The sequence below is a fragment of the Frigoribacterium sp. AC394 genome (genome assembly GCF_979258095.1).
Window position 1 is genome coordinate 1,092,494 of record NZ_OZ409834.1, and the last position, 224,318, is coordinate 1,316,811.

Sequence of the window (224,318 nt, forward strand, 5' to 3'; positions counted from 1 at the left end):
TCACCGAGGCGACGTGGACGACGAGGCCGAGGACCATCAGCGAGGTGGCGACGCGTTCGAAGCGAGACGGACGGCGACGACCCGACGCGTCGGTCGTGTCACCGCCGACGGTCGTGGCTGGGCGGTCGAGCACCACGGTCGATGAGCCGCGTGCGGTCGAGGCCGAGGCCACCGGCGCGCGGCCGCCGTCGAGACGCGACGCCTCTTTCGCCGCGAGCTGAGCGTCGCCGGAGCGCTTCGCCAGGTCGAGCGCGTAGGCCACGAACGAGATCGTGTAGATGGCCATCGCCGAGTAGACGGCGACGAGCGAGTAGTAGGCGAGGTCGGCGGTCACGAGGAGAGCTTACGTCCGTCGGGTGCGGGCGACGACTCGTCGTCTCTCGACGTCGAAGCGGTTGTCTCGCCCGAGGCCACCGCCTTCGCCGCCTCGGCGGGCACGCCCAGCCCGGTCAGATGCGTTCGGGTGATGTCGCCCACGGCCCTCTCGAGGGTCGGATCCTCGCCGCGGGCGAGACCGGCGTACTCGAGCACGAGACCGGACCCGGTGTCTCGGGCCTTGACCCAGACGCGGCGTCGGGGCACGAACAGCGCCGTGAGCAGACCCGCGAAGCTGAGGCCGGCGAAGAGCAGCACCCACAGCTGCGACGGGTCGTGATGCACGTCGAACGACGCGAAGCGCTTGACGCCGTCGAAGGTCACGGTGCCCAGCCCGTTCGGCAGATCGGCGGTCTCACCGGGGGTGACGCGGATGGCGCTCGTGTCGGCGTCGGCTCCCGCCACCTCGGTCAGCCCCACGGTGTCGAGCGCGTAGACCGATCGCGGCACGCCGTCGTCGAGTCCGAGGTCGCCCGTGTAGACGTTGAGGCTGAGCACCGGGTTGAGCGTGTCGGGGTAGTTCGAGGCCAGCATGCCCGACTCGGTGTCGACCGCCGACGGGTAGAAGAAGCCGATCATGCCGAGCTGCTCGGGTGACGAGTCGGGCACCTTGATGACGCCCTGCGACATGAGGTTCGTGTTCTGCGGCAGGAACGGGACGGTGTCGCGGAAGGCGACGTCGCCGTCGCCGTCGCGCACCGTCACGTCGACCGCGTAGCCGTTGCCGAGCAGGTACACGTTCGAGCCGCCGATGGCGAGCGGGCTGTTGACCTTGATCTGACGCTTCTCGTCGTCGTCACCGTCTTGCGTGCGGGTCGTGACGTCGGCCGTGTAGTCGAGGGCCTGCCCGAGGGCGTCGCGGTTCTGCTCTTCGTAGTCGGTCGTGAACCGGTCGAGGGTGATGCTGAACGGGTCGAGCTGCGAGTCGTCGAACCACCGACCCGGGTTGAACGAGTCGTACGACCCGAGCACGTTCGTGAAGGTCTGCCCCTCGACGACGACGCGCTGACCGGCGTAGCCGAATCCTCCCCCGACGCCCACGGTCAGCAGCACGCCGACCAGTGCGGCGTGGAAGACCAGGTTGCCGGTCTCGCGCAGATAGCCGCGCTCGGCGCTGACCGAGTCGGCGAAGACCTCGGTGCGGTAGCCGGCGCGCTTCAGCTGCGCACGGGCCGCCTCGACGGCGGCGGCGGGGGTGACGGCGGGTCGACCCGCGCCTCCTCCGCTCTGATCGATCGTGACCGTGCGGTAGCCGGCGAGACGCGACAGCCGGGCCGGGGTCTTGGGCGGACGGGCGCGGAGGGCTTCGAAGTGGTGCTTCGTCCGCGGGATGATGCAGCCGATCAGCGAGATGAACAGCAGCAGGTAGACCGCCGAGAACCACGGCGACGAGTAGGTGTCGAAGACGCCGAGCTTGTCGAGGATAGGGAACAGATCGGGGTTGTCTGTGCGGTACTGCACGACACCGTTCGGGTCGGAGGTGCGCTGGGGCACGAGCGAACCGGGGATCGCGGCGACCGCCAGCAGCATGAGGAGGAACAGCGCCGTCTTCATGCTGGTCAGCTGCCGCCAGAAGAAGCGGAGGTAGCCGATCGGGCCGAGCCGCGGCTGCGTCACACCGTCGCCGCCCCGGCCCTCGGACGGAGCCCGGACCGAATCGACGTGGTCGCTCGGCCGCAGCGGGTCGGCGGAGGCGTCGGTCTCGTCGGCCGGCGTCAGCGGCTCGCGGTCAGACGATCGTGCCATAGCTCGCGATCACCGACCCGAGACGGGACATCAGATCGGACCAGAGGCCCGACACCATGAGCAGGCCGATGACGATCAGGATGGAACCTCCGACGATGTTGACGGCACGCATGTGCCGCTTGACGAACGAGATCGACCGCGACGCCCAGCCGAAGCCGAGGGCGACGAGCAGGAACGGCACACCGAGGCCGATGCAGTAGAAGAGGCCGAGCAGCACGGACTGCCCGAGCGACGCGGAGTCGAGGGACATGGCCGTGATGGCGGCGAGGGTCGGGCCGATGCAGGGTGTCCAGCCGATGCCGAAGACGATGCCGAGAAGCGGGGCCCCGGCCAGACCCGTGGCGGGCGTGACCGGCAGCTTCAGCGTGCGCTGGAAGAAGCCGAACTGCCCGATGAAGACGAGACCCAGCACGATCACCACCAGACCCATCAGCCGGACGATGAGGTCGCGCCACTGGATCAGCCAGAAGCCGGCGGCCGCGAACGCCAGGTTGGCCCCGACGAAGACGACCGTGAAGCCGGCGACGAACAGGAGCACCCCGAGCACGACGCGACGGCGGTCGCGCCGGGCGGCGGCGGACACGGCGTCTGGCGTCGGCGCGGCGTCGCCACGGGCGGCGGGGACCGATCGACCCGTGAGCCCGCCCACGTAGCCGAGGTAGCCCGGCACGAGCGGCAGCACGCACGGCGACAGGAACGAGATGAGACCGGCCAGGAGGGCGACCGGGAGCGCGACGGCGAGCTGTCCGCTCACCACCGCCTCGAAGAAGGGATTGCCCTGGTACACCTAGGACTGCTCGGCGAGGGTGTCGGAGACCAGGGTGTCGAGGATGCTCGGACCGTCGAGACCCCCGAGGATGCGCGCGGCGATCCGGCCCTGCTGGTCGAGGACGATCGTGGTCGGCACGGAGTTCGGTGCGATCGTGCCGGCGAGGGCCAGCTGCACGGCCCCGTCGTTGGTGTCGACGACCGACGGGTAGCCGACGTCGAAGGTTCGGGCGAACGCCTGGGAGGTCGCCGCCTGGTCGCGGACGTTGACGCCGATGAACTGCACGCCCTGATCGGCGTAGTCTTCGTTGACCTGCTCGAGGTCGGGGGCCTCGGCGCGGCAGGGCGGGCAGCCCGCATACCAGAAGTTGAGGACGACGACGTCGCCGTCGTAGTCGGATCGGGACAGCGTCTCGCCCGTGTCGGTCTCGCTGGTGAACTCGACGGGGTCGCCGCGGTCTTCGGGGGCGATCTCGGTCACGGTGCCGCTGCCCGAGATGTAGTTCTCGGTGGTGCCGTCGCCGAAGTCGGCCGCGAGGTCGTCGTTCTGGGAGGTGCAGCCCGTCACCGCGAGAGCCACGACGGCGGCGCAGGCGAGCGCCCGCGAGATCGTGGTCGACCGACGGGTGAGGGAGGTCTTACGGGTGCTCACACTGCTCCAAGATCGACGGCGGAATCGAGCAAGTCTCGCGCGGGATCCTGATAGCCCACCTCGACGAAGGCGTCGCCGCGACGCTCGAGGGTCGTGACGCTCGACAACGAGCACCGGCGGCGCCGGGGGTCGTGGAACAGACGGGCGCCGGTGACGCTGCGGTGCACCATCCAGATCGGCAGCTGGTGGCTGACGAGCACGACGTCGCCGGTGTCGACCGAGGCCCAGGCGTCTTCGACGGCCGCGAGCATGCGGGACGCGATGCTGACGTAGGCCTCGCCCCAGCTCGGCTTCAGCGGGTTGACGATCCACGGCCATTCGGCGGGGACCGCGAGCTGCTTGCGGATCGTGAAGTCGGAACGACGACCCTCGTACTTGTTGGCCGGCTCGACGAGGCGATCGTCGACGGCGACCGTGAGACCGAAGCGCTCCGCCCAGGGCGCGGCCGACTCGCGGGTGCGCTGGAGGGGGCTCGCGGTGACGGCGACGACCGGCGCACCCTGCTGCTGCAGCATGTCGGCCGAGGAGGCGGCCATCCGGTGCCCGAGATCACTGAGGCCGAAGCCGTCGAGACGGCCGTAGAGCACGTGCTCGGGGTTGTGCACCTCACCGTGCCGGACGAGGTGGATGTGCTGGGCGGGCATGCCCTCCAGTCTAGGTCGAGGCCCCGCGCACACCTCCCTCACGGGAACCGCAAAGATCCGACCGCCCTGTAAAGTCGAGCCTCGTGATCGAACGCACCCTCATCAGCGACCTCTCGCCCCTCCCCGACGGCACCGTGACGGTGGCGGGCTGGGTCGATACCGTCCGCGACCAGAAGAAGGTGCAGTTCGTCGTGCTCCGCGACGAGTCGGGCGCCGTCCAGCTGGTCCGCCCGCGCACCGCCGCCGACGTGCTCGCCGCGAACGGCGAGGTCGACGAGATCGCCGACGCCATCTCGGGTCTGGCGCAGGGCAGCTTCGTCACGGTGACGGGTGAGCTCAAGCACGACGAGCGAGTCAAGCTCGGCGGCATCGAGGTCAAGATCGCCACCCTCGTCGTCGACAGCGCCGCCGACCCCGAGACGCCGATCGCCCCCGACAGCGGCATCGACAAGCGCATGGACTGGAGGTTCCTCGACCTCCGAGTGCCCCGCAACGCCCTCATCTTCCGAGTCCAGACGACATTCGAGCACGCCATGCGCACCTACTGGGTCGAGCGCGGCTACATCGAGATCCACACCCCCAAGATCATGGCCTCGGCGAGCGAGTCGAACGCCGAGCTGTTCAAGGTCGAGTACTTCGAGGGCAGCGCGTTCCTGGCGCAGAGCCCCCAGTTCTTCAAGCAGATGGCGCAGAGCGCCGGCTTCGGCAAGATCTTCGAGATCGCACCCGTCTTCCGTGCCGACCCGTCGTTCACCTCGCGTCACGCGACGGAGTACACGAGCGTCGACGCCGAGATCAGCTACGTCGACAGCCACGAGGACGTCATGACGATGCAGGAGGAGCTGCTCGTCGCCGCCTTCACCGCGGTCGTCGAGAAGCACGGCCCCGAGATCAAGGAGCTCTTCGACGTCGACCTGACCGTACCGACGACGCCGTTCCCGCGGATCCCCCTCGCCGAGGCGAAGCGCATCGTCGCCGACCGCGGCTACGTCGTGCCCCGTGCCGACGCCGACATGGACCCCGAGGGCGAGCGTCAGATCGCCGCCTACGTCAAGGAGACGTTCGACCACGACTTCGTGTTCCTCACCGACTACGACGCGTCGATCCGGCCGTTCTACCACATGCGTCACGACGACGACCCGCAGCTCACCAAGAGCTACGACCTCATCTACAACGGCACCGAGATCACGACCGGCGCCCAGCGCGAGCACCGTGTCGACGTGCTCGAGGCCCAGATCCGCGAGAAGGGCATGAAGCCGGAGGAGCTCGGCGGCTACCTGGACTTCTTCCGCTACGGCGCCCCGTCGCACGGCGGATTCGGCATGGGCCTGGCCCGCGTGCTGATGCTCATGCTGCACCAGCCGAACCTCCGCGAGGTCACCTACCTCTTCCGTGGCCCCAGCCGCCTGACCCCGTAGGCGCCGGCCCCGGGCACGACGCCCGAGAGCATCGAAGGGACGACCCTCCGCCACGTTCGGCGGAGGGTCGTCCTTTCTCGTCGGTGGACCGACTCAGCCGGCGGTGGACCGGCGCAGGGCGGCGCGGAGTCGCTCGGGCTCGATGCGCCAGATGGTGTGGACCCGCTCGTCGATCAGCACGACGGGGATCTCTTCCGCGTACTCGGCCTCGAGCGCGGCGTCGTCGAGGATGCTCTTCTCGTCGTAGCCGAAGCCCCCACCGGCGAATTCGGTCTCGGCGAGGACCCCGTCGAGCGCCGTGCGGGCCTCGTCGCAGAGGTGGCAGCCGGGCTTGGTCAGGAGGGTGATGGTCGGTGCGCTCACATCTGCCACGTTAGCAAGCGGGGAACCCGTCGACGATCCGCCGGCGGGCATGACGATGCCCCCGCCGGCACAGGGCCTGCGGGGGCATCGACGATGTTGCGACTACTTCTTGTTGCGTCGCTGGTGACGAGTCTTGCGAAGCAGCTTGCGGTGCTTCTTCTTCGCCATGCGCTTACGACGCTTCTTGATGACAGAACCCATAGAGACCTCACTGATTTCTGGATTGGACCGACCGGGTCCGAATCAGAACCGCGGAAAAATACCTCGGGGCAGTCTACTAGGGCGACTGCCGAAAGTCGAAGTCGAGTCAGCCGACGTCGGCGATGCCCGTGCGCAGCACGGCCGCGACCGCCGATTCGGGGACACGGAACGAGCGCCCGAACCGGATGGCCGGCAGCTCTCCCGAATGCACCATGCGATAGACGGTCATCCGCGACACGCGCATCATGTCCGCCACTTCGGCGACGGTGAGAAACCTCACGTCCGACAGGTCGTCCGCCATGTCTCCCCCTCGTGTCCGACCCGGACTCCCCGAGTGGGTGCAGGCGCACGCGTGTGACTCGTGTGCCTGATGGTCACTCTAGGGGCGCACGTGACCTCGTGCAACGCTCATGCGCCGCCGCGACCCAGTCGCTTGCGGACGGGCTCGATCACGCGCTCGTCGAGCGCGCTCGACGCGTCGTGCAGGGCCGAGGAGGCGCGGTGCTGCGCATCGGCGACCGCGCGACCCAGCGAGCTGCCCACGTCGCCCGCGTCGGGGATGCTCTCGGCCGCCCGACGGAACGGGGCCGGCACGCTGGCCCCCGCCCACGCCGCGAACGCCCCGCCCGCGGCCGTGTCGATCTCCACCTCGACGCCGAGGAACGGGATGAGCCAGTCTTCGACGGTCTCGAGCGGTGCGGTGTCGATGCCGTAGAAGCGGTGCTGTCCACCCTCGCGCACGTGCACGAGCCCGGCGTCGCGGAGCACCCGCAGATGCTTCGACACGGTCGGCTGGCTGATGCCGAGGCGCGAGACGAGCTCGCCGACCGACACGTCGCCGGTGGCCGGATCGCCCGAGACGCGGGCCTCGAGCAGCACGGCCAGCAGGTCTCGGCGGGTCCCGTCGGCGATCACGGCGAAGAGGTCAGGCATGCAGCCACAGTATCGACGACCGGCCCGGAGTACCATGCACGGGTGACGCGCCCCTCCCCCGCCTCCCGGCGCATCCCGCGCACCGTCAGACAGGGACCCCTCCGTGTCGCGTCCCGCGGGCCGGTCCGCCGCATCACCGACTACGTCGACGACATCGGTCGTCACTCGCCCGCGCGCTTCGCGATCATGATCTTCACGGGTCTGATCCTGCTGTTCACGGCGATCTTCTCGTTGCCCGTCGCGGCGGCCGACGGGCGATCCACGCCCCTCGTCGACTCCCTGTTCACGGCGGTCTCCGTCATCTGCGTCACCGGTCTCGCGACCGTCGACATGGCGACGCACTGGTCGGTCTTCGGCCATGTCGTGATCTTCGTCGGCGTGCAGATCGGCGCCATCGGCGTGCTGACGCTCGCCTCGATCATGGGCCTGGTGGTGTCTCGGAAGCTGGGGCTGCGCGCCCGGCTGATGGCCGCCTCCGACAGCAATCCGCTGCGCGTGCACGCCGGCCCGGTGCCCGAGGGGCAGGCCGTGCGCCTCGGCGAGGTCGGCGGGCTGCTCGCCACGGTCGCCCTGAGCTCGGCCGTCATCCAGGCCGTGATCGCGGTGCTGCTGCTGCCGCGTCTCGTGATCGACGGCATCCCGATCGGCGAGGCGGTGCTCGACAGCTTCTACTACTCGGCGATGGCCTTCACGAACACGGGGTTCTCGCCGAACGCCGAGGGGCTCGCGCCGTTCGCCCACGACTACTGGTTCCTGACCCTGATAATGATCGGCGTCTTCCTCGGCAGCATCGGGTTCCCCGTCATCTACGCCCTGGCCCGCAACCCCTGGCACCCCCGCCGCTGGTCGGTGCACGTGAAGCTGACGCTCGTCACGAGCTTCATCCTGCTGTTCGCCGGCGCCCTGCTGTTCATCGTGCTCGAGTTCGACAACCCCGACACGTTCGGCGGCATCGCGGCGTTCCCGACGATCTTCCAGTCGCTCTTCCTGAGTCAGATGACGAGATCGGGCGGCTTCTCGACCATCGACATCTCGGATCTGAACGGCTCGTCGCTGCTGGTGACCGACATGCTGATGTTCATCGGCGGCGGCTCCGCCTCGACGGCCGGTGGCATCAAGGTCACGACCCTCGCCGTGCTCTTCCTGGCGGCGTTCGCCGAGGCGCGGGGCAACCGCTCGATGGAGGCCTTCGGGCGGCGCATCCCGAGCGACGTGCTGCGGCTGTCGGTCAGCGTCGTGCTCTGGGGCGCCACGATCGTCGCGGTCGCGAGCATCCTGATCATGCACATCACGAAGGAGCCCCTCGAGCACGTGCTGTTCGAGGTGATCTCCGCCTTCGCGACGTCGGGCCTGTCGACCGGTCTGACCGCCGACCTGCCCGACTCGTGCAAGTACATCCTCGCGGTCACGATGTGGATGGGCCGCGTTGGTACAGTGACACTCTCCGTCGCCCTGGCCGCCAGCCAACGGCGCCAGCTGTTCACCCGACCCGAGGAGCGACCGATCGTTGGTTGACAAGATCAAGCACGACGCCCCCGTCCTCGTCATCGGCCTCGGCCGTTTCGGTGCGGCGACCGCGGGTCAGCTCGAGCGCCAGGACCGCGACGTGCTCGCCGTCGACACCAGCGCCGGTCTCGTGCAGAAGTGGGCCGATCGGGTGACGCACGCCGTCCAGGCCGACGCGCGGAGCATCGACGCGCTGAAGCAGATCGGCGCCCAGGACTTCAGCATCGCCGTCGTCGCCGTCGGCTCGTCGATCGAGGCGAGCGTGCTCATCACCGCGAACCTCGTCGACCTCAAGGTGCCGCAGATCTGGGCGAAGGCGATCAGCCAGTCGCACGGGAAGATCCTCGCCCGGATCGGCGCCAACCACGTGATCTACCCCGAGCGCGAGGCCGGCGAGCGCGTCGCGCACCTCGTCTCGGGTCGCATGCTCGACTACATCGAGTTCGACGACGCCTTCGCGATCGTCAAGATGTACCCGCCGAAGCCGGTGCGCGGCTCGACCCTCGCGGCCTCGAACATCCGCAAGAAGTACGGCGTCACGATCGTCGGCGTCAAGAGCCCCGGCGGCGCCTTCAGCGAGGCGACCCCCGAGACCGTCATCAGCAACCACGACCTGATCATCGTGTCGGGCGACAGCACCGCCATCGAGAGGTTCGCGGCGCTCGAGGGCTGACCCCGAGAGGGCCGGGGGGCCGCGGTCGCTGCGACCTCGCGGAGACCGCAGCCGAGGAGGCGCGGGTCGGCCGGGTCAGCGACCGGCCGCGATCTCGCGGTTGCGTTCGAGTGCCGCCGCCGTCGCCCGGTCGAACAGGTCGGCGAGCCCGCCCGCGTCGAGCACGGCCACGGCCCGCTCGGTCGTGCCGCCCGGGCTCGTCACCCGGCGGCGCAGCTCGGCCGGCGCGTCGGCGGCCGGCCGGACGTCGCTCGCGGCGAGCAGCTCGCTCGCCCCGCGGAACGTGCCCTGGACCATCGTCGCCGCCTGGGCCGGAGTGAAGCCGAGCCCGATCGCCGCCTGCTGGAGCTTCTCGATCAGGAGGAAGACGTAGGCCGGGCCCGACCCGGAGATCGTGCTGAGCGCGTCGATGCGGTCTTCGTCGACCACCACCACCTCGCCGACGACCTCGAAGAGCGTGCGGGCCAGCGCGAGGTCGTCGTCGGTGGACCGCGACCCGGCGCTCAGCCCCGTGACCCCGAGCCCGACGACGGAGGGGGTGTTCGGCATCGAGCGCAGCACCGAGACGGTCGGAGGCAGGGCCGCCTCCATCGTCTCGGTCGTGATGCCGGCCGCCAGGCTGACGACCACCGCCCCGGGGTCGAGCGCCGAGCCGATCTCGGAGAGGAGGTCGACCACCATGTGCGGCTTGACGCCGATGAGCACGAGCTTCGCCCCGACGACCGCCGACGCGTTCGCGCGCGGATCGCTCTCGGTGGCGAGCGAGGTGACGGCGCCGTGCCGCAGCGCGACCGCCTTGGCCTCCGACCGGTTGGTGACCCGGATGCCGCCGTCGACGACGACACCGGGTCGCAGCAGACCGGACAGGATCGCGCCTCCCATCGAGCCGGCGCCGAGAATAGCTGTGGTGGGGAGCGTGGTGACCATCAGGCCATCCTAAGATCGACCCTGGCGACTCGAGGGGATCACGACATGAGCACATCCGGCGGCAACAAGGCGATCATCGCGGCGCTCGGCGCCAACCTGGGCATCGCGGTCACGAAGTTCATCGCCTGGGCCTTCTCGGGCTCGTCGTCGATGCTCGCCGAGGGCGTGCACTCGCTCGCCGACTCGGGCAACCAGGTGCTCCTGCTGCTCGGCGGACGCAAGGCCAAGAAGGCCGCCGACGCCGAGCACCCCTTCGGCTACGGGCGGGAGCGCTACGTCTACGCCTTCGTCGTCTCCATCATCCTGTTCAGCGTCGGCGGCGTGTTCTCGCTCTACGAGGGCGTCGAGAAGCTGCGCGAACCGCACCCGCTCGAGGTGCCGTGGCTGCCCGTGCTCGTGCTCGCCGTCTCCTTGGCCCTCGAGGGCTTCTCGCTCCGCACCGCCGTCCGCGAGTCGCGCCCGAGCAAGGGCCAGCAGAGCTGGGTGTCGTTCGTCCGCCGCGCGAAGGCGCCCGAGCTGCCCGTCGTGCTGCTCGAGGACGCCGCGGCGCTGCTCGGTCTCTCGTTCGCCATGATCGGCGTCGTGCTCACCTGGATCACCGGCGACGGCGTCTACGACGCCCTCGGCACGCTCGCGATCGGCGTGCTGCTGGTCGCGGTCGCGGTCATCCTCGGCATCGAGACCAAGAGCCTGCTGGTCGGCGAGGGGGCTTCGGCCGACGACGTCGCGAAGATCCGCGCTGCGATCACCGACGGGTCCGACGTCGAGTCGATCATCCACATGAAGACGCTCTACCTCGGCCCCGACGAGCTGCTGGTCGGCGTCAAGGTGTCGATGCCCGGTCGCACCGTGCTCGCGGACGTCTCGAGCGCCATCAACGCCGTCGAGACCCGCATCCGCGCCGCGGTGCCGATCGCCCGGGTGATCTACATCGAGCCCGACGTGTGGGTGCGCCCCGGTCAGGTCGACCCGCCCACCGACGCGATCGTGATCCGCGCAGCCGACTGACACCGCGCCTCCTCGGCTCCCCCGGCGAGGCGGACTCAGCGGCGCGCGGCGAAGAAGTCGTCGAGGCGGGCCCGGCACTCGGGTTCGCGGACGCCCGCGACGACCTCCGAGCGGTGCGGCAGCCGACGATCGCGGGCGATGTCGTAGACGCTGCCGGTCGCGCCCGCCTTGTCGTCCCAGGCGCCGAAGACGACGCGCGGCACCCGCGCCGCGAGGATCGCCCCCGCGCACATCGGGCACGGCTCGAGCGTGACCACGAGGGTGACGCCGGTCAGCTGCCAGTCGCCGGTGGCGCGTGCGGCGTCGCGGAGGGCGAGCACCTCGGCGTGGGCCGTCGGGTCCTGGCGCAGTTCGCGCTCGTTGCGACCGGTGCCGATCACGGCCCCTGACGCGTCGACGACGACCGCACCGACGGGAACGTCGTCCGACACGCGGCACGCGTCGGCCTCGGCGAGCGCCAGGCCCATCCAGACGTCGAACTCGGGGGGATGCGCGATCACGCGGCGGCGACCTCTCGGCGGGCGGGTGCGGGCCGGTCGACTCCGCTACCGTTGAGCCTATGCGAGTGCACGTAGCGGACCATCCCCTGATCACCCACAAGCTGACCGTGCTCCGCGACAAGCGCACGCCGGCACCGACCTTCCGGGCCCTGACCGAAGAGCTCGTCACCCTGCTGGCGTACGAGGCCACGCGCGACGTGCGCACCTCGCCCGTCGACATCGTCACCCCCGTCGGCCCGACGACCGGTCTCGAGATCAGCCAGCCCCGGCCGCTCGTCGTGCCGATCCTCCGCGCCGGTCTCGGCATGCTCGAGGGCATGACCAAGCTCGTGCCGACCGCCGAGGTGGGGTTCCTCGGCATGGTGCGCGACGAAGAGACGCTCGAGCCGACCACGTACGCCGAGCGCCTGCCCGACGACCTCTCGAACCGCCAGTGCTTCGTGCTCGACCCGATGCTCGCCACGGGCGGCTCGCTGATCGCGGCGATCGACTACCTGCTCGACCGCGGCGCCGTCGACGTCACGGCCGTCTGCATCCTCGCCGCACCCGAGGGCCTCGCCGCCGTCGAGAAGGCCATGGCCGGCCGCGACGTCCACGTGGTGCTCGGCGCCGTCGACGAGCGGCTGAACGAGCAGGGCTACATCGTGCCCGGGCTGGGCGACGCGGGCGACCGCCTGTACGGCCTGGCCTGAACCGACCTCCCGACCCGCGCCTCCTGCGGGCTTCCGAACCGCGTCTCCGACCTCCGGAGGCGCGGTTCGTCGTCGTCGCGCCGGCTGCGGCCCCCGGGCCCGCCAGGCCGCCCGCCGCATGGTGCTTGACAGCGCGACGCACGCTGTAACACAATCAACCCATGACTGACAGCGTGTTCATCCCGACCTCCGTTGAGGCCCCCGGGAGCACCGGCATGATGATGCCTATGCACGCCGTCCTGTGTCGAATGTGTGCCTGATCCGGCCACACCTCGCCGAGTCGCCGTCGCTGCCTCCGCAGCACGCTGAGCTCGCAGCCCCACCCCGCTGCTGAGCCGTCGACTCCCGGATGCATCCGCGTCACCACTCCGACGCGCATCCCCCCGATGTCACGACATCGACCGTCCGCCGACCGCCTGACCGGCAGCGGACACCGACACGAACCGAGCGATACCCGCGACGAACGATGGCGTCACCGTCGCCGAGGTACCGCTCACCCGCACGCAAGGATCCGCGTACCCATGTCCCTCACCCTCGACCGTCCCGTCGCCGCCCCCTCCGCCCGCACCATCGCCCCCGCCCGGCACCTGAACGCCGTCCCGCCGGTGGACGACTCCGTCGAGGCGACGGCCCCGGCGGCCGTCGCACCTCCCGCTGCGCGGCGAGCACGGGCACTGCCCGAGGGCCAGGAGGCACGCGGCTTCGTGCTCTACGTCGGCATCGACGAGCTGAAGGCCGCCGCCGACGGCACCGACCTCGGCGACATCGTCTCGCAGCTCAAGGCGCTCGTGGCCTCGATCGCCCCCTCGGCCGAGACCCACGCCGCGGTCGCCCTGGCACCGACCGCGTCGGGCGGACGCGACGTCGACGTCGTGCGCCTGGCGCTGCACGACCCGTCGGCGCTCGCCGCACGTCGTCAGGAGGTCGAGGAGGACGACGAGCCCGGTGCTCGCGGCGGCGTGGTCGTCGACATCTCGCGCAAGCGCCTGCTGCTCGACGGCGACGTCGCACCGCTGACCTACAAGGAGTTCGAGCTGCTGCAGTACCTCGTGCTGCGCGAGGGCCGCACCATCGAGCGCGCCGAGCTGATCTCGAGCCTCTGGGCCGACGGCGACGACGAGGAGGTGCCGAACGAGCGCACCATCGACGTGCATGTCCGCCGCCTCCGCTCGAAGCTCGGCGCCTTCGAGGACATCGTCCGCACCGTCCGCGGGGCCGGGTACCGCTTCGACCGGCACGCCGACGTGTCGATCCGTCACGCGTCGACGCCGTCGCCCGACGTCTTCTGACCCGATCCGACCGCGCTTCGGGCTCCGCCGGCGGACGACGGGTCGTGTTCCCAGCTGATCCTTGGCTTCAGGGCTAGACCGCCGTTACCTATTCGTTATAGGTTGATCGGACCGAGGCCGTTTGCTGTGGCGGCCGAGGTGGAATGAGATCGCAGGACACTCTCGGTGCAAGGGATGAGGGCCGGTCGCCAATGGGCGACCGGCCCTCTGTCGTGCATCCCTCGGTGGCGGACGGACACCCCTGCGCTTTCGTAGACTCGACGGAAACGAACGCGAGGTAGAGATGAGCGAGACATCCGTGGCCGTCGGCGCCTGGGAGGCGCTCTTCCGGGCGCAGGTGAGCGTGATGCGCGAACTCACCGACTGCTTCCCGACGCAGGAGATCTCGTTCAACGAGTACGACGTGCTCTTCAACCTGTCGAGTCAGCCCGAACGGCGCGCCCGCATCCGCGATCTGACCCGGCACCTCCTGCTCACCCAGCCGAGCATCAGTCGACTGGTCGACCGGCTCACCGCCCGGGGCATCGTCGAGAAGCTCAGCGACCCGGGCGACGCCCGCGGCATCATCGTCGCCCTCACCGACTCCGGCTACGAGCTCTACCGGCGCACGGCGATCAGCCACGCCGCGACCATCCGGCGCCGCGTCGGGGGCAGCCTCGACCACGACGAGCTCGTCACCCTCACCGACCTGTGCACGAGGCTCCGGCTCGGCGACGGCTCGGCCACCCGCGCCGATCAGGAGCACACCGCATGAGCACCCCCTCCATCGTGTGGCTCCGCGACGACCTCCGCCTCGCCGACAACCCGGCGCTGAACGCCGCCGTCGACCGGGGCGAGCCCGTCGTGGTGCTCTACCTGCTCGACGACGACACCGAGGGCATCCGGCCCCTCGGCGGCGCCTCACGGTGGTGGCTGCACCACAGCCTCACCGCCCTCGACGCCGATCTGCGGGCCAAGGGCTCGAGCCTCACCCTGCGCCGGGGCGCCGCGGCGGTCGAGATCCCGCGCCTGGTGGACGACGTGTCGGCCGGGGCCGTCTACTGGAACCGCCGCTACGGCAAGGCGGCCCGCGACGCCGACGCCGGGCTGAAGACCTCGCTGCGCGGCCGCGGTCTCGTCGCCGACAGCTTCCAGGCCAACCTCCTGTTCGAGCCCTGGACGATCCAGACCGGCCAGGGGCAGCCCTTCAAGGTCTTCACGCCGTTCTACCGCGCCTGCCTCGAGCGACCCGAGCCGCGTCACCCCCTCGACGAGCCCGACGCCCTGACCCCGCCCGCCGACGTCGCGAGCGATCGACTCGACGACTGGGGCCTCCTCCCGACCCGACCCGACTGGGCCGCGGGTCTCCGTGAGACCTGGACGCCCGGCGAGGCCGCAGCCCACGACACGCTCGAGGCGTTCGCGACCGGCGCGCTGGCCGACTACGGAGACCGCGACTTCCCGGCGCAGGAGGCGACGAGTCGACTGTCGCCGCGCCTCCGGTTCGGCGAGATCAGCCCGTTCCAGATCTGGCACCGGATGCGCGGGGCACTGCCCGACGCATCGCGGGAACGCGCCCAGTCGTTCCTCCGCGAGGTCGTCTGGCGCGAGTTCAACCACACGATCCTGTTCACCTCGCCCGATCTCGCGACGGTCAGCTACCGACCCGAGTTCGACCGCTTCCCGTGGGCCGACGTGCCCGAGAGCGAGATCGACTCCTGGCGCCAGGGCCGCACGGGCATCCCCCTGGTCGACGCCGGCATGCGCCAGCTCTGGACGACCGGCTGGATGCACAACCGGGTGCGCATGGTCACCGCGAGCTTCCTGATCAAGAACATGCTCGTCGACTGGCGCGTCGGCGAGGCCTGGTTCTGGGACACCCTCGTCGACGCGGATGAGGCCAACAATCCCGCCAACTGGCAGTGGACCGCCGGTTCGGGCGCCGATGCGGCACCCTACTTCCGGGTGTTCAACCCCGAGCTGCAGGCGACCAAGTTCGACAAGCACCGCGACTACATCCGGCAGTGGGTGCCCGAGGTCGACGACGACGACTACCCCGAGCCGCTCGTCGATCTCAAGGCCTCGCGACGCGCCGCTCTGGACGCGTACGAGACGATGCGTCGCACGTCGTCCGAAGGCGGGGAGTCGTGACGGAGCCGACCCGCGCCTCCGGGATCGACGCGGTCTTCGCCGCCCGGCGGGCGGAGCGGAAGGCGCCGAGCGCGGTCTGGGCGACCTTCGACCGGCACGGGGTGACCCACCGGGGCACGTCCGGGACGATCGGCGGTGATGGCGCAGACGGTGCCGCGCCCGGGCCGGACACCGCGTACCGGATCGCCTCGTGCACGAAGAGCTTCACGGCGACGGTGCTGCTGGCGCTCCGCGACACCGGGGCCCTCGACCTCGACGCACCCGTGACCGACTGGGTTCCGGCCTTCGCCGACGTCGCCCTGCCGACCGCCGACTCGCCCGTGCCCACGCTGAGGATGCTCGCGACGATGTCGGCCGGGTTCCCGACCGACGACCCGTGGGGCGACCGGCAGGAGTCGCTGACCGATGAGGGCCTCGACGCGCTGCTGCGTCGCGGGCTGAGCTTCGACAGCATCCCCGGCACCGCGTTCGCCTACTCGAACCTCGGATACGCCCTGCTGGGCCGCGTCGTCGCCGAGGCCTCGGGTCGCCCGTACCGCGAGGTCGTCGAGCAGGACGTCCTGGCGCCGCTCGGTCTCGACTCCACCGGCTTCACGACCGACGTGCCCGCCGCCGGCGGTCTGGCGATCGGACACCGACGCGTCGGCGACGGCTGGGAGCCCCTGCCGTTCTCGGGCCCCGGCGCCTTCTCGCCGATCGGCGGTCTGTTCAGCACCACCGACGATCTCGCCCGTTGGGCCCGCTGGCTCGGCTCGGCGTTCGACCCCGACGGCGAGGGCGACCTCGACGGCATCCTGTCGCGCGCCTCCCGACGCGAGATGCAGCAGCTGCAGCGCTTCGTCCCGGGGCTGGGCGCGCATCCGGGCGGCTACGGCCTCGGCCTCTTCGTCGAGCAGCACCCCGATCACGGCACGATCGTCTCGCACTCCGGCGGCTACCCCGGCTTCTCGGCGCACATGCGCTGGCACCCCGCCACCGGCGTCGGCGCCGTCGGATTCGAGAACGCCACCTACGCCCAGGTGTCGGTGCCGATCACGCTCGCGCTCGACGGCCTGCTCGCCGAGACGGCCGCGCAGGGCACCGGGGTCGGCAGCCGCGTGCGGCCGTGGCCCGAGACCCTCGCCGCCCGCGACGCGGTCGAGGAGCTGGTGCTCGGCGGCGGCGAGCCCGGCGACTGGCTCGCCGAGAACATCGAGCTCGACATCCCCCTCGATCGACGCCGACGCACCTGGGGCGAGGCCGTCGAGTCGGTCGGCGGCCTCGCGCCGACCTCGGCGGAGCCCCTTCCCGACGACGAGTCGAAGGCGCCTTCGCACCTGGTCTGGCGACGAGCCGGCGCCCGGGGTCTGCTGCGCTTCGAGATCCGACTCACGCCCGAGGCCCCGCCCCGGGTGCAGACCCTCACCGTCCGGGCCGAGACGGCGCACTGAGGCCGGGCCGGGCCGGGCCGCGCACTGAGGCCGGTCCGGGCCGGGCCGCGCACGGACGCCGGGCGCGGCCGGGCCCCGACGCGGTCGGCGTCAGGCGGGCGGGCGGCCTCCGGCGACGGCGAAGGCCCGGGCCGCGGCGCGGGCGCCCCGACGGGCTGCGACGCCCGGCTTGCGAGTCGTCCGCCACGAGTCGATGAACCCGGCGGCGAACGCGTCGCCCACGCCCACGGGGTCGACCACGCGGGTCGTGACCGAGGGCACGTCGACGACCGAGCGTCCGTGTCGGGCCAGCACCGCGCCTCCGTCGTCCTGCACGAGGCAGACCACGCCGAAGCGCTCGGCGAGGGCCGTGGCGATCCCGTGCTCGTCGTCGAGACCGGTCAGCAGACGGCCCTCGTCCGGGCTCGCGAAGAGCAGATCGGCTCCGTCGATCGCGTCGAGGAACGCCGCGACGCCGAACCGGCCGATGAACCCGCTGCTGCCCGGGTCGACCGACACCGCCGCACCCGCCTCGCGCGCTCTGGTCATGAGGCGACGGAGCGGCACGGGAGTGCGCGAGTGCACCACCGAGTAGCCGGTGACGTGCAGCACGGCCGCGGACTCGAGCAGGCCGTCGGGCACGTCGTCGGGATCGAGTGCGGCGCTCGCTCCCCGGTCGGTGAACATCGACGACACCTCGCCCTCCACGGTGATGACGACCGTGCCCGTCGAGTCGTGGGCGTCGTAGCTCAGCCGGGGCAGCACCCCGGCGTCCGCCAGCAGCTGCGCGTGCCGGTGCCGGTCCGAGACCCCGACCCGCCCGACGAAATCGACCTCGCCGCCGAGCGAACCGAGCCACGCTGCCGTGTTCGCCGCGGCGCCACCCGCCCGGTGCCGGATCAGCGCCTCCGTGTCCGTGCCCTTCGCCGCCGGCGTCGCGGCGGTGACGATGACGTCGTCGAGCACGTCACCGAAGACGACCACCCGGGTCCGCGGCTCGCCCGCGGACCTCAGCAGATCGGCCGTGTCGAGGACATCGATCGGATCGGTCGGATCGAGCGGGGCCGCCGGGTCGGACGGGGCGAGGGGGTCGGAGTGGTCGGGGGACATGCGTCTTCCACGGGGCGCGAACGCGTTCGCGCCGGGGTCGGTCGGTCGGAGTCGGATCGGTCGGGTCGGTCGGGCCGGGTGGGTCGGGTCGGGTCCAGACGACGTACAAGACCATCACGCCCCGGGCCGGGATGTGAGGCCGAGGGGGGAGAATCACCCGTCTACCCCCGTCAGCTTCACCCGCTGGTGCCGTCAGCCGCCGGAGCGACGCACCCGCCCGGGGAATCGGGGTACGAGGCGGGGGTACAGAAGGCGCGTCACCGGGAGAGAGGACGTCGCGCTCCGGTGTCGGGGGCCGCCGATACCCTGATCCCGTGAACGTCACCCTCCACACCGCGCCCCTCGCCGACATGCCGCCCGTCACCCTCTACGAGCTGCTGAAGCTGCGCGTCGACGTCTTCGTCGTCGAACAGCGGTGCGCCTACCCCGAGCTCGACGGGCGCGACGTCGAGCCCGACACCACGATGGTCTGGGCCGAGGTCGACGGCCGGGTGGCGGCCACCCTCCGCCTGCTGCACGACGGCGACGACCGTCGCATCGGGCGGGTCGCCACGGCCGCGACGGCGCGAGGTCGCGGCCTGGCCGCCCAGCTGATGGGCCTGGCCCTCGACCGGTGCGCGGGGCGGCTCGTGCGGCTCGACGCCCAGGCGCACCTCGCCGACTGGTACGCGCGGTTCGGGTTCGTGCTCGACGGCGCCGAGTTCATCGAAGACGAGATCCCGCACGTGCCGATGGCACGCTCGGCCGACGCGACCGGCGGCGGCCGCTGACACCGCGCCTCCTCGGCCGCTCCGGGTCGTGCACAGGGCACCGCACGACGGCCATATGATCTGGGGATGCCCCGTCGCCCCACACCTCCGCGAGAGCGCCTGCTCGAGGCCGCACGCTCGGAGTTCGCCGCCCGAGGTCTCGCCGGGGCCCGCATCGACACCATCGCCCGCGAGGCCGAGGCGAGCAAAGAACGGCTCTACGCGCACTTCGCCACCAAGCGCGAGCTGTTCGACGCGACACTCGGCGAGAGCATCGATCGCTGGCTCGCCGCCATCCCCTTCGACGCCCACGATCTGCCCCGCTGGGCCTCCCGCCTCTACGACCACCTCGCCACCCACCCCGACGACGCCCGCCTGCTGCTCTGGGGGCAGATCGAGGGGGTGTCGCTGCCCAGCCCCGGCGTCGTCGACCACGATCAGCTCGAAGACCGTCGACGGGCGGTCCGTGAGGCTCAGCAGGCCGGCGCGATCCCCTCCGAGTGGGACGCCGACGAGCTGCTGACGATGGTCTTCGGCCTCGTGCTCGCCTGGTTCGTCACCCCCGACGCGTCGAATCTGCACACCGGGCCGCACGAACGCCGCTGCGAGGTCGTGCGGCAGGCGGTCACCCGGCTCGTCGGCTGACGCGACGTGGTTCAGCCGGCGGCGTGCCGAGGAGGCGCGGCGACGGTCGAGCGGGCCGGAGTACCGTGACGGCGTGACCGACAGCGAAGCACCCATGACCACCCTCTCCCCCGACCTCGAGCGTCTGCTGGCGACCGTGCCCGACCCGGGAGGCGTCGAATCGGGCGACGTCGTGTACCGGGACGGCGCGACCGATCTCGAAGGGTTCCTCGCCACGCCGCCCCGCGCCTCCTCGGAGTCGGAGCTGCGCCCCGCGGTGCTCGTGCTGCACGACTGGTTCGGTGTCGTCGACCACGTCAAGGTGCGCGCGCAGATGCTCGCCCGGCTCGGCTACGTCGCCCTCGCCGGAGACGTCTACGGCCAGGGCGTCCGCCCCGGGCCCGACGGCGCCGCCGCCGAAGCGGGCCGCTGGTACGGCGACGTGCCTGCCCTTCGCGCACGCCTCCTCGCCAGCCTCGAACGGCTGCGCGCAGAGCCCGGCGTGGACCCGGAGCGCATCGCCGTGATGGGCTACTGCTTCGGCGGATCGGCGGCGCTCGAACTCGCCCGGGCCGGCGCGCCCGTGGCCGGGGTCGCGGCGTTCCACGGCGGTCTGTCGACCGGTGCACCCGCGCTGCCCGGTGCGGTCAGCGCGCCGATCCTCGTGATGACGGGCTCGGCCGATCCGGTCGTCCCCGACGAGGCCGTCGTCGCGTTCGAGGACGAGCTGCGGAACGCGGGCGCGCCCGACTGGCAGATCGTGACCTACAGCGGCGCCATGCACGCGTTCGCCGTACCCGAGGTCGACTCGCCCGAGCACGGGGCGCAGTACCAGGCCGTGGCGGATCGACGCTCGTGGGCGCAGATGCGCACCTTCTTCGACGAGGTGCTCGCCTAGCCCTCAGGGGTCTGACCAGCGGGGGCCCGACCCTCGGGGGCCTGACCCCTCGGGGGGGGCCTGACCCTCGGGGGTCAGGGCCGGGGCGCGGCCAGGGCTCGCAGCTGCACGGCGGTGGCGATGGCGGCGTGGGCGGCCTCGGCGCCCTTGTCCTCCTTCGAGCCGGGCAGACCGGCGCGATCGAGCCCCTGCTGCTCGTCGTCGAGGGTGAGCACCCCGAAGCCGACGGGCTTGCCCGTGTCGAGGCTGACCCGCAGGAGCCCGGAGGTCGCGGCGTCCGACACGTACTCGAAGTGCGGCGTGCCCCCGCGGATGATCACGCCGAGCGCCACGACCGCGTCGGCCCCGGACTCGAGGGCCGCCTTCGCGACGACCGGCAGCTCGAAGCTGCCCGGCACGCGCAGCACGGTGGCCGTGGCGCCCAGCCGCTCGGCCGCGGCGAGCGCTCCGGCCAGCAAGCCGTCGCTGATCGTCTGGTGCCAGGTGCCGGCGACGATCGTGACGCGCACGCCCGTCCCGTCGACCTCGAGTTCGGTGGGTGAGCCTTCGCCGCTCATGCGCGGTCTCCTTCGGTGAGAGTGTCGGTCGTGTCGGTGATGTCGGTGGTGCCGGTGCTGCCGGTCGAGTCCGTGGTGTCCGTGGTGTCGGTCGAGTCCGGAGCCGAGAGGTCGCGGTCGCCGAGCCACAGGATCAGCGCGGCGATGGTGATGACGGGGACGCCCTCCCGGGTGCCGAGCTCGAGCAGGCCGGGGAGGCGCATCATCTCGCCGTCGTCGGCCACGATCTCGCTGATGGCGGCGACCGGACGCAGCCCCGCCGCCTTCATCAGGTCGACCGAGGCCTCGGTGTGGCCGTCTCGCTCGCGGACTCCCCCGTCGCGTGCCCGCAGCGGGATGACGTGACCGGGGCGGTGCAGGTCGTCGCGGACGCTCGACGCCGACGCGAGGACGCGCAGGGTCGTGGCCCGGTCGGAGGCGCTGATCCCGGTGGTCACGCCGGTCGCCGCGTCGACGCTGACCGTGTAGGCCGTGCCGCGGTCGTCCTCGTTGCGGGCGACCATCGGGGGCAGGTCGAGCCGGTCGGCCTCCGCGTTCGTCATCGGGGCGCAGACGAAGCCCGACGAGACGCGCACCGTCCAGGCCAGCCACTCCTGCGAGGCGAGCTCGGCCGAGAGGACGACGTCGCCCTCGTTCTCGCGCGACTCGTCGTCGACCACGATGACGGGTCGACCGCGCCGGAGGTGCTCGAGCGCGGTCTCGATCGACGCGAGGGGCGTGGTCGGGCCGACCCGCGCCTCCTCGGTCGACGCGGTCGGCAGCCCGGTCACGGTCGAGCCTCGCCGACGAACGGGTCGGCAGCGGTGAGGAGGCCGGGTGCGGCAGCAGCGGCGGGTGCGGCAGCAGCGGCGGGTGCGGCAGCAGCGGCGGGTGCGGCAGGAGCAGCAGCAGCGGGCGCGACCGGCGCTGCGATCGCGTCGAGCCGGAGCATGCGGCGGACGTGCCGGGCCAGCACGTCGGTCTCGACGTTGACGGCGTCGCCGACGGTCTTCGCGCCGAGCGTCGTCACGGCGAGCGTCTCGGGGATGAGGCTGACCTCGAACCACCCGCTCGGGGCCCCCGGCTCGCTGATGGCGCTGACCGTGAGGCTGACCCCGTCGAGCGTGACGGATCCCTTGTCGACCAGGAGCGGTGCGAGATCGTCGGCGAGGTCGAAGCGCACGCGACGCCAGGCCTCGCCGTCCTCGATCTCGACGACCCGCGCGGTGCCGTCGATGTGGCCCTGCACGATGTGCCCGCCGAGGCGGTCGCCGACCCGTGCCGCCCGCTCGAGGTTGACGGCGTCGCCCGGGCCGAACGACCCGATGGTGCTCATGGCGAGGGTCTGCCGCATGACGTCGGCGGTGAACGTCTCGTCGTCGTGCTCGACGACGGTGAGGCACACCCCGCTGACCGAGATGCTGTCGCCGTGGTCGGCGTCGGCGACCGCGAGAGGGCCGCGCACCGTCAACCGCACGCTGTCGCCCTGGTCGTCGATGCGGACGACGCTGCCGAGCTCTTCGACCAGACCCGTGAACACGTCAGCGCACCGCCCCGCGCACGATCGCGGCGGACCCGGTGAGGGGCTGAGCCCCGACGGGGCCGTCGAACGCCGTCGCGGCGCATCGCGCGGTGGTTGCGGTGGTGCGTGTCATGTCGTCCTCCGGTCGTGGTGAACTCCGGGGACGCGACGCAGGGTCGCAACGGCCCACCGCTCGCTGACGAGTGGTCGGGCCCGCGCTGCCTCTCATCCGGACTATGACCGTCGGTACCGGGATTCCACCGGTTCAACCTCGGCGCCTCGGTGACGAGGTGCCTCGGGTCGCGGACTATGACCGCCGGTTCAGATTTGCACTGACCCCGGAGCGCGTTGCTCTGCCTGCACGATAGCACCGGGCGCCCCGGCGATCCCGGCTGTTCGACGTGGGCGTAGCACCGCGCGACTGGCCGCCCTCGATCAGTCGACGACGAGCCCCAGATGCGCGGCGAGGACGGGGGCGAGCATCGACAGCTGATCGTCGTCGATCGTGGCACCGCTGAGACCGGCGAGACCGTCGATTCGCGAGAACGACGTCGTGCGCAGGTCGGTGTGAGCCAAGGAGGCGCGGGTGACGTCGAGCGTGCCGACCCGGCAGTCGACGAGCGCGACCCGCAGCGCCGTGACCCCGCCGAGGTCGAGCTCGCCGATGCTGCACCCCTCGATGACGACGTCGGTCAGGCGCGCGCCGCGCAGATTGAGGTAGTCGATCTTGCCGCCGACGATGCGGACCGACCGCAGATCGGCGTCGAACAGCTCGGCCGAGCCCCACCGCGGTCGCTCGACCCGCACGTCGTGCCAGGTGCTGCGCGACGCCGCGAGCTCGGGGGCGAAGGAGTCGCTGAGCACCGACTCGACGAAGCGCGCCCCGCGCAGCCGGGCCGCGCCGAGGCGGGGCGAATCGAAGACGCACTCGCTGAACGACGTGCCCTCGAGGTCGCGGTCGGTCAGGTCGGCGCCGATGTAGCGCTCGAGCTCGCGCGAGTCGTGCGGCCCGGGAAGGTCTGTGCCGGGGTGGAGGGTGCCGGGCTGGTCGATGCCGGGCTGGTCGATGCCGGTGCCGGTGCCGGTGCCGTCCGAGCCGACGTCGACGAGGCCCCGCGGGTCGACCGGGTCGAGGCGCGGGGCGTCGGTGCCGTGCTCGACCGACGCGACGGAACGGGCGGCGGAGCGGCGAGGCGGTGTCATGCGACGAGGCTAGCGGCGGCCGCCGACATCACCCGCGCCTCCTCGGCAGGACGGCCCGCGTGGGTCGACTCGGCCCGGCGACCGGTGACGAAGAACCGCGCTCGCGACGATGAACCGGGATATATCGCGGTTCATCTTCGCGAACGCGGTTCATGGGCGTGCGGGACGCGACTCAGCACGAACTCAGCACTCGATGACGTTGACCGCGAGACCCGCCCGGCTCGTCTCCTTGTAGCTGTCTTTCATGTCGCGACCGGTCTGGCGCATCGTCTCGATCACGGTGTCGAGGCTGACCACGTGACTGCCGTCGCCCAGCAGCGCCATGCGGGTCGCCGCGACGGCCGTGCCGGCGGCGATCGCGTTGCGCTCGATGCACGGCACCTGCACGAACCCGCCGACGGGGTCGCAGGTGAGGCCGAGGTGGTGCTCCATCGCGATCTCGGCGGCGTTCTCGACCTGGCGCGGGGTGCCGCCGAGCAGAGCCGTCAGCGCACCGGCCGCCATCGACGACGCCGACCCGACCTCGCCCTGGCAGCCGGCCTCTGCACCCGAGATCGAGGCGTTGCGCTTGTAGAGCGAGCCGATCGCGGCCGCAGTCAGGAGGTAGGTGCGCGCCAGCTCGTGATCGGTCGCCCCGTGGAACCGCATCGCGTAGTACGCGACCGCCGGGATGATGCCCGCCGCCCCGTTGGTCGGCGCCGTGACGACCCGCCCGCCGCCGGCGTTCTCCTCGTTGACGGCCATCGCGTAGGCCTGCAGCCACTGAGCGGGCAGATCGGAGGCCAGCAGCGAGGAGGCGCGGCCCTGGTCGATCGCGGAGCCGCCGAGGGCGTAGCTCGTCGCCCGTTCTTCGTGCTGACGCAGCATCGACGCGAACTGCCGGGCGCGCCGCGGCACCTTCATCCAGCCCGGGAGCACCCCCGTCGCCTCGAGACCGGCGTCGACGCAGGCCCGCATCGCGGCCCACCGCGCGTCGAGACCGGCCGAGGCCGCCTCGGCACCGTGCAGCGCGACCTCGTTGCGCCAGGCCAGCTCGGCGATCGACGCCCCCTCGGCGTCGCAGAGTCGGAGGAGGTCGTCGGCGTCGACGAAGGCGAAGGGCGCCTCGGCCGTCGGCACCGCGTGCTCGTCGTCGCCGTCGCGGACGACGAAACCGCCGCCGACCGAGAAGTAGACCTCGCGGGCGATGCTCGAGCCCTCGACGTCGAAGGCCTCGACGCTCAGGGCGTTGGGGTGACGGGGCATGCGCGTGAGCGGCGCCATGCGGAGGTCGTTAGGGGCGAACGCGATCTGGTGACGACCCAGCAGACGCAGACCGCCGCCGTGCTCGACCGAGGCCTGCATGCCGGTGACCACGTCGGGGTCGCACGACTCGGGGTCCATGCCCGCGAGACCGGCCAGCACCGCCGACGGGGTGCCGTGCCCGAGACCGGTCGCGGCGAGCGAGCCGTAGAGCACGGCCTCGACCCGTGCGACGTCGGCCAGACGCCCGTCGGCCTCGACGGCCAGCAGGAACTGCCGGGCGGCCCGCATGGGCCCCACGGTGTGCGAGCTCGACGGGCCGATGCCGATCGAGAAGAGGTCGAGCGCCGAGACGTGGTCGGTCACGTGCCACCTGCCTTCCGAGTTCCCGGACGACGTTACCCGCTGCCGGCGACACCAGCCGAGGAGGCGCGGGTCGGCTGCGCCCCGCCGCCCACCTCACGCGCACGCTCGGCCATCGCCCCCGACATCCCGTCGAGGAACCGGCGGACCGTCTCGAGCTTCCCCTCGTCGAACCCGGACATGACGCGGTCGCTCATGACGCCGAGCGGCCCGAAGAAGGCGCCCGCCACGGCACGCGCGCGGTCAGAGTAGCGGACGAGCACGCGGCGACGATCGGCGTCGTCGCGGCTGCGCTGCACATGACCGACGCGTTCGAGGCGGTCGATGACCCCGGTGGCGGCACCCGACGTGACGCCGAGCAGCTCGCCGAGCCGCCCCGCCGTGACGGGGTCGCCGCCGCGCTCGGCCTGCATGACGTGCAGCAGCGCCTCCAGGTCGATGTGCCCGAGACCGTGCTGGGTCGCGAAGGCCTGCGCCACCTTCTGCGACTCGGTCGTGAGGCGCTGCATGTGGGTGACGATGTCGTCGGCCAACGGCGAGCGGTCGGGCCGCACCTGCCGGTCGGCCGGGCGGGCCCCGTCGGGCGGCACGGGCCGCGCGGCGTCGGCGCTCGCGGGCCGCCCTGCGGGCACGGGGGACGTCGTGGGGTGGGTCGGGTCGGGCATCGGACCTCCTGCGTCTCGATTGTGGCGCACGCCCCTGTGATCTGCAATAGTCTTAGCCGCTAAGACATTCAGTAACCGAAGGATTCTCCGTGCGCACACTCGCCCGATTCGTCAGCGGCCGTCGGACCGCATGGGCCGTCCTGGTCGCCACCGCGGTGGCCGTGGCCCTCCTCTTCGCCTTCCTGCCGTCGAGCGAGGGCGACGCCGCGCCTCCTTCGGGCGTGCCCGCCTCGAGCCAGTCCGCCGAGGTGACCGCCCTGCTCGAGCGGTTCCCGAGCTCGGACACGACCGTCGGCATCCTCGTCTTCAGCGACGGGGGCGACACCCTCGACGACCGGGCGCTCGACGCGATCTCGGCCCGCGCCTCCGCCCTCGCCGAGCTGTCGACCACGCCGCAGGCCGTCCGGCCCCAGATCAGCGACGACGGGACGGCCGCGCTTATCGTCGTTCCGCTCGACGCCGACGCGGCCGACGCCGACGTCGCGGGCACGGCGACGGCGCTCCGCGACGCGGCCGGCGCCGATCTCCCCGCCGGCCTCGAGGCGTCGCTCACCGGCCCCGTCGGGTTCCAGGACGACATCGCGAACGCCTTCGCCGGCGCCGACTTCCGACTGCTGCTCGTCACCGTGATCGTGGTCGCCCTGCTGCTGATCGTCACGTACCGCAGCCCCGTGCTCTGGATCGTCCCCCTCGCCGTCGTCGGCGCCGCCGACGCGCTCGCCGGTCGTGTCGCCGCCGCCCTGGCCGAGCCCCTCGGCATCACCATCGACGCGTCGATCTCGGGGATCCTCTCGGTGCTCGTCTTCGGCGCCGGCACGAACTACGCCCTGCTGCTCGTCGCCCGCTACCGCGAGGAGCTGCTGCGCGAACCCGACCGGCACCGCGCCATGCGCACCGCCGTCACGAGCGCCGGGCCCGCGATCGCCGCGAGCGGCGGCACGGTCGCCCTGAGCCTCCTGACCCTGCTGCTCGCGTCGCTGTCGGGCAACCGCGCCCTCGGCTTCGCCTGCGCGGTCGGCGTCGTCATCGCCATCGTCTTCGCCCTCGTGGCGCTGCCGGCGGCACTGGTGGTCTGCGGTCGCGGGCTCTTCTGGCCCTTCGTGCCCCGCGCCTCCTCGGAGGCCGTCGACCACCCGCAGACATCAGCAGGAGGCGCGACCCACCACGCGGCCCCGCGCCGCGGCTTCTGGGATCGACTCGGTCGCGGCGTCTCGCGTCGTCCGGCCGTCGTGGCCGTGTCGGCCGTCGCGGGCATCGGCGTGCTCTGCCTCGGGCTCGGCGGCTACGCCGTCGGACTGTCGCAGACCGACCAGCTGCTCGGCGACCCCGAGTCCGTGTCGGCGCAGGTGATCGTCGACGAGTCGTTCTCGGCCGGGCTGACCAGCCAGACGGTCGTGCTCGTGCCGACGGACTCGGCCGACGCCGCCACGGCGTTGGCCGCCGACACCGCGGGCGTCGAGTCCGCGACCACCGGGGAGTCCTCGGACGGGCTGACCCGCATCGATCTGCAGCTGACGGCCGAGCCCGAGAGCGACGAGGCCTTCGCGACGATCGACCGGCTGCGGACGGCGTACGCCGATGCCGACGGCGCGGGCGCAGGAGATGGGGCCGCGTCGGAGGCGCTGGTCGGCGGCAGCGACGCGACCGCATTCGACACGAAGGTCGCCGCGCAGGCCGACATCGACCTGATCGCGCCGATCATCCTCGCGATCGTGTTCGTCATCCTCGCCCTGCTGCTGCGCTCGCTCGTCGCCCCCGTGCTGCTGATCGCGTCGGTGCTGGCGACGTTCTTCGCGAGCCTCGGGGCGTCGACCTGGCTGTTCCAGAACGTGCTGGGGTTCCCTGCTCTCGACACCGCCGTGACGTTGTACGCGTTCCTGTTCCTGGTGGCGCTCGGGGTCGACTACAACATCTTCCTGACGACCCGTGCCCGCGAGGAGGCGCTGGTGCACGGCACCCGCGAGGGCATGGTGCGCGCACTCGCCTCGACGGGGGCCGTGATCACCAGCGCGGGCATCCTGCTCGCGGCCGTCTTCGCCGTGCTCGGGGTGCTGCCCGTGGTGGCGCTGACGCAGGTGGGCGTGATCGTCTGCATCGGCGTGCTGCTCGACACGCTCGTGGTGCGGACCGTGCTCGTGCCGGCCCTGGTCTTCCTGCTGGGCGATCGGTTCTGGTGGCCCGGACTGCGGCGGGCCGGCGACCCGGGTATCGGCGGGTCGGTGTCATCGGGGGCGGGTCAGCGCTGACCCGCCGCGGATGACGGGAACCCGCCGAACCCGCTGACGCACACGCGTCAGCGGCAGGCGCCCCAGAGCCCGATGCGGTCGCGTTCGGCACGAGCCTCGGCCGCCACGAACCGGTCGCGGTAGCGGTACGGGTCGTCGTACGTGTCTTCGCGCCCGAAGCCGTCGGCGATGAGGTGCTCGTTGAGCATCGTGCCGTCCGGCGACCAGACGTAGCGCAGCAGCCGGTCGTACCGGTCGGCGTCGCCCTGCGAGGCGTCCGACTCGAGCCAGACCGTGGCCCCCTCGGGCAGCCGGTCGGTCGTCTCGGCGCTCGCCTCGGGCCCGAAGCAGTCGACGGGCGCGTCGGGCTTGACGGTCTCCGGGGTGTCGACGCCGATCAGCCGGATCCGCTCACGCTCGCCGCGCACCCGGACGACCACGGTGTCGCCGTCGACCACGCGCTCGACGACGGCCTCGGCCGCACCGGACGGGACGCTGGTCGGGACGGCCTCTCGACCCGCGCCTCCTGGACCACCGGCGGATCCGCCCGCCGGATCGACGCCCGCCCCATCGCCGAGGAGGCGCGGGAACGCCACGAGGACGACCCCGGCCAGCAGCACCACGAGGAGTCCGAGAGCCCTCCGCCGCGTCAGCGGACGGCGACGCCCGAGCATCCGCCGCGACCCGGCGGGCCGCCGCCGGACGCTCATCCGGCCAACCGGGTTCCGCGCAGCTCGGGCAGCTGCGTCGCCGCCAGGGCACCGACCACGAACACCGCGCCGAACAGCACGAAGAGCGTGGGCGGACCCCCGAGGGCGAGCACGGGCGGCACCGAGAGCGGCGCGACGATCGACGCGATGCGCCCCACGCCCGCGGCCCACCCGGCGCCGGTGCCGCGCAGAGCCGTCGGGTAGAGCTGGGGGTGACGGCGTAGAGCGCACCCCACGCGCCGAGATTGAAGAACGACAGGAGCATGCCCGAGATCAGGATCTGCGCGACGCTGCCGCTGACCGCTCCGAAGCCGAAGAACCCCGCGGCCACCGCCGACCCCAGCAGGAACGACGCGAGGGTGCCTCGGCGCCCCCACCTCTCGATCAGCCAGGCCGAGACCGCGTAGCCCGGCAGCTGCGCGAGCGTGATGATCAGCACGTACTCGAACGACCGCACGAGCGGGAACCCGGCCGCGACGAGCAGGGTCGGCAGCCAGACGAACGCGCCGTAGTACGAGAAGTTCGTCATGAACCAGACGACCCAGATCGCGATCGTGCGGCGCGCCATGCCCGCCCCGAAGAGCTGCGACCAGGAGGCGCGGGTCGGCGCGGCCGCGGCCGCGGACGGCTCGGTGGCCGGCTGGGCGGGCGCAGGCACCCCCGCGGCCTCCTCGAAGCCGCGGACGGTGCGCTCGGCCTCGTCGTGCCGGCCCTTCGACTCGAGGAATCGCACCGACTCGGGCATGCGGAGCCGCACGAAGACGGCGTAGAGGGCGGGCGCGGCCCCGATCAGCAGCGCCCAGCGCCAGCCGTCGTCGCTGGTCGGGATGACCAGGTACCCCACGAGGGCGGCGCCGATCGAGCCGACGGCCCAGAACGCCTCGAGCAGCACGACGACCCGGCCGCGGATGCGCCGCGGCGAGAACTCGCTGACGAGCGTCGAGGCGACGGGCAGCTCGGAGCCCAGACCGAGCCCCACGACGAAGCGCAGCACGAGCAGCACGCCGACCGACCACGACAGCGCCGACAGGCCGGTCGCCAGCCCGTAGAGCAGCAGGGTCAGGGCGAAGACCGTCTTGCGGCCGAGGCGGTCGGCGAGGGAACCGCCGACGGCCGCCCCGATCGCCATGCCGGCGAACCCGGCCGAGGCGACCCAGGCGAGCTGCCCGGCCTGGTCGCTCCACACCACGGCCAGCTGAGCGATGACGAACGAGAGCAGCCCGACGTCGAGCGCGTCGAGGGCCCAGCCGATGCCGGAGCCCGCCAGCAGGCGTCGGTGCTTCGAGGTGAAGGGGAGGTCGTCGAGACGCTCGCTGCGGGTGGGGGCCGCACCCGGCGGACGCGCGGTCGCGGGGGCGGTGAGGTCGTCGCTCATGTCGGTCTCTCGGGGATCGGGCGGGGTGCTCGGGCGGGGTGGTCGGGCGGGGACCACGGTAGCGGCAGCCGCCGACACGGCGAGGCCCCGAAGCTGCCAACCCGCCTGCCGGTGCGCCCCGCAGCCCCCCGCACGCCTAGGCTCCAGCGACCGGGCCATCGAGGTCCAGGTACGGAGGCGACACCATGGCAGAGAAATCAGCGAAGAAGGACAGCGCGAAGACGGCGGTCCGCTCCCTCAAGGAGAAGCGCGCCGACAAGAAGGGCAAGCGCGACGTCGCCAGCCACGCGGAGGACGCGGTCTCGAAGGTGAAGAAGCGCTCGTAGCGCTCCAGGATGACGCCTGACGACGAGCGGCACCGTGCGCCTCACCCTCGCGGGTGCGGTCGACGGTGCCGCGTCGCCGTCGTCGACCGCCCGGAGGCGCGCGCTCCGGCAGGAATTGAACTAACGTCGGTTTCGCGGCGCGTATCAGGACGCCTCGCAGACTGGGGCGGCCGGGGGTCGCTCCCGACGGGAGCAGCCTTGAGCCGCGAGAAGTCCGCACCAGCCGAACCGCGCCTCCTCGGCTCGAGATCACCCCGCCGCGGCACGGGACGCCGCATGGCCGCCGCAGGCGTCGCCGTCCTCGTCTCGGTCGCGACGGCGCTCGGCGGGGTGACCACCGCCTCCGCGGCGCAAGGCGGCGACTGGGGGGACTTCACGGTCGAGCGCCTGGCGTCCGGCACCGGCTCGGTCGGCACCATGACGCTCGACGGCGGGTTCCCGGCGACGTCCTTCACCACGAACGCCTCGTCGGCGACCGTCCCGAGCGGTGCGAGCGGCTGGCAGGGTCCGAACACCCCGCCCGGCCTCGAGTACGGCACCAGTCGCGGCACCACGTACCTGAACCTCCGGCCCATGCGCGACTCCCCCACCCCGCAGGCCGCCTCGGTCACCACGTACACCTTCGCCTCGGCCACCCCCACGGCCGGCTGGTCGTTCGTGCTGGGCGACGTCGACGCCGACCAGGCGACGATCACCGCGCTGGACGCCGAGGGAGCGCCCGTCGGTTCCGACGCCCTGGGGTTCCAGGGCGTCTACAACTCGTGCGGGCTGGCCGGCAGCCCCTCGTGCGCCGGCGGCGGCACCGGCGACGTGCCGAGCTGGGATCCGGCCACCGCGACCCTGACCGGCAACGCGGCGGCAGCGGACACCGAGGGCGCCACCGGCTGGTTCAGCCCGACCGTCGCACTGTCGAGTCTGACCATCACGTACCAGCAGCGCTCGGGGCGACCGATCTACCAGACCTGGTTCGCGACGAAGACGTTCGCCGCATCCGGTGTCGCGCAGAGCACCGTCGACGGCACGACGACGCCGTACGAAGGAGGCGCGGTGACGGTCGCGGACGCCACCGGACGCGTCGTCGCGACCACGACGACCGACGCCGACGGGCGCTACGCCTTCCCCGCCCTGACCGCGGCACCCGGCTACACCGTCACGATCACCCCGCCCGACGGCTCGTCGGGTGCGACGACGCAGGACTTCTCGCTGGTAGCGGGCGACCGGGCCGACCTCGACTTCGCCTTCTCGGCCACGACGGCACCCGTCGACCCCGAACCGGACACGGTCGACATCGTCGGCACCATCACCGACGACACCGGCGAACCCGTCACCGACACCCCGATCACCATCATCGACACCGACACCCAGGACGTCGCGATCGAGACCACCACCGACGACACCGGCTCCTTCGAAGCACCCGATCTCACCCCCGAGACCGACTACACGATCATCGTCGACGGCGACACCGACCGCCCCATCGAATTCACCACCCCCGCAGCCGGGGCCCCCAACCCGCCCCTCGAACTCGAACAGCCCGCCGCACCCGTCGACCCCGTACCGGACACGGTCGACATCGTCGGCACCATCACCGACGACACCGGCGACCCCGTCACCGACACCCCGATCACCATCATCGACACCGACACCCAGGACGTCGCGGTCCAGACCACCACCGACGACACCGGCACCTTCGAAGCACCCGACCTCACCCCCGAGACCGACTACACGATCATCGTCGACGGCGACACCGACCGACCCATCGAATTCACCACCCCCGCAGCCGGCGACCCCAACCCGCCCCTCGAACTCGAACAGCCCGCCGCACCCGTCGACCCGGAACCGGACTCCGTCGACATCGTCGGCACCATCACCGACGACACCGGCGAACCCGTCACCGACACCCCGATCACCATCATCGACACCGACACCCAGGACGTCGCGGTCCAGACCACCACCGACGACACCGGCGCCTTCGAAGCACCCGACCTCACCCCCGAGACCGACTACACGATCATCGTCGACGGCGACACCGACCGACCCATCGAGTTCACCACCCCCGCAGCCGGCGACCCCAACCCGCCCCTCGAACTCGAACAGCCCGCCGCACCCGTCGACCCCGAACCGAGCCCGGAACCCACGCCCGGCCCGACTCCGGAGCCGAGCCCCGAACCCACGCCCGGCCCGACCCCGGTCCCGAGCCCGGTCCCGAGCCCCGAACCGACCCCGGCACCCCTCCCCGAGGTCGTGTCGGTCAGCGGGACGGTGCTCGACGTCGAGGGCGCCCCGGTGTCCGACGCCCGGGTCGAGGTGCTGCCCGCCGACACCACCGACCCCGTCGACCCCGTCGCGACGGCCACCACCGACGACGCCGGCGCTTTCGTCCTGACCGGACTGACCCCCGACACCACCTACCGGCTGGTCGTCGACGGCACCCCGGTCGCCTCCTTCACGACCGGAACGGACGACATCTCGCTCGGCACGCTCGTCGTCGTGCCGGGCGTCGGCGCCGTGCCACTCGTGCCCGTCGCGGACGGCGGGCTCGCCTTCACCGGCTCCGATCCCGCTCTGCCGATCGGTCTCGCGAGCGGCCTGATCGCACTCGGTCTCGTGCTGGCCGCGGGGGCGGCCGTGCGCCGCCGCGCCGGAGCCGCGGAACGGGAGTGATCTCGGGAGGCGCGGTGCCGGGTCGACCGGCACCGCGCCTCCTCGGCTCAGGTCGTGGAGATGCCCGCCCGCAGCTCCTCGTCGGTGAGGGTCGGCCCGCCCCCGGCCGCAGCGGCCTCGTCCATCCACATGACGTCCCAGTGGTGGCCGTCGAGATCGTCGAACGACTTGCTGTACATGAAGCCGAAGTCCTGGCTGCCCGACGCGGTGCCGCCGGCGGCGAGCGCCTTGGCGAGCATCTCGTCGACCTCGTCCTTGCTCTCAGCGCTGACGGAGAGCTGCATCTCGTTGCCGACGGTCGCGTCGACGATCTGCTTGCTCGTGAACTGCTGGAAGAACGGCTTGACGAGGATCATGACGTAGATGGTGTCGCTGATGACGATGCAGGCCGCGTTCGCGTCGGTGAAGGCGGGGTTGATCGACCATCCGAGCGCCTCGTAGAAGGCCTTCGAGGCCTCGAGGTCGTCGACGGCGATGTTGACGAAGATCATCGTGGGCATCACGCACCTGGTTCCCATCGTGCCGGAGGCCCGGTGCCGCCGGTCGTGGGGTCAGCATGGCCCCGGTGCGGGCGGGGGTCAAGGCCTGCGGCGTGCGGTGCGCTCGCCGTCGGCGAGCCTGTGCGGCCGGTCGGTTCGGGGGTGCAGTCTCGACGTCATGAAGAACACGACACTCGGCCAGGTCGACGGCGGCCTCGACGTCGGACGCCTGGGCCTCGGCCTGATGGGCATGTCCGCTTTCTACACCGGCAACAGCACGGACGACGACGAGTCGGTCCGGGTCATCCACCGGGCGCTCGACGTCGGGGTGACCCTGCTCGACACGGCCGACATGTACGGTCCGCACACGAACGAGCAGCTGCTCGGGCGAGCCCTCAAGGGTCGGCGCGACCAGGCGGTCGTCGCCACGAAGTTCGGCAATGTGACGGACAAGGAGGCGCGGCTCGAGCGGACGGTCGACGGTCGCCCCGAGTACGTGCGCAGGTCGGTCGACGGATCGCTGAAGCGTCTCGGCATCGACCACATCGACCTCTACTACCAGCACCGCGTCGACCCGCAGGTGCCGATCGAGGAGACCGTCGGGGCCATGGGCGAGCTCGTCACCGCGGGCAAGGTGAGGTTCCTCGGGCTGTCCGAGGCGGCGCCCGAGACGATCCGCCGTGCCCACGCGACGCACCCGATCACCGCCCTGCAGACCGAGTGGTCGCTGTGGAGCCGTGAGCCCGAGGCCGAGATCATCCCCACCGTCCGTGAGCTCGGCATCGGCTTCGTGCCCTACTCGCCGCTCGGCCGCGGGTTCCTGACGGGCACGATCCGGTCGGTCGACGAGCTCGCGCCCGACGACTTCCGACGCTTCGCGCCCCGCTTCTCGGGCGACAACCTCGAGGCGAACGTGCGGATCGTGCAGCAGGTCGACGAGGTCGCCCGGGCCGTCGGCGCGAAGCCCGGACAGGTCGCGCTGGCCTGGCTGCTCGCGAAGGGCGAGGGGATCGTGCCGATCCCGGGCACGAAGCGCCGCGCGTACCTCGACGAGAACGTCGCCGCCGACGAGATCGTGCTCTCGGAGGAGCAGCTGCACCAGCTCGACGACGTCGCCGCGCCGAAGGGCGCCCGCTACGCCGACATGTCGACCGTCGACGAGTAGCGCGGGCGCCGACGCCGGCTCGGCCTTCGCTCCGTCGCCCCGCCACCCCGCCACCCCGCCACCCCGCCACCCCGCCACCCCGCCACGAAATGAATATCCCGCCATGTCTTCTCGTGGCGTGATGTTCACATCGTGGCGGGGTGAGACGTCCGGGCGAGTGACGAGGGCGAGGGCGAGGCCGAGGAGGCGCGGGTACGGTCGAGCGATGGACGACGTGATCAGACGCCGGGCACTCGTGCACGGCCTCGTGCAGGGTGTGGGGTTCCGTTTCTCGACCGAGGGCGAGGCCGATCGCCTCGACGTGGGCGGTTTCGTCCGCAACCTGCCCGACGGAGACGTCGAGGTGGAGATCGAGGGGCGACCCGACCGCGTCGCTTTGATGCTCGAATGGCTGGAGCAGGGCCCGCAGGGGGCGACGGTCGACTCCGTCGAGGTACGGGAGCTCGGTCCGATCGGCGAGACGGAGTTCACCACCCGGCGCTGACGTCGACGACTCGGCTCGCGCGACGCCTCGGCTCGCGCGTCGCCGGGGGTCGCCCTCGGACTGCAGCGCGGGTCGCGCACGGACCGCGGCGACGATCTCCGACCGGCACCTCACATACGGGGGTCGAGCACCGTCTACAGGGTGAGTAGCATCGCCGAGGGTGAGGAGCCGACCGTGACGACCGAGACAGACCTGCCGCCGACCGTCCATACGACCGTGCCGAGCCCGCTGGGCGATCTCACGCTCGTGGCCTCCGAAGACGGCCTCGCCGGGCTGTACTTCGCCGAGCACCGCAACCTCCCCGACCCGGCCGGTTTCGGGCGGGCGTCGCCGACGGGCGTCGGGGTCGTCGACTTCGACGAGGTCGAGCACCAGCTCGGCGAGTACTTCGCGGGCGAGCGTCGTCGATTCGACCTCCCGCTGGCGCCGCGCGGCAACGAGTTCCGCCGACGGGTCTGGGCCCTGCTGCGCGACATCCCCTACGGCGAGACGCGCAGCTACGGCCAGCTGGCGCGAGAGCTCGGCGACGTCGGCCTCGCCCGGGCCGTCGGGGCGGCCAACGGGCTGAACCCGCTCAGCATCGTCGTGCCGTGCCACCGGGTCGTCGGCGCCGCCGGTGCCCTCGTCGGCTACGCCGGGGGTCTCGACCGCAAGCGGCGGCTGCTCGATCTCGAAGAGCCCGAGAGCGCCTCCTCGGGCCGCCTGTTCTGACGTGCTGCCGTTCGCCCGCGTCGTCGAGATGCACGGGGCCACCGTGTGGCGCGTCTGCCGTGCGGTGCTCGACGAGCACGACACCGACGACGCCTGGTCCGAGACGTTCGTCGCAGCCCTCGTCGCCTACCCCTCGCTGCCCGAGACGGCCAACGTCGAGGCGTGGCTGGTGACCATCGCGCACCGCAAGGCGATCGACATCGCGCGGGCCACGACACGTCGTCCGCAGCCGGTCGAGGTCGTGCCCGAGCGGCGACCCGCGCCTCCGGCGGACGAGGCGCTGGCCCGGCGCGACGAGTTGATCCGCGCCCTCGACCGTCTGCCTCCCGGTCAACGCCGGGCCGTCGTCCACCACCACCTCGTCGGGCTCTCGCACGCCGAGGCGGCGGAGCTCACCGGCATCACCCCCGCCGCCGCCCGCCGCGCCTCGGCCGACGGCATCGCCCGGCTCCGACTCCTCCTCAGCCCACCCGACCCGCGAGCACCGTCAGGGGCCCCATGACCGACACACCAGACACCGCCGCGAGCATCCCCGAAGGCGAGGCCCCGCGGTCGGCCGCACCCGAGCTCGATGCCGTGCTGCGGCAGCGGCTCGGTGGCTTCGCTCCGAGCGACGACCGTCTCGCCGCCCTGCACGCCCGCTTCGTGCGCTCGGCGATGGACGCCGACGCCGTCGACGTGGCCTACCGCACGGTCGACTCCCCCGTCGGCCGGCTCATGGTCTGCACGACGACCGTCGGCATCGTGCGCATCGCCTTCGACGTCGAGGGGCTCGACACCGTGCTCGACCGGCTGGCCGCGGTCATCAGCCCGCGGATCATCGAGGCGCCCGACGCACTCGACACGGCGGCGGGTCAGCTCGACGAGTACTTCCGCGGCGAGCGCCGGTCGTTCGATCTGCCGCTCGACCGCCGGCTGTCGAGGGGGTTCCAGCGCACCGTGCTCGAGCATCTGCCCGAGATCGGCTACGGGGCGACCGAGTCGTACGCGTCGGTCGCGCGGGCCTCGGGCAGCCCCAAGGCCGTCCGCGCCGTGGGCACCGCCTGCGCGACGAACCCGCTGCCCGTCGTCGTCCCGTGCCATCGGGTCGTGCGGAGCGACGGCGCCCCCGGGAACTACCGTGGGGGGATGGCCGCCAAGCAGACCCTTCTCGCGCTCGAGGCCACGTCGTGAGCCCCGCCGACGATCCCTCGGTCGTGATCGGCGACGACGGGCTCGCACGACCCGTCTGGGCCTCGACCGACCCTCTGATGCGCGAGTACTACGACAACGAGTGGGGCATGCCCGTCCGCGACGAACGCGGGCTCTTCGAACGACTGAGTCTCGAGGCGTTCCAGTCGGGCCTCTCATGGGCGACCATCCTGCGCAAGCGCCCGGCGTTCCGCTCCGCGTTCGCCGACTTCGACCCCGACACGGTGGCGCACTTCGACGACGCCGATCGCGCTCGACTGATGGGCGACGCGGGGATCGTCCGCAACCGGCTGAAGATCGACGCGACCATCCAGAACGCGCGAGCCGTGGTCGGACTCCGCGCCGACGAGGGCCTGGTCGACTTCGTCTGGTCGTTCCGACCGGCCGAGACCCCGACTCCGCAGACCATGGCCGACGTGCCCACCACGTCGCCCGAGTCCGTGGCGTTGTCGAAGGCCCTCAAGAAGCGCGGGTTCACTTTCGTCGGGCCGACCACGATGCACGCGCTGATGGAGGCCGCGGGGCTCGTCGACACGCACCTCGTGGGCAGCCACCGACGCGGCACCTCAGGCGTCTGGGGCGACGCCCCGCGCCCGGGCGACCGACAGACCGCCTCGGCTCCGGGCCACGAGTCGTGACGCGTCTCGTCGTGCGGGCGGTCGGCGAGTACGACCACCGGCACGCCGTGGGTCTGCTCGCGGCCCACAGCATCCCCGGGGCCGAGGCCACCGACATCGGCGCGGCCTCGCATTCGCGGCTGGTCGAGGCGGGCGACGGGGCCTCGCGCGCCTCCTACCGGGTCGATCTGACCTTCACGGCCGACGGCGTCTCGGTCGACGTGCAGACCGACGACGAGAGGGTGCTCGCCGAGCTCGAGACGGTCGTCCGCCGATGGCTCGACCTCGACGCCGACATCGCCGCCGTGCACGACGGGTTCTCAGGCGACCCCGTGCTCGGCCCCCTGGTGACGGCACGACCCGGCATCCGCATCACCGGCAACCCCGACGGCTTCGAGACCGCCGTCGTCACGGTGCTGGGTCAGCAGGTGTCGTTGGCGGCCGCCCGCACGTTCAGCGGGAGACTCGTCGAGGCGTACGGAAGACCCGTCGAGGGCACCGGGCTGACGAGGTTCCCCCGGGCCGACGTCCTGGCCGCCGCCGACGTCGACGAGCTGCGATCCGCCGTCGGCATCACGAACAGTCGAGCGCGCACCGTGCAGGCCCTCGCCGCGGCCGTCGCCGACGGTCTCGTCATCGCACCGGGCGACGACACGACCGAGGTGCGGCGCCGGCTGCTGGCCGTCCCCGGCATCGGCCCGTGGACGGTCGACTACCTGGCCGTCCGCGCCCTCGGCGACCGCGACGCCTGGCCCGCCGGCGACCTCGTACTGCGGCGCGTGCTCGGCGGCCTGACCACGCGACAGGCCGAGACCGCCGGTGCCGCCTGGTCGCCGTGGCGGGCCTACGCGCTCTTCCACCTCTGGGCCGCCGTGCTGCCCACCGCACCCGCGGCGACGGCGCCGACGCCGGCGACGGCGACGTAGCCGCCCAGCGCACCGCGCGCGGAACCTGGGAGCCGGTCACCGCCGCGGCGCGTAGCGTCATACGGGTCGAAGGCGTTTCTTTCGTCTTCTCTGGCCGGTGTTGCTCGCATCCCTGCCCGTGAAGCTCAACTGCGACAACATCGGCACGAGGGGCACGGACGGCGGCATCGCCACGACCGTGCCCCTCATCTCTCTTCGTGAGACCGCGGACTCGCACTCCTCGGTCGGGAGAGGTGGACCGGGCGAGATGACAGCCGCAGGGATCTCGGACATCCTGGAGACCCGACAGGTGTCGACGTGTCGACCACCCCCGAGCCGACCGAGAGCACCGATGCGACTCCTCCTCATCCGCCACGGCGAGACCGCCGACAACGTCGCCCAGACGATCGGCTCGCGGCCGCCCGGCCCTCCCCTGTCGCCGGTCGGCGTCGATCAGGCTCGAGCCCTGGCGGGTCGACTGGCTGGCGAGCCGATCACGGCCGTGCACTCGTCACGGGCCCTCCGCGCCGCCGAGACCGCCGCCGTCGCCGCGGCAGGGCTGGGCGTGCCGCATCGCGAGCTCGACGGCCTGCTCGAGATCGACGCCGGCGACCTCGAGGGCCTCTCGTACGCCGACGCCCTGCCCGGCTACATGGGCACCATGCAGAAGTGGTGGACGGACCGCGATGCGCGCATCCCCGGCGGTGAGAGCGGCAGCGAGTTCGTGGCCCGCTACGACGCCGCCGTCGCCTCGGTGGTCTCGGCCACCGGCCCGGCGTCCACCGCGGTGATCGTCTCGCACGAGGCCGCCATCTGCGTCTGGGCGGCGAACACCGCCGACAATCTGGACGCCGAGTTCAGCCGCACCCACGGGCTCCGCAACACCGGCGTGGTCGCCCTCGAGGGGACGCCCGACCGGGGCTGGGTCGCCGTCTCGTGGGACGGCGACCCGCTCTCGCACTGAGCGTCGTCGGTCGAGTCGTACGAGCTCTCATCGAGCCAGGCCCGCGCCTCCTGTCGGGGTCCTCGTTTTTCGGCCATGGCGCCGAAGCGCACTCCGCTGAAACGGATCGCCGAAAGCGCCGGTCAGAGGACGTACCTAGAGGGACTAGGCAAAATCGACCACTGACCGGGGTTTTCTTGATTTGTCACCGGCCGTTCGGCGACGTATTTTCGAAGGGTGCCGACCATCTCGATGGCTCGGCGGGTCGCACCTCCGACCGAGCTTGCACGGGCAGGGAGCGGAGGCGCGACCCTCCCCGCCGGCCTCGCCTCAGGCGGCTCGCCTCGTTCACAGCTCGCCCCGCGCCTCCCGGACACAGATGCCAACGACTTCCCCCGCCCCTCTCTCGACCTTCTCTCGTCATGAGGAGTCCGGCACGGACCTGGCCGAGGCGGTGCGGGTGCGTTCGTCGCGCCACGGCGGCCGCGACTTCCGGGCGCGGCTGGCCGACGAGCCGTTCTCGTATCACTACGTCACCGTCGGCGATTCGCGGCTGGGGCTCCAGACGACGCGCTTCACCGCCTATCTGCAGGGCACCGTGCCGTATCCCGAGCAGTACGCGCTCATGTGGTTCCGTCGCGGCAGCGCGACCATCGACCATGGTGGGCGGACCTTCACGAGCCATGGCGCCGATCCCTTCCTGGTGCCCGCTGAAGACCCGTACTCGTTCTCGCTGACCCCCCGGCACAGTCAGCTCGTGCGCGTGGGCCGGGACTTCCTCGAGGAGACCGCCGCCGATCTGCACGACGGACCACCGCAGCGCATCGTCTTCGACCACACGACGGCCCCCTCCGCCGCCGCCCTCCGACGGTGGCGGTCGGTCACCGCCGCGGCCACCCCGAACATCGTCGACTCGGCCACCGAGCCGCTGCTGCGCCTCGAGTCGCAGCTGAGCATCGTGCGGGCCATGCTCGAGCTGTTCCCGTGGCGGCCGCTCGACCTGCCCGCGAGCGTCCGCACCGAGCGCGGCGTCAAGGTGCGCCTCGCCGCGGAGTACATCCACGCCCACGCCGGTCAGGCCATCACGCCGGCCGACATCGGGCGAGCGGCGGGGCTCAGCCCGCGGGCCCTGCAGCTGGCGATGAACGAGCACTTCGAATCGTCGCCGACGAACTACCTGCGGCAGGTGCGACTCGACCGCGCGCACGCCGAGCTGCTCACGTCGCCGCCGGGCACCGCCCGCGTGTCGGACGTCGCACGGCGCTGGGGGTTCGGCAACCTCGGCCGATTCGCGGCCGCGTACGCCGCTCGGTTCGGCGAGTACCCGCGCACCACGCTGCGCCGCTTCTGAGCGCCGCACCGCGCCTCCTCGGGGGCGGGGGGGGGACGCGGACGGCCCTGGTGGCGGCTGGCCCTGCTCGCTAGGGTGACAGGACCGATCGAGGGGACTGGTCACATGAACACCGCAATCGTCGTCATCGCCCTGGTGGTCGTCGGCATCGTCGCCGCCACCATCGCCATCGTCGTCCGCGAGCGCCGCGACCGCGCGGTCGCCGCCCGTCTCGACGAGGCGGACCCCGGGGCCGGCGTGCGTGCTCACGCCGACGCCGAGCGGCAGCAGGCCGGCCCTCGCGGCGAGGCCGGCGGCATGTCGTGGTCGGCCGGCGGCCAGAACTCGGCCTGAGCGCCCCGCAGCCGCGCGCATGCCCGCCTGCGCCTGCGCGCCGGTCTTGGGCCGCTAGCGGAGGGCGTCGCGGGCGGCTCGAGCCCGGGTCTTGATCGCGGCGATGACCTCGTCCTTCGCGTCGGCGTAGTCGTTCGAGTCGCTCCAGCCGCGAGTCATGAGGCCCTGCTTCACGGACTCGTAGAGAGCGCGGTCGGCGGCGTCGGAGCGGAGACGATCGCGCAGGAGGCGGTAGTCGTCGACCGCAGGATCCCCGCGTCGGTAGACGTGCACGTGCACGTCGCGAGCTGGCGTCCGCACGAGTCGGTGCCCCGGCTCGCGCACCCGCAGCTCGTACCCCGCGGCGAGCAGGGGCTCGAGGTAGTCCTCCTCCGCCGTGATGTCGGCCACGACCACCACGAGATCGATGATCGGCTTGGCAGCCAGGCCGGGCACCGAGGTCGATCCGATGTGGTCCACCTCGATCTCCTGCCCCGGCAGCGCCTCGAGGATCCGGTCGCGGTGCACGGCGAAGTCGGCGGCCCATCGAGGGTCGTACGGCTCGAGCGTCACGTGGAGCGGCTGCGGGCCGCCGACGAGCTCGAGCGTCGTGACATCCGGTCGGCGCGGGTTCCCGCTGTTCGTCGCCATGTGCATCCTCCGCTTCGGCCAGCCGGACAACGTAACCCAGTCGGCGGCGCGGTGCAACAGCGGGACGGAGCGGTCAGCCGGGTCGGTTCACCGACGAGTCGCGACCCGACGGTGCGCGGGGAGCCGTCGTCAGGCCTCGGCCGCGGCCCGGCCGCGTACTGCCGCGACATGCGCCCGCATGGCCGCCTCGGCCGCGTCGGCATCTCCCGAGTCGAGGGCCTCGAGCACGGCCCGGTGCTCGCGGATGGCGTGGTCGGCATCGCTGACGCCGAGCCCGCCGAACATGCGGAACCGTTGCGCCTGACCACCCAGCGAGTCGAACGCCCGGTGCAGGAACGGGTTGGCGGCCTGCTGCGCGATGAGTTCGTGGAAGGTCTCGTCTGCCTCCCAGTACGCGTGGTACTCCGCGAAGGTCGGGCCCTTCGGCGCCTCGGCGAGCCGGGTGAGGGTCTCGCCGAGCGCGTCGATGAAGGCGTCGGTGCGCCGAGGAGCCGCGAGCCGCGCGACCGCGGGCTCGATGACGCCCCGGGCGTGCATGAGGTCGTCGAGTTCGGCTCCCGTCAAAAGGGGCGCCGCGCGATAGCCGCGGAGTGCCGCCCGGGTGACGAGACCGGTCGACTCCAGGCGCGCCAGCGCCTCGCGGATCGGCGTCTGCGACACGTCGAGGTCGCGAGCCAGAGCGTCGATGTTCAGCGGCGTGCCCGGCGGCAGGGTGTCGTCGAACAGTCGGCGCAGCAGTTCGTCGTAGACGCCGTCCGACAACGAGACACGCTGGGGTCGGCGCGGGCCGTCACTGGGTGGCATCCGACCAGTGTTCCACACGTCGGGGCGTGTCGTCTTTCCTATAGGCGGTGTCATCGACCTCGTGCCGAGGAGGCGTCCGGAGCCCGGCAGGAGGCGCGGGCCGCCTCGTCGAGGACGCTCGCCACCGCGGCGACGTCGTGGGCTCGTCGCCCCAGGAACAGACCGTCCACCGCAGGTGCGGTCCGCGTCAGCAACCCCGGCCCCGCGCTGCCGCCGTAGACGAGGCGAGTGGTCGGAGGCAGACCGGCGCGCAGAGCGCGGGCCGCACCGACGATGTGCTCGACCGGAGCCGGCTCCGAGGCGCCGATCGCCCAGACGGGCTCATGGGCCACGACCAGCGGCTCGGCGGCGGCCGCACCGACCTGCGCCAGGCACGACGCCGCGGCCTCGGCGGGGCCGACCCGCGCCTCCTCCCCCACGCAGAGCCAGGGCACGAGGCCGGCCTCGCGGCACCGGTCGATCTTCTCCCGGACGACGGCGTCCGTCTCGCCGAGCAGACGGCGACGTTCCGCGTGGCCGACCTCGACGTAGGCGACGCCGACGTCTGCGAGGAGCGAGGCGACGTCCTCACCCGTCACCGCGCCTCCGGCGAATCGACTGACGTCCTGCGCCATGACCTGCACGCCGGTGCCCTCGAGCAGCCGCACGGCCGCCTCCAGCAGCGGCGTCGAGGGGGCCACGACGAGCTCGACCGCGCCGCTCCGCACGGCGGCCTGCCCCCGAGCGAGGTCCGCGACCGCCGCCAGCCAGTCGAGGGTGCGGGCACGAGACAGATAGGCCTTCGTGCTGATGCCGACGAGCACGGTCAGGACTGACGGAGGATCCGACGACCGGCCACCGCGATGGCCACGTCGAGGGCGCGCTGACTCGACGTGACGCTCGCGACGCCGGTCCCGGCGATGTCGAAGGCGGTGCCGTGCGCCGGGGTCGCGATGACCACGGGCAGGCCGCCCTGCACCGTCACCCCGCCGTCGAAGCCCAGCAGCTTGATGGCGATCTGACCCTGGTCGTGGTACATGGTCACGATGCCGTCGTAGCGCTCTCGCGCCCCGACGAAGATCGTGTCGGAGGGGAACGGACCGACGACGTCGATGCCGCCCGCCGCCGCCTCGGCGACGCCGGGGGCGATGACGTCGATCTCCTCGCGGCCGAAGATGCCGTTCTCGCCGTTGTGCGGGTTGAGACCGCAGACGCCCAGTCGGGGGCGTGCGACGCCGGAGTCGCGCAGCAGCTCGTCGAGCAGGCGGACGGCGTCGACCACGCCCTGCGTCGTGATGCGGTCCGCGACGTCGCGGATGCCGATGTGCGACGTCACCCTGGCGGTCCACAGACCCGGGATGATGTTGATCTCGCTCGTCACGCCGTCGCAGTGCAGCTCCTTCGCGAACCAGCGCAGTTCGTCCTCCTCGGACATGCCTCCGAGGTGCAGGCTCGTCTTGTTGAGGGGCGTGAACACGATCGCGCCGACCTCCCCGGCGTTGGCCAGGTCGATGGCGCGCCGCAGCTGATGCAGGGCGCGCTCGCCCGCCTCCTTGCTGACCTGACGCGGCGGGATGGGCTCGGCCGGCGCCGACCCGTCGTCGAGGAGGGTGGCGAAACCGGGGCGCGGCTCGTCGCTGAGCGGGATCGTGACGCCGACGACCGCCGCGGCGGCGTCGAGCTCGGCGCGGTCGGCGAGCACCACGATGTCGGCCGCCTCGAGGTTCGCGGGGTCGGCGAGCAGGCGGGCCGCGAGCTCGGGGCCGACGCCGGCGGGATCGCCCAGGGTCAGGGCGATGCGGGGGCGGCGGGCCGGCCCGCCTGCGGGGTCGGAGGTGGTGGAGGCGGGGGTGCTGACGGTCATGCTGCGGATCCTTCCGGGGATGCCTCGTAGGTGCTGATGACGTCGACCTTGGCGGCCGATGCGCTGGTGGGGTCGAAGCGGTGGTCGAGCCACTCCGAGGCGAGGCGCCGGGCGAGCTCGATGCCGACGACGCGCTGGCCGAAGCAGAGCACCTGCGCGTCGTTCGAGAGCACGGCCCGTTCGACCGAGAAGCCGTCGTGGGCGGTCACGGCACGGATGCCGGGCACCTTGTTCGCGGCGATGGCCACCCCGAGCCCGGTGCCGCAGACCAGCAGGGCCCGGTCGGCCCGGCCGTCGGCGACCATGCGGGCGGCCTCGATCGCGACATGCGGGTAGGCCGTGTGCCCGTCGGGCCCGACGCCGACGTCGACCACGCTCGCGACGCGGTCGTCGCCCTCGAGGTCGGCCCGCAGGCGCTCCTTGTACTCGTAGCCGGCGTCGTCGCAGCCGACGACGATCCTCAGCGGTTCGTTCACGGTTCAGGCCTCCTGGTGGATGGGGTTCGCGGTCGGGGTGGCTGTGCCGGCATCGGCTGAGGTCGCGCCGTCCTGCTCCGCGACCTCGCGGGCGACGACGCCGGCGATGCGCGCGAACGACACCGCGCCCGCGTCGGGGTGACCGAGGCTCTTCTCGGCGAGCGGTCGCGCACGGCCGAGTCGGGGCCGGAGGCGCGCGGTCGCGTCCGCGGCCTCGCTCGCCGCCGCTGCGGCGCGGACCCACGCCTCGGGCAGGTCGAGCCCCTCGTCGGCGGCGCGACGGAGCGCATCGACCAGGGGGACGAACGCGTCGACCAGGGTCTTGTCGCCCACCTCGGCTCCGCCGAGGCGCTGGATGGCCTCGAGCCCCGCTGCAGCGGCCCGGGCGGAGGCCTGCGGGTCTCGGAGGTCGGGTTCCGCGGCCAGGGCGGCGCCGGCGCTGGTCAGGCAGACGCCCCAGAGCGCACCGGAGGTGCCGCCCGCGTGCTCGGCCCAGCCCTCCCCTGCCTCGGCGAACACTGTCGAGACGCCGGCGCCGCGCTCGACGGCGGCGCGGGCCGACGCGAGTCCGGCGGTGATGCCGCGAGCCATGCCGATGCCGTGGTCGCCGTCGCCGGCCACCGCGTCGAGACGGCCGAACTCCGCCTCTGAGGCGACGACCATCTCGGCGACGTGCTCGAATCCCTCGAGCAGGGGCCGACCGGCGCCCACGTGACGATCGTCGTCGGCCGGGGCGACCGACGGGGGCGCCTCGAGACCGGCGCCGTCTCCTGTGTCGTCGACCCGCGCCTCCACGGCTCCCTTCCGGAAGGCGGGGCTCGAGGCCGGGCTCCCCCAGAGCTGCTCGAGTTCGTCGTCGACCCAGAAGAAGGTCGCCGAGACCCCCGACATGTCGAGGCTCGTGACGAGTTCGCCCACCTCGGGCTGCACGACGGTGACGCCGGCCTCGTCGAGCAGGCGCCGGACGTGGCCGTAGAGCACGAAGAGCTCCTCGTACTTGTAGGTGCCGAGTCCGTTGAGCAGGACGACGATCCGGTCTCCGGCGCCTTCCGGGGCCTCGGCGAGCAGCGATCCGACGAGCAGTTCGGCCAGTCCGCGGGCCGACGGCAGGTCGGCCTCGCCGATGCCCGGTTCGCCGTGGATGCCGAGGCCGATGGACATCCGACCCTCGGGCACCGTGAAGAGCGGCTCCGTCGCGCCGGGCAGGGTGCATCCGGAGAACGCGACGCCGAACGAGCGCGTGCGGTCGTTCGCCCGTCGCCCGAGCTCCTCGACGCGGTCGAGGTCGAGACCGGCCTCGGACGCGGCGCCGAGCACCTTGAAGACCGTGAGGTCGCCCGCGATGCCTCGACGCTTGGCGATCTCGTCGCGGCTGCCGCTGGCGATGTCGTCGGTGACCGCGACCACGCGGACGTCGACTCCCTCGGCCCGGAGGCGCTCGGCGGCCTGACCGAAGTTCAGGACGTCGCCGGCGTAGTTGCCGAACGACAGCACGACCCCGCCGCCGCGCTGAGCGGCCCGGGCCACACGGCACACCTGACCGGCGGACGGCGAGGCGAAGATGTTGCCGTAGGCGACACCGGCGGCGAGGCCCGGACCGACGAGGCCGGCGAAGGCCGGGTAGTGGCCGGAGCCGCCGCCCACCACGACGGCGACCTGGCCGTCCGCGAGGGGCGTGCGCCGCACGACGCCGCCCTCCACACGGCGCAGGGAGTCATGGGCCGCCGCGAAGCCGTCCAGGGCCTCGTCGGCGAAGGTGGTCGCGTCGTAGTCGAGGATGGTCACGACACCATCTCCTCTCTCGGGTCGGTGACGGCGGAGGCGACCAGCGCCTCCCGCCCGTCGAGGACGGCCATCCGCTCGGCGCTGGGCAGCACGCGGCGGAGGTAGTCCCTGTTCAGGGCGGCGACGGAGAGCCCGTCGCCGCCGTAGTGCTCGCAGACGAAGGTGCCGCGGAAGCCCGCCTCGACGGCGTCGCGCACGGCGTGCCGGTAGTTGATGAGGCCGAGCTCGAGCGGGGCGGGCAGGGCCGTGTAGGCGCCCGTCGCCGGGTCCTCGTCACGGTGGTAGTTCTTGACGTGCCAGTAGTTGGCGTGCGGCAGGGTGGCGGCCAGGGTCTCGCGCCAGTCGTCGATCGGCCGGTGCAGACGGACGAGGTTGCCCACGTCGGGATTGAGACCGACGTTGTCCAGACCGACCTCGGTGACGAGGCGCACCGAGCTGGCAGCGGTGCCGAGATAGGTGTCCTCGTACATCTCGAGCGTCAGGTCCAGGCCCAGCTGAGCGGCGTGCCGCCCGAGCTCCGTGATCCGCGCCACGGCGAGCTGCCAGTTCTCGGGGTCGTCCGGCGCGTCGATCTCGCCCTGCGCCGTCCAGAACCACAGCCGATCCCGCTGCTCGCTCGTGAGCGGCCGGTGGAAGCCGACGGAGACGATCCCCGCCCCCAGACGGGCCGCGGCCTCGAGGGTGCGATGGCTGTAGGCGAGGTTCTCGAGACCGACCTCGGGGTCGATGACGCTCGACCGCACCACGCAGACGCTCGTGAGGTCGACGCCGGCATCCCGGCCGGCAGCCGCCAGCTCGTCGAGACGCCGGCCGGGCAGATCGCCGACCCGCAGCCAGTTGTCGTTGATCTCGACGAGGTCGAAGCCCGTCTCGCGGATCTCCTCGAACGAGGCCCGCCAGGCCTCCGGCTCGGCGTCGAGGGTGCTCGTGCCGTCGCGGTCGACCGCCGGGAACTGCAGCATCGCGGCCGCGATGGGCCAGTCGTCGCGCGAGGGGCTCATCGTCCGGCCTCTTCCCGGGCGCGATCGCGCGTCTCGGCGTCGTCGGTCGCTGCGACACGGGGGCCGCGGCGGACCGCGAAGCGCCCGGCGATCTTCGGGCCGACCATCAGGGCGGCGGCGAAGAGGAGGATGCCGACGCTGATCGGGCTCTGGAGCAGGACGAGGAAGCTGCCCTGGCCGATGGCGGAGGTCTGCACGAGCGCCTTCTCGAACAGCGGGCCGAGCACGAGGCCCAGCACGAGCGGCGCCATGGGCAGGTCGAGCTCCTTCATGATCCAGCCGACCACCCCGAAGATCAGGACGAGCACGACGCTGAACATGTTGTTGCTGACCGAGTAGGCGCCGACGAAGCTGGTCAGCAGGATGATCGGATAGAGGTAGCCGTAGGGGATGCGCAGCATCTGGGCGAACACCGGCGCGAGCGGCAGGTTCAGCACCAGCAGCATCACGTTGCCGATGAAGAACGACACGAGAAGACCCCAGATCAGCGTGGGCTGCGTCTCGAACAGGCGGGGGCCGGGCTGGAGCCCGTAGACGGTGAAGGCGCCCAGCAGGACCGCCGTCGTGCCGCCTCCGGGGATGCCGAGGGCGAGGGTCGGCACGAAGTTCGCGTTGGCCGCGGCGTTGTTGGCGCTCTCGGGCGCCGCGACGCCCTCGATGGCGCCCTTGCCGAACATCGCCTTGCGGGGCGACACGCGCTTCTCGATGCCGTACGCCATGAACGAGGCGAGGGTCGAGCCGGCGCCGGGCAGGATGCCCAGCACGAAGCCGATGCCGCTGCCGCGGAGGATCGGACCGGCGCTGCGCTTCAGTTCGCCGCGGCTGATGACCATGTCGCGGAACCGGGTGCGGATGGGGGCGTCGGCCCCGCGTCGGATCTGGTGCAGCACCTCGCCGACGGCGAAGAGACCGATCATCACCTCGATGAAGGGGATGCCGCTCAGCAGGTTGATGCTGCCGAAGGTGAAGCGCGCGTCGCTGAAGCCGGTCGCGACCCCGACGGTGGAGATGAGCAGACCCGCCGCCGCCATCATGAGCCCGCGGGACAACGAGCCCCCGGCGAAGCTGACGACGATGACGAGACCGAGGATCATGATCGCGAGGTTCTGCACCGGTCCGAAGTTGAGGGCCAGGTCCGCGAGCGGAGGTGCGAGCCACATGAGCAGCGCGAGCGAGATGATCGCCGCGACGAACGAGCCGATGGCGCTGATCGCGAGGGCCGATCCGGCCTTGCCGTTCTTGGCCATCTGATAGCCGTCGAGCGTGGTGACCACGCTCGCGGCCTCGCCGGGCGTCGAGATCAGCACCGACGTGATCGTGCCGCCGTACTGGGCGCCGTAGTAGATGCCCGCCAGCATGATGAGCGCCGTGACGGGTTCGAGGGTGAGGGTCAGGGGGATGAGGATCGCGACGCCGGTGGTCGAGCCGAGACCGGGCATCAGCCCGATGATCGTTCCGAGCAGCACGCCGATGAAGCACCAGAGGAGGTTCTCGGGCGTGAAGGCCGTCGAGAAGCCGAGTGCGAGGTTGTCGAGCATGGTCGTCCTTCAGATCAGGCCGAGCAGACCCTGCGGCAGCGGCACGCGCAGCAGGGCGACGAAGATGGCGTAGGTCACGACGCCCGCGGCGACCGCCACGAGGGCGGACGGGAGGACTCGGCGGTGCTCCACGAAGACGGCGACCACGAAGAGCAGCAGCACGAAGGCGAGGAGGAAGCCGACCACCTGCACCATGGCGAGCGTGACGACGACGAGTCCGAGCACGACCGCCAACATGCGGTTGCGCTGACGCTGGGTGCGGCCGAGGATGTCGACTCCGTCGTCGTCCGTCGCGAGGGGCGAGTGGATCGACTGGGTGCTGGTCGTGGGGGCACCCGGGTCGAGCGGGTCGCCGAGGACGATGCCGTCGTCGGGCCGGGAGGGCGTGTCGAGGATGAGCTCGGCCTGGGAGGGCCGGTCGAGACGTCGACGGAGGCGCCCCACCAGATCGAGGACGGCGAACACGGCGACCAGGCCGCCGGCCATGGCGGGCAGGAAGCCCGGGCCGATCTCGCCTCCCTCGACCGTCACGCCGTACCCGAGACCCCCGACGAGGGCGGCGGAGCCGATCGCCGCGAGGACGGCGCTGGCGGCGAGTCCGCCGCGGTGGACGGCCGTCACTCGGCGAACACCTTCTCGAGGTCGGCCGTGTTCTCGCCGAGGTAGGTGCCGAACTCGTCGCCGTACTGGGCGTTCGGCTGCAGGTAGTTGCTCTCGACGTACTCGGTGTACGCGTCGCTGTCGGCGTACGCCTCGCCCGCATCGATCCAGAACTGCTCGGTCTCGGCGCTGATGCCACCGGGGGCGATGAAGCCGCGGAACTGCGCGAACGAGACGTCGATGCCCTGCTCGGCGGCCGTGGGGATGTCGGCGAGCGCCTCGTACTCGTAACGGTCCTCGGCGACGGCGCACAGCGCCTTGAGGTCGCCGGCCTCGAGCTGGGCGATGACCTCCGCCGGGTTGAGCGACGCGACGTCCACCTGACCGCCGAGCAGACCCGTCAGAACCTCGCTGCCGGACTCGAACGGCACGCGGTCAAACTCGACGTCCTCCTCCTGCTCGATGAGGGTGAAGACGATCTCGTCGAGCGACGTCGATCCCGACACCGCGGCGACGACGCGCTCGTCGGCGGCCGCATCCACGACGTCGGTGCAGGTGTCGTACTCGCTGTCGGCCGGGACGACGATCAGAGTGAAGTCGTCGCCGACCTTCATGATCGGCGTGAAGTCCTCGTAGGTGAACTGGACGTCCTGGGTGACGGGCAGCGCGAGCATCGCCGTCTCGGCCGCGAGCAGCAGATCGTTGCGGCCCTCCTGCCCGAGGAAGTACGAGTAACCGATGGCGCCCGAACCGCCTTCGCGGTTCTCGACGCTGACGTTCAGGCCGGTGCCGCCTTCGAGGCCCGAGGCGATCGCGCGACCCGAGAGGTCGCTGCCGCCACCGGCGCCCATCGGAACGAGCATCGTGACGTTGCCCGTGGGGGCGCCGTCGGCGGTGCTGCCTCCCGCAGCGGAACCGCAGGCGGTGAGGCAGAGCAGGGACGCCGCGGCAAGGCCGGCGACGAGGGGGGTACGTGACTTCATCGTCTTGATCTCCAGTGATCGGGTCCACCCGGGTGCGAACCACCCGCTTCAGGAACTATCGCATATCCTATCGGATTCGCGCCAGCCCTGTGTCGATGGTCTCGGGTCAGCTCCCCGGTCAGATCCCCGCGAGGCTCACCCGCGCCTCCTGAGCTTCCCGCGAGAGCAGCCAGACGAGGTAGCAGCCGCCCACGACGACGGTCACGACGCCGACCGGCACCGTGACGGGCAGCACGTGCTGCGCGATCAGGTCCGAGCCGAGCAGCACGACGGCACCGGTCAGCGCCGACGCGACCAGCGGCACGTGCGCCGTGCGCGTGAGACGCCTCGCGATCTGCGGGGCGGCCAGGGCGACGAACGCGACCGGACCGGAGACGGTCGTGGCCACGCAGACGAGCGCGACGCCGATCACCAGCGAGGAGGCGCGCAGCCGTTCGACCAGCACCCCCGTCACCGCGGCGAGGTCGTCGCCGATGCCCAGCTGGCGGAGCCCCGGTGACAGCACCGGCACCACGAGCAGGAGGAGCACCACGAGCACGCCCGCCGCCCCGACCCCCGTCGCGTCGACACCCGCCAGCGTGCCCGCGCCCCAGGCCGAGGCGAACAGCGCCGTGTCGAGCTCGACCTGCAGCAGCAGCCAGGTGCCGAGCGACGCGGCCATCGACGACACCGCGATGCCCACCACGATGAACCGGAACCCGCCCGCCGACGTCCCGCTCGAGAGCAGAGCGATCAGCAGAGCCGTCACGAGACCCCCGATCAGCGCTCCGATCGTGCGCGACTCCCACGACGGCCCGACGACGATCAGCGCGCCGAGCATCCCGACGAACGCGCCGTTCGACAGACCCATGATGTCGGGGCTCGCGAGGGGGTTCCGGGTCACCGTCTGGAACAGCCCGCCGGCGACCCCGAGCGCGACCCCCACCACCGCGGCGGCCGCGATGCGCGGCAGCCGCCACTCGAGCACGATCGTGCGAGGCAGACCCTCTGTCGACCCGGTGACGATGCCGAGCACGTCGGACAGCGAGACAGCGAAGTCGCCGGACATCGACCCGACGACGGCCAGGGCGAGCGCGGCGGCGATCAGCGAGGCCGAGACCGCAACGACACGATGCCGCCCGGGCCCGGGCCGCCCGCTGGCTGGACGGGCAGCGCCGGCCGCCTCCCCGCGCCGCGACGTCCCGCTCACAGCGCCGTGGCCCCGCGTCGGCGCCGCACCAGCACGACGAGCACGGGCGCTCCGACGAACGCGGTGACGATCCCGACCGGCATCTCGGACGGCGACACGAGCACCCGTCCGACGACGTCCGACACGAGCACGAGCACGGGCGCGACCAGCATCGAGCCGACGACGATGCGGCGGTGGTCGAGGCCGATCCCCCAGCGCACCACGTGCGGGATCATCAGGCCGACGAACGAGATCGGGCCGGCGAGCGCCGTGGCCGTGCCGGCGAGCAGGGTGATGGCGGCGAGCGAGAGGAGGCGCGTGCGCGCGAGGTGCACCCCCTGACTCACCGCGGTGTCGTCGCCGAGCGCGACCGCGTTCAGGGCGGGCGCGACGACGACGGCGAGCACCGCGCCGAGCACGGCGAGGGGCGCGACCGAGGCGAGCCCGTCGAGACCGCGACCGACGAGACTCCCGGCCGACCAGCCGAGGAGGCGCTCGAACGCATCCGGGTTCGTCAACGTCAGCCCCGTGGTGACGCCCGAGAGCACCGCACCGACCGCGAGACCGGCGAGCGTCAGCCTCACCGGGTCGGCGCGGACACGGCCCGCCGACCCGAGCACGGAGACCACGGCGGTCAGCACGAGCGCCCCGCCGAAGGCGAACCAGACGTACTGTCCGATCTCGACGACGCCGAGGAAGACGACGGCGACGGCCACCGCGGCCGCGGCGCCCGCGTTGACACCGAGGATGCCCGGGTCGGCCAGCGGGTTCCGGGTCAGCGCCTGCATCAGGGCCCCGGCTCCGCCCAGCCCGACGCCGACGACGGCACCGACCAGCGTGCGCGGCAGCCGCTGCTCGATCACGACGAAGCGGGACTCGTCGGTGCCGCCCCCGGTGAGGGTCTCGAGCACGAGCCGCGGGCTGAGGGCGTTGGCCCCGAGCGCGAGCGACAGCAAGGCGGCGATCAGCAGCGCGACGACGGCGACGGCGATCCCGACGCCGACCCTCATCCCCCTCGCCTGCGAGCGTTCCGCCAGGCGGCGCCCAGCCAGGCGGCGCCCAGCCGGGCGGCGCCCAGCCGGGCGGCGCCCAGCCGGGCGGCGATCGTCGGGGAGGCGCGTCACCGGGTGCGGCTCAGGACGCCCTCGATGTCGTCGAGCACGGCCAGACCGCCGAGCGGACCGACCCCGGTGATCCAGTACGACTGGTCGACGAGGTGCAGCTCGGGGAACGCCGAGGGGTTGTCGCTGATCGCCTCGGGCGTCGTCGACTCGTCGGAGACGTCGGTGGTCGTGACGAAGACCTGGTCGGCCGTCGCGTCGAGCACCTTCTCGGGTGAGAGGTCGACCGAGATCGAGTCCTCCCAGTCGCGCTCGGGAGTCTCGAAGCCCACGCACTCGAGGGTGCTGCCGGCGAACGACTCGGGGCCGTAGAGGGTCAGCAGGCCGTCGCGGGGCCTGATCAGCTGCGCCGTGCCCGAGACGTCGAACTCGGAGGCGATCTCGTCGCAGCGCGCCTGGTACTCGGCCAGCAGCGCCGTCGCCTCGTCGGCCCGGCCGAGCGCCTCGCCCACGAGATCCACGTTGTCCTTCCAGGGGTCGGCCTGCGAGGCCAGGAAGACCGTCGGCGCGACCGCGCTGAGCTGGTCGTAGAGCGCCGAGTGGCGCGACTCGGTGCCGATCACGAGATCGGGGGCGAGCGAGGCGATCTTCTCGACGTCGGGCTCGGTGACGGTGCCGACCGTCTCGATCGACGCCGCCTCGTCGCCCAGGTAGGCCGGCACACCGGCCGCTTCGTTGAGCACCGCGGCACCGACGGGCACGATGCCGAGCGCGATGGTGGTGTCGAGGGCGACGGGTTCGAGCACGACCACGCGCTGCGGCGCGGCCGGGACGGCCGTCTCGCCGCGGGCGTGCGCGACCGTCCGGGCGGACGACGACGAGGACGCGTCGGCCTCGGAGCCGTCGGCGGCGGAGCCGACACCGGTCGTGCAGGCGGACAACGCGACCGAGAGGGCGACGGCGACCGATGCGGACGCGAGGCGGATGAGCATCGGGGACCGCCCGGACGGGGAGATCGACGGGGAGGAGGGGCGAGGGAGAACCACGGGGAGAGCCTTCGATCGTCTGACGAGAGAGGGAGCCGGGTCGGGACCGGCTGGAACGGGGACGACCATAGTAGGTAAGCCTTACCTAACACAACTGGGCGTCGGGGCGCCGTCGGTGGCGAGCGCCTAGCGTCGACCGCACCCAGCACGAGAGGACCCCCATGAGCGAGAGCACAGACCGCACCGACGGCCCGAACGCCGCACGACCCGACGACGAGCGCGCCGCCGTGGATCAGGCGACCCTCGAGGCGGCCGCCGTCGAGACCTACCGCGCCAGCCAAGGCGACGGCAGCCCCGACGCGAGCGACGGCGACGGCACCGACGATGGCGACCGCGACGGCACCGCCGACACCGACACCGACACGCAGGGGGCGCCCGCGACCGGCGACGAGGCGACACCCGACGGCGACGTCGCCCAGCCCCTCGGCGGCACGCTCTCGGGCGAGGAGGACTACGTCGCGGCGAGCCCGGCCGGGCTCTCGGGCGAGCAGGACGCCGCCCTCGCGGCGGATGTCCGCTCCGACGACCCCGAGGCCGGCGCCCACCGCGGTGACATCGGCGCGAACCGCGGCGGCAGCGGCGGCCGCTGACCCCGCGGCGAGACCCCACGAAGTCACCGAGACCCCGGCGCGCGCACCGGGGTCTCAGCGACTTCCTGGGGTCTTGCGGGCGACCGCGTGGTGCATGCTGGGTTCGATGACTTCTTCACGCCCTCACCTCGACGACCTCGCCCGCTTCATCACCGCCTCCCCCTCGTCGTTCCACGCCGCGGCCGAGGCCGCCCGGCGTCTCGACGAGGCCGGCTTCACCCGACTCGTCGAGACCGACGCCTGGCCGACCGGCCCGGGTGCCCGCTACATCGTGCGCGACGGCGCCGTCGTCGCCTGGATCGAGCCGGCCGGAGCAGGGCCGACCACGCCGTTCCGCGTGGTGGGCGCGCACACCGACTCCCCCGGCTTCAAGCTCAAGCCGAAGCCGACGACCGGCACGCGCGGCTGGCTGCAGGCCGGCGTCGAGGTCTACGGCGGGCCGCTGTTCAACTCGTGGCTCGACCGCGACCTCGAGTTCGCGGGTCGACTCGTCTCCCGCACCGGCGAGACGAGCCTCGTGCGCACCGGCCCGCTGCTGAGGTTCCCGCAGCTCGCCGTGCACCTCGATCGCGGTGTCAACGCCGAGGGTCTGAAGCTCGACCCCCAGCGCCACCTGAACCCCGTCGTCGGAGCCGGCCCGCTCGACGAGGCGGACGTGCTCGGCCACCTGGCGGCGTTGGCGGGTCTGGCGCCCGCCGACGTGACCGGGTACGACGTGGTCGTGGCCGACACCGCGCCTCCTGCACGTCTGGGTCTCGACGGCGAGCTCTTCGCGGCCGGCCGCATGGACAACCTCACGTCGACCCACGCCGGGCTCGTCGCCCTGATCGAGACCGCGGCGAGCGCAGGAGGCGCGGGTGCTGAACTCGATCACGTCGCCGTGTTCGCCGCCTTCGACCACGAGGAGGTCGGTTCGGCGACGCCGTCGGGCGCCGCGGGTCCGATGCTCGAGGACGTGCTGGCCCGCGTCTCGGACGGCCTCGGGGCGACCGCGACCGATCACCGGCGCGCCCTCGCGGCGTCGTGGTGCCTCAGCGCCGACGCCGGTCACGCCGTGCACCCGAACTACCCCGAGCGCCACGACCCTGCCAACCAGCCGATCGTGAACGGCGGTCCGCTGCTGAAGATCAACGCCAACCAGCGATATGCGACCGACGGGCTCGGGGCCGCCGAGTGGTCGAGGGCGTGCAACCAGGCCGGGGTGCCGTTCCAGGAGTTCGTGTCGAGCAACGCCGTGCCCTGCGGCTCGACGATCGGTCCCATCACGGCGACGCGGCTGGGCATCCGCACCATCGACGTCGGGGTGCCGCTGCTCGGCATGCACTCGGCCCGCGAGCTGTGCGGCGCCGACGACCCCGGGTACCTGTCGCGCGCCGCCGCGGCGTTCCTCGCCCCCGTCGCCTAGACCTCCCGAGGGCGGTCGCGTCGGCGGACCCCCGACGGTCCCTTGTGTGACTGCATGGCTTTCAAGACAGCTGGTCCTTCTGCACGCATCGTCAGGTTGATTCGCAACCTACGCCTCAGCGGAGCTCGACAGATTATCGCATAACGTAGTCTATGCGTTATGGAGACTGCAACTCAGCTGCGGATGATCGATGTGGAAGTCCGGTACGGGCGACGAGTCGTGGTGGGTGCGCCCTCAGTGGAGGTCCTCCGCTCGACGACCACGGCCGTCGTCGGAGCATCCGGCAGCGGCAAGTCCTCGCTTCTGCGATGCATGACGGGACTCCAACGCCCCTCATCGGGCCGCGTGGTCGTCGATGACCTCGATCTCACCGCGCTGAAAGGCAACCGACTCGCCCGCTACCGGCGCGACGTCTTCGGCATCGTTCTGCAGGACGGAGGGCTCGTGCCGTCACTGTCAGCCCTCGACAACGTTCAGATCGCGCTCGACCTCCGCCGCATCCCACGATCCAGGCCCAGGGCTCGAGCGGCCCTCGACGATCTCGGCCTCTCCTTTCTGAGTGATCGTCTGCCGGGCCAGCTCTCCGGCGGCGAACGGCAACGCGTCGCCTTCGCTCGCGTGCTGGCCCAGCGAGCACCGTTCGCGACGCTCGATGAACCGACGTCGAGTCTCGATGCGGACAGTCGAGAAGACGTCGTACATGGCATCCTCACGCTCGCGGCTGCCGGGTGCGGCATCGTGGCCGTGACTCATGACCTCGAACTCGCCGCCCAGTGTGATGCAGTGGCGGTCATCAGCGACAAGGTGCTCAGCACCCCCGTCACCGTCGCATCGGTCGCCGAAATTCAACGACTCACCCGAGGCGAGAGATGATCGGGTTCCTGCGCCTACTCAGGGCCTCGCTGCTGGCGACGGTCTCTGATTGGCGCCAGTGGTCCGCCTACGGCGCCATCGTGTTCGCCTCCGCGGTCGTCGTGGGGGCGTGCCTCACAGGCGTCGAGTCCGCCGGGCGAGCACCCGCTCCGCTCGGCGGCATGGTGAGTTCGTGGACGACGCCCGCAGCGCTGATGGCACTTGCGGCAGGCACGACCTGCCTCTCCACCGTGTCGCGACTGACCCAGTCGCAATTCGATCGAACACGTCGGGCCTGGGTGTGTCTCGGTGTCATGCCGTGGCCGGGTCGTGCACTCATCATCGGTGAAGCCGCCACCGTCGCTCTCGCAGCTACCGGCGCGGGTCTCGGAATCGTGGTCGCCGCAGCTGCCCTGTGGACACCGCTTCCGCTGGCCTCAGGCTCGCTCACCTTGACGACCGGTCCTCTCGTCGTCATCGGCACTCCCTCCGCCGTCGCTGTGGCCACGGCTCCCGCCATCGTCAACGCAGCCAGGCGCTTTCCCCCGCGTTCCAGACGCCGCGGCACGGCTCGCATCGTTTCCACGATCCTTCTCACGTCGTCCTGCCTCCTGGCCGTTCGATCGATGCCTTCTGCTCCGGCCGGACGAGACGGAGCAGCTGGGATGGTGCCCTGGTCACTGCTCGTCGTCGCGTTGGGCGCTCTGACCGCGTCGAGAATCGCCCCAGGAGCTGCCGACATCGTTCTCTCGGGGCTCGAACGGCTCCTGTCCAGAGCCCCTTGGAACGTCACGCGCCTGGCCCTTCGGGCGTTCGCGGTCGCAGTCCGGCAGAACGGGGCCGGGGTGGCGATACCGATGATCGGTGTTGCCGTCCCAGGAGGTCTCGCGGCGGTGTTCCTCGCCGGTGACCAGGCGCTTCGAGACGCTGGTGCTGTCGCACCTACGGAAGCCACTCTGAATTGGCCAGCGGCGATCAGTCTCGCCGCGGCACCGGCGCTGCTCGCAGCCTTGACCGGTGCGCTCGTCTTCATATTGTCGGGCCCGACCCGTCGTGAAGCGGGACGAAACCTCGTGGCAGCCGGGGCGACACCCACCCTGCTGCGGGCGACGGCCGCAGCAGAGGCGTTCCTGATCTGGACCCTCGGAACCATCAGCGCGGTGTCGGTCATCGCGCTGGCGGCCTCACCCCTGCTGTCGGCTACACGGGCGTCCGCGGGTACGTGGATCGCAGTGGTCGTGAACCCCCTCACCTTGGGCTGCGCAGCGCTCTCACTGCTCGCACTGTGCCTGGGAAGCCTCGTCAGCCGACGAACATGAGACGGCACCGAGACGGACCCGCTGAGAAGAAGAAATAGAAGACGGTCGGCTCAGGCGAACGCGTCCGCGGCGGGGGTGCCGAGCGCCCAGGCGAGCATCTCGGGCCAGGGCCCGAACCCCGAGTCGGGGGTGAGGTGACCGCCTCGGGGCACGAGGTGGAGCGGGGCGTCGACCCGCGCCTCCCAGGTGTCCTGCAGACCGAGCGGCAGCCACTCGTCGTCGTCGCCCGCCACCACCACCGCTTCGGCGGCACCCGCGGGCAGGAGCCGCCCGTCGAAGGCCTCGCCGGCGACGAACGCGCGGATGCTCTGGCCCGCCACGAGCTCGGGCGACGGCGGCGACACCAGCGCGACGCGATCCACCCGAGGAGGCGCGTCGCCGGTCTGCAGACGCAGCCAGAGCACCGACGCGAGGCTGTGGCAGATCACGGTGACCGGGCCCTCGGGCAGGGCGGCGAGCTCGGCTCGCACGCTCTCCTCCCAGACTGCGAGGTCGGGATCGTCGGCGTCGGGCAGCTGCGGATAGCGGACCACGAGGCCGCGCGCGGTCAGCTCGTCGGCCAGCCGGTGCTGCCAGTGATCCGCCGGCCGGTGGTTCTGCCAGCCGTGCAGCACGAGATACGAGGAAGCGGTCACGCGTCGATCCTCCCCCGTCGACGCGACTCGTCGTGGCAGGCTCGACCCATGACGTCATACGCGGCCCGCGGATTCGGCGAGGCTCTGACCGTCGACGACCCGGTCGGCTTCGAGGCCCCGCCGCCTCACGGGTTCCGGGTCACGCGTCGATCGCGGGTGATCGGCCGCGGCGACGCCGTGTTCCGATCCGCCGGCGACGCCGTGCTGCGCTTCGAGGTGCACCGCGGCTCGGGCTTCGTGCCGCTCGACGTGCCCGCACGGGTCGCACCGGGGGTCTCGAGCATGTGGGCGGTGACCCTCGGCCCCCTCCGCCCCGCGGTGGCCTGCCGCGTGATCGACGTCGTCGACTCGCCCGCCGAGATCGGATTCGTCCACGCCGCGCTCGTCGGCCACCCGCAGCGCGGCTTCGAGAGCTACGTCGTGCGACGGCACCCCGACGGCACGGTCACCCTCGACATCCGCGTCGTCTGGCGCCCCGCCGCCTGGTGGATGCGCGCGGCCGGCCCGCTCGGAGCCCTGGCCCTGTCGCTCATCCTGCGCCGCAACCTGCGCGCCCTCGACCCGGTCGTCGCCCGCGCCTGAGCCGCCGGGCTCGTGCCACACTGTGTCGATGACCGCCCGACGCCGCCATGCCGGCTCCCCCAGGCGCGCCGCCGCACGCGACGCCGCCCGTGCGTCGGGGTTCGACACGACCGTCAGGGTCGAACGGATCCGCAGCGGCGACCTGTACGTGCGCGTCAACACCATCGGCCAGTCGGGCGAGCGGCCCTTCGTGCTGGTGCCCGGCATCGGGGTGTCGTCCGACTACTTCGAGCGTCTCGCGCCGAACCTGAACGAGTTCGGCCCCGTGCACGCGCTCGATCTGCCCGGCTTCGCCGGCGTGGCGCACCCGGGGCACGCCCTGACGATCCGCGAGTACGCCGACCTGGTCGGCGCCGCGATCGACGGCCTCGGGCTCGACGACCCCGTGCTGGTCGGCCACTCGATGGGCACCCAGATCGTCACCGACCTGGCCGCCCGACGCCCCGACCTCTCGACCCTCGTGCTGATCGGCCCGGTGATCAACCCCGCCGAACGCCGCGTCGTGACCCAGGCGCTGCGGTTCGCGCGGGCCGCCTGGCACGAACCGGGGCGCGTGAAGTTCCTGGCCGTCAGCGCCTACGTGCTCTGCGGGGTGCGGTGGTTCTCGCGGATCCTGCCGAAGATGATGACGTACCCGATCGAGGACCACCTGCCGGAGGTGCGGGCCGACACCCTCGTGATCCGTGGCGAGCACGACGCCGTGGCCCCCCGCGACTGGGTGCGACGGGTGGGCGAGCTGCTGCCGTCGTCTCGACTCTGGGAGATGCCCGGCGCGGCGCACTCGGTCATGCACGCCCATGCCGAGGAGGTCGCGAAGCTCTGCGTCGAGCACGCTCAGCAGCCCATCGACACCGACGAGGGCGAGCAGCTGCACCACTACGACGATGCGAGCGACGGCGACGAGAGCGACGACTTCAGCCCCAGCCCGAGCGACTTCGCCAAGGCCGTCGGGGCACGGCTGCGGGCGACCGTCGCGACGCTGAAGGGCGACGACGAGGCCCTGGCCGCGGCCAAGACCGACCACGCCGAGTCGATGCAGGCCGCCTTCGATCGGCGCCAGGCCGAGAAGGCTGCGGCCGGGGTCGCACCCGACGACGGCCCTCACATCGACCCCGCCTGAGCCTCCGCGGCCCGTTCGGTCGATGAGTCACGACACGCCGCGCCCCCGCGCGACGCGCGGCGTGTCTCGACTCCCCGACCCGCGAATCCTCGGCCCGCGGCGCCCGCGGCTCAGGCCCCGGTCACGGTCAGCCAGATCAGCGCGAGGTTGAGCGCCACGACCACGCCGACCGCGATCCACGCCGCGATGCGGATGCCCAGCACGTTGCGGCTCTCGCCCATCAGCGACACGTCGCTGGTCGCCCGGACGAGCGGCACCAGCGCGAACGCGATGCCGAAGCTCAGCACGACCTGACTCAGCACGAGCAGCCACGTCGGGCTGATCCCGGTCGCGAGCAGGACGAGCGCCGGCACCAGCGTGACGACCCGTCGCACGAACAGCGGGATGCGGACCTTCAGCAGACCGCGCATGATCTCGGCCCCCGCCATCGACCCGACCGACGTCGAGGCGAGCCCCGAGGCGAGCAGGCCGACTCCGAACAGCACCCCGACCAGCGGGCCGAGTGCCTCGGTGATCGCCGCGTGGGCTCCCGGGATGGTGTCGGTGCCGGTCCGCCCCTGCAACGTCGAGGCCGCGAGCACGAGCATCGAGATGTTGACCCCTCCGGCGACGAGGAGCGCGAGCACGACGTCCCACCGGGTGGCCTTCAGCACCCGCCGACGGTCGGCGCCCACGGCGACGTCGCCGTGGTGGTCGCGGACCAGCGCCGAGTGGAGGTACACGGCGTGGGGCATGACCGTCGCGCCGAGCATCGACGCCGCCAGCAGCACCGACTGCGCGTCGTCGAAGCGGGGCACGATGCCCGCGAGCATGCCGCCGGCCGACGGCGGCGCGAAGAGCAGACCCGCGCAGAAGCCGATCGTCAGCACGGCCAGCAGACCGATGATGATCGTTTGGAAGACGTGACCGCCGCGATAGCGCGTCAGCATCAGGATGCCCAGCGACACGACGCCGGTGATGACGCCCCCGAGCACCAGCGGCACCCCGAAGAGCAGCTGCAGCGCGAGGGCCCCGCCGATCACCTCGGCGACGTCGGTCGCCGCGGCCACCAGCTCGGCCTGGCCCCAGTAGGCCAGGCGGCGCTTGCGCGGCAGGCGCCGACCCATCACCTCGGGCAGCGACTGCCCGGTGACGATGCCGAGCTTCGCCGACAGGTACTGCACGAGCACGGCCATCGCGTTCGCCGCGACGAGCACCCAGAGCAGCAGGTAGCCGTACTGGGCACCCGCCGTCAGGTTGGCCGCGACGTTGCCGGGGTCGACGTACGCGATCGCGGCGATGAAGGCCGGGCCGAGCAGCACACCGCGGGGTCTCGGGTGGGCGGGGGCGCGGCGGTCGTCGACCCGCGCCTCCTCGGTGTCCGTCGGTCGTGCGTCATCTGTCGCCATACGACGACCCTACACAAAGTTCGGCGACCCGAACTTTCACTCTCGGCACAGAGAAATGCCCGGGCCGAGACCCGGGCATCACTCGTGCGGACGTGCGGTGCGGACCTACTGCGTGGCGACGGTGATCGTCGCGACGCCGACGAGCAGCTCGTCGGGCACCAGGTCCGTCTCGAACGTGGCGTTCAGCAGCGCCGCCGCCTCCGAGCTGACGTGGACCGTCGTACCCTCGAGGACGGCGTCGGTGCCCTCGGTGCGCAGCGGCTCGAGCGTGCCACCCCAGAGGTTGAAGAGGTAGGCGTGCCCGGCGGCCGGCTCGCCGTTGACCGACACGTCGCCGTAGAGCTTCGAGGCACCGGGGTCGATGTCGAAGTTCGTCAGCTCGACGACGGTGTCGCCCGAGCTGAGGCTGATGCCCGAGCCGTCGTGCTGGATGTCGCCCTGCACGTACGGCCGCACCTCGCCCTCGGGGTCGTAGTACGACACGTTGCCGCCCGTGATGGGGAACGAGAACGCGCCGCCGGCGAAGGTCGCGTCGCCGACGGGGGCCGGCGTGAGACCGAGCAGCGTGAGCGCGCTGGTGAAGCTCTCGTCGATGGCGACCTGCGTGTCGACACCGCTGCTGAGATCGGGCACGACGGCCAACGGGGTGGCCTCCGACTCGGGCAGCTCGGGGTTCTCGCGGTGGATCGGGGCGGTGTTGTTGCTCTCGGAGTCCGACGTCGAGTAGCACGCCGTCAGCGAGAGGGCGAGGCCGCCGGCGACGGCGACACCGAGGACGGTGCGGACGAGTGACGGGCGTGAGGTGAGGCGCATGGTGGTTCCTTCGTTCGGTCGGGTCGAGCTAATCACACCTGGTCGGACGGGATGAAACGGTCGACCTTGCGGTGCCAGCGCTGCCCGAGCAGGCCGCCGAGCACGGCGCCGACGAAGCTCAGCACGACGACGAGGCCGATGAACACGATCGACTCGATCGACATGTCCGAGGCGTCCGTCGCGCCGTCCGCGGCGGTCGAGCCGCCCATCGACGAGAAGTCCGCACCGAGCGAGACGTAGGCGACGACCGCGAGGATCAGCCCCACGACGACACCCCAGAGCCAGGTGGCCAGACCCTGCTTGAAGCCCGAGAAGCGGGCGACGCGCGAGGCGGTGAACCCGCCGATCAGGTAGCCGAAGAACACGACGGCGAGCACGACGACGGCGGTCACGATCGACAGCACGTCGCCGTTGTCGGTGGCGAACCGCTGCATGCCGGTGAAGGCGTTCGACGAGCCGTCGGCCGATGCGGCGACCCAGGCGCCGACGATGCCTCCGTAGATGGCCATGATCACGAAGCCGAAGCCCGTGGCGGCGAACCAGCCGAGCAGACCGGCGCCGAAGCGGATGCCGCTGAACTCCTCCTTCTGCTGCGTGAGCAGATCGCGACGGACGGCCACGTGGTTGATCCCGCCGTCGGCGACGAGCGGGTACGAGCCCGTGCCGGGCTGAGCCGGGTACGAGGCGGAACCCTGGGTCGGGCCGGCGACGGTGGGGGCGTCGTCACGCGAACGCGAGCCGTGCTCCGCAGCCGAGGAGGCGCGGGTCGGGTCGGACGCGATCGGCGCGACCACGGTGGGGGCGTCTCCGTCGCGGTCGGTGCGGTCGTCGCGGTCTGTGCGGTCGGCGCCCGCGGTGCGGTCGCGGTCGCTCGCGTCGCCGTGATCGCCGCGCGAGGCCTCGGCGGCACGGAGGGCCTCGTCGTCGTGCAGCGTGCGGCGCTGGTTGTCGTCACCGCTCGTGGCGGACCAGGCTCGTGCGGTCGGAGCCGTGGGGGCGACCATCGGCGGCACGGCCGCGGCCGGCGCGTCGTCGCGGGTGCCGCGGGTGCCGTCGTCGTCACGTGCGTCGGCGGGGACCGGATCGATGACCTCGGTCTCGCCGTCGCGGTCGCTGCCGTCACGGTCGCCGTCGCGGACATCACGGACATCACGGTCGCCGTCGCGGTCGGCGGCGTCGCGGTCGGCGGCCACCGGCGCGGCGAACGGGTCGTTCGAGGGCACGGGCGCGCCGGCCTCCGAGGCGTCGGCGGGGGCGGTCGCCGGGAACGCCGGGGCGCCGAAGTCGACGGCGGGCGCGCCGGCCGGGGCGGACGTCGAGCGGTCGTCGTCGTAGGCGCCGTCGGACTCGTCTCGGCGGTCCTCCGGGGCGACCGCGGGCTCGCGCGGGGTCGTCTCGTCGGCGTGTCGGTCGTGGTCGGGGCGGTCGCTCCCGGGAGTGCGTGCGTCCGTCATGTCAGGCTCCTCGTGCGTCGTAGCCCGTGGTCCGGGCCCTGTGATCCTCCTGAACGGTACGCCCCGCGGGCTCCCGAGGCCGGGAGGCCCGCCCGACGGCGGGAGGACTCCGCACCGGGGCGACCGGTAGCGTGGTGCCGACCGACGAGCGAACCGAAGACGAGGACGTCATGACCGACACCGCCGACAGCACTCCGACGGGGGCCACCCCCACGCAGACCCCCGGGTCGTCCGACCGTGCGGCGCGCCGCCGGCCGAACCCCGACATCGCCCGTTCCTGGCTGCTGGTGCCGGGCACGGCGCCCGACCGCTTCGACTCCGCGGCCGCCTCGCGCGCCGATCAGATCGTGCTCGACATCGAGGACGCCGTCGACCCGGCCCGCAAGCCCGCCGCCCGGGCCGACGTGGTGTCGTGGCTGCGCGACGGCGGCAGGGCGTGGGTGCGCATCAACGACCACTCCACCGAGTTCTGGTCGGACGACGTCGACGCGCTGCTCGGCCTCCCGGGCCTGCAGGGCGTGATGCTCGCGAAGACCGAGGCCCCGGAGGACGTCACCGAGACCTTCGACCGACTCGGCGGCTCGCTCCCCGTGCTGGCGCTCGTCGAGTCCGCCCTCGGCATCGAGGAGAGCCCCGCGATCGCGAAGGCCCGCGGCGCCTACCGCCTCGCGTTCGGCAGCGGCGACTACCGCCGCGACACCGGCACCAGCGCCGACGACCTGGCGATGGCCTACCCGCGATCGCGCCTCGTGGTCGCCAGCCGCATCGGCGGTCTGCCCGGCCCGATCGACGGTCCGACCGTCGGCAGCAGCCACCCGGTGCTGCGCGAGCAGTCGTCGGTCGCCGTCGCCCTCGGCATGACCGGCAAGCTCTGCCTCGACGTCGAGCAGCTGCCCGTCATCAACGAGGTCATCAGCCCCACGCCGTCGGACGTCGCCTGGGCGCAGGACTTCCTGGCCGACTTCGAGAGCCGCGGCCGCGTCATCCGCGATGGCAGCGACCTGCCTCGCCTGGGCCGCGCGCAGAAGATCGAGAAGCTGGCCTCGGCCTTCGGCGTGCTGCCCTCGAGCTGACCCGCCGATCCACAGACAGAAGGAGGCGCACCCACCCGGGTGCGCCTCCTTCTGTCTGTTCGGAGGGTTGACAGGCGATAGTCGGCGACATATCGTTGACGCATCGCGACACGTTGTCGCGAGCAGACCACATCCCCGAGAGGAGTACCCCATGGGTACCGACACCATCTTCGAGAACGACGGCGACCCTCGTCGCCGCCACCACCACGACTCCGACGAGCGCGGCGCGACGTCCGGCTCTGACCCGTTCGGGCACGGCTCCGGCGGCCGGGGTCGCTTCGGTCGGCCCTTCGGGCGCGGCTTCCGCCCCGGCCAGGGCTTCGGCGGCTTCGGCCCCGGCGGTCCCGGCTTCGGCGGACCCGGGTTCGGCGGCCCCGGCTTCGGCCCGGGTCGCGGCGGGCGAGGCCGCGCCCGCCGCGGCGACGTGCGCCTCGCCATCCTGTCGCTGCTCGCCGACGCCCCGTCGAACGGCTACGGCCTGATCAAGGCGATCGCCGAGCGCACCGACGGCGCCTGGAAGCCGAGCCCCGGGTCCGTCTACCCGACGCTGCAGCAGCTCGTCGACGAAGAGCTGATCGTCTCCGACGAGGCCGCCTCGAAGAGCGTCTTCAGCCTCACCGACGCCGGCCGCGCCCACGTCGCCGAGCACTCCGCCGAGATCGAGAAGGCGTGGGCCGCGACGGCCGACGACGCCAGCGACTCCGACCGCGAGTTCCAGACCAGCCTGATGAAGCTGATGGGCGTCGTGAAGCAGTTCCACCACGACGGCAGCGAGGCGCAGCGAGTCGCCGCCACCGCGAAGCTCGACGAGACCCGGCGCGCGCTCTACGCGATCCTGGCCGACTGACCCGCGCCGCGCCTCCTCGACGGCGGGCCCGAGCCCCCGCGGTGCGAGCCCCCGGGGCGCGGGCTCTCGGCGGGCGCGCAAGGTGCCGTGCCAGAATCTCGCGCCGTGACCGACTCGACCCCGCGCCCGCCCCTGCCCGACGACATGTCGCAGGCGGTCACCGTGCGGCGAGACGACGACGTCGCACCGAGTCTCGCCAGTCCGTGGCGTGAGGTCCGCATCGACTTCGTCGTCCCCGAATCGTCGGCGGCCGCGGCAGCCGACGTCCGGCGGCTGCTGCCCGAACCCGAGCTGCACTGGGCGCCGGGGCTGCGACGGGGCACCCTCGCCGTGCTGCCGCACCCCGCCGCACTGACCCGTGTGCTGCTGAGCTGGGAGTGGACCGTCGCCGCGGCGGACTTCTCGGTGCACTCGTTCGACGACTCGCCGTTCTCCGCCGACGAGAGGGCGGCGCTCGAGAGCTGGCTGCGCGGCGCGGCGGCGCGCCTGCAGCTGCTGGACGGCGCGCTCGAGGCGGCCGTGGAGCGGGCCGTGACCGACGTGGCGTCCGGCAGCGACCGGAGCGCGCCTCCTGCGGGGGTCCCTGACGGGCCGGTGGTCGGAGCCGTCCTCGGCACGCGGGTCGCCGTGCCCGACGCCCGCTCGGCGCACCCGCGGGTCGACGTCGCACTGCCCGACGGGGCCGACCCGGGGTGGGAGGTCTTCGTCGACGCCGTCGACGGCGAGCGACTCGGCTATCGCCGCACCCTCGACGACGACGGCGAACCCTACGCGTTCAGCTATCTCGTCGCCGACCATGTCGACGACGTCTCACCCGACGACCTGCGGCACTGGCACGATCAGCACATCCACCGGCAGCTGCTCGCCGACGACGTGCGGCAGGCCTACGTGCACCTGCTGGCGGGTCTCGACGCGCCCGCATCGGTGACGTACTCGGGCTGACGGCGGCCCGGCGGCCCGGCGGCCCGGCGGCGCACCGGACCCCATCGACCCCGTCGCTACGGGCGCTCGTCGACGATCGCGACGAACCGGCTGCCGACGCCGGCGACCTCGCGACGGGCGAGCCCGGGCTGAGGATCGGGGAGCTCGTCGACGCCGTGGTCGTCGCAGCTGAGCCAGGTGTAGTCGGGCCACCACTTCTTGGGCCGGGCGGCCTCGTGGAACCCGCAGACGACGCAGGCGAGGTCGACCCAGACGGGCTTGCCGGTGCGGTTGGCACGCGACTGCACGAGCCAGGCCGGCGGCGACTTCTCGAGCTCGACCAGCTCGTCGACGGTCAACCGGGCGGGGATGCCGTGCCGCTTGGCCATCTCGAGGGGGATGTCGAGTTGCAGGGCGGCGTCTCGTCGCGTGATCACGGCACCCACCTTAAGCGACCGACGACCGTGACGCCGCACCCGTGAGACGGTGGGCGCTCAGGCGAGCACCCGCTCGAAGCAGATCGACGTCGGGATGGTCGTGATGTAGGGCTCGTAGGTCGGGATCGGAGTCCAGCCGACCTTCTCGTAGAGCGCGACGGCGTCGGGCTGACGGTCGCCCGTCTGCAGGATGAGCCGTCGAGCCCCGGCGGCGCGGCCGATCGAGTCGAGCTCGGCCATGATGAGCCGACCGATGCCCCGGCCACGACGGGCGCCGTCGACGATGACCCTCTTGACCTCCCATTCGCCGTCGCGGTCGTAGAGCACGGCGTGCCCGACGGCCTCTCCGTCGTCGGCCACGACCAGCACGGTCGCTCGGACGTTCTCGGGATGGACCGTCAGTGCGGCGTCACGGGCGGCGGCCTTCTCGGCGGGCTCGTGGGGGTCGCGGCCGACCGAGTAGACGGCCGTCATCTCGGCGTCCATGCGGGCGCGGAGCTCGCGGGCGCGGGGGTCGTCGTAGTCGACGCGTTCGAGGTGGAGGGGAGGGAGCTCGGTGCGGGGTGCGTTCGTCACCCGACGATTCTCCTCCTTCTCGCGCCTCCTCCGTGCCGCCGAGGAGGCGCGGGTCGAGTCCGCGAGGACGCGCGGGTCGAGCCCGCGACCGGCGACTAGCGGAGGCTGACGCCGCGCGCCGACATGAACGGCACCGGGTCGGTCGAACCGCCGTTGATGCGCGTCTCGAAGTGCAGGTGGCAGCCGGTCGAGTTGCCCGTGGAGCCGACGAGGGCGATCAGCTGACCGGCGGCGACCGACTGGCCGTTCGCGACGCGGATGCCGCCGTTGACGATGTGGCCGTAGGCGGTGCTGACGCCGCCGCCGTGGCTGATGCGGACGTAGTTGCCGTAGCCACCGTAGTAGCCGGCGTAGCTCACGGTGCCGGACGACGCGGCGTAGATCGGGGTCGAGCAGCCCGGGGCCAGGTCGACGCCGTCGTGCAGCTTGTAGACGCCGGTGACCGGGTTGATGCGGTAGCCGTAGGGGCTCGACATGTAGCCGCCGCTGGGGCGGACCCAGCCGCCACCGCCACCACCGCCGCCGCCGCCGGTCGAGGGGGCCGGGGTCGAGGGTCGGCTCGGCGCCGGGGCCGACGGGGTCGGGGCGCTCGGGCGGGCGGCCGCTGCGGCCTGGGCGGCTCGAGCGGCCTCGGCCGCTGCGGCGGCAGCCTGCTGCTGCTGACGCTGCAGCTCGGCGGCGACGCGGGCGGCCTCCTCTTCGCGAGCCTTCTTCTCGGCGGCCAGACGCTGGCGCTCGGCCTCGACGCCGGCCTCGTAGTCCTGCTGGGTCTTGGCGGTGGTGTCTTGCAGCACGGCGAGCTGGGCCTGCAGGGTCGCCTCGTTCTCCTGCTGCGCGGTGACGGCGGCGAGGGCGGCGTCCGACGCGGCCTGCGCCTCCTGCATGGAGTTCTCGGCGTCGTTCCGCAGACCGACCAGCGCCTTCTCGGCGACGGCGGCCTGGTCGCTCAGCGACGCGGCCACGTTGCGGTCGGTGACCGCCTGCTCGCGGATGCCGTCGGCCTGCTCGGTGATCTTGCTCATCGCGCCGAGGCGGTAGAGCAGATCGTCGGCACCGGCGGAGTCGCCGACCAGCTGGGTCGAGACGTCGCCGCCGCCGGTGCGGGCGAGCTGCGCCGAGACCTGACCGGCCCGCTGCTCGCTCTCGTCGGCGACCTTGTTCTGCTCGTCGACCTGCTTCTCGAGCTCGGCCAGCTTCGACGCGGCCTCGTCGGCGTCGCTCTGGGCCGCTTCGAACTCGGCGCCCTTCGCCTCGGCCTCGGCCTGGGCGTTCGCGGCGTCGTTCTGCAGCTGGTCGAGCAGCGACTGGAGCTTCCTGGATCTGAGCGGCCTTGGTGTTCTCGTTCGCGACCGCGGCCCGGACGTCGTCCCAGCTCGGGTACGTCGCGGCCTTCGCCGGCGAGACGCCCATGACCGTCCCGCTGACCACGAACGCCACGGCGAGGAGCACCGTCAGGACGGCGGCGGGCAGGCTCCGGAGACGGGAGGCGGTCGCGGGGGAAGTCACGGAGGTGGAACCAATCTCGAGGTCGACACCGGGACGGGGAGGCAGGAAGCGACCGCACGAAGTCCGGGGAACCCGCTCAGCCTAAGCGCCGGACCACCGAAGGGTAAAGCCCGGGATGAATGTTGATGCAGGGCGGCCTGTCCCCAGTCGGGGTGTCTCAGGCGTTCACACGAGTCACACGAGTCACAGCCGTTCGCCGAGATGTACCCCGCGGCGTCCCCGCAGCGTCCCTGCAGCGTCCCTGCAGCGTCCCCCCGGACGGCAGGAGGCGCGGGCCGGATCAGACCGTCGGGCGGCCGCTCGGCTCGTCGTCGCGGTACGCCGAGTTGAGGCGTCCGAGCGACTCGGCGAGGGCTGCGACGTCCGCGGCCGCCCACCCCTCGAGGCGGGCGGCGAGGGCCTCGCGGTTGGCCTCGGTCGATCGGGCGAGGAGCGAGAGCCCGGCCCGCGTGACCGACAGCGCGCGCCCTCGTCGCGGCTCGCGGTCGTCGTCTCCCCGGATGAGCCCGAGCTCGGCGAGGTTCGCGAGCTGCCTCGACACCGTCGACCGGTTGAGCGAGAACTCGGCCGCGAGGTCGATGGCCCGTCGACCCGGCTCGGCCGCGATGACGTCGAGCAGCGAGTGCTCGACGAAGGTCAGCGGCGAGCTGCGGCGACGCGCCCGGGCCACGGCCCGGCGCGAGACCAGCTCGAGCTCGGTGTAGACGTCGTCGATGCCGGTCGGTGCGGGGTAGGTCACGGTCCGAGCCTAGGCTGCACGGGCGCGACTCGGATCGGGCGGGCAGACTGCGGCCATGGCGACGTCGCGGAACTGGTCAGGCACCCTCACGTACTCCGCCTCGCGCATCGTCAGGCCCGAGTCCGTCGCCGAGCTGCAGGAGGCGGTGGCCCGCTCGACGCGGATCCGCGCCCTCGGCACCCGCCACTCGTTCAGCGACGTCGCCGACGGCACCGGGGTGCTCGTGTCGACCACGGCCCTCCCCCTCGACCTCGTCGTGTCCGCGGACCGCCGGTCGGCGACCGTGGGCGCGGGCGCCACCTACGGCGCCGTGGCGCAGGCGCTCGAGGCCGAGGGTCTCGCCCTCGCGAACATGGGGTCGTTGCCGCACATCTCGGTCGGCGGCGCCGTGTCGACCGGCACGCACGGCTCGGGTCGTCGGCTGCAGAGCCTCGCGGGATCGGTCGCCGCCCTCGAGATCGTGGGCCCCGACGGTGCGATCCGAACGGTGCGACGCGGCGACGCGGAGTTCGCCGGCAGCGTCGTCGCCCTGGGGGTGCTGGGGGTCGTGGTGCGCATCACCCTCGATGTCGAGCCGTCGTACCGCATGCGGCAGGACACCTTCGTGGGGCTGCCCTGGTCGAGCGTCGACGACCACCTCGTGGAGGTCATGTCGGCCGGGGCCAGCGTCTCGTTCTTCCACGAGTTCGACGACCGCATCCGCGAGGTGCTCGTGAAGTCCCGGGTGCCGGCCGATGCACACGACGTGACGGTTCCCCGGCGGCTCTTCGGCGCCTCCCGGGCTCCGGTCGACGAGCACGCCGAGGTGACGGGCGGCTCGCAGACGCCGATGGACGGCAGCGTCGGCGCATGGCTCGACCGGCTGCCCCACTTCCGCCTCGATGCCACGCCGTCGAACGGGTCCGAGCTGCAGAGCGAGCACTTCGTCGCACTCGGCGACGGTGCGGCGGCGCTTCGGGCCGTCCAGCTGCTCGGAGACGACCTCCGCCCGCACCTGCACACCTGCGAGACCCGCACGGTCGCCGGCGACGACCTGTGGTTGAGCCCCACCCCGGTCGACAGCCTCGCCATCGCGTTCACCTGGCGGAAGCACCCCGTCGAGGTGGCGGCCCTCGTCGAGCGGGTCGAGGAGGCGCTGCGCCCCTTCGCCCCGCGCCCGCACTGGGGCAAGCTGACGTCTCTCCCGCCCGCGGCGATCGTGTCGCGCCATCCGCGGTTCGGCTCGTTCGTCGAGCTGATGCGCGACGTCGACCCCGATGGCACGTTCCGCAGCCCCTACATGGACCGGCTGCTCGCCTAGAAGCCCTCGCCGGTGGGGTCGGCGTCGGTGTCGTCGTCGAGCTCGGGGCCACCGACCGGGGCGCCCTGCCAGGCGACGAGACGCCAGCCCGACACCGGATCGCCCTCGAGCACGACGACACCGGTGTTCTCGAGCGGATGCTGCGCCACGAACTCGGCGGACCCGTGCGATCGGGAACCGCACCAGCCGCGGATCGCGGCACCATGGCTGACCACCGCGACCGTCTCGTGACCCGAGGCGACGGCGCCCGCCACGGCGGCGTCGAAGCGGGCGAAGAACTCGTGGCCGTCTTCGGAGCCGGGCATTCGACGGTCGAGATCGCCGGACACCCACGACACGACGGCGCCCAGGTAGGTCGACACGGCGTCGTGATCGCTGCGCGCCTCGAGCTCGCCGGCGATGACCTCACGGAAGCCGGCGACCTCGATCGACTCGAGGCCGAGCGCCGCGGCGAGGGGCGCCGCCGTCTCGTGCGTGCGTCGCAGCGTGCTCACGTAGAGGGCGCCGATGGACTCGTCTGCGAGCGCCGCGGGCACCGCTGCGGCCTGCCGTCGACCGAGGTCGGTGAGACCCGGGCCGGGTGCGGCGGTGCCGAGTCGGCCGACGACGTTGTCGGGGGTCTGACCGTGGCGGATGAGGAGGAGGCGCATGCCGACCACCCTAGAGGGGGCCTCCGACACTCCTCAGCGGCGGTCGGCGGAGGGGGCGCCGGCCGCCGCGTCGGCCGCGGCGCGCTCGCGGCGGGCCCGCAGCACGCTCCGCAGCCCGGCGATCAGGACGGGTGTCACCGAGAGCAGCACGAGCACGATGGCCCACACGTCGACGTGGTCGCGGATCAGCGGGATGCCGCCGAGCAGCGAGCCGAGCACCACCATGCCGACGGCCCACACGAAGGCGCCGACGACGTTGAAGAGGAGGAACTTCGGGTAGCGGTAGCCGGCCGTGCCCGCCGCGAGGGGCACGTAGGTGCGGACGATCGGGACGAACCGGCCGAGGATCAACGAGACGCCGCCGTACTTGGCGAAGAACGCCTCGGCCTTCTCGAGGTGCGCCGTCTTGAGGATCCGCGCGTCGGGAGTGAACCAGCGCCGGCCGAAGCGGTTGCCGAGGAGGTACCCCACCTGGTCGCCGAGGAACGCCGCGACGAAGGCGCAGAGCGCGATCGTCCAGACCTGCAGACCCAAGGCCTCGTGCAGCAGCCCGGCGGTGAACAGCAGCGAGTCGCCGGGCAGGAACGGGAACAGCACCCCCGACTCGATGAAGATCATGATCGAGATCCCGGCGAGGGCCCACGGCCCGAGTGCGGGCAGCAGCGCCTCCGGGTCGAAGAGCAGGAATCCTCCCGAGGCGGCGGGCAGGGCGGAGGCGAGGAGGGAGGCGGTGGTCACCGGAGGACTGTAGCGTCCGTCCCTTCGGACACCGCGCCTCCTCGTCCCTTCGGAGGACTCCCGCTCCGCCCGATCTCGTCCGCCCGAGGGATATCGCCCGTGAGGCCTAGCTCCTAGGCTGATGTCTGGACGAGGCCGCCGCTGGCGGCCCCACGACCTGCGACAGAGGAGACATCCCACCGATGATCGAAGCCCATGGCTTGACCAAGAGGTACGGCGCCAAGCTCGCCCTCGACGACGTGTCGTTCACCGTCAGGCCCGGTCTCGTGACCGGGTTCCTCGGACCGAACGGCGCCGGCAAATCGACCACGATGCGCATGATCGTCGGGCTCGACCGGCCGACGGCCGGCTCGGTGACGGTGAACGGCCGTCGCTACGCCGACCACACCGCACCCCTGCACGAGGTCGGCGTGCTGCTCGACGCCAAGGCCGTGCACAGCGGCCGCTCGGCGGCGGACCACCTGCTCGCCATGGCGGCGACCCACGGCATCGGCAGATCCCGCGTCAAGGAGGTCATCGCCCTGACCGGTCTCGAATCGGTCGCGAAGAAGCGCGTCGGCGGCTTCTCGCTCGGCATGGGGCAGCGCCTCGGCATCGCGGCGGCCCTGCTCGGCGACCCGGCCACGGTCATCCTCGACGAGCCCGTCAACGGTCTCGACCCCGAGGGCGTCGTCTGGGTGCGCACCCTGGCGCGGCACCTCGCGGGCGAGGGGCGCACCGTGTTCCTCTCGTCGCACCTGATGAGCGAGATGGCGCAGACCGCCGACCACCTCATCGTCCTCGGCCGTGGTCGCGTGCTCGCCGACTCCCCCGTCAGCGACGTCATCGCCCAGGCCTCGGGCGAAGCCGTGCGCGTCCGCAGCCCGCGGGCCGACGACCTCGTCCGACTCGCGCAGACGCACGACGTCGCCGTCACCCCCGTCGAGCCCGGCCTCGTCGAGCTCCGCGGCATCACCGCCGAGCGCGTCGGCGAACTCGCCGCCTCGTCCGGCATCGTCCTCCACGAGCTGACCCCGCTGGTCCGCTCGCTCGAAGACGCCTACATGACCCTGACGCAGGACTCCGTCGACTACCACGCCGGAGGCGCGCCCACCACGGCCGCGTCCCCCACCAACGAAGGGGCCCAGCGATGAGCACCAGCGCTCCCACCAGACAGTCCCGTCCGCGTTCCGCCGGGGGCGGGGTCACCTTCGGCGGCGTCCTGCGCTCCGAGTGGATCAAGCTCCGGAGCCTCCGCTCCACCGTGTGGTGCTTCGCCATCATCGCCGTGCTGATCATCGGCTTCGGTGCGCTGTTCAGCGCCGTCGCCTCCGGCTTCGAGGGCATGGAGTCCACGCCCGAGCAGCAGCAGTCGCTCGCGGCGTCGGTCACCACCATCGGCGTCGCCTTCGCGCAGCTGGTCGCCGCCGTGCTCGGCGCGCTGATCATCACGGGCGAGTTCGGCACCGGCATGATCCGCTCGACCTTCGCGGCCGTGCCCCGCCGCACGCCGGCGCTCATCGCGAAGCTCATCATCGTGGCCATCGGCACCTTCGTCGTCTCGGCGATCAGCCTCGCCATCACGTCGCTGCTCGCCGTGCCCCTGCTGCGCGGCGTCGACATCGACCTCGACCTCGCCGACGGGAAGTACTGGCTCTCGATGCTCGGCGCGGCCGCCTCGGTCGCGTTCATGGCCATGATCGCGTTCGGTCTCGGCATGATCATCCGCAACAGCACGGGTGCCATCGCGGCGGCCATCGGAGTCGTCTTCGTGGTGCCGATCCTGTTCTCGTTCGCCATGGGCCTCGTCTCGGGCACCTGGGTGTACTCGCTCAACGAGTTCATCCCGCCGACCGCCGCCTCGCGGATCTACGAGTACGTGGTCGACGGCAGCTCGATGCTGTCCGGTCCCGCCGTCGACGGAGCGATCCGTCTCGAGCCCTGGCAGGCGCTGCTCGTGCTCGTCGGCTGGGTCGTGGCGCTGTTCGCGGCCGGGCTCGCCCTCGTCAAGCGCCGCGACGTCTGACCCACCCGCACCGCGCCTCCTCGGCGCTGTGGACGGTCCGGTTCGACCCATCCTCACGGATCGGGAAGAACCGGACCGTCTCGTGCGTTCGGACGCACAGGCACACCCGCCGTCACCCTCGAGGAGCCCCATTTGACCAGCGCGACATCCCCGACGACGACCACCGAGCACCTCGACGACGACGGGACGGCGGCGCGCAACAAGCTCGTCATCGGCCTGCTGCTCGTGTCGGCGTTCGTCGTCATCCTGAACGAGACGATCATGGGCGTCGCCCTGCCGAGCCTCACCCGCGACCTCGACATCACGGTCACGGCCGGCCAGTGGCTGACCACCGGCTTCATGCTGACGATGGCCGTCGTCATCCCGATCACCGGGTTCCTCCTGCAGCGGTTCAACACCCGACCCGTGTTCATCACGGCCATGAGCCTGTTCAGCCTCGGCACCGCCATCTCGGCCGTCGCACCCGGCTTCGGCGTGCTGCTGCTGGGCCGCGTCGTCCAGGCCTCGGGCACGGCCATCATGATGCCGCTGCTCATGACGACGGTGCTCACCCTCGTGCCGCCGGCGACCCGCGGGCGCACGATGGGCAACATCTCGATCGTCATCTCGGTCGCTCCGGCGATCGGGCCGACCATCTCGGGCGTCATCCTCAGCGTGCTCGAATGGCGCTTCATGTTCATCCTCGTGCTGCCCATCGCGCTCGCCGCCCTGGCGCTCGGCGCGGCCCGCGTGAAGAACGTGACCACACCGAAGAAGGTGCCGCTCGACGTGCTGTCGGTGATCCTGTCGGCCTTCGCCTTCGGCGGCATCGTGTTCGGGCTGAGCTCGATCGGCGAGGGTGCTGAAGCCGCCGTGCCGGCGTGGGTGCCGCTCGCCGTGGGCGCCGTCGCGCTCGTCGTCTTCGTGCTGCGTCAGCGTTCGCTGCAGCGCCACGACCGAGCCCTGCTCGACCTGCGCACCTTCTCGTCGCGCACCTTCACCATCTCGGCGACCGTGCTCGGCATCGGCATGATCGCGCTGTTCGGCACGTTGATCGTGCTGCCGATCTACCTCCAGAACGTGCACGGCCTCGACCCGCTGTCGACCGGTCTGCTGCTGCTGCCCGGCGGGCTCGTGCAGGGGCTGCTGTCTCCGGTGGTCGGACGCCTGTTCGACAAGCACGGCCCCACCGTCCTGCTGGTGCCCGGCACCATCCTGGTCAGCGCCGTGCTGTGGTTCATGTCGACCGTCTCGGAGGCGACCCCGATCCCGATGATCCTCGGCGCGCACGTCGCCCTCAGCATCGGACTCGCGTTGATGTTCACCCCGCTCTTCACGTCGGGGCTCGGCTCGTTGCCGTCGAACCTGTACTCGCACGGCAGCGCCATCGTCGGCACGGTGCAGCAGCTGGCCGGCGCAGCCGGGACGGCGGTGTTCATCACGGTCATGACCCTCGCGACGACGGCCGCCGCGCGCGGTGGCGTGGTCGACGTCGCCGCGACCGGAGCGGGTGTCAGGGCGGCGTTCCTCGTCGGAGCGATCATCTCGGTGTTCGCCGTCGTCGGAGCGTTCTTCGTCCGCCGCCCCGCACAGGACGCCCCGCCCGTCGCGCACTAGCCCCGCACCCCCGGGCGCGCCCCGCGGCCCTGGGCGCGCCCCGGCCCCACGCACGGTGCGCCCGGGGCCACTGGCGTGGCGCCCCGGGACCCACGCACGGTGCGCCCGGGGCCCTGGAGCAGCGACCCGGGCCCCGGGCGTGGCACGCCCCGGCCCCCGGCGTGGTGCCCGCCCCGTCGGCGACGCCCAGCCTCCCCCGGCGCCGCTCACCCCGTCGTAGACTCCACCTCCCCCACGCCGCTCACCCCGTCGGCACCTCCGCCGGCGCCGCTCACCCCGTCGGAGGCTCCACCTCCCCCACGCCAGTCACCCCGTCGGCAACTCCTCCTCCCTGCGGCGCCGCGGAACGGCGAGCCGCCAGTGTCTGCGCCCGCGCGGCCCGAGGACTCGCGGCAGGCAGGAGTTGCCGACGCGTACGACGGGTCTCGGCCCTCCCGCGGTGAAGATCAGAGCATCGATCGCCGCTGCCGTCTCCTCCCACGTGTCGCGCACCATCAGCGTGCCTGCCCGGAACGGGATGCGGCCCTCGCGCGCGATCGCGGCGTCCTTGAGGCGGTCCTCGTGGAACCTCTTCTCGTGGTGCTGCCGCCCGTCCGTCTCGAACCCGATGATCCCGTCGACGACCATGTCGATGATCTTCCGCGAACGTCCGACGGGCACCTGGCGGCGCACGTGGTGCCCGGCCCACCTGAGGCGAGTGCCGGCGGCGCTCTCGAGAATGCTCTCCGCGCCTCCCTCGCTCCACGCGACGAGTCCCGCTGCGTCGGCGTGTTTCCGAGACAGGACCTCCGCGGCATCGTCGTCGTCGAGAACCACGCCGGCCTGCCGGGCCCAGTCCACGAGGATCACGGCGTCTTCGAGTGATCGCGCCTCGACGACGGCCCTGGCGAGAGCGTCACGGGGGTCGACCGACCAGGCGCTGCCCCTCTCGCTCAGATCGAGCGGGTCCCACACCACCCGGATGCCGCGACGCCGCCGGAGGCGCGAAGCCGTCTCGGGCACGGACACCGTGATCGGCGGACGCGTCCACGCCCAGGCACCCAGCGTGTGGAGAGCCGCGGCACCGGTCAGTCGCCCACCGATGCTGACGGCCACGTATCGCGGATCGGCTCGGTCCCAGGTGGAGTACCAGCCCCTTCGGGGCCGGGACACGCCCCGCGAGCGGACGGCGGCCGTGAGGTGCCGGTCGGTGGCCCCGTGAGCCACCAGGTCGCGCTTGTGCAGGAGGCCCCCGGCGGAGGTGACGAGTTCGGCGATCGTGGTCATGCCGACACAGCGTGCCCAAGACCCGCCCGGCTCCGTGCCGAAGAATTCGGAACTGTGGAGAGACGGGGAATTGGCCCGTCTGGGGACGAGGGATCGACCACGCACGGCCCCTCACGTTGGGATGACGAGACCCGGCGCTGGCAACTCCTGCCCCCTGCGCGCACGAGAGCAGCGGCCCGGCGAACGCACCGGTCACGACGACCGCAGCCAGGAGTTGCCGACCAGCCGCCGGAGAGGACTGCGAGTGCCGGACGCACCGTTCAGGTGCGCATAGGTACCGCCACCCGGGTCGAGACCCGGAGGCCGGCGTCGGAAACTCCTGCTCGCTGCCGCACGTCGCGGGGGCACCGCGCAACCCGGCCCGTGCAGGCGACGGGAGGCAGGAGTTGCCAGCGGGGGCGCGCGCGGGTGGGGACGGGCGCAGGGGGCGCGAGCGGAGCGGGTGGGGGGCGAGCGCGCGGGGGCGCGGGCAGGGGGGCGCGGGGGGCGCGGGGGGGCGAGCGCGCGGAGGCGCGGGCGGGGGGCGCGGGGGTGGGGCTAGGGGGTGGAGAGCTCGGGGGCGCCGAGGCGGAGACCGATGTCGATCAGGACGACGCGGCCCGCGAGCACTGGCCCGCTGCCGCGCAGGAGCCCCGCCTTGCGTCCGCCGAAGGTGACGGTCACGTCCGCCGGGAGCACCAGCTGGGCCGATCCGTCGTCAGGATGGAGGCCGCTGGGGAGGTCGACCGCGACCACCAGCGGACGCCCCGGCACCCCCACGGCGGGCCCCGGAGACCCCGCACCCCCGCCCAGCGCCGCCACCACGCGCCGTGCGTCCCCTCGCAACCCGCCGCTGGCGCCCGTGCCCACCATCCCGTCGAGCACCACGTCGTACCCGCGCAGCAGTCCGGGCGCCGCCGCGGGGTCCGTCCAGGGGCCCAGCGCGTCGACCGTCGCGCCGGCGCCCAGGGCGGCCGCGAGCCCCGCCTCGTGCAAACGCGACCCGGTGGGCACCACGGTCACCGCGCCCCGGGGCACGAACTCACGCGCCAGCGACTCGCCGGCGTAGAGGGCGTCCCCGCCGTTGTCGCCGCTGCCGACGAGCAGCAGGATCCGAGGGGCCGAGGAGGCGCGCAGCAGCCCGGACACGACCCCCGCGAGCCCGTCGGCGGCCCGTTGCATGAGCGGCTCCCCGGCCTCGAGCAGCGGCTTCTCGGCGGCACGGATCTGGGCGGCGGTCCAGGCATCAGTCATGCCTCCACTCTGCCCCTCTCCGCACGCGAGGCGCCGACTCGCCGCACGCGAGGCGCCGACGCCCGCCCTGCTGCCAGACTGGACGGATGCGTGCTCAGGCGAACAACCCCGTCGACGGAACCGAGATCGCCTACGAGGTGGACGGCGACGGCCCTCCCCTGGTGCTGGTGCACGGCTCCGGCCTCTCGCGCGGCACCTGGCGCGGGCTCGGCTACCTGCGCGATCTGCAGCGCGACTTCACGGTGGTCGCCCTCGACATGCGGGGTCACGGCAAGAGCGGCAAGCCGCACGATCCCGCGTCGTACGCGATGGACCTCCACCGCGGCGACGTCGAGGCGGTGCTCTCCGCGACCGGGCTCGAGCCGGCGCACTACGTCGGCTACTCGTTCGGCGCCCGCATCGGTCTCTCGATCGCGGCCCACACTCCGCGGCTGCTGCGCACGCTGACGACGATCGGCGGCAGCTGGGCCCCCATGAACGGCAACATCGGCGCCACCTTCGCTCCCGACTGGCACGAGGCGCTCACCACCGGCGGCATGGCCCGCTTCGTCGACCGGTGGGGCGAGACCATCGGCCGTCCGATCGACCCCGAGACCCGTCTCGCCTTCATGCAGGACGACCCCGAGGCGCTGGCCGCCTTCTTCACCGCGGCCGAGACCGGCGGCGGCCTGACCGTCGACCAGCTCGACTCGGTGACCGTGCCCACCCTCCTGCTCGCCGGCACCCGCGACGTCGACCGGCACCGCGAGTCGCAGGAGGCCGCACGGCGCATGCCGGCCGCCGCCTTCTACTCGCTCGTCGGTCAGGATCACGCGTCGTCGCTGCTCCCCGTCGATCAGGTCACCGACCTGCTCCGCACCTATCTCGAGGCCGTCGACGCCTGACCGGGCCGAGGAGGCGCGGCGAGAGCAGCCGAGGAGGCGCGGGGTGCGCGGACAGCGTGCCGGGCTGCCAGAATGACGGGACCATGGGCATCAGTCGTCGCGCGTTCCTGACGGGCTCGCTCTCGGGCGCCGCGGTGCTCGTGCTCGCCGCCTGCACCCCCGACGCGCCCTCCCCCGCGCCCACGAGCGGCGCTCCGACGCCGACCGTCGATCCGACGGTGCCCGCCGGTCTGGCCGCGGCCGGGTTCCTCCGGAGCTCGTGGGCCGACGACGCGCTGTCCGGCGGGTCGTCGAGCTACCTCGCCACCGGGTCGACGATCACCGACCGTCTGACGCTCGCCGGGTCGCTCGACGACCGCCTGTTCTTCGCCGGCGAGGCCGTCGCCTCCCGTCACGCCGGCACCGTCTACGGCGCGAGGGCCTCGGGCTTCGACGTCGCCGACGAGATCGCCGCGGTCGCCTCCGAGGGCGAGCGCGTCATCGTGATCGGCGCGGGCATCGCCGGGGCCACCGCCGCCCGCGCCCTGGCCGACCGGGGCTTCGACGTCGTGGTCGTCGAGGCCCGCGACCGGATCGGGGGCCGCATCCACACGGTCACCGACGACGACTGGCCCTTCGCCGTCGAGCTCGGCGTGTCGACCCTGTTCGGCGAGGCGGCTCCGGCGCTCGTCGGCGCGCTCGCCCTCGCGGGGGTCGACACCGTGCGCCTCCGCGAGACCAGCACCGGCACGAACCCAGACACAGGCACCAGCACCGGCACCGGCACCGCCCAGCTCGAGGCCCGCACCGCCGACGGAACGCCCACCGATCTGACGCAGGCCGTCGCGACCGCCCTGAGCACAGCCGTCTCCTGGGCCGAGAGCACCGACGGCTCCGACAGCGGTGCGACCGGCGGCGGAGCAGGCGGCAGCGGCGACAGCACGGGCGCAGGCCGCTCCGCCCGTCAGGTCTTCGCCGAGTCCGGCGCCGACCGGGTCTCGACCACGCCCGATGCGACCGGGGTCTCCGACGCCGATCGTGTCGCGTTCCTCCTCGACCGCGTCGTGCCGGCGCGGTACGGCGCCGAGGCCGGCGAGCTCGCGATGACGCAGGTCGGCGACGATCTGCTGCCTCTCGACGCGACCCTGGTCACCGGTGGCCTCGAGACGTTCGTGACGGGTCTGCTCGACGGCCTCGACGTGCTCCGCGGCAGCACCGTCGCCCGCATCCAGTACGGCGACCAGGGGGTGGGGCTCCGGCTCGCCACCGGAGAGTCGATGTCGGCCGACCGGGTCGTCTCGACCCTGCCGCTCGGTGTGCTCAAGCAGGGCGCGGTCGAGTTCGAGCCCGCCCTGCCCGCGGCCTACGCGTCGGCGATCGAGTCGCTCGGCATGGGCGACCAGGAGGTCCTCTGGCTGCGCTTCGACCGGGCCTTCTGGTCGACCGACGCGACCGTCTGGGCCGTGCTCGACGACACGGCGAGCGACCGCCTGTTCGTCAACCTGCTGCCGGCGACCGGCGAGCCCGTCCTCGTCTCGCTGACCGGCGGCGACGCCGGGCGCGCCACGGCCGCACTCGACGACGACGAGGCGGTCACCGCCGCCCTCGCATCGCTGGCACCCTACCTCGACCTCGTGTCGGCCTCCCCCGCACCCGGTGAGACCGGGGCACCCGGCGAGACCCCTGCACCCGGCGAGACCCCCGCATCCGGTGAGGCGACGCCCGGCAGCTGAGTCGCGACCGACCGGCGGCCCCCGACCGGCCTGCGCCGCGCCTCCGGCGAGAGACCGGCCCCGACCCTGATCGAGGGGATCCGAGGAGGCGCGCCCGGCACCGCGGGCCGGTTCCGCGGACGAAGACGGCTGAGTGCGACGAGCCCGACCGTCACACCGATGATGGTGCCGATCGCGATGCCGTTGTAGAGCACGAACTCGTCGGGCCAGCGCACCTGCGCCGGGTCGAGGAAGAAGTACGGGTACCAGCCGACCCGTGCACCGCGCCAGATCGTGAAGAGCCCCCAGACGATCGGGAACGGCAGCGCGGCGAGCACGAGCCGCCAGCGCACGCGCGTGCGCCCGGGGGCGAAGACCCAGTCGATCAGCACGAAGGTGGACAGGTAGAAGTGCAGCACCTGACTCGACCAGGGCACGCCGATCGTGTAGTTGTGACTGGCTGACTCGATGACGATCACGCCGTAGACCAGGCCCGACACGATCACGTACGTCGTCACGAGCGCGTGCAGCGAGGCGAACCACCGCGGCTCGGGCACCCCTCTGAGCATCAGCACGCCCGAGACGGTCAGCACCACGACGTTGGCGATGTTGCTCTGCTGCGTGAAGTAGCTGAAGTAGTTGATGGTGCTGAAGGTGCTGAACCCGAGCACGTAGACGAAGTACGAGACGAGGGCGGAGAGCCCCGCGGCGGCGGCGGCCAGCCGGAGCACGCCCACGAGTCGTCGCACGTCGTCACACACTCCCAGGCCGTCGTCTCGAAAGGACCGAGCGTACTAGCGCCCCATGACAGAGGCCGGGCCGCCGCGCGAGATGCGCGGCGGCCCGGCCGGGGTCCCAGCAGCGGCTGCTTACGGGATGTAGTTGAACTCGTCGGGGTTCGGGCCCGTGCGCTCGTCCTTGTTCAGGGCCGTGATGGCCGTGACGTCGGCGTCGGTCAGCTCGAAGTCGAACAGGTCGAAGTTCTCTTCGACGCGCGAGCGGGTGACCGACTTCGGGAACACGATGTCGCCGCGCTGGATGTGCCAGCGCAGCGTGACCTGAGCGGTGGACTTGCCGACGCGCTCGGCGATCTCGGTGATGGTCTCGTCTTTCAGGACGCCGCCCTGGGCGATGGGCGACCAGGCCTCGGTGTGGATGCCCTTCGACACGCCGAACTCGCGGAGCGCGTCCTGCGTGAGGTAGGGGTGCACCTCGATCTGGTTGACGACCGGCACGACCGAGCCCTCGGCGAGGACGCGCTCGAGGTGCGGCTGCTGGAAGTTCGAGACGCCGATCGACTTGGCGCGGCCGCTGGCGTAGATCTCCTCCATGGCCTTCCAGGTCTCGATGTAGTCGACGTCGATGCCGGGCAGGGGCCAGTGGATGAGGAACAGGTCGACGTAGTCCTGCTTGAGGGCGTCGAGCGTGCCGTCGAACGCCTTGAGCGCGTCGTCGCGCTTGTGGAAGCCGTTGTTGAGCTTCGAGGTGACGAAGATGTCGCTGCGGTCGAGACCGCTCTCGGCGATGGCCTCGCCGACGCCGGCCTCGTTGCCGTACATCTCGGCGGTGTCGATGTGGCGGTAGCCGACCTCGAAGGCGGCGAGCGTCGCGTCCTTCGTCTCGGCCGGGTCGACCTGGTAGACGCCGAACCCGAGCTGGGGGATCTGGATTCCGTTGTTCAGGGTGATGGTGGGGATCGTGGTCATGTCATAAGCCAACCACCGGGGCGGCTCGATGCTTCCAAGAAAGACCCTGGTGCTTGTACCCCGGGTGTGTTACTGTCATGAGTCGCTTGGAACAGATCCTCTCTGATCGTTCCCGGAACAGCTCTGGCCGAGTCCACACCGGCCTCCTGATCCGAACAGCCCGACGACACCATCGGAGCCACCCCTCACGGGTGCTCACTCCTCCGATCGTCGTGACACGGGCCCGACCGGACACCGTCCGCACCGCCGTCGCATCACGACGGCCCACGCAAGCCGAGACGCTGCGTGCCGTAGAGCACATCGAAAGAACCGAACATGAAGAGCACCATCACCACCATCACGGGCACGGTCACCACCGTCCCGACCCTGACCACCGCCCGCCTCGCCGAGTTCGTCGTCGTCGACGCCCGCGGCGCCGAGTTCGCCGTCCGCGCCTGGAGCGACGTCGTGACCGACGCCGTCCGCGTCGGCGCCACCGTCACGGTCTCCGGCACCGAGGGCTGGGTCATCCCCGGTCGCAGCTGGCGTCGCGAGCCGAGCCGCACCATCGTGCAGGCCTACTCGGTCGACACGGCGGCACTGCTGCTCGCCGCCTGATCCCGCAGCCGGCCACCCCGGCACCCGGCCCGCCCCGCGGCGGCCGACACGCACGCACCGCCCGACCGGCTCAGCCGATCGGGCGGTTCTGCGTCGTCCGCGATTCGGACGACCGCCCGCGACTCAGAAGGTCGCGAGGCCCTGCGCCCGCACGAGGATCGGCCGGTGGTCGGAGATGCCGGCCGGCAGCGTGACGATGTCGTCGATGGTGAGGCCGATGCTCGTCGCGAAGTCGAAGTGACCCTTGACGTACCGGTAGCCGAGGTAGGTCGGCGAGTCGCTGCGGGTCAGGATGAAGCCGTCGCGCTCGATCCGCTTGCGGAGCCCCTGGTGGAACCACGGGTAGTTGAAGTCGCCCACCATCAGCATGGGCGCGCGCGGCGCGAGCGCCCGCATGAGCTCGTGCGCCGACGAGACCTGCTTGCGGCGCAGCCCGTTCGTGGCGGTCAGCGGAGCGGCGTGGAACGAGCCGACCAGCACGTCGGTCTTCGACACGCGGTCGGCGAGGTGCATCGCCAGCAGCCGCTCGTGGGCGGGCGACATGACCCGGTCGTGCATCGACTTCTTCAGGGCGTACACCTGCGAGCCCAGCAGCTCGAAGCGGTCGGGGCGGTAGTACGCCGCGAGTCCGAGCCGGTTGTTGCGGGTCGACGCCGCCAGCACGAGGTCGCCCAGCCGCTCGGGGATGTCGTTCGTGTCGGCCTCCTGCAGGCAGAGCACGTCGGCTCGGTGGTCGCGCGCCAGGCCTTCGATCTCGCCCTTCGCCGTGTGCTCGCGGAGGTTGTAGCTGATCACGCGCATCGAGTTGCCGTCTTCTTCTTTCACGGGGACCGAACCTAGCCCACCGATGTTTCGACGACGTGCAGATTCGGCACGATATTCGCTCCGGGGACGGCAGGAGGCGGTCCGCACCTCCTCTCGGAAGGTGCGGACCGCCTCCTGGTCACCGTCCGCGACCGGTTCTCGGCGCGGGCGACCTCAGGCTCAGCGCCAGCGCGGCCACCAGTGGTGGATCAGATCGCCGATGGCGTTCCAGATCCAGCCGATGATCGCCCCGAGGTTCCATCCGCCGCCGGGCGTGCCGGGGTCGGTGGGCGGCTCCTCGGGCTCGGGCTCGGCGCCGGAGGCGACCGTCACGTAGGTGACGGTGCCCGTGTCGCCGTACGAGACCCGACCCAGGTAGCTGGCGTCGTAGTCGAGACCGGACCACGAGGTCGTGACCGTGGTGGTCTCGCCGAGCGCCGCCTCGATCGACGCGGGGTCGACCGAGAAGTCGCCGACGGCCTGGGCCGGATCGAGCAGATACGACGTCAGCGAGTAGCCGAGGTCGCCGGCCCCCGAGTAGAAGTCGATCATCAGCACGTAGGAGCCCGCCTCGGGCGCCTCGACGTCGAGCTGCTCGTCGGCCGATCCCGTGGCCGCGTAGTCGACCAGAGTGTCGGGCTCGCCCGCCGCGTCGGCCGAGTAGAGCAGCAGGTCGAGGTCGGCGGTGTCGTCGGCGGAGTCGAGCACGAACCGGCCGTGCGTCGTGCCCTCGGCGATCGTCAGCGGCACGAGGGCGGGGTCGCCGCCCGCGGTGCCCGAGCCTGTCACGACGGCGCCCTTCGCGAGCCCCTCCGCGGCCAGCGGCAGCGACAGCGCGTCGCCGGCCGTGACGTCGAGCGAGGCCTCGCCCGTCGCGCCCTCGCCGGCCAGCTCGGACGCGGCGTCGAGCTGCACGGGGCGGACGGCCAAGGGGCTCCGCACGTCGTGCGTGCCGTCGCTCCAGGTGAGGTAGCCCGTGGCGAACTCGTCGAGCGGCGCCGTCGTGCGGGTGAACTCGACCGTGTACTCCTTCTTCTCGCCGGCCGCGGCGAAGTCCAGCGTCGCGGGCGACACCTCGACCGAGACGCCGGGCATCTCGACCGGGGCGACGTTGTAGCTGCCCGCCTCGGTCGCCGTCACCGTGCGGGTCACCGTCGCGGTGCCGGCCAGCGAGCCGACGCTGATCGAGGGGAGGTTCATCGACGAGTCGGTGCCCTCGACCGTGTCGATCGAGTCGACGTAGGCCTGCCACTGCTCAGGGCCGTTCTCGTAGAGCAGCCCCGGCTCCAGGAACCTGGTCGGGTCGACGTGACCCGCACCCTGGGCGAAGACGTCGCGACTCGGCTGACCGTCCGGGCCGACGAGGTCGTACGCGGTGGTCATCATGGCCGACTTGACCTCGTCGGGCGACCAGTCGGGGTGCGCGGTCGCCGAGAGGTAGAGCGCGGCGAGACCGGCGATGTGCGGTGACGACATCGACGTGCCCGAGAGGAACTCGTACGAGCCCGCCTCGCCCGCGGCGTTCGCGCCGTCGGCGAGGATCGCGACGCCGGGTGCCGAGATGTCGGGCTTCAGGAGGTTGCCGCCGTCGGCCGTCACCGGACCACGCGACGAGAAGCCGGCGATCTGGGGTGTCGCGGGCTCGGGCAGACCCTCGGGGTTGCCGTCGAGCAGCGTCACCGTGGCGCCTTCGGTCGCCGCGTAGGCGTGCAGCGCGGTGTAGCCCTCGGCGTCGACGTGGACCGTCGGGATGACGTGCTCGTCGAGGTCGACGGAGCTCGGGGTCTTGTTGACCAGCAGCATTCCGATGCCGCCGACCCGGTCGACCTCTGCGCTCTTGTCGGTGCGTCCGACCACTCCGCGGTCGCAGAGCACCACGGCGTCGTCGGGGATGAGCGCGGCGTCGAGCGTGCCCGGCGTGCAGAGCAGGGCGTCGGCGGTCGACGCCGAGGCCAGCTTCACCGCCTGCGAGTCGACGAGCGTGCCGGTGAGGCCGTCGTCGCCGACGGGCACGGTGATCGAGCCGCCCAGGTACGAGGTGCCGTCGCCCGTGCGGGCGGTGGCGGAGTAGCTCGGGATGGTGCTCGCGGCCACCGTGGTGATCCACGGAGCGGCGTTGTCGGCCGTCGTCTCGGACGGGCCGTCGTTGCCGGCCGAGGCGGCGACGAAGACGCCCGCGGAGGCCGCGCCGAGGAACGCCTGATCGGTCGCCGAGTAGGTGCTGGTCGCACCGCCCCCGCCGATCGAGTAGTTGATGACGTCGACGCCGTCGGTGACCGCCGCCTCGATGGCGGCGATCAGGTCGAGGGTGGCGCAGCCGTCGTCGTCGGTCGAGACGCGGTCGGGGCCGTCCCAGCAGACCTTGTAGGCGGCGATCTTCGCGGCGGGGGCGACACCCGAGATGGTGCCGAAGTCGCGACCGGCGACCTGGGCCTCGACGTCGGCGTTGCCGGCCGCGGTGCTCGCCGTGTGCGAGCCGTGGCCGTTGCCGTCGCGGGGAGAGAGGTACTCGCCCTGCTCCTCGGTGCCGATGTTGCCGACGCCGAAGCCGTCGACGAAGTAGCGCGCGCCGATCAGCTTCGTGTTGCAGTCGGCCGCGGTGAACTGCACGCCGGTCTGGCAGACGCCCCGGAAGGTCCCGCCGTCGCCGCGCGGGAAGACCGTCGACGAGCCCTCGAGGTGAGGCTCGGTGGCGCTCGCCTCGCCGAGCGGATCGCCCGCGAACGAGGCGTTGCCCGCGGCGATGCCGGAGTCGATGATGCCGACGACGACCCCGTCGCCGGCGGCGTCACGGCCGCCGAGGGAGTCCCAGACGCCGCCCGCGCCCTGGGCGTCGCCGAGACCGAGGAACTCGGTCGAGGGCGTGGCCTGCAGCTTCAGCAGCTCGTTCTTCGAGACGGCGGCGACCGACGGGTCGCTCGCCAGCGACCGGGCCTGGTCGGCCGTGAGGTCGGCGGCGAACGCGTTCGTCGTGACCGAGTAGTGGGCGTCGACCGAGGCTCCGACCGCCGCGGCGACGTCCGCCTGGGTCTCCTCGAGGTGGTCGCTGTACTTCTGCACCGGAGCGGCGCGCGCGTCGAGCCGGGTGCCCTCGGGGGTGGCCGTCGCGGGGAGCCCCGCCGTGCCTCCCTCGTAGGTGGCCGCCGCGGGCTCGCGGAGGGTCACGATGTACTTGCCCGCCGAGAACGACGTGTCGCCGACGACGGCCGGACCCTCGGCGGCGAGGGCCGACGTCGCGGGGAGCGCGACGACTCCCCCGGCGACGAGAGCGGTCGCGAAGAGCCCGGAGGCGAGCAGCGCGGCGAGAGGGGCTTTCGGCCGACGAGGGCCGGATGGAGTGATCACGGGTGCCTTCCGACGCTGTCGCCCCCATGGCGAAGTCGTCGAGTAAGAGTTACCTGAGAATTCATCTGACCCTCAAGCGAGGGTGGTGGCCGAAAGCTGCCACTGGCCGTGCGATGCCGCATTGTTAACCTGCCGTGACCCGTTCGGGGGACACCGTGTCCGCCAGGTGGCCGACGTCAGAGCCAGCCGCGACGCGCGGCCTCGACCCCCGCATGGAACCTGTTCGTCACCCCGAGTTCGCCGAACAGGTCGTGCACACGGCGCCGCACGGTGCGCACCGAGAGACCGAGCCGCTGGGCGACCACCTCGTCGGTGGCGCCGGCGGCCATCAGGGTGATCAGGTCGCGCTCCTCGAGACTCGGCCCGCGGCGCGGCGACGCGGCGGCATCCGCCGGGCGGCTCTCGTCGGCGACCCGGGCGGCGATCAGCGACCAGTCGGGCGACCCCGAGCCCGCTCCCCCGGCGCCCGCGGTGGCGGACCGGTCGACGGGCACGGGCACCGCGGCACGCCAGCGCTGCTCGAACAGCTCGACGAGGGCCGCGACGAGAGCCGGCGACTCGGTGACCAGCGCCTCCGGGGCGGCGGGGTCGTGACCGAGCGAGACGAGGGCGATGCGCTCGTCGGCGACGGCGAGCTTGACGGGGAGGGAGTCGGTGAGCCGCGCCTCCTCGCCGTGACCGCCCAGGCGGTGGACGCCCTGCCAGCGTCCGTCGGCCGCGAAGCTGTCCATCGTGTAGACGGCCCGCCAGCGGACTCCCCGCGCGAGTGCGGTGCGCTCGGTGCCCTCGTTGCCGACCACGACGTAGGGCGGCCGGTCGAACGCGACGAACGACCGGGTCGCCGTCAGCTCGAGTCGCGTGTACCGGTCGCCGATTGCGGCGGCGCCGACCAGCGTGCGGGTGGCCGCCGACGGGTCGGCCCGGCGACGCGTCTCGTCGAACAGCTCGGCGAGGACCCCCGTGGAGGCGCGGGCCGAGGCGAGCGCATCGGCCCGCCTCGCGACGAGGGCCGGCACCGAGACCCGGGGGTCGACCGCCGCCCAGCGCGCCGGCGCGGTGACGCCCGGCGCGCTCTCGTGAACGAGCCCCAGCGCCCGGAGCCGCTGGAGACCGGCCTCGACCGCCGCCTGCTGGAGGTGCGGCAGCCCGGCGACGAGGGCGTCGACGCCGACGCCGTCGGACTCGGCGAGGACGACCTCGTACACCTCGGCGGCGACCGCGTCGACGCCGAGCGCCGAGAGCTCGGGCAGACTCATGCGCTCGACCCTAGCCGCGCCCTCGCCCGCCTCTGCACCCGCCGACGAAGGCCAGTGCAGCGCAGCAGGCGAGCGGCCTACGCGGCGGGGGTGAGCCGCATCGCGTCGGCGAGCAGCGCGACGGACCTGAGCCGCGCCTCCTTCGACGACCCGGCGTGGGCCACGATCAGCTCGTCGGCCTGCGCGGTGCGGGCGAACTGCTCCATGTACTCGCGCGCCTCGGAGGGGGTGCCGACCGCGGTGTAGGTCGTCATCGACAGCACGTGCTGCCCCACCGGGGTGCGCAGCAGGTGGTCGAGCTCGGCGTCGTCGAACTCGCGGGCGACGTCGATCTGACCGCTCTGACGCAGCAGCATCAGCAGGCGCTGACGCTTGACCACGGCGAACTGCGCGTCGGCGTCGTCGGAGTCGTCGGCGACCACGGCGTTCACGGCCGCGATCACGTAGGGCTCGGCCAGCTGCTCGGACGGCTGGAACTCGCGACGGTAGGCGGTCACGGCGTCGATCAGGTCGTTCGGCGCGAAGTGCGAGGCGAACGCGTAGGGCAGACCGAGGGCGGCCGCGAGCTTCGCCCCGAACAGCGACGAGCCGAGGATGTACAGCGGCACGTTGGTGCCGCCGCCGGGCACCGCCTGCACCCCGGCGATGCGCGACTCGCCGGCGAGGAACGCCTGGAGCTCGAGGACGTCTTGAGGGAACCGCTCGGACGACGCCGGGTCGCGGCGCAACGCCCGGAAGGTCGCCTGGTCGCTGCCCGGCGCCCGCCCGAGCCCGAGGTCGATGCGGCCCGGGTGCAGGGTCTCGAGCGTGCCGAACTGCTCGGCGATGGTCAGGGGCGAGTGGTTCGGCAGCATGACGCCGCCCGACCCGAGCCGGATGGTCTTCGTCTGGCTGGCGATGTGGGCGATCAGCACCGACGTGGCGCTCGACGCGATCGACGCCATGTTGTGGTGCTCGGCGTACCAGACCCTCCGGTAGCCGCTCGCCTCGGCCTGCTGTGCGAGCGCGACGGAGGCCGCGAAGCTGTCGCGCACCGTCTCTCCGGGGGCGACGGGGGCGAGGTCGAGGATCGAGAGGGGAATGCTCATGAGGGGGCCAACACCGAGGAGGCGCGGCGTATGCCCGAGGTCGGAGGCGCGGCCGTCGACCCCCGCACCACGAGCTCGGTCGGGAGGGACGCGACCGGGGTGGAGTCGCCGGCCAGCACCGCCTCGACCGTCGTCATGATGAGACGCCCGAGGGCCTCGAAGTCCTGCCGCACGGTCGTCAGCGACGGCAGGAAGTGCGCGGCCTCGGGGATGTCGTCGAAGCCGACGATGCTCACGTCGCCGGGCACCGAGACCCCGGCCTCGGCGAAGGCGTGCACGAGGCCGAGCGCCATCTGGTCGTTGCCGCAGAACACGGCCGTCACCTCGCCGGCGGCGACGCGGTCGACGAGCTCGCGGCCGACGCGGTGCCCCGAGCCGGGGGTCCAGTCGCCGCGCAGCAGCACCGACGGGTCGAGCCCGAGCCGGGTGCAGGCGCCTCGCCAGCCGCGTTCGCGGTCGCGGCCGTCCATCCAGCCCTCGGGGCCGGCCACGTGCGCGATGCGGGTGTGGCCGAGCGCGGCGAGGTGCTCGACCGCCGACTCCGCGCCCGACACCTGGTCGAGCGACACCGTGTGGTGCCCGGCCTCGGCCTCGCTGTCGGCGGTGACGAGCGGCACCGACACCTCGGCCCGGCGGAGCACCCGCAGCACCTCGGGGTCGGGGGCGATCAGCACGAGGGCGGCGACGTTCTGACCGAGCAGCGCGTCGAGGGCCTGCTGCATGCCCTTCCGGTCGGCGACGTCGAGGGTCGCCATCGACACCTGGTAGCCCGCGCGGCGTGCCGCGCCGTTGAAGCCGTGCATGGTGCTCGACGGGCCGTAGTACGGGAACCCGGTGCTGATCAGGCCGATCGAGGTCGTCTTGCGGCTGGCGAGGGCCCGCGCGGCCAGACTCGGCCGGTAGTTCAGCTCGTCGACCGCGGCGTCGACCTTCGCCTTCGTGGCCGGTCGCACCGACGGATCGCCGTTGACGACCCTCGAGACGGTCTGGTGCGAGACGCCGGCCGCTGCCGCGACGTCGAAGAGGGTTGCCACGTGATGATCCTAGGTCTGTTCGTTTCGCGGGTCGGACGGGCCCGGACGACGAGGAGGCGCGGCTCCCGTGATCGGGAACCGCGCCTCCTGAGGGGGTCGCTCTCGCTACTTGGTGGCCGAGGAGGCGCGACGCTTGTTGAAGACGTCGAACGCGACGGCGGCGAGCAGCACCAGGCCCTTGATGAGCGACTGGTACTCCGTACCGACACCGAGGATCGACATGCCGTTGTTCAGGATGCCGATGATCAGACCACCGACGATGGCGCCGGTGACGGTGCCGATGCCGCCGGTGACCGCCGCGCCGCCGATGAAGACGGCGGCGATCGCGTCGAGCTCGAAGCCGTTGCCGGCGTTGCCGCTGGCCAGGTTCAGCTGACCGGTGAAGACCAGGCCGGCCAGGGCCGAGATGACGCCCATGTTGACGAACAGCAGGAACGTGACGCGCTTGGTCTTGATGCCCGACAGCTCGGCCGCGTGCAGGTTGCCGCCGATGGCGTAGACGTGGCGGCCGAAGACCGAGTTCTTCATGACCGTCGAGTAGACGACGACGAGGACGGCGAGGACCACGAGGACGATCGGCGTGCCCGAGTAGCTGGCGAGCAGGAACCCGATGTACATGACGAGCGCGACCGTGAAGACGAGCTTCGTGACGAACCAGAGGAACGGCTCGTCCTCGAGCTGGTACTTGCGCCGCGTGGCACGACCGCGGAGGCCCGTGCCGATCAGCGCGACCGCCGCGATGGCGCCGAGCACCAGGGTGAGCGGCTCGTAGCCGGTCGTGCCGAACGTGGGCAGGAACCCGGAGCCGATGTCGCGGAACCCCTGGGGGAACGGCGAGATCTGCTGCGTCTGCAGGGCGATCTGGGCGGCACCGCGGAAGGCGAGCATGCCCGCCAGGGTGACGATGAACGCCGGTATGCCGAAGTAGGCGATCCAGAACCCCTGCCAGGCGCCGACCAGGCCGCCGAGCACGAGGCAGAGCACCACGGCGACGGGCCAGGGCAGACCCCACTGCGTGATCATGACGCCGGCCATGGCGCCGGTGAAGGCCACGATCGACCCCACCGAGAGGTCGATGTGACCGGCGATGATGACCATGACCATGCCGATCGCGAGGATCAGGATGTAGCTGTTCTGGACGATCAGGTTCGAGACGTTGATCGGCGCCAGGGTGATGCCGTTGGTCGTGATCTGGAAGAACAGCACGATGACGATCAGCGCGATGAAGAGGCCGATCTGGCGCAGCTGGCCGCCGAGGTACGAGAACGCACCGACGATCGGGTTGCCACCGGAGCCGGACTGCGGCTGACGGGACGAAGGCGACCCGCCGGTGGGCTTCGGGTCGGTGGCCTGGGTGGGGCTAGGCGCGCTCATTGACGGGGCTCTCTCGTTCGAGGGTCATGTATTTCAGGAGGAACTCGGGGGTCGCCTCGGCGATCGGCACGTCGGCCGTGATGCGCCCCTCCGAGAGGGTGTAGATGCGGTCGCAGATGCCGAGCAGCTCGGGCAGCTCGCTCGAGATGACGATCACTCCCTTGCCGGCGTCCGCGAGCTGGTTGATGATCGTGTAGATCTCGTACTTGGCGCCGACGTCGATGCCGCGCGTGGGCTCGTCGAGGATGAGCACGTCGGGGTCGGCGTACATCCACTTGGACAGCACGACCTTCTGCTGGTTGCCGCCCGAGAGCTTGCCCGTCACAGCCGCCACGTTGGGCGCCTTGATGTTCATGCTCTTTCGGTAGCGCTCGGCGACCGTGCTCTCTTCGGACCGGTTGACGAAACCCCAGTTCGCGAGTTTGCCGAGGGCCGAGCCGGAGACGTTGCGCGTGATGTCGTCGATCAGGTTGAGGCCGTACTTCTTGCGGTCTTCGGTGGCGTAGGCGATACCGGCCGCGATGGCCTTGCTCACCGTGTTGATCTTGATCGGCTCGCCGCGCTTGTAGACGGTGCCCGAGATGCCGGTGCCGTAGCTGTGGCCGAAGACGCTCATCGCGAGCTCGGTGCGACCCGCGCCCATCAGGCCCGCGATGCCGACGATCTCGCCGGCGCGCACGTTCAGATTGGCCTGGTGGATGATCTCGCGGTTCGAATCGAGCGGGTGGTGGACGGTCCAGTCCTCGATGCGCAGAAGCTCGTCGCCGATGGTCGACTCGTGCGACGGGTAGCGGCTCTCGAGGTCGCGGCCGACCATGCCCTTGATGATGCGGTCTTCGGAGACCTCGCCGGCGTGCATGTCGAGGGTCTCGATCGTCTTGCCGTCGCGGATGATCGTGACCTTGTCGGCGATCTCCTTGATCTCGTTCAGCTTGTGACTGATGATGATCGACGTGATGCCCTGGCCCTGCAGGCTCTTGATGAGGTCGAGCAGGTGGGCCGAGTCGTCGTCGTTCAGCGCCGCGGTCGGCTCGTCGAGGATGAGCAGCTTGACCTTCTTCGACAGCGCCTTGGCGATCTCGACCAGCTGCTGCTTGCCGACGCCGATGTCCGTCACCTTGGTGACCGGGTTGTCGCGGAGACCCACGCGGGCCAGCAGACCGGCCGCGTCGAGGTTGGTCTTGTTCCAGTCGATGAAGCCGCCCTTGGACTGCTCGTTGCCGAGGAAGATGTTCTCGGCGATCGACAGGAAGGGGCTGAGCGCCAGCTCCTGGTGGATGATGACGACGCCCGCGGCCTCGGAGTCGTTGATGTTCTTGAAGTCGACGGGCTGACCGTCGAGCATGATCTGACCGTCGAAGGACCCTGACGGGTAGACCCCCGACAGCACCTTCATCAGCGTCGACTTGCCGGCGCCGTTCTCGCCGCAGATCGCGTGGACCTGGCCGCGCTCGACCTCCAGCGTGACGTTCTGCAGTGCCTTGACGCCGGGGAACGTCTTCGTGATGTCGCGCATCTCGAGGATCGTGTTCGCCACGTGTTCCTTCTTTCGTGCCTGGGGTGAGGTGGAGCGATGGAGCGCAGGAGGCGCGGTGCGGGTGCGCCGCGCCTCCTGCGTTCTCGGGAGGGACCTACTTCAGGTCGGCCTCGGTGAAGTAGCCGCTGTCGACGAGGACCTCCTTGTAGTTGTCCTTCGTGACGATGGTCGGCTGGAAGAGGAACGTCGGGACGACCTTCTCGCCGTTGTCGTACGTCTTGTCGTCGTTCGTCTCGGGCGTCTTGCCGGTGAGGAGGTCGTCGGCCATGATCACGGACTGGTCGGCGAGCTGACGGGTGTCCTTGTAGATGGTCGAGTACTGCTGACCGGCGATGATCGACTTGACCGAGGCGGCCTCGGCGTCCTGACCGGTGACGACGGGGAGGTCGGCGTCGGAGTAGCCGGCACCCTGCAGCGCCGAGATGATGCCGATCGAGATGCCGTCGTAGGGCGACAGCACGCCGTCGAGCTTGGTTCCGCCCGAGTAGGTCGAGGCGATCAGGTTCTGCATGCGGGCCTTGGCGGTCGCGGGGTCCCACTGCTGCGTGGCGGCCTGCGTGAACTGGTCCTGGCCGGAGCCGATGGTCAGCGAGCCGTCTTCGATGTAGGGCTTCAGGGTGTCCATCGCGCCGTTGAAGAAGAAGGTCGCGTTGTTGTCGTCGGGGCTGCCGGCGAAGACCTCGATGGTCTTCTTGTCGGCGCCGTCGATCTTGGCGCCGTCGGCGTCGGCGAGGCCGAGACCGGTCAGCAGGCTGGTCGCCTGGTCGACGCCCACCTTGTAGTTGTCGAACGACACGTAGTAGTCGACGTTCTCGTTGCCCGTCAGGAGGCGGTCGTACGAGATGACCTTGATGCCGGCCTTGGCGGCCGAGTCGAGCTGGTCGCTCAGCGAGCCGCCGTCGATCGAGGCGACGATGAGCACCTTGGCGCCCTTGGTGATCATGTTGCTGACCTGCTGGACCTGCTGGGGGATCTTGTTGTCGGCGTACTCGAGGTCGACCTTGTAGCCCTTGTCCTCCAGGGCGCTCTTGACGGCGTCGCCGTCCTTGATCCAGCGCTCGGAGACCTTGGTGGGCATCGCGACGCCGACGAGGGCGCCCGAGTTGTCGCCGCCGCTGTCGCCGCTGCCGGCGTCGGCGCCGCGGCCGCCGCCCGAGCAGGCGGCCAGCGATGCGACGAGTCCGACGGCGACGATGCCGGAGAGGAGCTTCTTGTTCTTCACTGTGTGATTCCTTCGGTGTCCGTGTCATCTCGACGACGTCGTCGATGACGGTGGGAGGGGGTGGGTGACTCTGCGGACGGGTCTGAGTGACCGGTCACACGGGCAGGAGGGTGCGGGGTGGCGAGACGAGACGACGGGCGTCTCGGGTCGCTGCCGCCCCGGGATGCGGGGCGGGGAGGATGCGATGGCCGCGCGGGAGGCGGCCGACGTCAGCCGAGGAGGCGCGAGGACGTGCCGCGGGACGGGGGCGGGGATGAGACGGTCGCCGAAAGCGGTCGGCGACTCTCGTGTCGGGTGGTGATGCAGGTGTACACAGGTGACCTCTTCGTCAGGGACTGCTTCCAATGTGAGCGCTCACATCCGAGCGCTCGCCAATGATGCGCGCTGCGCAGGCGCGTGTCAAGTCGACTGTCCCCCGGCGCGGTTAACACGCTCGCCACATGCCGTTCACGTCGCTGAGCGGAAGGCACGGCACAGTGTGCGCATGATCACCGCGACGGTCACCGTCCACACCGCGCACGACCCCGCGGGCCTGTTCTGGCTCTCGCGGCGGCTGCTGTCCGAGCATGTGGCGGCCAGGGTCGGCGAGGGCCAGTACCTCGTGCAGCTCGCCGACGCGGGCACGGTGCTGCTCACCGAGTCGACCGAGATGCTGCGGTTCGACATGGTGGTGCGGGACGAGCTCTCGGCACGCCGCACGCGACGCGCGCTCGAGGGGGCGTTGGACCGGCTGTCGGCCGGCTCCGTCTCGGCGACGACGTGGCAGATCGACGCCGTCGCCCACGAGCAGATGCCCGCCTAGCCGCGGGGGCGGCCGTCGGGCCGGCGGCGGGGCCGGCTCCGACGCGTGGTTCGGCGCGACTCCGCCCGAGCGGCGCCCGTCGTCAGTTGATGCAGGCGCCGGCCGCGTAGCTCGTTCCCACCGGGGACGGGCTCGGGGCGGGCTCGGGTGCGGTGGTCTCGGGGGTCTCGGTCTCGGGGGCGTCGGGCGCCGCGGTCTCGGCGGGAGCGGGAGCGGGAGCCGCCGCGGGGGCCTGCACGGTGACGCCGTCGGTGCCCAGCACGACCGTGACGCTCGTCACCTGGCTCGAGGCCACGGCGACGGCACCCGGCAGGTACGCCGCGACGGCCTTCGCCTGGGCCTCCTGCCCGGCGGGGTAGTTGACGACCGTGGCCGCCGTCGACTCGGCCGAGGCAGGTGCCGCCGTGACGAAGCCCGCCGCGGCGAGCGCGTCGGTGGCCACGGTGGCCGCGCCGGTCACGCCGCTGGCGTTGGCCACGCTGACCGACACGTCGGCCGGAGCCGCCGCCGTCGCGTCGGTGTACGCCTGAGGCGGACCGACGAGACCCTGGATGAAGGCGGGCATGGCGCCCTCGTCGACCTCGACGACCGACAGCGCGCTGCCGCCGACGTAGACCGTGGGCGTGCCGAGGATCGGGATGGTGGCCGAGCGGACGTTCTCGGGTCGGAGGTCTCTGACCTGGTTGGCGAGCTGGAGGAAGTTGAGCCCCGCGTCGGTCTCCATCGACGAGCTGACGGCGTCGAGCACGGAGCCGAGCTTGGCGGGGTTCAGGAGGGTGCCGGCCGAGAGGATCTTGCGGGCCTCGACGCTGAGGAAGTACTGCTGGCGCACCTGCCGGTCGAGGTCGCCGCCGGGCAGCCCGTGCCGCTGCCGCACGAACGAGAGCGCCTGCTTGGCGTCGAGCGTCGAGACGCCGGCGGGCAGGTTCACCCCCGAGAAGCTGTCGACCGCCGCCTGGTTGAGGCACACGTCGACCGGCCCGAGGGCGTCGACCACGCGGTAGAAGCCGATCAGCGACACCCGCACGTAGTGGTCCATCGTGAGGCCGGTGAGGTTCTGCACCGTCTGGATGAGCAGCTGGGCGCCGGCCGCATCGCTGCCGCCGCTCTGCTTGCCGAAGGAGAACGCGGCGTTCAGCTTGTTCTTGCCGTAGCCGGGGATGTCGACGTACGAGTCGCGGGGCATCGAGATCATGGTGGCGCTCGCCCCGTCGGCCGGGATGTGCAGCACGATCATCGTGTCGGTGTTGGTCGCCCCGCCGTCGGATTCCGTGCTGAGCAGGGCGAGCTCTTCGGGGGTGGCGTTGTCGGGCCGGTGGTCGTCGCCGACCAGCAGGATGTTCTGGGCCACGCCGTCGACGTCGTCGCTGTCGTCGCCCCCGCCGCCCGCCGAGGGGATGGCGTCGACGGTCGTGACCCCGCCGACGAAGCGGTTGTAGCTGTAGGCCGCGTACCCGCCGGTGAGGAGCAGCAGCCCGGCCATCACACCCGCGACGGCGGGCAGCACCACCACTCGTCGGCGACGGCCCCTCGCGTGCCTCGGGGGCGTGCGCCCGTCCGTCGCGGCGGCGTCGCCGCCCTCGTGGGGCGTCGTCTCGTCGTATCGTCCGGGTCGTCTGCTCACACTCGATGGTAACCAGACGACCGGCGAGGGTTCCTGACGATCCCGTGCGGATGACCCGACGGGTCAGACGATGGCCGTGATGCGCCAGCCCGCCTCGTGCGACTCGCCCGGCCCCAGACGGACGAGATCGATGCCGCTCGTGAACGCGTCGGGCGGGCAGGTCATCGGCTCGACGGCGAGCCCGCGGCGGTGGTTCTCGGGCTCGGGCCGGTCGCCCGTGTGCACCTGCACCCACGGCAGCTCGGGGCCCCACGTCATGCGGACGCCGCGGCCGTCCGCGTCGGTGACCCGCGCCTCCTGCAGCCCGCCGGGCGCGGCCGCGACGTCGGTGAAGGCGTGATCGACGAAGAGGTCGCCGATCGGGCGCCCCTCTCGGAAGTCGAAGCCGTCGCGCTCGGAGACCCCGTGGACGCCGAGCGGCACCAGGCGGTCGTCGGTCACCTCGAGGTAGCTGTCGGCGGCGAGGGTGAGGGTCCAGTCGTCGACGCGCCCGTCGCCGGCCACGAGGTAGGGGTGCGGGGCGACGCCATAGGGGGCGCGACCCGTCCCGGCGTTGAGCGCGAGCACCGTGGTGCGCAGCCCGTCGTCGTCGAGCAGGTACTCGACCCGGAGGTCGAGGCGGTACGGGTAGCCGTCGCTCGGCGCGAGCTGCGTGGCCAGGACGACGCGGTCGGGGGTGTGGTGCTCGACCGCCCACTCGGCCCACTGGACCAGCCCGTGAAGGGCATGACCGCGCTCGGCCTCGGTGATCGGCAGCTGCCGCTCGACGCCCTCGTCGTCGTACGTGCCGTCGACCACGCGGTTCGGCCACGGTGCGAGCAGCGCGCCGCGGTAGAGCGGCCTGACCTCGTCGACGCCGAAGGGCACCACGAGGTCGCGCCCCTCGTGCGTCAGAGCGCGCAGCGTCGCCCCGACCCCGGCGATCTCCGCCCGGTAGGGCCCGTGCTCGATGGTGCTCGCCGAGCCGCTGACGGGCAGGGTCGAGGCCGACCCCGCGAGCGCGGCGGACGAGGAGGTGCGGGTCGCGTCAGACAAGGGAGGCCTCTTCGAAGACGGTGCGAGACAGGTGCTCGTTGCGGAACCGGCCGTCGGGGTCGACGGCACGGGCGTGCGCGGCGAAGTCGTCGAGTCGCGGGTAGCGCTCACGCAGCGTCGCGCGGTCGAGCGTAGCCACCTTGCCCCAGTGCGGGCGCGCGTCGAACGGAGCCAGCGCCTCCTCGACGGAGGGCAGCACCGCGAGGACCTCGTCGGCGAGTCGCCGCCAGGTGAAGTGGAACGCGACGCTGGCGCGACCGCCGCTCGGGCTCAGCCAGGCGTCGTCCGCCGCGATGGTGCGGATCTCGCTGACGAACAGGACGTCGGCGAAGCGGTGCCCGATGGCGCGCAGGGCCTCGATCGCGGCCACGGCGTGCTCGGCGCGCACGAGGTACTCGCTCTGGATCTCCTCCCCCGCGCTCGGGCTGAAGTCGGCACGGAAGTGCGGCAGGCGGTCGAGCCAGGGGCCGGGCACGCCGAGCTGGGGCGTGACGGCGTCGGCCGCGGTGTCGGGCAGCATGTGCACGGCGACCTCGGCGGGCACGGCACCGAGGTCGGCGAGGTCGAGGCCGACCGGGTCTCCGACGCGGGACTTCGACCACACCTGGTCGACGGAGTCGCCCGTGTAGCGCGTGAAGAGGCTGACGCTGTAGGCGTTGCCGACCACCTCGTCGAAGCGGTCGAGCGCCGTCCGCCAGGGCAGAGCGGAGTGGACCGTCTGCACGACGTCGAAGGTCGGCACCGTGTCGAGCACGAGGGCGGTGACGACCCCGAGAGCGCCCAGCCCGACGACGGAGGCCGCGAAGGCGTCGTCGCCGCGTCGGACGACCTCGAGCGAGCCGTCGGCCCGGACGATCTCGACGGCGGCGACGGAGGCGGACAGGGCCGGGTTGCCGACCCCCGAGCCGTGCGTGCCGGTCTGCACGGCACCCGCGACCGAGATGTGCGGCAGCGAGGCGAGGTTCGGCAGCGCGCGACCGTGCCGCTGCAGCTCGGCGGCCAGGACGGCGTGGGTCGTGCCCGCCCCGACGCGCACGGTGCCCGCCTCGGCGTCGAGCTCGATCGGCACGTCGAGCCGGTCGAGCGACACGAGAGTGCCGTCGGTGTCGGCGACCCGGTTGAACGAGTGCCGCGAGCCGAGGGCCTTCACCCTGCGGGAGGAGGTGACGACGGCGCTCACCTCGTCGACGGTGGTGGGATGGCGCAGGTCTGTCGTCGAGTACTCGACGTTGGCGGCCCAGTTGTGCATCGGGACTCCTTCGGCTCGGTTGCCCGTCAACTCTAGACCTCGACGCGTCTCGGAGTGAGCGCTCACATGCGCGCCCCACGCGCGACGCGACCCGGGGACGACACGCGGCGGACCCCCCGGACTGGGGAGGTGCGACCCCCCTCACTGGGGAGGGGGCGGGCATGGTCCGATCGACCGCGAGCGGGTTGTCTGGAACGGGACGCCACGCGAGGGAACGCCGGCGACCGAGACGACCAGGGGACGATCACGATGGACACCACCGCATCCGGCACGGATCAGCCGTCCGCCGTCGTCCACCGGGCCCCGCGGACCCTCGGGAGGATCCGTCCGGAACGCGCCCCGCGCCTCCGGAGGGCCCCCCGCTTCTACCTCACCTACCTCGACGAGCCGCAGGCCTCGGGCGACCGCTCGGTGCCCACCGGCAGCTGCCTCGTGCTGCGGTCCATCGGCGGCGACGACCCCCGGCTCGTGGAGGTCCGCCTGCCCGACGACTCGACCGTGGGCACCGCGCGCCTGCGCCGGGGATCGTCGGTGGGCGTCGCGTCGCCCGAGTCGCTCGCCGCCCTGGTCTCGCTCGGGACGGTCTTCGTCGACTGGACGTCGCCCGACGGCGTGCGCCGCGCCTCCTGGTTGCGCGTCCCGCCGATCCCCGCCCGGTACCGCGGCCTCGCCGGCTGATCGCCCGCTCCGTCGTTCGCCCCCGCTGTCCGCCCCCACTGTCCGCAGGGACCGCGGCACCCGCCTGATGCGCAGGTCGTACGGCCCACCTACCGTGCAAATCGCGACCGATGGCGTCTCCGAGACGCGATCAGCGTGGTTCTCGGGCCGGTTCTGGCCGAATCTGTCGGGTTCGGCACGCGCGCACCGCCCCAGGCGGTCGGCGGCCGCAGGCTACAGGGCGCCTCGCCCGAAGCGGCGCGCACCCGTCTCCATGGGTCGTCCATAGGAATGCCATCGGCTTGGCATAGGTGCCGTACCTACGGTCATCCCCATGACGAAGAACACGGACCCCACCGAGCGCCCGCGCCGCCGCCACAAGATCCTCCTGGGAACGAGCCTGTTCCTCGCAGGAGGCCTCCTCCTCAGCGGCTGCGCAGCCGCCACCACCTCCTCATCGACCGGAACCGGGACCGGCACCACGACCAGCAGCGCCACTGGGGACCTGACCGTCGCCGCGGCAGCCACCGAGGTGACCGAGTCCGACGCCGGCACCACCGCCGAGACCATCACGAACACCACCGCCGCGGTCGAGGCGTTCCTCGCCACCCTCTCCGACGAGCAGGTCGAGGCCGCGACGTACGACTACGACGACGAGACCAAGACGACGTCGTGGTCGAACTTCCCCGTGACCTTCGTCGAGCGGGCCGGCCTGAACGTCGCCGACCTCACCGAGGAGCAGCAGGTCGCCGCCCTGCAGGTCATGGAGGCACTCCTCAGCGACGACGCGTACGAGACCGTGTCGAGCATCATCGGCGGTGACCAGTACCTGCTGGAGAACAGCAGCAGCACCGAGGCGTCCCTGGGTCAGTACTACATCGCCGTCTTCGGCGAGGCCTCCGACACCTCCGCCTACGAGGTCCAGTTCGGCGGCCACCACCTCGGCATCAACGCCACCCTCGACGGCACCGCCGACGCCATCACCTTCGCACCCACCCACCTCGGGGTCCAGCCCGCGGACTACACCACGGCCGACGGCACCGACGTGCAGCCCTTCGACGGCATCTACACCGACGCGTTCGCGTTCTACGACTCCCTCACCGCCGAGCAGCAGACGACGCTCACCTCCGGCGAGGTCACCAGCTGCGCCCCTGGCAGCACCTGCGACTACCCCACCGGCACAGGCCTCACCGGCGCCGACCTCACCGACGAGCAGCGCGAGCTGCTGCTCGACCTGATCGCGAACTGGTCGGGCATGGCCGACGCCGAGAGCGCGGCCACCACCCGCGCCGAGATCGAGGCCACCCTCGACGACACCGTCATCGCCTGGTCCGGCGAGACCACCTACGACATGACCCAGGGCGACGGCATCAACTTCTCCATCTCGGGCCCGAACGTCTACGTCTCGTTCCAGGCCCAGCAGGGCTCCGCCGGCGCCGACGTCGAGGGCGTCACGACCTCCGGCTGGGGCCACGTGCACACCATCTACCGCGACCCGACCGACGACTACGCGAACAGCGTGGAGCAGCAGGAAGCGACCGGCGGCATGGGCGGCGGAGCCCCGGCCGGCGGCGGCCCGATGGACGGCGGAACCCCGCCGAGCAACTAGGCGGATCAGACCGACAAGGACACCACCGCTTCGGGCTACGAGGTCATCGCGGAACACGGCGTGCGAGGGTCCTCTCAGCGGGCAGCTCGGACGTAAGCGACGAGCGCGTTCGCATGTCCATGCCCCATCGAATGGGCGGACTTCAGCCACGCCACGACAGCCATGTGGGCCTCGGCGTCGAGCCGCTCATTCACCAGGTCGAGCCACTCCTGAACGGGCCGCCCGTACGTCTTCTCGATGCTCGGAAAGTACGAGGCGGGCCCCTTCGGCTTCGACCCGTCGGCGGGCGGGCCCGGATCGAGAACTCGCGTCGTCGGCATGCATCAGACACTAGGGCACACCACTCGATCGCCCGAGCTTCCAGGATCAGCCTCATGAGCGACTCTGGGTGTCGCCCTGGCGCATGGTGATCTGCAGCTGGTCCGCCTCGTCGTAGTCGAACCAGCCGGGCCGGACGATCGTGTACCGGTTGCCGCTGGCCCTGACGAGATGCTCGCCTCGGCGTTTCCACTCGGAGCCGGGGTGCCGGACGGTCGCCCCGACCGTCGTCATGAGAGCGATGCGAACTGGACGCCCGTCGAGCGCCTGCAGGATGTTCCGGACGGCGCCGTAGTTGACCGCTTCGCCGTTGCTGTCGTCGCCGTGGGTGAAGACGACGGCGTCGATGCCGTCGACAACCGCGGTGAGGGTGGAGGCGTCGGTGAGGTCGCCGTTGGCGCCCGAGCCCGCCCGCGGAGCCAGGCCGACGAGCCGATCCCGGGCGAAGAGCGGGGCTCAGTGCCCGAGCTCGATCAGGAAGACGCCCGCGATGATGCAGGCGATGCCGGCTCCCATGAGCCAGGTGAGGGGGTCCTTGAACAGGAGGCGCCCGATGATCGCCGTGAGGGCTACACCGGTGGCGGCCCAGACGCCGTAGGCGACTCCGATCGGCAGGCCCAGCGAGAGAGCTCCGGCCAGGAGCGAGAACGCGGTGACGTAGCCGATCCCGACGACGACGTACCAGCGCTTCCTACCGTCGGTGGCGAGCTTCAAGCTGACGGTGGCCACGACTTCGAACACGATCGCGATCGACAGCAGGACCCAGCCCATCAGATGCTCCCCTCGTGGCGCAGCGCTGCAGCTGCAGCGCGTGACGCATGTGCTCGTTGAGACCCGAGCTCGACGAGGAGCACACCTGCGACGATGAGCACGAGGCCCAGGATCATGACCCCGGTGAGTGCTTGTCCGAAGAGGATCGACGCCATCACGGCGGTCAACGCGACGCCTGCGGCACCCCAGATGCCGTAGGCGACGCCGATCGCCATGCCGCCCTTCAGGACGCGGGTCAGGCAGACGAATGCCGTGAGGTATCCGGCCACGACGAGGGCGTACCAGCCGGGAGCGTCGACGGCGGCTTGCAGGGCGAGAGAGGCGGTGACCTCGACGGCGATCGCACCGGCGAGCCACAGCCAGGTCACGACCCGCTCCCGTCGAGCAGGGACGCGACGGCCCGGGCAGCGAGGCCGACGGAGGCGCGGGCGGCCTCGTCGTCGCGGTCGGCGAGCCAGGCGGTGGCGACCCCGTCGGCGACCGCGATGAGCAGCGCCGCGACCTGGCTCGTCGGAGCCGACCACCGGAGCCCGTCGGAGGCGGTCCACCGGTCGACGTTGCGGGTCACCTCCCGGCGGTACTCCTCCTGCTCCCACCGGGCCAGGTGACGGAGCGCGGGGTCGCGGTGCGACAGGGCGGTGAGCTCGACGAGGGCGAGCGCGTGGTCTGGCCGGGCCGCCACGAGGTCGAGCCTCGCCTGCAGCCCCAGGGCGATGCGCTCCACGGGAGGCGTGGGCTCGGCCGGCGGGTCGAACGCGGCCACGAGGGAGGCGCGGAGCTCCTGGCCGAGGATCGCCGAGAAGAGGTCGGCCTTCGAGTCGAAGCAGTAGTGGAACGACCCGTGCGGCAGGCCGGCGCGGGTCGTGACGGCCCGGGTGGTGACCGCGGCGACCCCGTCGGCGGTCATGACGGCGACGGCCGCCTCGATCAGCTGGCGGCGGCGCTCGTCCTGCGGACGGTGCTCTCGGGGCGGGGTCATGACCGCGAGCCTACGCGCATTTGGCCACCTGGCCAACTGTGTGTCCACCGAAGGCTTCCACAAGATCAAGGCAGTGGCTGACCGATGATCCGCACCCCGAGCTGCTCGGCCTCGACCGTCACGTTGGGCTGCGAGATCTCGTCGAGAGGATGTCCCGATGAACGACCCCGTGTCAGGACGCCTCTGAACCTGCTTCGCCCGCCGACACCAGCTCGAGCGACGGGACGCGCCCCTTCTCGATGTGGGTGTAGGCGATGGACTCGGCGAGCCGTTCGTTCCCCGACCTGATGGCGTCGAACATCTCGTGGTGCTCGTCGGACTGCTGGCGCTGGTCGCGTGCCGACGTGAGATAGAACAGCCATGTCATGCGTCCGGTGACTGCTCTCATGAGCGAGGCGAGCAGCGAGCTCCCGCCGATGCGGACGATGGCCTCGTGGACGTCCGTCGACGTCTCCGCGACCTGGAGCCAGTCATGGCTGTCGAGTGCACGGCGCTCGTCGTCCATCGCCTGCAGCAGGGGGTCGAGTGAGGCACCGGCCGCCGCCGCCCGGGCCGCCAGTCGCGCGGCGAGGGTCTCGAGGCTGAGCCGAGCGTCGAACAGCTCGGTGATGTCCGCCTCCGTCCATTCGACGACACGAGACGACCGGCGGGGCAGGGTCGTCACGAATCCCTCGTTCTCCAGCTGAGGCAGTGCCTCGCGGATGGGAAGGCGTGACACCGCCAGGTCGGCGGCCAGAGACGCTTCGACCAGCCGGGCGCCCTGTGCGTACTCGCCGAGGATGATCCGACGGCGCAGCGTCCGGTACGTCTGATCGGCCAGGGAGGACTCGGAGGTGATCGCTGTCAAGGTGAGGTCCGTTCGTCCGGGGAGCACCTCATTCAACACGAACCGCGCCGCGCGGCTACGACGGCCAGGTCCGCGTCTTGACGAACGGAGTCGCGAAACTGCCGATCTTGCTCGTTGCGAGTCCCTGTCGGACGAGGCTCTCGACCAGGGTCGCTGCAGCGGCCACGCCGTCGACGACGGGCACCGGGAGCCGTTCACGGACGTGCTCCTCGAGCCCCGCCATCCCGGCGCATCCGAGGCAGACGACCTCGGCACCGCGTCCGACGGCCCGCAGCCCGGCCTCCACGAACGCGTCGGCGGTCGCGACGGGGTCCGCTTCGAGCTCGAGCACGCCGAGGCCGGTGTCCTCGATCGCCACGCAGTGCTCGGCCAGCCCTGCGGTCGTCAGACTGTCGGCTATCTGCCCGACGGCACGTCGCACGGTGGTGACGACGCCGAAGCGCCGGCCGATGAGCATGGCCGTGTGCGCCGCGGCCTCGGTGATGTCGACGACGGGGACGTCCAGCAGTTCGCGGGCACCCTCGCGTCCGTGTTCACCGAAACCGGCCAAGACGACCCCGTCGATGTCGGCGGGGAGGTCGGCGAGGGTGTCGAGCACGGCGGCCGCGCTGATGAAGCTGTCGTACCAGCCCTCTGCCGAGGCGACGCCCCACGTGGGGGTGATGCCCACGATGGTGGTTCCGGGTGAGACGGCCAGCCGAGCGCGAGCGGCGGCCGTCTCGGTCATCGTCTCGGTCGTGTTGCAGTTGACGACCGCGATGCGGATCATGCTCGGACCGCCACGGGTGCCAGACGGCGCTCGTCGGCGACCCCGCGGGCGATGGCCAGGTCGATGACGGCGGCGGCGACCGCGAGGTCCTGCGCGGCGATGCCCACGGAGTCGAAGACGGTGATCTCGTCGGGCGAGATCCGTGCCGGCGCGATCCCCGCGACGACCTCTCCGAGCTTCCCGGAGGCGCGGGTCGACACCCAGCGCACCCTCGCGGAGCGCCTGGATCAGGTCCCCGGATTTCGTGCGCGACGTCGCCGCGCTGTCGACGACGAGGGTCCCCCGCCCCATGGCCGCACCGTCGAGCTCCCGATGGGTGGGCCGGGGTCGGGCGCCGACGGCGTTGATGTGCTGGCCGGGTCGGAGCCACGATCCCTTCACGATCGGGTCGATCGAGGGCGTCACCGTGCAGACCACGTCCGAGGCCGTCACGACGCCGCGGGCATCGGCGGCCACATCGACCGTCAGGGCCGGCGCGAACTCCGCGACGGCGTCGACGAACCGTCCGACCGTCTCGGGCGACCGGGACCAGACGACGAGCCGGTCGAGCTCCATGACCGTGCGGAGCGCCATCACGTGCGCGACCGCCAGGTTGCCCGCCCCCACCAGCCCGAGGACGGCGGGGCCGCGCCGGGCGAGGTGACGCGTCGCGACTGCCGACGCGGCGGCCGTCCGCAGCCGGGTGATCATGGCCCCGTCGAGCACCGCGACGCTCTCACCGGTCTCGACGGAGCTCACGAGGATCGTCGAGCGCTGCGTCGGCAGCCCCCGGTCGATGTTCCGAGGGATGTCGGCCATCAGCTTCACCGCGGCGAGCCCGAGGCGGTCGGAGCGTGCCGCCATCGGCAGGAGGATCGAGTCGTCCCCGCCCGTGAGAGCGCTCGGCGACGGCTGGGTCATGGCCCCGGTGCCGAGGTCGACGTGGATCGCCTCGACCACTCCGATCACGTCGACGTCGGCGAGCAGGGCCTCGATCTCGGGTGCGGCGAGGATGAGCGTCACGAGGCGGCGCCGACGGCCTCGACGGCGTGCCCACCGGTGAGCTCGGTCAGCGTGGGTGCGTGGGTGACGAGTCCCGCGTCGAGGAGGATGCCCATCCATCGGTCGGACGCGTCGGGATCGATGACGGTGGTGTCCCAGACACCGCCGGTGGCCATCGCATCGACCGCGGCGCGGAGCAGGGCGGCATCCTTCGCGGGCCAGCGCGCGGCGAGCACGGCGGCGATCTCGTCGTCGGCATCGCCCGACGTGATCTTCGTCATCCCCAGCTCGACCGCTCCCACGAAGCGCTCGACCTTGTCGGCGAGCTCGTCGACCCGGTCGGTGCGGACGTAGTAGACGCTGTTGGGCATGACACCGCCTTCGTCGAGGTGGCTGAAGACGATGGTGCCGTGACCGGCGGCCACGAGCTCGGAGGCCGACAGCAGGTCGAGCACGATCGCGTCGCCGAGTCCACCCTGATAGAGCTCGATCATCATCGCCGTCGACAGGTCCCGGACCCATCGGGTGGCGGCGGGGTCGAGCCCCGCCTCGCGGATGAGACCCGCGGTGAACTCGTACGGCGCACTGCCACCGGCACCCGGTGCCAGGGCGATCTTGCCCGCGAGCCAGTCGAGCCCCACCGGGCCCACGGCGTCACGGGCGACGATCGTCATCGGGAATCGGTGGTTGAGCTGCCCGACGACGGTGACCTTCCGGTCCATCCCGGCGTACATGCCGGGCACCCACAGGCCGCCGAGGGCCACGTCGGCCGCACCGGATTCGAGGTCGTCGAGCACGCCCGTCCACGGGTCGCGGGCATGGGCCGTGACCTCCAGCCCGGCCTGGGCGAAGAGACCGCCGACGTCGGCGACGTACTCGGGCAGGTAGTTCAGACCGTTGGCGGTCGCGGTGACGATGAGCTTGTCCATGGGGACTCCTTCTGGTGGTTCTCGAGGTGGTTCCGGTGGTGTCGTCGGCCCGCGACACCGGCGGGTGTCACGCCGTCGGGGCCGGGGCCCTCTCGGTGAGCAGGGTCTTCTCGTTGACGTCCTCGAGGGAGCGCCCGCGGGTCTCGGGGGCGAAACGGGAGGCGACGACGAGGACGGCGTACATCACGGCGGCGAGGCCGAAGACCCCGGCGAAGGCGTACGACCCGTAGAGGGCGACGGCCAGGAACGGCATGACGGCTCCGGCGATGTTGCCGATTCCGTTCACGATCGAGGCTCCGGAGGCGCGGATCGCGGTGGGGAAGACCTCGGCCGTCCACGTCGCGAGGGTCGTGTTGGTCACCATCGTGAAGAACTGGAACAACGCGCCGAGAACCAGGATCGCGCCGGTCCCGCTCCCGAAGGCCGCGAAGGCCAGGGCCGTGACGCAGCCCAGCACACCGGCGGTCGTCACCGCCGTCCGTCGACCGACGCGACCGGCGATGAGGGCTGCCGTCGTCGCACCGAGCAGCGATCCGATGTTCATGATCATCGTGTAGAGCAGGCTCTGCGAGACGGTGTATCCCCGCTCGACGAGCAGCGTCGGCATGAGGAAGTTCAGGGTGACCTGCGAGCCGAACGCCATCCACGACGCGACGCCGAGCGAGACGGTGCGGCGCAGGACGAGTCGGTGGAAGACGGCTGCGGGGCTGGTATGGACGGGCATGGGAGGCAGATCCTCGGGAGAGAGCTGCACGGGCGGCTTGGCGTCCGACGGGCGGAGCGAGTTCGACGCGAGGATCGCCAGCGACCGGTTCGCCTCGTCCACGCGACCCTTCGAGAGGAGGAACCGCGGCGTCTCGGGCAGCCGCCGTCGATAGAGGACGACGAACAGGGCGGGGACGGCGAGGATCACGAACGTCCAGCGCCACACGTAGTCGGGACCGCCGAGCGAGATCTCGAGCGGGCCGAGCAGCAGCAGGAACAGTCCGTAGCTGATGAAGTTGCCGAGCCCCCCGGCGCCGACGTTGATCATGCCGATCGCCGTCCCGCGGAATCGCGTGGCGACCATCTCGGAGAGCATGACGATGCCGATCATGAACTCCCCGCCGATCCCGATGCCGACGATGAGCCTGCTGACCAGCAGCCACTCGTAGTTCATGGCGACCGCGCTCAGCAGTCCGCCCAGCGTGTAGATGAGCAGGTTCAGACTCAGTGAGAACCGGCGACCGTGCTTGTCGGCGAGATAGCCGGCCAGGAGGCGCCCGATCAGTCCGCCGATCACGGTCGCCGTGTTGATGCCGGTGAGCTGGATGTCGCCGATCTGCAGCGAGTCCTTCAGATGGCTGCCCATGGCGCCGACGGAGTTCTGCTCCAGGGTGTTGAAGAACTCCCCCGCGAGGATCAGCAGGAACACCCAGAACTGCGCGCCGGTGAATCCGATCGAGTCGAGGACGGAGGCGACGGATTGATGCGATGACGACGAGGGTGCGGTGGTACGGGATACAGCAGTCATGAGCGACTCCACAGCAGAAGGGGTTGGAGTGGACACCGGCATGATCGTCAGTTCCACTGGACCCCTACTTTGTATCCCAAACACCGTTTCCGACGGGTTACGAAGACAATACGCTATGTTTCGACCCCGGCTCTACGGCGAGAAGCGCAGACGCCTCCACGCCTGAATGACTTTTCGGTATCCCAAACGCTTGAGACCTCAGCGCCGGTAGGCGGCCGCCGGGTGCGTCTCGGGGAGGCGCGGGCCGCCTCCGGTGAGCCGCTCGCGCAGGGTCTCCCCCGGCACGTACGCCTCGCGGACGCGCCCACGGCGGCGGAGCTCGGGCACGATCAGCTCGACGAAGTCGCGCAGCGTGTCGAACGAGTGGTACTGACGGAGGTTGATGCCGTCGATGCCCTCCTCGTCGAGCCAGCGCTCGATCTCGTCGACCACGACGGTCGGCGTGCCGGCCACGAAGAAGGTGCCGCCCCAGGCCTCGTCGACGGAATCGACCAGCTGGCCGACCGTGATGTCGAGCGGCAGGGAGGCGGCGCCCGGGTGGTCGAGACGACCCTCGATCTCGAGGGCCTCGCGCACCGTGCGGTCGCTCGGGTGGGACAGCGCGTCGAACGGGACGCTGCGGTGCACGAGCCGCCCCTGCGCGCTGGCGGACGACCGGTAGAGAGCGAGCTTCTCGGCGACCTCGGCGTCGGTGCGCCCGGTGATGACACCCGCCTGCACGATGAACCGCACGTCGTCGGCCGCCCGACCCGCCTCGACGGCCGCCGCCCGCGTGGCCGCACCCACCGCCTTGACCGCGGGGCCGCCCGTGAAGACGACCTCGGCGTTGCGGGCCGCCTGCTCGACGCCCTTCGGCGACGCCGTCGCGAGGAACAGCACCGGGGTCCGCTGGGGCGACGGCTCGCTCAGATGCGGCCCGGCCACCCGGAAGTGGTCACCCCGGTGATCGATGGCATGCACCTTGGCGGGGTCGGTGTAGACGCCCGAACCGGGCTCGAGGCCGTCGGCTCCGGGGTCGGCGACCACCGCATCGTCCTCCCACGACCCCTCCCACAGCTTGTAGAGCACATCGAGGTACTCGGCCGCCCGGGCGTAGCGCTCGGCCTTCGGGATCTCGGCGTCGAGGCCGAAGTTGCGGGCGGCGTTCGGCAGATACGAGGTGACGACGTTCCAGCCCACGCGCCCCTTCGTCAGGTGGTCGAGCGTCGACATGCGCCGCGCGAACGCGAACGGCGGCTCGTAGCTGGTCGAGAACGTGATGCCGAAGCCGAGATGCTCGGTCACCGCCGCCATCGCCGGCACGACGAGCATCGGATCGTTGTTCGGAGCCTGGATGCCCTCGAGCAGGGCGGGCGCGGGGCTGTCGCCGTAGACGTCGTAGGCGCCCAGCACGTCGGCGATGAAGATCGCGTCGAAGCCCCCGCTCTCGGCCAGCCGCGCCAGCTCGAGCCAGTACGCCATGTCCTTGTACTCGCTGCGGTGGTTGTGCGGCAGACGCCAGAGACCGTGCGTGATGTGCCCGACGCAGTTCATCTCGAAGAGGTTGAGGATGAGCTGCTTCGGCGCGGAGGACTCGGTCATGCGTCGATCCTGCCCGATCGGACGGTGGCGGCGCTGCGCGATGACCTCGGGTGACGCGGGGGTGCCGGGCGGATGCCGCGCCGCGCCTCCTCGGGTGACGCGCGGCAGCCGGGTCGATGCCGCGCCGCGCCTCCTCGGCTCCCCCGGTGTGCAATTCGCGACCGACTTCGGGCGTGCGGGCGTACCGAACCCGACTCAATTCGCTGGAACGGGCCATGACGCCACGAAATGCACCCGCCGCGCGACCGTTCGGTCGCGATTTGCACCGGTGGCAGGGAGGGGCGGGTCAGGTGGCAGGGAGGCGCGGGTCAGGCGGCAGGGAGGGGCTGTCCAGGCGGCGGGGCGAGTCAGGCGGCGGGGCGAGCCAGGCGGCGGGGCGGTCCAGGCGGCGGCGCGGATCAGGCGTCGGGGCGGGAGTGGCCGCCGAGCGTCGGGACGGATCCGGTGGCCGAGGGGATGGTCCGCACCGAGCCCGTGACCACGGCGACCGACGACGTGATCGTGCGCAGGTTCGACGTCGACAGCGACACCTGCGAGTGCCCGATCGTCGGGAACCCGCGCCGGGCCAGCAGCACGACGACGAAGCTCCCGCCGACGATGACGGCCGCGGTGTAGGGCAGCGCCGCGAGCCCGGTCATCTCGAAGGCCCGGGCGCCGAGCGCCGCCCCGGCCGCGATGCCGACGTTCGACCCCGCATTGATCAGCGCACCCGCGATGTCGGGGCTCACCCCGCCGGTGCGGATGGCGGCGGCCATGAACAGGGTGCCCGTCGTGCCGTTCGCCGCCACCCAGACGCCCGCGACGACGAAGGTGCCGATCAGCGAGCCGTGCACGAAGGGCAACGCACCGAGGGCGAGCGTCATGACCCCGACCGCGACGAGCAGCGTCTGCCGCGGCGCCCGGTCGACGAACGCTCCGGCGACGAGCAGGCCGACGACGCCGGTCGCCCCGAGCACGAGCAGCGCCGTGCCCGTCGAGCCCGTGCCGAGCCCCGCGTCCACCAGGTACGGCCCGATGTAGGTGTAGACCACGTAGTGACCCGCGAAGAGCAGCAGGTCGGCGACGACCACGGCCAGCAGACCGCTGCGCGCCCACGATGCGACCGACCCGATGTGCGGGTACGACTCGCCGCGCACCGACGGCAGGAAGATCAGGGCGACGACGGCCAGCAGCGCCGAGGCCACCGCCACGCCGGTGACGGCGAGACGCCAGCCGACCTGGTCGCCGACGGTCGTCGCGACGGGCACGCCGATCACGAAGCCGAGCGAGCTGCCCGAGTAGACGAACGCGATCGTGCGGCCCGCCAGCCGAGGAGGCACGATGCGGGTCGCGTAGGCCGACGCGACCGAGAAGAAGAGTGCATGGGCGACGCCGCCGACGATGCGCCCGGCGCAGAGGAACTCGAAGCTCGGGGCGAAGGCCACCATCAGGTTCGACACCGTGTACCCGACGAGGGTCGCGACGAGCACGGCCTTGCGGGGCACCCGCGCCGTGGCCCACGTGAGCGGCAGCGCGAGCACGGCGACGGCGAGCGCGTACACCGTGACCACGACGCCCATACGCGACTCGGCCACGCCCAGATCAGCGCTCATGGTCGAGAGCAGCCCGACGGGCATCAGCTCGGTGGTGATCGCGAAGAAGGTCGACAGCCCCAGCACGGCGATCCCGACGACCGCCGAGGCGGTGAGGGTGTGCGGCTGCTCGGTCTGGCTCCGACCGGTCGATGGGCGGGCGAGTGTGTCGGTCACGGGCGTGCCTCCGTTCGGGCGGAGAGCGCGCACGACGAGAGGACTCGCCGGGAGGACGCCGCCACGAGGCGTGCTGAGGCACGGGTCGCGGGGGCGATGCGCACTCGCCGCGATCGTTGCTGACGGGTGGGGATGGGATGTTGCCACTCCACGACGAGGGCGCTCCTCTCCAGTGTGACATATCCCCCTCCCCCGGCCGCAAGGCCCGAGACCGCCTTTCTCAGGACGGGCCGGTCCGTCCTCTCTCCAGGAGGCACGGGCAGGGCGGCTGCCGGGGCGGGGGCGACTAGCGTCGGAGTCGTCGCGGCGGCCCTGACCCCCGTCGACAGAGAGGGACTCCATGTTCGAAGCCGAGAACCTGCGCGACTGGATCGGCATGCCCGTCGTCGACCCGAACGGTGACAAGGTCGGCACGCTCGAGAGCATCTACTTCGACACCTCGACCGAGCTGGCCACGTTCGCCACCGTGCAGGCCGGGATCGTCGGCAAGAAGCTGCTCTTCGTGCCGCTGCAGGGTGCGGTCGTCGCGCCGAAGCACCTCAAGGTGCAGTTCGACAAGAAGATCGTCAAGGATGCTCCCTCGATCGAGACCGACGGCGAGCTCGAGGCGTCGCGCGAACCCGCCGTGTTCGAGCACTACGGCCTGGCCTACTCGGTCGGCTCGACCGGCGAGCGCCGCCTCGGGCGCCGCTGACCGGCATCCGCCGCACGATCCGACGGGGTCGACGTCGCCAGGAGGCGGTGTCGACCCCGTCCGTCCGTTCAGCTGGTCTGCTGCACCCGCAGCTCGGCGAGTCCGACGTTCCGCGTGCTCGCGCTGACCGACGTGGTCGTGAAGGCGACCGACGTCGAGGCGCGCGAGGCGAATCGGACCGTGGTCGCGCCTCCTGCGGCATCGAGGGCCGGCACGGCGACCGTGCTGCCGTCCGAGAAGGTGAGTGTGCCGCCCGTCACGTCGTCGGCGAGGTTCGGGCGATCGTGCAGCACGATCGTGTCCATCGTCACCGGCGTCGACCAGCGGAGCGTCAACGTCACCCCGACGCGCCCCCAGGGCGCGACCCATTCGTTCTGCGGGGCACCGGGATAACCGTCCGCCACGCCGTCGATCGCCTTGTCGGCCGTCTGCCCGCTCGCCGCGTCGTCCCAGCTGGCGGTGGCGACGGCCCCGGCCGTCACGTCGGTGACCACGGGCGGGGTGACGACGGGCGCCGCCGTCGCCGAGCGCACCACGATCTCGGCCAGCCCGACGTTGCGGGTCGTGCTCGACACCGAGGTGACCGTCAGCATGACGGACGAGGAGGTGCGTGCCGGGAACGTCACCGTGCTCGCCGTCCCGTCGTCGGCGAGCGCCGGCACCGCCACCGTCGACCCGTCCGAGAACGAGAGGGTCGCCCCGGTGATGCGGTCGCTCGTGTTCGGCCGGTCGTGCAGCACGACCTGGTCGATGCTGCGAGCGGACGGCCAGGTCAGGGTCAGCCGACTGCCGTCGCGGCCGCCCGGGGTGGCCCATTCGGCCCGGTGGTCGCCCGGATACCCGTCGGCCACGCCGTCGACCGCTTTGACGGCGGTCTGGGAGTCGGCGGTGTTCTCGGAGCTCGCGGTGACCGTCGCGCCGGAGGTGACGTCGTACGCCGAGAGCGGCGCATGCGGGTCGACCGGCACGGTGACGACCGGCGTGGGCGGCGTGGTGGTCACGGTGGCGACCGCGTACTGGCGGCTGAACCACTCGCGCTCGGACCGGTTCCAGCAGGCGTCCCACCCGCCGCAGGTCGCCGGGTCGTGCTCGGCGTAGCGGAAGAAGACGTCGGCCTTGTCGAGCACCTGCGGCATGGTCAGGTTCGAGGGGCGATCGCGGATGCCGTAGCCCTGATACCCGGCGAACCCGTGCGGTGTCGCGTAGAGCCGCTGGGCGGCGTCGGTCAGATAGCCGACGACGTGGTGGTCGGGGTGATCGCCGTCGTGCATGGTGCCGAGGTGATCGAGCGTGTTCACGTTCGTCGGCTGGACCGCGGTCATCAGAGCCAGCAGCGTGGATCGCAGCGAGGCGAGGGTGTACGACGACGACCCGTCGACGGTCGTGAGGGAGTCGATCGCTCCCGTGTAGAGCGCGGTGAGGCTGGTGTCGCCCGTGCTCGGGAACCCGGCGCCGTCGGTGCCCCCGTCGGGCAGTCGCAGCGAGACGAGCTGCACGCGCGGGTCGGCGTCGAGGCGGGCGACGGCGACGGCGCGGCCGTCGACGTCGACGTTCGACGTCGTCCACGCGTCGTCGACGTGGAGGATCTCGGCGTAGGCGGCTCGCGGCCCGAGCTCGCGCTCGCGCCAGTACTGCTCGACGTGCCCGCCGTCGCCGGCCGTGACGAACACCGTCGTCACGCACCGCCCGGCCTGCAGATCGGCGACGAGCGTCGAGCTCTGGAACAGCAGGTCGTCGTCCTGGTGCGCGACGACGTTCAGCGTGGTGCCCGCGCCGCAGCCGGTCGGGGTGAGCGGATGCGGGGCGTGCCCGGTGTCGGCGGCGACGGCCGGTCCGGCGGCGAGGAGGGCGCCGGCCAGCGTCAGCGCGACGACGACCCCGGCGACGGCAGGCGACGACGGACGGCGCGCCGCACCGCGCCGACTAGCCACGGACGGCCTCGGGGTCGGCGAGGCGGTAGAGCACGGCGGTGGGGCTCGAGTAGACGACCTGCCAGCGGTCGTCGGCGGCGAAGGCCCGCCCGAGCTCCTGGTAGTCGGCGTACGTCTGGAACCCGTAGCGCTCGTCGTAGGCGCCCAGCACGTCCGACACCAGCACGTAGTACTCCGACGCCTGCCAGCCGAGGGCGAACTGGCTGGTGAGCTCGCGCTCGTCCGCGACGGCGTCGTAGTCGGGGCCCGTGTCGGCGTAGCCGCCCAGCGACTCGCGGGGCACGTACTGCACCTCGTCGTACTTGGCCGTCCGCGCGCCCGGGGTCGCGTTGCCGTTGCCCGGCACGAGCAGGGCGGCGCCGAACTCGGCTTCGTCCTCGAAGGCGAGGGTGGCGCGGGTGGTGTCGGCGCTGGCGACCCGGTTCCAGTCGAGGGCGGTGTTGCCGAACACGTTGACGGCGACGACGCCGACGAGCGCCACGGCGAGGGCGGTCGTGCCGAGACGGCGAGGGAGGCGGCTGGGCCAGGGCAGCATCACCGCGAGGATGCACAGCCAGGGGGCGGCGAAGAGGGTCACGCGGAAGATACCCTCGGCGCCGTAGTTGGTGGCGATGATCAGGCTCACCGGGCTGGCTGCGGCGAGCACGAGCGCCCACTGCTGGCGGCTCTTGCGATGCAGCAGGAACGACGCGAGGGCGGCGAGCCCGATGATCACGAGCACGACGGCCGGCAGACCGAACGCGAGCGTGTTGACCAGCGGCTTGTCGAGGGTGGCGCCGTCGTGCACCGGCGGTGCCGCGTTGTCGATCACGTTGCCGGCCGCGGCCGGCACCAGGAAGGTGCCGAGCACCGACCGGTTCGCCAGGGCCCAGATGACGGCGGGCGCCAGCACCAGGACAGGGGTCCACCACGGACGCACGAGTCGGAAGACCACGAAGACGCCGAGCGCCGCCGTGGTCAGGTACGGCGAGATCTGGTGCGTGACCGCGAGCGTCGAGCCGAGCACGAGGATGGCCGCGAGCGACCACCGGCCGAGGACTCCGGAGGCGCGGGGCCGGGCCGAGTGGGCCGGGTCGCCCTCGGCGACGAGCTCGCCGGGCGCGGCGGGTCGGCTCGTGACCGCGAACGACGTCTCGCGCGCGGGGCGCCCGGCGCCGAGCGCCAGGGCCGCGATGCACAGCGAGAGGACGATGCCGAGCGACTGCGGCGAGAAGTAGATGGTGTTGAGGGTCAGCGTGAGGGCGAAGAGACCGCCGGCGAGCCAGGCGCGGCCGTCGTCGGCGAGGAACCGACGAGCGAGCACGGTGGCCGCGAGGGCGATCATGGGGGTGATCATCACCGGCCACCAGGTCGCCACGACCATCACGTCGCGGATGCCGGCGACGTCGGCCACCCACGCGACACCCGAGAAGAGACCCGCCCACGACTGGAAGATGTCGCGTCCGAGGGTGACTCCGCCGTCGGCCCGGATCGACTCGATCACGCCGACGTGGCGGGCCGCGCTGACCATGGTCGGGGTGCCGTAGACGATGGCCTGCGACAGGACGACCACGCCGCTGAGCGCGAGCAGCGGCAGGGCGGGGCTCCGGTGCGTGACGAGCGCGAAGACGGTCGCCGCCACGAGCAGGCCCAGACCCGCGAACCAGCCGGGGCCCTCGAGCGAGAAGAGGCCGCCGGGGGTGGGGTCGCTCCGCACGAGCAGCGACGATCCGACGACGAGCACCAGGGCGACGGCCGTGGCGAGGGGCACCCAGGGCAGGCGGTCGGCGATGCCGGGCCGCGCCTCCTCGGCGTCGACGGAGTCGGTGACCGTCTCGAAGGGGCCGTCGAGTCTCGCCGCGCGGTCGAGGCCGATCGCCATGATCTCGCGGACGGTCGCCGTCGCGAGCAGCACGATCGTCGCCATGACGACCGTGGTCATCGTCTCGGCCGGCTGCCAGACGTGCGTCCGGGCCATGGCGGTGCCGATCAGCACCGTCGCCGACAGGCTCGTCACCACGGCGATCAGCGTGAACCGCGACAACCGCATCGGAGCGGCCAGCAGCACGGGGGCGATGCCGAGCTCGAGCAGCAGGAAGACCGGCACCGCCAGCTCGCGGAGCGCCGTCGCCTGCGTGGCGAAGCCGATCCCCATGACGATCAGGGTCAGCCAGACGAGTCCGGCCGCGGCGAGCCGCTGGCCTGGCGACATCACCGCGTAGGCGTCGCGGGTCGGGACGAGGGTCGGGTGACTGCGGCTCGCGAGGTCGGGATCGGCGCTGTCGGGGCGCGCACTCGCGGGGGCAGAGTCAGCTCGGGTCACGAGTGATCTCCAGTGGGTAGCCGCCGACCATCACGGGCGGCGCGCTCGACCGACGGAGCAGTCTGACCCTGGGTGGGGGTCGCCTCGTCGGCGGGGTGGAAGAGCGCCGGGTTCGGGTCGGCGTGATTCGGGTTGCCGCCTCGCCCTCGGGTGTCGGGCGTGGCGGGTCCGTTCAGAGTAACTTGCGCTCAGCTCCCCCGCGATACGCAGGGGCCGGACATCGACAGGGTGAACAGTGGACTACGCGTCGACCTCCCGGCGGGTGCCCCTCGATCGGGGGGTGCCCCGTTCGACGGGGGTCGCCTTGACCCGCGCGACGTCGCGGGCGATGATCGTTCGATCGTTCCGACGCGCCGGGTGCACCCGCGCCCGCTTCGGCGACGATCGCTACCCGAAGGAACCCACGACGTGCCGAACACCGAGAGAACCCGTGCGTCCTCTCGACGACGGCGGACGCGCGTCGCCGTCACCACGGTGGTCGTCCTCTCGGTCGTGGCGCTGGTCGGGCTGCCGATGATCGTCCTCGGCGAGGACTCCGGCGCCGTCCCCCCGTGGAGCACCGACGAGGCGTCCGGCCCGGTGGCCCCGGTGCCGAGCGACGCGCCGACGACGTACTCCCCCGCCGACCCGTCCGACACGGGCACCGCGCCTCCGGCGGGCGGGGTGCCATCCGCCCCGCACCTCGACATGTCGGCCGACGCCCCCGGCTCGGCGTCCGCCGCCGACACGGCGTCCCCGAGCGGCGAGGCCGCACCCGTCGGCGACCTGCCGGGGTGGAGGCAGATCTTCGTCGACGACTTCGACACCCCGGTCGCCCGCGGATCGTTCCCCGGGCCGTACGCGGACTCGTGGCTGCCGTACGACGGCTTCACCGACACCAACGACAACGGCACGTACCGGGCCGGCGCGATCTCCGTCGCCGACGGCATGCTGTCGCTCGGCGTCTCGGCCCTCGGTGACGAAGTGACGTCGTCGGCCGTCGTGCCGCTGGTCGACGGCGAGTGGGGCGGGCAGACCCACGGTCGCTACAGCGTGCGGCTGCGCGCCGACCCCGTCGAGGGCTACAGCGCGGCGTTCCTGCTCTGGAGCGACGAGAACGACTGGGACGACGGCGAGATCGACTTCCCCGAGGGCCACCTCGACAAGGAGGTCAGGGCCTACAACCACAAGCTCGGAGACCCGTCCGAGAACTCGTTCGACCGCCGCACGGCCGTGCCGTTCAGCGAATGGCACACCTACACGATCGAATGGGGTCCCGACGAGATCGCCTTCCAGATCGACGGAGTCACCATCGGCACCACCCGGAGCGACATCCCCACGGCGAAGATGCACTGGGTGATGCAGATCGAGACCCTCAAGAGCGCCCCGCCGGACGGCGCGCAGGGCGCCGTCCACATCGACTGGGCCACGATCTACCGCTACGACGGCTGAGCGGCTCCCCGGCTGCGCTCGCCCGCTCGACGACGGGCCCGCCGCCCCGAGCCCCGACGGCGGGCGTGCGCCGTCAGCACGGCCTCGAGAGCATCGATGTGCTGCTCGTGGGGGAACCCCTCCGCGACCCGGTCGCGGCAGCGTTCGCCCAGACCGGGGTCGTCGTGCCTCCAGTCGAGCACCGACGCGATGCGGGCGGCGAGGTCGAGCGGGTCGGCCGGGCGCACGAGCAGGCCGGCGAACTCTCCCGAGAGCACCTCGGAGACCGCCCCGACGTCGGTGCCGACGGCCGGCCGCCCCGTCGACATCGCCTCGATCAGCACGCGACCGAAGGCCTCGGGCAGATGCGAGGCCATGACCACGAGGTCGGCGGCGTGCAGCAGCGGGACGACGTCGCGCCGGGTGTCGAGCAGACGGTACGACCCCTCGGGCAGACCGGCCAGAGCCTCGAGCACCTCGGGTTCGACCGGTGTCGGCCCCGCCAGCACGAGCACCGCGCGCTCGGGGTCGAGGGCGAGCCCGCGCCAGGCCTCGACGAGCGTCAGCACGCCCTTCTCGACCGACAGCCTCCCGTAGCTCAGCACCACGCGGGCTCCGGGAGCGATGCCCAGTCCGAGGTCGTGACGGGCGCTCTCGAGCTCCGCCGCGCCTCCTGGGGGGTACTCGTCGGCGGAGACGGCGTTGTGCACCACGGTGATGCGCTCGGGCGAGATCCCGGCGGCGACCCAGAGGGTCTTCATGAACTCGGAGACGGCGACGAAGTGCGCGACCCCCGTCATCACCAGCCGCGTGCGGTGGAAGTTCGGCGCGTGGTGCAGGTGACAGACGATCGGCAGCCCGGCCCAGCGCGCCGCGAGCTGCGCCCAGACGATCTGCTCGGGGCGGTTCAGCCACAGCACGTCGGAGGCGAGGCTCCGCGCCCGCACGATCGACGGTGCGAAGCGCCGCAGATCGCCGAGCACGCTCGACCGGTCGACGTCGAACGGGTACGGCCCGATCGGCTCGACCCCGAAGGCCGCGTACTCGGCACGCTGCACGCCGTCGTGGTGGAACAGCACGTCGACGCGGTGACCGCGCCCCACGAGGCCCACGGTGTCCTGCAGCATGCAGAGCTCGACGCCGCCGACCGGTCGCAGCCGCTCGGCGGTCGTCAGCACCCTCAGGGGCGTCGACGACCCGGCTCGCGGCCCCCTGGGGTCCGGGCGGAGCCGAGGAGGCGCGGTCACGATCGCGCGGCCACCGGCGCATCCGCCGGGCGCGGGGCGATCGCACGCGCGAGTCGCCGGCTGCGCAGGTAGGCGAGCGGCCCCCTGGGGTAGTCCCGCAGCTCGTTCAGCACGAGCGACCGGGGGTACTCGTCCTCGAGACCGGCGGGGCGGCTCTCGGCGGCGTCGGACGCGCCTCCTCCGATGCGGGAGAGGCTCTGCGCCGCCATCGACCGGACGGCGAGGGGCAGCTGCCAGGCGAGCCCCGCGATGTGACGGCGGTCGCCGAGCACGAGCGAGGTGAGCATGGCGGTGAAGCCCAGCCCGTTGCCCCGCAGCTGCTTGAGCAGCTCGTCGGTGCCGCGGCGGTGACGGTGGTGGACGACCGCCGCCGGCTCGTAGGCGATGCGGCCGCCCGTCCAGAGGACCCCGATGAACGCGGCGAGGTCCTCGCCGCCACGGGCGGGCGTGCCCGTGCCGAGGGCCAGGTCGAAGCCGCCGATCCGCTCGAGCGCGCTCCGACGGAACGACATGTTGGCCCCGGCGCCGTACGCGCCGACGCCGTAGACCGCGAAGCGGCGCACGACCTCGCCGTCGTCGACGACCGTGATCCGCGCCCCGCGCACCAGGCGCGACGCGGGGCGTTCGGCGTCGAGCACGAGCGGTCGCCAGGTCCGCTCGCCGCTGAAGCCGCCGTAGTAGCGCTCGAACCAGATCTGGGCCGGGGTGTCGAGCTCGGCGGGCAGGATCAGACCGGTGACGGCGTCGACCCGCGGGTCGTCGACGAAGCGCTGGGCGAGCTCGCGCAGCCAGTTCGGCTCGACCCGCACGTCGTCGTCGGTGAAGACGATGATGTCGCCCCGGGCCGCGGCGACGCCGGCGTTCCGCCCGGCCGAGATGCCCTTGCGGGGCTCGTGGATGGCCCGGACCCGGTCGCGACCCGCCACGAGCCCGGGCAGGACGTCGTCGGACGGGAGCACGGGCCGGTTGTCGACGATCAGGAACTCGACGTCGGGGTAGTCGACGTCCGCGAAGCCGTCGAGCATGAGCTCGAGGTCCTCTCGCCGTCCGACGATCGTCGACACGACGACGGTGACGGCGGGGAGGCGGTCGTCCGGGAGGCGCGGCGGGCGCGAGGCCTCGTAGCGGATCGAGTCGTCGCGCAGATCGGTGAGCGGCGTCAGGGCCGCGCGCGCCGCGGCCGGGTCGTCGGTGAGCATGACGTCGGCCACGCCGACGGGGAGACCGCGCCAGGTGCCGAACACCATGGCCGAGTCGTACCGGTCGTCGGCCACCAGGTCGGGGAGCGGCTCGGCGAGGTCGAGGACGACGACCCGGCGCGGGGCCGGTTCGACGACCTGGGGGCGGCGGGTCATGAGGTCTCCTGGTCGTGGCGTGATCGGTGCGTGGGCATGGCGGCGACGGGGTCGTCGAGGGCGGGGGCCTCGGCTGCGGGGGCTTCCGGCGCGGCGCCCGCGGCGTCGTCCGCGGCGTCGTCGTCCGCGGCGTCGACCTCCGGGGGGCGGCGGGCGGCGGCGAGACGGCGGAGGAACCACGGCAGGCAGGCCAGTGCGACGATGCAGCGCCCGATGTTCCATTCGAGGGTCTGCGGCAGCGCGATGGTGGCCCCGGCGACGACCACGCTCGCCAGCACGGTGAGCAGGAGTCCGAGCGGGGCACCGTGCCACGCGACGCGCTTGGGCAGGACGACGAGCTGCAGGCCCGCGAGCACGGAGTAGGCGATGACGGTCGCGACGGCCGCGCCGAGGATGCCGAGCGGCGGCACCAGCAGGAGGTTCAGGCCGACGTTGGCCGCCGCCGCGACGCCGGTGATGACGCCGAGGGTCTTGGCCCGCCGCTCGATGGTCAGAAGACGGCCGCTCGCGCCGCCCGCGGTCGCCGGGTAGGCCGTCAGCGCCACGACGAAGACGACGATGGTGAGACTCGACGGGTCGAAGCTCGCCGGCACGAGGATCGGCATCGCGAAGGGGGTCACGAGAGTCAGGGCGACGATGATCGGGTTCAGCAGACGGTAGATCTCGTTGCGCGCCGTCATCGCGAGCGCGAACCGGGCCGTCTCGTCGCGCATCTTCGCGAAGTGCGGCGCCCACGCGCTGTTGGTGAACGAGAGCAGCAGGATGACCGACGAGCCGACCACGTACGCGACCTGGTACCGGCCGACCGCGTCGGGGCCCATCAGCCGCTGCAGCACGATTCGGTCGCCGGCGTTCAGGACGAAGTACGCCAGGCTCGCCAGGGCGAGCGGCACGCCGAACGAGAGGGCGCGCTTCGCGACCGGCCCGTTCACCAGACCGCCGATCAGCGGTCGGGTGAAGCAGAGCCCGATCACCATGGCCAGGGTCTGGCTGATGACGCTGCCCCACGCGTAGGTGAGCGCGCCGCCGCCGAGGGTCAGCAGCAGGGTCAGTCCGATCGCCTGGCCGCCCACGGCCGACACGATGCTCGTCGTGGCGAACGCCCGGAAGCGGTCTTCGGCGAGCAGCAGGGCGAGCATCACCTGGACGGCCGCCGACGGGGCAGCCCACAGCAGGACGACGAGCAGCAGGTCGTGCTCGCTGCCGAAGCCGAGCGCTCCGGCCCAGAACGGCACGGTGAGCACGGCCGCCGCGGTGGCGACGAACGAGATGACGAGGCCGACGGCGACGAGCCCGCGGGCGTTCCGGGCGTCGCCGTCCTCCGCGTGCTGCAGCACGAGAGCCTGGTCGAGACCGAGCAGCGCCAGCACGCTGAGCACCTGGAAGATCGCCTGCGCGGTCGAGAAGGCGCCGAAGTCGGTGACGCCGAGCAGGTGGGCCAGCACCGGCGAGACCACCGTGCCGACGACGAGCTGCAGCGACCAGATGATGACGTAGAGCAGACCGCGCCCGAAGAGCCGCGACTGGTCGGGGTCGGCGGGGGCGGCGTCCGCGCCCGCCGACCCGGTGTTCCGGGTCGGGTCGGTGACCGGCGGCGGGTCGAAGACCGGCATTCCGGCCGCCGGCGACGCAGCCGACGGGCGCGGCTCGGGTTCGGCCGCGTGTCGGGGTGAGGTCGGGGGCAGCCGGGTCTCGGCGGGGTCGTCGGGTCTCTCGGGCGGGGCTGACCGCATGGGTGGTGTCCTGTCAGGTTCGGGTCCTGGACGCAGCCTGCCGGACGCTTCGGGGCGCGTCGGCGTCGTCGATCGGGCCGAGGGGTAAGCGAGCCTGGTCGAGCGTCGAAGACTGAAGCTATCTCATGGTCGAGCGTCGGACAATGCCGCGTCCGGGGTGCGCGAGCACTCCGTGGCGGCCCGCTCACCCCGTCTCACCCGCGGGTGTCCTGGCTCCCGTGCATCCCCGCTGAGCTGCGGATCAGCGGATCGTCGTGACGACGTCGACCAGGCTGGGGCGCGCGGGGGCCGAGCCGAACCCGAAGCGCACCGGCGGGCTGAGCGGCGCCAACGGCCCCAGATCGTCGCCCGCCCGCGTGGTCACGGCCGCCGAGACGTCGCGGACCAGCGTGACGCCGTAGTACTCGCGCTTGCCGCCGCCCGCCGAGCCGGCCGTCCGCGCACCCCGGACGAGCACCCGCGCGACCGGATCGATCAGCCGGAGCCACAGCGGCTCCGTCGCGACCCGACGCGGGACGATGCGCATCAGCATGCCGAGCGGCGACACCGCGCCGATGGTCAGCCGGACGGCGAGATCGCCGGCGGTCACCGCGATGCCACCGTCGACGCGACGCGTCTCGACCGGTACGACGCGCACCTCGTCGAACGTGTAGGTCGACGAGACGTAGTCGGCGACGGCCTGCGAGGGAGCCAGCAGGAGGCGGTGGCCGGCGCCGTCCTCGATCATCACGTCGGTGAAGCGGCCGAGCGGCGAACGCTCCCACATGCCGATCACGACACGAGTGCCCGAGGCGGTGCCGATTCCGGCGATCCGGCCCTCGAAACGGGCTGCAGGCGCACGACGACTCATGCGGGCGACGGTACGCCGCCGTCGCCGGGACCGCGCCGTCTTCGCGGGTGCCGACCCGCACCTCCTCCGGGACCGCGTCCTCCGGGGACGGCACCGCACCTCCTTCGGGGCCGCGCCGCGCCTCCTCGGAGTCAGTACCCGGCGTCGACGTCGACCACGCCGACGGGCTCGTGCCCGGCTGCGAGCGCCTCGATGTTCGCGCGGACGCGCTCCTGGAAGAGCGGCGCGGTCATCACGTCGGTGTTCGCCTGATGCGGGGTGATCAGGGCGCGCGGTTCGCTCCAGAGCGGGTGACCGTCGGGCAGCGGCTCGGGGTCGACCACGTCGAGCCCGGCGCCGCCGATCGCACCCTCGGCGAGCGCCGCGACGAGTGCGTCGGTGTCGACGAGGGGCCCGCGCGCGATGTTGACGAGCACGGCGGTGTCCTTCATGGCGGCGAGCCGGTCGGCGCCGATCAGGCTGGTCGTGCCCTCGGTGAGCGCCGCGGCGACGACCACGACGTCGGCGTCGGGCAGCACCTCGTCGAGGCGATCGGTGGTGACGGTGCGTGCGGCCCCCTCGACCTCGCGGGCGGTGCGGACGACCATCGACACCTCGACGTCGAACGGCTGCAGCAGCCGGAGCAGCTCCGTGCCGATGCCGCCCGCCCCGATGATCAGCACATGGCCGCCGTTCAGCGAGATGCCGCGCTGCGTCTGCTCCCACGACGAGGCGCGGGCCCGGATCTGCAACGACCGCAGCGTGGCCAGCGTGAGCGCGAGCGCGTGCTCGGCGACGGGCGCGCTGTAGGCGCCCTTCGCGCTGGTGAAGACGAGCCCGTCGCGGCGGGTGGCGCGCATGGTCTCGACGTACGCGTCGACCCCGGCGCTCGGCAGCTGCACGACGGCGACCCCGGGGTGCTCGTCGACGGCGCGGCGCAGCTCGGCCTGGTCGACGCGGCCGGCGACGACGATCATGCGGGTCTCGTCGCCGAGCTCGACCTCGCGGGCGCCGGTCTCGGCGAGCGCCCGCCGGGCCGGGGCCGCGCCCCACGCGGCGGCCTCGGGTGCGTCGGCGGCGGCGGCGGGCAGGATGGTCACGGCGAGATCGGTCATACGTCAACCTACCGAGCCCCGCCCCGCGCCTGCCCGCTGCCGCCGCCGCTCCCCCGCGTGTGCAAATCGCGACCAGATCCGGCCTCCGAGCGTCGAAACCAGCCTTCTGAGCCGTGTGTGAACGCGCACAGGTCGGGTTCGGCCCGCAGAATCCACCTGGCCAGGTCGGGTTCGGCACAGGCGACGCCGGCCACCTCCCCCCGATCCCGACCTGCGCCTCCTCAGTTGACGACCCGCGCCTCCTAGGCACCACCCCCGCTCCTCCCCGGTGTGCAAATCGCGACTAGATCTGGCTTTACTCGGCCAGGACGGGTGTTTTCGAGGGTGTGTGAACGCGCACAGGTCGGGTTCGGCCCGCGGGATCCGTCTGGCCAGGTCGGGTTCGGCACAGGCACCGCCCGGCGAGGTCGCGATCTGCACACGCCACCCGCCGACGACGTCGCGATTCGCACACGACGCTCACTGACCAGGTCGCGATCTGCACACGCCTGCCACCGCCGAGGTCGCGATTTGCACACCAGCGCCACCGAGAGGTCGCGATCCGCACACGCCAGCCCAGCCGAGGAGGCGCGGCTCAGGAGGCCGTCAGCGCCGGCTCGTCGAGTCGGCCGGGCGAGCAGGCCTGGGCCCAGACGGCGTCGAGCGACAGCCCGAGCACGCCCGCGATCGCCGCGACGGTCGCGAACGACGGGGTCGCGATGCGCCCGGTCTCGACCTTCCGCAGGGTCTCGGGCGAGACGCCTGCGGCGATGGCCGTCTCGAGCATCGAGCGCTGGCCACGGGCGCGGCGCAGCGTCGCGCCGAGTCGGCGACCGCGCTCGACCTCGGCGGGGCTGAGAGGGAGTCGGACCATGCAGCCGATAGTAGTACCGGTACGACATGGCCGGTATAGTTATCGCCAGCTGCGCGTGATAGTTATCGCCAGCCGCGCGTGACCTACCGCACGCCCGCACGCCCCCACGCCCCACCGCACCTCCAGACCACCGCACCCCGCACCCCGAAAGGCCCCCGCGTGATCGAGATCCTCACCCCCGACGAACTCCGCCGAGCCCGGCGCACCGGTGCGCTGGTCGGCGACATCCTGCACGAGCTGTCGGGGCGCGCCCGGGTCGGCACGAACCTGCTCGAGATCGACCGGTGGGCGCGCGAGATGATCCTCGAGGCCGGGGCCACGTCGTGCTACGTCGACTACGCGCCGTCGTTCGGGCGGGGTCCCTTCGGGCACTACATCTGCACCGCGGTGAACGACGCGGTGCTGCACGGGCTCCCCCACGACTACGCGCTGGCCGACGGAGACCTGCTTACCCTCGACCTCGCGGTCGTGCTCGACGGCATCGCGGCCGATGCGGCCGTCAGCTTCGTGGTGGGCGACTCCCCCCAGCCCGAGAGCGACGCCCTGATCGACTCGACGCGCCGCGCCCTCGCGGCCGGCATCGCGGCGGCCGGCCCCGGTGCTCGCCTCGGCGATCTGTCGGCGGCGATCGGCGCGGTGCTCAGCGCCGACGGCTACCCGATCAACGTCGAGTTCGGCGGTCACGGCATCGGCTCGACTATGCATCAGGACCCGCACGTGGCGAACACCGGTCGCGCCGGCCGCGGCTACAAGCTCCGCCCGGGGCTGCTGCTCGCGCTCGAGCCGTGGATCATGGCCGACACCGACGAGCTGGTCACCGACCCCGACGGCTGGACGCTCCGCAGCGCGACCGGCAGCCGCACGGCGCACACCGAGCACACGATCGCGATCACCGAGACCGGCGCCGAGATCATGACGCTGCCGGCGCACCTCCGCGCCTGAACCCCGAGCGCCCCGCGGGAGCACGATGGGCGCATGACCGACCACGACGACAAGGCCACGCGCGACGAGTTCGGCGACGCCGTCAACATGACCGCCTCCGAGCTCGAGCGCTGGCTCGACACCGACGAGTCGAAGGAGGTCGGCCAGAAGACCGACGGCCACGAGTCGACCGGTCACGCGAGCGGTCGGCGCATCGTCGGCATCCTGAAGAAGAAGCAGGCCGACTACACCGATGACGACTACGCCCATATGCGCAAGGTCGTCGGCTACGTCGCCCGCCACTCGAAGCAGCGCCCCGACGGCGACGTCACCGACACGCCCTGGCGCTGGTCGCTGATGAACTGGGGCAACGACCCCCTGAAGTAGCCCCGGCTCCGTCAGGGCGGGCCGGGCCGCTCGGACCCGGCCGGGTCGACGGGAGCCGAGGAGGCGCGGTCAGGCGCCGTCCGTCGGCTGACGAGCCCGGAACGCCACCATGTTCATGCGGTTGCCGCATCGCACGCTGCAGAACCGCTTCGAGCCGTTGCGCGACAGGTCGACCAGCACGCCGTCGCAGTCGGGCGCCTCGCACGCCCGGAGGCGCCCGACCTCGTCGGAGCGGATGACGTCGACGAGGGCCAGCGCCGCCTCGACGCGGATGCGCACGGCGAGCGGGGCGTCGTCGGCCGTCGCGTGCACGTGCCAGTCGAAGTCGTCGTGCCGCACGAGGCGCGGTGTCGCGTCGGCGGCGCCGAGCAGGGCGTTGACCTCACCGACCATCGTCTCGCGATCGAGCGACCACAGTCGTCGCAGCTCGGTCCGTGCCTCGTGCACCTCGCGCAGCTCGCGCTCGTCGTGGTCGATGCGCCCCGAGAAGCCGCTCTCGGCCAGCAGCCCGCCGAGCTGCTCGATCGTCGCGAGCTCGTCGGCACCCGACCTCGACGCCGAGGCGGACGTGTTGAGCAGCACGACGTCGAAGGCGAGGACGTCGGTCGTGTCAGGGGCGAAATGCAAGTTGACTCCTTATCCGAAGACACCTTAGCGTCAGGACCAACACCTCCTCCAGCCCCTGACCAGAAGGCGTCCCATGTCGCATCACCCGACCACGCGGGGCCTGCTCGTCGCCCTCGTCGCCGCCACCTCGTTCGGCGTCTCGGGCGCCCTCGTCAAGCCCCTCCTCGAGGGCGACTGGAGCCCCGCCGCGGCCGTCACCGTGCGCGCCCTCGTCGGCGGTCTCGTGCTGGTCCCCTTCGCCCTCCGCGCCCTGCGCGGTCGCGGGCGCACCCTCTGGACGGCCCGGTGGCGCATCCTCGGCATGGCCGTCGTCGGCGTGGTCGGCACGCAGGTCTTCTACTTCGCAGCCGTCCGGCGCATCCCCGTCGGCACCGCGATCCTGATCGAATACATGGCCCCGCTCCTCCTCGTCGCCGTCGCCTGGGTCGTGACCCGTCGCCGGCCGGCCGCAGTCGTCCTGATCGGCGCCGCCGTCGCCGCCGGAGGGCTCGTGCTCGTCGTGTCGCCGAGCGGCGGTGGTCGTCTCGATCCCATCGGCCTCGCCTCGGCGGCCGTGGCGATGGTCTGCTGTGCCGCCTACTTCGTCATCGCGGCCCGGCCGACCGAGGGACTCCCTCCCGTGGCGCTGGCCTGCGCAGGGCTGCTGCTCGGGGTCGTCGTGCTCGCGATCGTCGGACTGACCGGCCTGGTCCCCTACACGGCGTCGACGGCCCCGGTCGAGCTCTTCGGCGCCACGACCGCCTGGTGGATCCCCATGCTCGCCGTCGGCGTCGTCGCCACCGCGATCTCGTACGCGGCGAGCATCACCGCGACCACGATGCTGGGGTCGCGACTGGCGTCGTTCGTCGGTCTGCTCGAAGTCGCCGCCGCCGCGCTGTGGGCGTGGATCCTGCTGGGCGAGTCCCTCACCCTCCTGCAGGGGCTCGGCGGCGCGGCGATCCTCGTGGGGATCGCCTTCGTGCGCTCGGATCGCGAGGGCCGGCCCGAAGACACCGTGGCCGAAGCCGCGCCCGCCATCGCACCCGTGGCCCAGGCGGCGCCCGCACCCGCCGTCGACATGCCGGACGCGGCTCCCCCGGGGGCTAGCGTGGAGCGGTGACCCCGTTGACCCTCGGCCTGGCCGCCGCCGCGATCATGCTCGGGGCGCTGACCCAGCGCATCTCGGGGATCGGCTTCGCCCTCACCGCCGCGCCCCTGCTCGTCATCGTGCTCGGCCCCGAGGCCGGCGTCACCGTCGGCAACGTGCTCGCCGCCGCCCTCGCCGCGGTGCTGCTCGCGCAGACGTGGCGCACCGTGCGGTGGCGGCGCGCCCTGCTGCTCGTGGCACCGGCGCTCGTCGCCGTCCCGATCGGGGCGTGGGTCGTCCGCACCGCCCCGACCGGGCCCCTGACCGTCGCCGTCGGGGTGCTCGCCCTGGTCGGCGTGCTCGTCATGGCGTTCTCGTCGACCGTGCGGCTGCTGCCCGGCCCAGGAGGCGCGGTGGCGGCGGGTGCGCTCGGCGGCTTCATGAACGTCACGGCCGGGGTCGGCGGCCCCGCGCTGACGGTGCACGCGACCAGCGAGCGGTGGTCGCGTGACGTCTTCGTCGGCACGGGGCAGGTGTTCCTCCTCTCGGTCAACCTCGCGTCGGTGCTGTCGAAGGGCGTGCCGTCGGAACCCTGGGGCGTCTGGGTCGGCGCCTTCGCCGCCCTCCTGATCGGCGCCGTCGCCGGCCACCGTCTGAGTCGGCACGTGTCGGCCCGGGTGGGGCGCATCCTCGTGCTCGTGCTCGCAGCGGTCGGCAGCGCAGCCGCGGTCGTCCGGGGCGTTCTGCTGCTCTGACGGTCGGAGGCGGACGGTCGCGCGGTGCTTGTCGCCGGGCCGCCCCGTGCGGCAGCATGGCGTCATGCCCTCGCTGACCGCCGTCTGCCGCGTCCACGCCCTCCTCGACGACTCGGGCTCGGTGGGCGTCACGGCCATCGACAAGCGACCCGTCGACGGCCCGGTCGAGGTCAAGCGGCTCGGCGTCCGCGGCGACGTCCAGGCGAGCCGCGCCCACCACGGCGGCCCCGACAAGGCCGTCTACGCGTACGCCGACTCCGACGCCGAGCACTTCGCGGGGATCCTCGGCTACGAGGTGACACCCGGGCTCTTCGGCGAGAACCTGCGGGTCGACGGGCTCGACGTCACCGGCGCCGTCATCGGCGAGCGCTGGGCCGTGGGCGAGTCGCTCGTGCTGCAGGTGACCATGCCCCGCACGCCGTGCGCGACCTTCGCCCGCCGACTCGGCGAGAGCGGCTGGGTCAAGCGGTTCCAGGCGGAGGGGCGCCCCGGCGCGTACCTGTCCATCGTCAAGGCCGGCCCGGTCCGGGCGGGCGATCCGATCGAGGTCGTGTCGCGCCCTGCGCACGGGGTCACCATCGGCGACGTCTTCGCCGGTCTCGAGCCCGAGCAGGCGTCGGCGCTCCTGGCCGCGCCCGCACCCCGGCTCAGCGAGATCGTGCGGGGCCTCGCCGAGAAGGCTGCGACTCGGGCAACCGTCGGCTACTGACCCTCCCGACCCGCGCCTCCTGGCCCTGCCGACCCGCGCCTCCTCGGCTCCCCGCCCCGCGCCTCCTCGGCTCCGGGGTCAGACGCGCTGCTGCCGCGGCACGACGACCCGCTCGAAGACGAGCATGCCCGCCGTCGCGATCGGGATGGCCACGAGCGCCCCCAGCACGCCGCCGAGGGCCCCTCCGCCGAACGCCGCGACGATCACGAGGGCGCCGGGCACCGCCACCGCCTTGGACATCACGCGCGGGGTCAGCACGTACGCCTCGATCTGCGCGTAGACGAGCAGCACGACGCCGACCACGAGCGCGGTGACGGGCGAGACGGTGATCGTCGCCGCCACGATGACCGCGTACGCCACGACCGTGCCGACCACGGGGATCAACGCCCCGAGGAACGCCAGGGTCGCGAAGAGCACGGGCACGGGTCCGCCGGCGATCGACAGCACGATGAACACGAACACCGCGTTGACCGCGGCCAGCACGACCTGACCGGCGACGTAGCGGCCGACCGACAGGAAGACCTCGTCCGAGATGTCCATCACGCGCTCGCGGTGGCTGCGGGGCACGGCCCGGCTGAGCGAGCGGAGCATCTGCGGCAGGGTGATCGCGAAGTACAGCGTCAGGATGGCGACGACGATGACCGCCGTGATCGCCGAGGTGATGCCCTGACCGACGGCCAGGATGCCGCCGCCGAGCGCGAGCAGCTGATCGGGGTCGAGCAGGTACGACGACACCGCGCCCACCGCGTCGTCGATGTCGAAGTCGAAGCCGACGGTCTCGACGGCCTGCTGCACCCACGGCTCTCGCGACAGCTGCTGCAGGGTGGCCGGGGTCTCGCGGATCACGTAGCCGATCTGCTCGACCAGGGCCGGCACCACGGCGGCCACGATGCCGACGACGACCCCGATCACGAGCACGACGGCGGCGACCACCCCGACCCAGCGCGGGGCGCCCGCGCGGACGAGTCTTCGGACCACCGGCTCGAACGCCAGTGCGAGGAAGAACGCCAGCCCGATGTACACGAGGATCGTCGACAGCGCCATCAGCGAGACGATGATGCCCACGCCGAGTCCGCCGCCGAGCGTGGCGATCAGACCGAAGCGGAACGCCCCCGTGCGACGGGCGGGATCAGGAGGCGCGGGGTGCGTCGCGCCCGTCGGCCCGGTCGCCGTCGCCGAACGACGGACGGAGCGGGCGCGTGAGGAGAGAGCCATGCGGCCATCCTGGCGTGCCACCGCGGCCGGGGGCCGCCGGCGTCGGGGGCCGCCGGGCACGACACGGCCCCACCCGGTCGCCGGCCGCAGCGGTCTGCGGTCGACGCCCGAGCGGGGCCGGAGGGACGGGTGTCGCTAGTTCGCGGACCCGTCGGAGATCTCGCTGTCGTCGCTCTCCTCGGAGTCGTCGACGAGGCCGGGCTTCGAGCCGTCGGGCAGCCCTTCGGTGCGCTTCGCCTGCTCGTCCGTGACGTCGGTCGATCCGTCGGGGGCGGTGGTCTCTTCTGGTGTGCTCATGCCCGGCACCCTACGCCGCGACTCCGGGGTCGTGTCCACCGAGAAGATGCAGACCATGAACTATTCTCGGCGGGCTCGGGTACCATCGGTGCTTCTGGCCGTCCGGTCTCGGCGACTCCCCTGCCGCACGTTCGCGCCTCCTCTCCTCCTTCTGCTCCTGTCCGGCCCCGCGCCGCACGAAAGGCCCCTCATGACCGACGCCACCGCCCGGGCGACCGCCCCCGCGCCCGCCATCCCCCGGCAGTCCTGGCTGGCCCTGGTGGCCCTCCTGCTGGGCATGTTCATCGCGCTGCTCGACACCACCATCGTCAACGTCGCGCTGCCGACCATCCGCACGACGCTCGACGCGTCGGAGGCGACCCTCTCGTGGATCATCTCGGGCTACGCCCTCGCCTTCGGCCTCACGCTCATCCCCGCCGGCCGCATCGGCGACCGCATCGGGCACAAGTGGGTGTACTTCACGGGCGTGCTGCTCTTCACGCTCGCCAGCCTCGCGTGCGGAGTCGCGACGAGCGACGTCCAGCTCGTGGTGTTCCGTGTGGTGCAGGGTCTGGCCGGCGGCATCTTCGTGCCCGCGGTGACGGCGTTCATCCAGCTGCTGTTCCCCGGGCGCTCACGGGGCAAGGCGTTCGCGATCATGGGCGCCGTCATCGGCGTCTCGTCGGCCCTCGGGCCCATCATCGGCGGGCTGATCATCCAGGCCTTCGGCGACGAGAACGGCTGGCGTCTCGTGTTCTTCGTCAACCTGCCGTTCGGCGTCATCACGCTGATCGCGGCGGCCATCCTGCTGCCCAAGCGCGACGAGTCCGTGCCCCGCCCCGACAAGGGCCTCGACGTCGTCGGGCTCGTGCTCGTCTCGGCCGCGTTCGTCGCGCTGCTCGTGCCGCTCATCCAGGGGCAGGACGAGGGGTGGCCGCTCTGGACGTACCTGACGATCGCCGCCGGCCTCGTGCTGCTCGCCGCCTTCGGACTGTGGGAGGTGCGCTACACCCGCTCCGGTCGCACCCCGCTCGTGCCCCCGACGCTGTTCTCGCACCCCTCGTTCACCGGCGGCGTCGTCCTCGCCCTGGTCTACTTCGCCGCGTTCACCAGCATCTTCTTCACGATCTCGCTGCTCTGGCAGTCGGGCCTCGGGCACAGCGCGCTCGCCTCGGGCGCCGTGGCCATCCCGTTCGCGGTGGGCAGCATCATCAGCTCGTCGCAGAGCAACCGGATCGCCCAGCGCCTCGGTCGCAACGTGCTCGTGCTCGGCACCGCCCTGGTCGCGGTCGGGCTCGGCTCGATGTGGATCATCCTGATGCTCACCGACGCCGCCGACCTCACCAACTGGCTGCTGCTCGTGCCGCTGCTCGTCGCGGGGCTCGGCAACGGGTTCTTCATCGCCCCGAACGTGCAGTTCATCGTCGCGACCGTCGACCCCCGCGACGCCGGCTCGGCCAGCGCCGTCATCTCGGCGATCCAGCGGATCGGCTCGGCGGTCGGCATCGCGATCATCGGCAGCGTGCTGTTCGGGTCGTTGCCCGGTGGCCGCGAGCTGGCCACTGCGGCGGGTCGCGCCACGGGCTTCACCGACGCGGCGGCCGCGGCGATGGGCGTCAGCGCGGCGTTCGCGGTGCTCGCGTTCGCCCTCGTGTTCGCACTGCCGCGCCGGGTCGACCAGCACCGCGGGGCGCCCGCCCCGGCCGACGCCGCCTGACCGCCGGCGCAGGCGGTGCTCCCGCTCCCGCTCCGCTCCCGCTCCGCTCCGCGAACCAGCGTCGATGAGTCACGACACGCCGCGCCTCCACCCGGGGCCGCGGCGTGTCCCGACTCATCGACGCCGGTCGACGCCCGCTAGCGCTTGACGGCGTCGATCTTCAGCATGCGCGCGATGACGTGGTCGAGCTGGTCGTCGTCGAAGATCTTCTTCCAGTCGTCCTTGACGATCGACTCGCGGCCGTAGTCCATGGCGATGTGGCAGGCGTCCGAGAACGGGTTCGAGCCGCGCAGCGCGTTGGTCAGCGCGATGCCGGTGTGACCCCAGAGCATGGCCCGGGCGGCCTCGGCGGGGACGCCGGCCTGGTCGACCGTCGTCTCCAGCGCCTCCTGCAGCAGTTCGCCGATCATGCACGCGATGGTCTCGACGAGCGTCGGCTCGAGGATCGCCAGCTGCTTGACGGTGACCCAGTGCACCTGGATGACGGGTGCGTAGATCGTGGTGATGACGTCGGTCGCGAGCTGACGGACGGCGTCGGCCGGCTCGCCCTCGAGGGCGGCGACGACCTCCTGCGGGGCGGCGATGCCGCCGAACGTGTCGGCGTACTCGGCGTCGGTGCGACGCTCGAGGAACACCGACGGGTGGCACGGGTGCGCCACCGCGTAGTGGATGTCGTCGCGGTGCTCGAGCAGACCGGCGTACGCGGCGGCCGGGTCGAGGGTGAGGATGATCGAGCCCGACTTCATGGCGGGCACGACGCTCTCGGACACCTTGCCGAGCACGACGTCGGGCACCGCGAGGATGACGACGTCGGCGTCGGCGATCGCGTCGTCGGTCGAGGTCACCTCGCGCCCGAGGCCGCGGATCAGCTCCTGCCCGGCGGGCGACGCCTCGCTGTAGAAGACGGTGTAGCCGCTCTTCTCGAGGTTGTTCGAGACGCGCTGTCCCATCTTGCCGCCGGCGCCGATCACGGCCACGGTGACGTCGGGGGTCCCCTGGTCGGCGGCCTGCGTCACGGTCTGCGTGCTGAGGGTGTCAGTCATTGCTGTTCTTCTTCCTGAGGTGGTCGATGGTCAGGGTCGTCCACTCCGCCTCGAGGCGGGTGGTGGTCTCGTGGTCGCTCTGCCAGGGCAGCCAGTGCTCGACGACCTGGTTGATGCCGCGGGCCTCGGGCTCGAGCAGGGCGAGCATGCCGTCGTAGTCGAGTCGTCCGGCGCCGAGGGGCGTGCTGGTGAGGGCGAAGCCGACCCAGCCGTCCTCGCGTGAGAACGCGAAGTCCTTGATGTGCCAGTTCTTGACGAACGGCGCGCAGCGGGCGGTCACGTCGGCGGGGTGCTCGAGGTTCGCGACGGTGTTCGCGGGGTCGAGCACGATGCCGAGCCGGTCGCTGTCGATGCTGCGCACGACGGCCACGAGCTCCGTCGAGGTCACCTGCTCGTAGGTCTCGAGGGCGAGGGTGACCCGCGCCTCCTCGAACTCGGGCAGCACCTCGCGGAGGCGCCGGTCGGTCTCGATCGCGTCGGGCCGATCGTCGCCCGCCGTCCACATGCTCCGGACCAGGGAGGCGCGGAGCGCGACCGCGAGGCGCAGATACGTCCGCAGCACGGCCGGGTCCGTCCCCCGCGTGCCGAGCTCGAGCGTCAGATCGAGCTCGTCGGCCAGGGCGAGCAGTGCGGCGAGCCGGTCGTCGTCGTAGTCGGCGAGCGGCGCGTGGTCGCAGATCTGGAACAGCCGGACGCCCTGCGCGGCCGTGTCGCGGAGCATGTCGTCGAGCGTCATCGGCTCGGGCACGCGCTCGGAGCCGCGCCAGAAGTAGGCGTAGGTGCTGAGGCCGATCATGCGGGCGCCACCTCGCCGAGCGCCAGCGCCTCGTCGAGTGCCAGCGCCTCGTCGAGTGCCAGCGCCTCGTCGAGGATGCTCTCGACGGCCGAGACGTCGTGCGCGAACCGTCCGAGGAACAGCCCGTCGACCTCGCCGCCCAGCGTGGTCAGCAGCCCGGGCCCGGCGCTGCCGCCGTAGACGACGCGGCTGCCGGTGCAGGCGGGCGACGACTCGAGATGCGCGTCGATCGCCCGCACCACCGCGACGATGTGCTCGGCGGCTGCGGGCTCGGGGGCGCCGATGGCCCAGACGGGTTCGTAGGCGACGAGCAGCGGGCCGGTCAGACCGGCTGCCGCCGAGGCGGCGAGGGCGGCGTCGATCTGCTGCGTCACCTCGAGCGCGGCCACGGCGGGCGGGGCCTGCTCGATCTCGCCGACGCAGAGCAGCGGGGTGATGCCGTTGCGCAGGGCGGCGGCCGTCTTGGCGGAGATGACGGCGTCGTCCTCGAAGAAGAGGCGGCGGCGTTCGGCGTGACCGATCTCGGCGAGCGTGCAGCCGATCTCGGCGAGCTCGACCCCGCTGACCTCGCCGGTGAAGGCGCCGGAGTCCGCCGACGCGAGATCCTGTGCACCCAGCCGCACAGGAGCCCCGTCGAGGGCGTCGCGCACCGGCACCAGGGCCGGGAACGACGGCACGACGAACAGCTCAACGAGACCGGAGCGCACCGCGGGGTGACGCTTCGCCAGCTCGCCGACCGCCGACGACCACTCGATGGTACGCGTGTGCGTGAAGTACATCTTGAGACTCACCCCGATGGTGAACCGGGGGTTCGCGCGCGCGGTGCTCATGACCGGCCGTCGAGCCCCACGGTCTCCGCCGAGCCGTCGTACTCGCAGATGGACCGGACCTTGTCGGCCGAGGCGCTGCTCGTGTCGAAGCGGTAGGTCAGCCATTCCTCCGCCAGGCGGCGCATCAGCTCGACGCCGACGACGCGCTGACCCATGCAGAGCACCTGCGCGTCGTTCGACAGCACGCTGCGCTCGACGGAGAACGAGTCGTGCGCCGTGACGGCACGGATGCCGGGCACCTTGTTCGCCGCGATCGCGACGCCGAGGCCGGTGCCGCAGATCAGGATGGCCCGGTCGGCCTCGCCCGCGGCCACCAGGCGAGCCGCGTCGACGGCCACATGCGGGTAGGCGGTGCGACCGTCTGCGTCGACCCCGACGTCGACGACGCTCGCGACACCCGGGTTCGCGGCGAGATCCGCTGTGAGGATCTCCTTGTAGTCGAATCCGGCGTCGTCCGATCCGACGACGATGCGCAGCTGGTCAACCATGGTGATGCCTTTCGAGAGAGCGGAGGAGCGAGCGGGAGTTCAGGAGGCGCGGTGCACGGAGGCGTGCTCGTCGAGCACCCGCGCGACGGTGCGGGTGATGAGACCGAGCGATGTCGCACCCGCGTCGGGCGTGCCGAGGCTCTTCTCGGCGTGCGGCCGGGCGCGGCCCATCTTCGGCAGCAGGTCGGCCGTGGCGGCGGCGGCCTCGACGGCCGTCTCGGCGGCCGCGGCCCAGGCGGTCGGCAGGTCGCCGCCCGCCTCGACGGCCGAGCCGAGGGCGACGGAGAACGGCACGAGCACGTCGACCATGGTCTTGTCGCCGACCGTCGCACCGAACTCGAGGATGGCGTCGGTCGCCGCCGCGACACCGGTCACGACGGAGTGCCGGGTGGGCGCGGCGTCGTCGGTGAGGGCGGCTCCGAGGCTGGCCAGCGCCGAACCCCAGAGGGCGCCCGAGGTGCCGCCGGCTCGGTCCGACCACGCGTCGCCGGCGAGATCGAGCAGCGTGCCCGCGCCCGCACCCCCGGCGAGGGCTGCGTCGGCGGCCGCGACGGCCGCGGTGACGCCGCGCTGCATGCCGATGCCGTGATCGCCGTCGCCGGCGACGGCGTCGATGCGACCGAGCTCGTCGGCGTTGTCGTCGATCGCCGTCTTGACGGCGACGAGGGCGGCGTGGACGACCCGGGCGGCGTCCTGCGACTCGGCGGAGGCCGGCGGGATCGATTCGGCCGCGAGGGCCTCGAGCTCGACCGGATCGATGCGGTCGGCCGCCTCGATCGAGCCCTTCTTGTAGGCGGGCGCGTCGGCCGGCGCGGCCCAGAAGCCCTCGAGCTCGTCGTCCAGCCAGAACAGGGTCAGCGAGACGCCGGCCATGTCGAAGCTGGTGACGAGCTCGCCGACCTCGGGCTCGACGACGACCAGGCCGGCGTCGCGCAGCAGCTGGTCGACCCGGGCGTAGACCACGAAGAGCTCGTCGTACTTGACCGAGCCGAGGCCGTTCAGGAGGACCGCGACCCGCTGGCCCCGCGCCTCCTCGACGCCCTCGGGCAGTTCGGCCAGCAGCGATGTGACGAGCAGCTCGGCCAGCTCGTTCGCGGTGGGCACGTCGGTCTCGCCGATGCCGGGCTCGCCGTGGATCCCCATGCCGACGGCCATGCGACCCTCGGGGACGGTGAAGAGCGGTTCGGCGGCGCCCGGCAGCGAGCAACCCGAGAAGGCCACGCCGAAGCTGCGGGTGCGCTCGTTCGCCTTCTCGGCGACCCGCACGACCTCGTCGAGCGGGTAGCCGGCGTCGGAGGCCGCGGCGGCGGTCTTGAAGACCGTCAGATCGCCGGCGATGCCGCGACGCCGGTGCTTCTCGGCGAGCGAGGCGCTCGAGATGTCGTCGGTGACGGCGACGGAGCGGGTCTCGATGCCCTCGGCGACGAGCTTGGCCTGCGCCTGATCGAAGTTCAGCACGTCGCCCGCGTAGTTGCCGTAGCTCAGCAGCACGCCGCCGCCGGTGTGCGCCGAGCGGGCCACCGAGCGGACCTGCTGCCACGACGGGGAGGCGAAGAGGTTGCCGAGGGCCGCGCCGTGCGCCAGCCCCTGACCGACGAGTCCGCCGAAGGCCGGGTAGTGACCCGAGCCGCCGCCGACCACCAGGGCGACCCGGCCCGGCGCGCTGCGCGTCGCGCGCACCACGCCGCCGTGCACCCGACGCACCCAGCGCTGGTTGGCCGCGACGAAGCCGTCGATCATCTCGTCGGCGAAGTCGCTCGGCTCGTTGAAGAGGCGGGTCATCGCGGGGCCTCGGCGAGCTCGGCCTCGTCGGACGCCTCGGACCCGGCCGGCTTCTTCAGCCGGCTCAGCACGGTCATCAGCAGGGCCGACAGCAGCAGGAAGAATCCGACGATGAACATCGGCACCTCGTAGTTGCCGGTCGCATCCGTGACGGCGCCCGTGATGTACGGGGCGCTGAACCCGGCGAGGTTGCCGATCGTGTTGATCAGCGCGATGCCCGCGGCGGCGGCGGCTCCGGTGAGGAACTGCGTCGGGAGCGTCCAGAAGTTCGGCAGCGCCGCGAAGATCGCCATGGCGGTGACCGCGATGACCGCGATCGTGGCGGCCGGCGAACCGGTGAACAGCGCGACCGGGATGCTCAGACCGCCGACGATCGCCGGGATGACGATGTGCCAGGTGCGGAGCCCACGGCGCGAGGCGTCACGCGACCAGAAGTACAGGGCGATCGCGGCGGGCACGTACGGGATGGCGGTGATGAAGCCGCGCTCGGTGACGCTGAACTCGGTGCCGAACTGCTCTTGGAACCCGCCGATGATCGTCGGCAGGAAGAACGCGAGGGCGTAGAGGCCGTACACGAAGCCGAAGTAGATGAAGGCGAGCATCCAGACGCGACCGTTGCCGAACACCTTCAGGATGCTGGGGTGCTTGCCGGCTGCGGTCGACCCGGTCTTGCCGGCCGACTCCTTCTTCAGCGCCTCCGTCAACCAGACCTGCTCGTCGCGGGTCAGCCACTTCGCGTCGGCGGGCTTGTCCTTCAGGTAGAACCAGGCGATGACGCCGATGACGATCGCGGGGATCGAGACGCCCAGGAACATGAAGCGCCACCCCTCGAGTCCGAGGATGCCGTCGTGGCTGATCAGCCAGCCCGCCAGCGGAGCGCCGATCACCGAGGTGAGGGGCTGCGCCAGGTAGAACAGCGCGAGGATCTTGCCGCGGTGTCGAGCGGGCACCCACAGGCTGAGGAACAGGATCGCGCCGGGGAAGAACCCGGCCTCCATCACACCGAGCAGGAACCGCAGCACGACGAGCTGCTCGTAGTTCTGCACCCAGGTGAAGAGCAGCGACACGATGCCCCACGAGACCATGATGCGGGCGAGCCAGCGGCGGGCGCCGAAGCGGTGCAGGGCGAGGTTGCTGGGCACCTCGAGCAGGATGTAGCCGATGAAGAACACGCCCGAGGCGAAGCCGAACTGAGCGGCCGAGAGGGCGAGGTCGGACTCCATGCCGTTGGGGGCGGCGAAGCCGATGGCCGTGCGGTCGAGGTAGTTGATGAAGAACATCAACGCGACGAACGGCACCAGCCGGACGGCGACCTTGCGGATGGCGGACTTCTCGACGGCGCTCTGCGGCTCCGCCGAGCGGGTGGGGGTGTCCACATCGACTCCTTTTATCTAACGACTCTGTTGGATGGACGCCGCCTGGCCCCGGGAGGCCCGCGTCGCGTACTCGAACATCGTGCCTTTTCCCGCTCGACTTGTCAACCGGTTGACCAATTGCCGCTCACCACACGTGGCATAGCGGTCGGTAGGATTGCGCCGTGCCCGCCTATCCCGACGACGATCCGACCTCGCTCCGGCTCGAGCTCGAGCTCGTGCCCCGGGGCACGGCGGTCTCCGAGGTCGTGAAGCAGCTGATCGGCCTGCTGACGGCGGGCGAGCTCGTCCCCGGTTCGCGCCTCCCTCCCGAACGCCAGCTCGCCGAGCGCATCGGCGTCGGCCGGTCGGCGGTGCGCGAGGCCCTCGCGGCGCTCGAGATCCTCGGCATCGTGACCGTCCGCCCCGGCTCGGGCACGTACCTGCGCGACAACACCTCCGAGCTGCTGCCGACCACGCTCAGCTGGGGCATGATGCTGAACGCCGCGCGCACCCGAGAGCTGATCGAGGTGCGCAGCGGCCTCGAGACCCAGGCGGCGACACTCGCGGCGACCCGGGTCGACGACGCCGACGTCGAGAAGCTGCGCGGCTTCGTCGACACGATGCGCGACACCCGCGACGACCTCGACACCTTCCTGCAGGCCGACATCCGGTTCCACCTGCAGATCGCCATCAGCGCCGACAACGTCGTGCTGCGCGACCTGCTGCAGAGCACGCGGTCGCTGCTGCGGCTCTGGGTCGAACGGGGGCTCCGCGACCGGGCCCAGGCCGAGGCGGCCTACCTCGAGCACCTCGACGTGTTCGAGGCCATCGCGGCGCGCGACCCCGCCGCCGCCGAGGCCGCGATGCGACGGCACATGTCGACCGCCGGCGAGCGCGTCGGTCACGCCGACGTCGACGACCCGTCCGTCTGACGCCGCGCGGCGGAGCGTCCCCCCGCCCGGCACCGCGCCCGGCGACTCGCGGCGGCTACAGCCAGCTGCGCTCGCGTGCCACCCGGGCGGCCCCGTGCCGCGACGAGCTGCCGGTCTTCTGCATCGCCGCCGACAGGTAGTTCCGCACCGTCCCCGATGCGAGATGCAGGCGGGCGCTCATCTCGCGCACCGACAGCCCCTCCGCCGTCAATCGCAGGGTGTCGAGCTCGCGCTCGGTGAGCGGGCAGTCGTCCATCATGGCGGCGGCCGAGATGTCGGCGTCGATGTACCGACGCCCGCCGTGCACCTGCACGATGACCCGCTCGAGCTCGTCGGGGTCGATCGACTTCGGCACGAACCCGCGCACGCCGGCGCTCAGCGCCCGCCGCAGCACACCGGGTCGCGCGTGCCGGGTCAGCAGCACGACAGCCTGCTCGGGGCGACGGGCGAGGATCTCCGTCGCGGCGTCGATGCCGTCCATGCCCGGCATCTCGAGGTCGAGCAGCACGACGTCGGGCTCGTGCTCGCCCGCGAGACGCACGGCCTCGGCACCGTCGCCGGCCTGCGCGACGACCTCGATGCCGTCGCCGAGGTCGAGCAGCGCGGCGATGGACCGCCGCAGCAGAGTCTCGTCGTCGGCGAGCAGCACCCGGATCATGCGCGCCCCCCGGTGGCGACCCCGGGCCCGGGGGCGGAGGAGGCGCGGGTCGCCCCCGCGAGACCGCCCGCCCCCGCCGACGCCGCCCGCGCCTCGAGTCGGAACACCCCGTCGTGGTGGCTCGTGGTCACCGAGCCCCCGATCTCCGCGAAGCGCTCGCCGAGGCGCGCGAGTCCGCTGAGCAGACGCGGCGCCTCGCCGGCGCCGTCGTTCTCGACCACGACGGAGTCGTCTCGCAGTCGGATGGTCACGTGCTCGGGCTGGGCGTGGCGCAGCAGGTTCGTCGTCGCCTCGCGGACGGCGTGCCCGAAGAGGTCGTCGGCGGGGTGACCGACGGGCGGGGCGCCGTCGACGACCAGGTCGATGCTCGCCGCCCGGATCAGCTCGGTCGAGTTGGCGAGCTCGCCGGCGAGGGTCAGGGTGCGCTGGCCGTAGGCGAGGCGCCGGGTCTCGGCGATGGTCTGCACGATCAGCTGCTCGGCCTCGCGGAGGTGCCGCCGCGCCTCGGCCGGGTCGCGGTCGAGCGTCTTGTCGGCGAGCTGCAGCTGCAGCCGGCTGACGTGCAGGGCCTGGCCCTGGATGTCGTGGAGGTCCACCGAGAAGCGGTAGCGCTCTCGCACCACGGCCAGCTCGGCCGTCGTCTCGCGGGCGGCCTCGATCTCGAGGTACAGGTCGAATCCGTACCGGTTCAGGCGGTAGACGAGGTAGATCGCCGCCATCGTCACGACGACGACCGCGATCGAGACCGGCAGGACGACGGGTCGCGCGCCCGGGCCCGCGACGAGCAGCGGCGCCACCGCGACGCCCACGGCGGCGACCAGCCACCGCCACGAGGTGAAGGGCGGGGTCGTGGTCACGAGACCGACCGAGACGCCGAAGAACAGCAGGAGCGTCAGGTTCTGCTCGGCGAGGTGGGCCGCCCACCAGAGCGCGGCGGACGACGTGAGAGACAGGGTCGCGAGCCACCACGGCGCCCCGCGCTCCCAGAAGAGCGAGTGCGCCGCCACCGCGACCGAGACCCCGACGACCGCGACGACCAGCCAGGCCGGCGCCCCCTCGGTCGTCAGCGCCGCGACGTAGAAGACGGCCATGAACGCCACCAGGGCCACGAACGACCCGGTGACGTAGCGCCGCATCCGCGTCAGCGCGGGCAGGCGGTCGGGGGTGCGGCGGGGCATGGGTCCACGGTAGCGACAGCCCCCGACACCCGTCAGCACGTGATGTCATGCCCCGACGTGACGGATGTCACGCCGAGATGATGGCACGACGGCACTACCGGGCGCGAGCCCCTCCCGGCATCGTCGAGGTCATGACGAACTCCACCGACACCACGCCCCGGCCCGCCGTGACGCCCGACCCCCGTGACGGGTCGGACGTCGTGATCTCGACCAGCGGTCTGACCTGCAGGTACGGCGACTTCACGGCCGTCGGCGGCGTCGACCTCACCGTGCGGCGGGGCGAGCTCTACGCCCTGCTCGGCACGAACGGCGCCGGCAAGACGACCACCCTCGAGGTGCTCGAGGGCCACCGGGCGGCCGACGGCGGCACCGTCGAGGTGCTCGGAGGCGACCCGGCCGACCGGTCCCGCACCCGACGCCGCCTCGGCATGATGCTGCAGGACAGCGGCCTGGCCCCCGAGCTCACGGTCCGCGAGAGCGTGCTGCTCACGGGGGCGATCTCGGGCCGCGACGACGACGTCGACCGCGTGCTGGGTCTCGTCGGCATCGACCACAAGGCGCGGTCGCGCGTCGCCCAGCTCTCGGGGGGCGAGCGCCGTCGCGTCGACTTCGCGGCCGCCGTCTGGGGCACCCCCGAGCTGGTCTTCCTCGACGAGCCGACGACGGGGCTCGATCCGGCGGCCCGCGACGCCCTCTGGGACGTCGTCACCGAACTGAGGGAGGCGGGGGTCACCTTCGTGCTGACCACGCACTACCTCGAGGAGGCCGCCGACAACGCCGACCGCATCGGACTGATGCACGCGGGCACGATCCGCCGCGAGGGCACCGTGGCCGATCTCACCGCCGGCAGCACGACCAGCATCCGCTTCGTCGCCCCCGGCCCGCTCGACGAGCTCCCCTTCCGGTCGCCCGCACCGAGAACGACCTCGTCGTCGTCGAGACCGACTCGCCGCAGCGCGATCTCACCCGGCTGATGACCTGGGCGGCCGAGGCCGATCGGCGTCTGGAGCGGCTCACGGTGCACCAGTCGGGACTCGACGAGGTGTTCCGCGAGCTGAGCCGCGCCTCCTAGGCCCCTCCGACCGACCCTCCCGAAAGGACACCTCATGACCACCGCCACCACCCATCGTCCGTCCGAGTCCCGGGCGACGCCGTCGCGTCGTTCGGGTCCGGTCGCCATCGCCGTCGCCGAGCTGCGGATGCTCGTCCGCAACCGCACCGTCGCACTCTGCGCGCTGCTCCTGCCCCTCGCCTTCGGAGCGCTGACCTTCGCGTTCGGCTCGTACGGCACCGGGGGCATGCTGGCCGGCGTGCAGATCATCGGCATGCTCGGACTCGGCGTCTACGTCACGGCGACGACGACCCTCGCCGCCCGGCGGCAGTCGCTGCACCTCAAGCGGCTGCGCAGCGGCTCCGTCTCGGACGCCGGCATCATCGGCGGACTCGTCCTGCCGATCGTGGCCGTCAGCCTCGCGCAGCTCGTCATCGTGCTCGGGGTGCTGACCGTCCAGGAACCCCCGGCCCACCTCGGCCTCCTCGTCGTCGCCGTGCTCGTCGCCGAGGTGATGTTCGCCGCCTTCGCCCTCGCCACGGCCGGCTTCAGCACGTCGCCCGAGCACGCCCAGTACACGACCATGCCGATCTACCTCATCACCCTCGGCGTCGCCATCTGGTGGACGGTCACCGGCGCCGACGACCTGCTCTGGCTCAAGCGGATCCTGCCGGGCGGTGGACTGATGGAGCTCATCGTCCTCGCCTGGAACGGCGGCGACCTCGGGCTGCTGCCGGTGCTGCTCGCCCCGACGCTGCTCTGGGCCGCCGTGGCCGTCGCGGCCGCCGTGCGCATGTTCCGCTGGGAGCCCCGCCGCTGAGCCCGCTCCCCGCTCCCCCGCGTCCATGAGTCGAGACACGCCGCGCCGCCCCCGGGCCCGCGGCGTGTCGTGACTCATCACCGAGCGCGGGCGGGGCGGGGCCGGGCGCGCGGTCCGGGCTCAGACCCGGGCGCGCGCGACGGCCGGCACCCCGACCGCGATCGAGCCGGCCGGCACGTCCCTCGTGACGACCGCGTTGGCGCCGACGATGCTGCCGTCGCCCACCGTGACGCCGCCGAGCACGGCGGCCCCGGCACCGACCATCACGCCGCGACCGAGGGTGGGGTGTCGGCGACCGAGCGCGCCTCCTCGGCCCTTGCCCCCCAGGGTCACGCCGTGGAACAGCGTGCAGTCGTCGCCGACCACCGCGGTCTCGCCGATCACGACTCCCATGCCGTGGTCGATGAACAGCCGCCGACCGAGCAGCGCACCGGGGTGGATCTCGACCCCGGTCGCGGTCCGGGCGAGCTGCGACAGCACGCGGGCTGCGAACCGTGCACCGAGGAGGCGCGGCGCACCTTCCGCACGCCACAGCCGCGAGGTCACGCGATGCGCCCACACCGCGTGCAGCCCCGAGTAGACGAGGGCCGTCTCGAGCCGCCCCCGAGCCGCGGGGTCGCGTCGCCGGACGGTGTCGAGGTCCTCCCGCAGGCGGGCGACCAGGTGCATGCTAGGCGCCTGCGAGGTCCTGGAAGAGCACCGTCGACAGGTACCGCTCACCGGTGTCGCAGACGATCGCGACGATGCGCTTGCCGGCGTTCTCGGGGCGCTTCGCGATCTCGAGGGCGGCGTGCATGATCGCGCCCGACGAGATGCCCGAGAGGATCCCCTCGTGGGTCGCGAGGTCGCGGGCGACGCGCAGGGCGTCGTCGAGCTCGACGGGGAACACCTCGTCGATCTGCGCGCGGTCGAGCACCTCGGGCACGAAGTTCGCGCCGATGCCCTGGATCTTGTGCGGGCCGGCCTTGCCCTCGCTGAGCAGCGGCGAGTCGGCGGGCTCGACGGCCACGACCTTCACTCCGGGCACCTGCTCGTGCAGCACGCGGCCGACGCCGGTTATGGTGCCGCCGGTGCCGACGCCGGCGACGAAGAAGTCGATGCGCCCGTCGGTGTCGCGGAGGATCTCGGGCGCGGTCGTCGTGCGGTGGATCTCGGCGTTCGCCTCGGTCTCGAACTGCTGGGCCCAGATGGCGTTCTCGGTCTCGTCGACGATCTGCTTGGCGCGCTCGACGGCGCCGCGCATCCCCTCGGGCCCGGGGGTCAGCACGATCTCCGCGCCGTAGGCCTTCATGACGGTGCGACGCTCGACGCTCATCGTCTCGGGCATCGTGACGATCACCTTGTAGCCGCGAGCCGCGCCGACGAGGGCGAGCGAGATGCCGGTGTTGCCGCTCGAGCCCTCGACGATCGTGCCGCCGGGCTTCAACGCTCCCGATTTCTCGGCTGCGTCGACGATGGCGACGCCGAGCCGGTCCTTGACGCTGGCGCCCGGGTTGTAGAACTCGAGCTTCGCGAGGATCTCGGCGCCGCCCTCGTCGGCGAGACGGTTGATCTTGACGAGCGGCGTGTCGCCGAATGCGGACGTGATGTCGGCGTGGATTCCGGGCATGCGAGCCTCTTCCGTGAGCGATGTCTGTGCGTGCGGATCGAACCCTCATCCTAGGTCGGCCCCCTGGGCCGCCGCCCCACCATGACGCCACGTTCTCGACAACCCGCCACCTGTTCCCGTGGCGGGGTGTCGAGAAGGTGGCGTCGCCTCATCCCTCAGGCACCACGCTGCAGAGAGACCCCCAGATCCCGCAGGATCAGCGCCAGCGGCGCACGCCCCTGGACGTCCTCGAGATCGCATCGACCGATGCGATCGATCGAACCCGACCGGATGAGACGACGCTCGCGGGCTTTCTCCGCCCGGACGACCGCCGACGGACGTCGCCCCCCTCGCATCCTGCTGTCGTCGTACTTGCCACGACCGTCGAACTCGAGTGCCGATCTGCCCAACAGGAAATCGCACCGTCCCGCCAGGCCAGCCGCGTCGAAGACGTCCACCTGCAGCCTGGGTGTCGGCGCTCCGAGCTCCGCCAGGGCGATCCGGCAGAGCGACTCGCCGCCGTTCTCGGCCCAGGGCGACGCGAAGTCGACGACGCGGCGAGCCGCCACGAGCCCTCTCACGCCTGAAGCGACGTCCAGCCGGGCGAGCACGTCTGCGGTGATCGTCAGGGCCGCGAGCTCCACCCGCGCTCTCATCTCCTCCTGGAGGCGCGGCGTCGGCGTCCCCCGCCACCCGAAGCAACCGGACCGTTCCGCCTGGCGCCTGAGCACGCCGTCCAGACAGAGGACGCCGTCGGCGAACGACCCCGAGCGGGCCACGTCGAGACTCGTCCGGATCTCACTGGTCACGAGCATGCCGTGGACCTCCGTGACATCCTCCTGAGCGACGGGTCCGGGGTGGCGGACCAGGTGCGCGCTGTGGCGCACTCTGTCTCGCTTCGGATCGATGACATGGACCGTCGAGCCCGGCAGGTCGACGGACGGCAGACCGTGGAGGGCGATGGCCGACGCATGAGACACGATCGCCCCCGGAGCGAGTCCGGCCACGATGGCACGGAGGGTGACGAGATGACGTTCGGTCGCATCGAAGCGGGCCCAATCGTCGGCCATGACGAAGGCCCCCTGGCAGATCCGCTGAGCCAGCCCGCGCCGAGCATCGCGCCTCAGCGCCTCGGCCTCGCGGCTCCGGGTGCCGAGTGCGGATACGAAGACGATGGAGGAGAAGAGCTGGTCGACCATGGATGCCACGGTGCCCGATCTCGTCGCGCCACCCGCGCCTCCTCCGTCCCGCTGTGGACGGGGAGACCGCACAGCGGTCTGGGGAGGGGGAGCGCCGACGCAGACCACCACCGATTCAACACACCGCCATCGGATCTGGTGGCGGCGTGTTGAATCGGTGGCGGCGTGGGTGGAGCTGCCTAGGAGGCGCGGCGGCGGCTACGCGCCGGTCACCTTGCCGGGGTTGAACACCCGCCCCGGGTCGGCCGAGTCGAACAGACCCTGCATGACGGCGACGCCCTCGGGCGAGACGTCCTGAGACATCCACGGCTGGTGCTCGAGGCCCACGCCGTGGTGGTGCGACACCGTCGCGCCGGTGTCGATGAACGCCTGCTGGATGGCGTGCTTGACGACGTCGTACTCCGCCTCGGCGTCGGACCCGTGCTCGAAGGCGAACGTGAAGTACAGGCACGCCCCCGAGTGGTACGAGTGCGACAGGTGGCCCATGATCCAGCCCTGCTTGCCGATCTGGTCGAAGGCCTGGTTGGCGGCGGCGTACACGCGCGACGACACGTCGCGCAGCTTCGACCAGGGTGCGGCGGTCTCGCTGACGTCGGCCGCGCCGCCGTGGTCCATGAAGAAGTCGCGCAGGTAGGGCGTGTCGAACTTCTTCTGGTCGTACAGCTTGCCGGGGCCCTTGCCGACGCTCATGCCCCGGTTGGCCTTGACGATCTTCGCGACCGTCTTCTGGGTCTGGGCGACGTGCTCGGGGCTGCCCTCGTAGCCGATGAACGACAGGCACATCGCGTCGACGTCCCAGCCCTTGGCCTTCAGCACCTTCGGCAGCGCGTCGTTGACTATCTTCGAGATGCCCGTGCTCGCCTTCGAGGTGGCGAACGAGAACGCCGTCTCGTGCGCGTCGCTGACGCGGGTGACCGAGGGGTGCGCGTCGCTCTCGGCGATCGCCTGCATCGCCGCGAGGCCGTCGTGCCACGACGGGAACAGGTACGCGAGGATCTCGCGCTTCTCGGGCAGGCGGTGCACCTGCGCGGTGACCTCGGTGATGACGCCGAGACGCCCCTCCGACCCGATGATCATCTCGCGCAGCGACGGCCCGGTCGACGCGCTCGGCACGGCGCGGATCGACAGGATGCCGCCGGGGCGGACGACCCGCAGGCCCTTGGTGATGTCGGCGATGTCGCCGTACTTGTCGCTCTGCATGCCGGACGAGCGGGTGGCGACCCAGCCGCCCATGGTCGAGTGGGTGAAGCTGTCGGGGAAGTGCCCGAGGGTCCAGCCGCGGGCGTTCAGCTGCTCTTCGAGGTCGGGGCCCTGGCCGCCGGCCTGGATGCGAGCGAGTCCGCTGTCTTCGTCGATGTCGAGCACCTTGTCGAGGCGCCCCATGTCGAGCGAGATGACCGTGCGGGTCTCGGCCGGCAGCGGCTCGAGGCTGCCGACGATGTTGCTGCCGCCGCCGAACGGGATGAGCACGAGGTCGGAGGCGACGGCGAGGTCGACGATGCTCTGCACCTCGGCCTCGTCGGCCGGGTAGACGACGAGGTCGGGCACCCGCTCGAGGATCCCCGCGCGGATGCGGATCAGGTCGCGGATGCTCTTGCCGTAGGTGTGCACGACGCGGTCGTGGTCGTCGAGGGCCACGGCGCCGGGGCCGACGATCTGCTCGAGCGACTCGACCACCTCGGGCGCGGCGATCGACGCGGGCACCACGAGGTCGGCGAAGTCGAGCCCGGTGTCGTGGCCCTGCGACAGCTCGACGCCGACGATCTTCTTGACGAAGGGGGCGAAGCCCGGCTTGTCGTGGTGGTGGAAGGCGACGCCCTCGACGCCCCAGCCCCACCACTTCATGTGCTTCACGTCTGCGACGGTGTCGCTCTTCTGCTGCTGGACGTCGGTCACCGGTGTGCTCCTTCGGACGGGTTGTCAGGCCCCAGGATACGGGCCGTGTTGGCGTCGCGGAGACGCAGGACCTCGGCGCGGACGCGCAGCGAGAACGCCGCCGCGCCTTCGCCCGCGGCGGGCAGCATGGGGTCGCCGAACGCGACGCCCACGGGCAGCCGGCCGGGTCGCGGCCAGTTCGCGCCTCGCGGGTGCGCGATGTGCGCCCCGATCAGCGCGAGCGGCACGACCGGCACGTCGCAGGCGACCGCGAGCGCCGCGGCACCGGGCTTGAAGTGCCCGACCGTGCCGTCCTTCGAGCGCGTCCCCTCGGGGAACACGAGCACGGGGTAGCCCCGCTGCAGCAACGACTTCGCGCTGACGGTCGGCTGGCCCGACCGACCGCGGGCGGCGGCTCGGGCGGCGGCCCGGCGGCGGGCGGAGCTCTGCGGCGTCGACCCCGCGGAGGCACCGGCCGAGGAGGCGCGGGTCGCGTCGGCCGCGGAGGCGGGAGTCCCCGAGCCCCGCTGCACCGGGAAGGCGTTGAAGAAGAGCTCGGTCAGCTGACGCCGCCAGGGCACGTCGAAGAAGTAGTCGGCCGCGGCGCCGGTCGCGAGGTACCGGGCGAGGCGGCGGGGCAGCGCGCCGAGGATGAGCGGCGCGTCGAGGTGACTCGAGTGGTTGGCGACGACGACGAAGCCGCCCGAGAGCCCGTCGAGGCGGTCGCGGTCGATGACGGTGACGTCGGTGATCGACCAGATGGTCGGCTTGAGGACCATCCGCTGTGCGACGTAGCGCGCCATGGCGTGCCGTCGCGAGCTGAAGCGGTCGCGCGCGTCGCTGGCCACGTCACCCGCGCGCTGCGCGACCGCGTCCGCCCGCTGGGCGACGGCGTCGAGACGGGGGCGCTCCGGGCGCGGGGCGTCCTGCCGCGGGGCGTCCTGCTGCGGCTCGTCGTCGCGCGGGCGATCGCGCCGATCCCGGGGGCTCACGGCTCGACGGGCTTCCGACGACTGGACGAGATCTTCGCCGACGCCGCGCGCACGGCGCTCCGCGGAGCGTGCCGCACCAACCAGAAGAGCGCCCGGTACCGAACCGTGGGCATGGAGACCACCTTGCCTTTGTCGACGTCGCGCAGACACGCGGTCACGAGGTGTTCGGCGCTGAGCCACAACGCGTTGGGTATCGACGACGACCGGATGCCGGCGCGCTGATGGAACTCCGTGCGGACCCAGCCGGGCAGCAGCGTCGTGACGCCGACGCCGGTGCCCTGCAGCTCGACCGAGAGGCTCTCGCCGAACGACGTCGCCCACGCCTTGATCGCGCTGTACCCGCCCATGGTCATGAACCCGGCCGTGCTCGAGACGATCACGATGCGTCCGCGTCCGCGACCGCGCATGGAGCGGGCGCCGGCGCCCGACAGCACCAGCACGGCCCGGCACATGACCTCGAACGCGGCGTCGTGCGCGGCGACGTCCGTGGACGACAGCGGCGTGTGCACGCCGAAGCCGGCGTTGTTGACCAGGAGGTCGATCGGGGCCGCCTCGTCCTCGAGTCGGGCGGCGACCCGGTCGACGTCGGCGCGGTCGCCGAGGTCGGCCGCGAGGACCTCCACGCGACGACCGAGCGCCCGCAGCTCGGTCGCCGTGGCGTCGAGTCGTGGGAGGTCTCTGGCGACGAGGACGAGGTCCCAGCCGCGACGGGCGAGTTGGCGGGCGAATTCGGCTCCGATGCCGGACGTGCCCCCGGTGACGAGCGCTGTTGCCATGCCGCTTACGATACGGTCTGTAGGGCTCGCGACGTGCATCGTGCCCGAACCACCACACGAGAGCGTCACGAGAGGATCGCAGGCCTTGTCCACCCCGAGTGACCCCTACGACACCACCGACTTCGACATCCGCGAGTTCACCCTCACGGCCCAGGGCGCCTTCCGCGGCGAGCTCGAGCTCGACTCGTTCGCCGCGGCGCCGCTCGGAGACGACACCCTCCGCCTGCTGCGCCACGTCGGGCGACTCGAGAGCGCCACGATGGAGCACCTGCGCAACCTGCTCGTCACCGCGACCCACAAGGACGCCCGCGTCACGGCCTTCCTGGTCACCTGGGCCTTCGAGAAGTTCTGGATCGCCGACGCGATCGACGCGGTGCTCGAGTCGCACGGGCAGCCCCGCCTCAAGGAGGTGGACGAGGGCCCCCGCCGGCACAGCCCGTCCGAGGCCGTCGAGCGCCGCGGCCCGATCACGCGCGCCATCGAGGCCATGGGCAAGGGCGTCCCGATCGTCGCCGTGCACATGACCACCGGCCTCGTCGACGAGTGGGTCATGGCCGACGCCTACGACGTCCTGGTCGAGCGCGCCTCCGACCCGGCTCTGACGGCCGTCGTCGACCGCATCCGCGCGATCAAGGCGCGGCACGAGCGCTTCTTCGGCATCGAGTCGCGGTGGCGTCTCGACGACTCGGCCCGCGCGGTCAAGCAGACCCGCGCCTCCCTGTCCACCGCGGTGCTGCCGATCGGCGCGATCGAGCGGGCCGACTCCGAACGGACCCTCTTCGACGCGCTCGTCTACGGCGGGGCCGAGGGGCACCTCCGAGCCGACGCCGTCGGCGAGCGGGTCGCCGCACTGCCCGGCCTCGACACCACGATCGGTTCCGCCGTCACACGAAAGCTCACCGCATGACCACCGCACTGCCCTCGTCCGTCCCCGGCTCGACCGAGGCGAGCCTGGGTTCCGCCCATGTGCTGCTCACCGGCGGCACCGGCTTCGTCGGCCAGGCGATCCTCGAGCGACTGCTGTCGACGCACCCCGACACCACCGTCACCCTGTTGATCAGGCCCAAGGCGGGCACCCCGGCGCTCGGTCGGCTGCGCCACCTGCTGAAGAAGCCGGTGTTCGCGACGTGGCGCGACCGCGTCGGGCCGGTCGAGGTCGAGCGTGCGCTGACCGAGCGCCTGCGCGTCATCGAGAGCGGACTGGGCTCGCTGCCCGAGCTGCCCGCCGACCTCGACGTCGTCATCCACAGCGCCTCCACCGTCTCGTTCGACCCGCCGATCGATCAGGCCTTCGACACGAACGTGGGCGGGGCCGTCGGTCTCTACGAGGCGCTCGGTCGTGCGGGCGGCGACCCGCACGTCGTGCACGTCTCGACCGCGTACGTCGGCGGAATCCGCAAGGGCGTGTTCCCCGAGGCGGCGCTCACCCACGACGTCGACTGGCGTGCCGAGTACGCCGCCGCCCGCGACGCCCGCGCCCGGGTCGAGGCCGCCTCGCGTCAGCCCGAGACGCTGCGCAGGTTCCTCGCTGAGGGTCGCATCGGTCACGGCAAGACCGGCCCGCAGGCCGTGTCGACCGCAGCCGAGGAGGCGCGGGTCGCCTGGGTCGCCGCCCGTCTCGTCGACTACGGCCGCACCCGGGCCGAGACCCTCGGCTGGACGGACGTCTACACGCTGACCAAGGCCTTCGCCGAGCGCGCCGCAGAGGAGCTCTGGGCCGAGAAGGGCCACCGCCTGTCGGTCGTGCGGCCGGCCATCGTCGAGAGCGCCCTCCGGCACCCGTTCCCCGGCTGGATCGACGGCTTCAAGGTCGCCGACCCGCTGATCATGTCGTACGCCCGCGGGCTGCTGCCCGAGTTCCCGGGGGTGCCCGACAGCGTGCTGGACATCGTGCCGGTCGACTTCGTCGTGAACGTGATCCTGACGGTCGCGGCGAACCCGACCCGCGCCTCCTCGGTGCCGATCGAGTCGGCGACCGGTGACGCACCGGCTGGCGACGCGCCGGCAGGCGACGCCCAGTACTTCCACGTCGCGTCGGGCAACAGCAACCCGTTCCCGATCCTGCGGATGTTCGAGAACCTCAACACGTTCTTCACCGCGAACCCGCTGCCGCGCGACGAGCACACCTCGATCCCGGTGCCGACCTGGAACTTCCCGGGGGTGCGGAAGGTCGAGGGCGCCATCCGCATGAAGCAGCGGACGAACGACCTGCGCGAGAAGGTGCTGACGCGGCTGCCGTCGAACGCCCGCACGCGCACGGCCCTGACGGCCGTGCAGACGCGCCGCGCCGACCTCGAGTCGCTGCAGAGCCTGACCGATCTCTACCGGCACTACGTGCAGTCCGAGATCATCTTCGACGACCGCCGCACCCGGGCCCTGCACGCCGGTCTGCCCGCGGGGTCGCCCGAGAGCATCGGCTTCGACGTCACCGACATCGACTGGGAGGACTACTTCCAGACGGTGCACTTCCCGTCGATCACGGCGATGACGCGAGCCTTCTCGGTGCGCCCCGCCGCCACCGGGGCGGTCGCCGACACGAAGGCGCTCCCCCGCCGCGACGACGTCGTCGCCGTCTTCGACCTCGAGGGCACCGTGCTCGACTCGAACATCGTCGAGCAGTACCTGTGGGTGCGCTCGAACGGGTTCCGCAAGGCGGCCTGGCCGGGCGAGGTCGCGAGCCTGCTGACCGGCCTGCCCGCGTACCTCCGGGCCGACGCCCGCGACCGCGGCGAGTTCATCCGCTCGTTCCTCCGGCGGTACAGCGGCATGCCCGTCTCGCGTCTGCAGAACGTCGTGTCGTCGACCGGCTACGCCGAGACCGTCCGCCGGCACACCCTGCCCGACGCCCTGGCGCGCATCGCCGAGCACCGCGCCGCCGGTCACCGCACGGTGCTGGTCACGGGGTCGATCGGCAGCCTCGCGGCGCCGCTCGCCTCGCTCTTCGACGAGGTCGTCGCGAGCACGATGCACTCGCGCGACGGCGTCTACACGGGCTACCTCGCCCAGCCGCCGCTCGTCGACGAGGCCCGGGCGGCCTGGCTCTCGCAGTACGCGAGCGAACTCGGAATCGACCTCGCAGGCTCGTACGGATACGGTGACTCTCACGCCGACCTCGTCTGGCTCGAGCTCCTCGGCAACCCGTCCGCTGTGAATCCCGACGCCAATCTCGCACGCGAAGCGCTCCGAAGAAGATGGAGCATCCGCGATTGGAATCGTGGCGGCAACTCAGCGAAAGGAGATGGAGGCAGGGCCTGACGCCCGCGCCTCCTGAACACGGCATGGCATTCGACATCGACAAATTCGCCGCGACGAGCGAGCGGATCACGTGGGACGACCTCGACCTCGACCACTTCAAGCAGAACCCGCTGTCGGCCGACTCGCTGCGCACGCTCCGGTACATGGCCGACGTCGAGTACCACACGGTCTGCTACACGCGTGATCTGCTGACGACCCCCTCGCACAAGGAGGACGACGTCTCGACCTTCATGACGATGTGGAACCGCGAGGAGTTCTGGCACGGCGAGGCCCTCGCCGCCATCCTCGAGGTGCACGGCGTCAAGGTCGACTACGACCAGCTGCGCGCCAACCGTCTCAAGCTCGGCTGGCGCGACCGCCTCGACCCCGTCAAGCAGGGTCTGCTCGGCAAGTTCGTCGGCTCCGACTTCGTCGCCGTGCACATGTCGTGGGGTGCCGCGAACGAGTACTCCGCCGTCGCGGCCTACAAGCGCATGGCCGAGCTCGAACAGGACCCGGTGCTCGCCGAGCTGCTGCGTCGCATCGCCAAGCAGGAGGCGCGGCACGTGGCCTTCTACGTGTCGCAGGCCCGAGAGCGCCTGCTCAAGAGCAAGAAGGCGCAGAAGCTGACCCGGTTCCTGCTGTCGAAGGTCTGGGCCCCCGTCGGCTCGTCGATCATGGAGCTCGACGACGTCAAGTTCGTCTTCGGTCAGCTGATGAGCGGCGTCGACGGTCGCAAGGCCGCCGCGAAGCTCGACCAGAACATCTCGAACCTGCCCGGCATGAGCGGGCTGACGATCTTCCAGAAGGCCCTCGACGGCCTCGGGGTCCGAGCGGACGCCGGCGCTTCGACGGGTTCGGGTTCGGTCGCCACCGCGTGAAGACCAGTCACCTGAGGCACTTCCTCGTGGCCGCCGAGGTGCTGCACTTCCCGGTCGCGGCCGACAAGCTCGGCATCTCGCGGCAGAAGCTCGAGTCGTCGATCGAGGCGCTCGAGCTCGAGTTCGGTCAGAAGCTGTTCGACCGCGACGCGTCGCCCTACCGCCTGACGAAGGCGGGGCAGGCGGCGATCGTCGTCGCGGAAGAGGAGCTGGCCAGCCCCTCGACGCCGCCTCCGCCGCCTGCTCCCCCCGGCGGTGGCAAGGCCAAGGCGAGCAAGGGCAAGGGGCGGACCCCCGCGGTGAAGGGTCAGCCGAAGCCGTTCAAGAAGCGTCAAGGGCGCTGACGCGCAGCTCGCGTTGCACGGCGAGAGCCAGCTCGCGCAGCAGCACGAGGTCGACCCCCTCGGCCCCCCGGGGCTCGGCGTCGACGACGCACAGCGCGCCGATCCGGATCCCGTCGTCGGTCTCGATCGGATGCCCGGCGTAGAACCTGACGGATGGGTGCGACACGAAGCGGTCGTCGCGCCACGCGTCGGGCACGACCAGGGGTCGCCCGCTGCGGATCGTGTGGGCGCAGAACGAGTCGACCACGGGCATCTCGGTGAGTGACGACCCCGAGACGGCCTTGTTCCAGTGCCGGTCCTCGGTGATCAGCGAGAAGGCGGCGCCCTGCGCCCCGAGCAGTGTGCGAGCCCGTTCGACGATGTCGTCGAACCTCTTCTCGGCGGGCGTGTCGAGCAGCCCCAGCGAGCGGATCGCCTCGACGCGGCGATCGACGCTCTGCGGTGCATGACGGGACGCGCGAGCCCCCTGTCCGTCGGCCACGCCGATGTCGACGATCGGCGCCGCGACCTCGGCGAGGGCTGCACCCCACGCCTGATAGCGAGCGGTGTCGCCGGAACGGTCGTCGCTGCCGCCGGGCATCTCGGGGGCCGGCATGACGCGCACCGCGGGTCGCTCCGCGCAGAGGGCCCGGGTCGTCTCGTTCAGGAGTCGGGCGTGCCGGTCGACGACACCGCCGGGCGCGGCGCCGAAGCGGGGGACGGTGCTCGGCGGCTGGATGCCCGTCACGATCACCTCCGTGGAGGGACCGGTCGCGCGATCCACCGCGTCGAGCAGTCGGGACATCCCCCGCCGCCACTTCGCCGGCGGCAGCAGTCTCAGCGCGTCGCTCATCCCCAGCACGACGACCACGACGTCGTAGCCGCAGAGCTCGCGGTCGGGCAGATGGTCGGCGGCGTTCGCCACGGTCATGTCGGCGTCGGCGAACGCGTCGACGTCGGCGCCGCGACCGGTCAGAGCCGACAGGCTCCGCGCCAGATGCCCCGGGATGGCGAGGTCGTGGCAGCGGACACCCCAGCCGACGGCCGGGCCGTTGCCGAAGACGAGCACCCGATCGGGGTCGACGCCCGGTGCGTGGACGTGCGGCGAGTCGTCCGGTCGCGGCCGGGTCGTGAGGTCGTCGACCACCCGGTATCGACCGCGGAAGAACGGTCGGAGCGCACGGGCGAGGATGCTCGTCATTCTCTGCTCCTCCGATACCCGGAGCGACCGGGTCGGTCTCCTCGCGGCAGGGCGGTGACCCTGCATTCGTAGCTAACGACTATCCGCGCCCGTCGCAGACGGCTCAACCCCCAGTCGGGGGCGCAGACCGCCGGTCGCCCAGAGCGGCGAGGTCGTCGCCGAGCCCCGCGAGGCGTGAGGCCCTGTCGTCGCGGTAGTCGTCGTCGACGACGACCTGCCGCGCCCTGACGCGGGTCACGACGGCCGACCCGACGTCGCCCCAGGCGCGTTCGACGGCGGACGCCACGATGCCGTCGACGTAATCGGGGTCGTCGCGGAGCTCGTCGAGGCGGTCGGCGACGCCGACGTAGGCGTTCTCACGGAACCAGAGCGTGCCGTCGTCGCCCGGTCGGTAGTCGTGCTGGTGACGCGATCGACCCCGGGCTCGCAGGGCCTTCGAGCGTTCGCCGGCGATGCGGGTGTTCTGCGCCCGCTGCTCTTCGGCCAAGCGGTGCAGGGTGCGGCGGACGGCGGCGGCCGTCTCGTCGTGGTCGAAGGTCTCGCCGTCGCGGAGCGCGTGCACGACGATGCGGTTCGCCACCGTCACGACGGCCGCGGCCCGGGCGATGAGCAGGGCCTCGCCCACGGCGCGTTCGAGCGCGCCCTGGTCGACCGGTGCCGGCGTCGACGTCTCGCTGCGCGTCTTCCCCCACTTCATGGCGGGACTCCCTCTCGTCGTGCGGCCTGGCGTCGAGTCGAGCAGAGTCGACCTCCCTCATTAAAGACCTCCCGCCCCGGGCCGGCGGACCGGTTCGGGGCGGGAGGCCGGCGGGTGGCTTCGGCGCTGGATGCCGGTCGACCCTCCGCGAGGGCTCACCGGGCCACGGGTCGCTCCGCGGCCGCGGCCGTCGTCAGCTCGCGGACGAAGTCGTCGAGGTCGTCCGGGGTCCGCGACGTGACGAGGGTGAAGCCCTCCTCGACGTCGGTGATCACCGAGGCGTCCGACCACGAGCCTCCGGCGTTCCGGATGTCCGTCGTCAACGACGGGAACGACGTCAGCTGCTTGCCCTTGACCAGGTCGGCCTCGACGAGCAGCCACGGGCCGTGGCAGATCGCGGCGATGGGCCGGCCCGAGGCCGCGAACGACGAGGCGATCGAGACCGCCCCCGCGTCCTGCCGGAGGGTGTCGGCGTTGATGGTGCCGCCGGGCACGAGCAGCAGGTCGAACTCCGACGCGTCGACCTCCTCGATGGTCGTGTCGGGCCGGACCGCCTCGCCCGGGTCCTTGTCGCCGACGAGCGTCTCGACGGGCGCGGTCGACTGGGCGGCCACCACGACCGTGGCGCCCGCGTCGCGGAGTGCTCGGGTCGGGACGACGAGCTCGTCCTGCTCGACGCCGTAGTTGGTGACGACCGCGAGTACGCGACGTCCGGTGAGATCCGTGCTGGCCATGGGGCTCCTCCTTCAGGCCCGCTGCGGCGGGCCGATCGATGACCCGTCCCGTCTACGCCCCGAGGCTGAACCGCCGCTCCGCGAGGTGTCCCCCGGGATCACGCGTGCTCGCCGACGTCGTCGACCCGCGCCTCCTCGGCCCGGTCAGCTGGCCAGCAGCGCCCGCGCCGTGCCCTCGTCGATGATCAGGTCGGTCACCAGACCGGCGGCGAGCGTCCCGCGGACGGCCGCCACCTTGGCGGTGCCGGCGACGACGCAGACCCGTCTCGGCACCCGGCGGATGGTCGCGAGGTCCGGCCCGCTGCCCCTCGCGTTGAGGGCGATGTCGACCGACGAGCCGTCCTCCCGGAAGAACACCGTCGCCACGTCGCCCACGACCCGGTCGTGCTCGAGGCTCGACTGGTCGCTGTCCTCGAGGTAGGCGCCCGAGTAGACGTGGCTCGGCACGAGGGCGCCCCGCGCGCCGACGCCGAAGACGACGAGGTCCATCCGTTCGTGCAGCTCGAGCACGCGGCGGGTGCTGCGCTCGCGCCAGAGCGCGCGCTTCGTCGCGGGGTCGTCGAAGAACGCCGGCACCGGGAACTGCTGGATGACGGCGCCGTAGGCGTGCCCGAACCGGCGGAGGATCTCGCTCGCGTACTCGATGCCCGTGGTGCGCGTGTTGGCCGCGCCGTTCAGCTGCACGATCAGCGAGTTGTGGGTCGCCTTCGGCACGAGGTAGCGGCTGATGGCGCTGAGCGTCGACCCCCAGGCGACGCCGATCACCATGTTCGAGTCGACGTAGGGCGTGAGCGTCCGTGCAGCGGAGAGGGCGACGCGGTCGAGACGGTCGACGTCGCTGGCCTGGTCGGGCACCGGCACGACGTGGGCGACCACGCCGAAGCGGTGCTGCACGGCCTCGCCGACGACGGTCGCCTGGTCGAGCGGCGACTTGATCTGGATGTCGACCAGACCCGTATCGCGGGCCGATTTCAGGAGGCGCGAGACCGACGAGCGGGACGTCCCCAGCTCGTGGGCGATCGCCTCCATCGTGAGGTCCTGCATGTAGTACAGGTGCGCGGCCCGCAGGGCGTCCTGCGTCTTGTCGGGCGAGAGCAGATCAGTCACGACGGCCTCCGTGCACGTTTGTGCAGATACGTTGCACCCATGGGAACACGGGTCGACGATAGACGATACCGGCGCGAGCCGCCGGCCGACCCCGTCGGACACACGCAACGCGAAAGAAGCTCCCTGTGACTGCGTCAAAGAAGACTGAACCCGCACGGCCCAACGTCGCCCGGATCATGGACCGCCCCACCGCCAAGGTCCTGGTCGTCGGCGGCGGCATCAACGGCATCGCCACGTTCCGCGACCTCGCCCTGCAGGGCGTCGACGTCGTGCTCGTCGAGCGCAACGACTACGCCTCGGGCGCCTCCGCCGCGTCGTCGCACATGATCCACGGCGGCATCCGCTACCTCGAGAACGGCGAGTTCCGACTCGTCCGCGAGAGCGTCGAGGAGCGCAACGGACTGCTGAAGATCGCGCCGCATTACGTCAAGCCCCTGCAGACGACGATGCCGATCTTCTCGACGTTCTCGGGCATCCTGAACGCCCCGCTGCGCATGCTCACGCACAAGCAGCGCTCGACGAAGGAGCGCGGCGCGCTCCTCATCAAGGTCGGCATGACCCTGTACGACTCCTTCTCGCGCGACGGCGGCTCGGTGCCCCGTCACCAGTTCCGCACCGGCAAGGCCGCGCTGAACGACATGCCCGCGCTCAACAAGGGCGTCAAGTACACCGGCACCTACTACGACGCGTCCGTGCACGAGCCCGAGCGACTCGCCCTCGACGTGCTGAAGGACGGCCTCGCCGCCGGCGACCACGCCCGCAGCGCCAACTACGTCGAGGCGATCGGATCGCGCGACGGCGGAGTCCTGCTTCGCGACGTCGTGAGCGGCGCCGAGTTCGTCGTGAAGGCCGACGTCGTGATCAACGCCTCCGGCCCGTGGACCGATCTCACCAACGCCGCGTTCGGCGGGGAGTCCGCCTACATGGGCGGCACCAAGGGATCGCACATCGTCGTCGACAACGCCGAGCTTCTCGAGGCGACCCGCGGTCGCGAGATCTTCTTCGAGAACAACGACGGCCGCATCGTGCTCATCTACCCGCTGAAGGGCCGCGTGCTGATCGGCACGACCGACATCGACGCCGACCCGTCGCAGCCGGCCGTCTGCACCGAGGAGGAGGTCGACTACTTCTTCGATCTCGTCAAGCACGTGTTCCCGCAGATCGACGTGACCCGCGAGCACATCGTCTACCGCTACTCGGGCATCCGTCCGCTGCCGCGTCACGAGGACACCGCCCCCGGCTTCGTCTCGCGCGACTACCGGATCGTCGAGACGCCCATCCAGGGGCTCCCCTCCTCGACGGTGCTGAGCCTCGTCGGCGGCAAGTGGACGACGTTCCGCGCCCTGTCGGCGCACCTGTCGACCGAGGCCACGAACCGCCTGGGCGTCACGCGCACGGTCGACACGACCGGCATGGAGATCGGCGGCGGCAAGGGCTTCCCCACCACCGACTCCGCGCGCACCACGTGGATCGCGGCCCACGCCGACGGTCTCGACCGGGCGCAGGTCGATCGTCTGCTGACCCGCTACGGCACCCGCGCCTCCTCGGTGATCGACGTGCTGCTCGACCAGCCGTCGGAGCCGCTGGCCAGCCACCCCGAGCTGACCCGCGCCGAGATCGCGTACTTCGCTCAGCACGAGGACGCCGTCCACCTGGCCGACGTCGTCCTGCGCCGCACGAACCTCGCATTCGTGGGCGGTGTCACGATCGAGCTGCTGACCGAGATCGCGGACGTCCTGGGCGAGGCCCTCGGCTGGGACGCCGACCGCCACGAGGCCGAGATCGCCGACACGCTCGAGGTGCTCCGCACGTCGCACGGCGTCGAGGTCGGCTCGCAGCACGTCCCCAGCGCGACGGGCACCCCCGCCGCCTCGTGACCGATGAGCGTCGGGCCCCCTGAGCCGGACCGACCGCGACCCGCACTCCCCCGAGAACCCACCCCCGCAGCCCTGCGGCGGGTGGGTTCTCGGCGTCCGGTGTCGGAGGACTCGTCTAGAGTCGTTTCCACACACCTGTGATGAATGGAGCCCGCATGCCGATCCCCAGCACGCCCCCGGCCGCCGAACGGCAGCTGCTGCGCGACACGGTCCGCGCGCGCATCCGTGACGCGATCGTCGACGGCACGCTCGAGCCCGGCGAGAGACTCCACGACGAAGAGCTGATCGCCTGGCTGCAGGTCTCACGCACGCCGATCCGCGAGGCGCTCGGCGATCTGGTCCGCGCCGGCCTGGTCGAGATGGCCCCCAACCGCTACACCCGCGTCGCGACCCCGAACGCCGACGAGGCCGTCGAGTCGATCCAGACCCTGGGCGTGCTCTACGGCGGCGCGGTCCGACTCGCCGTCCCCCGCCTGTCGGCCACCGTGCTGAAGCAGATCGTCACCGCCATCGACGGCTGCCTCGTCGACCTCGAGAACGAAGACGGCCCGGCCCTCAACGCGCACGCCGTCGCCCTGTTCGCCCTCTACGTCGAGCAGTGCGGCAACGCGTCGCTGCAGAAGGTCAGCCGCGACGTCACGGACGGGCTCGCCTACAAGCTGCGGGTGCCGAACATCGTCGAAGTGCTCAACTGGTCCGAGATGCCGGCGGCGTTCCGTCTGCTGCGTCAGGCGACCATCGATCGCGACCCCATCAAGGCCGAACTGGCGGCCGAGGCGCTGCACGAGCTGCCGGGCGCTCGACCCGTCGAATAGCACTCCGGCGCTGCGCGGCCCGTGCGTCCGACCGGGTGATCGGCAAGGGCCGGGCCTACTACGCTTGCTCCGACCGATTGGACACCTTCGCCGTGACAGACATGAGCCTCCGGCTCCCGACGACCCGGTTCCGGGCCGTGTTCGCCCTGGGCAACCGACCCGCCGCCGCTCTGCCGGTGCCCACACTGCTGGGCAAGCCGAACCTCTACGGCGAGTTCGACGACGAGACGGGCCAGAGCACTCTCTACGTCGGCTTCGGCACCGGGCAGATCCATCTCGAGTCCGACGGTTCGAACCTCGCGTTCCACTATCACGACGCCGCCGGCGACGACACCGACATCAGCCCGTGGAACACCGCCGACACCGCGATGCTCGTCCAGTGGTCGACCCAGCTGCTGCAGGACTTCCACCGCCTGCTGCCCGGGCTGCTCGACGACGTCGACGACGCCGCGGCCTGGCACGACGTCGGGCTCGACCTCTGGGTCTGCGAGGTCGAAGAGCCCGCCAAGCTCGATCTGATCGAGGTCGACATCGAGGGCGAGCTGCTCACCCTCCCCTGGCTCGGGGCCGGGCACGTCGAGCACGACCATGTCGACGAGTCGGTGTTCGGAGCTCGAGACGGCTCCGTCGACGGTGAACGCGAGCACCCGATCGCCCTGCTCTGGGCGGCCGACCCGAACGCGAGCCCCGACAGGGCCATCGCCGAGGCCTGGCTCACGCCGGGCACCGAGCAGCCCGTCACCAGGGCGCTGCCCGGCATCGACTGGGAGGCCATCGGCTGGCCGGCCGACGAGGTCCTCGCGTGGCTCGAGGGCATCTACCTGAACCACCACGTGCTGCCCGACCCGGCGGGCACCATCCTCACCGGCGTGCTCGAGCGACTGGGCGGCATCGACGGCACCGACTGAGGTTCGCCTCGCGGCAGGCCGCCTCTCGGCGGGGTGAAGCCGCGAATTCGGACTCCCGAACATCTCTGATCAGGGCTTTTTCGGTGCTCCGGCCCTCTGGGGCATGGCAGGATCGGGGGGTTCGTCGGCACCGCAGCCGCGCCTCCTCGTCTCATCGCGCCGTGCTGCGCGATCGCGCTCGCGCGCGCCCGCTGAAAGGTCGTCACCCTCGTGTCGTTCTGGACCCTCCTCCTCATCGCCGTCGGCGTCTCCGCCGACGCCTTCGCCGTGGCCCTCGGCAAGGGGCTGCACATGCGGAGGTTCTCGGCCCGGAACGCCGTCGTGATCGCCCTCACGTTCGGCGCGTTCCAGGCGCTCATGCCGCTGCTCGGCTGGCTGCTCGGATCGGCGTTCGCGTCATACATCGCCGACATCGATCACTGGATCGCCTTCGGCCTCCTCGCGCTGATCGGCGGCAAGATGCTCCACGAGGCGTTCTCGACGAAGGACGACGTCGACGAGGACACCGACCGTCTGCCGCTCCGTGAGCTGCTGGTGCTCGCCCTGGCGACCAGCATCGACGCTCTCGCCGTCGGCGTGACCCTGGCCTTTCTGCCGGTGTCGATCGTCGGGGCCATCGCCGTCATCGGCGTGACGACGACCGTCCTGGCGTTCGTCGGCGTCGTCGTCGGTCGGCGGGTCGGCTCGCGTTTCGGCAAGCCCGCCGAGATCGCCGGCGGGATCATCCTGATTCTGATCGGGCTGAACATCCTGCTCGATCACCTCGGCGTCTTCGGCTGAGCCTCAGCGTCTCCGGCTGAGGCTCAGCGGCGCCACCAGGTGTCGAACGGCGAGGCGGGCACCCGGCGCTTGTGCTCGGTCGCGAGGTAGCGCGCCTCGATCAGCTCGGCGACGTCGTCGGCGATGTCGCCGCCCTCGAGATAGGTGTCGATGTCGTCGTAGGTCAGCCCGAGGTTGGCCTCGTCGGTCTGACCGGGTGTGTCGTCGAGCAGATCGGCGGTGGGCGCCTTCTCGTAGAGACGGGCGGGGGCGCCGAGGTGGGCCAGCAGCGCCTTGCCCTGGCGCTTGCTGAGACCGGTGAGCGGCACGAGGTCGACCCCGCCGTCGCCGTACTTGGTGAAGAACCCGGTCAGCGCCTCGGCCGCGTGATCGGTGCCGACCACGAGCAGCCTGCGCTCGCCCGCCAGGGCGTACTGCGCCACCATGCGGGTGCGGGCCTTGACGTTGCCCTTGGTGAAGTCGCTGAGCGCCACGCCTGTGGCGTCGGCGTGGTCGCGGGCGATGCCGTCGACGCCGTGCTGGATGTTGACGGTGACGCCGTCGGACCCGGCGATGAACTGCAGGGCGAGCTGCGCATCGGCCTCGTCGGCCTGCACCTTGTAGGGCATGCGCACGGTGACGAGCTCGGCGGAACCGCCGTCGGCCCGGACGGCCTCGACCGCGAGCTGGCAGAGGCGCCCGGCGAGCGTCGAGTCTTGGCCGCCGCTGACGGCGAGGACGAAGCCGGCCGCGCCGGTCTTCGCGAGGTAGTCGCGCAGGAACGCGACACGTGCCTCGACCTCTGCCGCGGGCTCGATCACGGGACGGACGGACAGCTCGGCGACGATCTCGGCCTGGAGTGCTCTCATGCCAGAACGATACCCATCACCGCCGACACTCGTGAAGTCTCCGAGTCGAGGAGGCGCGGGTCAGCTCGAGCGGCCCATCGCGATGAACGCGGCCGCGACCAGGCCGAGACCGGCGACGGTCATCGCGCTGATGAGGATGGTGAAGAAGAGCTCGGTCATGGGGGTCTCCGTCCGATCGGGTGGGGGGTCTCGGACGATCCTGTCACGGGCCGCATGGTAGAACGGTGGTCGGACCATCGAGAGGCTTCTGTGCAGTCGACCCGCACCTCCTTCCGTTCGTCGCTCGGGCTTGTGGCGGTCGTCGCGGTCGTCGTCGGGCTGGCCGGCTGCTCCGCCCCCGAGGGGCCCCGCGGCACGGTCGCGGCCGCCGACCTCGAGGGGCTCCTGCCCGGTGCCGACGAGGTCTCCGCCGCCACCGACGACGAGGGAGGCGCGTGGCGGCTCGTGCAGGCGACCTCGGCGGACGGCACCACGGCCCCCGAGGCGCCGGCGGGCACCGAGGCGGGCACGGGCGACGACGACGGCGACCTCGGGATCTGCGCGATGGACTTCCGGAGCTTCACGGCGAGCGAGACCCTGCCGTCCGCCTCGGCGGTGTTCACCCGCGAGCGTCAGCAGTTCACGACCGGCGTCGTCTCGCGTGACGACGCGGCTGCGTTCATCGCGGCCCTCCGCGACGAGCTGGCCGGCTGCCCTGCGACGACGACCGCGGGCGTCAGCGGCACGGAGAGCAGCTTCACGCTGACCCCGTTCGACGAGCCGCTCGCCGCCGACGAGTACGACGCCGTCTGCTTCGGCTACGCCGCGTCGTTCGGCGGCGCCCCCGCCCGCGGTCACGCCTGCCAGGTGGCGAAGGGCGATCTCGTCACGCTGTCGTGGGTGCTGGCGCCGACCGACCGCGAGGCGCTCGACGCGGCCGCATTCGCCCGTCTGGTCGATCTGTCGGTGGCGACCAGCGCCTCCTGAAGCGCTCGACGCCGTCGCGCCCGGGTGGCGCGAGACACGCGCACCCGCTTGACTGGGGTGGACGACGCGCGACGCGTGTCGCCCAGGTCGAGCAGCGACGCCCGGACCGGAGGCACTGCTCGACGTTCGATGACGAACGATCCGAGAGGACCCCCATGGCCGCCAGCCCGGACATCCCGCGCACCGACGACCTGACCACCCCCGTCTCCGCCAAGCGGTGGCGCATCATCGGACCCGGCCTCGTCGTCGCGGCCACCGGGATCGGAGCGGGCGACCTCGTCGCCACCCTGGTCGCCGGGTCGCGGTTCGGCTACGCGCTGGCCTGGACGGTCGTGATCGGCGTCGTGATCAAGATCGCGCTGGTCGAGGGGGCCGGTCGCTGGTCGCTCGCGACGGGCCGCACGATCTTCGAGGGCTGGCGGTCGCTCGGCCGGTGGACGAGCGTCTACTTCGGCGTCTACATCGTCGTCTGGGGGTTCGTCTACGGTGCGGCCGCGATGAGCTCGTCGGCCCTGCCCCTGCAGGCGCTGTTCCCCGCCGTCGATCTGAAGGTCTTCGCCATCGGGGCCGGGGTGCTCGGCGGAGTGATGGTGTGGTTCGGCCGGTACTCGTTCTTCGAGAAGGTCATCGCGTTCTTCGTGGGCGTGATGTTCGTCACGGTGGTCGGGTCGGCGATCGTGACCCTGCCCAACCTCGGCGACATCCTCACCGGTCTCGTGCCGACCATCCCCGAGGGCGGGCTCGTCGTGGCCCTCAGCGTCACCGGTGGCGTCGGCGGCACGATCACCCTCGCCGCGTACGGCTACTGGCTGCGCGAGAAGGGCTGGAACAGCCCCGGGTGGATGCGCGTCATGCGCCTCGACAACGGGGTCGCGTATGTCGTCAGCGGGGTCTTCGTGTTCTCGATGCTGGTCGTCGGCGCCGAGCTGCTGCACTCGGCCGACATCGCCCTGGCCGACGGCGAGGGCGGGCTCGTGCAACTCGCGGCCGTGCTCGGCGAGCGGTATGGCACGTTCATGACGTGGTTCTTCCTGATCGGGTTCTTCGCGACGTCGTTCTCGTCGATCCTCGGGGTGTGGAACGGCGTCTCGCTGATGTTCGCCGACTTCGTGGGCACCCTGCGCGGTCTCGACGCCGACGATCCGCGGCGCCGCATCGGAGGCACGTACTACCGGGCGTTCGTGATCTGGCTGACGGTGCCGCCGATGGCGATCCTGTTCCTCGATCGGCCGATCGGCCTGATCGTGCTCTACGGCGTGCTGGGCGCGCTGTTCATGCCGTTCCTCGCGATCACGCTGCTCTGGCTGCTGAACTCGTCGCGGACTCCCGTCGAGTGGCGCAGCCGCTGGCTGAGCAACACGATGATGACGATCTGCGCCGTGCTGTTCGTCGTGCTCGGGGTGCAGCAGCTCGTGACCGAGGTCGGCAAGCTGTTCGCCTAAGCGGCTGCCCCCGGGAAGCCGAGGAGGCGCGGGTCGAGATGACCCGCGCCTCCTGGTGTTCCGTTGCGACTAGTCCGCGGTGTTGAAGCGGATCGTCTGGCTGCCGTTGGCGATGTCGGCGCGCTCACTGGTGACCGTGAAGGTCACCGGGGCGGTTCCGACCCAGCGGCGAACGGTCCACGAGCCGTCGTACTGCACGGTCGCGACCGACGGTGCAGCCGAGGTGCCGTCGCTGATCGAGACCTTCGACCAGGTCGTGCCGGTGCCGGTGAAGGTCACCCAGCCCGCGGCGTCGTGGCTGGCACCATCGAGCGGTGCCGTGACGACGAGGTCACCCTGCGCGACCCGGTCCGAGAACAGACGCAGGGTCTGCTTGGTCTCATCGCCGGCGACCGGGGTGTGGGTCACGGTGAAGGTGATGAACCCGTTGCCGAGCCAGCGCTGGATGCTCCAGCGGCCGCGGCTGTCGACCTCGGTCTCGAGGGGCGCCAGGCCCGGTGCCGCGATCGTGACCTTGTCACCGGTCGTGCCCGTGCCCGTGATCGCGACGTTGCCCGGGGTGAAGGTGCCGCCATCGGTGTGGCTGCCGATCGTGAATCCGTCCGCAGTCTCACCGACGTTGAACTCGATCGTCTCGCTGCCGTTCGCGATGCCGCCACGCTCACTGGTGACCGTGAACGTCGTCGCGGTCGTCCCGACCCAGCGACGGACCGTCCACGAACCATCGACCTGAACGGTCGCGGTCGACGGCGCGGCCGAGGTGTCGTCGCTGACCGAGACCTTCGACCAGGTCGTGCCGGTGCCCGTGAAGGTCACCCAACCCGGCTGGTCGTGGCCCGCACCGTCGATCGGTGCGGTGACGACGAGGTCACCCTGGGCGACCTGGTCCGAGAACAGACGCAGCGTCTGCTTGGTCTCGTCACCCGTGACGGGGGTGTGGGTCACCGTGAAGGTGATGTACCCGTTGCCCAGCCAGCGCGGAATCGACCACTCACCCGCCGCGTTCACCGTCGCCTCCAGAGGCGCCAGACCCGGTGCCGTGAACGTGACCTTGTCACCGGTCGACCCCTTGCCACGGAACGTGACATTGCCCGGGGTGAAGGTGCCGCCATCGGTGTGACTGTCGAGGCTGAACGCCTGACCCGAGACACCCGTGTTGAACTCGATGGTCTGCGAACCGTTCTGCACATCAGCGCGGCTCGAGGTCACCGTGAAGGTCGTCTTCTCGGTGCCCACCCAGCGGCGTGCCGACCAGGTGCCGTCGTACTGCACCGTCGCCTTCGTCGCGGCCGTGGCCGAGCCGTCGCTGATCGACACCGTCGACCACGTCGTACCCACACCGGTGAAGGTCACCCAGCCCTGCTGCGTGTGACCGTCGTCGTTCCGAGGCGTCGTGACCGAGAAGTCCTGCTCGACGACCGCGTCCGAGAACAAGCGGATGTTCTCGATCGTGTTCTCCCCCGACGCAGCCTTCTGCGAGACCGACATCGTGTACGACGCGTTGCCCAAGTACCGGACCGCACTCCACGTGCCATCCTCACGCACCTCCGTCGACACACCCGCACCGGTCGACGGCGCCACCGTCACCGTCGCACCGGGCTGACCGGTGCCCGAGAACGTGACATCACCCGGAGTGAACGTGTCACCATCGGCGAGGTTGTCCAGCGTCACACCCGCATACGACGACACGAACGTCACCGGAGCGGAACCCGTGGCCTGGAACCCGCCCTGGACGCTCGTCCCGACGAACGTGTAACCCATCGCGTTGCCCTCGACATCCCCGGCATCGGCAGGGGTCACCACGGCGATCTTCCACCGCAGGACCTCGTCCTTCCGGATCTGCCACCCCGTCGCACCGTTCGCCGCGGTGTCCCAGGTGTAGGTGTAGGTGCGACCGTCCTCCGACCGCACTCCACCCGTCAGCTGCATCCCCGCGGACGACGGGGCCCCGTCACGGATGAACGCCCCTGCGATGACGTCCTGCCCCTCGGCGAACGTCGTCCCCTCCGGGGCCGTGACGGTCACCGACGCAGCGGGCCGGTTCAGGAGCTCGTCGACGGCCGTAGCCTCGAACACCACCTCCGTGGTCTCACCGCGCTCCAACTCCACGGGAGCCATCGCGACCGGAGCCATCGGACCGAAATCACCCACGACCGACACCGGTGCCGTGCCCGTGGCCTGGAACCCGCCCTGGACGCTCGTCCCGACGAACGTGTAACCCATCGCGTTGCCCTCGACATCCGCGGCGTCAGCCGGGGTCACCACGGCGATCTTCCACCGCAGGATCTCGTCCTTCACGCTCTGCCACCCCGTCGCACCGTTCGCCGCGGTGTCCCAGGTGTAGGTGTAGGTGCGACCGTCCTCCGACCGCACTCCGCCCGTCAGCTGCATCCCCGCCGACGACGGGGCACCGTCGCGGATGAACGCCCCGGCGATGACGTCCTGCCCCTCGGCGAACGTCGTCCCCTCCGGGGCCGTGACGGTCACCGACGCAGCGGGCCGGTTCAGGAGCTCGTCGACGGCCGTAGCCTCGAACACCACCTCCGTGGTCTCACCGCGCTCCATCTCCACGGGAGCCATCGCGACCGGAGCCAACGGGCCGAAGTCACCGACGACCGACACCGGCGCGGAACCAGCGGCGCGGAACGCACCCTGGAGGCTCGTCCCGACGAACGTGTAACCCATCGCGTTGCCCTCGACATCCGCAGCGTCAGCCTGGGTCACCACGGCGATCTTCCACCGCAGAACCTCATCCTTGGGGCTCTGCCACCCCGTCGCACCGTTCGCCGCGGTGTCCCAGGTGTAGGTGTAGCTGCGACCATCGGCCGACCGCACTCCACCCGTCAGCTGCATCCCCGTGGGGTCCTCCTGACCGCCACGGACGAACGCACCGGCGATCTCGTCCTGACCCTCGGCGAACGTCGTCCCCTCCGGGGCGGTGACGGTCACCGTCGCAGCGGGCCGACCCAGGAACTCATCGGCGACCTTCGCCTCGAACGTCACCTCGCGCTCGGTACCCCGAGTGAGCTCCAGAGGAGCCATCGTCGCGGGAGCCACCGGACCGAAGTCGCCCGGGATCGACACGGGAGCTTCACCCGTCGCTCTGAACGCGCCCTGCGTGCTGGTGCCGACGAACCGGACCGCCATCGCGTTGCCCTCGACGTCGACCGCACCGGTCGGCGTGCTGACGGCGATCTTCCACCGCAGGATGTCACCCTTCAGGGTCTGCCACCCCGTCGCACCGTTCGCCACGGTGTCCCACACGTACGTGTACGTGCGACCGTCCGCCGACCGTTCACCACCGGTCAACCGCATCCCACCGGACGACGAGACACCGTCGCGGACGAACTCCCCGAGGATCTCGTCCTGACCCTCGGCGAACGTCGTCCCCTCCGGGGCGGTCAGCGTCACCTCGGCAGCGGGCCTCTCCAGGACCTCGTCGGTGGCCGTCGCCTCGAAGGTCACCTCGCTGTCCGCTCCCCGCGTCAGTTCCACGGGAGCCATCGTCACCGTGTCGAGAGGACCCGTCCCCGCGACCTCGACCTCGACGGTGTCCTGCACGTCGCCGTTCGGCAGCGTCTGGGTCACGACGACCGTCGTCGGATCGGTCGGGACGCCGGGCAGTGCCAACTCGTACGTGCCGGCGTCGGACACGACGACCGATTCGCCTCGGGCGGAGACGGTCGCGCCGGTGGTGCCGACACCCGAGATGCGACCGGGGCCGCCGTCCGCAGTGGCCGTCAACGCGCGCTCCGAGAGCATGCGATCGTCCATCACGAGGGGACGCTTGCCCCCGCCGCTCAGCAGGAACAGGAACGTCCCCGCGCTTCGGGGGACGAGACCGTGGGTCGGCCTGGCGACGGGCGCGAGCGTCTTGTCGAACCCCTGCACGGAGTTCGCGTCGGTCCAGGTCCAGAGCTGCTCGGAGGAGTCGGAGCATGTCGCGAAGGCCAGGTAGGTGAAGTTGTTCGCCGGGATCAGACAGCGGTCATCGTTCGCACCCGTTCCGCGCACCTGCCCCTGCTGGCCGACGGCCGGCAGCGAGAACCAGCTGGCGTCGTCGACGGTGGTCGTCCGCATCGTGTCGGGGTCGATGCGGAGACCGTACTGGACGTCGTCGGAGCTGTTGATGACCAGCGGTCCGACACGACGTGTGGACTCGGCCTCCGCGTTCTCGCTCGTGGTGCTGGTGACGGTCGTGCCCCGCTCGGCGCTGGGGGCCGCGACAGCCCCGGGCCCGAATGCGAGCCCCGAGACGACGGTCGCCGTCGCGAGTGCGGCCGCACCCAGGCGCTGCCCCGGGGTGTCCTTCTTCTTGTTCGTCATCTGGTGATGTGTTCTTTCTTTCTGGCCATCGAGGGACGGCGTGAGGGGAGAGGTCTGTCGGCGCCGGGTCACCGGGCACCGACCTCGGGGCGCAGGGGAAGCCGAGGAGGCGCGGGTCGTGTCGACCCGCGCCTCCCCCGTGTTCGTTGCGACTAGTCCGCGGTGTTGAAGCGGATCGTCTGGCTGCCGTTGGCGATGTCGGCGCGCTCGCTGGTGACCGTGAAGGTCACCGGGGCGGTTCCGACCCAGCGGCGAACGGTCCACGAGCCGTCGTACTGAACGGTCGCGACCGAGGGCGCGGCGTTCGTGCCGTCGCTGATCGAGACCTTCGACCAGGTCGTGCCGGTGCCGGTGAAGGTCACCCAGCCCGCGGCGTCGTGGCTGGCACCGTCGAGCGGTGCCGTGACGACGAGGTCGCCCTGGGCGACCTGGTCCGAGAACAGACGCAGGGTCTGCTTCGTCTCGTCGCCCGTGACCGGGGTGTGGGTCACCGTGAAGGTGATGAACCCGTTGCCGAGCCAGCGCTGGATGTTCCAGCGGCCGCGGCTGTCGACCTCGGTCTCGAGCGGCGCCAGACCCGGCGCGGTGATCGTGACCTTGTCGCCCGTCGTGCCGGTGCCCGTGAACGCGACGTTGCCCGGGGTGAAGGTGCCGCCGTCGGTGTGGCTGCCGATCGTGAATCCGTCCGCGGCCTCACCGACGTTGAACTCGATCGTCTGGCTGCCGTTGGCGATGCCGGCACGCTCGCTGGTGACCGTGAACGTCGTCGCGGTCGTGCCGACCCAGCGGCGGACCGTCCACGAACCGTCGATCTGAACGGTCGCGGTCGAGGGTGCGGCCGCAGTGTCGTCGCTGACCGTGACCTTCGACCAGGTCGTGCCGGTGCCCGTGAAGGTCACCCAACCCGGCTGGTCGTGGCCCGCACCATCGATCGGCGCGGTGACGATCAGATCGCCCTGGGCGACCTGGTCCGAGAACAGACGCAGCGTCTGCTTCGTCTCGTCGCCCGTGACGGGGGTGTGGGTCACCGTGAAGGTGATGGTCCCGTTGCCCAGCCAGCGCGGGATCGACCACTCACCCGCAGCGTTCACCGTCGCCTCCAGAGGCGCCAGACCCGGTGCCGTGAACGTCACCTTGTCACCGGTCGACCCCTTGCCCCGGAACGTGACGTTGCCCGGGGTGAAGGTGCCGCCGTCGGTGTGGCTGTCGAGGCTGAACGCCTGACCCGAGACACCCGTGTTGAACTCGATGGTCTGCGACCCGTTCTGCACATCGGCCCGCGACGAGGTCACCGTGAAGGTCGTCTTCTCGGTGCCCACCCAGCGGCGTGCCGACCAGGTGCCGTCGTACTGCACGGTCGCCCTCGTGGCGGCCGTGTCCGAGCCGTCGCTGATCGACACCGTCGACCACGTCGTACCCACACCCGTGAAGGTCACCCAACCCCGCTGGGCGTGCCCATCGCCCGAGGCCGGCGACGTCACCGAGAAGTCCTGCTCGGAGACGGCGTCCGAGAACAGACGGATGTTCTCCAGCTTGTTCTCACCCGAGGCCGCGACCTGCGTCACCGACATCGTGTACGACGCGTTGCCCAGGTACCGGACCGCACTCCACGTGCCATCGGCACGCACCTGGGTCGACACGCCTGCACCCGTCGACGGCGACACCGTCACCGTGGCACGGGGAGTGCCGGTGCCCGAGAACGTCACGTCACCCGGGGTGAACGTGTCGCCATCGGCGAGGTTGTCGAGAGTGACGTCCGAGTAGTCGGCGGCGATGGAGACGGGGGCGCTGCCCGCGGTCTGGAAGTTGCCTTGGGCCGAGACACCCGAGTAGACGAAGCCGAGCTTGTTGTCGGGCACGTCGAGGGCGTCGGCGGCCGTCTCGACCTTCACCGTGTATTCGATGTCGCGGTCCGCTACAGCGGTGATGCTGTGGTCGCTGTTGTCGAAGGTCAGGGTCTTCCCGTCGTTCGAGACGACACCCTCCTTGAGGTCGTAGCCATCCCAGACCAACCAGCCGTCCGCGGTCGTGGCCTTGTACCGGCTCGACGCCGTCGCCTGCTCGGGGAACGTCGTCCCCTCCGGTGCGTTCAGCACCACCTTGGGCGCGAAGCCCCGGTGCTCCTGGGTGTTGCGAACCATGAACTTCAACTCGGAGGTCTCACCACGCACCAGCTCCGTGGCCGGGACCTCGAGCGCCGAGACGGACCCGAGAGCGCCCGGGATCGAGACCGGAGCGCTGCCCGCGGCCTGGAAGTTGCCTGCAGAGGACACGCCCGAGTAGACGAAGCCGAGCTTGTTGCCGGGCACGTCGAGGGCATCAGCGGCCGTCTCGACCTTGACCGTGTACTCGTAGTCGCGGTCCGCCACAGCGGTGATGCCGTGTTCGCTGTTGTCGAAGGTCAGGGTCTTCCCATCGTTCGAGACGACACCTTCCTTGAGGTCGTAGCCATCCCAGACCAACCAGGCGTCCGCGGTCGTGGCCTTGTACCGGCTCGACGCCGTCGCCTGCTCGGGGAACGTCGTCCCCTCCGGTGCGGTCAGCACCACCTTCGGTGCGAATCCCACGTGCTCCTGGGTGTTACGAACCATGAACTTCAACTCGGAGGTCTCACCACGCACCAGCTCCGTGGCCGGGACGTCGAGCGCCGAGACGGACCCGAGAGCGCCCGGGATCGACACGGGAGCGCTGCCCGTGGTCTGGAAGTAGCCTGCAGAGGACACGCCCGAGTAGTCGAAGCCGAGCTTGTTGCCGGGCACGTCGAGCGCGTCGGCGGCCGTCTCGACCTTGACCGTGTATTCGATGTCACGGTCCGCTACAGCGGTGATGCCGTGGTCGCTGTTGTCGAAGGTCAGGGTCTTCCCGTCGTTCGAGACGACACCTTCCTTGAGGTCGTAGCCATCCCAGACCAACCAGCCGTCCGCGGTCGTGGCCTTGTACCGGCTAGACGCCGTCGCCTGCTCGGGGAACGTCGTCCCCTCCGGTGCGGTCAGCACCACCTTCGGCGCGAAGCCCCGGTTCTCCTGGGTGTTGCGAACCATGAACTTCAACTCGGAGGTCTCACCACGCACCAGCTCCGTGGCCGGGACCTCGAGCGCCGAGACGGACTCGAGAGCGTCCAGGATCGAGACCGGAGCGCTGCCCGCGGTCTGGAAGTTGCCCTGGGCCGAGACACCCGAGAACTCGAAGGCCATCTTGTTGCCGGGCACATCGACCGCGTCGGCGGCCGTCTCGACCTTCACCGTGTACTCGTAGTCACGGTTCGCACCGACCGAGATCCCGTGATCGGTGTTGTCGAAGGTCAGGGTCCTGCCGTCGTTCGAGACGACGCCGTTGCGCAGGACGTTCTCGTCCCAACGGCCCCAGATCTCACCATCAGGCGCATCGCGGTAGCGCGACGTCGCGGTCGACTGCTCGGGGAACGTGGTCCCCTCGGGCGCGGTCAGCACCACCTTCGGCGCGAAGCCCGTGTGCGCCTGCGTGTTGCGGACGACGAACTTCACATCCGTCACGGCACCGCGGACGAGCTCGACCGACGGCACCTCCAACGCCGACACCGAACCGAAGTCGCCGGGAATGGAGACCGGGGCGCTGCCAGAAGCCTGGAAGTCACCCTGGGCCGAGACACCCGAGAACACGAAGCCCATCTTGTTGTCGCGCACGTCGAGCGCGTCGGCGGCCGTCTCGACCTTGACCGTGTACTCGTAGTCACGGTCGGCCACAGCGGTGATGCTGTGGTCGCTGTTGTCGAAGGTCAGGGTCTTCCCGTCGTTCGAGACGACACCCTCCTTGAGGTCGTAGCCATCCCAGACCAACCAGGCGTCCGCGGTCGTGGCCTTGTACCGGCTCGACGCCGTCGCCTGCTCGGGGAACGTCGTCCCCTCCGGTGCGGTCAGCACCACCTTCGGTGCGAATCCCACGTGCTCCTGGGTGTTACGAACCATGAACTTCAACTCGGAGGTCTCACCACGCACCAGCTCCGTGGCCGGGACCTCGAGCGCCGAGACCGAACCGAAGTCGTCGGTCGAGGCGTCGGCGGCGGGGGTGTTTGCGCTGGTGACGCTCATGGACGCAGCAGGAGCGGCGACGGCCCCGGGGCCGAATGCGAGCCCGGAGACGACGGTCGCCGTCGCGAGTGCGGCCGCGCCCAGGCGCTGCGCCGGGGTGTTCTTCTTCTTGTTCTTCATGTGGCGGTCTGTTCTTTCTTTCGGGCCGTCGAGGGACGGCGTGAGGGGAGAGGTCTGTCGGCGCGGGGTCATCGGGCGCTGACGGTGATGTCGTCGGCGCCGGTGGCCACCTCGGGGGCGTCGCCGCCGTGGGTGACGGTGTTGCCGAACGAGAGGTTGTTGATCGTCTCGACGGACTCGACGTCGACGGTGTTGCCGTCGCTCTCGAGGATCAGGTTCGTGACCGGGCCGAGCGTGATGGTGTTGCCCGAGCCGATGATGTCGACGGTCTCGCAGCCGTCGGGCAGCTCGTACTCGGTGTCGTTGTCGACGAACGTGGCGATGCCGTCGATGCATTCGCCGGTCGGCTTCGGGAAGTCGGTGGCCGCGGCGGTCTCCGAGGAGGCGGGGGTCGGCGTGGCCTCGTCGGCCTCGGTCGTGCCGCTGGTGCAGCCGGTCAGGGCCAGCGCGGCGAACGCGATGCCGGCGGTGGTGGTGAGGAGTGTGCGGCGCATGGTGGTCCGTTCTGTCGTGTGGCGGCGAGCCGGGCGGCACGCCGGAGGGGAAGCTGAGAGGGAAGGGGAAGAAAAAGGAGGAGGAGAGACGGCCTTCGTGCGGAGCATCAACGGCCCGTCCCGAGGCGGATCTCACGCCGACCGTTGTCGATGTCGGCGCGAGCGCTGGTCACGGTGACGGTGACGGGCCCGGCACCGACCCATCGACGTACGGTCCACGAGCCGTCGTACTGGACGGTGGCGACCGAGGGCGGCGTGCCGGTGCCATCGTCGATCGAGATGCGTGACCAGGTCGTGCCGGTGCCGGTGAAGGTGACCCAGCCGGCCTGCGAGTGGTCGTCGCCGTCGACCGGGGCCGACACGACCAGCTCTCCCTGCGGCACCTGGTCGGAGAAGAGCCGGAGCTGCTGATCGGTCGACTCCCCGCCCGTCGTCGTGTGGGTCACGGTGAAGCCGATCGAGCCGTTGCCGAGCCATCTCTGCAGCGACCAGCGACCGGTGAGGTCGACCCGCGCCTCCAGCGGGGCCAGGCCGGGCGCGGTCAGGGTGACCGTGTCGCCGGTGGATCCCGTGCCCGAGAAGGTGATCGGCCCGGGGGTGAAGGTGCCGCCGTCGGAGTGACTGTCGATCGTGAAGGGCCGGTCGGTGACACCCGCATTGAATGCGACGGTCTCGGACCCGTTCTCGACGTCGGCCCGGGCGGACGTCACAGTGAACGTGGTCGGCTCGGTGCCGACCCACCGCCGTGCCGTCCACGAGCCGTCGTACTGCACGGTCGCGGTGGTCGGGGCGATGGCGGAGTCGTCGGCGATCGACACCCTCGACCAGGTCGTGCCCGTGCCCGAGAAGGTCACCCACCCCTGTGCCGCGTGACCATCGCCGTCCGAGGGAGACGCCAGGGTGAAGTCGCCCTCGGCCACGGCGTCCGAGAACAGACGGATGCCCTCGATGGTGTTCTCGCCCTCGGGGGAGGTGTGCGAGACGGTCAGGGTGTACGCGCCGTTGCCCAGGTAGCGCACCGCGCGCCAGGTCCCGTCGAGGCGGACCTCGGTCGAGACGGGGGCGCCCGAGGTCGGTGCGATGGTCACCGTCGCGCCGGGGAACCCGGTGCCGGTGAACTCGACCTCGCCCGGAGTGAAGCGATCGCCGTCGACGAAGTCGTCGAGGGTCCCGTCGCGGTAACGGTCGACGAACGACACCGCCGAGCGACCGAAGACGTGGAAGGCCCCGCTGTTCGCCGTACCGGAGTGCAGCAAGCCGAGCGAGCCCTGGTCGGCGACGCCGAACGGGGTGCGCACGACGGCCTCGAATCGCAGGCGGGAACCGGCAGGGAGGCGGAAGCCGCCGTTCGTCGTGTCGGCGTCGTAGGTGAGGGAGGTCGCGTCGGCCGACGAGGAGCCCCCGGTCAGGCGCAGATAGGCGGACTCGCGCCAGTCGCGAGCCCCGGGCAGCAGGTAGGCCACCGGCCGATCGTCGGCCGAGGCGAACGTCGTGCCGGCCGGCGCCGTGAAGGTGACCGTCGAGTCCATCGAGGTCAGCTCGGCGGTCGTCTCGACCTGGGCGGTCACCGCGCTGTCCAGCCCGCGGGGGATCTCGGTCGACGGCAGCTCGACGGGGGTGAACTCGCCGGAGGCCGCCGTGACCTCGACATCGAGCGTCGTCGTGCCGTGCACCTCGTCGTTCGGCAGGGTCTGGGTGACCACGAGGGAGGTGACGCCGACCTCGAGACCGGTCAGCGTGAGCGTGTACTCGCCGGTCTCGCCGACGACGACCGACTCGTCGCCGATCGAGACCGTCGACCCCGTGGAGGCGACCCCCGAGACCACTGCCGAGCGCTCCATCGCGTCGACGACGGCCGACGCGGTGATCTCGCGCTCGGCGAGCATCGCCCCGTCGAGGGCCATCGGCCGCGTGTACGAGGCCCCGTCGACGGCGTGCACGTAGGTGCCGGCACCGCGCGGTGCGATCGCCCGTGCCGTGGCGGTCGACGGCGAGAGCGCCTTCGAGAAGCCCTGCCGCTCGGTCGTGTCGGTCCACTGCCAGTCCTGCTGGACGGAGGCGTTGCAGCTCGCGATCGTGACCGTGCCGTTGCTGGGCGACGCCTTGGTCAGACAGCGATCCGCCTTGTCGCCGACACCACGCACTTGGCCGACCTGGCCGACGGCCGGCACCGACCAGTAGTCGGCCTCGGCCTGCGCCTCGGCGAGGGTTCCGCCGCCGCCGGTGCGCATGGTGTCGGGATCGGCTCGGAGGCCGAAGGCGTGGGTCTCGCTCTGGACGATCGCGAGAGGCCCGACGAGGCGGGTGGATTCGGAGGCGATGACGACGGGCGTGCTGCCCGAGGCCCTCACCGACGGGTCGCCCGGCGAGGCCTCTGCGGCAGCGGCCGCTCCGTCGACGATGCCGCCGAGCACGGTCGCCGCGGCGAGCACGACTGCTCCGACTCGGAGTGCGGTCCTTCTCGTCATGTGTTCTGGTCTCCCCTGGTGTCATGCCCGGCGGGTCCCGGTGACAATGCGTCAAATATTACCAGAGGAATTCGTATATCGCATGCTAATACGTGTGATGTATGAGCTAGGACGACGCCTGCCGTTCATCTGCGCGACGTGCGGCGGCATCCCCACCGTCGCCGCGCCTCCCTACGGTGCTCGTGGGCCGACCGGCATCCCTTCGTCGCTCCCCGCGACGAGCCTCGGCCCCGCACCCGAAGGATCCCGATGCTCGCCAAGCGCCACCTCGCCGGAGCCGCCACCCTCGCCGCCCTGGCCCTGGGCCTCACCGCCTGCTCGTCCGCCGACGCGGGGAGCTCAGGAGGCGCGGCGAGCGACACCGACGCCGCCACCGCCACCAGCGCGGAGGACTTCGGCGGCATGGACCAGCTCGTCGCCGCCGCCGAGGCGGAAGGCGAGCTGAACGTCATCGCGCTGCCCGACACCTGGGCGAACTACGGCGAGATCATCGACGCCTTCGAGAACGAGTACGACATCACCGTCAACTCGGACAACCCCGACGTGTCGAGCGCCGAGGAGATCACCGCGGCGCAGAACCTGAAGGGGCAGGACGGCGCCCCCGACGTCTTCGACCTCGGCTCGGCCGTCACCCTCGAGAACCTCGACCAGTTCGCCCCGTACAAGGTGACGACCTGGGACGACATCGCCGACGATCGCAAGGACGCCGACGGCAGGTGGGTCTACGACTACACCGGTCTGATGTCGATCGGCTACGACGCCGACGCCGTGCCCGAGCCCACGAGCCTCGACGACCTGCTCGGCGACGAGTACAAGGGCAAGGTCGCACTGAACGGCGACCCGACCCAGGCCGGCGCCGCAGCGGCCGCGATCCAGTGGGCCGCCCTCCAGGACGGCGGCAGCGTCGACGACATCACCCCCGGTGTCGACTTCTTCGGCGAGCTGAACGACGCCGGCAACTTCCTGCCGACCGACCCGACGCCCGCCACCATCGCCTCGGGCGAGACCCCCGTCGTCTTCGACTGGAGCTACAACAACCTGGCCGCCGCGGCCGACGCCGGCGGTCGCGACTGGAAGACCGCCGTGCTGCCCGGCACGGCCCTCGCCAGCTACTACAACCAGGCCATCAACGTCGACGCCCCGCACCCCGCGGCCGCCCGACTGTGGCAGGAGTTCATCATGGGCGACACCGCCCAGAACCTCTACCTCGCAGCAGGCGCCTACCCCGTCCGACTCGACGCCATGGTCGAGGCCGGGACGGTCGACCAGGGCGCCCTCGACGCGGTCGGCGAGCAGCCCGCCGACACCGTGCAGTTCACCAGCGAGCAGACCGAGGCCGCCTCGGCGGTCCTGGCCGAGCGCTGGGCCGCCGTGATCGGCTGATCGTGACGACCGTGGCGAGAGGGGCGGAGTCGTCGACCCGCGCCTCCTCGACCTCCGGCGGCGCCGACTCTCCCCAGGGTCGGCGCCGCCTGCCGGCGTGGTGGGGGCTGACCCCGTTCGCGCTCTACGTGCTGGCGTTCCTGGTGCTGCCGTGCCTGCTGGCGCTCGGCACCGGCTTCGTCGACGGCGACGGCCGGTTCACCCTCGACAACATCGCCGTGCTCGGCGAACCCAGCGTGCTGCGCGCGTTCGGCAGCTCGGCGTTCGTCTCGGGCGTGACCGCCGTGGTCGGCGCCGTGGTCGGCGCCGTCGTCTGCTGGGGTCTCACCGCCCTCCGCCCCGACGGGCTCGTGCGCGGTCTGGTCGACTCGGCGGCCAGCGTGCTCGCCCAGTTCGGCGGCGTCATGCTCGCATTCGCCTTCACGGCCACCATCGGCATCCAGGGGGTCGTCACCCAGCTGCTGCTGACCCGCTTCGGCGTCGACGTCTTCGCCGACGGGGTCTGGTTCTATCAGGTGCCGGGGCTGCTGCTGCCGTACATCTACTTCCAGGTGCCGCTGATGGTGATCACCTTCATGCCGGCCGTCACCGGACTGCGGCCGCAGTGGCAGGAGGCGGTGGCCACCCTCGGCGGAACGGGGTGGCAGCACTTCGCCCGCGTCGTGGTGCCCGTGCTCACGCCCGCATTCGTCGGCAGCCTGCTGCTGCTGTTCGCGAACGCGTTCTCGTCGTACGCGACGGCGGCGGCGATCATCAGTCAGGGCGCCCAGATCGTACCGCTGCAGATCCGCGCCGCGCTCGTCAGCGAGACCGTGCTCGGTCGCGAGAACGTCGCCGGGGCGCTCGCGCTCGGCATGGTGATCGTGATGGTCGTGCTGATGTCGCTGTACTCGGTGCTGCAGCGCCGGACCGAGCGGTGGCAGCGGTGACCGGCGTGTCGACCCGCGCCTCCTCGGGGCGCGCCCCCTCGGCGGTCGGGCCTGCCGGGCGTGCTTCGACGACGGCCCGCAGGATCGCGCTCGGCGTTGTCGGGCTGGTGTTCGCCGTGCCGATCGCGGCGATGGTCGCGTTCTCGCTGCGGAGCGTCGACGGCCGCGGCCACGACCTGAACCACTGGCTCGCGATCGTCGACCCCGAGAACGAGCGGGCGTATCGCAACCTCGTCGAGGGCGTGACGAACTCGCTGGTGCTGGCCGTCGTCGCCGCGCTGCTGGTGCTCGCGCTGCTCGTGCCCGCCATGGTGCTCGTGCACCTGCGCCACCCGCGACTCGCGCGCCCGCTCGAACTCGTCTGCCTCGTGCCGATCACGGTGCCGGCCATCGTGCTCGTCGTCGGACTCGCGCCGGTCTACTCGGTGGTGACGCGCATCGCCGGGTCGGGCGCCTGGACGCTCGCGCTGGCCTACGGGATCACCGTGCTGCCCTACGCGTACCGGGCCGTGCAGTCCGACCTCGCCGGGACGGATCTGCGCACCCTCACCGAAGCAGCCCGCACCCTCGGGGCCGGCTGGGCGCACATCGCCGTGAGCATCGTCGTGCCGACCCTGCGCCGGGGGCTGCTCGCGGCTGCGTTCATCACCGTCGCCGTCGTGCTCGGCGAGTTCACCATCGCGTCGCTGCTCAACCGCGTGACGCTGCAGACGGCCCTGGTGCAGGTCTCGCGGAGCGACCCGTACGCCGCGGTCATCTTCGCCCTGCTGGCGCTGGGCTTCGCGTTCGCACTGCTCGTCGTGATCGGGCGCGTCGGCACTCGCGGGCCGGGCGCCTCGCCCGCGGTCTCGGCAGGCGCCGCGCCTCCCGCCGGTCGCGCCGGTGCCGCCGCGTCCGCCGCGCCCGCCGCTATCGCTGCACCCGCCCCTCCTGCTCCGCCCGCTCGAAAGGCCCACTCGTGACCGCCACCCTCACCGCCCCCATCGACGTCGACCGGCGCGGTGGCGCGGCCGTCGAGTTCCGCTCGGTCGTCAAGGACTTCTCGGGACACCGCGCCCTCGACGGCGTCTCGCTGTCGCTGCGACCGGGCGAGCTCGTGGCCGTGCTCGGGCCGAGCGGCTGCGGCAAGACCACCGCGCTGCGGGGCCTGGCGGGCCTCGAGAGCGTGACGAGCGGCAGCATCACCATCGACGGCGACGACGTCGTCGGCGTGCCGACCCATCGCCGAGACGTGGGCATGGTCTTCCAGGCGTACTCGCTCTTCCCGCATCTGACGGTGCTGCAGAACGTCGAGTTCGGTCTCCGGATGCGCCGCGTCGGGCGCACGGAGCGCACGAGCCGTGCGCGCTCGATGCTCGAGCTGGTCGGCCTCGGCGACCTCGGCGAGCGCTACGCCCACCAGCTCTCGGGCGGGCAGCAGCAGCGCGTCGCCCTGGCCAGGGCCCTCGTCACCCGGCCCCGCGTGCTGCTGCTCGACGAGCCGCTCAGCGCCCTCGATGCGAAGGTGCGGGTGCATCTGCGCGATGAGATCCGTCGGATCCAGCGCGAGCTCGCCATCACGACGATGTTCGTCACCCACGATCAGGAGGAGGCGCTCGCCGTCGCCGACCGCGTCGCCGTCATGCGGGCCGGGTCGATCGAGCAGATCGGCACCCCCGAGGAGCTCTACCGCGAGCCGTCGTCGGCGTTCGTCGCGGAGTTCGTCGGCACGAGCAACCGGGTGCGGGCCGAGGTTGTCGACGGGCGCGTGCGCCTGCCGGGCTGCCGTGAGATCGAGGCGGTCGGGTCGCCGGCCGACGGCGCCGTCTGGGCCTGGGTCCGCCCGGAGGACGTCGTCTTCACCGGCGATCCGCACGCGATCGCCGGCATCGTCGAGACGGTGTCGTTCAGAGGAGCGGTCTCGCGGACGACCGTGCGGACCGACCCCGGCACGGTGCTCACCCTCGACCACCGCCCCGAGGTCGGCCGCCCGATCGGCGCCGAGGTGCTCGTCTCGTTCGTCCCCGCCGCTGTGGCGGTCGTCCCGGTCTAATCGCCTCGGCCTGATCGCCTCGGCCGATCCGAGGCGGCCGGTCGACGTGAGCCGGGCGGCCGCCCCGGAGACCGATCAGCCGGCGCGTGCGTCGCCCGCCGTCTGGTCGAGCCTCTCGAGCCGCCACGACGGGACGGGTTCGAACGCCCGCCGCATCAGGCGGAGGACGGCGCCGCGGTGCTCCATGCGATGCGACACGAGGGTGCCGCCCGGCACCCTGTCCATCCGCCATTCGCCGAGCTCGTCGGCGCCGGGGGCCACGAGACGGTAGGCGACTCGCGCCGGGCCGGTCTCGAGGTACGTGATGTGGCCGCCGACCAGCCCTCGGATCCGGATCGGGTACGCCCGGCCGATCGTCGCCGGCCCAGGAGGCGCGGTGACGGACGACAGCGCCGGATTCCAGTCGGCGACGGCCGAGACCTCGACGAGCGCCCGCAGGACGTCCGCCGGGCGACGCCGCATCGAGCGGCTGGCCGAATGCACGACGGGCATCACGTCGCGGCCCCCCGCAGCTCGCCGACCAGGCGTTCGGCCCGGCGCACCCGAGACGCGTGGTGCGGGTGCTGCGTCGGCGTCTCGGCCACGACCCGTCGCAGTTGCTCGAGCGCCTGCCGATGCCGACCGAGCCGCTGCAGGGCCTCGGCCGAGGCCATGGCGGTGCGGGTGGGGTCGGCGGCGTCGGCCGCGGCGACCGCGAACCGCTCGAGCGCCCGCTCGGCGCCGCCGCCGAGGGCCGTCGGCACGGCGAGACACCATCGACCCAGCAGGTAGTTGGCCAGCGGATGGGCGGGGGCCTCGCCGAGGAGGCGCGCGAGGCGTCCGCGGATCACCATCGCGGCCACGAGACGGACCGGCCCCCGCCACCGGGTCGCCCGGAGAGCCGCGAGTCGGATCCGCTGCGTCCGCAGGTCGAGACCCCGACGCTCGACGGTGCCGACCACGGTGGTCAGCATGCGCAGTCGACGGAGCACCGCGGGGGCGATCCGCCCGTCGTCCGTCAGCTGGCGGACGATGGAGGCGTCGACGGCGTCGGCCGCGGGCGGCACGGGGATCGCCGACGAACGCGCTGCGTTCCGGGCCGCCCGGGCCACGAGCGACTCGACAACCGCCCGGCTCGACCCGGCGAGGGCCTGCGCCGCCTCGGGCTTCGTCAGTGTGGAGTCGACCTCGAGGGGCGCGCCGATCACGACGTCGACGCGACCTCGTCGGAACCACCGGTCGCCTTTGCGGAGCACGTCGGCGGTGCCGTGCAGACCGATGGGGATCATGGGCGCCCCGTGGGCGAGGGCGAATCGGAAGGCCCCGGGCTTGAACTCGCGCATCGGACCGCCGTCTCCGCGGGTGCCCTCCGGATAGACGCAGAGCCCGTCGCCCGAGCCGAGCACCCGCCGGACCTCGCGGAGGGTGTCGGGCCCGGGGACGTCGCGGTCGACCGGGATGCCGTACCAGGCCGTCGCCCACAGACGAGGGAACGGCCGGGCGAAGCTCTCGCGCTTGGTGAGGAACCAGACAGGACGGCCCCGGAGGGTCTGGACCACCACCTGGACGACGAAGTGGTCGAAGTAGCTGGCGTGGTTCGGGACGACGACGAGCGGACCGTCGAGCGGGATGTTCTCGAGCCCTTCGACGCTGCCGATGCGCCGTCGGACGATGCGCCACACCACCGACCGGGTCGCCCCGCGGATGACGCGGAGGGCCAGCATCAGTCGCGACCCTGCTCAGTGCGAGCCTCGTCGGCGCGGTGACGGACGAGCTCCGCGATGCTCGTCAGCACGAGGCCGTGCTCGGCCGCGAACTCGCGCAGGGCGTCGAGACGGAGCATCTCGCCGTCGACCCCGATGATCTCGACGATGACGCCGGCGGGCGCGCACCCGGCCAGACGGGCGAGATCGACCGACGCCTCGGTGTGACCGGGTCGCTCGAGGACCCCGCCGGGGCGGGCGATCAGCGGGAACACGTGCCCGGGTCGGGCGAGGTCGTTAGCGTCGCCCGACACGGCGAGGTGGATGGTGGTCGCCCGCTCGGAGGCGGAGATGCCCGTGGTGACGCCGTGAGCGGGTGTGCCGTCGATCGACACAGTGAAGGCGGTCGACTGGTGGTCTTCGTTCTTCTCGACCATGGGGTCGAGTCGCAGCTCGGCCGCGCGCCCCTCGTCGAGCGCGAGGCAGACCAGGCCGCGACCGTGGGTGATCATGAAGTTCACGATCTGGGGTGTGACGTGCTCGGCGGCGACGATGAGATCGCCTTCGTTCTCGCGGTCCTCGTCGTCGACCACGACGACCATCTCGCCGCGGCCGATGGCGTCGATGGCGGCTCGGGCGTCGCTCAGGGGCGCGGCGCCGATGGCGGCGGGCGGTGCGTCGGGGGTCTCGGTCTGCAGGGTCATGGTGCTCCTCGTGAGGTGATGTGTCGCGTGGCGGGCTGTGCCAGCAGCCAGAATGTCAGATGTATGACTTCACAACAAATGTCGAGACATCTATCGGCCTCGAGTCTCGAATCGACGTCGGACCCGCTACGTGATACAACATGCATGTTCCATCATCTACCGGCGTCGTCCGACGCCCTCGACGGGAGACCGCCATGTCACGACCGAACCATCCCCTCAGGCGAGCACCTCGCCTCGTCCTCACCGCGTGGGTGATCCTGGTGGCGGTCGCCGCGGCCCTCGCCCTCCAGCTCGACGGCGCCCTGTCGGGCGGCGGCTTCACCGCACCCCAGGCGGAGGCGCTGGTCACCCAGGCGGGCATCGAACGCGACTTCGGCGACGCCCCCAACCAGGTCGTCGTGGTGCTCGACGGCGACGACGCCATCTCCCCCGCCGCGATCGACGAGGCGACGGCGCTGCTCACCGACCATGGAGCGGTCTCGGTGACGACACCCGGGCAACGACCCGATTACGCGTCCGCCGACGGCCGGACGGTCGTGATCACCGGGGGCTTCGACGGCGACAACACCGTCGCTCAGAACCTCACCCCCGACCTGCAGGAGGGCGTCTCCGACCTGGCCGGCGGCGTCGACGGCTACGTGACGGGTCAGCCCGCACTCGACTACCAGCTGAACGCCCACTCGAAGGAGGACGCCCTCCGGGCCGAGCTGATCGTCTTCCCCGTGCTGATCGTCGTCCTCCTCATCGTCTTCCGCTCGGTGGCCGCCGCCGTCGTGCCCCTGCTCATCGCCGGCTCCTCGCTCGCGATCGCCCTGGGCGTCGGCTACCTCATCGCCCGCGAGACCGACGTCTCGAACCTGTACTCGAACATCGTCTCGATGATCGGCCTGGCGGTGTCCGTCGACTACTCGCTGTTCATCGTGAAGAGATTCCGCGAAGGCTGAGCCACGGTCGGAGCGTGCGCGACGCCGTCGATGTCGCGATGGCCCGCGCGGGTCATTCGGTGCTGTTCTCCGGCGCCGCGGTCATCGTGGCCCTGGCCGCCCTGCTCGTCCCCCGCGTCATGGCCTTCACGAGCATCGCCCTGGGCGGCATGATCGTCACCGCGGTGGCGTTGGTGCTCACGCACACCGTCCTGCCGTCGCTCCTGATCCTCCTCGGTCGTCGCATCGACTGGGGTCGCGTCCCCCTGCCCAGCCGTCGACCTCGCCGGGCGTCGGGCTCCACCGCCGCCGACTCGACGAGCACCGGCACGGGCATGCACGGTCGCCCGAGCCCGACCCGCGCGATGTCGGCCGTCGTGGCCCTCGTCGGCGTCGTGGGGCTGCTCGCCGTGTCGTCGCCGGCCCTCGGCCTCTCGTTGCAGTCGCCGGTCGCGAGCGCCACCGTCCTGCCCGAAGACGACCCCGCTCGCATCGGACTCGACGTGGCCGCGGCCCGGATCGGCGTGGACGACCTCTTCCCGCTCCAGGTCGTCATCGGCGCGGACGACGCATCGGAGCTCGTCGACGACGTGGCGACGGCCAGCCGCCTGCTGCAGGAGCACGCCGACGTCGCCTCGGTCACGAGCGTCACCACCTCCGGGGTCGACCCGGCGCTGCTCCCCGCGCTGCTGGCCAGCGACGAGGCTCCCGCCGAACTGGGGGCGCTGTGGGCCGAGGGCTCCGCGGGGACGGTCGCGCGCCTCCTCGTCACCACCGACGACGGACCGGACTCGGTCGAGGCGCACGACCTCGTCCGCGAGATCCGCGACGAGCTGCCCGACGAGCTCGGCTCGTCGTCGACCGTCGCCGTCGCCGGGGCGACCGCCCAGGGGCTCGACTTCGACGAGACGCTCGTCGACTCGCTGCCGACCATCGCCGTCCTCGTGTTCGTCGCGACGTTCCTGCTGCTGATCGTCGCATTCCGATCCGTGACGCTCTCGCTGCTGGCGCTCGCGTTCAACGCGCTCGTCGTCGGGGCGAGCCTCGGAGCGCTCACCCTCGTCCAATCGCTCACGAGCGACGTGCCGCTGAACTCCGTCACACCCGTCCTGCTCTTCGCCGTGATGTTCGGCCTGAGCATGGACTACATGGTGATCATCATCGCCCGGATCGCCGAGACCTACGAGCGTGGAGCCGTCTTCGGCTCCGCGGTGACCGACGGGCTGCGGGCGACCCGACCCATGATCAACAGCGCCGCCCTCATCATGATCGTCGTGTTCCTGGCGTTCATGACCGGGCAGATCAGCATCGTGCGAGAGATCGGCCTCGGGCTGGCGATCGCGGTGGCCCTCGACGCCGTCGTCATCCGCACGATCGTGCTGCCGTCCGTGCTGCGGGCCATCGGACCGGGTGTCTTCGGGGCGCGGAGTCGTCGACGTCGACCGCAGCCCCAGACGGCGGGCGGTAATCTCGTGTCGTGACATCCTCTGGCGGACCCCGAGCCGAGCTGGCCCCCTCCGAGTTGCGCTACCTCGTGCTCGCCGCCCAGCGCGAAGGCAACCGAGCCGTGGCCGACGCGCTGGCCCCCGTCGGGCTGACACCCTCGCAGGCCGAGGTCGTCGGGGTGCTCGACGACTCCGGCCCCCTGACGCTCAAGGCCCTGGGCGAGCTGATCGTCTGCGAGACCGGCAGCCCGAGCCGGATCGTCGACGCGCTGGTCCGCCGTGGGCTCGTCGCCCGGGAGACGAGCCCCGACGACCGCCGCGCCGTCGTCCTCAGCCTCACCGATGACGGCCGGTCGCTCGTGCCGCACGTGCGGGCGGTCGACGCGGGGATGGACGACGTGCAGGGCCGCACCTCGGGCGACGACCTGGCCGGGCTCGTCGCGGTGCTCCGCGGGTTCCTCGCCGGCTCGGCCAGCGCGGAGGTGCTCGACCGGCGATTCGGCCCCGACCGCACGGCGATCGAGGACGCTCCTAGTTCCGACTGAGCAGACTCCTCAGCCCCGCCAGGCGGATCGGTCGGGCGCAGGAAAGGCATGAAGGGGTTGTGCGTACACCTCGAGGGTCGACAATGTCGGAGTGAGCAAAAAGATCAAGACAGCCCTCAGAGATCTCGTCGACGCCCTCGAGAAGCACGCGGCAGTGACCGCGGAGCGACCGACCTCGTCCAAACGCGCCGGTCGTGCGACGGCGAAGGTCCGCTCCGCGGCCGCCGCCTACACGTCGATCGTCGCCGACAAGACCGGGCAGCCCAATCCGTTCGTCGACTTCCTCGACGACGAGACCGTCGCCTCGCTCCGCGCCGAACGCGACGCCGTCGCCCGTAAGCACGACGACAAGAAGTCGACGAGCGACGAGAAGATCGCCGTCGCGCCGATCCCGTCTCTCGACGAACTCACGAAGTCGGAGAAGAAGGGCAAGTCGGACAAGAAGAGCAAGTCCGACGATAAGGGCAAGTCGGACAAGAAGGGCAAGTCCGACAAGAAGGGCAAGTCCGACGGGAAGGGCGAGTCCGAGAAGACTGACAAGAAGGACAAGTCCGACAAGCCTTCGAAGACCGCCCCCGTCGCGTCGTCGATCTTCGTCCCGCCGCTGCCCCCTGTCGTCACCGTCGACGAGACCGTCGCCGACGACACCGCGACCGACCCGTCTCGCGATCTCACCTCGATGACGCTCGTGCAGCTGCGCGCCCTCGCGCGCGAGGCCGGGCTCTCCGGGGTGTCGCGGGCGACGAAGGCGCAGCTGATCGAGCACCTGCACCGCGGCGCCACCAGCTGAGTCGACGGACGACGGGAGGCGCGGGTCCACTGGACCCGCGCCTCCTTCATGTGTCTCCGCGTGCGCTCAGTCGACGCGGAGGGTCATCATCCCCTGCTTGTTGCTCTGCAGCACCTGGATGGTCGTTCCCGACCCGGCGACCTTGACCGAGCCCTGCGGGTTCGACGCGTCGTAGTACGCGAGCGGATCGCTGTCGTCGAACATCGACACCGCCGGTCGCGCCGGCGCGGTCATCGTCAGCGACGCGCCGCCGAGCTCGCGGTGCAGCGTGATCGGGTCGGTGCGCTGGATGCCGAACGTGGCGTCGAAGCTCTGGATCCGGTTGCGGGCGACCGAGCCGTCCGACCAGGTCAGCGCCGTCGGGTTCGCGTCGACCGGCAACGCGAGCCCCGCACCGGGGTGCTGCGCCGTGTTGTTGTCCGACTGCGCGGAGTCCCAGTAGGTGATGCTGAGGCCGTCCTGATACGGGAAGTGCTCGACGCGGTCAGGCTGCGACTCGAGCCAGCCGAAGTTGTACGGACCGGTGCGCAGGGTGTCGTCGTAGCCGCCGTACTGCCGGTTCTCGGCGAGATAGAAGCGGGCGTTCCCCTTCTTGTCGAAGGGCAGCGTGACCACGACGGCCTGCGGCTTCTTCGTGGCATGGAACGACGGGCCGATCTGGTGCGTGGACTTCGCCGCCTTCGGGCCGCCGACCGCGATCTCGTAGTCGAGCCAGCCGAGCTGCAGCTTCTCCCAGGCGCCCATCTGGTTCGGGGTGGTGCCGATCGCCCCGTCGCCGTGGCTGAGCCACGAACCCGAGCTCATCGAGAGTCCAGAAACCGGTGCCGTTCTCGCCGCCGCTGGTGTCGTAGAGGTCGGGCAGACCCAGGTCGTGACCGTACTCGTGGGCGAAGACGCCGAGGCCGCCGTTCTCGGGCTCGGTCGTGTAGTCGCGCACCCAGAAGTCGGTGTCGCCGATCTTCACTCCGCCGAACGGATTGACCGCGGGGCCCGCCGTGCCCTCCGCGTCCTGACCGACCGCCCAACGGTGCGACCAGATGGCACTCGAGTCGGCGCCCGCCTCCTCGCCCTCGCCGGCGTGGATGGCCTGGAAGTGGTCGATGTAGCCGTCGGGCTCGTCGAAGACGCCGTCGGCGTCGTAGTCGTAGCGATCCCACTGGTCGAAGGTCTGCAGGTACTCGGTGATCTGCGCGGGAGTCTTTCCGCGCGCGATCTGGTCGTCGTACCAGGCGTCGGCGGTGTCCTGCACGAAGCGGGTCATGTCGGCCTGGCTCTCGGTCTCGCCGTAGCTGGCCGACGAGTACGGAACGGTGACCCAGTCGCTGACGTCGCCGTCGACCGTGTACCGGCCGCTGGACATCTCCTCGTAGACGCCCTTCAGCGACTCGCCCTGCTGGTCGAAGAACATGTCGAGGTAGTGACCGCGGCTGAAGTCGTTGGTCCAGTACGTCGAGTTGTCGTTCACCCTGTCGGGCTGGGCGATCTCGTTGTGGATCGGGCCGGCCGGCGCGTCGGGGTAGCGCGGGTCGACCTCGTCGCCGAAGTCGACGAGGAACGACAGGATCTGGTCGCTCGACTCGACGCCGTACTGGGCCCACTGACCCGGCTTGATCTCGACCGACTCGCTGTCGCTGCGCGCGCTCCGCTGCTGCGGCTCGGCATGACCGGTGATCACCTGGGCCACCGCCTCGCGGTTCAGCTCGCGTTGGGCCTCGGCGGCGGGATCGGGACGATCGTCTCTGCTGCGGGGCGAGAGCTGACCGTCGGCACCGGGTGCCGAGGCGGCGGCGGGTGCCGCGGCGGCGGTGCCGGATGCCGCGGCGGCTGATGGCCCGGCGGCGGACCCGGTGGTGGGAGCGGCACCGGCCGGCGAGGCGAGCGAGGCGACGAGGAGCGACGCGAACGCCACTCCCCCGATCGCATTGACGTGGCGTTTCTTCACGAAGTGGACCCCTGTCGTTCATCCGAGAAAACTCTTAGGGAGAACATAGGTTCGTGGGGACTTCGTGCACAGTGGGCACTTCAGAGGTCGACGGTGTCCCCCGAACGAGGGAGCCGAGGAGGCGCGGGTCGACCCGACCCGCGCCTCCTTCATGCCCTGTGGCGCGTGGGTGGACGCCGCCGGTCAGCGGCCCGCCAGGCCCCGCACCAGCGCCAAGGCGACGTCAGCGGAGCGCCCGGCCGTCAGGGCCAGGTTCTCGTCGTGCACGTCGTGGGCGTCGGGCCCCGCGAGATCGCTGACGCCGCGCACCGAGACGAAGGGCACGCGGTAGACGTGGCAGGTCTGCGCGATGGCCATCGACTCCATGTCGACCGCGTCGACGTCGACCACGTCGGCGAAGGCGCTGCGGACGCCGACCACCCGGTCGGCGGTCATGAACGCGTCGCTCGACGCGATCAGGCCGGGGCGCACCGCCCAGCCGGCCTCGGACGCGACGGACGTCCCGTAGGCGAGGGCCGCCTCCATCAGGTCCGCGTCGGCGTGGAAGCTGGCCGGCATGCCCGGCACCTGACCGAGGCGGTACCCGAAGACGCGCGCGTCGGCGTCGAGATTGATGTACTCGGCGCCCGCGACCACGTCGCCGATCTCGATCCCGTGGCCCATGCCGGCCGCGGTTCCCGCGCTGACGACGGTCGGCACGACGCCGTCGAGGGCGCCCGCCCGCACGATGGCCGACGTCGTCGCACTGGCCGAGTTGACGAAGCCGATGCCGCCCTGCACGAGCAGCAGCTCGACCCCGTCGATCTCGACGACGCGCTGGAGCGAGCCGCCGACCGCCACGGGCTCGTCGACCCGGGAGGCGCGGTCGACGAACGGCTGGGCCTCGTCGCTCATCGCGACGACGACGATGATCGGCGGGACGGCCGCGCCCCGGCTCATCGGGTGACGGTCGACCACTGGTCGCGGGCCGCGAGGAACCCGCGCGCGACCTCCTGGGCGGCCTCGAGCGAGTGGTTCGCGCCCCAGCCGCACTGCGTCTCGTTCGCGGCCGGCACCTCGGTCGCGGTCGTGATGTCGGTCAGCGTGCCCTCGACCAGCGACATGACGTCGTCGATCTCGGGGGTGCCCTGCAGGATCAGGTAGAAGCCGGTCTGGCAGCCCATCGGCGAGAAGTCGATGACGTCGTTCGAGCGGTTGCGCGAGTGCTCGGCGAAGAGGTGCTCGAGCGAGTGCACGGCGGGCATCTCGAGGTGCGCCTCGTTCGGCTGCGTGAAGCGCACGTCGAACTTGGTGATCGTGTCGCCCTTCGGCAGCGTCTTGTGGTCGGCGACACGGATGTAGGGGGCCGCGACGGTGCGGTGGTCGAGGTTGAACGACTCGACGTTCATCTTGGGCTGGGTCACGATGTCTCCTCTGCGCCCGGGGCGCGGTCTCGATGGGCGGATCGCCCTGGGGGTGCAACGCCCGTACGAACCTAGGCCATTCCCCCCGGCCGTGTCGGCGGCGGCATCGAGGTGACGCGGAGAGAGCACCGTGCGGCGTTCAGGGCCCCCGTCGAGTCACCTCGATGCCGGGCGGCGAGCGCGGGGCCGGGTCGGGGTCAGCGGCGGCGGGGGACGACGAGGGGCGTGCCGGTGACGGGGTCGGGCACGATCAGGCAGGGCAGGTCGAACACGTCGGCGACGAGCTGCTCGGTGAGCACGTCGGCGGGTGCGCCGGTCGCCACGACGTCGCCGTCTTTCATCACGATCAGGTCGGTCGCGTACCTCGCCGCCTGGTTGAGGTCGTGCAGCACCGCGACCACCGTCGTCCCCTGCAGGTGCAGTCGGGCGAACAGGTCGAGCAGGTCGTACTGGTGCGCGATGTCGAGATAGGTCGTCGGCTCGTCGAGCAGCAGCACGGGGGTCTGCTGCGCGAGCGCCATCGCCACCCAGACGCGCTGCCGCTGGCCGCCCGAGAGCTCGTCGACCGCCACGTCGACCAGCCCCGTCAGGTCGGTCTCGACGAGGGCGGCGTCGACGGCCTCGCGATCGGCCGTCGTCCACTGGCGGAACAGCCCCTGATGCGGGTAGCGCCCGCGCGATACGAGCTCGGCCACGGTGATGCCCTCGGGAGCGGTGGAGGTCTGCGGCAGCAGCCCCACGGTGCGGGCCGCCTCCTTCGGCGGGACGGACGCGAGTTCGCGCCCGTCGAGCAGCACCGACCCCGACCGGGGCTTCAGGAGGCGCGCGAAGGCCCGCAGGAGAGTGGACTTCCCGCACGCGTTCGGCCCGACTATCACTGTGAACGAGCCGTCGCGGATCTCCGCGTCGACGGACTCGCTGACCGTCCGCCGGTCGTAGGCGAGGTGCGCGGACCGCGCGACCAGACGTGGCGACCGAGCGACGGGCGCGGGCGCGGCCGCGGCGCCGGATCCGTCCGCCGCAGCGGCGGTGGTGGGGGTTCTCTCGGTCACACGGACCTCCGACTCTCTCCGACGAGCAGCGTGATCAGGTAGACCCCGCCGATGACGAGTGTGACGAGCCCGACCGGCACCGGGCTCGACGTGATGTGCTGCGCCACCAGGTCGGCGACGAGCAGCAGGACCGCGCCCGTGAGGGCTCCGGCGACGAGGGGCACGCCCGCCGACCGGACGAGACGCCGGGCCAGCTGGGGGGCGGCGAGCGCGACGAATGCGATCGGCCCGGTGCTCGCGGTCACGACGGCCGTGAGCGCCACCCCGACGACGACCAGGGCCAGTCGCGCCCCCTCGGCCCCGAGGCCGTGCGACCGTGCGGCGTCGTCGCCGAGCTCGAGCTGCCGCAGCGGGCGGGACAGCAGCATCACGAGAGGCGTCAGCACGGCGATGAGCACGAGAGCGGGCACGAGCTGCGGCCAGCCGACGAGGGCGAGCGACCCGGCGCCCCAGAACGACGCGGTGAGGGCGACCTCGCTCTGCGCCCGCAGCAGCAGCCAGCTGTTGACGGAGTGCAGCAGCGCGGTCACGCCGATGCCGACGATGATCAGACGCAGGCCCTGGACTCCGCCGCGGTAGGCCAGCAGATACACGACCAGCGCCGTCAGCAGCCCTCCGGCGAGGGCGCCCCCGGCCGTGCCGAGGGTCGACGACGCACCCGTGACGATCACGACGATCGCGCCCGTGTAGGCGCCGGTCGAGAAGCCGATCACGTCGGGCGAGCCGAGCGGGTTGCGGGTCAGCGACTGGAAGATCGCGCCCGAGACGCCGAGCGCGGCGCCGAAGACGAGGGCGGCGAGCACACGCGGCAGTCGCCAGCCGAGCACGATGGTCGACGCGAAGCCGTCGCCGCCGAACAGGGCGCGGACGACCTCGATCGGGCTGAGCGGGTAGTCGCCGATGCCGAGTGCGACGATCGCCACGACGAGGGCGACGACGGCGAGCGCGATGGTCGCGACGCGGCGCCGACCCCGTGCCGTGGCGACGCGGCGGGGGCGCGGGCTCAGGGCGGTCATGCGCCGCCCACCCGGCGTCGACGGGCGATGGCGATCAGCACGGGGGCTCCGACGGCGGCGGTCACGAGCCCGGCGGCGAGCTCCCCGGGAGGCGCGACGACGCGACCGAGGACGTCCGCCAGCAGCAGCAGCGCCGGCCCGAGCAGGGCCGAGAGTCCGGTGATCCACGGCTGACTCGGCCCGACCAGACCTCGGGCGGTGTGGGCGACGATCAGGCCGACGAACGCGATGGGCCCGACGATCGCGGTCGCGCCTCCGGCGAGGAGCGTGACGACGATCAGCGACAGCACCCGCACGGTCGGCACCGAGACCCCCACCGACGCGGCGTGCTCGTCGCCGAGCGAGACCGCGTCGAGCGGCCGGGCGGCGATGAGGGCGACGACGAGGCCGGCGGCGACGAAGGGGGCGACGGTCAGCACGGGCTCCCAGCCGCGGTCGGCCAGCGAGCCGACCTCCCAGGCGCGGACGGCGTCGAAGCGGCGGGGGTCGGACAGCACGATGGACGAGGTGATGCCCGCGAGGACGGAGCCGAGCGCGAGACCGGCGAGGGTCAGACGGGCCGGACCACCGCCTCCTCGGCCCGCTCCCCGATGAGCGAGACCGCGACCGTCGCGAGACCGGCCCCGACCAGCGAGAACCATACCCAGCCGCTCGCGGCGGAGACGCCGAAGAAGCCGACCGCGAGGGCGACGGCGAAGGCGCTGCCCGAGGTGACGCCGAGGATGCCCGGGTCGGCCAGGGGGTTGCGGGTCACCGCCTGGACGACGGCGCCGGCCACCCCGAGACCCGCCCCCGCGACGATCGCCGCGACCGTGCGGGGCAGACGGAGGTCGAGCACCGCGGCGGCGTCGGCGGAGTCGCGCGACGCGGCGCCGGCGAGGATGCGGACCACCTCGTCGAAGGCCACGGGTCGCGCCCCGACGGCCAGCCCGAGGACGGCGGCGAGGACGAGGAGGAGGAGGGCGATCACCAGGGCGATCAGGCGGGTGCGGCGTCGGCGGACACCGCCGGCCGGCCGCTGAGCGCGGTCGACCCCGTGGACATCGGACGTCGCCATGCGGATTAGCTTAGGCTACCCTCACCTGAGACCCCGTCGAGGGTCCACCCCCGTCTCGTCGCCCACCCCTCCCCCACGCAAGGAATCCATGCGCAAGTCACTCACGCTCGCCTCCGTCATCGCCGTCGCCGCCCTCTCGCTCGCAGGCTGCTCGGCCGACTCCGACACCGATTCGGACGGAGGGTCGACCGGCGGCGGCGCCGGATTCCCCGTCACGGTCGAGACCGCCTTCGGAGACGTGACCGTCGACGAGAAGCCGCAACGCGTCGTCGCGCTCGGCTGGGGCGACGCCGAGACGGCCCTGGCGCTCGGCGTCCAGCCCGTCGGCGCCTCCGACTGGCTCGCCTTCGGCGAGGAGAACGACGGCGTCGGCCCCTGGGCGCAGGGTCTCTACGACACCCCGCCCGAGATCATCGGCACGCTCGAGCCCTCGTACGAGGCCATCGCGGCGCTCGAACCCGATCTCATCCTCGACACGAAGAGCTCCGGCGACCAGGCGCGCTACGACCGCCTCTCGGGCATCGCGCCGACCATCGGCGTCCCCGAGGGCGGCGAGAACTACCTGACCGACTTCGAGGACCAGATGGACCTCGTCTCCACCGCCCTCGGCGAGGAGGCCGAGGGCGATCGTCTCGTCGCCGAGAGCGAGGCGGCCGTCGAGGCCGTCGCCGACGCGCACCCCGAGTGGGACGACCTGACCGTGACCGCCGCTACGAAGACCAGCGAGGGCTGGGGCGCCTACATCGAGGGCTCCGAGCGCGTCGACCTGCTCGAGGAGTTCGGCTTCGATCAGAACGCCGAGATCTCGGCGCTGACCCCGAACGCCGGCGGCTTCTCGGTCACCATCTCGTCCGAGCAGCTCGACGTGATCGACGCCGACGTGATCATCGCGTTCCCGATCTTCATCGAGACGACCGAGATCACCGACGACCCGCAGTGGCAGCAGCTGCCCGCGGTGAAGGCCGGCCACGACATCGTGATCGACGGCGACGTCTCGTCGGCCTACTCGCTCGGCACCTCGCTCTCCCGCCAGTACGCCCTCGACCAGCTCGTCCCGCTGCTCGAGGACGCCACGGCGAACTGATCGGAGGCGACCGCATGAGCGAGACGACTCCGGAGACCGGCACCGCACCTCCTCGGCGCCCGGCCCGGCGACAGCACGTGCTCGTCGTCGAGCGGACCGAGCGCGTGTCGCCCCACCTGATGCGCGTGCACCTGGGCGGACCGGCGTTCGACGGGTTCGTCGAGGCGGGCGAGGCCACGCTGACCTCGACCGACCGCTACGTCAAGCTGCTGCTGGCCCGCCCCGGCCTCGGTCTGCAGCCGCCGTTCGACCTCGAGGCGCTGCGGGCCGAGCTCGCACCCGCCGACCTGCCGGTCCGTCGCACCTACACCGTGCGGTCGATCGACCGGGCGACGCGCACCATCGCGATCGACTTCGTCGTGCACGGCGACGAGGGCGTGGCCGGGCCCTGGGCTCTCGCGGCCCGGCCGGGCGATCCACTGCAGATGTCGACGCCCGCCGGCCTCTGGGCACCGGTCGACGACCCCGGGGTATGGCACCTGCTGCTCGCCGACGACTCGGCGCTGCCCGCGGTGGCGTCGGCTCTCGAGTCGATGACCGCCGACTCGCGCGGGCTGGCCCTCGTCGAGGTCGACACGGCCGACGACGAGCTCGACCTCGTCCGACCGGCGGGAGTCGAGCTGCGCTGGCTGCACCGGCGCGGGACCGCCACCCCGGGGGCGCCGCTCGTCGCCGCCCTCGCGGCGCTCGACGCCCCCGAGGGCACGGTCGCGGTCTTCGCCCACGGCGAGCGCGGAGCCATGAAGGAGGCGCGGGCGATCCTGCAGGACGCCTGGGGTCTCGATCGCGCGGCCCTCTCGGTGTCGGCGTACTGGGCGCTCGGTCGGGCGGAGGATCGGTTCCAGGAGGAGAAGCGCGAGCCCATCGGAGCGATCTTCACGGACTGACCCGGGTGGTCGACGACGGCTGTGGTGCACAAGGAGGCGCGAAGAGGCGCAAGATGTCTTCCGTGCAGAATGTGCAGAACGACCTGATGTCGCCCGAGAACAACGTCCAGCGGATCATGTGGACGGGGACCTACTGGTTCATGGCCGCCGTCGGGAGCGTCGCGGTGAGCCTCGGTCTCCTCCTCTCGTCGGGTTGGCGCCCCACCGTGCTGCCGACCGGACTCGCCGTCCTGTTCTGGGCCGCCTTCGGCCTGGTGGCCTTGAGCATCGGACTGATCGGCTGGTCGGGCTGCCCCATCCTCGAGGTCGACGTGCCCACCGCCAGTCGCAACAAGTCGCTGACGATGCAGGGCGGCACGATGTTCTTCATCGTCGGGATGACCGCAGCGGCGGCCGCCGTGCTGCTCGGCCCGGCCGCCTGACGGGGCGTCGCCGGCGCCGTCTCCCTCGACCGACGAGTAATCACGGTCGGCTGACAATGTGCTGACGGGGCCCTGAGCGGGCTTCGCCGGGAGGCGGACCGGACCGTACGGTCGGAGGCGATGACACGACGACTCGACTCCCCCAGCCAGGCCGCCGCATCGATCGGCGCGATCGCATGAGCGACGACGGACACCGAGCCTCCTGGGCGTCCCGGACGGGCGGCGCCCTCGGGGCGATCGCCGGCATGACCGGGCTCTCGGTCGTGGTCGGCGTGCTCGTCACCGTGCTCGTGACACCGGTGATCGCCGTCGCCGGCAGCGGTGCGAGCTTCGGCGTCAGGGCGTTCAACACGATCCCCGAGGCGCTCGAGATCGGCGAGCAGGCCCAGACCAGCGAGCTCTACGCCACCCGCGGCGGCGAACCGGTCAAGATGGCCGAGTTCTTCTCCCAGGACCGCCAGGAGGTCGGCTGGGACGCCGTCGCCCAGAGCGCGAAAGACGCGGCCATCGCCACGGAGGACCCTCGGTTCTACGAGCACGCGGGCGTCGACTCGTTCGCGGCCATCCGCGCGGTGTTCCAGAACGTGGCGAGCGGCGGCGTCGAGAGCGGCGCGTCGACGATCACGATGCAGTACGTCCGCAACGTGCTGGTGCAGCAGGCCGAGGAGATGCTCGAGTCGGGCGACCCCGAGGTCGTCGAGGCCGGCGAGGCCGCCTACGAGGAGGCCACCGTCACGACCCTGCCGCGCAAGCTGCGGGAGATCAAGATGGCGATCGGCGTCGAGGAGCGCTTCGAGAAGGACGAGATCCTGCTCGCGTACCTCAACATCGCGAACTTCGGCGGACGCGTCTACGGCATCGAGTCGGCGGCGCAGTACTACTTCGGGGTGTCCGCCGCCGAGCTGACCCCGGCGCAGTCGGCCAGTCTCGTCGCCACGGTCAACTCGCCCGCCGAGCTCCGCATCGACGACGAGTCCAACATCGCCCTCAACACCGGACGCCGCGACCTGCTGCTCGCGAACATGAACGAGCAGGGCATGCTCTCCGACGCCGACTACACGGCGGCCGTCGAGACCCCCGTCGCGCCCGTCATCACCGCGGCCACGAGCGGCTGCGCGAACACGCAGCCCGCCTCGGCCGCGTACTTCTGCGACTACGTGCGATCCGAGGTGCTGAACGACCCGGCCTTCGGCGAGACCGCCGACGAGCGCGCCGCGCTGCTGAACCGCGGCGGACTGCGCATCATGACGACGCTCGACCTCGACGTGCAGGACGCCGCCGCGGGCACCCTGCAGGCCCAGGTGCCCGGCAGCGTCGGGTTCGCCGACCTCGGCGGATCGCTCGTGTCGACCGAGGCCCGCACCGGGCGCATCGTCGCGATGGCCCAGAACACCGCCTACGGCAGCAGCCAGGACGCCGCCGGCACCACGCAGGTGAACTACGCCGCCGACTCGAGCCACGGCGGCTCGACCGGGTTCCAGGTCGGGTCGACGTACAAGGCGTTCACGCTGGTCGACTGGCTGCGCAACGGCAACTCGCTCTACGACGTCGTCAACGCCTCGAAGAACGACTGGAACACCGCCGAGTTCTCGTCGTGCCAGGGCGGATTCGGCTCGCAGCCGTACCCCGTGACCAACGACACCGGCGGCGCGCGCAGCGACATGACGCCGCTCCGGGCGACGACGCAGTCCGTCAACACGGCGTTCATCGCCATGGCCGCCGAGCTCGACCTCTGCGACATCGCCGACGCCGCCTCCGACCTCGGGGTCACCAACGCCGACGGCCGCGAGCTCAGCATCTTCCCCTCCGACGTGCTCGGCTCGGGCGCCAACACGATCGCCCCGTTGCAGATGGCGTCGGCGTTCGGCTCGATAGCGAACGGCGGCACGGCCTGCTCGCCGATCGCCATCGCCAGCGTCACCCGCCCCGACGGCTCGACCGTCGCGCCGCCGTCGGCCGACTGCCGCGAGGCGGTCGACCCCGCGGTCGCCGCGACCACGGCCTTCGCCCTGCGCTCCGTCGTCGCCCCCGGCGGCACGGGCGCGGCCTCGAACCCCGGCGACGGCGTGCCCCTGATGGGCAAGACCGGCACCACCGACAACGCCAAGGACACCTGGATGGTCGGCTCGACGACCGAGGTGGCCACCGCGATCTGGGTCGGCAACGTCCAGGGCGAGGTGAGCATGCGCCGCAACACTCTGCCGGGCGGCGGAGCGGACACCGCGCGGCACCGCGTGTTCCAGCCGTACATGCAGGCCGTCAACGACCTGTACGGCGGCCAGCCGTTCGCGGCGCCGAGCGCGGCCCTCACCGAGCGACCCGCACCTCCGCCCGCGCCGACCCCGGCGCCGTCCGCGAGGCCGTCGGCACCCGCGCCGGCACCGGCGCCCGCACCGGCACCGGCACCCGGGCCCGCACCCGCCCCGGGATCGCCCGACGCGGGCGACCAGCCCGAGCCGGGCGAGGGCGGCGGAGACTCCCCCGAGGGCGGATGATGCACGGTCGCGACGGGGCCGCGGGGGCCGGGGCCCGAGGAGCGGGGGCCTACGGCACCGGGGCCGAGGGTGCGGCTCGGCCCACCGTCGGGCCCGTCGCGGCGCCCGGGCTGCACATCATGACCTTCAACCTGCGGCGGCGTCTGCCGGCCATGCGGGCCGGCAGCCCCGACCGCTGGAGCCGGCGGGCACCACTGGTGGCGCGCCTCCTCGAGGCGGAGCACCCCGCTGTGCTGGCCGTGCAGGAGGTCATGCCCGATCAGTCCGTCGAACTGACCGCGATGCTCGGACCGAGCTACACGTCGATCGGCAGCGGCCGGGAGCGCGACCGCGGGGGCGAACGCGTCGAGCTGCACGTCGACACCGAGCGCCTCAGGGTGGTGTCGTCGCGCACCTGGTGGCTGTCCGACCGACCCGAGACGCCGGGGTCGCGGGGGCCGGGGGCGGTGTTCGCACGCGTCGTCGTCCAGGCGGAGCTGTCGGACATCGCGACCGGGGCGCGGTTCACCGTCGTCGCCGTGCACATCGACCCGTTCTCGGCCCGCGCGAAGCTCGACGCCGCCCGGCGGATCCGCGCCGTCGTGGCACGACTCGACGGACCGGTCATCGTGCTCGGCGACTTCAACGCCGACGACGATTCGCCGTCGCACGCGGAGCTGACCCGCGACGGGCTCCTCGTCGACGCCCGCGCCGTCGCCGACCGACTCGTCGACCCGGGATGGGGCAGCTGGTCGCACTACGGGCCGCCGCGCCCCGGTGGCCGTCGGCTCGACTGGGTGCTCGTCAGCCCCGACGCGCACGTCTCGGCGGCGGGTGTCGGGGCGCCCCGGTTCGCGGGTGCTGCGGCGTCGGACCACGACCCCGTGCACGCCGTGCTGCGCTGGCCCGCCGTGCGCCGAACCCCGGCGTGAGCATCGCACCCCCGCACGACGAGGTGCGATGCCCACGCGCGGGTTCACTCAGCGGCCGGGGCGGTTGCGTCCCCGAAGGCGAGGATGTCCCCCGGAGGCGCGGAGACGGGGGACGGAATGGTGACGATCCGGTGTCGGAGGCGCCGTCCGCTCGAACGGGGGGCCGTGCGGCACCCGGCGGGTCACCTAGGTTCGGATCGACGCGTCCACCCGAGGCGCCGTACCGTTCCAGGGGGAACACGCATGCCCAGATCACACCGCCTCCGCTCACGAGCCGGCGCCGCCGCCGCGCTCGTCGCCGCGATGGTCCTCGCCCCGACCGCCGCACTCGCCGCCCAGGCGCCCGCGACGCCCGCCGCACCCGCCGCACAGGCACCCGCCGACGTGGTCGAGGTCGCACCGACCGACACCTCGACCACCGCGCCGACGCCGGTCGAGACCGCCGAGCCCGGCGAGCCCGCCGAGACCGGCACCGGCACCGGCACCGGCACGTCGGTCGTCGTCGGGGACCGCCCGGCCTCGACGCATGCTCCCGCCGCGACGCCTGCTCCGAGTGCGACGCCCGCCCCGGCACCGGCCGCCGCCGCGTCGTCGTCGGTCGTCGTCGTGCCCGGCGAGCCTTCGGAGCCCGACCTGTACACGCTGTCGTCCATCACGTCCCCCGGCGAGAACGTGATGTTCTTCGCCGACTACTTCACCCCCGGCGACGCGGTGAAGGTCGACGTCGACGGCCCGGTCGTGACGGACTCCACGGAGTTCTTCGTCCACCCCGGCGATGGGGACTTCGTCTTCGACACCGAGGGATCCACGTACTTCGACATGGACATCCCCGCCACTCTGGCCCTGGGCACCTTCGTGCTCACGGTCTCGGATCAGAGCGGCCTCTCCCGCTCCATCGACATGACGGTGCGCGAGCCGATCGCCGCGCCGACGATCACGGCGCCGACCGACGCGACCGCCGGGGTCGTCTCGCTCACCGGAAGCGACGCGGTCCCCGGCTCCATCGCCAGCGTCGTCCTCGCCGACGGTGGAGTCGTCGACGAGTTCGACGACGGCGCGGTCGCCGTCGGTGGCGCAGTCGTCGAACCGCTCATGGCCGAGAACGAGAGTTCGATCACCCGGTCCGCAGCTGCCGACTCCGACGACTGGTCCGAGTTCCCCTACGACACCGAGCCCGTGACCTACGACCCCGACACGATGTTCGTCGTGGCGACGGTGCCCGTCGCAGCCGACGGCACGTTCACGGCGGAGTTCGTCGTGCCGGCCGGCGAGTACGTCACCTTCGCCCAACTCCTCGTCGTCGTGAACGATGAGGACTTCGTCTTCTCGCCGGAGTCGGACCTCATCCGGTTCGCGGTCGCCGAGGCCGTCGCCACCCCGACGCCCGGCGCCAACACTCCCCCGGTCGTCGTGCCCGCCGGTAACACCACCGTCGTCGCAGACGGTGCCGGCGGCGCGGACGAGCGGCGTGCGCGCGGGGTGCTCGCCTACACGGGCGCCGATCAGGGCGTCTGGATCGCCGGCGCCGCCGCGCTGCTGGCGCTCGGCACGGCACTGGTGGCCGCACCGCGCCTCCGGCGTCGCTTCGGTCGCTGAACCTCCAGGTGAGCATCGCACCTCCGAACGACGAGGTGCGTTGCTCGCACCCGGGTTCTCGCCCCCGGATGCGGGCGCGATCGGGCCGAGGCGAGTGCAATGGACGGATGATCGACACGTTCCTGCAGCGCCCGGCCCACCCGATTGAGTGGGTCGCCGATGCGGTGCGGGCGCTCGCGGCCCTCAGCGTCGTGGTGGTCGGCATCGGCTGGGGCTTCGTCGAGATCGCCGTCATGATGCTCGCCCTCGCCGCCGTGCTGGCCCCGAGGTTCCTCGGGGTGCGGGCCGGGTTCGACGTCTTCGCCGGCGCGACCGTGCTCGTCGCCGCCTGGAGCAGCGTCTTCGAGCTGTACACGCGCATCGCGGGCTGGGACACCCTCGTGCACTTCGCCCTCAACGGCGTGCTCGCGGCTCTCGCCGTCATCGTGGTGCAGCACACCGGGTTCGTGCCGTCCCGAGGCCACCGACTCGGACTCGCCGCCGCCACGGTCGCGATCGGTCTCGCCGCGGGCGTCCTGTGGGAGATCGGCGAATGGTGGGGTCACCACGTCGTCGACGACGCGATCTTCGTGACCTACGACGACACCATCGGCGACCTCGCCGCGGGCGGAGCCGGAGCCCTCGTCGCGGGCATCGCCCTCCCCGTGCTGACCGCCCGGCGCCGCCGACACGATGCAGGCGGACCCACGGGCGGCACCCGCACCGACACGGGAACCGTCGACACGAGGCCGGCCGACACGGGACCCGCCGACGACACGCTCACCCCGCCGACCGACCGACGAGGCGCACCGCTCACCTGGTGACGCGCCGTCGCCCGCCCCTCCGGAACAGCCGAGGAGGCGCGGGTCGGCTCCGCACCGGAGCCTCTCGTGCTCCTGCGGCGTCCTCTGCGGTGCCCGCGGCGGCGGCGTCAGCGGCGCCTCCGGCGACCTCGACGGGCAGATGCCCGCCGCCCGACAGCACGTCGACCGCGGCGACCTCGTGCGTCAGCCCGAGGCGACGGAACACGCCCGCCGGGTCGGCCCGCAGCCAGCGCCACCAGGGTCGACCGTCGACGCCGTGCACCGAGAACGAGTGCAGCGCGCGGTAGGTGCGCAACCAGGGGCCGTTGCGGAGACTGAGCGGACGGGCCGAGATGCCGGCGACGAGATCGTGCCGATAGGCGATCCGGCCCTGCCCGGCGAGCTGCAGATCACCGAGGTGGACGGCGAGATCCATGTCGTCGTGCAGCATCCGGTCGTGCCGGTGCACCACGTCGCGCACCCGCGACCACGCCGAGCGGCGCATCATCATCGTCGAGCCGAACAACGGCCAGTGCGCCAGCCCGGCCCCGACGATCAGGTGATACGCCCCGACGTAGAACGTCGAGAGGACGGTGCCCGCCAGGACGGGCGCGTCGTAGAACCGGGCGTTCGTGCTGACCGCCAGCACGTCGGCGTCCTGCTCGAAGGTGCGGACGAGCTCGGCGACCCAGTGTCGCGGCAGCACGCTGTCGGCGTCGACGCGACCGATCAGGTCGGCGGTAGTGGAGTCGTAGCCTGTGCTCGCGGCCGCCGCGATGCCGACCTCTGACTCGGTGACCACACGGGCGCCGTGCCGTCGCGCGACCTCGACCGTGTCGTCGGTGCTGCCGTTGTCGACGACGACGACCTCGTCGGGGAGACGGGTCTGCCGCGCGAGCGACCTGAGACAGGCGTCGAGCAGATCGCCGTCGTCGCGAACAGGGACGACCACGCAGACGAGCACCGCACCAGTCAACCCCGTCGGGCGCGTTCTCGGGCGTCCGCCGCGCCTCCTCGACCGGGTTCGGCCCGCCCGGGGTCGAGGAATCACGACTCGCCGCGGGGTCGGGAGGATGCGCGGCGAGTCGTGACTCATCGAGCGGGCCAGGAGGAGGCGCGGGCCTGGGCGCACGGGAAAACCCCACCTCGCGCAGCCGTGGGGCTCTGCGAGGTGGGGTTCCACCGGGAACACGGGTCCCGGCCTGGGGCCGGAGCCCGAGTCGTCGTACTGAGGAGCAGTGCCGCCGGAGCGGCGCCGACTACTCGGTCGCGACGGTGATCTTCGCGACGCCGACGAGCATCTCGTCCTGGACGGCGTCGGTGCTGAAGGTCTCGTTCAGCAGCGCGGCGGCGTCGGGGCTGATGTGCACGGTCGTGCCCTCGAGGACGGCGTTGGTGCCCTCCATCTGGAGGGGCTTCAGGGTGCCGCCCCAGAGGTTGAACAGGTAGGCGTCTTCGACGACGACCTCGCCGTTGGCGGACACGGTGCCGTAGAGCTTCGACTCGCCCGGGTCGATGCGGAAGTCGGTGAGCTCGACGGTGGTGTCACCGGCGGTCAGCGACAGGCCCGAGCCGTCGTGGTCGAGCTCGCCCTGGACGTAGGGGCGGACGTCGGAGGAGGGGTCGTAGTAGTCGACGTTGCCGCCGGTGATCGGGAACGCGAAGGTGCCCGTGGCGCCGTCGAAGGTTCCGGTGCCGACCGGGGCCGGGGTCAGACCCAGCGAGGTGAGCGCGTCGACGAAGGACTGGTCGACGGTGACCTGGGTGTCGACGCCGTTGCTGAGGTCGGGGAGCGAGGCGACCGGGGTGGCCTCGGCGCTGGGCTCGGCCGATGCCGATGCCGAGCTGGTCGACTCGGTGGAGCCGCTGTTGGAGTCCATCGAGCACGCGGCGAGCGAGAACACGAGGGCGCCGGAAGCGACGAGGCCGAGTCCGACCTTGGTGATCTTCTTACGGGAGAAAGCATTCATGATCAGGTCCTTTTCTGTGATTCCCGGTGGGGATGAAAAGGATTCGCCACCCTCCCGGGAAACGATTGGAACGATCTTCTTTCGTTATCGCCCCGTTACCTGCGAGGGCGACCGGTGATCCGTCGCGCGCCTCCTCGGGGGGGGGGGGGACGACGAAGGGGCCGGGCACATGGCCCGGCCCCTTCGGCTGGATCAGCCCTGGAACGTCTGGACGGCGATCATCGCACCGACCACCATCGAGGCGATGTTCGCCGCGATGCCCACGAAGCCGAGGATGATGCCGACGAGCGCCATGGTGCGGGCGTTCTCGCGCTTGCGCGACAGGAAGCCGAGGATGACGGCCGCGATGGCCATGAGGATCCACAGGATCGGGAAGAACGGGCTGAGCACGACGCTCACGATGCCGAAGACGAGCGACAGGACGGCCATCGTCTTCTTCTGCGTGGTGGGCGTGGCGTCGGGTGCCGGGTTGGCGTAGGTCATGGGTTCCCCTTGGTGTGAAAGATGACAGGCCGTCGTGATCGAACGGCCCGGTACGGATCGAAGATACCGGCAACCGGGGCGGCAGGCACGGACTCGTCTCGAAAGGCGCCCACGGCGCGCCCACGGTGCGCGGCCGGGGCGACGCGGTGTGATGTGGTCATGACCGACTCGACCCGCGCCTCCTCGTCCACCACCGCCCCCGACGAGACGCCCGTCGTCGTCGGGGTCGGCCCCGTCTCGGCCGCCGACGTCGTGCGGGTGGCACGCCACGGCGTCCGCATCGGGATCGCCGAGGAGGCGCGGGTCGCCGTGGCCGCCAGCCGCACCGTCATCGACGCGCTCGCCACCGACGACCGCCCGCACTACGGCATCTCGACCGGTTTCGGCGCCCTCGCCACGACCTACATCGACGCCGACCGGCGCACGCAGCTCCAGAAGAGCCTCGTCCGCTCGCACGCCGCCGGATCGGGGCCCGAGGTCGAGCGCGAGGTCGTGCGGGCCCTGATGCTGCTGCGCATCTCGACCCTGCTGACCGGGCGGACGGGCATCTCCCCCACCACCGTCGAGCGCTACGTCGATCTGCTGAACGCCGGCATCACGCCCATCGTCGCCGAGTACGGCTCGCTCGGCTGCTAGGGCGACCTCGCCCCCCTCGCCCACTGCGCGCTGGCCCTGATGGGCGAGGGCCAGGTGCGCGACGCGTCGGGCACGGCCATGCCCGCCGCCGAGGCCCTGGCGGCCGTCGGCATCGAACCGGTCGTGCTCGCCGAGAAGGAGGGTCTGGCGCTGATCAACGGCACCGACGGCATGCTCGGGATGCTGACCCTCGCCCTCGCCGACCTCGACCTGCTGCTCGCCACGGCCGACGTCTCGGCCGCCCTGTCGATCGAGGCGCTGCTCGGAACCGACGCCGTCTTCGCGGCCGATCTCCACGCGCTCCGCCCGCAGGCCGGGCAGCAGTCGTCGGCCTCGAACCTCCGCCGGCTGCTCGCCGGGTCGCCCATCGTCGCCAGTCACGCCCACCCGGGTCACACCGTCGTGCAGGACGCCTACTCGCTGCGCTGCGCCCCGCAGGTGCACGGCGGCGCGCGCGACACCGTCGACCACGCCCGACTGGTCGCCGACCGCGAGCTCGCCTCGGCGGTCGACAACCCCGTGGTCACGGTCGACGGGCGCGTGCAGTCGAACGGGAACTTCCACGGGGCGCCGGTCGCCTACGTGCTCGACTTCCTGGCGATCGTCGTCGCGGACGTCGCGAGCATGTCCGAGCGACGCACCGACCGCCTCCTCGATCCGCATCGCAACCACGGGCTGCCGGCGTTCCTGGCGCACGACGCCGGGGTCGACAGCGGGCTGATGATCGCGCAGTACACGTCGGCGGGCATCGTCTCGACGCTGAAGCGGCTGGCCGTGCCGGCGTCGGTGGACTCGATCCCGTCGTCGGCCATGCAGGAGGACCACGTGTCGATGGGCTGGTCGGCCGCCCGCAAGCTGCGGACCGCCGTCGACGGACTCGCCCGCGTCGTGGGCATCGAGGTGCTGGCCGCGGCTCGCGCCCTCGAGCTGCGCGCACCGCTCGAGATGGGGGCCCCGGCTCGCGCGGTCGTCGGGGCCCTGCGGCCCGAGGTCGGCGGTCCGGGGCCGGATCGGTGGCTCGCGCCCGAGATCGACGCCGCGCACGCCGCCGTCGCGTCGGGCCGGGTGCGGGCTGCCGCCGAGTCGGCCGTGGGTGCGCTGGACTGACGCCGCCGGGGTTCGGCGGGTTCGTGTCGGCAGCGGCGGGTCAGCTGGGCTGACGCCGCAGGGGTGCGGCGGGTCCGTGTCGGCGGTGGCGGGTCAGCGCTGACCCGCCGCGGATGACGGGAACCCGCCGAACCCGATTGGGACTCGCAGGAGGCGCGGGGCCGGAACCCGCCGAACCCGATGGGGACAGGCAGGAGGCGCGGGGCCGGAACCCGCCGGACCACGCTGGGACAGGCAGGAGGCGCGGTGCGGGATCTCCCCGCACCGCGCCTCCTCGGTTCCGCTACGCCCGGTGAGCGGGCGGACCGTCCGACCCCTGCACGTGCGGAGCACCGTCGGGTGCGGCACCCTCGATCACGTGCGACGCGTGCTCGCCGTCGGCGTTCGCGGCGGCGCCGGTCGAGCTGCCGGGGTGCGACCGCTCGAGCGAGGCTCCCTCGACGTCGACGTCGGGCAGGATCCGGTCGAGCCACTTCGGGATCCACCACGCGGCGTCACCCAGCAGGTGCATCACCGCGGGGATCAGCAGCAGGCGGACGACGAACGCGTCGACCAGCACTCCGAGCGCCAGCCCCAGACCGATCGACTGGATCATCACCGAGTTCGAGAACACGAAGCCGGCGAACACCGCGGTCATGATCAGCGCGGCCGCGGTGACGACGGTGCGCCCCGCGTGGACTCCGCGCTGCACGGCGAGACGCGCGCCAGCACCGTGGGCGTACGACTCGCGCATGCCGCTGACGAGGAACAGCTGGTAGTCCATCGCGAGCCCGAACAGCACCCCGACCATCAGGATCGGCAGGAAGCTCAGGATGGGCCCCGGGTCGTGCACGCCGAAGACGGGCGCCAGCCAGCCCCACTGGAACACCGCGGTCACCCCGCCGAACGCCGCGAACAGCGACAGCACGAACCCGATGGTCGCCGTGATCGGCACGAGGATCGACCGGAACACGAAGATCAGGATGATCAGCGAGAGCCCCACGACGACGAGCAGGTAGAGCGGCAGCGCGGCCGACAGCTTCTCGCTGACGTCGATGTTGCCGGAGGCGTTGCCGGCGACTCCGAACTCGGACACCCCGTCGAGCTCGAGACCGCGCAGGTCGCGGACGAGCTGCTCGGTCGACTCGTCGGTCGGACCACCGTCGGGCACGACCTGGAAGGCCAGCAGGGTGTCGTCGTCGGAGGCGCCGATGGGCGCGACCGCGACCACGTCGGACTGGTCTTTCAGCAGTGTTCCGACACGGACCTGCTCGGCGACGAGATCGTCGTCGGACACGGCCTCGTCGAGGTCGGCGACGACGAGCAGCGGACCGTTGACCCCGGCACCGAACTTGTCGGCGACGAGCGTGTACGCCTTGTACGCGCTCGAGTCGACGGGCTCGGACGAGCCGGCCGGCAGACCGAGGCGCATCGAGAGCGCGGGGATCGCCACGATCAGCAGCACGATGACGCCGCCGATCAGGGTGAGCACGGCGCGGCTGGTCTTCATCGGCTTGCTCGGCACGCGCACCGGGCCGGTGTGACCGACGCGGGCGCGGACCTTCTTCGGCAGGATGCGCATCCCGACGATCGAGAGGAGCGCCGGGGTGAGCGTGATCGCGATCAGGATCGCGGCCAGCACGCAGACCGCACCGACCGTTCCCATCAGGCCGAGGAACGGGATGCCCGTGAGGTTCAGCGCGAGCAGGGCGATCAGCACCGTCGAGCCGGCGAAGACGACCGCGTTGCCCGACGTGCCGTTGGCCAGACCGATCGACTCGGGCAGCGGGGTGCCGTCACGGAGCTGCGTCCGGTGCCGGTTCAGGATGAACAGCGAGTAGTCGATGCCGACCGCGAGACCCAGCATCACCCCCAGCACGGGCGTGACCGACAGCATCTCGACGGTGCCCGAGAGGGCGAGCGAGGCGAGCACGCCGACGCCCACGCCGATCAGCGCGTTGATGAGCGGCAGACCGGCGCCGATGAGGGTGCCGAGCATGACGAGCAGCACGATGGCGGCGATGACGACGCCGGCCACCTCGCCCGGTCCGAGGATCTCGGGGATGGAGGCGGCGATGTCGTTCGACACCTCGGCGCGGACGCCGTCGATGTCGGCCTCGTTCATCTCGGCGACCACGGCCTCCTTCGACTCTGCCGGGACGAGGTTCAGCGCCTCGTCGAACTGGATGGTCGCGACGGCGGTCGTCTCGTCGGTCGAGACCTGACGGATGTCCTCCGCGAGGGCCAGCAGGGCCGCGCCGTCCTCCAGGGTCGTGCTCTGCGTCTCGAGCTCGGTGCGGCTGGAGTCGAGGGTCGCCTGCTGCTCGTCGATCTGCTTCTGGCCGGCGTCGATCTGAGCCTGCTGCGCGTCGAGCTGAGGCTGCGCGGCGGCGAGCTGACCCGCGGCCTCGGCCTGGGCGCGCGCGGCGTCCAGCTGCTGCTGACCGGCGGTGAGCTGGTCTTGCGCCACGTCGATCTGCGACTGGCCCGCCTCGAGCTGCGCGGTGCCGTCGGTGATCTGCTGGCGACCGTCGGCGACCTGCTTCTTCTGATCGTCGAGCTGCTGCTGCGTGTCGAAGGGGTTCGTGCTGCCCTTGACGTCGTCGAGCTCTTCGGTGGACGTCAGCAGATCGCCGACGGCGGTCTTCTGCGCGTCGGTGAAGGGGGCGTCGTCGGTCGTGGTGAACACCACGGTGCCGGTGCCGCCGCTGGCCTGCGGGAACTTGTCGGCCAGCTCGTCGCTGACCTCCTGGGTGGCGGTGCCGGGGATGCTGACGGCGCTCGTGAGCGTGCCGCCGAACAACGCGAACGCGCCGCCGGCGAGGCCGAGCACGACGAGCCAGGCGACGACGACCGTCCAGGCCCGGCGGGCGGCGAACCGTCCGAGTCGATAGAGCAGAGATGCCATGGTGCTGGGTTCCTCCAGAAGGTGAAGCGGGGGTGTGCTGCGGTGGGGGTGGTGGGGCCTCGCGTCGCGTCGTCGGGAAGGAGGTGCGGGTCGGTCGTCGCGGGCGGCGGCCGGGGGCGGTCGGTGACGGTCAGTCGGCGGGTGCGTACCCGCGTCGGACGGTCGAGACGAGTCGGTCGAGGAGGGCGTCCCACTCGGCGCGCGAGGCGGGGTCGAGGGAGGCGCCGGTCGCGGTGATCCAGCGGTGCGAGACGACGGCGATGCCGTTCATCATCGAGCTGACCAGGATCTCGGCCTCGAGACCGTCGGCGTCGCTGCCGCGCACGGCGAGCTCGACGGAGAAGCTCTTCGGTCGTGCGGGTGAAGACGTCCTGGATGAGATGGTGCGATCGCGGATCGGTGCCGTCGTCGCCGAGCACCGTCCAGAGGTAGGCGATCACGGCCGGCAGGTCGATGCCGCGCATGGCGGCGGTGATCTCGGAGAACATCGACGCCGGCGAGCCGTCTCCGACGGGCGTCGCCGCGGTCGCGGCCCGGAACTCGTCGACGGCGCCGGTGAGCACGCGGGTGCAGGCCGTCATGACGACCTCGTCGAGCGAGGCGAAGTGGTTGAAGACGGTGCGGCGCGAGACGTCGGCGCGCTCGGCGAGCTCGTCGACGCTGAACCTCGGGGCGCCCCGTTCGGCGATCAGGGCGTCGGCGGCGTCGACGATCGCGAGGCGGTGCTTGGCCTTGAGGGCGGCACGGCGATCGGGCGCGAGGGTCTTGACGGTCACGTGCCTACACTAAGTGCACCGACGCACTCGGTGCACGGTGCGGGGCTGGGGATCGACTGGGACTTCGGAGGCGCGCCGAGGCGAGTAAGCTCGCGGCTGGCCGCACGAGGGCCGTGAATTCAAGGGTCGATGGGGATCCGCACACCATCGACACCCGCAGGAGCTCAGCATGAGCGAAGATCACCGTAAGCACGTCGTCATCGTCGGCGGAGGGTTCGCCGGCATCGCCGCCGTCAGGGCGCTGCGCAATGCCGACGTCCGCGTGACCCTCGTCGATCGCCACGTCTACAACATGTTCCAGCCGCTCATGTACCAGGTCGCGACCGGCGGCCTCAACGCCGGCGACGTCACCTACTTCTTGCGGAGCCTCCGCTCGCGGCAGTCGAACGCCGACTTCCGTCACGGTCTGCTCACCACCATCCGCCCGGACGAGCGCATCATCACCCTGCGCGACGGCGAGGAGATCGCCTACGACGCCCTCGTGCTCGCGAACGGCGTGAACACCAGCTACTTCGGCACCAAGGGCGCCTACGAGTACGCCTACTCGATGTACTCGCGGTCGCAGGCTCTGCGGATCCGCGACGAGCTCTTCACCCAGCTCGAGAACGCCGCGGCCTCGCAGGGCAGCGGGGAGGTGCGGGTCGTCATCGTCGGCGGCGGTGCGACCGGTGTCGAGATGGCCGGCTCGCTGGCCGAGCTGCGCGACCAGGCCCTGAAAGACGCCTACCCCGAGATCGACGCGTCGAGCATCACGATCACCCTCGTGCACCGCAGCGGCGAGCTGCTCAAGCCCTTCGCCCCGCGCCTCCGCCGCTACGCCGCCAAGGTGCTGCGCAAGCGCGGCGTCGACCTCCGACTCGACACCGGTGTCGAAGAGGTGCGCCCCGACGGGGTCGTCGCCGCCGACGGCGAGTTCATCCCGGCCGAGCTCGTCATCTGGGCGACCGGTGTCGCCGCGCACGCCGAGGTCGCCGGCTGGGGTGTGCCGCAGACCCACGGCGGGCGCATCCAGGTCAACGACGACCTCACGGTCAAGGGCCTGAGCTGCATCTTCGCCGCCGGCGACATCGCCGCCACCGACGACGCCCTCGCCCAGCTGGCCCAGCCGGCGATCCAGGGCGGCGAGCACATCGGAGAGCAGATCCAGCGGATGTTCGCGGGTAAGCCGCTGACCAGGTTCAAGTACCACGACAAGGGCACCATGGCCACGGTCGGCACCAACGCCGCCGTCGTCCAGCTGCCGAACGGCTTCACCCTGACCGGCCCGATCGCCTGGCTGCTCTGGGTCTTCGTGCACATCACGAGCCTGCTCGGCAACGGCAACCGCCTGTCGACCCTCACCCACTTCACGGTCCGGTACCTCTGGGCGATGCGCAAGCGGGCCATCCCGATCGTCGGCGACGTGCGCCCGGTGCGCCCGAACGGCGACCGTGCGCCCGAGAAGTGGCAGACGGAGAAGACCGAGTAGCGCCTCCTCGGCCACCGCACGGCGCCAGAAGATGGACACCGCGCCAGGATTCCACCTGGCGCCGTGTCCATCTTCTGATGCGGGGCCGTCAGGCCCACGGGACGAAGAGCTTCACGAACGCTTGATCCATGTCACCTTCACCGTCGCTCCAGAAAAACTACCCACGGAGTACTTCGAAAGCGTGGGGCCGGTGACCGTCTTGTTGTTGTAAATCCACTTGAGTTGACCGGCTCTGTCGCCCGAGTACCAGCTCGTCTTATTCGAGTGCGAGACGTTCATGGACCCTGCTCCAGAGTACCCATGGAAGACAGACCCTCTTAGACACAGGGGCGCCGTCGAGCAGCCCGGTCCCACCATGCCGATTCTCGTATCGCGCCCACCGCGCTCGACGTCGACGATGGCCCCGGTGGCCGGGTCGAGCTCGTAGATCATGCTCGCCTCGTAGCCGGAATCGTGTCGCTCAGTCGAGTCGGGGCTGCTTGTCAGCCCTGGCTTTTCGACAGCGTGCGCAGCAGGCACAAATCCTGTGAAAGCCAGAGCGAGCGTGGCCGCGATGACTGCAAGCGAGCGGGATGTTTTCTTGGACATGTCTGCAACTCCTTCAACTAGGGGTGCGACCAATTTAAAATACATTCCACTCGTTAGCAACTCGTGTGTTTTCCATGGCGTGTGCCGCTGCACAAGCAGAAGGGCACGGCGCCAGGTTGGACCTGGCGCCGTGCCCATCTTGCGGTGCTGAGACGCCGGAGCCTACGCCACCACGGGGCTGCGCTGACCGACGACCGAGCCGGCCTCGGCCGCCTCGACCGACGCGTCGGCACCGGTCGGCGTCGAGCGACGGACGAACTTCTTCAGCAGCACGAGCACGACCGCGCTCACCACGGTGCCGGCGAGGATCGCGACGACCCACATTCCGAGACCGGTGATCGCGAAGAAGACGAAGAAGCCTCCGTGCGGGGCCTGCGACGTGACTCCGGCGGCCATCGAGATGGCACCCGTCACCGCGCCTCCCACCATGCTGGCGGGGATCACGCGCAGCGGGTCGGCTGCGGCGAACGGGATGGCGCCTTCGGAGATGAACGACGCGCCCAGCAGCCAGGCCGCGGTGCCGTTCGAGCGCTCGACCTGGGTGAAGCCCTTGCGGTACAGCACGGTCGACGCGAGCGCCATGGCGAGCGGGGGCACCATGCCGGCGCCCATGACGGCGGCCATGATCATCAGCGGTGCGGGGTTGTCGGTCAGCGAGCCGGCCGAGAGACCGGCGACCGCGAACGAGTACGCGACCTTGTTGACGGGTCCGCCGAGGTCGACGCACATCATCAGGCCGAGGATGACGCCGAGGATGATCGCCCCGCCGCCGTTGAGGCCGTTGAGGAAGTCGGTCAAGGCGACGGTCAGTGCGGCGATGGGGCCGCCGAGCACGAGGACGAGCAGACCGGACGCGAAGATCGAGCCCAGCAGCGGGATGATCACGACGGGCATCAGACCGCGCAGCCACCGCGGCACGCTCAGTCGGCCGATCCAGTAGGCGGCGAAGCCGGCGAGCAGACCGCCGACGAGACCGCCGATGAAGCCGGCGCCCATGAAGACGGCGACGGCACCGGCGACGAAGCCGGGCGCGATACCCGGTCGATCGGCGATGGCGTAAGCGATGTAACCGGCCAGGGCGGCGACCAGGAAGCCCATCGACAGATTGCCGATCTGGAACGCGGCGGCACCGAGGAAGTACTGCAGACCCTCGGGCGGCAGGTTGGTCAGCGAGTAGTCGGTCAGCACGGTCGCGGCGTTGCCCGCGATCTCGTAGCCCGACAGCAGGAACCCGAGCGCGAGCAGCAGACCGCCGCCGGCGACGAACGGGATCATGTACGACACGCCGGTCAGCAGCCAGCGCTTGAGCGACGAGCCGAAGCCCTGCTTCTCGGCGGTCGAGCCCGCGGCGGCACCTGCGGCACCGGCCGTGCCGCCCACTCGGACGGCGTTCGGGTCCGTGGCGGCGGCCAGGGCCTCTTTCACCATGGCGTCGGGAGCGTCGACGCCGCGCTTGACCGGTCCGCGGACGACGGGCTTGCCGGCGAAGCGGCCCTGGTCGCGCACATCGACGTCGACGGCGAAGATCACCGCGTCGGCCTCGGCGATGACGGCCGGGTCGAGCGGGGTGACCTTGCCCGAGCCCTGCGGCTCGATCTGCAGGTCGGCGCCGAGGCGCTTCGCCGCGGCGACGAGGGCGTCGGCGGCCATGAAGGTGTGCGCGATGCCGGTCGGGCAGGCGGTGACGCCGACCAGCTTCGGGCGGCGGGCGCCGTCGGTCGAGCCGGCGGCACCGGCGGCCGAGGAGGCGCTGGTCGCGTCGGTCGCGGACGCCGCGGTCGCGCCGCGCTTCTCGGCGACCTCGCCGCTGACCTCGTCGTCGACGAGCTTCACGATGTCGGCGGGGGTCTTCGCCGCGCGGAGGGCCGCGGTGAAGTCGTCGCGGATGAGCGCACGGGCGAGCGTCGAGAGCACCGTCATGTGGTCGCTGTCGGCGCCCTCGGGCACCGCGATCATGAAGACGATGTCGGCGTCGCCGTCGGGTGCGCCGAAGGGCACGGTACGGGCGAGGCGCGAGAACGCCAGCGTGGGCTCGGTGACCGAGGCCGACCGGGCGTGCGGGATGGCGATGCCGCCGGGCACGCCGGTGCCGACGGAGGCCTCGCGCTTGATGGCGTCGTCGGCGAGCGAGTCGGCCGAGCCGGCGCGTCCGGTCGCCGCGACACGGGCGGCCAGGGCGCGGATCACGTCGGTCGACGTGCCGCCCAGGTCTTCGTCGAGACCGACGAGGTCGGTGCTGATGAGGGATGACATGGTGTTCTGCTCCTTGGGTGTGGGCGACGCTGCTCAGAGGTGCCCGACGGCCGCGGGGGCCACCGGGACGACGTCGATGTCGTCAGGGAAGGTCTGGTCGAGGGAGGGGACGATGCTGCCGGGCAGGGCCGCCGCGGCGGCTCCCGACGCGACGGCCTGGGCGAGGCGCGCGGGGGCGGGAGCGCCCGCCGTCTCGGCGAGCAGGTAGCCGGACAGCGACGAGTCGCCGGCGCCCACCGTGCTCAGGGCGGTGATGACGGGGGCCGCGGCGAACCACGAGCCCTCGCCGTCGATCAGCAGGGCGCCGGCGCTGCCGAGGGTCAGCAGGACGCTCTCGACGCCGAGCGCGCGGAGGCGACGCGCGCCCTCGACGGCGGACGCGGGGTCGGCCTCGTACTCGGCGGGGTCGCCGCCGACGATCTCGGCGAGCTCCTCCGCGTTCGGCTTGACCAGATCGACGCCGACGCCCGAGGCGATGAGGGCGGCGAAGGGCTCGCCCGACGAGTCGACCGCGATGCGGGGTGCGTCGTCACCGCAGGAGGCGCGCACGGCCCGGACGACGTCGGCCAGCCAGGTGGTCGGCAGGCCGGGCGGCAGCGAGCCGGCCAGCACCAGCCACGAGGCGAGCGGCGCGTGCTCGACGATCAGCGCGGTCAGCGCGTCGGCGTGGGCGCTGAGATCGGGGCCGAGCTCGTTGATCTTGGTGGTGGTGCCGCCGGGCTCGGTGACGGTGACGTTCGAGCGCAGCCGCACGTCGATCGGGAGGTTCACCGTCGGCACGCCCCGCTCGCGGAGGGCGACGAGCACCGGGTCGTCGAGCGCGCCGGGCAGCACGGCGACAGTCTCGGCACCCGAGGCGACCAGTGCGCGCGAGACGTTGACGCCCTTGCCGCCCGGCTCGTCGGTGGTGCTCACGGACCGCTGGACGGCACCGCGCTGCAGGTGATCCGAGAGCTCGATGGTGCGGTCGAGCGAGGGGTTCGCGGTGACGGTGAGGATCATGCGGGCTGCTCTCTGCGGATCGGCGTGCTGCGGATCGGCGTGGTGCGGATCGGCGTGCTGGGGGTCGAGGGGCTGCGGGGTGGCGGTCATGCGACGATCACCTCGACGTCGGCCCCGGCGAGCGCGTCGGCCAGATCGGGGGCGGGGGCGGCGTCGGTGACCACGGTGTCGATCTCGGGGAGGCGCGCGAACCGGACCAGCGCCTCCTCGCCGTGCTTGGTGCGGTCGACCACGGCGACGATGCGCCGCCCGGCACGGACGTAGGCGGCCTTGACCGCGCCCTCGAACTCGTCGGGGGTCGACAGGCCGAAGCCGGCGCTGACGCCGTTGGCCCCGACGAAGACGATGTCGGGGCGGAGGGCCTGGATCTGCTCGACGGTGGTCGTGCCGACTGCCGCGCTGGTGAGCCCGCGCACGCGACCGCCGAGCAGGTGCAGCTCGATGTGCGGGCTGTGCTGCAGCAGCGCGGCGATCGGAACGGCGTTCGTGATGACCGTGAGCACGGTGCCGGTCTCGGCCGGGACCCACGTGGCGAGCTGCGCCGCGACGGCCGCGGTGGTCGTGCCGGCGTCGATCGCGATGGAGCCGGTGAAGGTGGCGGGGACGAGCCGGGCGGCGGCCGAGGCGACGGCGGTCTTCTCGGGCGAGTGCTGCCCCTCGCGCTCGCTGAGGCTCAGCTCGCGGATGCTGGAGCGCCCCGCGGCGACGGCCCCACCGTGCACGCGCTGGAGGAGACCGGTCTGCTCGAGCTGATCGAGGTCGCGGCGGACGGTCTCGGGGGTGACGTCGAAGCGGACGGCGAGATCGGCGACGGAGACGCGGCCCACGGTGCGCAGGTCGTCGGCGATGGACTCGTAGCGCTCTGTCGCGTACATCCCGGTGACCTCTTCGTCGTCTGCGTGCTCTCACGACGGGTGCTCTCGTCGTGCTGACGAGACTCTACGTCGATGAACCCACAGAAAACAAGATCAGCGAAGAGAAACGCAGAAACCGCGCGTCGGGCGCTCAGGGGTCACGGGTGTCTGCGCTTGGCCCGCTGCGCGAACGCGTCGAGGGCGACGAGCACGTCCGGCGCCTCGAACACCCGGTCTCGCCGCGCCTCGCCGATCGGCCGGATGATCCCGTCGGCGGCGAGCCGGTCGATGCCGGCCCGCGCGTTGTTGGTCGCGACACCGAGCTCACGGGCCACGAGCGACACGTCGACCACGGGCTGGCGCTGCAGCAGATCGAGCATCCGGTGCCCTGCCGAGCCCTGGCGAGCGCTCGTCAGATCACCCCACTCGAGGCGGAGTTCGGTCAGATCCGTGACGAGCGCCCTGCCGTTGACGACCGCTGCGAGCGTCGCGTCGACGAAGGCCCGGACGACGGGCTCGACCTCGCCCTCGCGATAGGCCCCGAGCGCCGCAAAGTACCCGGACGTGTCACTGAGCAACCCGGCCGAGACGGGCACGGTGACCTGCCTCGTGATGCGCAGTCGGCGGAGCATGGAGTGCACGATGGCCCGACCCGTCCGCCCATTGCCGTCGGGGAACGGATGGATGGTCTCGAACTGCGCGTGCGTCAGGGCGACATGGGCGAGGGCCGGGATGTCGACCCGTCGTGCGAAGCGGATCAGGTCGTCCATGGCGGCGGGCACCCGGTCGGCGTGCGGCGGGACGAAGTCGGCGGTGTGCGGGCTGCGACCGGAGCCCCCGATCCAGACCTGCTGATCACGCCACGAGCCCGTGAGGTGCGGCTGGTCGTCGGCCAGCAGCGCCGCGTGCATGCCGATCACCGCAGCCTCGTCGAGGTCGTCCGCCAGGGTGAGCGCCGCCTCCATCGCGTGCACGTTCGCCACGACCAGCCGTGCGTTCGGGCCGGCCTTCTTACCGAGGGCCGCCAGGGCGATGCCTCGGGGCAGAGCCGTGAGATTCTCGATCTCGGAGCTCGAGGCGCTCTCGCTCCGCAGCAGGATGGCGGCGAAGGGAGCGGTGAAGGCCCCGACCTCGGTGTCGAAGCGGGACAGCTCGGCGACGGCGTCCTCCGCATCGACGACGAGATCGGCGGACAGCCCGGGAGGCGCGGTGGCGGCGATCTCGGGCGTCACCGCTGCGAGATACGGACCCCGCGCCCGGAGTCTGGCACGGCGCGAGGCCGGTGCATGCTCGTCGTCGTCCCATGCGTACGACTCGAACCGGACGCCTGGCCATGCCGCCGATGCGGCAGAGGACGCGACTGACTCCATGCGACGATCTTAGCCATGGTTATGGACTTAACCATGGTTAAGAGAATCTCTCAGCCATGGTTGCCTCGATGACCATGGTCAGTGAGGTGCGGTGTCGACGCCTCGGAGAAGGAGGCGTGGGTCAGGCGGGCTCGACCGCCGCGTCACGCGAACGCGCACGACCGACGGCGAGGCCGCGCTGCGACGACCAGAACGAGCGGGCGGTCTCGACGAGTTCGGCGGCGCCGACGTTCGCGCCGAAGGCGAGCGAGCCGGGCTCGAGCGAGATGCCGTCGGCGAGGCTGGGCAGCGCGACCGGGTCGAAGCCGATGGCATCGACGATCTCGGCGACGCGGGCCAGGGCCGCCTCGTCGTCGGCGGCCAGCGCGATCGCCTTGCGCACGGGGTCGCCGGCGGGCAGCGCGCCCTCGTCGAGGTCGTGATAGCCCATGTGATTGAAGCCCTTGACGACGATCGAGTCGGGCAGGTGCCGCTGCACGAGCTCGCTGGTCGACTGGCGCACGTCGGCCAGGTCGTCGCGGATGCCGTCGGTCTCCCACCAGTAGTTCATCGCGTCGACGACGATCTTGCCGGCGAGGGCGTCGACCGGCACGGAGTCGAGCTTGCCGAGCGGGAGGGCGAGCACGACGACGTCGGCCTCGCGCGCCGCCTCCTCCGACCAGACGGCCCGGGCACCCGGGGCGATCACGTCGACGATCAGGCGTATGCGCGCGGGGTCACCCGACCCGGAGAGGAGCACCGGGTGCCCCGCGGCGTGCAGTAGCCGGGCGAGCACCGTGCCGACCTTGCCGGCGCCGAGTATTCCGATGGTGGCAGGAGACGTCATGCGTCGTGCAACCGCGGAGTCGCCGTGGTCATTCCTGGTGCGGATCAGGCCCCGGGGAAGTACTGCCGGATGAGGTCCTGGATGAACGGGACGACGTCCTGCACCTGGTCGACCCCGGCGATCGCCACGGCGACCAGCGGCCAGAGAGACACGAGCAGCGTCGAGATGACGGCCGCGACACCGAGGATCCAGGCGAGCGCGCCGTTGCGGACCTTGATGATCAGCGCCAGCAGCACGAGGGCGAGGATGTAGCCGATCGCGATCGCCGCGACGATCTGGCCGACGGGCACGTCGAGGGCGCCGGCCGTGCCGCCGTCCGCCGCGCCGATCAGCGTCAGCACGGGCACGAGCACCCCGACGACGATCAGGAAGCAGACAATCGCCGAGGTGATCAGCGCCGCCCAGGCCGCCCGCGGGCGGGGGCGTCGGGTCGAGCCCGACCGGGCGCCGCGCATCAGCGGGCCTGGCCGTTCTCGTCGCGGGCCGCCTCCGCGGCGGCCGCGTCGGCGGCGACGTCCGCAGCAGCCTGCGCGGCGTCGGCGGCAGCCTGCGCCGCGTCCGCTGCGGCCTGCGCGGCGGAGGGGGCGGCCGTCGGGGTCCCGCTCGCGTCGTCCGAGGTCTCGTTCGCGTCGTCCGAGGTCTCGTTCGCGTCGCCAGAACGCTCTGCGTCGTCGGCCGCTTCGCGGGCGCGGCGGGCGTCGCTCTCGGCCGCGTCGGCAGTCGCATCAGCGTCGTCGGCGGCGTCACGGCGGTCGGCGTCGCGGCGGCCCTTCTCGTCGTCCACGGCGTCGGCGATGCCGTCGAGGGCGTCGGCCGTCTTGCTCTTGGCCGTGTCGACGACGTCGGCGGCGACCGTCTTCGTGGTCTCGAGCGCGTCGGACGCGCCCTTCTTACCGTTCTCGAGCGCGTCGGACGCACCCGCCTTGGCCTTGTCGGCGGTCTCGGAGGCCTTCGCACCGGCGGTGTCGAGCGCCTCCTTCGCCTGGGCCTTCTTCTCGGCGATCGCCCGCTCGCGCTGCTCCTTCTTCTCGGCGTCGGCCGCGGCCTTGGCGGCGTCGGCCTCGTCGAACGGGCCGTGCACATCGGTCACGGTCACGTCGATCGTCACCGGCTCGCCGTCGAGCTGACCGACCGCGTGACGGACCTGGGTGCGGATGGTGTCCGCCAGCTCGGACACGTTGGTCGGGTACTCGGCGACGACGGACACGTCGACGGCCAGACCCGTGTCGGTCGTGGTGACCTTCACCCCGGCCGAGTCCGCCGAGCCGACGGCGTTGCGGACGGCGCCGACGACGCGGGCCGCTCCGGTGCCGAGACGGTGCACGCCCGTCACGCCGAGCACGGTGACCGCGATGGTGCGCTCGAGTCGCTGCTCGGGCGTCTCGGGAGCGGACTGACCTGCCGAGTCGAGGTCGATGGGGGTGACGTGGTGGGTGGACTCGGACATGAGGCCGTCCTTTCTTCGTGATGCGGGAGGCGGTCTGCGCGATGCAGGCGGCGGGGTCGTACGGGTCTGGGGACGGCGATGGCCCTCGTCCTCGTCGGAGGTCGAGGGCCATCACCGGGGTGGTGCGGATGCTGCTGCGGAGCGCTTCTCAGTCGAGGCGCGTGGCCGAGGCCATCTGCGTGCGGAGACCGCCGTTGATCTGGATGACCACGGGCGTCTCGGTGCCGAGCAGCTCGTCCCAGCGTTCGACCGCCTGGTCGATGCTGCGACGGATCTCCACGGGCGAGGCGCCCTTGCGAGCGTTCGCGGTGACGCGGAGGACGTTCTCGCCCTTGACGCGGAAGGCGGTGACGTCGATCGAGACGATCCCCGCGGTGTCGGCCAGCGCCTCCTCGAGGACCTGCTCGGCGACCTTCGCGTCGATGACGAGGCGTCCACCGGTCGGCTCGTCACGGCCCGACCCCTCGTGGACGGTCAGCAGCTCGCCGGTCTGACCGTGCCCCTGACGGAGCGCGAACCAGACGAGCAGGAGGATCAGGACCAGGGAGGCGGCGGCGACGACCCAGAGGATCCAGACCTGGTCACCCGACAGGGAGTCCGAGACCGGACCGGACGCGTCGGAGGCGGCGCCGGAGACGGTGTCGCGGACGTCGGGCCAGAGGGCCCCGACGGCCACGGCCGCACCGCCGGCGAGCAGCACGAGGCCGATCACGAAGACGAGGAGACGGTTGAGGGCGCGATTGGTGTTGTTCATGCTCCGACCGTTCCTTTCTTGGACAGGCGGACGGTGTGCGTGAGCGCGGGGCTGAAGTCGTACGCGTCGAGCTCGTCGCGGACGGCCTCGTCGATGCTGCGCACGTCGGTGTTGCGACCGGAGGTGCGGGTCACCTCGATCAGGGCCTTCCGCTTGCCGACGCTGACGCTGACCTGCGAGGGGTCGACGTCGCCGGCGTAGCTCGCGGTGCGGGCCAGCGAGCGGGCGATGACCCGGTCGTCGACGATCGCCGCGGTGCGACCGACCTGACCGCCTCGACGACCGCGGCGCCCGGGGGCGAGTGCGACGACGATGAGGACGATGCCGATCACGGCGACGACGGCGCCGATGGCCGTGAGCACGCCCACGGCGGCCCCGGCGGCGCCGAGCACGGCGCTGGCGGCGTCGGCCGGAGCGACGAGCAGCGGCTGCTGCCCGATCGCGGCGAGCACGGACTCCGTGCCGATCCAGGCGAGGACGACGATCAGGATCACCGCGAGGGTGATCGCGATGACCGCACGCGACGAGTGCGTCTCACGACGCACGACGCGGCGGTAGAGCGAACTGCTGCTCATGAGACCCGCTTCCTTTCACGGAGTTCGGCGCCGGTGATCTGGAGATCGACGCGATCGATGGACGACCCGGTCAACTGCAGGACCCGGTCGCGGATGGTGCCCTGCGCCGAGGTGAGGCGTTCGAGCAGGGTGCCCGACGAGCGGGCGGGGATCCCCAGCGGAGTGATCCGGATGGGGGTCTTGGCGATCACGCTGAGCGCGCCGTCGCGGTCGGCCAGTTCGACCGACACATCGGACGCGGTGACCTCGAGGGCCTCCGCGGTGACGGCCGACACGACCCGGCGGACGGCACGCGACGTGATCTTGTTCCGGCCGTGGAGGGTCTGGTCGGCCGTCACCGCCGCGGTCACGACGACCGCCGCCCGCGGAGGGCGTCCGCGAGACCGCGGACGTCGAGCTTGCCCTCGACGACACGACCGACGCCGAAGCCGATCGCCATGGCGATGGCCACGAAGACGAAGGCCCAGAATCCGAAGGCCACCGCCGTCAGCGCGAGGACCGCGCCGACGAGGATGCCGGTTGTCGTGGCGGTCACTTGACGCGGCTGTCGTCGGTGTCGTCGTCGTTGTCGTCCGAGGGGATGTAGACGTCGGAGACGGTGACGTTGATCTCGGCGACCTCCATGCCGACGACCTGCGAGATGGCCTCGGCGACCGACTTGCGGACGTCGTCGGCGACGCGCTGCAGCTCGACGGGGTACTCGGCGACGATGACGATGTCGGCGGCGACCTGCTTCTCGCCGACCTCGACGGAGACGCCCTGGCTGCGGTCCTGCTGGTTGATGGCGTTGCGGATGGCGCCGATGGCACGGGCCGCTCCGTTGCCGAGGTCGTGGACTCCACGGACCTCGCGGGCGGCGATGCCGGCGACCTTCGAGACGACGCCGTCGGCGATCGT

At 71.8% G+C, this 224,318-nt stretch carries 212 protein-coding genes, 4 pseudogenes and 1 riboswitch (2 of these 217 running past the window's edge); of the genes and pseudogenes, 82 read left to right on the top strand and 134 right to left on the bottom strand.

The features are described from left to right. The 5 genes in view from ccsB to ACZZY9_RS04990 are tightly spaced (each overlapping or abutting the next) and all read right to left on the bottom strand, a layout consistent with a single transcriptional unit that may run on beyond the window. Positions 1-334: the 5' end (the start) of a c-type cytochrome biogenesis protein CcsB gene (ccsB, locus tag ACZZY9_RS04970; protein WP_463463217.1), read on the bottom strand. The gene continues 677 nt to the left of window position 1, outside the view; 334 of the gene's 1,011 nt are visible here — the first part of the coding sequence; the start codon lies at positions 332-334; its stop codon lies off the left edge, out of view. Further along, complete coding sequence (gene resB, locus ACZZY9_RS04975) at positions 331-2,121, bottom strand: cytochrome c biogenesis protein ResB (RefSeq protein ID WP_463463218.1); 1,791 nt, start codon at positions 2,119-2,121, stop codon at positions 331-333. The genes ccsB and resB overlap by 4 nt, the downstream gene beginning before the upstream one ends. After that, positions 2,105-2,908, bottom strand: a complete 804-nt coding sequence (locus tag ACZZY9_RS04980) for a cytochrome c biogenesis CcdA family protein (protein WP_192058826.1) — start codon at positions 2,906-2,908, stop codon at positions 2,105-2,107. Before ACZZY9_RS04980 ends, resB begins: the two co-directional genes overlap by 17 nt. Beyond that, positions 2,909-3,541 (bottom strand): TlpA family protein disulfide reductase, encoded by a 633-nt coding sequence (locus ACZZY9_RS04985; RefSeq protein ID WP_463463219.1) that lies wholly within the window; start codon positions 3,539-3,541, stop codon positions 2,909-2,911. Further along, positions 3,538-4,185, bottom strand: a complete 648-nt coding sequence (locus ACZZY9_RS04990; RefSeq protein ID WP_192058828.1) for a histidine phosphatase family protein — start codon at positions 4,183-4,185, stop codon at positions 3,538-3,540. The genes ACZZY9_RS04985 and ACZZY9_RS04990 overlap by 4 nt, the downstream gene beginning before the upstream one ends. A gap of 83 nt (positions 4,186-4,268) precedes the next feature. On the opposite strand from ACZZY9_RS04990, the gene aspS reads away from it, so the two are divergent. Next, positions 4,269-5,603, top strand: coding sequence for an aspartate--tRNA(Asn) ligase (gene aspS, locus ACZZY9_RS04995; RefSeq protein ID WP_463463220.1), 1,335 nt, complete (start codon positions 4,269-4,271; stop codon positions 5,601-5,603). A 93-nt stretch (positions 5,604-5,696) separates the two neighbouring features. Here the strand turns inward: aspS and ACZZY9_RS05000 are convergent, their stop codons facing one another. The 4 genes from ACZZY9_RS05000 to ACZZY9_RS05015 form a co-directional block, all read right to left on the bottom strand. Next, positions 5,697-5,966 (bottom strand): glutaredoxin family protein, encoded by a 270-nt coding sequence (locus tag ACZZY9_RS05000; RefSeq protein ID WP_463463221.1) that lies wholly within the window; start codon positions 5,964-5,966, stop codon positions 5,697-5,699. 102 nt (positions 5,967-6,068) lie between these two features. After that, positions 6,069-6,167, bottom strand: coding sequence for a 30S ribosomal protein bS22 (locus tag ACZZY9_RS05005; RefSeq protein WP_003792170.1), 99 nt, complete (start codon positions 6,165-6,167; stop codon positions 6,069-6,071). Positions 6,168-6,273: 106 nt separating this feature from the next. Continuing rightward, on the bottom strand, positions 6,274-6,468 hold the full coding sequence (locus tag ACZZY9_RS05010; RefSeq protein WP_243215820.1) for a helix-turn-helix domain-containing protein: 195 nt from the start codon (positions 6,466-6,468) through the stop codon (positions 6,274-6,276). Positions 6,469-6,575: 107 nt separating this feature from the next. Beyond that, positions 6,576-7,100: an ArsR/SmtB family transcription factor gene (locus ACZZY9_RS05015; RefSeq protein ID WP_463463222.1), complete on the bottom strand. Its 525-nt coding sequence runs from the start codon at positions 7,098-7,100 to the stop codon at positions 6,576-6,578. 72 nt (positions 7,101-7,172) lie between these two features. Between ACZZY9_RS05015 and ACZZY9_RS05020 the strand changes: the two genes are divergently transcribed. Both ACZZY9_RS05020 and ACZZY9_RS05025 read left to right on the top strand, forming a co-directional pair. Next, a complete protein-coding gene (locus tag ACZZY9_RS05020; protein ID WP_463464640.1) occupies positions 7,173-8,615 on the top strand; it encodes a TrkH family potassium uptake protein in 1,443 nt (480 codons plus the stop codon). Then, complete coding sequence (locus tag ACZZY9_RS05025; RefSeq protein WP_192058839.1) at positions 8,608-9,279, top strand: potassium channel family protein; 672 nt, start codon at positions 8,608-8,610, stop codon at positions 9,277-9,279. Before ACZZY9_RS05020 ends, ACZZY9_RS05025 begins: the two co-directional genes overlap by 8 nt. A 75-nt stretch (positions 9,280-9,354) precedes the next feature. Here the strand turns inward: ACZZY9_RS05025 and proC are convergent, their stop codons facing one another. Then, positions 9,355-10,206 (bottom strand): pyrroline-5-carboxylate reductase, encoded by an 852-nt coding sequence (gene proC, locus ACZZY9_RS05030; RefSeq protein ID WP_463463223.1) that lies wholly within the window; start codon positions 10,204-10,206, stop codon positions 9,355-9,357. Between the two features lie 45 nt (positions 10,207-10,251). Here proC and ACZZY9_RS05035 point away from each other — a divergent pair, with 45 nt between their 5' ends. Continuing rightward, positions 10,252-11,214 (top strand): cation diffusion facilitator family transporter, encoded by a 963-nt coding sequence (locus ACZZY9_RS05035; protein WP_463463224.1) that lies wholly within the window; start codon positions 10,252-10,254, stop codon positions 11,212-11,214. Between the two features lie 35 nt (positions 11,215-11,249). On the opposite strand, the gene ACZZY9_RS05040 is transcribed toward ACZZY9_RS05035, so the two are convergent. Continuing rightward, entirely contained in the window at positions 11,250-11,681 is a 432-nt protein-coding gene (locus ACZZY9_RS05040; protein WP_192059292.1) for a nucleoside deaminase, read from the bottom strand. A gap of 92 nt (positions 11,682-11,773) precedes the next feature. Here ACZZY9_RS05040 and upp point away from each other — a divergent pair, with 92 nt between their 5' ends. The 5 genes from upp (at position 11,774) to ACZZY9_RS05065 (ending at position 17,255) form a co-directional block, all read left to right on the top strand. Continuing rightward, positions 11,774-12,406, top strand: coding sequence for a uracil phosphoribosyltransferase (upp, locus tag ACZZY9_RS05045; protein WP_192058846.1), 633 nt, complete (start codon positions 11,774-11,776; stop codon positions 12,404-12,406). Positions 12,407-12,927: 521 nt separating this feature from the next. Next, the gene (locus ACZZY9_RS05050; RefSeq protein WP_463463225.1) at positions 12,928-13,695 is read left to right on the top strand and encodes a winged helix-turn-helix domain-containing protein; all 768 of its coding nucleotides are present in this window, start codon (positions 12,928-12,930) and stop codon (positions 13,693-13,695) included. Between the two features lie 283 nt (positions 13,696-13,978). Then, entirely contained in the window at positions 13,979-14,449 is a 471-nt protein-coding gene (locus ACZZY9_RS05055; protein WP_463463226.1) for a MarR family winged helix-turn-helix transcriptional regulator, read from the top strand. After that, entirely contained in the window at positions 14,446-15,825 is a 1,380-nt protein-coding gene (locus tag ACZZY9_RS05060) for a cryptochrome/photolyase family protein (protein WP_463463227.1), read from the top strand. Before ACZZY9_RS05055 ends, ACZZY9_RS05060 begins: the two co-directional genes overlap by 4 nt. After that, positions 15,822-17,255: a serine hydrolase domain-containing protein gene (locus ACZZY9_RS05065; protein ID WP_463463228.1), complete on the top strand. Its 1,434-nt coding sequence runs from the start codon at positions 15,822-15,824 to the stop codon at positions 17,253-17,255. Before ACZZY9_RS05060 ends, ACZZY9_RS05065 begins: the two co-directional genes overlap by 4 nt. Before the next feature lie 90 nt (positions 17,256-17,345). Here the strand turns inward: ACZZY9_RS05065 and ACZZY9_RS05070 are convergent, their stop codons facing one another. Then, the gene (locus tag ACZZY9_RS05070) at positions 17,346-18,344 is read right to left on the bottom strand and encodes a carbohydrate kinase family protein (RefSeq protein ID WP_463463229.1); all 999 of its coding nucleotides are present in this window, start codon (positions 18,342-18,344) and stop codon (positions 17,346-17,348) included. A 314-nt stretch (positions 18,345-18,658) separates the two neighbouring features. Here ACZZY9_RS05070 and ACZZY9_RS05075 point away from each other — a divergent pair, with 314 nt between their 5' ends. From ACZZY9_RS05075 to ACZZY9_RS05085, 3 genes are all read left to right on the top strand, one after another. After that, a complete protein-coding gene (locus tag ACZZY9_RS05075; RefSeq protein WP_463463230.1) occupies positions 18,659-19,114 on the top strand; it encodes a GNAT family N-acetyltransferase in 456 nt (151 codons plus the stop codon). Between the two features lie 66 nt (positions 19,115-19,180). After that, positions 19,181-19,738 carry a TetR/AcrR family transcriptional regulator gene (locus ACZZY9_RS05080; RefSeq protein WP_192058858.1) on the top strand — a complete coding sequence of 186 codons (558 nt, stop codon included), beginning with the start codon at positions 19,181-19,183 and terminating at the stop codon, positions 19,736-19,738. A gap of 73 nt (positions 19,739-19,811) precedes the next feature. After that, complete coding sequence (locus tag ACZZY9_RS05085) at positions 19,812-20,615, top strand: dienelactone hydrolase family protein (protein ID WP_463463231.1); 804 nt, start codon at positions 19,812-19,814, stop codon at positions 20,613-20,615. A 74-nt stretch (positions 20,616-20,689) separates the two neighbouring features. Here the strand turns inward: ACZZY9_RS05085 and ribH are convergent, their stop codons facing one another. From ribH to ACZZY9_RS05115, 6 genes and pseudogenes are all read right to left on the bottom strand, one after another. After that, positions 20,690-21,172: a 6,7-dimethyl-8-ribityllumazine synthase gene (ribH, locus tag ACZZY9_RS05090; protein WP_192058862.1), complete on the bottom strand. Its 483-nt coding sequence runs from the start codon at positions 21,170-21,172 to the stop codon at positions 20,690-20,692. A 101-nt stretch (positions 21,173-21,273) separates the two neighbouring features. Next, positions 21,274-21,942, bottom strand: a pseudogene (gene ribB / locus ACZZY9_RS05095) (3,4-dihydroxy-2-butanone-4-phosphate synthase); the annotation flags it as partial. Further along, positions 21,939-22,691, bottom strand: coding sequence for a riboflavin synthase (locus ACZZY9_RS05100; RefSeq protein WP_463463232.1), 753 nt, complete (start codon positions 22,689-22,691; stop codon positions 21,939-21,941). The gene ACZZY9_RS05100 and the pseudogene ribB (ACZZY9_RS05095), both read right to left, overlap by 4 nt. 194 nt (positions 22,692-22,885) lie before the next feature. After that, a riboswitch (FMN riboswitch) is annotated at positions 22,886-23,023 on the bottom strand. Between the two features lie 85 nt (positions 23,024-23,108). Next, positions 23,109-23,876, bottom strand: coding sequence for a pentapeptide repeat-containing protein (locus tag ACZZY9_RS05105; RefSeq protein WP_463463233.1), 768 nt, complete (start codon positions 23,874-23,876; stop codon positions 23,109-23,111). 183 nt (positions 23,877-24,059) lie between these two features. Then, a complete protein-coding gene (locus ACZZY9_RS05110; protein ID WP_463463234.1) occupies positions 24,060-25,484 on the bottom strand; it encodes an L-serine ammonia-lyase in 1,425 nt (474 codons plus the stop codon). Between the two features lie 32 nt (positions 25,485-25,516). Continuing rightward, positions 25,517-26,146 carry a MarR family winged helix-turn-helix transcriptional regulator gene (locus ACZZY9_RS05115; protein ID WP_463463235.1) on the bottom strand — a complete coding sequence of 210 codons (630 nt, stop codon included), beginning with the start codon at positions 26,144-26,146 and terminating at the stop codon, positions 25,517-25,519. 89 nt (positions 26,147-26,235) lie between these two features. On the opposite strand from ACZZY9_RS05115, the gene ACZZY9_RS05120 reads away from it, so the two are divergent. Further along, a complete protein-coding gene (locus ACZZY9_RS05120) occupies positions 26,236-28,392 on the top strand; it encodes an MMPL family transporter (protein WP_463463236.1) in 2,157 nt (718 codons plus the stop codon). A 47-nt stretch (positions 28,393-28,439) separates the two neighbouring features. Here ACZZY9_RS05120 and ACZZY9_RS05125 read toward each other — a convergent pair whose 3' ends face one another. Together ACZZY9_RS05125 and ACZZY9_RS05130 are read right to left on the bottom strand one after the other, a co-directional pair. After that, positions 28,440-28,829, bottom strand: coding sequence for a thermonuclease family protein (locus ACZZY9_RS05125; RefSeq protein ID WP_463464641.1), 390 nt, complete (start codon positions 28,827-28,829; stop codon positions 28,440-28,442). Positions 28,830-29,077: 248 nt separating this feature from the next. Further along, positions 29,078-30,456: pseudogene (locus tag ACZZY9_RS05130) on the bottom strand (MFS transporter). Positions 30,457-30,641: 185 nt separating this feature from the next. Between ACZZY9_RS05130 and ACZZY9_RS05135 the strand changes: the two are divergent. Both ACZZY9_RS05135 and ACZZY9_RS05140 read left to right on the top strand, forming a co-directional pair. Next, on the top strand, positions 30,642-30,782 hold the full coding sequence (locus ACZZY9_RS05135) for a hypothetical protein (RefSeq protein ID WP_192058878.1): 141 nt from the start codon (positions 30,642-30,644) through the stop codon (positions 30,780-30,782). A gap of 276 nt (positions 30,783-31,058) precedes the next feature. Next, complete coding sequence (locus ACZZY9_RS05140) at positions 31,059-33,443, top strand: carboxypeptidase regulatory-like domain-containing protein (protein WP_463463237.1); 2,385 nt, start codon at positions 31,059-31,061, stop codon at positions 33,441-33,443. Between the two features lie 47 nt (positions 33,444-33,490). Here ACZZY9_RS05140 and ACZZY9_RS05145 read toward each other — a convergent pair whose 3' ends face one another. Continuing rightward, entirely contained in the window at positions 33,491-33,943 is a 453-nt protein-coding gene (locus ACZZY9_RS05145) for a VOC family protein (protein WP_243215700.1), read from the bottom strand. Between the two features lie 157 nt (positions 33,944-34,100). Here ACZZY9_RS05145 and ACZZY9_RS05150 point away from each other — a divergent pair, with 157 nt between their 5' ends. The 10 genes from ACZZY9_RS05150 to ACZZY9_RS05195 all read left to right on the top strand — a co-directional run bounded on the left by ACZZY9_RS05150 (position 34,101) and on the right by ACZZY9_RS05195 (position 41,622). Further along, a complete protein-coding gene (locus tag ACZZY9_RS05150; RefSeq protein WP_192058886.1) occupies positions 34,101-35,087 on the top strand; it encodes an aldo/keto reductase in 987 nt (328 codons plus the stop codon). A 205-nt stretch (positions 35,088-35,292) separates the two neighbouring features. Continuing rightward, positions 35,293-35,571 carry an acylphosphatase gene (locus ACZZY9_RS05155; protein WP_192058888.1) on the top strand — a complete coding sequence of 93 codons (279 nt, stop codon included), beginning with the start codon at positions 35,293-35,295 and terminating at the stop codon, positions 35,569-35,571. Positions 35,572-35,745: 174 nt separating this feature from the next. Continuing rightward, positions 35,746-36,282 carry a methylated-DNA--[protein]-cysteine S-methyltransferase gene (locus ACZZY9_RS05160; protein ID WP_243215699.1) on the top strand — a complete coding sequence of 179 codons (537 nt, stop codon included), beginning with the start codon at positions 35,746-35,748 and terminating at the stop codon, positions 36,280-36,282. A gap of 1 nt (position 36,283) precedes the next feature. Next, complete coding sequence (locus ACZZY9_RS05165; RefSeq protein WP_463463238.1) at positions 36,284-36,784, top strand: RNA polymerase sigma factor; 501 nt, start codon at positions 36,284-36,286, stop codon at positions 36,782-36,784. Continuing rightward, complete coding sequence (locus ACZZY9_RS05170; RefSeq protein ID WP_463463239.1) at positions 36,781-37,455, top strand: methylated-DNA--[protein]-cysteine S-methyltransferase; 675 nt, start codon at positions 36,781-36,783, stop codon at positions 37,453-37,455. The genes ACZZY9_RS05165 and ACZZY9_RS05170 overlap by 4 nt, the downstream gene beginning before the upstream one ends. Beyond that, the gene (locus tag ACZZY9_RS05175) at positions 37,452-38,111 is read left to right on the top strand and encodes a DNA-3-methyladenine glycosylase I (RefSeq protein ID WP_463463240.1); all 660 of its coding nucleotides are present in this window, start codon (positions 37,452-37,454) and stop codon (positions 38,109-38,111) included. The genes ACZZY9_RS05170 and ACZZY9_RS05175 overlap by 4 nt, the downstream gene beginning before the upstream one ends. After that, positions 38,108-39,016: a DNA-3-methyladenine glycosylase 2 gene (locus ACZZY9_RS05180; protein ID WP_463463241.1), complete on the top strand. Its 909-nt coding sequence runs from the start codon at positions 38,108-38,110 to the stop codon at positions 39,014-39,016. The genes ACZZY9_RS05175 and ACZZY9_RS05180 overlap by 4 nt, the downstream gene beginning before the upstream one ends. Positions 39,017-39,347: 331 nt before the next feature. Beyond that, positions 39,348-39,959 carry a histidine phosphatase family protein gene (locus tag ACZZY9_RS05185; RefSeq protein ID WP_463463242.1) on the top strand — a complete coding sequence of 204 codons (612 nt, stop codon included), beginning with the start codon at positions 39,348-39,350 and terminating at the stop codon, positions 39,957-39,959. A gap of 358 nt (positions 39,960-40,317) precedes the next feature. Continuing rightward, a complete protein-coding gene (locus ACZZY9_RS05190) occupies positions 40,318-41,289 on the top strand; it encodes an AraC family transcriptional regulator (RefSeq protein ID WP_463463243.1) in 972 nt (323 codons plus the stop codon). A 105-nt stretch (positions 41,290-41,394) separates the two neighbouring features. Then, on the top strand, positions 41,395-41,622 hold the full coding sequence (locus ACZZY9_RS05195) for a hypothetical protein (protein ID WP_192058901.1): 228 nt from the start codon (positions 41,395-41,397) through the stop codon (positions 41,620-41,622). A 54-nt stretch (positions 41,623-41,676) separates the two neighbouring features. Here the strand turns inward: ACZZY9_RS05195 and ACZZY9_RS05200 are convergent, their stop codons facing one another. From ACZZY9_RS05200 to ACZZY9_RS05260, 13 genes are all read right to left on the bottom strand, one after another. Beyond that, a complete protein-coding gene (locus ACZZY9_RS05200) occupies positions 41,677-42,252 on the bottom strand; it encodes a GrpB family protein (protein WP_463463244.1) in 576 nt (191 codons plus the stop codon). Positions 42,253-42,381: 129 nt separating this feature from the next. Next, positions 42,382-43,056 carry a GntR family transcriptional regulator gene (locus ACZZY9_RS05205; protein WP_463463245.1) on the bottom strand — a complete coding sequence of 225 codons (675 nt, stop codon included), beginning with the start codon at positions 43,054-43,056 and terminating at the stop codon, positions 42,382-42,384. Between the two features lie 50 nt (positions 43,057-43,106). After that, complete coding sequence (locus ACZZY9_RS05210; protein WP_463463246.1) at positions 43,107-43,859, bottom strand: triose-phosphate isomerase family protein; 753 nt, start codon at positions 43,857-43,859, stop codon at positions 43,107-43,109. Positions 43,860-43,861: 2 nt separating this feature from the next. Then, the gene (locus ACZZY9_RS05215) at positions 43,862-44,899 is read right to left on the bottom strand and encodes a 4-hydroxythreonine-4-phosphate dehydrogenase PdxA (RefSeq protein WP_463463247.1); all 1,038 of its coding nucleotides are present in this window, start codon (positions 44,897-44,899) and stop codon (positions 43,862-43,864) included. Continuing rightward, on the bottom strand, positions 44,896-45,375 hold the full coding sequence (locus ACZZY9_RS05220; RefSeq protein WP_243216509.1) for a ribose-5-phosphate isomerase: 480 nt from the start codon (positions 45,373-45,375) through the stop codon (positions 44,896-44,898). The genes ACZZY9_RS05215 and ACZZY9_RS05220 overlap by 4 nt, the downstream gene beginning before the upstream one ends. A gap of 3 nt (positions 45,376-45,378) precedes the next feature. Beyond that, a complete protein-coding gene (locus ACZZY9_RS05225) occupies positions 45,379-47,160 on the bottom strand; it encodes a dihydroxyacetone kinase family protein (RefSeq protein ID WP_463463248.1) in 1,782 nt (593 codons plus the stop codon). Beyond that, positions 47,157-48,161, bottom strand: coding sequence for a sugar phosphate isomerase/epimerase family protein (locus ACZZY9_RS05230; protein ID WP_463463249.1), 1,005 nt, complete (start codon positions 48,159-48,161; stop codon positions 47,157-47,159). The genes ACZZY9_RS05225 and ACZZY9_RS05230 overlap by 4 nt, the downstream gene beginning before the upstream one ends. After that, positions 48,158-49,699: a tripartite tricarboxylate transporter permease gene (locus tag ACZZY9_RS05235; RefSeq protein WP_463463250.1), complete on the bottom strand. Its 1,542-nt coding sequence runs from the start codon at positions 49,697-49,699 to the stop codon at positions 48,158-48,160. Before ACZZY9_RS05235 ends, ACZZY9_RS05230 begins: the two co-directional genes overlap by 4 nt. A 9-nt stretch (positions 49,700-49,708) precedes the next feature. After that, positions 49,709-50,320, bottom strand: coding sequence for a tripartite tricarboxylate transporter TctB family protein (locus ACZZY9_RS05240; protein ID WP_463463251.1), 612 nt, complete (start codon positions 50,318-50,320; stop codon positions 49,709-49,711). Continuing rightward, the gene (locus ACZZY9_RS05245) at positions 50,317-51,282 is read right to left on the bottom strand and encodes a tripartite tricarboxylate transporter substrate binding protein (RefSeq protein ID WP_192058919.1); all 966 of its coding nucleotides are present in this window, start codon (positions 51,280-51,282) and stop codon (positions 50,317-50,319) included. The genes ACZZY9_RS05240 and ACZZY9_RS05245 overlap by 4 nt, the downstream gene beginning before the upstream one ends. 118 nt (positions 51,283-51,400) lie before the next feature. Next, complete coding sequence (locus ACZZY9_RS05250; protein WP_463463252.1) at positions 51,401-52,330, bottom strand: FecCD family ABC transporter permease; 930 nt, start codon at positions 52,328-52,330, stop codon at positions 51,401-51,403. Positions 52,331-52,467: 137 nt separating this feature from the next. After that, positions 52,468-53,460: an iron chelate uptake ABC transporter family permease subunit gene (locus ACZZY9_RS05255; protein WP_463463253.1), complete on the bottom strand. Its 993-nt coding sequence runs from the start codon at positions 53,458-53,460 to the stop codon at positions 52,468-52,470. A gap of 110 nt (positions 53,461-53,570) precedes the next feature. Continuing rightward, complete coding sequence (locus ACZZY9_RS05260) at positions 53,571-54,557, bottom strand: ABC transporter substrate-binding protein (protein WP_463463254.1); 987 nt, start codon at positions 54,555-54,557, stop codon at positions 53,571-53,573. Positions 54,558-54,718: 161 nt separating this feature from the next. On the opposite strand from ACZZY9_RS05260, the gene ACZZY9_RS05265 reads away from it, so the two are divergent. The 4 genes from ACZZY9_RS05265 (at position 54,719) to ACZZY9_RS05280 (ending at position 58,723) form a co-directional block, all read left to right on the top strand. Then, entirely contained in the window at positions 54,719-55,147 is a 429-nt protein-coding gene (locus ACZZY9_RS05265) for a hypothetical protein (RefSeq protein WP_243216168.1), read from the top strand. Positions 55,148-55,253: 106 nt separating this feature from the next. Then, on the top strand, positions 55,254-56,552 hold the full coding sequence (locus ACZZY9_RS05270; protein ID WP_463463255.1) for a M18 family aminopeptidase: 1,299 nt from the start codon (positions 55,254-55,256) through the stop codon (positions 56,550-56,552). A gap of 159 nt (positions 56,553-56,711) precedes the next feature. Then, complete coding sequence (locus ACZZY9_RS05275) at positions 56,712-57,425, top strand: ABC transporter ATP-binding protein (RefSeq protein WP_463463256.1); 714 nt, start codon at positions 56,712-56,714, stop codon at positions 57,423-57,425. Then, on the top strand, positions 57,422-58,723 hold the full coding sequence (locus tag ACZZY9_RS05280) for a hypothetical protein (protein ID WP_463463257.1): 1,302 nt from the start codon (positions 57,422-57,424) through the stop codon (positions 58,721-58,723). Before ACZZY9_RS05275 ends, ACZZY9_RS05280 begins: the two co-directional genes overlap by 4 nt. Before the next feature lie 50 nt (positions 58,724-58,773). On the opposite strand, the gene ACZZY9_RS05285 is transcribed toward ACZZY9_RS05280, so the two are convergent. Further along, positions 58,774-59,358: an RBBP9/YdeN family alpha/beta hydrolase gene (locus tag ACZZY9_RS05285; RefSeq protein WP_463463258.1), complete on the bottom strand. Its 585-nt coding sequence runs from the start codon at positions 59,356-59,358 to the stop codon at positions 58,774-58,776. A gap of 48 nt (positions 59,359-59,406) precedes the next feature. On the opposite strand from ACZZY9_RS05285, the gene ACZZY9_RS05290 reads away from it, so the two are divergent. Both ACZZY9_RS05290 and ACZZY9_RS05295 read left to right on the top strand, forming a co-directional pair. Continuing rightward, positions 59,407-59,940 (top strand): DUF1990 family protein, encoded by a 534-nt coding sequence (locus tag ACZZY9_RS05290; protein ID WP_463463259.1) that lies wholly within the window; start codon positions 59,407-59,409, stop codon positions 59,938-59,940. 28 nt (positions 59,941-59,968) lie between these two features. After that, on the top strand, positions 59,969-61,060 hold the full coding sequence (locus ACZZY9_RS05295; RefSeq protein WP_463463260.1) for an alpha/beta fold hydrolase: 1,092 nt from the start codon (positions 59,969-59,971) through the stop codon (positions 61,058-61,060). A gap of 110 nt (positions 61,061-61,170) precedes the next feature. On the opposite strand, the gene ACZZY9_RS05300 is transcribed toward ACZZY9_RS05295, so the two are convergent. The 3 genes from ACZZY9_RS05300 to ACZZY9_RS05310 all read right to left on the bottom strand — a co-directional run bounded on the left by ACZZY9_RS05300 (position 61,171) and on the right by ACZZY9_RS05310 (position 64,715). Beyond that, on the bottom strand, positions 61,171-62,448 hold the full coding sequence (locus ACZZY9_RS05300; RefSeq protein ID WP_463463261.1) for an Nramp family divalent metal transporter: 1,278 nt from the start codon (positions 62,446-62,448) through the stop codon (positions 61,171-61,173). 105 nt (positions 62,449-62,553) lie between these two features. Next, positions 62,554-63,261 (bottom strand): hypothetical protein, encoded by a 708-nt coding sequence (locus tag ACZZY9_RS05305; RefSeq protein ID WP_463463262.1) that lies wholly within the window; start codon positions 63,259-63,261, stop codon positions 62,554-62,556. 32 nt (positions 63,262-63,293) lie between these two features. Continuing rightward, the gene (locus tag ACZZY9_RS05310) at positions 63,294-64,715 is read right to left on the bottom strand and encodes a YrzE family protein (protein WP_463463263.1); all 1,422 of its coding nucleotides are present in this window, start codon (positions 64,713-64,715) and stop codon (positions 63,294-63,296) included. 170 nt (positions 64,716-64,885) lie between these two features. Between ACZZY9_RS05310 and ACZZY9_RS05315 the strand changes: the two genes are divergently transcribed. The 3 genes from ACZZY9_RS05315 (at position 64,886) to ACZZY9_RS05325 (ending at position 67,577) form a co-directional block, all read left to right on the top strand. After that, positions 64,886-65,788, top strand: a complete 903-nt coding sequence (locus ACZZY9_RS05315) for an HpcH/HpaI aldolase/citrate lyase family protein (protein ID WP_463463264.1) — start codon at positions 64,886-64,888, stop codon at positions 65,786-65,788. A gap of 151 nt (positions 65,789-65,939) precedes the next feature. Next, positions 65,940-66,635: a PadR family transcriptional regulator gene (locus tag ACZZY9_RS05320; RefSeq protein WP_463463265.1), complete on the top strand. Its 696-nt coding sequence runs from the start codon at positions 65,940-65,942 to the stop codon at positions 66,633-66,635. 105 nt (positions 66,636-66,740) lie between these two features. Then, positions 66,741-67,577, top strand: coding sequence for a hypothetical protein (locus ACZZY9_RS05325; protein WP_463463266.1), 837 nt, complete (start codon positions 66,741-66,743; stop codon positions 67,575-67,577). A gap of 56 nt (positions 67,578-67,633) precedes the next feature. Here the strand turns inward: ACZZY9_RS05325 and ACZZY9_RS05330 are convergent, their stop codons facing one another. The 4 genes from ACZZY9_RS05330 to ACZZY9_RS05345 form a co-directional block, all read right to left on the bottom strand. After that, entirely contained in the window at positions 67,634-67,993 is a 360-nt protein-coding gene (locus ACZZY9_RS05330) for a hypothetical protein (RefSeq protein ID WP_192058949.1), read from the bottom strand. Positions 67,994-68,050: 57 nt separating this feature from the next. Next, entirely contained in the window at positions 68,051-68,569 is a 519-nt protein-coding gene (locus ACZZY9_RS05335; protein WP_243215817.1) for a GNAT family N-acetyltransferase, read from the bottom strand. A gap of 95 nt (positions 68,570-68,664) precedes the next feature. Beyond that, positions 68,665-69,591, bottom strand: a complete 927-nt coding sequence (locus tag ACZZY9_RS05340) for a peptidoglycan DD-metalloendopeptidase family protein (RefSeq protein ID WP_463463267.1) — start codon at positions 69,589-69,591, stop codon at positions 68,665-68,667. 764 nt (positions 69,592-70,355) lie between these two features. Next, positions 70,356-70,814, bottom strand: coding sequence for a MarR family winged helix-turn-helix transcriptional regulator (locus ACZZY9_RS05345; RefSeq protein ID WP_463463268.1), 459 nt, complete (start codon positions 70,812-70,814; stop codon positions 70,356-70,358). Positions 70,815-70,869: 55 nt separating this feature from the next. Here ACZZY9_RS05345 and ACZZY9_RS05350 point away from each other — a divergent pair, with 55 nt between their 5' ends. Beyond that, positions 70,870-72,114, top strand: a complete 1,245-nt coding sequence (locus ACZZY9_RS05350; protein WP_463463269.1) for an FAD-binding protein — start codon at positions 70,870-70,872, stop codon at positions 72,112-72,114. On the opposite strand, the gene ACZZY9_RS05355 is transcribed toward ACZZY9_RS05350, so the two are convergent. Then, the gene (locus ACZZY9_RS05355; protein ID WP_463463270.1) at positions 72,111-72,764 is read right to left on the bottom strand and encodes a histidine phosphatase family protein; all 654 of its coding nucleotides are present in this window, start codon (positions 72,762-72,764) and stop codon (positions 72,111-72,113) included. The two genes, ACZZY9_RS05350 and ACZZY9_RS05355, sit on opposite strands and share 4 nt — an antisense overlap. A gap of 33 nt (positions 72,765-72,797) precedes the next feature. Next, positions 72,798-73,502, bottom strand: a complete 705-nt coding sequence (locus tag ACZZY9_RS05360) for a DedA family protein (protein ID WP_463463271.1) — start codon at positions 73,500-73,502, stop codon at positions 72,798-72,800. Positions 73,503-73,684: 182 nt separating this feature from the next. On the opposite strand from ACZZY9_RS05360, the gene ACZZY9_RS05365 reads away from it, so the two are divergent. The 3 genes from ACZZY9_RS05365 (at position 73,685) to ACZZY9_RS05375 (ending at position 77,103) form a co-directional block, all read left to right on the top strand. Then, entirely contained in the window at positions 73,685-74,635 is a 951-nt protein-coding gene (locus ACZZY9_RS05365) for an ABC transporter ATP-binding protein (protein ID WP_463463272.1), read from the top strand. Continuing rightward, entirely contained in the window at positions 74,632-75,507 is an 876-nt protein-coding gene (locus ACZZY9_RS05370; RefSeq protein WP_463463273.1) for an ABC transporter permease subunit, read from the top strand. Before ACZZY9_RS05365 ends, ACZZY9_RS05370 begins: the two co-directional genes overlap by 4 nt. Before the next feature lie 132 nt (positions 75,508-75,639). After that, the gene (locus ACZZY9_RS05375; RefSeq protein ID WP_463463274.1) at positions 75,640-77,103 is read left to right on the top strand and encodes a DHA2 family efflux MFS transporter permease subunit; all 1,464 of its coding nucleotides are present in this window, start codon (positions 75,640-75,642) and stop codon (positions 77,101-77,103) included. A gap of 306 nt (positions 77,104-77,409) precedes the next feature. On the opposite strand, the gene ACZZY9_RS05380 is transcribed toward ACZZY9_RS05375, so the two are convergent. Together ACZZY9_RS05380 and ACZZY9_RS05385 are read right to left on the bottom strand one after the other, a co-directional pair. Continuing rightward, positions 77,410-78,369 (bottom strand): hypothetical protein, encoded by a 960-nt coding sequence (locus ACZZY9_RS05380; RefSeq protein ID WP_463463275.1) that lies wholly within the window; start codon positions 78,367-78,369, stop codon positions 77,410-77,412. A gap of 537 nt (positions 78,370-78,906) precedes the next feature. After that, positions 78,907-79,602, bottom strand: coding sequence for an NAD(P)H-hydrate epimerase (locus ACZZY9_RS05385; RefSeq protein ID WP_463463276.1), 696 nt, complete (start codon positions 79,600-79,602; stop codon positions 78,907-78,909). An 86-nt stretch (positions 79,603-79,688) separates the two neighbouring features. Between ACZZY9_RS05385 and ACZZY9_RS05390 the strand changes: the two genes are divergently transcribed. Together ACZZY9_RS05390 and ACZZY9_RS05395 are read left to right on the top strand one after the other, a co-directional pair. Then, a complete protein-coding gene (locus ACZZY9_RS05390; protein WP_463463277.1) occupies positions 79,689-80,486 on the top strand; it encodes an alpha/beta fold hydrolase in 798 nt (265 codons plus the stop codon). An 83-nt stretch (positions 80,487-80,569) separates the two neighbouring features. Beyond that, entirely contained in the window at positions 80,570-82,198 is a 1,629-nt protein-coding gene (locus tag ACZZY9_RS05395) for a flavin monoamine oxidase family protein (protein ID WP_463463278.1), read from the top strand. Here ACZZY9_RS05395 and ACZZY9_RS05400 read toward each other — a convergent pair. Further along, positions 82,087-82,926: a Pr6Pr family membrane protein gene (locus ACZZY9_RS05400; protein ID WP_463463279.1), complete on the bottom strand. Its 840-nt coding sequence runs from the start codon at positions 82,924-82,926 to the stop codon at positions 82,087-82,089. The two genes, ACZZY9_RS05395 and ACZZY9_RS05400, sit on opposite strands and share 112 nt — an antisense overlap. A 120-nt stretch (positions 82,927-83,046) precedes the next feature. Beyond that, the gene (locus tag ACZZY9_RS05405) at positions 83,047-83,883 is read right to left on the bottom strand and encodes an aldo/keto reductase (RefSeq protein WP_463463280.1); all 837 of its coding nucleotides are present in this window, start codon (positions 83,881-83,883) and stop codon (positions 83,047-83,049) included. 315 nt (positions 83,884-84,198) lie between these two features. Here ACZZY9_RS05405 and ACZZY9_RS05410 point away from each other — a divergent pair, with 315 nt between their 5' ends. After that, positions 84,199-84,480 carry a hypothetical protein gene (locus ACZZY9_RS05410; RefSeq protein ID WP_463463281.1) on the top strand — a complete coding sequence of 94 codons (282 nt, stop codon included), beginning with the start codon at positions 84,199-84,201 and terminating at the stop codon, positions 84,478-84,480. Positions 84,481-84,603: 123 nt separating this feature from the next. On the opposite strand, the gene ACZZY9_RS05415 is transcribed toward ACZZY9_RS05410, so the two are convergent. The 8 genes from ACZZY9_RS05415 to chvE form a co-directional block, all read right to left on the bottom strand. Next, complete coding sequence (locus ACZZY9_RS05415) at positions 84,604-85,305, bottom strand: endonuclease/exonuclease/phosphatase family protein (protein ID WP_463463282.1); 702 nt, start codon at positions 85,303-85,305, stop codon at positions 84,604-84,606. Between the two features lie 159 nt (positions 85,306-85,464). Further along, positions 85,465-88,629 (bottom strand): S8 family serine peptidase, encoded by a 3,165-nt coding sequence (locus ACZZY9_RS05420; protein ID WP_463463283.1) that lies wholly within the window; start codon positions 88,627-88,629, stop codon positions 85,465-85,467. 176 nt (positions 88,630-88,805) lie between these two features. Then, positions 88,806-89,885 carry a helix-turn-helix transcriptional regulator gene (locus tag ACZZY9_RS05425; RefSeq protein WP_463463284.1) on the bottom strand — a complete coding sequence of 360 codons (1,080 nt, stop codon included), beginning with the start codon at positions 89,883-89,885 and terminating at the stop codon, positions 88,806-88,808. Positions 89,886-89,962: 77 nt separating this feature from the next. After that, positions 89,963-90,973 (bottom strand): LLM class flavin-dependent oxidoreductase, encoded by a 1,011-nt coding sequence (locus tag ACZZY9_RS05430; RefSeq protein ID WP_463463285.1) that lies wholly within the window; start codon positions 90,971-90,973, stop codon positions 89,963-89,965. Beyond that, a complete protein-coding gene (locus ACZZY9_RS05435; protein ID WP_463463286.1) occupies positions 90,970-92,007 on the bottom strand; it encodes a LacI family DNA-binding transcriptional regulator in 1,038 nt (345 codons plus the stop codon). Before ACZZY9_RS05435 ends, ACZZY9_RS05430 begins: the two co-directional genes overlap by 4 nt. A 105-nt stretch (positions 92,008-92,112) precedes the next feature. Continuing rightward, entirely contained in the window at positions 92,113-93,381 is a 1,269-nt protein-coding gene (gene mmsB / locus ACZZY9_RS05440) for a multiple monosaccharide ABC transporter permease (protein WP_463463287.1), read from the bottom strand. Further along, positions 93,368-94,897 (bottom strand): multiple monosaccharide ABC transporter ATP-binding protein, encoded by a 1,530-nt coding sequence (gene mmsA, locus ACZZY9_RS05445; RefSeq protein ID WP_463464642.1) that lies wholly within the window; start codon positions 94,895-94,897, stop codon positions 93,368-93,370. Before mmsA ends, mmsB begins: the two co-directional genes overlap by 14 nt. A gap of 115 nt (positions 94,898-95,012) precedes the next feature. Beyond that, on the bottom strand, positions 95,013-96,140 hold the full coding sequence (chvE, locus tag ACZZY9_RS05450; protein WP_463463288.1) for a multiple monosaccharide ABC transporter substrate-binding protein: 1,128 nt from the start codon (positions 96,138-96,140) through the stop codon (positions 95,013-95,015). A gap of 484 nt (positions 96,141-96,624) precedes the next feature. On the opposite strand from chvE, the gene ACZZY9_RS05455 reads away from it, so the two are divergent. Continuing rightward, positions 96,625-96,942: a hypothetical protein gene (locus tag ACZZY9_RS05455; RefSeq protein ID WP_463463289.1), complete on the top strand. Its 318-nt coding sequence runs from the start codon at positions 96,625-96,627 to the stop codon at positions 96,940-96,942. A gap of 82 nt (positions 96,943-97,024) precedes the next feature. Here ACZZY9_RS05455 and ACZZY9_RS05460 read toward each other — a convergent pair whose 3' ends face one another. The 3 genes from ACZZY9_RS05460 to ACZZY9_RS05470 all read right to left on the bottom strand — a co-directional run bounded on the left by ACZZY9_RS05460 (position 97,025) and on the right by ACZZY9_RS05470 (position 100,850). Then, positions 97,025-98,566: an LCP family protein gene (locus ACZZY9_RS05460; protein ID WP_463463290.1), complete on the bottom strand. Its 1,542-nt coding sequence runs from the start codon at positions 98,564-98,566 to the stop codon at positions 97,025-97,027. Between the two features lie 63 nt (positions 98,567-98,629). After that, positions 98,630-99,601 (bottom strand): aldose 1-epimerase family protein, encoded by a 972-nt coding sequence (locus ACZZY9_RS05465; protein ID WP_463463291.1) that lies wholly within the window; start codon positions 99,599-99,601, stop codon positions 98,630-98,632. Beyond that, positions 99,594-100,850, bottom strand: a complete 1,257-nt coding sequence (locus ACZZY9_RS05470) for an FAD-binding protein (RefSeq protein WP_463463292.1) — start codon at positions 100,848-100,850, stop codon at positions 99,594-99,596. Before ACZZY9_RS05470 ends, ACZZY9_RS05465 begins: the two co-directional genes overlap by 8 nt. A 249-nt stretch (positions 100,851-101,099) precedes the next feature. On the opposite strand from ACZZY9_RS05470, the gene ACZZY9_RS05475 reads away from it, so the two are divergent. Then, entirely contained in the window at positions 101,100-101,528 is a 429-nt protein-coding gene (locus ACZZY9_RS05475) for a hypothetical protein (RefSeq protein ID WP_463463293.1), read from the top strand. A gap of 313 nt (positions 101,529-101,841) precedes the next feature. After that, entirely contained in the window at positions 101,842-103,116 is a 1,275-nt protein-coding gene (locus tag ACZZY9_RS05480; RefSeq protein ID WP_463463294.1) for a DUF3500 domain-containing protein, read from the top strand. Between the two features lie 74 nt (positions 103,117-103,190). Here the strand turns inward: ACZZY9_RS05480 and ACZZY9_RS05485 are convergent, their stop codons facing one another. The 11 genes from ACZZY9_RS05485 to ACZZY9_RS05535 all read right to left on the bottom strand — a co-directional run bounded on the left by ACZZY9_RS05485 (position 103,191) and on the right by ACZZY9_RS05535 (position 113,552). Next, on the bottom strand, positions 103,191-103,436 hold the full coding sequence (locus tag ACZZY9_RS05485; RefSeq protein WP_463463295.1) for a DUF4287 domain-containing protein: 246 nt from the start codon (positions 103,434-103,436) through the stop codon (positions 103,191-103,193). A gap of 52 nt (positions 103,437-103,488) precedes the next feature. After that, positions 103,489-103,857 carry an NAD(P)H-binding protein gene (locus ACZZY9_RS05490; protein ID WP_463464643.1) on the bottom strand — a complete coding sequence of 123 codons (369 nt, stop codon included), beginning with the start codon at positions 103,855-103,857 and terminating at the stop codon, positions 103,489-103,491. A 33-nt stretch (positions 103,858-103,890) separates the two neighbouring features. Beyond that, positions 103,891-104,205: a DMT family transporter gene (locus ACZZY9_RS05495; RefSeq protein ID WP_463463296.1), complete on the bottom strand. Its 315-nt coding sequence runs from the start codon at positions 104,203-104,205 to the stop codon at positions 103,891-103,893. Next, a complete protein-coding gene (locus ACZZY9_RS05500; RefSeq protein WP_463463297.1) occupies positions 104,205-104,573 on the bottom strand; it encodes a DMT family transporter in 369 nt (122 codons plus the stop codon). Before ACZZY9_RS05500 ends, ACZZY9_RS05495 begins: the two co-directional genes overlap by 1 nt. Further along, entirely contained in the window at positions 104,570-105,184 is a 615-nt protein-coding gene (locus tag ACZZY9_RS05505) for a TetR/AcrR family transcriptional regulator (protein ID WP_463463298.1), read from the bottom strand. The genes ACZZY9_RS05500 and ACZZY9_RS05505 overlap by 4 nt, the downstream gene beginning before the upstream one ends. Positions 105,185-105,356: 172 nt before the next feature. Further along, positions 105,357-106,031 (bottom strand): GntR family transcriptional regulator, encoded by a 675-nt coding sequence (locus tag ACZZY9_RS05510; RefSeq protein WP_463463299.1) that lies wholly within the window; start codon positions 106,029-106,031, stop codon positions 105,357-105,359. Positions 106,032-106,086: 55 nt separating this feature from the next. After that, a complete protein-coding gene (locus tag ACZZY9_RS05515) occupies positions 106,087-107,802 on the bottom strand; it encodes an aspartate/glutamate racemase family protein (RefSeq protein WP_463463300.1) in 1,716 nt (571 codons plus the stop codon). After that, positions 107,799-108,710 (bottom strand): ABC transporter substrate-binding protein, encoded by a 912-nt coding sequence (locus ACZZY9_RS05520; protein WP_463463301.1) that lies wholly within the window; start codon positions 108,708-108,710, stop codon positions 107,799-107,801. The genes ACZZY9_RS05515 and ACZZY9_RS05520 overlap by 4 nt, the downstream gene beginning before the upstream one ends. A gap of 67 nt (positions 108,711-108,777) precedes the next feature. Further along, complete coding sequence (locus ACZZY9_RS05525; RefSeq protein WP_463463302.1) at positions 108,778-110,223, bottom strand: MFS transporter; 1,446 nt, start codon at positions 110,221-110,223, stop codon at positions 108,778-108,780. A 198-nt stretch (positions 110,224-110,421) separates the two neighbouring features. Further along, a complete protein-coding gene (locus ACZZY9_RS05530; protein ID WP_463463303.1) occupies positions 110,422-111,804 on the bottom strand; it encodes an NtaA/DmoA family FMN-dependent monooxygenase in 1,383 nt (460 codons plus the stop codon). Between the two features lie 398 nt (positions 111,805-112,202). Continuing rightward, positions 112,203-113,552, bottom strand: a complete 1,350-nt coding sequence (locus ACZZY9_RS05535) for an MFS transporter (RefSeq protein ID WP_463463304.1) — start codon at positions 113,550-113,552, stop codon at positions 112,203-112,205. Positions 113,553-113,892: 340 nt separating this feature from the next. On the opposite strand from ACZZY9_RS05535, the gene ACZZY9_RS05540 reads away from it, so the two are divergent. Then, entirely contained in the window at positions 113,893-114,246 is a 354-nt protein-coding gene (locus tag ACZZY9_RS05540; protein WP_192059071.1) for a PRC-barrel domain-containing protein, read from the top strand. A gap of 68 nt (positions 114,247-114,314) precedes the next feature. Here ACZZY9_RS05540 and ACZZY9_RS05545 read toward each other — a convergent pair whose 3' ends face one another. Both ACZZY9_RS05545 and ACZZY9_RS05550 read right to left on the bottom strand, forming a co-directional pair. After that, positions 114,315-116,177 carry a PIG-L family deacetylase gene (locus ACZZY9_RS05545; protein ID WP_463463305.1) on the bottom strand — a complete coding sequence of 621 codons (1,863 nt, stop codon included), beginning with the start codon at positions 116,175-116,177 and terminating at the stop codon, positions 114,315-114,317. Then, a complete protein-coding gene (locus ACZZY9_RS05550) occupies positions 116,170-118,479 on the bottom strand; it encodes a hypothetical protein (protein ID WP_463463306.1) in 2,310 nt (769 codons plus the stop codon). The genes ACZZY9_RS05545 and ACZZY9_RS05550 overlap by 8 nt, the downstream gene beginning before the upstream one ends. A gap of 408 nt (positions 118,480-118,887) precedes the next feature. Here ACZZY9_RS05550 and ACZZY9_RS05555 point away from each other — a divergent pair, with 408 nt between their 5' ends. Then, positions 118,888-119,910: a glycoside hydrolase family 16 protein gene (locus ACZZY9_RS05555; RefSeq protein WP_463463307.1), complete on the top strand. Its 1,023-nt coding sequence runs from the start codon at positions 118,888-118,890 to the stop codon at positions 119,908-119,910. Here the strand turns inward: ACZZY9_RS05555 and ACZZY9_RS05560 are convergent. From ACZZY9_RS05560 to ACZZY9_RS05585, 6 genes are all read right to left on the bottom strand, one after another. Beyond that, complete coding sequence (locus ACZZY9_RS05560; protein ID WP_463463308.1) at positions 119,898-121,067, bottom strand: glycosyltransferase family 4 protein; 1,170 nt, start codon at positions 121,065-121,067, stop codon at positions 119,898-119,900. The genes ACZZY9_RS05555 and ACZZY9_RS05560 overlap by 13 nt on opposite strands. A 65-nt stretch (positions 121,068-121,132) precedes the next feature. Beyond that, positions 121,133-122,491, bottom strand: coding sequence for a glycosyltransferase family 2 protein (locus tag ACZZY9_RS05565; protein WP_463463309.1), 1,359 nt, complete (start codon positions 122,489-122,491; stop codon positions 121,133-121,135). Next, a complete protein-coding gene (locus ACZZY9_RS05570; RefSeq protein ID WP_463463310.1) occupies positions 122,488-124,224 on the bottom strand; it encodes an oligosaccharide flippase family protein in 1,737 nt (578 codons plus the stop codon). Before ACZZY9_RS05570 ends, ACZZY9_RS05565 begins: the two co-directional genes overlap by 4 nt. Positions 124,225-124,465: 241 nt before the next feature. Next, complete coding sequence (locus ACZZY9_RS05575; protein ID WP_463463311.1) at positions 124,466-125,074, bottom strand: hypothetical protein; 609 nt, start codon at positions 125,072-125,074, stop codon at positions 124,466-124,468. Positions 125,075-125,205: 131 nt separating this feature from the next. Beyond that, the gene (locus ACZZY9_RS05580) at positions 125,206-126,168 is read right to left on the bottom strand and encodes an NAD(P)-dependent oxidoreductase (protein WP_463463312.1); all 963 of its coding nucleotides are present in this window, start codon (positions 126,166-126,168) and stop codon (positions 125,206-125,208) included. 574 nt (positions 126,169-126,742) lie between these two features. Continuing rightward, the gene (locus ACZZY9_RS05585; RefSeq protein WP_463463313.1) at positions 126,743-127,021 is read right to left on the bottom strand and encodes a helix-turn-helix domain-containing protein; all 279 of its coding nucleotides are present in this window, start codon (positions 127,019-127,021) and stop codon (positions 126,743-126,745) included. A 159-nt stretch (positions 127,022-127,180) separates the two neighbouring features. On the opposite strand from ACZZY9_RS05585, the gene map reads away from it, so the two are divergent. Further along, a complete protein-coding gene (map, locus tag ACZZY9_RS05590; protein ID WP_243213927.1) occupies positions 127,181-127,963 on the top strand; it encodes a type I methionyl aminopeptidase in 783 nt (260 codons plus the stop codon). A 33-nt stretch (positions 127,964-127,996) separates the two neighbouring features. After that, complete coding sequence (locus tag ACZZY9_RS05595; RefSeq protein ID WP_243213926.1) at positions 127,997-128,329, top strand: DUF3140 domain-containing protein; 333 nt, start codon at positions 127,997-127,999, stop codon at positions 128,327-128,329. A gap of 69 nt (positions 128,330-128,398) precedes the next feature. Here ACZZY9_RS05595 and ACZZY9_RS05600 read toward each other — a convergent pair whose 3' ends face one another. Then, positions 128,399-128,956: a CGNR zinc finger domain-containing protein gene (locus ACZZY9_RS05600; protein ID WP_463463314.1), complete on the bottom strand. Its 558-nt coding sequence runs from the start codon at positions 128,954-128,956 to the stop codon at positions 128,399-128,401. A 73-nt stretch (positions 128,957-129,029) separates the two neighbouring features. Here ACZZY9_RS05600 and ACZZY9_RS05605 point away from each other — a divergent pair, with 73 nt between their 5' ends. The 3 genes from ACZZY9_RS05605 (at position 129,030) to ACZZY9_RS05615 (ending at position 131,486) form a co-directional block, all read left to right on the top strand. Next, the gene (locus ACZZY9_RS05605) at positions 129,030-130,055 is read left to right on the top strand and encodes an EamA family transporter (protein ID WP_463463315.1); all 1,026 of its coding nucleotides are present in this window, start codon (positions 129,030-129,032) and stop codon (positions 130,053-130,055) included. Beyond that, positions 130,052-130,777, top strand: a complete 726-nt coding sequence (locus ACZZY9_RS05610; protein WP_192059099.1) for a TSUP family transporter — start codon at positions 130,052-130,054, stop codon at positions 130,775-130,777. The genes ACZZY9_RS05605 and ACZZY9_RS05610 overlap by 4 nt, the downstream gene beginning before the upstream one ends. Positions 130,778-130,841: 64 nt before the next feature. Then, positions 130,842-131,486, top strand: coding sequence for an MOSC domain-containing protein (locus ACZZY9_RS05615; protein ID WP_463463316.1), 645 nt, complete (start codon positions 130,842-130,844; stop codon positions 131,484-131,486). Between the two features lie 78 nt (positions 131,487-131,564). On the opposite strand, the gene ACZZY9_RS05620 is transcribed toward ACZZY9_RS05615, so the two are convergent. Beyond that, complete coding sequence (locus ACZZY9_RS05620) at positions 131,565-132,701, bottom strand: AI-2E family transporter (protein WP_463463317.1); 1,137 nt, start codon at positions 132,699-132,701, stop codon at positions 131,565-131,567. A gap of 135 nt (positions 132,702-132,836) precedes the next feature. Next, a complete protein-coding gene (locus tag ACZZY9_RS05625; protein WP_463463318.1) occupies positions 132,837-132,998 on the bottom strand; it encodes a hypothetical protein in 162 nt (53 codons plus the stop codon). Between the two features lie 190 nt (positions 132,999-133,188). On the opposite strand from ACZZY9_RS05625, the gene ACZZY9_RS05630 reads away from it, so the two are divergent. Next, on the top strand, positions 133,189-134,694 hold the full coding sequence (locus ACZZY9_RS05630) for a DHA2 family efflux MFS transporter permease subunit (RefSeq protein ID WP_463463319.1): 1,506 nt from the start codon (positions 133,189-133,191) through the stop codon (positions 134,692-134,694). Positions 134,695-134,831: 137 nt separating this feature from the next. On the opposite strand, the gene ACZZY9_RS05635 is transcribed toward ACZZY9_RS05630, so the two are convergent. The 6 genes from ACZZY9_RS05635 to ACZZY9_RS05660 are packed head-to-tail and all read right to left on the bottom strand — an operon-like array spanning position 134,832 to position 141,009. Further along, on the bottom strand, positions 134,832-135,737 hold the full coding sequence (locus ACZZY9_RS05635; protein ID WP_463463320.1) for a phosphogluconate dehydrogenase C-terminal domain-containing protein: 906 nt from the start codon (positions 135,735-135,737) through the stop codon (positions 134,832-134,834). Beyond that, entirely contained in the window at positions 135,730-136,533 is an 804-nt protein-coding gene (locus tag ACZZY9_RS05640; RefSeq protein WP_463463321.1) for a sugar phosphate isomerase/epimerase family protein, read from the bottom strand. Before ACZZY9_RS05640 ends, ACZZY9_RS05635 begins: the two co-directional genes overlap by 8 nt. Then, entirely contained in the window at positions 136,530-137,363 is an 834-nt protein-coding gene (locus ACZZY9_RS05645; RefSeq protein WP_463463322.1) for a triose-phosphate isomerase family protein, read from the bottom strand. Before ACZZY9_RS05645 ends, ACZZY9_RS05640 begins: the two co-directional genes overlap by 4 nt. Next, positions 137,360-137,851, bottom strand: a complete 492-nt coding sequence (locus tag ACZZY9_RS05650; protein WP_463463323.1) for a ribose-5-phosphate isomerase — start codon at positions 137,849-137,851, stop codon at positions 137,360-137,362. The genes ACZZY9_RS05645 and ACZZY9_RS05650 overlap by 4 nt, the downstream gene beginning before the upstream one ends. A gap of 39 nt (positions 137,852-137,890) precedes the next feature. Beyond that, entirely contained in the window at positions 137,891-139,633 is a 1,743-nt protein-coding gene (locus ACZZY9_RS05655) for a dihydroxyacetone kinase family protein (protein WP_463463324.1), read from the bottom strand. Next, positions 139,630-141,009: an MFS transporter gene (locus ACZZY9_RS05660; RefSeq protein WP_463463325.1), complete on the bottom strand. Its 1,380-nt coding sequence runs from the start codon at positions 141,007-141,009 to the stop codon at positions 139,630-139,632. Before ACZZY9_RS05660 ends, ACZZY9_RS05655 begins: the two co-directional genes overlap by 4 nt. A 161-nt stretch (positions 141,010-141,170) precedes the next feature. On the opposite strand from ACZZY9_RS05660, the gene ACZZY9_RS05665 reads away from it, so the two are divergent. Beyond that, the gene (locus ACZZY9_RS05665) at positions 141,171-141,920 is read left to right on the top strand and encodes a FadR/GntR family transcriptional regulator (protein WP_463463326.1); all 750 of its coding nucleotides are present in this window, start codon (positions 141,171-141,173) and stop codon (positions 141,918-141,920) included. Positions 141,921-141,975: 55 nt separating this feature from the next. On the opposite strand, the gene ACZZY9_RS05670 is transcribed toward ACZZY9_RS05665, so the two are convergent. Then, the gene (locus ACZZY9_RS05670; RefSeq protein ID WP_192059124.1) at positions 141,976-142,578 is read right to left on the bottom strand and encodes a response regulator transcription factor; all 603 of its coding nucleotides are present in this window, start codon (positions 142,576-142,578) and stop codon (positions 141,976-141,978) included. Further along, positions 142,575-143,756 carry a sensor histidine kinase gene (locus ACZZY9_RS05675; RefSeq protein WP_463463327.1) on the bottom strand — a complete coding sequence of 394 codons (1,182 nt, stop codon included), beginning with the start codon at positions 143,754-143,756 and terminating at the stop codon, positions 142,575-142,577. Before ACZZY9_RS05675 ends, ACZZY9_RS05670 begins: the two co-directional genes overlap by 4 nt. Positions 143,757-143,887: 131 nt before the next feature. Between ACZZY9_RS05675 and ACZZY9_RS05680 the strand changes: the two genes are divergently transcribed. Both ACZZY9_RS05680 and ACZZY9_RS05685 read left to right on the top strand, forming a co-directional pair. After that, complete coding sequence (locus tag ACZZY9_RS05680) at positions 143,888-144,730, top strand: ABC transporter ATP-binding protein (RefSeq protein WP_463463328.1); 843 nt, start codon at positions 143,888-143,890, stop codon at positions 144,728-144,730. Between the two features lie 132 nt (positions 144,731-144,862). Next, complete coding sequence (locus tag ACZZY9_RS05685; RefSeq protein ID WP_463463329.1) at positions 144,863-145,627, top strand: ABC transporter permease; 765 nt, start codon at positions 144,863-144,865, stop codon at positions 145,625-145,627. 120 nt (positions 145,628-145,747) lie between these two features. Here ACZZY9_RS05685 and epsC read toward each other — a convergent pair whose 3' ends face one another. The 6 genes from epsC to ACZZY9_RS05715 form a co-directional block, all read right to left on the bottom strand. After that, complete coding sequence (gene epsC / locus ACZZY9_RS05690; RefSeq protein WP_463463330.1) at positions 145,748-146,296, bottom strand: serine O-acetyltransferase EpsC; 549 nt, start codon at positions 146,294-146,296, stop codon at positions 145,748-145,750. A 1-nt stretch (position 146,297) separates the two neighbouring features. After that, positions 146,298-147,236, bottom strand: coding sequence for a cysteine synthase A (cysK, locus tag ACZZY9_RS05695; RefSeq protein WP_463463331.1), 939 nt, complete (start codon positions 147,234-147,236; stop codon positions 146,298-146,300). Positions 147,237-147,391: 155 nt separating this feature from the next. Then, entirely contained in the window at positions 147,392-148,414 is a 1,023-nt protein-coding gene (locus ACZZY9_RS05700; RefSeq protein ID WP_463463332.1) for a hypothetical protein, read from the bottom strand. A gap of 198 nt (positions 148,415-148,612) precedes the next feature. Beyond that, the gene (locus tag ACZZY9_RS05705; protein ID WP_463463333.1) at positions 148,613-150,310 is read right to left on the bottom strand and encodes an FAD-binding oxidoreductase; all 1,698 of its coding nucleotides are present in this window, start codon (positions 150,308-150,310) and stop codon (positions 148,613-148,615) included. Beyond that, a complete protein-coding gene (locus ACZZY9_RS05710) occupies positions 150,307-151,281 on the bottom strand; it encodes a lysophospholipid acyltransferase family protein (RefSeq protein ID WP_463463334.1) in 975 nt (324 codons plus the stop codon). The genes ACZZY9_RS05705 and ACZZY9_RS05710 overlap by 4 nt, the downstream gene beginning before the upstream one ends. Beyond that, on the bottom strand, positions 151,278-152,057 hold the full coding sequence (locus ACZZY9_RS05715; protein WP_463463335.1) for an SDR family NAD(P)-dependent oxidoreductase: 780 nt from the start codon (positions 152,055-152,057) through the stop codon (positions 151,278-151,280). The genes ACZZY9_RS05710 and ACZZY9_RS05715 overlap by 4 nt, the downstream gene beginning before the upstream one ends. A gap of 85 nt (positions 152,058-152,142) precedes the next feature. Here ACZZY9_RS05715 and ACZZY9_RS05720 point away from each other — a divergent pair, with 85 nt between their 5' ends. The 4 genes from ACZZY9_RS05720 to ACZZY9_RS05735 are packed head-to-tail and all read left to right on the top strand — an operon-like array spanning position 152,143 to position 156,516. Continuing rightward, the gene (locus ACZZY9_RS05720) at positions 152,143-152,964 is read left to right on the top strand and encodes a hypothetical protein (RefSeq protein ID WP_463463336.1); all 822 of its coding nucleotides are present in this window, start codon (positions 152,143-152,145) and stop codon (positions 152,962-152,964) included. Then, positions 152,961-155,312 carry an SDR family oxidoreductase gene (locus ACZZY9_RS05725; protein ID WP_463463337.1) on the top strand — a complete coding sequence of 784 codons (2,352 nt, stop codon included), beginning with the start codon at positions 152,961-152,963 and terminating at the stop codon, positions 155,310-155,312. The genes ACZZY9_RS05720 and ACZZY9_RS05725 overlap by 4 nt, the downstream gene beginning before the upstream one ends. 23 nt (positions 155,313-155,335) lie before the next feature. Then, positions 155,336-156,172 (top strand): ferritin-like domain-containing protein, encoded by an 837-nt coding sequence (locus ACZZY9_RS05730; protein WP_463463338.1) that lies wholly within the window; start codon positions 155,336-155,338, stop codon positions 156,170-156,172. Continuing rightward, positions 156,169-156,516 carry a helix-turn-helix domain-containing protein gene (locus tag ACZZY9_RS05735; RefSeq protein WP_192059148.1) on the top strand — a complete coding sequence of 116 codons (348 nt, stop codon included), beginning with the start codon at positions 156,169-156,171 and terminating at the stop codon, positions 156,514-156,516. The genes ACZZY9_RS05730 and ACZZY9_RS05735 overlap by 4 nt, the downstream gene beginning before the upstream one ends. Here the strand turns inward: ACZZY9_RS05735 and ACZZY9_RS05740 are convergent. The 4 genes from ACZZY9_RS05740 to ACZZY9_RS05755 all read right to left on the bottom strand — a co-directional run bounded on the left by ACZZY9_RS05740 (position 156,494) and on the right by ACZZY9_RS05755 (position 160,171). Beyond that, positions 156,494-157,696 carry a GAF domain-containing protein gene (locus tag ACZZY9_RS05740; protein ID WP_463463339.1) on the bottom strand — a complete coding sequence of 401 codons (1,203 nt, stop codon included), beginning with the start codon at positions 157,694-157,696 and terminating at the stop codon, positions 156,494-156,496. The two genes, ACZZY9_RS05735 and ACZZY9_RS05740, sit on opposite strands and share 23 nt — an antisense overlap. Positions 157,697-157,799: 103 nt before the next feature. After that, positions 157,800-158,393, bottom strand: coding sequence for a hypothetical protein (locus ACZZY9_RS05745; RefSeq protein WP_463463340.1), 594 nt, complete (start codon positions 158,391-158,393; stop codon positions 157,800-157,802). A gap of 155 nt (positions 158,394-158,548) precedes the next feature. Next, positions 158,549-159,127: a type 1 glutamine amidotransferase domain-containing protein gene (locus ACZZY9_RS05750; protein WP_463463341.1), complete on the bottom strand. Its 579-nt coding sequence runs from the start codon at positions 159,125-159,127 to the stop codon at positions 158,549-158,551. A 144-nt stretch (positions 159,128-159,271) separates the two neighbouring features. Then, entirely contained in the window at positions 159,272-160,171 is a 900-nt protein-coding gene (locus ACZZY9_RS05755) for a sugar-binding transcriptional regulator (RefSeq protein ID WP_192059324.1), read from the bottom strand. A 239-nt stretch (positions 160,172-160,410) separates the two neighbouring features. On the opposite strand from ACZZY9_RS05755, the gene ACZZY9_RS05760 reads away from it, so the two are divergent. The 4 genes from ACZZY9_RS05760 to ACZZY9_RS05775 all read left to right on the top strand — a co-directional run bounded on the left by ACZZY9_RS05760 (position 160,411) and on the right by ACZZY9_RS05775 (position 164,614). Further along, the gene (locus ACZZY9_RS05760) at positions 160,411-162,111 is read left to right on the top strand and encodes a glycerol-3-phosphate dehydrogenase/oxidase (RefSeq protein ID WP_279292972.1); all 1,701 of its coding nucleotides are present in this window, start codon (positions 160,411-160,413) and stop codon (positions 162,109-162,111) included. Between the two features lie 155 nt (positions 162,112-162,266). Continuing rightward, the gene (locus tag ACZZY9_RS05765; protein WP_192059158.1) at positions 162,267-162,926 is read left to right on the top strand and encodes a GntR family transcriptional regulator; all 660 of its coding nucleotides are present in this window, start codon (positions 162,267-162,269) and stop codon (positions 162,924-162,926) included. A gap of 92 nt (positions 162,927-163,018) precedes the next feature. Further along, entirely contained in the window at positions 163,019-163,834 is an 816-nt protein-coding gene (locus ACZZY9_RS05770) for a hypothetical protein (protein ID WP_320479833.1), read from the top strand. Positions 163,835-164,044: 210 nt separating this feature from the next. Further along, positions 164,045-164,614, top strand: coding sequence for a manganese efflux pump MntP (locus tag ACZZY9_RS05775; protein ID WP_463463342.1), 570 nt, complete (start codon positions 164,045-164,047; stop codon positions 164,612-164,614). A 23-nt stretch (positions 164,615-164,637) separates the two neighbouring features. Here ACZZY9_RS05775 and nadE read toward each other — a convergent pair whose 3' ends face one another. Further along, the gene (nadE, locus tag ACZZY9_RS05780) at positions 164,638-165,462 is read right to left on the bottom strand and encodes an ammonia-dependent NAD(+) synthetase (RefSeq protein ID WP_463463343.1); all 825 of its coding nucleotides are present in this window, start codon (positions 165,460-165,462) and stop codon (positions 164,638-164,640) included. A 249-nt stretch (positions 165,463-165,711) separates the two neighbouring features. Between nadE and ACZZY9_RS05785 the strand changes: the two genes are divergently transcribed. Together ACZZY9_RS05785 and ACZZY9_RS05790 are read left to right on the top strand one after the other, a co-directional pair. Next, positions 165,712-166,428 (top strand): hypothetical protein, encoded by a 717-nt coding sequence (locus tag ACZZY9_RS05785; protein ID WP_463463344.1) that lies wholly within the window; start codon positions 165,712-165,714, stop codon positions 166,426-166,428. Positions 166,429-166,583: 155 nt separating this feature from the next. Continuing rightward, positions 166,584-167,870, top strand: coding sequence for an Nramp family divalent metal transporter (locus tag ACZZY9_RS05790; protein ID WP_463463345.1), 1,287 nt, complete (start codon positions 166,584-166,586; stop codon positions 167,868-167,870). A 69-nt stretch (positions 167,871-167,939) separates the two neighbouring features. Here the strand turns inward: ACZZY9_RS05790 and ACZZY9_RS05795 are convergent, their stop codons facing one another. The 4 genes from ACZZY9_RS05795 to ACZZY9_RS05810 form a co-directional block, all read right to left on the bottom strand. Beyond that, entirely contained in the window at positions 167,940-172,196 is a 4,257-nt protein-coding gene (locus tag ACZZY9_RS05795; RefSeq protein ID WP_463463346.1) for an RHS repeat domain-containing protein, read from the bottom strand. A gap of 152 nt (positions 172,197-172,348) precedes the next feature. Then, on the bottom strand, positions 172,349-176,383 hold the full coding sequence (locus ACZZY9_RS05800; RefSeq protein WP_463463347.1) for a hypothetical protein: 4,035 nt from the start codon (positions 176,381-176,383) through the stop codon (positions 172,349-172,351). Between the two features lie 68 nt (positions 176,384-176,451). After that, positions 176,452-176,877: a hypothetical protein gene (locus ACZZY9_RS05805; RefSeq protein WP_463463348.1), complete on the bottom strand. Its 426-nt coding sequence runs from the start codon at positions 176,875-176,877 to the stop codon at positions 176,452-176,454. Between the two features lie 107 nt (positions 176,878-176,984). Then, positions 176,985-179,345, bottom strand: a complete 2,361-nt coding sequence (locus ACZZY9_RS05810) for a hypothetical protein (RefSeq protein ID WP_463463349.1) — start codon at positions 179,343-179,345, stop codon at positions 176,985-176,987. A gap of 249 nt (positions 179,346-179,594) precedes the next feature. Between ACZZY9_RS05810 and ACZZY9_RS05815 the strand changes: the two genes are divergently transcribed. Genes ACZZY9_RS05815 through ACZZY9_RS05830 form a run of 4 tightly spaced genes read left to right on the top strand, consistent with a single transcriptional unit; the run spans position 179,595 to position 183,689 of the window. Beyond that, positions 179,595-180,728 carry an ABC transporter substrate-binding protein gene (locus ACZZY9_RS05815; protein WP_463463350.1) on the top strand — a complete coding sequence of 378 codons (1,134 nt, stop codon included), beginning with the start codon at positions 179,595-179,597 and terminating at the stop codon, positions 180,726-180,728. An 11-nt stretch (positions 180,729-180,739) separates the two neighbouring features. After that, entirely contained in the window at positions 180,740-181,657 is a 918-nt protein-coding gene (locus ACZZY9_RS05820; protein WP_463463351.1) for an ABC transporter permease, read from the top strand. Continuing rightward, entirely contained in the window at positions 181,645-182,619 is a 975-nt protein-coding gene (locus tag ACZZY9_RS05825) for an ABC transporter permease (protein ID WP_463463352.1), read from the top strand. Before ACZZY9_RS05820 ends, ACZZY9_RS05825 begins: the two co-directional genes overlap by 13 nt. Further along, positions 182,616-183,689: an ABC transporter ATP-binding protein gene (locus ACZZY9_RS05830; protein ID WP_463463353.1), complete on the top strand. Its 1,074-nt coding sequence runs from the start codon at positions 182,616-182,618 to the stop codon at positions 183,687-183,689. The genes ACZZY9_RS05825 and ACZZY9_RS05830 overlap by 4 nt, the downstream gene beginning before the upstream one ends. Positions 183,690-183,764: 75 nt before the next feature. Here the strand turns inward: ACZZY9_RS05830 and ACZZY9_RS05835 are convergent, their stop codons facing one another. Genes ACZZY9_RS05835 through ribB (ACZZY9_RS05845) form a run of 3 tightly spaced genes read right to left on the bottom strand, consistent with a single transcriptional unit; the run spans position 183,765 to position 186,075 of the window. Continuing rightward, positions 183,765-184,181, bottom strand: a complete 417-nt coding sequence (locus tag ACZZY9_RS05835; RefSeq protein ID WP_463463354.1) for an SRPBCC family protein — start codon at positions 184,179-184,181, stop codon at positions 183,765-183,767. Further along, a complete protein-coding gene (locus ACZZY9_RS05840; RefSeq protein ID WP_243214113.1) occupies positions 184,181-185,392 on the bottom strand; it encodes a lysophospholipid acyltransferase family protein in 1,212 nt (403 codons plus the stop codon). Before ACZZY9_RS05840 ends, ACZZY9_RS05835 begins: the two co-directional genes overlap by 1 nt. After that, the gene (ribB, locus tag ACZZY9_RS05845) at positions 185,392-186,075 is read right to left on the bottom strand and encodes a 3,4-dihydroxy-2-butanone-4-phosphate synthase (RefSeq protein WP_192061790.1); all 684 of its coding nucleotides are present in this window, start codon (positions 186,073-186,075) and stop codon (positions 185,392-185,394) included. The genes ACZZY9_RS05840 and ribB (ACZZY9_RS05845) overlap by 1 nt, the downstream gene beginning before the upstream one ends. A gap of 194 nt (positions 186,076-186,269) precedes the next feature. Between ribB (ACZZY9_RS05845) and ACZZY9_RS05850 the strand changes: the two genes are divergently transcribed. The 4 genes from ACZZY9_RS05850 to ACZZY9_RS05865 all read left to right on the top strand — a co-directional run bounded on the left by ACZZY9_RS05850 (position 186,270) and on the right by ACZZY9_RS05865 (position 189,778). Beyond that, positions 186,270-187,019: an MMPL family transporter gene (locus tag ACZZY9_RS05850; RefSeq protein WP_463463355.1), complete on the top strand. Its 750-nt coding sequence runs from the start codon at positions 186,270-186,272 to the stop codon at positions 187,017-187,019. A 14-nt stretch (positions 187,020-187,033) separates the two neighbouring features. Next, on the top strand, positions 187,034-188,479 hold the full coding sequence (locus tag ACZZY9_RS05855) for an MMPL family transporter (protein ID WP_463463356.1): 1,446 nt from the start codon (positions 187,034-187,036) through the stop codon (positions 188,477-188,479). Beyond that, positions 188,476-188,988: a MarR family winged helix-turn-helix transcriptional regulator gene (locus tag ACZZY9_RS05860; RefSeq protein WP_463463357.1), complete on the top strand. Its 513-nt coding sequence runs from the start codon at positions 188,476-188,478 to the stop codon at positions 188,986-188,988. The genes ACZZY9_RS05855 and ACZZY9_RS05860 overlap by 4 nt, the downstream gene beginning before the upstream one ends. Positions 188,989-189,079: 91 nt before the next feature. Continuing rightward, complete coding sequence (locus ACZZY9_RS05865) at positions 189,080-189,778, top strand: Rho termination factor N-terminal domain-containing protein (protein WP_463463358.1); 699 nt, start codon at positions 189,080-189,082, stop codon at positions 189,776-189,778. 66 nt (positions 189,779-189,844) lie between these two features. Here ACZZY9_RS05865 and ACZZY9_RS05870 read toward each other — a convergent pair whose 3' ends face one another. From ACZZY9_RS05870 to ACZZY9_RS05905, 8 genes are all read right to left on the bottom strand, one after another. Beyond that, positions 189,845-190,309 carry a hypothetical protein gene (locus tag ACZZY9_RS05870; RefSeq protein WP_463464644.1) on the bottom strand — a complete coding sequence of 155 codons (465 nt, stop codon included), beginning with the start codon at positions 190,307-190,309 and terminating at the stop codon, positions 189,845-189,847. Further along, positions 190,263-191,720: an immune inhibitor A domain-containing protein gene (locus ACZZY9_RS05875; RefSeq protein WP_463463359.1), complete on the bottom strand. Its 1,458-nt coding sequence runs from the start codon at positions 191,718-191,720 to the stop codon at positions 190,263-190,265. The genes ACZZY9_RS05870 and ACZZY9_RS05875 overlap by 47 nt, the downstream gene beginning before the upstream one ends. 183 nt (positions 191,721-191,903) lie before the next feature. Beyond that, complete coding sequence (mtnN, locus tag ACZZY9_RS05880) at positions 191,904-192,659, bottom strand: 5'-methylthioadenosine/S-adenosylhomocysteine nucleosidase (protein WP_463463360.1); 756 nt, start codon at positions 192,657-192,659, stop codon at positions 191,904-191,906. After that, entirely contained in the window at positions 192,656-193,108 is a 453-nt protein-coding gene (locus tag ACZZY9_RS05885; RefSeq protein ID WP_192061808.1) for an S-ribosylhomocysteine lyase, read from the bottom strand. The genes mtnN and ACZZY9_RS05885 overlap by 4 nt, the downstream gene beginning before the upstream one ends. A gap of 212 nt (positions 193,109-193,320) precedes the next feature. Next, a complete protein-coding gene (locus ACZZY9_RS05890; protein WP_463463361.1) occupies positions 193,321-194,175 on the bottom strand; it encodes an ABC transporter ATP-binding protein in 855 nt (284 codons plus the stop codon). Then, positions 194,172-195,191, bottom strand: coding sequence for a FecCD family ABC transporter permease (locus tag ACZZY9_RS05895; RefSeq protein WP_463463362.1), 1,020 nt, complete (start codon positions 195,189-195,191; stop codon positions 194,172-194,174). Before ACZZY9_RS05895 ends, ACZZY9_RS05890 begins: the two co-directional genes overlap by 4 nt. Continuing rightward, the gene (locus ACZZY9_RS05900; protein ID WP_463463363.1) at positions 195,188-195,832 is read right to left on the bottom strand and encodes a FecCD family ABC transporter permease; all 645 of its coding nucleotides are present in this window, start codon (positions 195,830-195,832) and stop codon (positions 195,188-195,190) included. The genes ACZZY9_RS05895 and ACZZY9_RS05900 overlap by 4 nt, the downstream gene beginning before the upstream one ends. Beyond that, the gene (locus ACZZY9_RS05905; RefSeq protein WP_463463364.1) at positions 195,742-196,248 is read right to left on the bottom strand and encodes an iron chelate uptake ABC transporter family permease subunit; all 507 of its coding nucleotides are present in this window, start codon (positions 196,246-196,248) and stop codon (positions 195,742-195,744) included. Before ACZZY9_RS05905 ends, ACZZY9_RS05900 begins: the two co-directional genes overlap by 91 nt. Positions 196,249-196,336: 88 nt before the next feature. Here ACZZY9_RS05905 and ACZZY9_RS05910 point away from each other — a divergent pair, with 88 nt between their 5' ends. The 7 genes from ACZZY9_RS05910 (at position 196,337) to ACZZY9_RS05940 (ending at position 204,446) form a co-directional block, all read left to right on the top strand. After that, on the top strand, positions 196,337-197,332 hold the full coding sequence (locus ACZZY9_RS05910; protein WP_463463365.1) for an ABC transporter substrate-binding protein: 996 nt from the start codon (positions 196,337-196,339) through the stop codon (positions 197,330-197,332). Between the two features lie 14 nt (positions 197,333-197,346). Further along, positions 197,347-198,219, top strand: coding sequence for a siderophore-interacting protein (locus tag ACZZY9_RS05915; protein ID WP_463463366.1), 873 nt, complete (start codon positions 197,347-197,349; stop codon positions 198,217-198,219). A 53-nt stretch (positions 198,220-198,272) separates the two neighbouring features. Beyond that, positions 198,273-198,641 (top strand): hypothetical protein, encoded by a 369-nt coding sequence (locus ACZZY9_RS05920; protein WP_192061798.1) that lies wholly within the window; start codon positions 198,273-198,275, stop codon positions 198,639-198,641. Between the two features lie 176 nt (positions 198,642-198,817). Beyond that, positions 198,818-201,136, top strand: a complete 2,319-nt coding sequence (locus ACZZY9_RS05925) for a transglycosylase domain-containing protein (protein WP_463463367.1) — start codon at positions 198,818-198,820, stop codon at positions 201,134-201,136. Beyond that, a complete protein-coding gene (locus ACZZY9_RS05930; protein ID WP_463463368.1) occupies positions 201,133-202,047 on the top strand; it encodes an endonuclease/exonuclease/phosphatase family protein in 915 nt (304 codons plus the stop codon). The genes ACZZY9_RS05925 and ACZZY9_RS05930 overlap by 4 nt, the downstream gene beginning before the upstream one ends. 243 nt (positions 202,048-202,290) lie before the next feature. Beyond that, positions 202,291-203,643: a hypothetical protein gene (locus ACZZY9_RS05935; protein WP_463463369.1), complete on the top strand. Its 1,353-nt coding sequence runs from the start codon at positions 202,291-202,293 to the stop codon at positions 203,641-203,643. 107 nt (positions 203,644-203,750) lie between these two features. Next, complete coding sequence (locus ACZZY9_RS05940) at positions 203,751-204,446, top strand: hypothetical protein (RefSeq protein WP_463463370.1); 696 nt, start codon at positions 203,751-203,753, stop codon at positions 204,444-204,446. On the opposite strand, the gene ACZZY9_RS05945 is transcribed toward ACZZY9_RS05940, so the two are convergent. The 3 genes from ACZZY9_RS05945 to ACZZY9_RS05955 all read right to left on the bottom strand — a co-directional run bounded on the left by ACZZY9_RS05945 (position 204,436) and on the right by ACZZY9_RS05955 (position 206,878). Beyond that, positions 204,436-205,377: a glycosyltransferase family A protein gene (locus tag ACZZY9_RS05945; protein ID WP_463463371.1), complete on the bottom strand. Its 942-nt coding sequence runs from the start codon at positions 205,375-205,377 to the stop codon at positions 204,436-204,438. The genes ACZZY9_RS05940 and ACZZY9_RS05945 overlap by 11 nt on opposite strands. Before the next feature lie 307 nt (positions 205,378-205,684). Further along, complete coding sequence (locus ACZZY9_RS05950; RefSeq protein ID WP_463463372.1) at positions 205,685-206,395, bottom strand: hypothetical protein; 711 nt, start codon at positions 206,393-206,395, stop codon at positions 205,685-205,687. A gap of 192 nt (positions 206,396-206,587) precedes the next feature. After that, the gene (locus ACZZY9_RS05955) at positions 206,588-206,878 is read right to left on the bottom strand and encodes a DUF4190 domain-containing protein (protein WP_320477863.1); all 291 of its coding nucleotides are present in this window, start codon (positions 206,876-206,878) and stop codon (positions 206,588-206,590) included. A gap of 159 nt (positions 206,879-207,037) precedes the next feature. On the opposite strand from ACZZY9_RS05955, the pseudogene hutH reads away from it, so the two are divergent. Beyond that, positions 207,038-208,621: pseudogene (gene hutH / locus ACZZY9_RS05960) on the top strand (histidine ammonia-lyase). A gap of 283 nt (positions 208,622-208,904) precedes the next feature. Here the strand turns inward: hutH and ACZZY9_RS05965 are convergent. The 3 genes and pseudogenes from ACZZY9_RS05965 to ACZZY9_RS05975 all read right to left on the bottom strand — a co-directional run. Continuing rightward, on the bottom strand, positions 208,905-211,508 hold the full coding sequence (locus ACZZY9_RS05965; protein WP_463463373.1) for an MMPL family transporter: 2,604 nt from the start codon (positions 211,506-211,508) through the stop codon (positions 208,905-208,907). Positions 211,509-211,638: 130 nt separating this feature from the next. Beyond that, positions 211,639-211,833: a hypothetical protein gene (locus tag ACZZY9_RS05970; protein ID WP_463464697.1), complete on the bottom strand. Its 195-nt coding sequence runs from the start codon at positions 211,831-211,833 to the stop codon at positions 211,639-211,641. Between the two features lie 274 nt (positions 211,834-212,107). Next, positions 212,108-212,284, bottom strand: a pseudogene (locus tag ACZZY9_RS05975) (helix-turn-helix domain-containing protein); the annotation flags it as partial. Between the two features lie 169 nt (positions 212,285-212,453). On the opposite strand from ACZZY9_RS05975, the gene ACZZY9_RS05980 reads away from it, so the two are divergent. Continuing rightward, positions 212,454-213,752 (top strand): NAD(P)/FAD-dependent oxidoreductase, encoded by a 1,299-nt coding sequence (locus ACZZY9_RS05980; protein ID WP_463463374.1) that lies wholly within the window; start codon positions 212,454-212,456, stop codon positions 213,750-213,752. Between the two features lie 111 nt (positions 213,753-213,863). Here ACZZY9_RS05980 and ACZZY9_RS05985 read toward each other — a convergent pair whose 3' ends face one another. The 13 genes from ACZZY9_RS05985 to ACZZY9_RS06045 all read right to left on the bottom strand — a co-directional run. After that, positions 213,864-214,340 (bottom strand): hypothetical protein, encoded by a 477-nt coding sequence (locus ACZZY9_RS05985; RefSeq protein ID WP_463463375.1) that lies wholly within the window; start codon positions 214,338-214,340, stop codon positions 213,864-213,866. Positions 214,341-214,502: 162 nt separating this feature from the next. Next, positions 214,503-216,593: a PTS fructose transporter subunit IIABC gene (locus tag ACZZY9_RS05990; RefSeq protein ID WP_463463376.1), complete on the bottom strand. Its 2,091-nt coding sequence runs from the start codon at positions 216,591-216,593 to the stop codon at positions 214,503-214,505. 33 nt (positions 216,594-216,626) lie between these two features. Continuing rightward, positions 216,627-217,595 (bottom strand): 1-phosphofructokinase family hexose kinase, encoded by a 969-nt coding sequence (locus tag ACZZY9_RS05995; protein WP_463464645.1) that lies wholly within the window; start codon positions 217,593-217,595, stop codon positions 216,627-216,629. 86 nt (positions 217,596-217,681) lie between these two features. Next, the gene (locus tag ACZZY9_RS06000; protein WP_463463377.1) at positions 217,682-218,470 is read right to left on the bottom strand and encodes a DeoR/GlpR family DNA-binding transcription regulator; all 789 of its coding nucleotides are present in this window, start codon (positions 218,468-218,470) and stop codon (positions 217,682-217,684) included. Positions 218,471-218,607: 137 nt separating this feature from the next. Further along, entirely contained in the window at positions 218,608-219,819 is a 1,212-nt protein-coding gene (locus tag ACZZY9_RS06005; RefSeq protein ID WP_192060632.1) for a Fic family protein, read from the bottom strand. 121 nt (positions 219,820-219,940) lie between these two features. Further along, the gene (locus ACZZY9_RS06010; RefSeq protein ID WP_463463378.1) at positions 219,941-220,645 is read right to left on the bottom strand and encodes an NADPH-dependent F420 reductase; all 705 of its coding nucleotides are present in this window, start codon (positions 220,643-220,645) and stop codon (positions 219,941-219,943) included. A 44-nt stretch (positions 220,646-220,689) separates the two neighbouring features. Then, a complete protein-coding gene (locus ACZZY9_RS06015) occupies positions 220,690-221,100 on the bottom strand; it encodes a hypothetical protein (RefSeq protein WP_463463379.1) in 411 nt (136 codons plus the stop codon). Then, positions 221,100-222,092, bottom strand: coding sequence for an Asp23/Gls24 family envelope stress response protein (locus tag ACZZY9_RS06020; RefSeq protein WP_463463380.1), 993 nt, complete (start codon positions 222,090-222,092; stop codon positions 221,100-221,102). Before ACZZY9_RS06020 ends, ACZZY9_RS06015 begins: the two co-directional genes overlap by 1 nt. 148 nt (positions 222,093-222,240) lie before the next feature. Beyond that, on the bottom strand, positions 222,241-222,846 hold the full coding sequence (locus tag ACZZY9_RS06025; protein ID WP_463463381.1) for an Asp23/Gls24 family envelope stress response protein: 606 nt from the start codon (positions 222,844-222,846) through the stop codon (positions 222,241-222,243). Then, a complete protein-coding gene (locus ACZZY9_RS06030; protein ID WP_320479758.1) occupies positions 222,843-223,421 on the bottom strand; it encodes a DUF6286 domain-containing protein in 579 nt (192 codons plus the stop codon). The genes ACZZY9_RS06025 and ACZZY9_RS06030 overlap by 4 nt, the downstream gene beginning before the upstream one ends. Continuing rightward, positions 223,418-223,771: a hypothetical protein gene (locus ACZZY9_RS06035; protein ID WP_192060638.1), complete on the bottom strand. Its 354-nt coding sequence runs from the start codon at positions 223,769-223,771 to the stop codon at positions 223,418-223,420. The genes ACZZY9_RS06030 and ACZZY9_RS06035 overlap by 4 nt, the downstream gene beginning before the upstream one ends. Continuing rightward, positions 223,768-223,956 carry a DUF2273 domain-containing protein gene (locus ACZZY9_RS06040; RefSeq protein ID WP_192060639.1) on the bottom strand — a complete coding sequence of 63 codons (189 nt, stop codon included), beginning with the start codon at positions 223,954-223,956 and terminating at the stop codon, positions 223,768-223,770. Before ACZZY9_RS06040 ends, ACZZY9_RS06035 begins: the two co-directional genes overlap by 4 nt. Further along, a protein-coding gene (locus ACZZY9_RS06045) for an Asp23/Gls24 family envelope stress response protein (protein WP_192060640.1) crosses the window boundary here: on the bottom strand, positions 223,953-224,318 show its 3' portion. Its footprint extends 75 nt past the window's final position; 366 of the gene's 441 nt are visible here — the last part of the coding sequence; its start codon lies off the right edge, out of view; its stop codon occupies positions 223,953-223,955. The genes ACZZY9_RS06040 and ACZZY9_RS06045 overlap by 4 nt, the downstream gene beginning before the upstream one ends.

Bases quoted from the DNA above. Each gene is read 5' to 3' on its own strand.
- ACZZY9_RS05275 (WP_463463256.1), top strand. From the start codon at position 56,712: ATGGAGACTGCAACTCAGCTGCGGATGATCGATGTGGAAGTCCGGTAC.
- ACZZY9_RS05050 (WP_463463225.1), top strand. From the start codon at position 12,928: ATGTCCCTCACCCTCGACCGTCCCGTCGCCGCCCCCTCCGCCCGCACC.
- ACZZY9_RS05885 (WP_192061808.1), bottom strand. From the start codon at position 193,108: ATGAACGTCGAGTCGTTCAACCTCGACCACCGCACCGTCGCGGCCCCC.
- ACZZY9_RS05265 (WP_243216168.1), top strand. From the start codon at position 54,719: ATGAGCGAGAGCACAGACCGCACCGACGGCCCGAACGCCGCACGACCC.
- ACZZY9_RS05715 (WP_463463335.1), bottom strand. From the start codon at position 152,057: ATGGCAACAGCGCTCGTCACCGGGGGCACGTCCGGCATCGGAGCCGAA.
- ACZZY9_RS05115 (WP_463463235.1), bottom strand. From the start codon at position 26,146: ATGCCCGACCCGACCCACCCCACGACGTCCCCCGTGCCCGCAGGGCGG.
- ACZZY9_RS05745 (WP_463463340.1), bottom strand. From the start codon at position 158,393: ATGAAGTGGGGGAAGACGCGCAGCGAGACGTCGACGCCGGCACCGGTC.
- ACZZY9_RS05850 (WP_463463355.1), top strand. From the start codon at position 186,270: ATGTCACGACCGAACCATCCCCTCAGGCGAGCACCTCGCCTCGTCCTC.
- mmsA (WP_463464642.1), bottom strand. From the start codon at position 94,897: ATGCGCGACATCACGAAGACGTTCCCCGGCGTCAAGGCACTGCAGAAC.
- ACZZY9_RS06020 (WP_463463380.1), bottom strand. From the start codon at position 222,092: ATGTCCGAGTCCACCCACCACGTCACCCCCATCGACCTCGACTCGGCA.
- cysK (WP_463463331.1), bottom strand. From the start codon at position 147,236: ATGCCCGGAATCCACGCCGACATCACGTCCGCATTCGGCGACACGCCG.
- ACZZY9_RS05915 (WP_463463366.1), top strand. From the start codon at position 197,347: ATGAGCGAGACGACTCCGGAGACCGGCACCGCACCTCCTCGGCGCCCG.
- ACZZY9_RS05895 (WP_463463362.1), bottom strand. From the start codon at position 195,191: ATGACCGCCCTGAGCCCGCGCCCCCGCCGCGTCGCCACGGCACGGGGT.
- ACZZY9_RS05040 (WP_192059292.1), bottom strand. From the start codon at position 11,681: ATGGGCCTGGCGCTCGCCGAGGCCGACGCGTGCCGCGTGTCGGACGAC.
- ACZZY9_RS05815 (WP_463463350.1), top strand. From the start codon at position 179,595: ATGCTCGCCAAGCGCCACCTCGCCGGAGCCGCCACCCTCGCCGCCCTG.
- ACZZY9_RS05740 (WP_463463339.1), bottom strand. From the start codon at position 157,696: ATGACGAGCATCCTCGCCCGTGCGCTCCGACCGTTCTTCCGCGGTCGA.
- ACZZY9_RS05355 (WP_463463270.1), bottom strand. From the start codon at position 72,764: ATGCGCCTCCTCCTCATCCGCCACGGTCAGACCCCCGACAACGTCGTC.
- ACZZY9_RS05645 (WP_463463322.1), bottom strand. From the start codon at position 137,363: ATGAGCACCGCGCGCGCGAACCCCCGGTTCACCATCGGGGTGAGTCTC.
- ACZZY9_RS05840 (WP_243214113.1), bottom strand. From the start codon at position 185,392: ATGCTGGCCCTCCGCGTCATCCGCGGGGCGACCCGGTCGGTGGTGTGG.
- ACZZY9_RS05630 (WP_463463319.1), top strand. From the start codon at position 133,189: ATGACCGACGCCACCGCCCGGGCGACCGCCCCCGCGCCCGCCATCCCC.
- ACZZY9_RS05495 (WP_463463296.1), bottom strand. From the start codon at position 104,205: ATGGGCTGGGTCCTGCTGTCGATCGCGATCGTGTTCGAAGTCGTGGCC.
- ACZZY9_RS05480 (WP_463463294.1), top strand. From the start codon at position 101,842: ATGACGAAGAACACGGACCCCACCGAGCGCCCGCGCCGCCGCCACAAG.
- ACZZY9_RS05060 (WP_463463227.1), top strand. From the start codon at position 14,446: ATGAGCACCCCCTCCATCGTGTGGCTCCGCGACGACCTCCGCCTCGCC.
- ACZZY9_RS05640 (WP_463463321.1), bottom strand. From the start codon at position 136,533: ATGATCGGCCTCAGCACCTACGCCTACTTCTGGCGCGGCTCCGAGCGC.
- mtnN (WP_463463360.1), bottom strand. From the start codon at position 192,659: ATGAGCCGGGGCGCGGCCGTCCCGCCGATCATCGTCGTCGTCGCGATG.
- ACZZY9_RS05615 (WP_463463316.1), top strand. From the start codon at position 130,842: ATGCCCTCGCTGACCGCCGTCTGCCGCGTCCACGCCCTCCTCGACGAC.
- ACZZY9_RS05190 (WP_463463243.1), top strand. From the start codon at position 40,318: ATGCCAACGACTTCCCCCGCCCCTCTCTCGACCTTCTCTCGTCATGAG.
- ACZZY9_RS05150 (WP_192058886.1), top strand. From the start codon at position 34,101: ATGAAGAACACGACACTCGGCCAGGTCGACGGCGGCCTCGACGTCGGA.
- ACZZY9_RS05625 (WP_463463318.1), bottom strand. From the start codon at position 132,998: ATGAGCACACCAGAAGAGACCACCGCCCCCGACGGATCGACCGACGTC.
- upp (WP_192058846.1), top strand. From the start codon at position 11,774: ATGCGAGTGCACGTAGCGGACCATCCCCTGATCACCCACAAGCTGACC.
- ACZZY9_RS05635 (WP_463463320.1), bottom strand. From the start codon at position 135,737: ATGACTGACACCCTCAGCACGCAGACCGTGACGCAGGCCGCCGACCAG.
- ribB (WP_192061790.1), bottom strand. From the start codon at position 186,075: ATGACCCTGCAGACCGAGACCCCCGACGCACCGCCCGCCGCCATCGGC.
- ACZZY9_RS05145 (WP_243215700.1), bottom strand. From the start codon at position 33,943: ATGCCCACGATGATCTTCGTCAACATCGCCGTCGACGACCTCGAGGCC.
- ACZZY9_RS05425 (WP_463463284.1), bottom strand. From the start codon at position 89,885: ATGAGTCTGCCCGAGCTCTCGGCGCTCGGCGTCGACGCGGTCGCCGCC.
- ACZZY9_RS05235 (WP_463463250.1), bottom strand. From the start codon at position 49,699: ATGCTCGACAACCTCGCACTCGGCTTCTCGACGGCCTTCACGCCCGAG.
- ACZZY9_RS05070 (WP_463463229.1), bottom strand. From the start codon at position 18,344: ATGTCCCCCGACCACTCCGACCCCCTCGCCCCGTCCGACCCGGCGGCC.
- ACZZY9_RS05900 (WP_463463363.1), bottom strand. From the start codon at position 195,832: ATGGTTCTCGCTGGTCGGGGCCGGTCTCGCGACGGTCGCGGTCTCGCT.
- ACZZY9_RS05540 (WP_192059071.1), top strand. From the start codon at position 113,893: ATGTTCGAAGCCGAGAACCTGCGCGACTGGATCGGCATGCCCGTCGTC.
- ACZZY9_RS05350 (WP_463463269.1), top strand. From the start codon at position 70,870: ATGGCGACGTCGCGGAACTGGTCAGGCACCCTCACGTACTCCGCCTCG.
- ACZZY9_RS05300 (WP_463463261.1), bottom strand. From the start codon at position 62,448: ATGGCGACAGATGACGCACGACCGACGGACACCGAGGAGGCGCGGGTC.
- ACZZY9_RS05170 (WP_463463239.1), top strand. From the start codon at position 36,781: ATGACCGACACACCAGACACCGCCGCGAGCATCCCCGAAGGCGAGGCC.
- ribH (WP_192058862.1), bottom strand. From the start codon at position 21,172: ATGAGCGGCGAAGGCTCACCCACCGAACTCGAGGTCGACGGGACGGGC.
- epsC (WP_463463330.1), bottom strand. From the start codon at position 146,296: ATGCACCTGGTCGCCCGCCTGCGGGAGGACCTCGACACCGTCCGGCGA.
- ACZZY9_RS05250 (WP_463463252.1), bottom strand. From the start codon at position 52,330: ATGTCCGGCGACTTCGCTGTCTCGCTGTCCGACGTGCTCGGCATCGTC.
- ACZZY9_RS05230 (WP_463463249.1), bottom strand. From the start codon at position 48,161: ATGAGCCCCTCGCGCGACGACTGGCCCATCGCGGCCGCGATGCTGCAG.
- ACZZY9_RS05385 (WP_463463276.1), bottom strand. From the start codon at position 79,602: ATGACTGATGCCTGGACCGCCGCCCAGATCCGTGCCGCCGAGAAGCCG.
- ACZZY9_RS05195 (WP_192058901.1), top strand. From the start codon at position 41,395: ATGAACACCGCAATCGTCGTCATCGCCCTGGTGGTCGTCGGCATCGTC.
- ACZZY9_RS05205 (WP_463463245.1), bottom strand. From the start codon at position 43,056: ATGCCACCCAGTGACGGCCCGCGCCGACCCCAGCGTGTCTCGTTGTCG.
- ACZZY9_RS05655 (WP_463463324.1), bottom strand. From the start codon at position 139,633: ATGACCCGCCTCTTCAACGAGCCGAGCGACTTCGCCGACGAGATGATC.
- ACZZY9_RS05925 (WP_463463367.1), top strand. From the start codon at position 198,818: ATGAGCGACGACGGACACCGAGCCTCCTGGGCGTCCCGGACGGGCGGC.
- ACZZY9_RS05395 (WP_463463278.1), top strand. From the start codon at position 80,570: ATGGGCATCAGTCGTCGCGCGTTCCTGACGGGCTCGCTCTCGGGCGCC.
- ACZZY9_RS05035 (WP_463463224.1), top strand. From the start codon at position 10,252: ATGAGCACATCCGGCGGCAACAAGGCGATCATCGCGGCGCTCGGCGCC.
- ACZZY9_RS06030 (WP_320479758.1), bottom strand. From the start codon at position 223,421: ATGAGCAGCAGTTCGCTCTACCGCCGCGTCGTGCGTCGTGAGACGCAC.
- ACZZY9_RS05680 (WP_463463328.1), top strand. From the start codon at position 143,888: ATGACGAACTCCACCGACACCACGCCCCGGCCCGCCGTGACGCCCGAC.
- ACZZY9_RS05245 (WP_192058919.1), bottom strand. From the start codon at position 51,282: ATGAAGTCACGTACCCCCCTCGTCGCCGGCCTTGCCGCGGCGTCCCTG.
- ACZZY9_RS05280 (WP_463463257.1), top strand. From the start codon at position 57,422: ATGATCGGGTTCCTGCGCCTACTCAGGGCCTCGCTGCTGGCGACGGTC.
- ACZZY9_RS05255 (WP_463463253.1), bottom strand. From the start codon at position 53,460: ATGAGGGTCGGCGTCGGGATCGCCGTCGCCGTCGTCGCGCTGCTGATC.
- ACZZY9_RS06025 (WP_463463381.1), bottom strand. From the start codon at position 222,846: ATGAACAACACCAATCGCGCCCTCAACCGTCTCCTCGTCTTCGTGATC.
- ACZZY9_RS05215 (WP_463463247.1), bottom strand. From the start codon at position 44,899: ATGACCGTCAGCACCCCCGCCTCCACCACCTCCGACCCCGCAGGCGGG.
- ACZZY9_RS05290 (WP_463463259.1), top strand. From the start codon at position 59,407: ATGACGTCATACGCGGCCCGCGGATTCGGCGAGGCTCTGACCGTCGAC.
- nadE (WP_463463343.1), bottom strand. From the start codon at position 165,462: ATGAGAGCACTCCAGGCCGAGATCGTCGCCGAGCTGTCCGTCCGTCCC.
- ACZZY9_RS05950 (WP_463463372.1), bottom strand. From the start codon at position 206,395: ATGAATGCTTTCTCCCGTAAGAAGATCACCAAGGTCGGACTCGGCCTC.
- ACZZY9_RS05765 (WP_192059158.1), top strand. From the start codon at position 162,267: ATGCCGATCCCCAGCACGCCCCCGGCCGCCGAACGGCAGCTGCTGCGC.
- ACZZY9_RS05370 (WP_463463273.1), top strand. From the start codon at position 74,632: ATGAGCACCAGCGCTCCCACCAGACAGTCCCGTCCGCGTTCCGCCGGG.
- ACZZY9_RS05685 (WP_463463329.1), top strand. From the start codon at position 144,863: ATGACCACCGCCACCACCCATCGTCCGTCCGAGTCCCGGGCGACGCCG.
- ACZZY9_RS05405 (WP_463463280.1), bottom strand. From the start codon at position 83,883: ATGACCACGATCCCCACCATCACCCTGAACAACGGAATCCAGATCCCC.
- ACZZY9_RS05790 (WP_463463345.1), top strand. From the start codon at position 166,584: ATGGCCGCCAGCCCGGACATCCCGCGCACCGACGACCTGACCACCCCC.
- ACZZY9_RS05955 (WP_320477863.1), bottom strand. From the start codon at position 206,878: ATGACCTACGCCAACCCGGCACCCGACGCCACGCCCACCACGCAGAAG.
- ACZZY9_RS05390 (WP_463463277.1), top strand. From the start codon at position 79,689: ATGCGTGCTCAGGCGAACAACCCCGTCGACGGAACCGAGATCGCCTAC.
- ACZZY9_RS05995 (WP_463464645.1), bottom strand. From the start codon at position 217,595: ATGATCCTCACCGTCACCGCGAACCCCTCGCTCGACCGCACCATCGAG.
- ACZZY9_RS05340 (WP_463463267.1), bottom strand. From the start codon at position 69,591: ATGAGCAAGATCACCGAGCAGGCCGACGGCATCCGCGAGCAGGCGGTC.
- proC (WP_463463223.1), bottom strand. From the start codon at position 10,206: ATGGTCACCACGCTCCCCACCACAGCTATTCTCGGCGCCGGCTCGATG.
- ACZZY9_RS05430 (WP_463463285.1), bottom strand. From the start codon at position 90,973: ATGAGCATTCCCCTCTCGATCCTCGACCTCGCCCCCGTCGCCCCCGGA.
- ACZZY9_RS05080 (WP_192058858.1), top strand. From the start codon at position 19,181: ATGCCCCGTCGCCCCACACCTCCGCGAGAGCGCCTGCTCGAGGCCGCA.
- ACZZY9_RS05365 (WP_463463272.1), top strand. From the start codon at position 73,685: ATGATCGAAGCCCATGGCTTGACCAAGAGGTACGGCGCCAAGCTCGCC.
- ACZZY9_RS05505 (WP_463463298.1), bottom strand. From the start codon at position 105,184: ATGACCCCGCCCCGAGAGCACCGTCCGCAGGACGAGCGCCGCCGCCAG.
- ACZZY9_RS05015 (WP_463463222.1), bottom strand. From the start codon at position 7,100: ATGCCTGACCTCTTCGCCGTGATCGCCGACGGGACCCGCCGAGACCTG.
- ACZZY9_RS05565 (WP_463463309.1), bottom strand. From the start codon at position 122,491: ATGACCCGCCGCCCCCAGGTCGTCGAACCGGCCCCGCGCCGGGTCGTC.
- ACZZY9_RS05700 (WP_463463332.1), bottom strand. From the start codon at position 148,414: ATGGTCGACCAGCTCTTCTCCTCCATCGTCTTCGTATCCGCACTCGGC.
- mmsB (WP_463463287.1), bottom strand. From the start codon at position 93,381: ATGAGCGCGCCTAGCCCCACCCAGGCCACCGACCCGAAGCCCACCGGC.
- ACZZY9_RS05295 (WP_463463260.1), top strand. From the start codon at position 59,969: ATGACCGCCCGACGCCGCCATGCCGGCTCCCCCAGGCGCGCCGCCGCA.
- ACZZY9_RS05310 (WP_463463263.1), bottom strand. From the start codon at position 64,715: ATGACGGACGCACGCACTCCCGGGAGCGACCGCCCCGACCACGACCGA.
- ACZZY9_RS05980 (WP_463463374.1), top strand. From the start codon at position 212,454: ATGAGCGAAGATCACCGTAAGCACGTCGTCATCGTCGGCGGAGGGTTC.
- ACZZY9_RS05670 (WP_192059124.1), bottom strand. From the start codon at position 142,578: ATGATCCGGGTGCTGCTCGCCGACGACGAGACTCTGCTGCGGCGGTCC.
- ACZZY9_RS05140 (WP_463463237.1), top strand. From the start codon at position 31,059: ATGGCCGCCGCAGGCGTCGCCGTCCTCGTCTCGGTCGCGACGGCGCTC.
- resB (WP_463463218.1), bottom strand. From the start codon at position 2,121: ATGGCACGATCGTCTGACCGCGAGCCGCTGACGCCGGCCGACGAGACC.
- ACZZY9_RS05580 (WP_463463312.1), bottom strand. From the start codon at position 126,168: ATGACCGATCTCGCCGTGACCATCCTGCCCGCCGCCGCCGCCGACGCA.
- ACZZY9_RS05470 (WP_463463292.1), bottom strand. From the start codon at position 100,850: ATGCACAACTGGGCCGCCAACGTCGAGTACTCGACGACAGACCTGCGC.
- ACZZY9_RS04990 (WP_192058828.1), bottom strand. From the start codon at position 4,185: ATGCCCGCCCAGCACATCCACCTCGTCCGGCACGGTGAGGTGCACAAC.
- ACZZY9_RS05965 (WP_463463373.1), bottom strand. From the start codon at position 211,508: ATGGCATCTCTGCTCTATCGACTCGGACGGTTCGCCGCCCGCCGGGCC.
- ACZZY9_RS05585 (WP_463463313.1), bottom strand. From the start codon at position 127,021: ATGGTCCGACTCCCTCTCAGCCCCGCCGAGGTCGAGCGCGGTCGCCGA.
- ACZZY9_RS06010 (WP_463463378.1), bottom strand. From the start codon at position 220,645: ATGACGTCTCCTGCCACCATCGGAATACTCGGCGCCGGCAAGGTCGGC.
- ACZZY9_RS05135 (WP_192058878.1), top strand. From the start codon at position 30,642: ATGGCAGAGAAATCAGCGAAGAAGGACAGCGCGAAGACGGCGGTCCGC.
- ACZZY9_RS05750 (WP_463463341.1), bottom strand. From the start codon at position 159,127: ATGGCCAGCACGGATCTCACCGGACGTCGCGTACTCGCGGTCGTCACC.
- ACZZY9_RS05575 (WP_463463311.1), bottom strand. From the start codon at position 125,074: ATGAGTCGTCGTGCGCCTGCAGCCCGTTTCGAGGGCCGGATCGCCGGA.
- ACZZY9_RS05800 (WP_463463347.1), bottom strand. From the start codon at position 176,383: ATGAAGAACAAGAAGAAGAACACCCCGGCGCAGCGCCTGGGCGCGGCC.
- ACZZY9_RS05905 (WP_463463364.1), bottom strand. From the start codon at position 196,248: ATGGCGACGTCCGATGTCCACGGGGTCGACCGCGCTCAGCGGCCGGCC.
- ACZZY9_RS06000 (WP_463463377.1), bottom strand. From the start codon at position 218,470: ATGTACGCGACAGAGCGCTACGAGTCCATCGCCGACGACCTGCGCACC.
- ACZZY9_RS05570 (WP_463463310.1), bottom strand. From the start codon at position 124,224: ATGCGGTCAGCCCCGCCCGAGAGACCCGACGACCCCGCCGAGACCCGG.
- ACZZY9_RS05315 (WP_463463264.1), top strand. From the start codon at position 64,886: ATGACCGACACCGCCGACAGCACTCCGACGGGGGCCACCCCCACGCAG.
- ACZZY9_RS06005 (WP_192060632.1), bottom strand. From the start codon at position 219,819: ATGGAGTCAGTCGCGTCCTCTGCCGCATCGGCGGCATGGCCAGGCGTC.
- ACZZY9_RS05410 (WP_463463281.1), top strand. From the start codon at position 84,199: ATGAAGAGCACCATCACCACCATCACGGGCACGGTCACCACCGTCCCG.
- ACZZY9_RS05810 (WP_463463349.1), bottom strand. From the start codon at position 179,345: ATGACGAGAAGGACCGCACTCCGAGTCGGAGCAGTCGTGCTCGCCGCG.
- ACZZY9_RS05930 (WP_463463368.1), top strand. From the start codon at position 201,133: ATGATGCACGGTCGCGACGGGGCCGCGGGGGCCGGGGCCCGAGGAGCG.
- ACZZY9_RS05675 (WP_463463327.1), bottom strand. From the start codon at position 143,756: ATGCCCCGCCGCACCCCCGACCGCCTGCCCGCGCTGACGCGGATGCGG.
- ACZZY9_RS05730 (WP_463463338.1), top strand. From the start codon at position 155,336: ATGGCATTCGACATCGACAAATTCGCCGCGACGAGCGAGCGGATCACG.
- ACZZY9_RS05485 (WP_463463295.1), bottom strand. From the start codon at position 103,436: ATGCCGACGACGCGAGTTCTCGATCCGGGCCCGCCCGCCGACGGGTCG.
- ACZZY9_RS05305 (WP_463463262.1), bottom strand. From the start codon at position 63,261: ATGCGCCTCACCTCACGCCCGTCACTCGTCCGCACCGTCCTCGGTGTC.
- ACZZY9_RS05005 (WP_003792170.1), bottom strand. From the start codon at position 6,167: ATGGGTTCTGTCATCAAGAAGCGTCGTAAGCGCATGGCGAAGAAGAAG.
- ACZZY9_RS05105 (WP_463463233.1), bottom strand. From the start codon at position 23,876: ATGACACCGCCTCGCCGCTCCGCCGCCCGTTCCGTCGCGTCGGTCGAG.
- ACZZY9_RS05055 (WP_463463226.1), top strand. From the start codon at position 13,979: ATGAGCGAGACATCCGTGGCCGTCGGCGCCTGGGAGGCGCTCTTCCGG.
- ACZZY9_RS05755 (WP_192059324.1), bottom strand. From the start codon at position 160,171: ATGCAGGACCTCACGATGGAGGCGATCGCCCACGAGCTGGGGACGTCC.
- ACZZY9_RS05620 (WP_463463317.1), bottom strand. From the start codon at position 132,701: ATGGCTCTCTCCTCACGCGCCCGCTCCGTCCGTCGTTCGGCGACGGCG.
- ACZZY9_RS06015 (WP_463463379.1), bottom strand. From the start codon at position 221,100: ATGCGCGGCGCCCGGTCGGGCTCGACCCGACGCCCCCGCCCGCGGGCG.
- ACZZY9_RS05805 (WP_463463348.1), bottom strand. From the start codon at position 176,877: ATGCGCCGCACACTCCTCACCACCACCGCCGGCATCGCGTTCGCCGCG.
- ACZZY9_RS05520 (WP_463463301.1), bottom strand. From the start codon at position 108,710: ATGGACAAGCTCATCGTCACCGCGACCGCCAACGGTCTGAACTACCTG.
- ACZZY9_RS05595 (WP_243213926.1), top strand. From the start codon at position 127,997: ATGACCGACCACGACGACAAGGCCACGCGCGACGAGTTCGGCGACGCC.
- ACZZY9_RS05525 (WP_463463302.1), bottom strand. From the start codon at position 110,223: ATGACTGCTGTATCCCGTACCACCGCACCCTCGTCGTCATCGCATCAA.
- ACZZY9_RS05185 (WP_463463242.1), top strand. From the start codon at position 39,348: ATGCGACTCCTCCTCATCCGCCACGGCGAGACCGCCGACAACGTCGCC.
- ACZZY9_RS05760 (WP_279292972.1), top strand. From the start codon at position 160,411: ATGGACCGCCCCACCGCCAAGGTCCTGGTCGTCGGCGGCGGCATCAAC.
- ACZZY9_RS05985 (WP_463463375.1), bottom strand. From the start codon at position 214,340: ATGTCCAAGAAAACATCCCGCTCGCTTGCAGTCATCGCGGCCACGCTC.
- ACZZY9_RS05270 (WP_463463255.1), top strand. From the start codon at position 55,254: ATGACTTCTTCACGCCCTCACCTCGACGACCTCGCCCGCTTCATCACC.
- ACZZY9_RS05725 (WP_463463337.1), top strand. From the start codon at position 152,961: ATGACCACCGCACTGCCCTCGTCCGTCCCCGGCTCGACCGAGGCGAGC.
- ACZZY9_RS05155 (WP_192058888.1), top strand. From the start codon at position 35,293: ATGGACGACGTGATCAGACGCCGGGCACTCGTGCACGGCCTCGTGCAG.
- ACZZY9_RS05935 (WP_463463369.1), top strand. From the start codon at position 202,291: ATGCCCAGATCACACCGCCTCCGCTCACGAGCCGGCGCCGCCGCCGCG.
- ACZZY9_RS05940 (WP_463463370.1), top strand. From the start codon at position 203,751: ATGATCGACACGTTCCTGCAGCGCCCGGCCCACCCGATTGAGTGGGTC.
- ACZZY9_RS05605 (WP_463463315.1), top strand. From the start codon at position 129,030: ATGTCGCATCACCCGACCACGCGGGGCCTGCTCGTCGCCCTCGTCGCC.
- ACZZY9_RS05795 (WP_463463346.1), bottom strand. From the start codon at position 172,196: ATGACGAACAAGAAGAAGGACACCCCGGGGCAGCGCCTGGGTGCGGCC.
- ACZZY9_RS05990 (WP_463463376.1), bottom strand. From the start codon at position 216,593: ATGTCATCCCTCATCAGCACCGACCTCGTCGGTCTCGACGAAGACCTG.
- ACZZY9_RS05380 (WP_463463275.1), bottom strand. From the start codon at position 78,369: ATGACCACGATCGCCGAACTCGTCACCTCCGCCGGGGGCCTCCTGCAC.
- ACZZY9_RS05475 (WP_463463293.1), top strand. From the start codon at position 101,100: ATGGACACCACCGCATCCGGCACGGATCAGCCGTCCGCCGTCGTCCAC.
- ACZZY9_RS05650 (WP_463463323.1), bottom strand. From the start codon at position 137,851: ATGGTTGACCAGCTGCGCATCGTCGTCGGATCGGACGACGCCGGATTC.
- ACZZY9_RS05530 (WP_463463303.1), bottom strand. From the start codon at position 111,804: ATGACCGAGTCCTCCGCGCCGAAGCAGCTCATCCTCAACCTCTTCGAG.
- ACZZY9_RS05320 (WP_463463265.1), top strand. From the start codon at position 65,940: ATGGGTACCGACACCATCTTCGAGAACGACGGCGACCCTCGTCGCCGC.
- ACZZY9_RS05835 (WP_463463354.1), bottom strand. From the start codon at position 184,181: ATGCCCGTCGTGCATTCGGCCAGCCGCTCGATGCGGCGTCGCCCGGCG.
- ACZZY9_RS05455 (WP_463463289.1), top strand. From the start codon at position 96,625: ATGATCACCGCGACGGTCACCGTCCACACCGCGCACGACCCCGCGGGC.
- ACZZY9_RS05200 (WP_463463244.1), bottom strand. From the start codon at position 42,252: ATGGCGACGAACAGCGGGAACCCGCGCCGACCGGATGTCACGACGCTC.
- ACZZY9_RS05910 (WP_463463365.1), top strand. From the start codon at position 196,337: ATGCGCAAGTCACTCACGCTCGCCTCCGTCATCGCCGTCGCCGCCCTC.
- ACZZY9_RS05010 (WP_243215820.1), bottom strand. From the start codon at position 6,468: ATGGCGGACGACCTGTCGGACGTGAGGTTTCTCACCGTCGCCGAAGTG.
- ACZZY9_RS05920 (WP_192061798.1), top strand. From the start codon at position 198,273: ATGTCTTCCGTGCAGAATGTGCAGAACGACCTGATGTCGCCCGAGAAC.